The organism is Pseudomonas sp. GNP013 (genome assembly GCF_054343995.1).
Genome location: NZ_JBTGUT010000001.1, coordinates 3776329 through 4004026, shown reverse-complemented (window position 1 = coordinate 4004026; position 227698 = coordinate 3776329). Strand labels below are relative to the sequence as shown.

Here is a 227698-nt window from a genome sequence, read left to right as displayed (position 1 = left end):
TCAGGTACACCGCGTTTTGCTTGATTGGGGGGCGCTTCGCACCCCAACGCGGGGCAAGCCCGCTCGCCACAAGGGAGGCGAACTGGTAGCGTTGCCGCAACTTTTTTTGCGGATACACCCTGGCGATGCATTTTGGACGATGGTTACATCCTCTCACGCTGCTGGCGGGCCTGAGCCTTTTACTGGGCGGCTGCGCGAGCGTCTCGCAGACGTCCATGGGAACGCTGGACCACTTGCTGGCGGATCCTGCGCTCAATGGCGCCACCGTGTCGCTGATGGTGCGCGACGCCCGCAGCGGCAGCACGCTGTACCAGCACAACCCGCGTACACGGCTGATTCCCGCGTCCAATCTCAAGCTGCTCACCACGGCGGCGGCGATGGATGTGTTGGGGCCGCAGTACCGCTTTGCCACGCAATTGTTGAGCAACGGCGCGCAGCAGGGTGATCGCCTGACGGGCAACCTGTACCTGCGTGGCCTGGGCGATCCCACCCTGCAATTCGCTGATTACCAGGCCTTGGCCGCGCAATTGGCGAGCCTCGGTGTGCGCCAGGTGCAGGGTGATCTGGTGGTCGACGACACTTGGTTTGACGCCGAGCGCCTGGGCGTCGACTGGGCCCAGGACGACGAATCCACCTACTACGGTGCGCAGATTTCGGCGCTGACCGTGTCGCCAAATGCTGATTTTGATGCGGGCACCTTGCTGGTCACCGCCAAGGCACCCGTGACGCTCGGGCAGCCGGTGAGCGTGGAGATCAGCCCCGCCACCGATTACGTGCAACTGAGCAATCGCGCCGTCAGCGGGCCGGGCAACAGCTACGGCATTACCCGCCAGCACGGCACCAACCTGCTGCAACTGAGCGGCGCCCTGGCGCCGGGCAAGCAGAGCCGGCAGTGGGTCAGTGTGTGGGAGCCGACGCAACTGGTGGCCAATCTGTTTGAACAGGCGCTGGCGCAGCAGGGCATTCAAGTGATGGGCCGGCGGGTGATCGGTGGCGCCAGCCCGACCACCGCGTTGCTGTTGGCCGAGCACCACTCGGCACCGCTGCAGGAACTGATCACGCCGCTGCTCAAACTCTCGAACAACAATATGTCTGAAGCGCTGCTCAAGGCCATGGGGCGCAAGACCGCCGATGCCGGCACCGCGCAGGCCGGTGTGGCGGCAGTGGCGGCATTCATGAAACGCCAGGGCATGGACCCGGCAACCTTGAGTCAGGTCGATGGTTCGGGGTTGTCGCGGCGTAATCTGGTGTCTTCGCAGAACCTCACGGACGTGCTGCTGGCGACGGCAAAACAGCCCTGGTTCGACGCCTGGTATAACGCGTTGCCGATTGCCGGCAATGCCGATCGCCTCACCGGCGGCAGCCTGCGTTATCGCCTGCGGGGCACCGCCGCCGCAAACAACCTGCACGCCAAGACCGGCTCGATGGCCGGGGTGTCGTCACTGAGTGGCTACATCACCGACGCCGGCGGGCGGCGTCTGGTGTTCTCGATGATCAGCAATAACTACGTCAGCGATGCGGCGCCAATTCGCGCCCTGGAAAATCGCCTGGCCGTCGCGCTGAGCCAGTGGCACGACTGATTCACGGCTGGTAGCCCATCCGCCAACTCACGGCCCGGGTCGCCGCCAGCAGGCGCTGCGCCGCCGGGCCGTGTTCATCGGCGTGGAACACCGAAGTGGGGCCGACCACGGTCATCACCGCCGCCACCTGCCCGACCGCGTTGAACACCGGCGCCGACAGCGCATCCACGCCGGGCATCAGCAAGCCATGCACAAAATGCAGGCCGCGGCTGCGGATCTGCGCGCAGGTGCTGGCGTAAGCCTGATCGTCCGCCAGTACGTGGGCGATGCCGGCCTGGATTTCGCGCGCACGCAAGTCCACGGTTTCCCGCGCGGGCAGGTAGGCGCTGAACACCAGTCCGGTGGACGAGCCGAGCAGTGGCAGCACCGAGCCCAGCTGCGTCACCACCGTAACCGCGCGCACCGCCGGTTCGATCTGCACCACGGTCGCGCCCTGGTTGCCCCACACCGCCAGGAAGCAGGTTTCATTCAAGTCATCGCGCAGTTCGGCCAGGGGCAGGGCGCCTACCTTGAGCACATCCATGCTGCCCAGCGCGGCGAGGCCCACGCGCAGGGCTTCGCGGCCCAGGCCGTAATGGTTGGTGGCGGCGTTCTGTTCGGCAAACCCCGAGGCGATCAATGCCTGGAGATAGCGGTGCACCTTGCTGGCCGGCATCTGCACATGCTCGGCCAGACGCGACAGCGAAGTGGCCGGTGACAGCTCGGCGAGGGCCTTGAGGATATCGGTGCCCACTTCGGCCGAGCGGACTTTCTGTTTACCGGTGTCGCGGGGCTTTTCCATGGAAGGGCGAGAATCCGAGAGATGAGTGGGCGTCTTTATAGCTTGACGCTCGACGGTGATCAAATTACGTTGTGCGTAACTGGATTACGATAAAAACAACTTCCTTGCAGAGGACGATCCATGCACCTGGACTACCTGTCGGGCTTCGGCAATCAATTTGCCAGCGAAGCCTTGCCCGGGGCCTTGCCCGTCGGCCAGAACTCCCCGCAAAAAGCGCCCTACGGGCTGTACACCGAACTGTTCTCCGGCACCGCCTTTACCGTGGCGCGCAGTGAAGCCCGGCGCACCTGGCTGTACCGCATTCAGCCGTCGGCCAATCACCCGGCGTTCGTCAAGCTGGAACGGCAGTTGGCCGGCGGGCCGCTGGGCGCGGTGACGCCTAACCGGCTGCGTTGGAACCCCCTGGATATTCCGGATGAGCCGACGGACTTTATCGACGGGCTGGTGGGGATGGTTGCCAACGCGGCGTCGGAAAAACCGTCAGGCATCAGCATTCATACCTACCGTGCCAACCGTTCGATGGAGCGTGTGTTCTTCAACGCCGACGGCGAACTGCTGATCGTTCCCGAGCAGGGCCGCCTGCGCATCGCCACCGAACTCGGCGTGCTGGACGTGGAGCCGCTGGAAATTGTCGTGCTGCCGCGCGGCCTCAAATTCCGCATCGAACTGCTTGATGCACAGGCCCGCGGCTACGTTGCCGAAAACCACGGCGCGCCACTGCGCCTGCCGGACCTCGGCCCGATCGGCAGCAACGGTCTGGCCAACCCGCGCGACTTTCTCAGCCCGGTGGCGCACTACGAAGACCTGAAAAAACCTACAACGCTGGTGCAGAAGTTCCTCGGCGAACTCTGGGCCTGCGAGCTCGACCATTCGCCGCTGAACGTGGTGGCCTGGCACGGCAACAACGTGCCGTACAAATATGACCTGCGCCGTTTCAATACCCTGGGCACCGTGAGTTTCGATCATCCTGACCCGTCGATCTTTACCGTCCTGACCTCGCCCACCAGCACCCACGGCCTGGCCAACCTCGACTTCGTGATCTTCCCGCCGCGCTGGATGGTGGCCGAAAAGACGTTCCGCCCGCCGTGGTTCCACCGCAACCTGATGAACGAATACATGGGCCTGATCCAGGGTGCGTACGACGCCAAGGCCGAAGGCTTCCTGCCCGGCGGCGCGTCGCTGCACAGTTGCATGAGCGCCCACGGCCCGGACGGCGAGACCTGCACCAAAGCGATCAACGCTGACCTTGCGCCGCACAAGATCGATAACACCATGGCGTTCATGTTCGAGACCAGCCAGGTGCTGCGGCCCACTCGGTTCGCCCTTGAGTGCGCGCAATTGCAACCTTCCTATGACGCCTGCTGGGCCTCGCTGCCCGCCACCTTCAACCCGAATCGGAGATAACCATGACGCAGCCAACCCTCACCCGCAGTTGGGTCGCCTCCGCCAACGGTCATCCTGATTTCCCGTTGCAGAACCTGCCCTTGGGCGTGTTCAGCGTCAACGGTTCTGCCCCGCGCAGTGGCGTGGCGATTGGTGACTGCATTCTCGACCTGCACGCCGCCCTGGATGCGTTCGAGGGTCAGGCGCGCCGCGCCGTCGAGGCCACCGCTGGCGGCCAGTTGAACGCCTTCTTCGAACTCGGCCGTGGCCCGCGCGTGGCGCTGCGTGAACGCCTGCTGGAGCTGCTGGCCGAAGGCGGCTCACTGCAGGCGCGTGAGGCCCAGGTGCTGCATCGCGCCGCCGACTGCCAGATGCACGTGCCGGCCAGAATCAACGACTACACCGACTTCTATGTCGGCATCGAGCATGCACAGAACGTCGGCAAACTGTTCCGCCCCGACAGCCCGCTGCTGCCCAATTACAAGTACGTGCCTATCGGCTATCACGGCCGTGCGTCAACCATTCGCCCGTCGGGCACCGAGGTGCGTCGCCCCAAGGGCCAGACCTTGCCGGCCGGCCACACCGAACCGGTTTTCGGCCCCTGTGCGCGACTCGATTACGAGCTGGAGCTGGGCATCTGGATTGGCCAGGGCAATGCCATGGGCGACGCGATTGCCATCGGCGATGCGGCCGAGCATATCGCCGGTTTCTGTTTGCTCAACGATTGGTCGGCGCGCGATATCCAGGCCTGGGAATACCAGCCGCTGGGGCCGTTCTTGTCGAAGAGCTTTATCACCACCCTGTCGCCCTGGGTGGTGACGGTGGAAGCGCTGGAACCGTTTCGCAAGGCGCAGCCGGCACGACCCGAAGGTGATCCGCAACCGCTGTCCTACCTGCTGGACACCCGCGATCAAGCTGCCGGCGCCCTGGATATCGAACTCGAGGTGCTGCTGCTCACGCAGGCCATGCGCGAGCAGAATCTGCCGGCGCACCGTCTGGCCCTGAGCAACAGCCTGCACATGTACTGGACCGTCGCGCAGTTGGTGGCGCATCACAGCGTCAACGGTTGCCAGTTGCAGGCCGGTGACCTGTTCGGTTCGGGCACCCTGTCCGGGCCCGAAGCAGGACAGTTCGGCAGCTTGCTGGAGATGACCGAAGGCGGTAAACGGGTGGTCGAATTGCCCAACGGCGAGGTGCGCAAATTCCTTGAGGACGGCGATGAAATCATCTTGCGTGCACGCTGCCGCCGTGACGGGTTTGCGTCCATCGGATTCGGTGACTGCCGGGGTACTGTCATCGCGGCGCGCTGAGAGGGCAGGGCGATGCAACTCTATACCTACTACCGTTCCACCTCGTCGTACCGGGTGCGTATTGCGTTGGCGCTGAAAGGCCTGGCGTTCAGCGCGGTGCCGGTCAACCTGCTGGTGCCGCCGGGAGGCGCGAATCATCAGCCCGAGTACCTTGCGATCAACCCGCAAGGGCGCGTTCCGGCGTTGCGCACGGATGACGGCGAACTGTTGATTCAGTCACCGGCGATCATTGAGTACCTGGAGGAGCGTTATCCACAGGTGCCGCTGCTGTCCAGGGATCTGGCGACCCGTGCCCACGAACGTGCGGTGGCGTCGATTATTGGCTGTGATATTCACCCGTTGCACAACTCCAGTACCCAGAACCTGCTGCGCCAGTGGGGACACGATGAGGCGCAGTTGCTGGAATGGATCGGTCACTGGATTAGCCAGGGCTTGGCCGCAGTCGAGCAGTTGATTGACGATGAGGGGTATTGCCTGGGCGAGCAGCCGGGGCTGGCGGATGTGTTTTTGATTCCGCAGGTGTATGCCGCGCAGCGCTTCAAGGTGTCGTTGGCGGCGTATCCACGAATTCAGCGGGTAGCGGCGTTGGCGGCGCAGCATCCGGCGTTTATCCGGGCACATCCCGGCAGTCAAGCTGACGCGCCTTAGCTTCAAATGCGGAAGGCTCTGTGACGAGCGGGCTTGTCGAGGCGAGCGGGCTTGTTGTGGCGAGCGGGCTTGCCCCGCGTTGGGGTGCGAAGCGCCCCCAATCAAGAAACACGCGGTGTGCCTGATACGGCTCAGCGCCTGGTTTTGGGGCGGCTTCGCCCCCCAACGCGGGGCAAGCCCGCTCGCCACGACAGGCCCTATCGCCATTAGGAGTGCACGTGTTCAGTGCACGACCGAGTTGGGGGGCAGATGACCCAGCCGTTCGGCCAGGCGCAGGCGCTGGATCGGGTCTTCGCTGAGCAGCAGCGCATGTTCCAAGTCAAACCGCTCGGCGCTGGGACAGTCCAGGCGCTGGTACAGACTGGCCCGCGCCAGGTAGTCGGCGGCGCTGGCGTTGCCCAGTTCCAGCACGCGCTCGGCGTCGACCAGCGCGGCCAGGTAATCATCGTTGGACAGGTGCAACTGCCGCAGGTTACGTGACAGTCGTTGCAGGATCGAACGCGGCTCGGCGGTGTGCAGGTGCTCGGATTTCAGCGTGAGGTTGGGGCCGTATTGACGTTGCAGCAGTTCGCGGCAGTCGTTGGGGTAGAGGCGTCGACCGCCGCAGGGGTCGAGCAGATGATCGGCACCGGGCACACGCAGCAGAAAGTGACCTGGGAAGTTCACGCCCTGCAGGGGGATTTCCAGGCGCCGCGCCAGTTCCAGTGCGATCAGGCCCATGGCCAGCGGCTGCCCGCGCTTGCGTTGCAGCACCTTGTCCAGCAGGGCCGCGGCGGGGCGTAGCGGGGTGAAGTCGTCCTGAGCAAAGCCCAGGTCATTCATGCGGCGCAGCAGCGGCTGGCCGAGTTCATCCGTCGGCAATATCGGCATGGCCAGGCTGACCTGTTGCTGCAGCAAGGCAACGTCACGCAGGATCGCCGCCGGTTGCACGGCCGGGTCGTGCTCGGCGGCAATCCACAGCGCGGCTTCAAACAGCGCAGGCGGCGAGCGTTGCAGGCAGGCGAAAAAGGCTTGGCGGGGAGTCATTGCAATCTCCGGCAGATGCCCCGTTTTAGCCTTGCTGCGAATGTACGTCCAGTGTCTTGAGAAATATCCTGCCTGCTTATGTCGGAACGCCTACGAATTCCGCCTGCTTATTCCAGCACGCTTCAGCGGATTTTTACCGCGAGCCTATACTTGGCCCACGACCAGACGTGATCCGGGAGCTTGACGATGTTTGCTCTCATGCATGACACCCGCCTTGAATCGCTGCACCTGAGCATCGACCCGGTGACCGGGCTGAAGGCGATCATCGCTATTCATAACAGCCGCCTCGGTCCTGCGCTGGGCGGTTGTCGCTACCTTGCCTACCCCGATGACGAAAGCGCCGTGGCGGATGCTGCGCGCCTGGCCCAGGGCATGAGCTACAAGGCGGCCCTGGCCGGGCTGCCGGTGGGCGGCGCAACGGCGGTGATCCTGCGGCCTGCCCATGTGGAAGACCGCGCGGCACTGTTTGAAGCCTTTGGCCGCTGCATCGAGCAGTTGGGCGGTCGCTACATCACCGCCACCGACAGCGGGACCTCGGTGGCCGATATGGACTGCATCGCCCAGCACACCCGTTTCGTTACCAGCACCAGCGCTGCCGGCGATCCTTCGCCCCATGCGGCCATGGGCGTGTTCGCCGGCATTCGCACCACGGCCATGGCCCGCCTGGGCAGCGACAACCTCGAAGGCTTGCGCGTGGCGATCCAGGGCCTGGGCAACGTGGGTTACGCGCTGGCCGAACAACTGCACGCCGCCGGTGCCGAACTGCTGGTCAGCGACATCGACCACGGCAAGGTGCAACTGGCCATGGAACAGCTCGGCGCGCACCCTATCGCCAACGATGCCTTGCTCAGCACGCCCTGCGATATCCTCGCGCCCTGCGGAGTCGGTGCCGTGCTCAACCGCCAGAGCGTTGCCCAACTGCGTTGCGCCGCCGTGGCCGGTTCTGCCAGTGCACAACTGACCAACCTGCAGATCGCCGACCAACTGGAAGGGCGCGGCATCCTCTACGCCCCGGACTACGTGATCAACTCCGGCGGACTGATCTACGTCGCCCTCAAGCACAGCGGCGCGCAATTGCCGACCATCACCGCGCACCTTTCCAACATCGGCACGCGCCTGACCGAAATTTTCGCCCACGCCCAGGCCGAAAAACGCTCACCCGCACGCGTGGCCGACGAACTGGCCGAGCGCCTGCTCTACCGCTGACCGGGCATTAAAAAGGCCCTGAATCAAGGATTCAGGGCCTGTTCAATTCGGGCTTATTCCGCCGCTGCGTTGAGCAACTCGGACAACGCGTCCGGCTGGCTCTTGAACGCCTTGGCAAACACATCGCGATTTTTCGCCATGTAGATCCCGGCTTCCTCCACCTGCTGCTCGCTGAGGGACGGCACGGCTTTTTGCAACACTTCTGCCAGCAACTCAGCGAGTTCAAGCATTTTGTCATGACGGTCAGCTTCGGCTTTATCCATGAACAAACGCTCCAGATCTCGGCTGCTGCGGTATACCACTTCGACGGCCATTCACCACCTCACATGCCTTCACGATAGATGTCTTTTGCGACTACTGTATTTATATACAGCGAAAAGCATAAGCCAAACGCGGGGGTTTGGATAGCAGGATTTAATGTAGTCGGAAAATAGCGTCGCTTGATCAATCTGTGCCTCGTCGCGTCCCGCCACCCTCATGCCTCTAACAGACTGTTCGCACGCTAGTGGGGCAGCCAAAAAAAACCGTCGCACAAGCCTGGATTTTTCCTGTTACTCACTTCATCGCTTGGAGCACGACAGTAAAAGGGCCAGCGGCTAGACTCCTTCCTCATCGACAACGGAGCCTTCAATGGACACTTCCTTTTCCTCTGGTACCCACGCAGACACCGAAGAGCAGGCCGATGGCTACAACCGCTGGTTTCGCGCCAGGGTACAAGCTGCGCTTGATGACAAAAGCCCCGGTATTCCTCACGACGAGGTAATGGCTGAAATGAAATCGCTCATCGAGTCTAAACTCAAGAAAGGCGATGCTGATTGAGTGGCTACCCGCGGCGCGGGTGGAGTTTCGTCAAATTATTGATTATCTGAGTGATCGCAATCCTGTAGCAGCGCTGGAGCTTATGCGATCAATCGAGGCTTCTGTACTGGCTCTTTCTCGTAGGCCACATCTCTACCGTCCCGGAAGAATCAACGGCACGCGTGAGATGGTGGTACATCCCAATTATCTGGTCGTATACAAAGTGACGGACCACATCCGGATCCTTTCGGTTTTACACGCGCGCCAACGGTATCCATGAGCGACTGCTTCTCGGATGAGCGTAATATTCACTTTTCCAATTCCCAGACGTGCCCCGTCGCACCCCGCCGCCCTCTCACTTCCCGGCACTGGCCTTTTTTCTGCATGCAGAACAACCGTCACGTCCATCCCGCATTATCCGGTCGAGTCGACCTAAGGAAGCACCATCGTGAAAATCAACTGGGCCGAAAGGCTGCGCCGGCAGGTACACGGGCTGGCCGAGTCGCTGGGCAATCTGTTTGTCGAAACCTTCCACTATCTGGCGCTGTTCGCCATTGGTGCGGTGACCGCGTGGGCAGCGGTGATGGAGTTTCTGGGGATGCTGGAGAACGGGCACATCAAGATTGATGACATCCTGCTGTTGTTCATCTATCTGGAACTGGGCGCGATGGTCGGGATTTATTTCAAGACCAATCACATGCCGGTACGCTTCCTGATCTACGTGGCGATCACCGCGCTGACGCGCCTGCTGATTTCCAACGTGTCGCACCACAACCCGCCGGACCTGGGCATCATCTACCTGTGTGGCGGCATTCTGTTGCTGGCGTTCGCGATTCTGGTGGTGCGCTACGCCTCGTCGGCCTTCCCGTCGATGAAGATCGAAGGCCCGCGTCGCAAAGGCGAGGCGAGCCTGGAAACCGAGAAGGGCGAGCTCTAGAGCCCGGCGCTGAAGGGCTGGTTACGAGGGGGCGGTGGCTGCAGCATGTTGTGGCTGTCGCCATCGGTCATCACCGCCAGGATATCCATGGCGCTGTGGCCCTGCTCGATGGCAATGCCGAACTGGATGCTCTGCACCAGGCGCTTGAGCCGTTTCGGGTCTTTGCGCTGTTCGGCGCTGATCATGCGTTTGGCCACCACGCCATCCTCGTTGGAGAGGGTGAGCATGATGCTGCCGTCCAGCCGCTGGATGCTCAGGTTGACGCGGTATTGGGGGCTGAAGGTGTCGGTGATGATCTGAAAAGGATTGTCCATGGTGCGTTACCGCCTGATAAGAACATGCAGTCATTGACGACCGGTGTCGGGATTGGTTCGCATTGCCTGACCACCGGTCACTCCGTCGCTGAGGGTTCACAAGGTCCGTTTTCCTCAATAGCTGTACAGCAAAGGGCGTGCCGTACAACGGTCCCTGTTACAAGGAGATGCAACTGTGGGAGGGGGCTTGCTCCCGATAGTGGTGTGTCAGCCAATGGATACTTGGTTGATGTACCGCTATCGGGAGCAAGCCCCCTCCCCACATGGGGTCGGTGGGGTGGGGGGACGGGTGACCTGTTTCAGGGCAGCGCCGATAAAACGGTCGCTTGCAGCGCACTCAGCACTCCACCCAGTTGACCGCCAGGCCGCCGCGCGAGGTTTCCTTGTATTTGTCGTGCATGTCGGCACCGGTGTCGCGCATGGTGCGAATCACCCGGTCCAGCGAGATGAAATGCTTGCCGTCTCCGCGCAAGGCCATTTGCGTGGCGTTGATGGCCTTGACCGCCGCGATGGCATTGCGCTCGATGCACGGCACTTGCACCAGGCCGCCGACCGGGTCGCAGGTGAGGCCGAGGTTGTGTTCCAGGCCGATTTCGGCGGCGTTTTCCAGTTGCTCGGGCGTGGCGCCGAGGATGTCTGCCAGGCCTGCGGCGGCCATGGCGCAGGCCGAGCCCACTTCGCCCTGGCAGCCGACTTCGGCACCGGAGATCGAGGCGTTTTTCTTGCACAGGATGCCGACGGCGGCGGCGGCCAGGAAGAAATTCACCACATCATCGTCAAACGCGTCGGGGTTGAACTTCATGTAGTAGTGCAGCACCGCCGGGATGATACCCGCCGCGCCATTGGTCGGCGCAGTGACCATGCGCCCGCCGGCGGCGTTTTCTTCGTTGACGGCGAGGGCGAACAGGTTGACCCACTCCATGGCCGATAACGTCGAGGTGATGACGTTGGGCTTGCCGATCTCCAGCAGGCTGCGATGCAGTTTTGCCGCACGGCGCGGCACATCCAGGCCGCCGGGCAGAATGCCCTCATCGCGCAGGCCTTGCTCCACGCACTCGCGCATCACCGACCAGATATGCAGCAGGCCGCTGCGGATCTGTTCGTCACTGCGCCAGGCGCGCTCGTTGGCCATCATCAATTCGGAAACCCGCAGGCCGTGTTTATTGCACAAAGCCAGCAGTTCAACGGCGCTGGAAAAGTCGTAGGGCAATTCAACATCGCTGGTCGGCGCAATACCCGAGTCCGCTTCAGCCGCGTCGATGATGAAGCCGCCGCCGACCGAGTAGTAGGTTTGTTCGCTCAATAGCCCGTTGTCACCGTAGGCGTGCAGGGACATGGCGTTGGGGTGGTAGGGCAGGCTTTCGTCCAGCAGCAGGAGGTCGGTGTGCCAGTCGAAGGCGATTGCCTGTTGGCCTGCCAGCAACAGCCGGCCGGACTCGCGCAATTGCTGGATACGCGGGTTGATCGAAGTGGGATCGACCTGATCCGGCCATTCGCCCATCAGGCCCATGACGCAGGCGCGGTCGGTAGCATGACCTACGCCGGTCGCGGACAGCGAACCGTATAAGCGCACTTCGACGCGGCGTGTTGCGGCCAGCACCTGCTGGTCGATCAGCGCCTGGGCAAAGGTCGCCGCCGCCCGCATCGGGCCGACGGTATGGGAGCTGGAGGGACCGATGCCGACCTTGAATAGATCAAAAACACTGATAGCCATGCTAAACCCTTACAAGCAATGGAACAGAAATCGCTGCCATCTTTTGTGGGACGAGCGCAATTGGCGTGATACTGAGCGTGTGGATTGGTGCTGACCAACGAATTATCCTAAGAAACCCTTTAGCAGGACTAAACCCTATGCCACGTCCCCTCCATGGCCAGACCTATATGTGGCTGCACGTGTTTTCCTGCGCTGCGAGGCACTTGTCATTTACCCGCTGCGCAGAGGAGTTGCACATCACGCCGGGCGCAGTGAGCCAGCAAATTCGCCAGTTGGAGGAGCGCCTGGGCTTTCGGCTGTTTCATCGGCGGGCTCGGGGCGTGGAGCTCAGCGCTGAAGGGCAGCGGCTGGCCGCCACGGTGGGGGCGGCGTACGGCAGCATCGACGCCGAACTGCAGCGGCTGGATGCGGGCATGATCAGCGGTACCCTGCGGCTGCGCTCGATCCCGTCGTTTCTCGGTAAATGGCTGACGCCGCGCCTGCCACGGCTGCAGCAGCGTTTTCCTGACATCCAACTGCGTCTGGTTGCCGAAGACAGCAGCGTCGCCCTGCATGAAGGGGATTTCGATCTGGCCATTGACCTGAATGACGGCAGCTACCCCGGGCTGTTATCCACAGCCCTGCTGGATGAGCAGATTTTTCCGGTGTGCGCCCCCAGCCTGCTGCGTGGCCGCCCGCCGCTGCACGGGCCGGCGGACCTGGTGCACTTTCCGTTGCTGCACGACATTACCGCCTGGCGTGGGAGTTATGAGTACGCGGAGTGGGAGTTCTACCTGAATGAAATCGGCTATCACCACGCCGATGTGCGCCGGGGGCACACGTTCAACCGCAACCACCTGACCATCGAGGCCGCCATCGCCGGCATGGGCGTGGCCATTGCGCGGCGCACCTTGCTCAACGATGAGCTGGAACGCGGCACCTTGATCGTGCCATTCGGCCTGGCGGTGCCCAACCATAAACGCTATGTGCTGCTGTACGCGCCGGGCGCGCTGAATCATCCGGGCGTGCGCGCGGTGCATGATTGGCTGGTGGAGGAAGCAGGGAATTTTCGCGCATTGCACCCGTTGGCGGAGGGGCAATCATGAGGAAATGTGGTCGTAAGAAGATGTAACCAACTCCCCACCCTAACAGCGTTTCTGCTTGTCGTCAGGGTTAATTTGTAATGTAGGATTTATCTTTGAAAAGGGGTTGAATTGTTTCAGCGGGTGCTCAATTGTGTAAGCAGGAGGTCATGGTTTCACCACCCCGGTGTTGCAGTTTGTGATCTCTGGCGAGCTAGCTGAAATAAGGGAAGAACTATGCAAATCCAAGTCAATAGCGATAACCATATTGAAAGCAGCATCCGACTGGAGGAGTGGGTACGTACTACCATCGAAAGCACGCTCGAACGTTATGAAGAAGACCTGACCCGCGTTGAGGTTTACCTGCGCGATGAGAACGGCGACAAGCCCGGTCCCCACGATTTAAGTTGCCGCCTGGAAGCACGGCCAAAGGGCCATCAGCCGCTGTCGGTCCTGCACAAGGCCGATACCTTGGAACAGGCAATCGACGGTGCAGCCACCAAGCTCGATCACGCGCTGGAGCACTTGTTCGGCAAACTGCAAGGCAAGCCCCGCGCTGCCGCGAAAAACCAGCCGATCAATAAAGTGAATGAAGATGCGCTGGAACAGGAATTCCTGGAAAACGAAAACGCCGCGATCAACAGCTGACGGTTTTTTCACCCCCTGATAAAACGGGCCTGCAGATGCAGGCCCGTTTTCGTTCAAGCGTCGATCAGAACGCGATGGAGGTTTGCACGTACACTGTGCGCGGCTCGCCGACGTATTTGCCCTTGTTGTTATCGTCAAACGAGCGTGTGTAGTACTGCTTGTTGAAGATGTTCTTGACGCCCACCGCCACGTTCAAATCCGACAGTTGCGGGCCGAAATCGTAGGCCGCGCGGCTGCTGAACAGCATGTAGCCGGGGATGCGCCCGTTGGCACCGTCGGCGCTTTCGGCGCGGGTGTTGGCGTTGTCGGCGAACTGGCTGCTCTGATAGCTGCTGTCCAGGTTGAGCTTCCAGTGGCCTTCGGTGTAGCCCACGCCCAGGGTGCCTTTGTGTTTGGACGAGAAGGGCACGCGGTTGCCCTTGTTCGGACCGTCTTCGCGGATGGTGGCGTCGACGTAGGCGTAGCTGGCGTACACATCAAAGCCGGCCAGCGCCGGGCTCAAGCCGTCGAGGGCGTAGTTGATGCTCGACTCGACGCCCTGATGACGCGTCTCGCCGCGAGCGATCACCGAATCGTTGGTCTGGTTGCTTTCGTACTGGTTGTCGAAGTTGATCAGGAACGCGCCGATTTCCGCGCGCAGGTTGCCGTTGTCATAGCGCGTACCCAGTTCCCAGGTGCGGGCCTTCTCCGGTTTCACTTCGCCGCTGCTCACGCGGTTGGGCATCTGGCTGTATTGCACGCTGCCGAACGAACCTTCGGTGTTGGCGTAGAGGTTCCACTCGTCGGTAAGGTGATAGAGCACGTTCAGCGCCGGCAGCGCGGTGTTGTAGTCGCCCTTGTACTTGACGTTGCTGAGGTTGTTGGTCTGCTGCGACTCGATCATCTCGTAGCGAATGCCCGGGGTGATGGTCCATTTGCCGATATCGATCCGGTCATCGATAAAGAACGCATTGGCTTCGGTGCCGCCACGGGTGTCGCGGTCGTTGCGACTGTTGGTGGTGGGCATCTGCTGGTTGTTGGCCGAGATCGGCGTGCGGTAGCGCAGCTCATGACCGGCTTCGTTGATGTAGCGGTAGCCCACACCCACTTCATGGCTGGTGGGGCCGAGGTCGAAGCCCTGGGCGAAGCGGGTCTCGATGCCGCGTACCCAGTATTCGCGCGGCGACAGGGAAAGGAAGCTGCCCTGGTCCAGGTAACCGCTGCGCAGGGTCTTGGTGAAGAAGCTGTTGATGGTGAATTCGCGGCGGTCCTGCTCGTAGCGGTAGCCGACGTTGAACATCGTGCGGCGACCCCAGAATTTGTCGTAGGCGCGGGTGGACTGGTACGGATCGGCCTTGTAGTCGGCCACGTTCAGACCGCCGGGCATGTCGGCCTGGCCTTCGTAGTACTGCGCCATGGCGTTGAAGCTGTTGGCATCGTCCAGTTGGTATTTGCCCTTGAGGATCAGGTCGTCGATACGCGTGTCGCTGTTTTCGCGCCAGTCGCCGCCGCGGGTGCCCGAATACAACAGGGCGCCACCCAGGCCGTTGTCGGCGGTGCCGCCAGCAAGCAGGTTGCCGGTGGTCTTGAAGCCGTCGTGGCTGGAGGACGGGCTGGTTTCGGTCTGCAGGCCGCCCTTGACGGTGGGCGCATCCGGGATCGCGCGGGTCACGAAGTTGACCACGCCGCCCACGTTCTGCGGGCCGTAACGCACTGCACCACCGCCGCGCACCACGTCGACCGCGTCCATGTTGCCCATGCTGATCGGCGCGAACGACAGCTGTGGCTGGCCATAGGGCGCGAACGGCACCGGAATACCGTCCATCAGCACGGTGGAGCGCGATGCCAGGCGTGGGTTGAGGCCGCGAATGCCGAAGTTCAGCGCCATGTCATGACTGCCGGTGCCGTTGTTGTCCGGGGCGTTGACGCCCGGGATGCGGTTGAGCACATCTTTGGCCTGAGTGGCGCCCTGGCGTTCGAATTCCTCGCGGCGGATCACATCGCGGGCGCCGGGGTGTTCGAAGACGTTGGTCTGCGCAGCATCGCCGAGCCAGTCGCCGACCACGCTGGAGGTGGCCAGCTCCAGCGTGGCCGGGGCGTCTGCCGGTTGCAGGCTGAAGGCGTTGTTGCCCTCAGCGCGGGCTTGCAGGCCGGTGCCTTCCAGCAGTTTCTGCAGGCCTTCGGCGGCGCTGTAATTGCCCGACAATCCACGGCTCTGCATGCCGGCCGTCACTTGGGAACCGAAGGAAAGCAGCACGCCGGCTTCGCGGCCAAACTGGTTCAGGGCTGTTTCCAGCGAGCTGGGGGCGATGTGATAAGGCTTGGCGTCGGCCGCCATGACGGGTGGCAGCAGGGTGAAACTGAGGCTGGCGCCCAGTAACAAGTGGCGCAGGGTGCGGGCGAGCAGGGAGGGTTGCTGGGGCATGGGACGCGGTCCTGAGAAGACGGATCAAGGGGGCTTTCCTTCTCTGTCACGCGAGGTATGGAAAACGGCTCACTCGGTAGAAAAGTATTTTCAGGCGCGCGCCTGCACGGTGACCCAATAGCGGGTAAACCGCCGCACTTTTACCGGCAGGCTGACTTCCAGCAGGTCGAGAATGCGCTCGCTGTCGTCCAGCGGGTAACTGCCGGAGATCAGCAAGTTGGCCACCTGCGGGTCGCAATGGAGCTGGCCGCGCCGGTAGCGGCCCAGCTCGGCGAGGAAATCCTCCAGGCGCATGTGCGCGGCCATCAGCATGCCGTCGGCCCAGGCGCCGCTGTTGGCGTCGGTGGGCCGTGGCGTGTCCCAACCCTTGCGGGTGAAATTGACCTGCCGCGCGGCGTCCACTGTCAACGGCAGGCCGCTGTAGCGGTTGGGCATCACCTCGACATGGCCGTCGAAGACCGCCAGTTGCGTATGGTCATTGAACTGACGCACGTTCAACCGCGCTGCCTGGCTGCTGAGCAGGCCCTGGCCGGTCAGTACGCGCAGCGGTGTGTCGTCGGCGCGGACGGTCAGCAGGATTTCCCCCTCGAGCAGGCGGATCAGCCGCTGTTGACCATCGAAGTGCACATCCACTGCACTGCCGGTGTTGAGTTTGAGCTGACTGCCGTCCGCCAGTTGCACCGTGCGGCGCTGACCCACCGGGCTGCGGTAATCGGCGCTCAGCGGCGGCAGCATATGTTGCTGCCGCAGGCCCCAGGCCGCCGCCGAGCCGGCGCCGAGGATCAACAGCAATTTAAGCGCCTGACGCCGGCTGCTGGATGTGGGCGCGTTCAACGCCGCGTGTGCCAGAGGCGAAGGCATGCCGCGCAGACGCTGGTTGACACGCTGGATGTGGTCCCAGGCGCGCTGGTGTTCGCTGTGGGCATTCAGCCACTGTTGCCAGGCTGCCTGCTGGCGCGGGTTGAGCGCGCCTTGCTGCATTTCCATCAGCCAGTGCACGGCTTGTTCGGCCACCTGGGTCGAGAAATTCATAGGGCAAAGTAGCAGCGCATGGCCGCTTTGTTCAGATGGCGTTTGACGGTGGCGAGGGAGATACCCAGTTCGGCGCCGATCTGCGCGTAGGTCAGGCCATCGAGCTGGGCCAGCAGGAACGCACGTTTGACGGGCGTTGGCAGGCCGTCCAGCAACTGGTCAAGTTCCAGCAGGGTTTGCAGGATGATCGCGCGTTCTTCTTCCGACGGCGCGACCTGTTCCGGCATCTGCGCGAGGGCGTCAAGATAGGCGCGCTCCAGGTCCTGGCGGCGGTAGAAGTTGAACAACACCCGCTTGGCGACGGTGGTGAGGAACGCGCGGGGCTCGATCAGTGTGGGGGTTGGCGGCGCGGTGAGCACGCGCATGAAGGTGTCCTGCGCCAGGTCTGCAGCACTTTCCGGGCAGCCGAGCTTGCGTCGCAACCAGCCGTTGAGCCAGTGGTGATGGTCCTGATACAAGACTTCGACGGTGGTGGACGGGCTCAACGCAAACACTCCGCAAGCATGAGCAAGCTTTAGAGAACAAGAATTGTTCGCATTGTAGGGCGCGCGAGTGGGTTCGGCAATGCGCCAGAGCAGGTGATTCATCCGTTCGGTTTTGCTTATGAGAATATTTATCATTAATATCGCCAGCTGAATAATCTGGCGCCGCCGCAATGAAAAGCAAAACCACACTGCCCGTCTCCTACCGCCTCGCCGTCACCTCACGCGTGCTGGCGGCCGTGGTCGGCGGCTACCTGATGGCGTCTCTGGCCGCTGTTTGCCTGGCGCTGTGGCTGCCGACGTCACGTGCCGATGCGGTGGTGACCGGCATGATGAGCTCATTCGTGTTCTACCTGCTCGCGGTGCTCTGGTGCTTTGCCTGCCGCAGCGCCTGGCGGGCCTGGTTTGGCGTGATGCTGCCGACGGCGGCGTTTGCCACCCTGGCGGGCGTGGGTTTGTGGATGGTGCGCACATGAAAGAGGGCTTTCGTCAGGCCATGGCATGGTTGCACACCTGGGCCGGACTGATCTTTGGCTGGCTGTTGTTTGCGATTTTTCTGACAGGCACCCTGGCCTATTTCAAGGACGAGATTACCCACTGGATGCAGCCCGAGGTGCAGGCGCATCCGCTGGACGATGCGCGCAGCCTCACCGTCGCCCAGGCCTACCTGCAGCAGCAGGCGCCCGACGCCGCGCGCTGGTTCATCACCTTGCCCAACAGCCGCGATCCCGGCCTGTCGGTGATGTGGCAAGACAAGCTCGACCCCGGCAAGCGCGGCAATTTCGTCCAGAAGGTCGTTGACCCGGTCAGCGGCCAGGCCGTTCAAGCCCGCGACAGCAAAGGCGGCGAGTTCTTCTACCGTTTCCATTTCCAGCTGCAAATGCCTTATCCATGGGGCCGCTGGCTGTCGACCCTCGCGGCCATGGTGATGTTCGTGGCGCTGATCACCGGCATCATCACCCACAAGAAAATCTTCAAGGACTTCTTCACCTTCCGTCCGCGCAAGGGCCAGCGTTCGTGGCTTGACGGGCATAACGCGGTGGGAGTGCTGGTGCTGCCATTCCACTTGATGATCACCTACAGCAGCCTGGTGATCTTCATGAGCATGGTCATGCCGGCGCCCATCATGGCGTCCTACGGCGACGACAGCCGCGCGTTCTTCAGCGAGTTGTTCCCCGCCACCGACAACGCACCGGCCCTCGGGCAGCCGGCGCCGTTGCAGTCGCTGGTGCCGATGTACACGCAGGCTCGCGCGCAATGGGCGGGCGGGCAGGTCGGCCGGCTGGCGGTGAACAACCCGGGCGATGTGAACGCGTCGGTGAACATATTCCGCTCAGGCTCCGACCGTGTGGCGCAGGATTTTGGCAGCGTGGTGTCGTTTAACGGCGCCACGGGTGAGTTGCTGCGGGTGGGCGGCGGGCAGTCGTTGCCGACGCTGGTCAGCGGCACGTTCTATGGCCTGCACATCGGCCATTTCGCTGGCCCGATGCTGCGCTGGCTGTACTTCATCTGTGGCCTGGCCGGCACGGCGATGATCGGCACCGGGCTGGTAATGTGGCTGGGCAAGCGCCAGCTCAAGCACGCCAGGACCGGCGTCATGCCGTTTGAATTGCGACTGGTGGAGATGCTGAACATCGCCAGCATGTCCGGGCTGTTGATCGCCATCGGCGCATTCTTCTGGGCCAACCGCCTGTTGCCGGCGAGCTTTGCCGAGCGTTCCGGCCGGGAGGTGCAGGCGTTCTTTATTGCCTGGGGCCTGAGTCTGTTGCATGCCGCGCTGCGCCGCGGGCGCCAGGGCTGGGTCGAGCAACTGAGCTGCGCTGCGCTGTTGTTTGCGGCCGTGCCGCTGTTGAACGCCCTCACCACCGATCAGCACTTGGGTGTGTCACTGGCCAGGGGCGACTGGGCCATGGCCGGCTTCGACCTGACATGCCTGGGCAGCGGAGCCTTCCTGGCCTGGGCTGCGTGGAAGATGCGGCACCGCACGGCGCCTCGGCCCAAGGCCGAACGCGCCCATCGGCTGAACCTCAAGCAGGAGGCTCACTGACATGCTGCTCGCGTTGCTGTTGTGCTACGTCGGATTCACTGCGCTGTGCCTGTCCACCGACCGGCACCACGGCGAGCTGCTGCACAGCAAGCCAACGCCACGGCGCCGTGTCGGTTTGCGCGTGAGCGGCTGGCTGCTGTTGCCCGGCTCGATCTGGCCGGCCGTCGCCGCTGCCGGCTGGAGCCAGGGCCTGGTGGAGTGGTGCGCGGTGCTGATGCTCAGCGCACTGCTGCTGGTGCTGCTGTTGCCGTACTGGCCAAGGCTGGCCTTGAGCCTGGCGGGTGCCGGGTTGTTGGCCAGCCCCGTTGCGGCGTTTGTGACCCTCTGAGCCCACGCCATGATCATCAGCACGCCACCGGATTCCGAAGACAGCCCGCCCGTTGATGCGATGTGCGGCCGTGCGTATTTTCTGCAGGTGTTTTTGTCCCAGCGTTCGCAGATGGAAGCCCTGGTGAGCCGGCGCGTCGGTTGCCGCGCGACAGCGGCCGACCTGGTGCAGGATTTATTCCTGCGCTTCTGGCGCCGGCCGCTGGTGCAGGTCGAAGAACTCAGCACCTACCTGCTGCGCTGCGCCGGCAATATCGCCATTGACCACCTGCGCAGCGAAGGCGCCCGTGTGCGCAGCCGTGAAGGCTGGCTGCCGGAGCAACAGGACAATCACGGCGCCGAACCCCAGGCCGCGCTGGAGGCGGGCAACGACCTGCGCCACGTCGAAGCCGCCCTGCGCAGCCTGCCGGAGCGCACCCGGCAGATTTTCCTGCTCAATCGCATCCACGGGCGCAAATACGCGCAGATCGCCAAGGCCATGGGGCTGTCCCAAAGTGCCGTGGAAAAACATATGATGCGCGCCCTCGAAGCCTGCAAGGCCAGTCTTCGCGAGCCACCGCCGCCACGCACGCCAGGGAAAGCACCGTGAACGTCCAACCGACCCCCGCCCAGCAACAGGCCGCGCTCGCCTGGCTGAGCCTGCTGCACGATGAGCCCAGCAGCGGCGACCAGTTCAGGTTCAGCCACTGGCTGCGCGCCGACCCCGCCCATGCCGAGGCCTACTCCCAGGCCCAGGTGCTGTGGGAATTGAGCGAAGGGCCTGCGCGAACACTCGCGGATGAAGAGGCGCTTGCGTTGCAGGGCTACCTGAACGCCATGGCCACCTCCAGGCGCTCGCGGGTGGCGCGCTGGTCGGGCGCGCTGGCGATGGCCGCCTGTCTGCTGTTGATGGTATCGATGGGCGCCGGCTGGCAGCCGTCGCGTTGGGTCGATGACCTGGGCGCCGATTACGTGACCGCGCCGGGGGAGGTAAAGACCTTTATGCTCGCCGATCAATCCAGCGTCACCCTCGATGCGGACAGCGCGATTGCCGTGGATTTCAGCCACGGTGAGCGGCTTATCCGGCTGCGTCGCGGTGCCGGTTTTTTCAAGGTCAGCCACACTGGCGAGCCCTTTGTGGTCGAGGCGGGCAGTGGCGAAGCGCGGGTGCTGGGCACACAGTTCGAAGTGCGCCTGCAACCGGCGGGCGTCGAGGTAACGGTGTTGTCCGGGCGGGTCGGTGTCACCGCGTCGAAGCAAGGCCCGCAACAGATCCTGACGGCCGGCCAGCAAGTGGCTTATGCCGATGGGCGGGTCGAGCCCTTGCACGCGGTCGACAGCGAATCACGCCTGGCCTGGCGCGAGGGTTGGCTCAATTATTACAAGGCGCCGTTGGCCGACGTGATCAAGGACCTGGGCCGCTATTATCCGGGGCGCATCCTGTTGCTCAACGAGAAGATGGGCGCCAGGCGCGTGAGCGGCAGCTTTCCAAGCAAGGACCCGGCGGCCGTGCTGACGGCTTTGCAGGCCGTGCTGGGGTTTGAGCAACACAGCCTGCTGGGCCGGGTGATCGTGGTGCGCTGATTATTTCAGCGCCGCCATGATCGCGTCCGGGTTGTAATCCCGAATCAACGTGCCGTTCACGTCCACAAACGGAATGCCGCCGCCGCCCAGCGCTTCGTACGCCGTGCGGGCCTGGGCGTCCTTCTCTATATCGAAGGCCTGGTACGCAATGCGTTTCTTGTCCAGGAAGCGGCGGATCTGCTTGCAGTAGCCACACCATTGCGTGGAATAAAGCACCACGCGCGCCGAGGTGCGTACCTGCTCCGACACCACCTGCGACGGGTTGAACAGCCGCTCGATCTTGCCCCAGTTCTGGATCACCACCACGACCAGCAACACCAGCAGGACTTTTTTAAAGACCCCGCCGAGCATCAGTTGCGGCGCTTGAGCTGGTCGGTCAGTTGGGTCGGCAAGCCCTTGATGATCAGCGTGCCTGCGGCTTCGTCGTACTCGATCTTGTCGCCCAGCAGGTGCGCTTCAAAGCTGATCGAGAGGCCTTCGGCGCGGCCGGTGAAGCGGCGGAACTGGTTAAGGGTGCGCTTATCGGCCGGAATCTCCGGCGACAGGCCGTAATCCTTGTTGCGGATGTGGTCGTAGAACGCTTTGGGCCTATCCTCGTCGATCAGGCCCGACAGTTCTTCCAGGCCCATGGGCTCGCCAAGCTTGGCCTGGCTGCTGGCGTAGTCCACCAGGGTCTTGGTCTTTTCGCGGGCGGACTCGTCCGGCAGGTCTTCGCTCTCAACGAAGTCGCTGAACGCCTTGAGCAGGGTTCGGGTTTCGCCGGGGCCGTCGACGCCTTCCTGGCAGCCGATGAAGTCGCGGAAGTATTCCGAGACCTTCTTGCCGTTCTTGCCCTTGATGAACGAGATGTACTGCCTGGACTGTTTGTTGTTCTGCCACTCGGACACGTTGATGCGCGCCGCCAGGTGCAACTGGCCAAGGTCCAGATGGCGCGACGGGGTTACGTCCAGCTCGTCGGTCACCGCAACGCCTTCGCTGTGGTGGAGCAGGGCGATCGCCAGGTAGTCGGTCATGCCCTGTTGGTAGTGGGCAAACAGCACATGGCCGCCGGTGGAGAGGTTGGACTCTTCCATCAGCTTTTGCAGATGCTCGACCGCTGTGCGGCTGAAGGTGGTGAAATCCTGGCCGCCGTCGAAATACTCTTTCAACCAGCCGCTGAACGGATGCGCGCCGGACTCAGCATGGAAAAACCCCCAGGCCTTGCCCTGCTTGGCGTTGTAGCTCTCGTTGAGGTCGGCCAGCATGTTCTCGATGGCGGCCGATTCGGACAGCTCCGAGTCGCGCGCGTGAAGAACTGCAGGTGTGCCGTCGGGTTTTTTGTCGATCAGGTGGACGATGCAATGACGGATCGGCATAGGCTTCTCGGCTGGTTGAGGGGGAGCGGTGGGCCTCCCCAAAAAGTCGTCCAGTGTACCGCACCCATTGGTCGGGGGGCGCCTGGAAGGTGTTTTGCGCGCTCGCTTACGGGCCATATGCCTTTTTTTCACGGTTTAGAGCGATAAAGCTGACCAAATGGGTAGGTAGAGGCGGATATTTCCCCGTCTCTGTGCTAGTTTTGCCCGGTCTTGCGCCAAGTCTCGGCGTTAAGCGTGCATTCAGCATCTGTCAGGTCGAACCAATCCCTGTTTAGAGCATCTATAACCCCGATCTCCGACGGTTATAAGCCAGGGGTGCCAGGCCTAGATGGCAGGGCTCGATGGCTGACACTGCACTCTGCAATCCATATGAATTTGATAGGGAAGGAACACCACAATGGCTATTACTAAAGACCAACTGATCGCTGACCTGGCTGAAGCAGTAGACGCACCGAAAACCACCGTGCGCGCTCTGCTGGACCAACTGAGCCAGGTTGTTGCCGATCAGCTGGAAAACGGCGGCGAAATCACTCTGCCAGGCGTTGGCAAACTGAAAGTGACCGAGCGTCCTGCCCGTACTGGCCGTAACCCTTCGACTGGCGCTGCCATCGAAATCGCTGCCAAAAAAGTTATCAAGCTGGTTGTGGCCAAAGGCCTGACCGACGCTGTTAACAAGTAAGACGCAGAAAAAAAACCGTGCTCCGGAGCGATCCGGGCACGGTTTTTTGTTGCCTGCGATTCAGTCCTAGCGCACCCAGCGCTGGCGCCACAGCTGCTGTTCGTTTTTGGTCTGGAAAGTCCAGGCCACGAACCGGCTCTGCTTTTGCCCCTGTGACATTTCCACCACCTGGCTCTCCAGCACGCCAGCTTTTTTCAGGGCGGTTTCGATGGCCGGCAGGTTGGAGGCTTTTGACACCAGGGTGCTGAACCACAGCACCTTGTGCGCAAAATGCGCGCTCTCGGCAATCAACTGCGTCACGAAGCGCGCTTCGCCGCCTTCACACCACAGCTCGGCCGACTGACCACCGAAGTTCAGCACCGGCAGCTTGCGCTTCGGATCGGCCCTGCCCAGGGCACGCCATTTGCGTTCACTGCCCTTGGTGGCTTCATCCATGGACGCGTGGAACGGCGGGTTGCACATGGTCAGGTCAAAACGCTCGCCCGGCTCCAGCAGGCCCAGCAGGATCTGCTTCGGGTTGGGTTGCAGGCGCAACTGGATAACCTTGCTCAGGTCGTTGGACTGCACGATGGCCTTGGCCGCTGCGACGGCGGTAGGGTCCACCTCGGAGCCGAGGAAGTTCCAGCGGTATTCCATATAGCCAATCAGCGGGTAGACGCAGTTGGCGCCCATGCCGATATCCAGCACCTTGACGATCGAACCACGCGGGATCTTGCCTTCATTGCCGCTGGCCAGCAGGTCGGCGAGGAAGTGCACGTAGTCGGCGCGCCCCGGCACCGGCGGGCACAGGTAGTCGGCCGGTATATCCCAATGCTGGATGCCATAGAACGACTTGAGCAACGCCCGATTGAAAACGCGCACCGCGTCGGGGCTGGCGAAGTCGATGCTTTCCTTGCCATACGGGTTGATGATCACGAATTGCGCCAGTTCCGGCGTGGTCTTGATCAACGCCGGGAAGTCGTAACGGCCCGTGTGGCGGTTGCGCGGGTGCAGGGTAGCCTCTTTGCGCGGTGCGACGGGCTTGGCCGTGGCGGCGGTTTTGGGCTTCTTGCGCGGAGGTTTGGGCGTAGTGGGGGCGGTCATGTTGATTCTGGTGTTGGCTCAAAGTGGTGGGCATTGTCACACATTCCCCCTGTCTACCTGGGTTAAATGTGGGAGGGTTTGCCACATAAAAAAAGAGACCCGAAGGTCTCTTTTCTCACACGGCTCAAGCCTTACAGGCTGGAAATCCGCGCATGCTGCTCCGCCAGCTTGCCCAGGGCCTGTTCAGCCTCGGCCAGCTTGGCGCGTTCCTTGTCGATCACTTCAGCCGGCGCCTTGTCGACGAATGCCGCGTTGGACAGCTTGCCGCCCACCCGTTGCACTTCGCCTTGCAGGCGCAGTATTTCCTTGTCGAGACGGGCCAGTTCCGCGCCCTTGTCGATCAGCCCGGCCATCGGCACCAGCACTTCCATGTCGCCCACCAGTGCGGTGGCAGACAGCGGTGCTTCGGCGCCATCAGCCAGCACGGTGATCGACTCCAGCTTCGCCAGTTTCTTGAGCAGCGCATCGTTCTCATCGAGACGACGCTGATCCTCGGCGCTGGCGTTCTTGACGAACACGGCGAGTGGCTTGCCCGGCCCGATGTTCATTTCGGCGCGGATGTTGCGCGTGCCGAGCATCAGCGTCTTGAGCCATTCGATATCGCTTTCGGCGGCTTCATCGATGCGGGCTTCATTGGCCACCGGCCACGGCTGCAGCATGATGGTTTTGCCGTCGATACCGGCCAGCGGCGCCAGGCGCTGCCAGATTTCTTCGGTGATGAACGGCATGAACGGATGCGCCAGGCGCAGCGCCACTTCCAGCACGCGCACCAGGGTGCGACGGGTGCCGCGCTGGCGTTCGACCGGCGCGTTTTCGTCCCACAGCACCGGCTTGGACAGCTCCAGGTACCAGTCGCAATACTGGTTCCAGATGAACTCGTACAAGGCCTGCGCGGCCAGGTCGAAACGGAACTGGTCGAGCTGGCGGGTTACTTCGGCTTCGGTGCGCTGCAACTGCGAGATGATCCAGCGATCGGCCAGGCTCAGCTCATAGGCTTCGCCGTTCTGGCCGCAGTCCTCGCCTTTGTCCAGCACGTAGCGCGCGGCGTTCCAGATCTTGTTGCAGAAGTTGCGATAGCCTTCGACGCGGCCCATGTCGAACTTGATGTCGCGACCGGTGGACGCCAGCGAGCAGAAGGTAAAGCGCAGGGCGTCGGTGCCATAGCTGGCAATACCATCGGCGAACTCGTCGCGGGTCTGCTTCTCGATCTTCTTCGCCAGTTTCGGCTGCATCAGGCCCGAGGTGCGTTTCTGCACCAGGGTTTCCAGGTCGATGCCGTCGATGATGTCCAGCGGGTCCAGGACGTTACCCTTGGACTTGGACATCTTCTGGCCCTGGCCATCACGCACCAGGCCGTGCACGTACACGGTCTTGAACGGTACCTGCGGCGTGCCGTCCTCGTTCTTCACCAGGTGCATGGTCAGCATGATCATCCGGGCAACCCAGAAGAAAATGATATCGAAACCAGTGACCAGCACGTCGGTGGAGTGGAATTTCTTGAGGAATTCAGTCTGCTGCGGCCAGCCGAGTGTCGAGAACGTCCACAGGCCCGAGCTGAACCAGGTGTCCAGTACGTCGTTGTCCTGTTGCAGCGCAATGTCGGCTCCGAGGTTGTGCTTGGCACGCACTTCGGCTTCGTCGCGGCCGACATAGACCTTGCCCGACTCGTCGTACCAGGCCGGAATACGGTGGCCCCACCACAGCTGACGGCTGATGCACCAATCCTGAATGTCGCGCATCCAAGAGAAGTACATGTTTTCGTACTGCTTGGGCACGAACTGGATGCGGCCGTCTTCGACAGCAGCAATGGCAGGCTCGGCCAACGGCTTGGTGGACACGTACCACTGGTCGGTCAACCACGGCTCGATGACGGTGCCGGAACGGTCGCCCTTCGGCACTTTCAGGCCGTGGTCGTCGACGCTGACCAGCAAGCCGGCGGCATCGAACGCGGCGACGATTTGCTTGCGCGCTTCAAAGCGGTCCAGGCCTGCGTACGCGGCCGGGATTTTGCCGTCGATGCTGTCGTTGAGTGTGCCGTCCAGGTTGAACACCTGGCAGGCTGGCAATACGGCGGCGTTTTTATCGAAGATGTTCAGCAGCGGCAGGTTGTGGCGCTTGCCGACTTCATAGTCGTTGAAGTCGTGGGCCGGGGTGATCTTCACGCAGCCGGTGCCGAATTCGGGGTCGCAGTAGTCGTCCGCGATGATCGGAATGCGGCGGCCGACCAGCGGCAGCTCGACGAATTTGCCGATCAGGGCCTGGTAGCGCTCGTCATTCGGGTTAACCGCGACGGCGGCGTCGCCGAGCATGGTTTCCGGACGGGTCGTGGCGACGATCAGGTAGTCGTTGCCTTCGGCGGTTTTGGCGCCGTCGGCCAGCGGGTACTTGAGGTTCCACAGGAAGCCTTTCTCGTCGTGATTTTCCACTTCAAGATCGGAGATTGCCGTGTGCAGCTTGGTGTCCCAATTGACCAGGCGCTTGCCGCGGTAGATCAGGCCGTCTTCATGCAGGCGCACGAAGGCTTCTTTAACGGCCTCCGACAGGCCGTCGTCCATGGTGAACCGCTCGCGGCTCCAGTCGACGGACGAACCCAGGCGGCGGATCTGACGGCTGATATTGCCGCCGGACTGGTCCTTCCATTCCCAGATCTTTTCCAGGAATTTCTCGCGGCCCAGGTCATGACGGCTTTGGCCGGTGGCTTCCAGTTGACGCTCCACCAGCATCTGCGTGGCGATGCCGGCGTGGTCGGTGCCCGGCTGCCACAGGGTGTCTCGACCCTGCATGCGGCGGAAACGGATCAACGCATCCATGATCGCATTGTTGAAGCCATGGCCCATGTGCAGGCTGCCAGTGACGTTCGGTGGCGGAATCATGATGGTGTAGGGGTCGCCCGCACCTTGTGGGGCGAAATAGTTCTCGGACTCCCAGGTGTTGTACCAGGAAGTTTCAATAGCGTGGGGCTGATAGGTCTTATCCATGCGCGGCGGGACCCTAGTTGGCATTTATTCAGGAAAGCCGGCAAGTATAACGGGGGATAGGGGAGAGGGCGAGACGAAGACAGGCTTAAGGGATATGCGATCAACTGTGGGAGGGGGCTTGCTCCCGATAATGGCGGATCAGCTATGAATTGATGACTGACACACCGCTATCGGGAGCAAGCCCCCTCCCACACGGGATATGGGTGAAGCTCAGGACTGGTATTGGCTGAGCAACCGCTCCATTCGCGCATCCAGCCGGCGCTTGATCTCGGTTTCGATGTGCGGTGCGAAGTCGTCGATCACGTCCTGCATGATCAATTGCGCAGCGGCCCGCAGTTCGTTGTCCAGGTGCAGCAACAAGGCGTCCTGCGGTTTTTCCGCTGTGGCGGCAGCGGGTTGCGGGGTTGGCGTGTCGAACGCCATGGCAATCTGTGCCTCGTCCATGACCGCTTCGGTCAGCAACGGCGGCTGCAGGTCGTCATCACCCAGCAGTTGACGGATCGACTCGAGGTCGTCCAGTAAATGGTCGTCTTTTTTAATCGGGTTTGGCGTGTCCATCATCTACTCAAAGTCGTTGTAGCCGGTGATCCTGCAGAGGATAGCCCTGTTCGCGATAGAAACGAAAACTCTCCCGCGCGGCCTGACGAACAGCCGGATCTTCCACCACCACCTCCGCCACGCGGGCGAATGCACTGGCAAAGGCCGGTACTTTCAGGTCCAGGTTGATCAGCAGGTCTTGGTGATCGCCGCAGCCGTCGCCCAACCCCAGCACCACACGGCCGTCGGGCTCGGATTCTGCGGGGCCGTGGGGCACGAAGCTTTCGCCCTTGAAGCGCCACAGGCGCGCATCCAGCTCATCGCGCTGGCCGGCATCGCTGCAATGCAGGTAGATGCGGTGGCCCATGCGCCAGGCTTTTTCGGTGAGTTTGCAGGCAAAGTCCAGGCGCGCGAGCGGGTCGGCGCTGGGCAATATATAGAAGTCGACTTGGGTCATTGCGGTTCCTGAGGCCGGGACGGCGAAATGATCACCGCCCCGGCGTCTTCAGTTTCAGGCCTTGGCGCGATCCAGCAGGTACTGGGTCAGCAGGGGCACCGGACGGCCGGTGGCGCCCTTGTCCTTGCCGCCGCTGGTCCAGGCGGTGCCGGCGATGTCCAGGTGGGCCCAGTTGAAGTTCTTGGCAAAGCGCGACAGGAAGCAGGCGGCCGTGATGGTGCCGGCTTTCGGGCCACCGATGTTGGCGATGTCGGCGAACGGGCTGTCCAGCTGCTCCTGGTACTCGTCGAACAGCGGCAATTGCCAGGCGCGGTCGTCGGCTGCCTGACCGGCGCTGAGCAGTTGCTCGATCAGTTCATCGTTATTGCCCAGCAGGCCCGAAGTGTGGGCGCCCAGGGCGACCACGCAGGCGCCGGTCAGGGTGGCGATGTCGATCACGGCCTGTGGCTTGAAGCGCTCGGCGTAGGTGAGGGCGTCGCACAGCACCAGGCGGCCTTCGGCGTCGGTGTTGAGGATCTCGACGGTCTGGCCGCTCAGGGTAGTGACGATATCGCCCGGACGGGTCGCGCCGCCGCTCGGCATGTTCTCGGCGCAGGCCAGGATGCACACCAGGTTGATTGGCAGCTTGAGTTCCAGCACGGCACGCAGGGTGCCGAACACGCTCGCGGCGCCACCCATGTCGTACTTCATCTCATCCATGCCCAGGCCAGGCTTGAGGCTGATGCCGCCGGTGTCGAACGTGATGCCTTTACCTACCAGGGCGTAAGGCTTCTCGGATTTCTTGCCGCCGTTGTATTGCATCACGATCAAGCGTGGAGGCTGGTCGCTGCCCTGACCCACGGCGTAGAACGAGCCCATGCCCAGTTCCTTGATCTTTTTCTCGTCCAGCACTTCAACCTTCAGCCCCTTGAACTCCTTGCCCAGTGCCTTGGCCTGTTCGCCCAGGTACGTCGGGTGGCAGATGTTCGGCGGCAGGTTGCCCAGGTCACGGGTGAACGACATGCCGTTGGCAATCGCGGTGGCGTGGGTCACGGCGCGCTGCACTTCGGCCTGGGCGGCCTTGATGGTCAGCAGGGTGATTTTCTTGAGCGCGCGCGGTTCGGCTTTCTGGCTCTTGAATTGATCGAACACGTAGCCGCCGTCCACCAGGCTTTCGGCCAGCAGGCGGGTCTTGCCATAGCTGTCACGGCCCTTGACGACGATTTCATCGAGTGCCAGTACGGCCTCGGTGCCGCCCAGGCCCTTGAGGGTGGTGAGCAGGGTGCTGATGATCTTGCGGAACGGACGGTCGCCCAGTTCGGCGTCCTTGCCCACGCCCACCAGCAATACGCGGTCGGCCTTGAGGTTGGGCAGGCTTTGCAGCAGCAGGCACTGGCCCACTTTTCCGGCCAGGTCGCCGCGCTTGAGGATCGCGCTGATGGCGCCGCCGCTCAATTCGTCGAGTTGGCTGGCGGCGACGCCCAGCTTGCGGCCTTCGCCGATGGCGACCACGAGGGTGGCGGTCTTCAACGTTTCGGGGCTAACGCTTTTTACAACCAGTTCCATGTTCGGGTCCCTTATAAAGGTCGGTGAGCCTGGCGTCTGTATAGCCAGGCTTAAAGCGAGGCAGCTGTGTAAAAAACCGCCCGCGACAAGGGCCGCAGTTTGAACCTCGCAGGCGAAGCCTGACAACCCTCGGCGCACGCTTTGTGCTCGCGCATGAGGTTGCTCCGTGACAGGCGCGGTCAATCACAGGATAATGCGCCATCTTTTTAGCCGGCCCGTGCAAACGGGTCGCTCGGTATGCTTGCTTGTTTGGCCGCCTTAGCCTGACAACCCTGGAGTGTCTGGTTTGATCGTCTTCCGTTATCTATCCCGCGAAGTCCTGCTGACCCTGAGTGCCGTGAGTGCGGTATTGCTGGTCATCATCATGAGTGGTCGTTTCGTCAAATACCTGGCCCAGGCGGCTTCCGGCGCCCTCGACCCCGGTTCGCTGTTCCTGATCATGGGCTTTCGCCTGCCGGGTTTTTTGCAGTTGATCCTGCCGCTGGGCCTGTTTCTCGGGATCCTGCTGGCTTATGGCCGACTGTACCTTGAGAGCGAAATGACCGTGCTGTCGGCGACCGGCATGAGCCAGCAACGCCTGCTGGCCATGACCATGATTCCGGCAGCCGGCGTCGCGCTGATCGTGGCCTGGCTGAGCCTGAGCCTGGCGCCCCAGGGCGCCATGCAATTTCAGCTGGTGCTGAACAAGCAGGACGCCATGACCGAGTTCGATACCCTGGAACCTGGCCGCTTCCAGGCGCTCAACGACGGCACCCGGGTCACCTACACCGAAACCCTGACCGACGACCGCGCCAACCTCGGCGGGGTGTTCATCTCCGAAAAACGCCTGGGCCAGGACAAGAAGGACCGCGGCATCTCCGTGCTGGTCGCCGATGCCGGGCGCCAGGAAGTGCGGCCCGACGGCAGCCGCTACCTGATCCTGGAAAACGGCTATCGCTATGACGGCAGCCCCGGCCAGGCCGACTACCGTGCCATCAAGTACGACACCTACGGCGTGATGCTCGCGCGGCCGGACGTCAGCGACGAAGTCACCGACCGCGACGCGATCCCCACCCAGGAGCTGTTCGGCAGCACCGAACTGCGCTCCATCGCCGAGCTGCAATGGCGCATTTCCCTGCCGCTGCTGGTGTTTATCGTGACGCTGATGGCCGTGCCGCTGTCGCGCGTCAACCCGCGCCAGGGCCGCTTCCTCAAACTGCTGCCGGCGATCCTGCTGTACATGGCCTACCTCACCATCCTGATTTCCGCGCGTGGCTCCCTGGAGAAGGGCAAGCTGTCGCCGACCCTTGGCCTGTGGTGGGTGCACGGGATCTTCCTGGTGATCGGCCTGGGGCTGCTGTACTGGGAACCTATCCGCTTGAAAATGAAGAGCCGTCGTGGCCAGAAGGAGAGGGCGCGTGGTTAAGCTCGATCGCTACATTGGCAAAAGTGTACTGGTCGCCATCCTGGCGGTATTGGGCATCATCCTCGGCCTGGCGTCTCTGTTTGCCTTTATTGATGAGGTCAGCAACGTCAGCGACACCTACACGGTGACCGACGTGCTGAGCTACGTGGCCCTCACCGCGCCACGCCGTCTCTACGACATGATGCCGATGGCCGCGCTGATCGGTTGCCTGATCGGCCTGGGCAGCCTGGCCAGCAACAGCGAACTGACCATCATGCGCGCTGCCGGGGTTTCCGTCGGCCGTATCGTCTGGGCGGTGATGAAACCCATGCTGCTGCTGATGGCGTGCAGCGTGCTGATCGGTGAATACGTCGCGCCGCCGGCCGAAACCACCGCCCAGGCCAATCGCGCCCTGGCCCAGGGTTCGGGGGATGCGCAAAGCGCCAAGCACGGCCTGTGGCACCGCCAGGGTGAAGAGTTCATCCACATCAACGCCGTGCAACCGGGCGGCCTGTTGATCGGGGTGACGCGCTACACGTTCGACAAAGAGCGCCACATGTTGTCGTCCAGTTTCGCCAAACGTGCGCAGTACAGCGCCAATCAGTGGCAACTGACCGACGTCACCACCACCTATTTCCGCAACGCGGGCCAGGGCACCAAGGCCAGCACCGAAGTGATCAACGTGCCGACCGAGCAATGGGACATCGCCCTCAAGCCGGAGCTGCTCAATACCGTGGTGATGATCCCGGAAAGCCTGCCGATCTCCGGGTTGTGGAGCTATATCCATTACCTCAAGGACCAGGGCCTGAACAACGGCCGCTACTGGCTGGCATTCTGGGTCAAGGTGTTGCAGCCGGTGGTCACCGCCGCGCTGGTGCTGATGGCTATTTCGTTCATCTTCGGCCCATTGCGCTCGGTCACCCTCGGCCAGCGCGTCTTCACCGGTGTGCTGGTGGGCTTTACCTTCCGCATTGCCCAGGATCTGCTCGGGCCGTCGAGCCTGGTGTTCGGTTTCTCACCGCTGTTTGCGGTGCTGGTGCCCACCGCCATCTGCGCCCTGGCCGGGTTCTGGCTGCTGCGCCGCGCCGGGTAAGAATGCCCCGGCAAGCGAAAGGCCCTGTATTGACGGGGCCTTTTGCGTTCTGGACAGCAAAGATGACGTCTGGCCCGAGCATCAGGTACAATTCCCGGCTATTTTTCAGCGGGCAATCTGCCTGCAGCCTTTTTGAGTGTTGATCCGTGAGTGATTTGAGTCATATCCGCAATTTCTCCATCATCGCCCACATTGACCATGGCAAGTCGACGCTGGCCGATCGATTCATCCAGATGTGCGGTGGCCTTGCCGAGCGTGAAATGGAAGCCCAGGTTCTGGATTCCATGGACCTCGAACGCGAGCGCGGGATCACCATCAAGGCCCACAGCGTCACCCTGTACTACACCGCCAAAGACGGTATCCGGTACCAGCTCAACTTCATTGACACTCCCGGCCACGTTGACTTCACCTACGAAGTCAGCCGCTCGTTGGCGGCCTGCGAAGGTGCGTTGCTGGTAGTGGATGCGGGCCAGGGCGTGGAAGCCCAGTCCGTGGCCAACTGCTACACCGCCATCGAGCAGGGCCTTGAAGTAATGCCGGTGCTGAACAAGATCGACCTGCCCCAGGCCGATCCGGACCGCGTCAAGGAGGAAATCGAAAAAATCATCGGCATCGACGCCACCGACGCCGTCGAGTGCAGCGCCAAGACCGGCCTGGGCGTGGACGAGGTGCTCGAGCGCCTGGTCAAGACCATTCCGGCCCCCACCGGCAACTACGAAGATCCGCTGCAAGCGTTGATCATCGACTCCTGGTTCGACAACTACCTGGGCGTTGTCTCCCTGGTACGCGTGCGCCACGGCCGTGTGAAGAAGGGCGACAAGATCCTGGTCAAGTCCACCGGCAAGATCCACCTGGTGGACAGCGTCGGTGTGTTCAACCCCAAACATACCGCGACCACGGATCTGAAAGCCGGTGAAGTAGGCTTCATCATCGCCGGTATCAAGGACATCCACGGTGCGCCGGTGGGTGACACCCTGACCCTCAGCTCCACGCCTGACGTCGACATGCTGCCGGGCTTCAAGCGTATCCAGCCGCAGGTCTACGCCGGCCTGTTCCCGGTCAGCTCCGACGACTTCGAAGACTTCCGCGAGGCCCTGCAAAAGCTGACCCTCAACGACTCGTCGTTGCAGTACACCCCGGAAAGCTCCGACGCCCTGGGCTTCGGCTTCCGCTGCGGGTTCCTCGGCATGCTGCACATGGAGATCATCCAGGAGCGCCTGGAGCGCGAATACGACCTCGACCTGATCACCACCGCGCCAACCGTTATTTTCGAGTTGTTGCTGAAAACCGGTGAAACGATTTACGTCGACAACCCCTCCAAGCTTCCAGACCTGTCTTCCATCGAAGACATGCGCGAACCGATCGTGCGCGCCAATATCCTGGTGCCCCAGGAACACCTGGGCAACGTGATTACCCTGTGTATCGAAAAGCGTGGCGTGCAGCACGACATGCTGTTCCTCGGTACCCAGGTGCAAGTGACCTACGATTTGCCGATGAACGAAGTGGTCCTGGACTTCTTCGACCGTCTCAAATCCACCAGTCGCGGCTATGCTTCGCTGGATTACCATTTCGACCGCTACCAATCGGCCAATCTGGTGAAACTGGATGTACTGATCAACGGCGACAAAGTGGACGCCCTTGCGCTGATCGTGCACAAGGACAACGCGCACTACAAAGGTCGCCAGTTGACCGAAAAAATGAAAGAACTGATTCCGCGTCAGATGTTCGACGTCGCGATCCAGGCCGCCATCGGCGGGCAGATCATTGCGCGAACCTCCGTCAAGGCTCTCAGAAAGAACGTATTGGCCAAATGCTACGGCGGTGACGTAAGCCGTAAGCGCAAGCTGCTTGAGAAGCAAAAGGCCGGTAAAAAACGCATGAAGCAAGTGGGCAATGTGGAAATTCCACAAGAAGCCTTCCTTGCGGTGCTCAGGTTGGATAGTTAGGTCCTATGTCACTAAATTTCCCGCTGTTGCTGGTCATTGCCGTCGCCGTCTGCGGCCTCCTGGCGTTGCTCGATCTGGTGTTCTTCGCGCCACGTCGGCGCGCGGCTATTGCGTCGTATCAGGGCAGCGTCAGCCAGCCTGATGCGGTGGTGGTCGAGAAGCTGAACAAGGAACCGCTGCTGGTTGAATACGGCAAGTCGTTCTTCCCGGTGCTGTTCATCGTGCTGGTGCTGCGTTCGTTCCTGGTGGAGCCGTTCCAGATTCCTTCGGGATCGATGAAACCTACCCTGGACGTGGGCGACTTCATCCTGGTGAACAAATTTTCCTACGGAATTCGCCTGCCGGTGGTCGACAAGAAAGTCATCGAAGTCGGTGACCCGCAGCGCGGCGACGTGATGGTGTTCCGCTACCCGAGCGATCCGAACGTCAACTACATCAAGCGCGTGGTCGGCCTGCCGGGCGACGTGATTCGCTACACCAGCGACAAGCGCCTGTTCATCAACGGTGAATCGGTGGCCGAGAAGCTGCTGGGCACCGAGCCGAACACCCTGGGCAGCGCCGAGCTGTATCAGGAAAAGCTCGGTGCGGTGGAGCACCAGATCCGCAAGGAAATGAGCCGCTACCGCGCCACGCCCGATGGCGAGTGGAAAGTGCCGGCCGGGCACTACTTCATGATGGGCGACAACCGCGACAACTCCAACGACAGCCGCTACTGGGATGATCCCAGCATTCCCAAGGAGCTGCTGGGCATGGTCCCCGACCAGAATATCGTCGGCAAGGCCTTCGCGGTCTGGATGAGCTGGCCGGAACCCAAGCTCAGCCACCTGCCGAACTTCTCGCGGGTCGGGCTGATCAAGTAATACAGGCGGCGCTGTGAACACAGCGCCGAATGCTTTTCTGGGGCCTGGACAATGTCCGGCCTCACGCGGCAACTATCAGGATTTGAATTTGAACACTGCGTCAATCGTCGATGGCCGCCGGTGCCACCAACTAGATATGGATAAACCGTGACCGTTTCTCTGAGTCGTCTCGAGCGCCAGCTCGGCTACACCTTCAAGGATCAGGAATTGATGGTCCTTGCCCTCACACACCGCAGCTTTGCAGGGCGCAATAACGAGCGCCTGGAATTCCTCGGTGATGCCATCCTCAATTTCGCCGCCGGAGAGGCGTTGTTCGAGCGCTTCCCCCAGGCCCGCGAAGGCCAGTTGTCACGCCTGCGTGCACGGCTGGTGAAAGGCGAGACCCTGGCCGTGCTGGCCCGTGGCTTCGGCCTGGGCGAGTACCTGCGTTTGGGGTCCGGTGAATTGAAGAGCGGCGGCTTTCGTCGTGAGTCGATCCTGGCCGATGCCCTCGAAGCCCTGATCGGCGCGATCTACCTGGATGCAGGCATGGAGACCGCCAAAGAGCGGGTGGTCGCCTGGCTGGCCTCGGAGATCGAGAGCCTGACCCTGGTCGACACCAACAAGGATCCCAAGACCCGCCTGCAGGAATACCTGCAGTCGCGCGGGTGCGAACTGCCACGCTACGAAGTGGTGGATATCCAGGGTGAGCCCCATTGCCGCGTGTTTTTCGTGGAATGTGAAATCACCTTATTGAACGAAAAAAGCCGAGGTCAGGGTGTGAGCCGTCGTATTGCCGAACAGGTAGCGGCCGCTGCAGCACTGATTGCCCTGGGCGTGGAGAATGGCCATGACTGATTCAACCGCAACACGCTGTGGCTATGTTGCCATCGTCGGCCGCCCCAACGTGGGCAAGTCCACGTTGCTCAACCATATCCTCGGCCAGAAGCTTGCGATCACCTCGCGCAAGCCGCAGACCACCCGGCACAACATGCTCGGCATCAAGACCGAAGGCCATGTGCAGGCGGTGTACGTCGACACTCCGGGCATGCACAAGGGTGGCGAGAAAGCCCTCAACCGCTACATGAACAAGACCGCCTCGGCGGCGTTGAAAGACGTCGACGTGGTGATCTTCGTCGTCGACCGCACCAAGTGGACCGACGAAGACCAGATGGTCCTGGAGCGCGTGCAGTACGTCACCGGCCCGTTGATCGTGGCGCTGAACAAGACCGACCGCATTGAAGACAAAGCCGAGCTGATGCCGCACCTGACCTGGTTGCAGGAGCAACTGCCGAACGCGCAGATCATGCCGATCTCGGCCCAGCACGGCCACAACCTCGAAGCCCTGGAGCGCGTGATCGCCGGCTACCTGCCGGAAAACGAACACTTCTTCCCGGAAGACCAGATCACCGACCGCAGCAGCCGCTTTCTCGCCGCTGAACTGGTGCGCGAAAAAATCATGCGCCAGATGGGCGCCGAGCTGCCGTACCAGATCACCGTGGAAATCGAAGAGTTCAAGCAGCAGGGCAAGACCTTGCACATCCACGCGCTGATTCTCGTCGAGCGTGACGGCCAGAAGAAAATCATCATTGGCGACAAGGGCGAGCGCATCAAGCGTATCGGCACCGAAGCGCGCAAGGACATGGAGCTGCTGTTCGACTCCAAGATCATGCTCAACCTGTGGGTGAAGGTGAAGGGTGGCTGGTCCGATGACGAGCGCGCGCTGCGCTCCCTCGGCTACGGCGACCTGTAAGAACACCGCTGGACCAAAAATGTGGGAGGGCTTGCTGTGGCGAGCAGGCTTGCCCTGCGTTGGGTTGCGAAACAGCCCCAAAACCTGCAACTGAGGTCTGTCCGTAGAATCGGGTTGATCTTATAGGGGCTGCTCTGCAGCCCAACGCAGGGCGAGCCTGCTCGCCACAATAAGTGTTCATTCGGCACATCGATTGCTCTTCAGAGATTTCCCGTCTCATGTCCCAATCCCCACCTCCCAGCCAACTCGCCTACGTGCTGCACAGCCGCGCCTACCGCGAGACCAGCGCCCTGGTGGATTTCCTCACGCCACAAGGTCGCCTGCGCGCGGTGTTGCGCAGCGCGCGCGGCAAGGCCGGCACACTGGCCCGGCCGTTCGTGGCGCTGGACGTGGAATTTCGCGGCAAGGGCGAGCTGAAGAACGTCGGCCGCCTGGAAAGCGTCGGCACCTCCGCCTGGCTCAATGGCGATGCGCTGTTCAGTGGCCTCTACCTCAATGAACTGTTGATCCGCCTGCTACCCGCCGAAGACCCGCACCCCGGCGTGTTCGATCACTACGCCGCCACCTTGCTCGCCCTCGCCGAAGGCCGCCCGCTGGAGCCGTTGTTGCGCGCATTCGAATGGCGCCTGCTGGACGATCTGGGCTACGGCTTCGAACTGAGCAACGACGTGCACGGCGAGCCCGTCGCCGTCGATGGCATGTACCGCCTGCAGGTCGACGCCGGCCTGGAGCGCGTCTATTTGCTGCAGCCGGGGCTGTTCCAGGGCGCCGAGTTGCTGGCCATGAGCGAGGCGGACTGGACCGCGCCCGGCGCGCTGTCCGCTGCCAAGCGCCTGATGCGCCAAGCCCTCGCGGTGCACCTGGGGGGCAAGCCGCTGGTCAGTCGCGAGTTGTTTCGAAAGCCCTGACATCCCCGTGTATGCTGTGCACCGATTCTTTCCCTTTTCAGGAGCGCTTCCGTGAGCACCAGCAATCGCATTCTTCTTGGCGTCAATATCGACCATGTCGCCACCCTGCGTCAGGCCCGGGGCACCCGCTACCCGGACCCGGTCAAGGCCGCGCTGGACGCCGAAGAAGCAGGCGCCGATGGCATCACCGTGCACCTGCGCGAAGACCGTCGTCATATTCAGGAACGTGATGTGCTGCTGCTCAAGGATGTGCTGCAAACCCGCATGAATTTCGAAATGGGCGTCACCGAAGCGATGATGGCGTTCGCCGAGCGCATCCGCCCGGCGCACATCTGCCTGGTACCGGAAACCCGCCAGGAACTCACCACCGAAGGCGGCCTCGATGTGGCCGGCCAGGAAGCGCGGATCAAGGCCGCCGTTGAGCGCCTGTCGCAGATCGGCAGCGAAGTCTCGCTGTTCATCGACGCCGACGAGCGTCAGATCGAAGCCTCGCGCCGTGTCGGTGCGCCGGCCATCGAACTGCACACCGGCCGTTACGCCGACGCCACCACGCCCACCGAAGTCGCCGACGAGTTGCAGCGCGTCATCGACGGCGTGAAGTGCGGCCTCGATCAAGGCCTGATCGTCAACGCCGGCCATGGCCTGCATTACCACAACGTGCAGGCGGTGGCCGCGATCAAGGGCATCAACGAACTGAACATCGGCCACGCGCTGGTGGCCCATGCGCTGTTCGTCGGTTTCAAAGGCGCGGTGGCCGAGATGAAGGCGCTGATCCTCGCCGCCTCCAGGGCCTGAAGAACGCAGAAAGTCCAGTGTGGGAAGGGGCTTGCTCCCGATAGCAGTGTGTCAGCCAGCCAATCCCTGCCTGACCCACCGCCATCGGGAGCAAGCCCCCTCCCACATTTTGATCGCCATCAGGCTTCAGCAATCAACGGTGTGGCAATGCGAAGCCTTACTGTTTAGCCCTTGCAGGTGTATCGTATCCGCCCTTTGCAGGCCCTGCGCCTGCGGCTGATACGCGAGGTTGTTGTGTCCCGATCCTTTTCCCGTCGACAAATCCTGGGTGGTCTTGCAGGCCTGGCCGTTGTAGGCGTCGGCGCCGGGGGCGGCTATCGCTACTGGCTGGGGAAGGTCGCCGAGTCCGAGGCGGGGCACGATTACGAGTTGATCGCTGCGCCCCTGGATGTGGAGCTGGTCCCCGGTCACATCACCCAGGCCTGGGCGTTCGGCCCTTCGGCGCCCGGCACCGAGCTGCGGGTGCGTCAGGGCGAATGGCTGCGGGTGCGCTTCATCAATCACCTGCCGGTGGCCACCACCATCCACTGGCATGGCATCCGCTTGCCGCTGGAGATGGACGGTGTGCCCTACGTCTCGCAGCTGCCGGTATTGCCCGGCGAATACTTCGACTACAAATTCCGCGTGCCCGATGCCGGCAGCTACTGGTACCACCCCCATGTGAACAGCAGCGAAGAGCTCGGCCGTGGCCTGGTCGGCCCGTTGATCATCGAGGAACGCGAACCCACCGGCTTCAAGCACGAACGCACCCTCAGCCTGAAAAGCTGGCATGTGGACGAAGACGGCGCATTCGTCGCGTTCAGCATTCCACGTGAAGCGGCGCGCGGCGGTACGGCGGGGCGTCTGTCGACCATCAACGGCGTGTCCCAGGCGGTGATCGACCTGCCGGCCGGGCAGATCACCCGCGTGCGCCTGCTCAACCTCGACAACACCCTGACCTATCGCATCAACATCCCGGACGTCGACGCGCAGATCTACGCGCTGGACGGCAACCCCATCGAACCGCGCCCGCTCGGCAAGGAATACTGGCTGGGGCCCGGCATGCGCATTTGCCTGGCAATCAAGGCGCCGCCGGCGGGTGAAGAACTGTCGATCCGTAACGGGCCGGTGCGCCTGGGCACTTTCCGCTCGGTGGCCAATACCGACGCGCCCGGCCAATGGCCGCCCGCGTTGCCGGCCAACCCGATCAGCGAGCCGGACCTGGCCACTGCGGAGAAACTCAACTTCAATTTTGAATGGGTGGGCACGGTGTCGGTGGATGACGGCAAGCCGCCGAGCCTGTGGCAGATCAACGGCAAGGCGTGGGACATCACCGACAAGACCTGCGCCGACCGCCCGATTGCCAGGCTGGAAAAGGGCAAAAGTTACATTTTTGAACTGAAGAACATGACCCAGTACCAGCACCCGATCCACTTGCACGGCATGAGCTTCAAGGTGATCGCCTCGAACCGCCACAAGGTGGTGCCGTACTTTACCGACACCTACCTGCTGGGCAAGAACGAACGCGCCCGCGTGGCCTTGGTGGCGGATAACCCCGGGGTGTGGATGTTCCATTGTCATGTGATCGACCACATGGAAACCGGCCTGATGGCCGCCATCGAGGTGGCGTGATGCGCCAGATTCGCCCCGCAGCGATCATCGATCGCAGCCGCGACCAGCACTTCATGCGCGAAGCCCTGACCCTTGCCGCCCAGGGCGCGGCACTCGGCGAAGTGCCGGTGGGCGCGGTGCTGGTGCAAAACGGCGAAATCATCGGCCGTGGCTTCAATTGCCCCATCAGCGGCAACGACCCCAGCGCCCACGCCGAGATGGTCGCGATTCGCGCGGCAGCCCAGGCCATCAGCAACTACCGGCTGGTGGGCAGCACGCTGTATGTGACCCTGGAACCGTGCAGCATGTGCGCAGGCTTGATCGTGCATGCGCGGGTTGCGCGGGTGGTGTATGGCGCGCTGGAGCCCAAGGCCGGGATTGTGCAGAGTCAGGGACAGTTTTTTACCCAGGACTTTCTCAACCATCGGGTGTTGTTTGAAGGTGGGGTGCTGGCCGAGGAATGCGGAGCCGTTCTGAGCGAATTCTTCAAAGCCCGCCGAGCCAAACCCTCTTCTAGCTGACACCGGGAAACCAATGAGGGAGCAGGCAAGCCAGCTCCCACAGGTGATCTTCGTTTAGTCAGGGACGTTGTGGTTTATTTCCTGGCAATGATCACCGCCCGCATCGGTGCCGGCAGCCCTTCGATAGTCTTGCTGTGATCTTGCGGATCAAGAAAATCACTCAGCGACTGATACTTCATCCACTCGGTACCGCGCTGTTCCTCCACCGTGGTCACGCTCACGTCCACGCAGCGCACTTCGCTGAACCCGGCGCGGCGCAGCCATAGCATCAGGGCCGGCACCGAGGGCAGGAACCACACGTTGCGCATCTGTGCGTAGCGGTCTTCGGGCACCAGCACCTGTTGCTGGTCGCCTTCCACCACCAGGGTTTCCAGCACCAGTTCGCCGCCCTTGACCAGGGTGTCCTTCAACGCCAGCAGGTGCTCGATGGGCGAACGCCGGTGATAGAACACGCCCATGGAAAACACCGTATCGAAGCCTTCGAGGTTGGCCGGCAAGTCTTCGAACGGGAACGGCAGGTGCCAGGCCCTGGGTTCGGACAGGTAGCGTTGCACCGCCTGGAACTGGCAGAAAAACAGCCAGTTGGGGTCCACGCCGATCACGCTGTCGGCACCGGCACCGAGCATGCGCCACATGTAGTAGCCGTTGCCGCAGCCCACATCAAGGATGCGCTTGCCCGTAAGGTTCAGGTGCGGCGCCACCCGCGACCACTTCCAGTCCGAGCGCCATTCGGTGTCCACGTGCACGCCGAACAGGTGGAACGGGCCTTTGCGCCACGGGCTCAGACCCATCAGGGCGGTGTGCATCTGCGCGCGGGTCTGATCGTCGCAATCGGTGTCCAGCGTCAGGCCGTTCAGCAGGTCGACGGTGCTTGGCTGAATGGCCGGCAGCGCATCCAGCGCGCTTTGCCAGCGCTCCAGATCGCCGTGACCTTTTTCCATCTTGCTATCGAGCTGCGCTTGCAGGCCCTGGGCCCACACGGCCAGGGGCGTGCCAACCAGATGGCGGGCGAGGGGGGACAGATCAATCATGGCAAGGCAATCAACGAGGCAAAGTTAAGACACTGAAACCACGGCACCACGCTCGAGAACCCGGCCGCCAGCAGGCGTTCGCGGTGTTCTTCGAGGCTGTCGGGCTTCATGACGTTTTCGATGGCGCTGCGCTTCTGGGCGATTTCCAGTTCGCTGTAGCCGTTGGCGCGCTTGAACGCGATATGCAGGTCGGTGAGCAGTGCGTGTTCCTGCGCGTCATTGAAGCGCAGCTTTTCCGAAAGAATCAGCGCGCCGCCCGGCACCAGCGCCTGGCGAATGCGCGAGAGCAAAGCCAGGCGCTCGTCCGGAGCGATGAATTGCAGGGTGAAATTCAGGGCCACCACCGACGCCGGCTGGAACTGCAAGGCAAGGATATCGCCTTCGATCACCTCTACCGGCAGCAGCTCCTGGAACATCGAGTCCTGGCCATTGAGGTATTCACGGCAACGCTCGACCATCGCCGCCGAGTTATCCACCGCGATCACCCGGCAGCCGTCCGTGCGCACATGGCGGCGCAGGGCCTGGGTGACGGCGCCGAGGGATGAGCCGAGGTCGTAGAGCACGCTGCTCGGCTGGGCGAACTGCGCCGCGAGTACGCCGAGGTTTTCGACGATGGTCGGGTAACCCGGCACCGAGCGCTTGATCATGTCCGGGAACACCCGCACCACGTCCTCGTTAAAGGCGAAGTCCGGCACCTGGGGCAAGGGCTGGGCGAATAGGCGATCGGGTTCTTTGCTCACGGTTGTTCCGGCGACGAAAGGGAAGGGCCGGCATTTTAGCCAACTTGGCCCTTCGGTGCGCGGGTTGTCTGATGGGGTGCCCTAGTTCACCGTAATGGCGCAGTCGAAGGTGTCGACGGGCTCGGCTTCCGGCTCCCACGGTTGCTGGGAGGTGAGGCGCAAACGGCCCTGCCCGGCGGTGAACGCCTGGAACCGCCACGTGGACTGGCCGCCGCCGCCAATCACGCCGGATTCGCTGCTGCTGTAGACCTCGGGGCTCAGCGCGCGCAACACGCCGCCGGCCGAGTCCTGAATGGCCCAGCGGTAGCCGGTGGTGGGGTTGCTCGGCAGAGTGAGGATCAGGTTCTGACCGGATTTGAGCTGCAGCGGGCAGGCGCTCTGGTCGTCCACGGTGATGTTTTGCTTCGGCGCGCTGGCGCACGCGGACAACAAGGCAAGGCTCAAGGGGAGAAACAGGCGGGCAACGGTCATGGGGGCTCCGGTTGTACACGACGAAGGGCGAGCATAACCGAAGATGGCGCGAGGGGTGACAGGCGAGGTGTGTGGTGTGGCGGATGGCGCTATCGGGAGCAAGCCCCCTCCCACATTTTGAAGTGTGAATACCTTCAAATGTGGGAGGGGGCTTGCTCCCGATGAGGCCCTTACCGGCACTGCATAACGATCAGAACAGTACTTTGGCCACATCCGCAAAGCGCTTGGCAAAGTGCACCGTCATGCCTTCCTTCAGGTACTCCGGCAACTCTTCGAAACTGCCACGGTTGGGCTCGGGCAGGATCAGCTCATGGATCTTCTGGCGCCGTGCCGCAATCACTTTCTCGCGTACTCCGCCAATCGGCAGCACGTGCCCGGTCAGCGTCAGTTCGCCGGTCATGGCCACGCCTTTTTTCGGCGCCTGGTTGCGTGCCAGCGACAGCAGCGCACTGGCCATGGTCACGCCCGCGCTCGGGCCGTCTTTTGGCGTGGCGCCTTCCGGCACGTGCAAGTGCACGAAGGCTTCGTCGAAGAACTTCGGGTCACCGCCAAACGACTTCAGGTTGGAGCTGATGTAGCTGTAGGCAATTTCGGCGGATTCCTTCATCACTTCGCCCAACTGCCCGGTGAGCTTGAAACCGCGATTGAGCGTGTGGATACGCGTCGCCTCGATCGGCAGGGTCGCGCCGCCCATGCTGGTCCAGGCCAGGCCGGTAATCACACCGGTGCCGGACAGCACTTGCTCATTGCGAAACACCGGCATGCCCAGTGAGCTTTCCAGGTCCTTGTTGCCGATCTTGATCACCGAGTCCGGCGCATCCAGCAACTTGACCACCGCCTTGCGCACCAGTTTGCCCAGCTGTTTCTCCAACTGGCGCACCCCGGCTTCGCGGGCGTAGCCGTCGATCAACGCACGCAAGGCGCCGTCGCTGATGGTCAGGCTGTTTTTCGCTACGCCGGCTTTTTCCAGCTGCTTGGGCCACAGGTGGCGCTTGGCGATGGCGACTTTTTCTTCGGTGATATAGCCCGACAGGCGAATCACTTCCATGCGGTCGAGCAACGGGCCGGGAATCGAATCCAGGGTGTTGGCGGTGCACACGAACAGCACTTTGGACAGGTCCAGGCGCAGGTCGAGGTAATGGTCGAGGAATTCGACGTTCTGTTCCGGGTCGAGGGTTTCCAGCAGCGCCGAGGCCGGGTCGCCCTGGAAGCTCTGACCCATCTTGTCGATCTCGTCGAGCATGATCACCGGGTTCATCACTTCCACATCCTTGAGCGCCTGCACCAGCTTGCCCGGCAGGGCGCCGATGTAGGTGCGGCGGTGGCCCTTGATCTCGGCCTCGTCGCGCATGCCGCCGACGCTGAAGCGGTAGAACGGCCGGCCCAGGGACTCGGCGATGGACTTGCCGACGCTGGTCTTGCCCACGCCCGGTGGGCCCACCAGCAGCACGATGGAGCCGGCAACCTCGCCTTTATAAGCACCCACCGCGAGGAACTCGAGGATGCGGCTCTTGATGTCGTCCAGCCCGGCGTGGTGTTTGTCCAGCACCTTGCGCGCGTGCTTGAGGTCGAGCTTGTCCTTGCCGTACACGCCCCACGGTACCGAGGTGGCCCAGTCGAGGTAGTTGCGCGTGACCGCGTATTCCGGCGAGCCGGTTTCCAGGATCGACAGTTTGTTCAGCTCTTCATCGATGCGTTTTTTGGCCTGGGTGGGCAACACCTTGCCCTCCAGACGCTGCTCGAATTGCTCGACGTCCGCGCTGCGGTCGTCCTTGGTCAGGCCCAACTCCTGCTGGATGACCTTGAGCTGTTCCTTGAGGAAGAATTCGCGCTGGTGCTCGCCGATCTTGCGGTTCACCTCGGCGGAGAGCTCCTTCTGCAGGCGCGCCACTTCCACCTCTTTGCGCAACATCGGCAGCACTTTTTCCATGCGCTTGAGCATGGGCACGCAGTCCAGCACTTCCTGCAACTCGTTACCGGTGGCCGACGTGAGCGCGGCGGCAAAGTCGGTGAGCGGCGAGGGGTCGTTGGGGCTGAAGCGGTTGAGGTAGTTCTTCAGTTCTTCGCTGTACAGCGGGTTGAGCGGCAGCAGTTCCTTGATCGCATTGATCAGCGCCATGCCGTAAGCCTTGACCTCATCGGTCGGCTCGCTCGGCTGGTGCGGGTATTCGACTTCCACCAGATAGGGCGGGCGATGGTGCTTGAGCCAGGTCTTGATGCGCACGCGGGTCAGGCCCTGGGCGACGAATTGCAGCTTGCCGTTCTCGCGGCTGGCGTGGTGCACCTTGACCAGCGTGCCGTACAGCGGCAGGGCCGAGGTGTCGAAGTGGCGCGGGTCTTCCGGCGGGGTTTCCATGAAGAACAGGGCCAGGGAGTGGTGATCGGATTTGCTCACCAGTTCCAGGGTTTCGGCCCATGGCTCTTCGTTGACGATCACCGGCAGCACTTGCGCCGGGAAGAACGGGCGGTTGTGGATCGGGATGATGTAGACCTTGTCCGGCAGGTTTTGCCCAGGCAGCGCCAGCCCGGTGTTGGACGAAGCGGATTCAGCGTTTTCGGGATCGGCGTAATCGTTGATGTCGTAATCAGGGGAATCTTGCTGGTCGCTCATGGGGCACCTGCATAAGGAAGTATGGTGCTTAGATGGGGCGGGGCAGCGAGGGTTTCAATGGCGCGGCGGCGATAGCAACATATTGCATAAAATAACCGGCGTGACGCCGTCAGCTGATTTTGTGCAGGTAGGCCGGAATCGGCTGTTCCGGCAGTACCGACAACACTTTCAAACGCTGCAACATGCGCTGGCTGGCCCGTTGCAGGTGCTCGCGCAGGTTCAACGCGGCCGCATCCACGGCGCCGTGCAGCAACAATTCCAGGATCAGGCGATGTTCGGCCAGCATCGCCGGGTCGGCGCCGATGCCGAGCAGGCGATGGAAAATCCGGCTGATGATCATCGGGCTCTGGCCCTGGCGAATCAGCGCGGCCATCTTGCGGTTCTGCAGACCCGCCAGGCAGCGCTGGTGCAAGTCCTCCTCGATCTGCTCGATGGCCTGCAGGCTGCATTGAGGGTTGTCCTGTGCTGCCAGCACCCGTTGCAGCATCGCCTGCAGTTCCTCGCGGTCGAGGTTCGGCGCGCTCTGGCGCAACGCCTCGGGCTCGAGGCACGCGCGCAGTTCGTAGTCTTCGGTGACTTCGCGCGCGGTCAGCGGGCCCGCCAGCCACTGGGAGTACGGCTCCTTTTCCACCAGGCCACGGTCGCGCAGGCGCATCAAGGCTTCGCGCACCACCGCGCGGCTGACCTTGAAGTGCTCGGCGGCGGCCTGTTCATCCAGGCGGTAATGGCCGAAGGCGATGCAGGTGGACAGCGCCGCGCCGATGTCCTCGACAATGCGCTCGCCCAGCGGCCGTGTGTCCACCAACTCGGCCTCGCCGTTGAGGCCCAGGTGCGCATGGCTCAGGGGCAGGCGCAGCGGCTCTATCGCCAGGTCGTCGGGGTTGATCAGGTAACCCCGGCCGTTGAAGCGGCAGATCAGCCCTTCGGCGTGCAGCAGGTCCAGTGCCTTGCGCACCGGCACGCGGCTGGTGCCGAACAGTTCAGCCAGCGGCGCTTCGAGCAATACCAGGCCATGACGCGCGGTGCCGTTGACGATCGAGTCACGCAATACCTGGTGAATCATCGCGTAACGGGAGGCCGGGGTGGACACTGCTTTCATCGGTTTCTCGGGACCTTGTAGGACGGGGCGACGGATTCTCTCATAGATGCAGTTGTCACTCTGCGTCACGTCGGCGGCGCTGTTTTGGGGCTGGTGTTACCTTTCTGCACCAAAATGTACTTTTTACTAAAAGATACATCATTTCATTCAAGACCCTTGGGGCGGGCTGCGCCAGTATTTTTATCGCTCCGCACACCCTCTAGCCCGCAGCTATGCTGTGAAAGCGCAAAGGCCGATGCAGAGACTGGCACGAAAGCTGCCTTTATAAAATGTACATTTTATTAATATGTACGTTTTATGAGGTTGATCCCGATGTCAGACGCCACCTCAATGGCCGAGGATTTCGCCAGCGGCCGTAACGACCCGGTGCAAGCCCTCGAACAGGCGCTCGAAAAAGCCGCCCGTTCACCCTCGGTGTTTATCAGCCTGAGCACCGAGCGCGCCCGCCGCGAAGCCGAAGCCGCCGCCGCGCGCTGGCGTGCCGGGCAGCCCTTGAGCCGGCTCGATGGCGTGCCGCTGGCCTGGAAGGACCTGTTCGACGTCGCCGGCAGCGTCACCACGGCGGGCGCCGCCTACCGCCGCGATGCGCCGGCCGCTCTGCTCGATGCGCCAGTGGTCGGCCTGTTATGCCGCGCGGGGATGGTCAGCCTGGGCAAGACCAACCTCAGCGAACTGGCGTATTCGGGGCTGGGCCTGAACCCGCATTTCGGTACGCCGCACAATCCCCATGGCCTTGATCAGCCGCGCATTCCCGGCGGTTCATCGTCCGGTTCGGGCGTGGCCGTCGCCGCCGGTATCGTGCCCATCGCCATGGGCACCGACACCGCAGGCTCGATTCGCATTCCCGCCGCCCTCAACGGTCTGGTGGGTTACCGCAGCAGCAGCCGGCGCTACAGCCGCGACGGCGTGTTCCCGCTGGCGCACACCCTCGACAGCCTCGGCCCGCTCACCCGCAGTGTGCGCGATGCGCTGACCCTCGACGACCTGCTGCATGGTCGCACTCAGCAGCACAGTGCCCGCAGCCTCAAGGGCCAGCGCTTTGTGCTGGCGCAACAGGACGTCGAACCGGCCGTGGGCAACAACCTGCTGCGCGCCATGGAGCAACTCAAGGCCCGGGGTGCGCTGATCGAAGAGCGCGAATGCCCGCCCTTCCAGGCAACGCTGGACCTGATCAAACACCACGGCTGGCTCGGCGCCTTCGAAGCCTTCGCCCTGCACCAGGCGCTGCTCGACAGCCCCGATGCCGAACGCCTCGATCCTCGCGTACGCTGGCGCCTTGAAGCTGCGCGGGCATTGCCGGCCAGCCAATTGATCCACCTGACCGACGCGCGCCGCCAGCTGCAACAGCAACTGCTCGACGACCTCGACGGCGCCATCCTCATCACCCCCACCGTGGCCCATGTCGCGCCGCCGTTGGCCGCGCTGGAAGCCGATGACGCGTTGTTCGTCAGCACCAACCTCGCCACCTTGCGCCTGACCATGCCCGGCAGCCTGCTCGACATGCCCGGCGTAAACGTGCCCAGCGGCCGCGATGCCCAGGGCCTGCCCACCGGGCTGCTGCTCAGCGCCCCCAGCGGCGAAGACGCTCGCCTGTTGCGCGCCGCGTTATCCGTTGAATTCGTACTGAATATTTAAGGAGACACACCATGGCTAAAGACATCCTCTGTGCATTTGGCGTCGACGTTGATGCCGTCGCCGGCTGGCTCGGTTCCTACGGCGGTGAAGACTCGCCGGACGACATCTCCCGCGGCCTGTTCGCCGGTGAAATCGGCGCGCCGCGCCTGCTCAAGCTGTTCGAGCGCTACGGCCTGCGCACCACCTGGTTCATCCCCGGCCACTCGATGGAAACCTTTCCCGCGCAAATGAAAGCGGTGGCCGACGCCGGCCATGAAATCGGCGTGCACGGCTACAGCCACGAAAACCCCATCGCGATGACCGCCGAGCAGGAAGAAATCGTGCTGGATAAATCCATCGAGTTGATCACCCAGGTCACCGGCAAACGCCCGACCGGCTACGTGGCGCCGTGGTGGGAATTCAGCAAGGTGACCAACGAGCTGCTGCTGAAAAAAGGCATCAAGTACGACCACAGCCTGATGCACAACGACTTCCATCCGTACTACGTGCGCAAGGGCGACAGCTGGACCAAGATCGACTACAGCCAGCACCCCGACACCTGGATGAAGCCCTTGGTGCGCGGCGAAGAAACCGACCTGGTGGAGATCCCCGCCAACTGGTACCTCGACGACCTGCCACCGATGATGTTCATCAAAAAAGCCCCCAACAGCCACGGCTTCGTCAACCCGCGTCACCTCGAAGAAATGTGGCGCGACCAGTTCGACTGGGTGTACCGCGAACACGAACACGCGGTGTTCACCATGACCATCCACCCCGACGTGTCCGGTCGCCCGCAAGTGCTGTTGATGCTCGAGCGCCTGATCGAACACATCCAGAGCCATGCCGGCGTGCGCTTCGTCACCTTCGACGAAATCGCCGACGACTTTATCCGCCGCCAACCCCGAACCTGATTTCACCCCACCCTTGAGGCGCGACCCATGTCCATCTACAACAAGCTTGACCTGACTGGCTGGAAACCCCGGCAACTGTCGTCCCAGGAAGTACGTTTCGCCACCTGGATCGCGTTTTTCGCCTGGGTGTTTGCGGTGTATGACTTCATCCTGTTCGGCACCTTGCTGCCGGAGATCGGCCGGCACTTTGGCTGGGGTGAAGTGGAGCAGGCGCAGATCGCGACCTGGGTCGCAGTGGGCACGGCGGTGGTGGCCTTTGCCATTGGCCCGGTGGTCGACAAGCTGGGCCGGCGCAAAGGCATCATCTTCACCGTGGCCGGCTCGGCCTTGTGCTCGGCGCTCACCGCCATCGGCGGGGCGTGGGGCAAGTCGCCGCTGATCCTGATCCGTTCGCTGGGCGGCCTGGGCTATGCCGAGGAAACCGTCAACGCCACCTACCTGAGCGAGCTGTATGGCGCCTCGCAGGATCCACGGCTGACCAAGCGCCGTGGCTTCATCTACAGCCTGGTGCAGGGCGGCTGGCCGGTGGGGGCGTTGATCGCGGCGGGATTGACCGCGCTGTTGCTGCCGATCATCGGCTGGCAGGGCTGCTTCGTCTTCGCGGCCATCCCGGCCGTCGTCATTGCGATCATGGCGCGCAAACTCAAGGAGAGTCCGCAGTTCCAGATTCACCAGCGCATCAGCCAATTGCGCAAAAGCGGCCAGGTGACCGAGGCGCAAAACGTCGCGGTGACCTACGGCGTGGACTATGACGAACACAGCAAGGCCGGCTTGAAAGCGGCTTTCCGGGGCCCGGCCCGTCGCGCCACTCTGGTGATCGGCGCCGCCTTGCTGCTCAACTGGGCGGCGATCCAGGTGTTCAGCGTGCTGGGCACCTCGGTGATTGTCAGCGTGCACCACATCTCGTTCGAGAACTCGCTGATCATCCTCGTGCTGTCCAACCTGGTGGGCTACTGCGGCTACCTCAGCCACGGCTGGATGGGCGACCGGATCGGCCGCCGCAACGTCATCGGCCTGGGCTGGATGCTCGGCGGGCTGTCGTTCGCCGGCATGCTGTTTGGTCCGAGCAATATGGCGATGGTGGTCGGGCTGTACAGTCTGGGTCTGTTCTTCCTGATCGGACCGTATTCGGCGGCGCTGTTCTTTATCAGTGAAAGTTTCCCCACCAGCATCCGCGCCACCGGCGGCGCAATCATCCACGCGATGGGCCCCATTGGTGCAGTGGTCGCAGGGTTTGGCGCCACGCAGGTGTTGTCCGCCGGCAGCGACTGGCAGACCGCCGCACTGTGGTTCGGCGCCGTGCCGTGCTTTTTGTCCGGTGTGCTGATGTTTGCCGCACGCCATGTGCGCCCGGAAACCGTTCAGTAAGGAGTGATCGATGAGTCGCAAAGTGGCTGTGATTACCGGTGCCGCCAGCGGCATCGGCCAGGCGCTCGCGGTGGCCTATGCGCGCCATGGCGTTGCGGTGGTCGGCGGGTATTACCCGGCCGACCCGCACGACCCGTGCATGACCGTGTCGCAGGTGGAGGAGGCCGGCGGCGAGTGCCTGATGCTGGCGTTGGACGTGGGCGACACCGCCTCGGTCGACGCCCTGGCCGAGCAGGCGGTGCAGCATTTCGGCCGCCTCGATTACGCGGTGGCCAATGCCGGCCTGCTGCGTCGCGCACCGTTGCTGGAAATGACCGATACGCTGTGGGACGAGATGCTCAATGTCGACCTGACAGGGGTGATGCGCACCTTTCGCGCGGCAACCCGCCACATGCAGGAAGGCGGCGCGCTGGTGGCGATTTCTTCGATTGCCGGCGGGGTGTATGGCTGGCAGGAGCACAGCCATTACGCCGCGGCCAAGGCGGGGGTGCCGGGGTTGTGTCGGTCGCTGGCGGTGGAATTGGCGCCGCTGGGCATTCGCTGCAATGCGGTGATTCCGGGGCTGATCGAGACGCCGCAGTCGCTGGACGCGAAGAACTCGCTGGGGCCGGAGGGTTTGGCCCGGGCGGCGCGGGCGATTCCGCTGGGGCGGGTCGGGCGCGCGGATGAAGTGGCGTCGCTGGTGCAGTTTCTCACCAGTGAGGCGTCGAGTTACCTGACCGGGCAAAGCATCGTCATCGACGGCGGTTTAACCGTGCGCTGGCCCGACTGAGGGATGTACTCAATCCAAGTGTGGGAGGGAGCAAGCCCCCTTCCACAGGGGACCTGTGTTTGTTTGAGGAGAATTTACATGCTCGCTCTGTCTAATCGCCGCGCCGTCATCACTGGCGCCGGCAGCGGCATTGGGGCCGCCATCGCGCGCGCTTATGCTGCCGCAGGCGCTCGTCTGCTGCTGGCCGACCGTAACGCCGCGAGCCTCGCTGAAACCGCGATCACCTGCCGCAACCTCGGCGCCGAAGTGGTCGAGTGCGTGGCCGATGTGGGCACCGTCGAAGGCGCCCAGGCCAGCGTCGACCGCTGCGTCGAACATTTCGGCGGCATCGATATTCTGGTCAACAACGCCGGCATGCTCACCCAGGCGCGCTGCGTCGACCTGTCTATCGAGCAGTGGAACGACATGCTGCGTGTCGACCTCACCAGTGTGTTCATCGCCAGCCAGCGTGCCTTGCCGCACATGCTTGCGCAGCGTTGGGGGCGGATCATCAACGTCGCTTCGCAGCTGGGCATCAAGGGCGGTGCCGAGTTGACCCACTACGCGGCAGCCAAGGCCGGGGTAATCGGCTTCACCAAGTCCCTGGCGCTGGAAGTGGCCAAGGACAACGTGCTGGTCAATGCCATCGCCCCGGGGCCGATTGAAACGCCGCTGGTGGGTGGCATCAGCGCCGACTGGAAACGCGCCAAGGCCGCCGAGCTGCCGCTGGGGCGCTTCGGCCTGGCCGACGAAGTGGCGCCCACCGCCGTGCTGCTGGCCAGCGAGCCGGGTGGCAATCTGTTCGTCGGCCAGACCCTCGGGCCGAACTCCGGCGATGTCATGCCATGAGCGGGGTGTAACCATGTGCGGACTCTGCGGATTGCTCGGCGAAGACCTGCACTGGAGCGACCCCCTGGGCGACGAAGTGCCCCGGCGCCGCGAACGCCTGCGCCGGATCGCGGCGATCAACCAGGTACTGGCGGTGTTCCGGCTCAAGGTCGAAGACTTCCAGGGCGCGTCGTACCTGCTGCTGGGGGCCACCGGCAAACAGGCATTGGCGAGCGGTCTGGATCAATTGTGGCAAGCGGCCGAGGCCATGCTCGGACGACCGCTGGACCCGCTTGATCCACGCCTGCTCGACCATCTGGAGTCAGCATGAGCATCGCCCTTAACGTCATCACCGGCTTTCTCGGCAGCGGCAAGACCACCTTGCTCACGCGACTGCTGCAAGGTGAAAGCCTCGGCGACACCGCTCTGCTGATCAACGAATTTGGCGATGTGGGCATCGACCATCTGTTGGTGGAGGAAGTCGCACCGGACACCGTGCTGCTGCCCAGTGGCTGCGTGTGCTGCTCGATTCGCGGCGAGTTGAAAGACGCGCTGCTGGGCCTGCTGCAACGTCGCGAGCGCGGGGAGATTCCGCCGTTCAAACGGGTGATCCTGGAAACCACGGGCCTGGCCGACCCGGCGCCGATCCTCGCCACCCTGAACAACGACGTGCAACTGCGCGGGCGTTTTCATATTGGTTTGGTGATCACCCTGGTCGACGCCAGCCACGCCGCCCTGCAGGAACGCCTGCACCCGGAATGGCTGGCCCAGGTGGCGGCGGCCGACCGTCTGCTGCTGAGCAAGACCGACCTGGTGGACGACTGCGCGCCTTTGCGCGCGCACCTGCAGGCGCTCAATGCCGGCACGCCGATCCTCGACACCCACACGATCCACAGCGGCGACCAGTTGCTGCTCGGCGAAGGTCTGCGCAGCGCTGAACCGGCGCTGGAAGTGCGCCGCTGGCAACTGCATCAGGCCACCACCGTCACCCACGGCGACGCGCAAGTGTGCTGCCTCACGTTTGAACAGCCGCTCGACTGGGTCGGTTTCGGGGTGTGGTTATCGATGCTGCTAAGATGCCACGGCGAACGAATCCTCCGCGTCAAAGGACTGCTCAACGTGAACGCAAGCTCGGCCCCCATCGTCATTCATGGCGTGCAGCACTGCCTGCATGCCCCGGTGCACCTGCCCGCGTGGCCGGGCAGCGACCGCCAGTCGCGGCTGGTGTTCATCCTGCGCGGCCTCGACCCTGCGCAACTGCGGCGCTCCTTCGACGTGTTCTCGCGGCGCTTCGCGGCATGATCACCCTGCGCGTGCTCGGCACGTCGGTGACCCTGCTCGAATGTCTGCGAGTGAGGGCGGAGCAGGAGCTGGGTATTCGCCTGGTGTATCAGGTGCACGACGTTGCCCAGGCCCAGCGTATCGCGGTGATGCAGCCCGACAGCTACGACCTGTATGACCAGTGGTTCCACAACGTCGACTTCGTGTGGCCGGCGCGGGCGATCCAGCCTATCGATACGCGGCGCATCGCGCTGTGGCACGAGATCAACGACTTGCCCAAGCGCGGTCGGCTGTCGCCCAACGATCGCCTCGGCAGCGGCAGCGTACCCAGCGAGCGCCTGTTCGTGCAGCACGATGGCAGCCTGGGCAGCAGCGTGACCGAGCGTATCAGCATGCTCCCCCTGACCCATAACGCCGACAGTTTTGCCTACCGCCCCGAGCGCGTGCCCGAAGGGTTCAGTCACGGCAATGAAAGTTGGGGCTGGTTGCTCGACCCGGCGTGGGGCGCGCGCACCGCGCTGCAAAGCGATGCCGCCATCGGCGCGCTGGACGCGGCGCTGGCGATGCAGGGCGCGGGCCTGGCGCGCTTCAAGGACATCGGCAATATGAGCATTGAAGAGATCGATGTGCTGGCTGACATCCTCGTGCGCAAACAGAAGGCAGGGCACTTCGCGGCGTTCTGGTCTGACGATGAAGAGGCGGCGCAACTGATGCTCAGCCCGAATGTGGATATCCAGAGCCTGTGGTCGCCGACCCTGATGCGCCTGCATCGCGCCGGCGTGAAATACCGGCTGGCGGTGCCGCGCGAAGGCTATCGCGGGTGGTTCGGCGGTTTGTCGCTGTCGCGCCACGCCCAGGGGCCGGTGCTGGATGCGGCGTATGCGTACCTCAATTGGTGGTTGTCCGGCTGGCCGGGGGCAGTGATGGCACGGCAGGGTTATTACATTGGCAATCCGGCGCGCAGCCGTGATCATTTGAGCGCGGCGGAATGGGATTACTGGTATGCCGGCAAGCCCGCGCGCGAGGAGTTGCTGGGGAGTGACGGGCTGCCCCTGATCGAGGTGGGGGAGGTGCGTGATGGGGGGGCGTATGAGCAGCGTATGGGGCATATTGCGGTGTGGAATTCGGTGATGGATGAGCATAATTATCTGGTGCGGCGGTGGGGGGATGTGATGCGGGCTCGGTTGGCTTGATTGGGGGTATATCGGTTATTTGGGTGATGGCGGGTATGGGTTCCGCAGCGCGGCGGCCTTGGAGCCGACCGGGGTTGTCTGCCGTACGCCGTAAAATGTGGGAAGCTCCGCCACGTCTTCGACTTAGCGCTGTCGTGCAGCAAACTGGGGCCTCTGTGGCGAGCGGGCTTGCCCTAATGCCGTTAAGTTAAGGAAATTTTGATCGTTCCCACGCGTGGGAACGATCAAGAGGGCTCTTGTGGGCTTATTGTGGCGAGCGGGCTTGCCCCGCGTTGGGGTGCGAAGCGCCCCCAATCAAGCAAAACGCGGTGTACCTGATACGGCTCAGCGTCTGGTTTTGGGGCTGCTGCGCAGCCCAACGCAGGACAAGCCTGCTCGCCACAGGGAATCTGCGCTTAACTGAACGGCATTAGGGCTTGCCCCGCGTTGGGGGGCGAAGCGCCCCTAATCAAAGAAAACTTGGTGTACCTGACACTACACAGAACATGGTTGGGGGCTGCTGCGCACCCCAACGCGGGGCAAGCCCGCTCCCACATTTGGATCTCGGCTCTTTTCCAACAGTGACCCGCCGTAAGGGCGGGACCGTCAGCCGCCGTGACCAAAAAAACGGATATTCACCCAACCAAAACGCCAAAAACCCGCCACCCCTCTCAGCAATCTGCTAAAACCAATCACTCCACCAAAATAGATATATTCCTGACACCCCATCACCAGGCCGCAAGGAATGCACATACCGACAGCCACCCGCGGTCAAGAACGGCGAGCCTCTCCCGAAAGCTCCGCCATGACCTGGCGTCACACTTTCCAGACCCGCATCGCCGCGGTCCTGGCGCTGTTGCTGCTGATCGTCGTCGCCGCCACCTATTTCGCTGTCAAGGCCGCCACCACCCGTGCTGTGGAAAACCAGGCACATGTCCAGATGAAAACCGGCAGCGAGGTATTCGAACGCCTGCTCGACCTGCGCGGTCGTCGCCTGCACTACGGTCTGGACTGGCTGACCACCGATGCCCCGTTCAAACAGGCCGTGGCCGAGGGCAACAGCGAGGCGATTCTCGCGGCGTTGCGTCGGCACGGCACTGGGATCAGTGCGAGCGAAGTATTTGTGCTGGGGCTCGACGGCAAGGTGGTGGTCAGCACTTTGCCGGTGTTCACGCGCGGCCAGCCGTTTCCCGTTGACGGCGTTCTGCGCCAGGCGCGGCGCAAGGGATTGCAGATGCTGATCGTGGCAATGGACGGGCGTCCCTACCTGCTGGTGCAGAAAGACGTGTACGACCCGTTGCCCATCGCCCGTGTGGTCATGGGTTTCCCCATGGACACGCAGTTCGCCAGTGAACTGCGCTCCATGAGCAACCTGGATGTGTCGTTTATCAGCGTGCATGGCGGTCAACCCGGCCCGCTGTTCAGCACCCAGCCCGAGGGCTGGCAGGCCGGCGTCGTCAGTCTGCTGCGTGAGGCGCCCCTCAACCCCGAACCACAGATCACCCGGTTTTATGGCGAGCGTGTGCTCAGCCAGGTGCTGGCCCTGGCCAACACCGGCGACAGCGGTGAGGTGCGCGTGCTGCTGCAAACTCCGCTGGACCAGGCGCTGGAGTCCTTTGAACCACTCGACCGGCAGTTTCTCGGTATCGCCCTGGCGGTGCTGCTGGTGTCGCTGGCCGGGGCGTTGTTCCTCGCGCGGCGGGTATCGCGCCCGCTCAGTGCCCTGGTGGACGCCGCCGCGCGCATCGGCGCCGGGGATTACCGCACGCCCGTGCGGGTGCGCGGCCAGGATGAGTTCGGCTTACTGGCCCGGGCGTTCAACGCCATGCAGAGCGGCATCGCCATGCGCGAGCGGCAATTGGCGCACAACGCGCTGCATGATCCGCTCACCGGCCTGCCCAATCGCGCGCTGGCGATGGAGCGCCTGGGCAGTGCGATCAGCGCGCGGCGGCCGGTGGTATTGCTGTACCTGGGGATTGAAAACTACCGGGTGATCAATGAGGGCTTCGGGCCGGAGGGCGTCGAGGAAATGCTGCGTGAAGCCAGCCGCTGCCTGTCCATGAGCCTGCTGACCAGCGACACGGCGGCGCGCATCGCCGGCAGCGAGTTTCTGTTGCTGCTGGAAAACACCCAGGTCGACCGCGCCGTGGCCCGCGCGGACCGCCTGCATGCGTTGCTCACCGAGCCTCGGCGCATCGGTGATGACGAGGTGCGCCATGAAGTGAGCATCGGCATCGCCGCCTACCCCGCCGATGGTCAGCAGGTGGAAGAGCTGATCAGCCGCGCCGCCATCGCCCGGCATGATGCGGCGAGCCTGCCCGGCCACCTGCAGATCTATCAGCAGGACCGCGACCTGGCCCACCAGCGGCAGATCACGCTGATCCGCGACTTGCGCCGCGCCCCCGTCGAAGGCCAATTGCTGCTCTGCTACCAGCCCAAACTCGACCTCAAGCTCGGCCATGTGTGCCAGGCCGAAGCCTTGCTGCGCTGGCAGCACCCGACGCTGGGCCTGGTCTCGCCGGCCGAATTCATCCCCCTGGCCGAGCGCACCGGCAGCATGGGCCTGCTCACCGCCTGGGTGATCGAAGAGGCCATCCGCCAGATCGCCGACTGGGCGCAGCGCGGGCTGCTGATCCAACTGTCGGTGAACATTTCCGTGGATGACCTGGCCGACGATGACCTGGCCCTGCGTGTCACCGGGTTACTGGCGCAATACGGCGTGCCGGCCCGGCAACTGATTTTCGAGATCACCGAAAGCGCGATCATGCACAACCCGCAGCAGGCCCTCACTGTGCTGGAGCAACTGCGCGATTGCGGCATCAGCCTGTCGGTGGATGACTTCGGCACCGGTTACTCGTCGCTGGCGCAGTTGCAGCGTCTGCCGGTGCAGGAGTTGAAGATCGACCAGTCTTTCGTGCGCCACCTCGACAGCGCCACCGGTGACGGCGTGATCGTGCGGTCCACCATTGAAATGAGCCATAACCTGGGGCTCAGGGTGGTGGCCGAAGGGGTGGAATTCGAGCCCAGCCTCAGGTTGCTCAAGCTGTGGAACTGCGACACCGCCCAGGGTTACCTGATCAGCCGACCGTTGGAGGCGATGGCGTTCGAGCAGTGGATGGGTCAGCAAAGCGTGCCGGTCTGATCCCTACAGTTTTTGCGCAGGCAGGCGATAACCTCAATGAGCCTGACCGATTGCATAGGTTTTTTACCGACCGACGGTCAGGCGTGCGACGTTGTTCAATGGTGGCTCTTTGCCTTGTTTGCGGCATCATCGCTGCCATTGGTTCCAATTTTTGCCAAGGCTGGCCGCTTTTCTCCTTAATTCGCGGATCTCCCATGGGTCGAGTTGTTCAACTGCTATCTCGCGCGGCGCTGTTACTGGCGGCGGCTGGCCCCGTCTCGGCGGCCACGCTCGAGGTGGTCATGCATCAGGCCGATGGCAGCCCGGTGGCGGATGCAGTGGTCACCCTGCAGGGCCCGGCCCATGCGCCGACGGGGCTGCTCAAGGCCGATATGGACCAGCGCGGCCAGCGTTTCGCGCCTCATGTGCTGGCCGTGCACACGGGCACCCAGGTGCGCTTCCCCAACAGCGACAACATCCGTCATCAGGTGTATTCCTTTTCGGCCGCCAAGCGGTTCGAGTTGCGCCTGTATGAAGGCACGCCGAGCGAACCGCTGCTGTTCGACAAGGCCGGCGTGGTGGTGCTGGGCTGCAATATCCATGACTGGATGCTCGGCTACATCTACGTCACCGACGACCCGGTGTTCGGTGTCAGTGACGCTCAGGGCCGAGTGCGCCTGGAGCAACTGTCGCCCGGCGACTACCACGCCACCCTGTGGCACCCGCAACTCAAGGCCATGCAGCCGTTGGACGGCGGCACCCTGCACATTCCCGCTACGGGCCTGAGCCACAGCGTGGTGCTGGCCCTGGAACCAGTGTCCGCCGATCTTCCGCCCACGCCATCGGCGTTTGGCGATGCCTTCCATCGAGCCGCCCATGAAACTGCGCAGTAGTTTCCAGGCGCGGGTCGCCACGGTGCTGATCCTGCTGTCGCTGGTGGTGATCGGTGCGCTGTATTTCAGTGTAAAAGTCGCCACCCGCTCAGCGGTGCGCGGTCAGGCCATGACCCAATTGGAGGTAGGCTCGCGAGTGTTCGAGCGCCTGCTGGATGCGCGCAGCCGACGCCTGGCCGATGCTGTGCAACTGCTGGCCACCGACTTCGGCTTTCGCGATGCGGTGGCCAGTGGCGACTCGGCGACGATGCGCTCGGTGCTGCTTAACCATGGCAAGCGCATCAATGCCAGCGACATGATCCTGCTCGGCATGGACGGCAAAGTGCTGTCCAGCACCTTGAGCGAAGTGCCTGAAGGCTCGACCTTCCGCTACGACCAGGCACTGCGCGAAGCCAGAAGCAAGCACCAGGCCACGCTCATCGTGCCGCTGCAAGGCCGGCCGCACCTTCTGGTGGAATCGTCGGTGCTGGCACCGCTGCCGATTGCGCGGGTGGTGATGGGCTTCAGCATGGACGGCACGTTTGCCGATGAGTTGCGCTCGTTGAGCAACCTGGAAGTGTCGTTCCTGGCAATCGACAAAGGCGTGCCCGGCGAGTTGGTCAGCACCCAGCCGCAGGCGCTGCGCGACAGCATCCTGGACCTGATGGAGGGTGATTCGAGCCGCCGGGGCGTGTCGACCACTGATCATCTGGAACACAGCTTCCTCAGCCAGTCGCTGGTGCTGGCCAGCGACGACGACGGCAAAGTGCTGGCGCTGCTGCAAAGCCCCTTGGATGCGGCAATGCAGGCGTTCGTGCCGCTCGATGAAAAGATCCTCGGCATTGCGCTGGTGGCCCTGCTGGCTTCGTTGATCGGCGCATTGCTGCTGGCGCGCACGGTGTCGCGGCCGGTGCAGGCGCTGGCGTCGGCGGCCGAGCGCATCGGTCAGGGCCACTACCTCACGCCGGTGACCCTGACCCGCAGCGACGAACTGGGTTTGCTGGCCGGCGCGCTCAATGCCATGCAAAAAGGCATCGCCGAACGCGAGCAGCAACTGGCGCACAACGCGCTGCATGATCGCCTCACCGGCCTGCCGAACCGTGCGCTGGCGATGGAGCGCCTGGGCAGCGCGATTGCCCAGCAGCGGCCGATTGCGCTGATTCACCTGGGCATCGATAACCTGCGTGCCGCCAGCGAAGCCGCCGGGCCGGACGCGGTGGACCAATTGTTGCTCACCGTCGGCCGGCGCCTGCAAGCGGTGCTGCGCCCCGGCGATACGCTGGCGCACCTGATCGCCGACGAGTTTTTGCTGTTGCTCGAAGGCGCCGGCAGCGACGAGGCGGTGGGCATGGCCGACAAACTTCAACAATTGCTGCTGCGCCCCCAAAGCATCAACGGCCATGACCTGGCGCTGGACTGTCGCCTTGGCATCGCGACCTACCCGGCCGATGGCGAAACCGCACACACCTTGCTCGAACGCGCCGCGATTGCCATGGCGGACGCCGCGAAAATCCCCGGGCGTCTGCAGGTTTACAAGCAGGGCAGTGACCTTGCCCATCGCCGCCAGATCACCCTGATCCGCGACCTGCGGCATGCGCCCGGCCAGGGTCAATTGCTGTTGCACTATCAGCCCAAGCTGGACATTCGCCAGGGCCAAGTGCGCCAGGCCGAAGCCTTGCTGCGTTGGCAGCACCCGCAGTTCGGCATGATCTCGCCAGCGGAATTCATCCCCCTGGCCGAGCGCTCCGGCAGCATACGGTTGCTGACCCAATGGGTGATCGAGGAGGGCATCCGCCAGCTCTGCGAATGGAACCGGCGCGGCCTGTACCTGCAACTGTCGCTGAACATCTCGGCAGAAGACTTGCAGGGCGACGAACTGGCGCACCGCGTCTCGGCGCTGCTGCGGCGCTATGGCTTGCCGGCCGAACAATTGGTGTTCGAGATCACCGAGAGCGCGGTCATGCGCGAGCCGGAAAAGGCCCTGAAAGTCCTGCACCTGCTGCGCGACTGCGGTATCAGCCTGTCGGTGGATGACTTCGGCACCGGTTATTCATCGCTGGCCCACCTCAAGCGCCTGCCGGTGCAGGAGCTGAAGATCGACCAGTCGTTCGTGCGCAACCTCGATGAAACCAGTGAGGACGCGGTGATCGTGCGTTCCACCATCGAGATGAGCCACAACCTGGGCCTCAAGGTGGTCGCCGAGGGCGTCGAGTATGCCCACAGCCTGCGCCTGCTGGAGCGCTGGCAGTGCGACACGGCCCAGGGCTTCCTGATCAGCCGGCCCTTGAGCGCCGATGCTTTCGAAGCCTGGGTGGCGTTGCCGCTCAGTGCGCAAACTTCCCTGGTTCATTGAGTAGGCCGACGTGCGTCTTTTCCTGATCGGCTGCCTGGCCGCCCTGACTGTGCAAACCGCCCTGGCCGATAACGGCCGCCTGATCGCCACCGGCGGTGCCAGCAGCCTCGAAGGCGCGGCCGGCGGCGGCATCACGCCGTGGGCGGTACTTGCCGGTTATGGCGAACAGCACGAGTGGGGCGCCACGGCATTCGCCACCACGGTCAACCTGCCGGATTATCGCCTGGACGTGGCCGGGCTGGCGCTGGCCTATGACAACCGTGTCGAGCTGTCTTTCGCCCGGCAACGCTTTGACCTCGGCACCCTGGTGCACCGGCTCAACCTGCCGGATGACCACCTTGGCCAGGATGTGCTGGGGATGAAGGTGCGGTTGTTCGGCGACGTGATTTACGACCGTTTGCCCCAGGTGTCACTGGGCCTGGAATACAAACACCAGAACACTTTCGATATTCCTCGCCTGGTCGGCGCCAGGCGCGACAGCGATGTGGAAGGCTACCTCGCCGCCAGCCGTTTGTTGATGGGCGCGGCCTTTGGTTACAACGTGCTGGTCAACGGCAGCCTGCGCTACAGCCGCGCCAATGAAACCGGCCTGCTCGGCTTTGGCGGCGACCGCCGCGACCGTCGCAGCCTGCTGAAGGAGGGCTCGGTGGCGGTGCTGTTCAACCCGCGCTGGGCGGTCGGCGTGGAATACCGGGAAAAACCGGACAACCTGTCATTCGCCGGCGAAAGCGATTGGGCGGATCTGTTTGTCGGCTACTTTCCCAACAAGCATGTGTCGGTGGTGCTGGCGTACGCGCGCCTCGGCGAAATCGCCACGCTGGCTGACCAGAACGGCACCTATCTGTCAGTGCAGGGGAGTTTCTGATGCGCTTTCTATCGGTTGTGCTGGCCGTGCTGCTCAGCGCCTGTGCCCAGCAGCCGCCCAGGGATGACAGCCTGTACCGCGACCTGGGCGCGATGCCCGGCATTACGCGGATTGTGGAAGGCATGCTGCTCAACGTGGCCCGTGATCCGCGCATCGTCGAGCACTTCCGGCGCGTCGATATCCAGCGGTTGCGCAACAAACTGATCGAGAAATTCTGCGTGGAGGCGGGCGGGCCGTGCACCTACACCGGGGACAGCATGGCCGAGACTCACAAGGGCCAGAACGTGACCCGCAGTGACTTCAATGCGCTGGTGGAGGATTTGATTGCGGCGATGGATAAGGAAGGCATCGCCGTACCGGTGCAGAACCGCCTGATTGCGCGGTTGGCGGCGTTGCGCGGTGAAGTGATCGAGCACTAGCCCGCGCCGTCGCACAGCAAACTGGAGATTCTGTGGCGAGCCCGCTTGTTGTGGCGAGCGGGCTTGCCCCGCGTTGGGGCGCGAAGCGCCCCCAATAAAGGAGGTCCCGATGTAGCTGACACGGCGCAGCGCATGGTTTTAGGGCTGCTGCGCAGCCCAACGCGGGGCGAGCCCGCTCGCCACTGTGATGGGGTTGTGCCTGAAACTTCTCACATTGAATGTTTATGCCCATGAAAAAGGCGGCTACCTGTTGAGGGTAGCCGCCTTTTTATGATCGCCCGTGCCGCTTAATCAGGCAGTTTGAACGCCATCACGTAGTCGCCCTGCTTGGTGCCCAGGGAGCCGTGGCCGCCGGCCATGACCAGCACGTATTGCTTGCCGTCCTTGCCGGTGTAGGTCATCGGTGTGGTCTGCGCGCCGGCTGGCAGGCGACCTTCCCACAGTTGCTTGCCGTTTTTCACGTCGTAGGCACGCAGGTACTGGTCGAGGGTGCCGCTGAGGAACGCGACGCCGCCGGCAGTGGTGAAGGTCCCGCCCAGGCTCGGTACGCCCATGGTCAGCGGGATCGGAATCGGCGAGCTGTCACGCACGGTGCCGTTCTTGTGCATCCAGATGGTCTGGTGGTTGGTCAGGTCGACCGCCGCCACATAACCCCACGCCGGTGCCTGGCACGGCAGGCCCAGTGGCGACAGCAGTGCTTCGAGGATCACGCCGTACGGCGCGCCCTTGTTCGGCTGCACGCCTTCGGTTTCGCTGACGCGCGGGCCTTGTTTGGCGATCTCGGCGGCCGGGATCAGTTTGGATTTGAACGCCATGTAGCTCGGGTTCACAAACGCGATCTGACGCACCGGGTCAACCGAAATGCCGCCCCAGTCGAACACGCCGAAGTTACCCGGGTACACGATCGAGCCCTGCAGCGATGGCGGGGTGAACGGGCCGTCGTAGCGCATGGATTTGAAATCGATGCGGCACAGCATCTGGTCGAACGGGGTTACGCCCCACATGTCGCGCTCTTTGAGCGGCGGCGGCATGAAGTTCAGCTCGGATTTGGGCTGGGTAGGGGAGGTGCGATCACCCGCCACTGCGCCTTGCGGCACCGCCACTTCGTGGATCGGCACCACCGGCTGGCCGGTCGCGCGGTCCAGCACATAGATGCTGCCTTGCTTGGTCGACGCCATCACGGCCTGCTTGACGCCGGCTTCGGTCTTGACGTCGATCAGCGACGGCTGGCCACCCACGTCCATGTCCCACAGGTCGTGGTGAGTGAACTGGAAGCTCCACTTCACGTGGCCGCTGTCGATGTCCAGGGCGGTGAGGCCGGAGGCGTATTTCTCGGATTCGTCGGTACGGTCGCCGCCGTACTGGTCGGGCATCTGGTTGCCCATCGGCAGGTAGAGCATGCCGAGTTTTTCATCCACGGCGAACATGGACCACATGTTCGGCGAGTTGCGTGTGTAGGTCTGGCCTTCGGCCAACGGGGTGGTGTCGTCCGGGTTGCCGCTGTCCCAGTTCCACACCAGCTTGCCGGTGTGTACGTCGAACGCGCGGATCACGCCGCTTGGCTCGTCGGTCGAAACGTTGTCGGTGACGTGGCCGCCGATCACTACGAGGTTTTTGGTGACCGCCGGTGGCGAAGTGGAGTAGTAACCGCCTGGTGCAAAGCTGCCGATGTTGGCGCGCAGGTCGATCTGGCCTTTGTCGCCGAAGTCTTCACACATCTTGCCGGTGTCGGCGTTGAGGGCGATCAGGCGGGTGTCGGCAGTCGGTACGAAGATGCGTTTCGGGCAGGCAGTCGGCGCGGCGGCCGGGCTGGCGCTGCCGGTGGGGCTTTGCTCGGAGGCGTAGGCGGCGTCATCGTGATACGACACGCCACGGCAGGTCATGTGCGCCCACCCCTTGAAGTTCTCGGCGCCCTGGCTGCTGATCTTCGGATCGAAGCGCCAGATTTCCTTGCCGGTGTCCGGGTCCAGGGCAATGACCTGGCTGTGCGGGGTGCACACGTAGAGCATGCCGTTGACCTTGAGCGGGGTATTTTCCGCGGTGGTCTCGCCCGGGTCACCGGCGCCCGGGATGTCGCCGGTGCGGAAGGTCCACGCCGGTACCAGCTTGTGCGCGTTGGCCGGGGTGATCTGCGCCAGTGGCGAGTAGCGATCACCGAAGGCCGAACGGCCGTAGGAGTTCCAGTCGCCGTCGGCCTGGGCGGGCGCGGCGTTGGTCATGCCCGGCACCGCGTCGCGGTCGAGCTGGCCTTTCTTGACCATTACACCTGGCGTGGTGAACTGGCTGGCCAGTGCGGCGGCACCCGCCAGCACCACGGCCACGCTGAGCGCGCCAGTGCCCAGTGGCGCAGGTTGACCACGCAGCAACGGACGGCGAAACCACGGCAGCAGCATGACCAGGCCCAGGGCGAACAGCAGCGCCAGGCGCGGCACCAACTGCCACCAGTCCAGGCCGACTTCCCACAACGCCCACACGGTGCTGGCGAACAGCACCAGCGCGTACAGGCCCAGCGCTGCGCGGCGGGTGGCCAGCAGCAGGACGCCGGTGAGGGAGAGGCCGATACCGGCCAGCAGGTAGTACAGCGATCCGCCGAGCATGCTCAGCTTGACGCCGCCGGCCAGCAAGGCCAGGCCCATGATCAGCAGCAAGACGCCAAGCAGCCTGGGCAGCAGGCGGCTTGGGCTCGAAGCACCATCAGTGCTCATAGTGTGTTTCTCCGTCACGTTGGAATAATTATGTAACCCCGCGCTTCACTGTAGATGACGATTCGACGCGGGCTTGGTTCAGGGTTTTTTTCTATTTCTGGGGAACGCGAGGCTTATCCACAGCCGGACGATAGATTCCCCAGACGCAGGCCGGTTTAAGACAGCGCTGTCTTTATGCTTGGGGGCTTTCGGCGAAAGGGGACGACCGGGAGGTGAAGCGTTTCAGATTGTTGCGAAGGATAATGCGGCGGGGCGTTTTGAGAAAGCGTAAATCGCAAGATGCATCATTTCAGATTTGGTAACAGTGACTGAATGTCGCGGCAAAAACTGAAGGGGATAGCAGGCTCATGTGGGAGGGGGCTTGCTCCCGATAGCGGTGGGCCAGTTGATATATATGTCACTGACCCACCGCTATCGGGAGCAAGCCCCCTCCTGCAGGGGGACCTGCGGTGCGGACGTTAGAAGGTGGTGCGCACGCCGACCTGCACGCTGCGCCCCGGCGCCGGGGCGATGTCGCGCAGGATCGAGCTGGCGTAGCGCACGGTCTGGTTGGTCAGGTTTTCACCGTTGACGAACGCCAGCCATTGGCTGCCGCCCATGTTGAAGTGGTAACCGGCGCTGGCGCCCAGGGTGGTATAGCCGTCGGTGCCGCTTTCGTTGTCCGGCACGCGGCCCTGGCCGGCGGCATGTTCCACGTCGATGCGTGCCTGCCAGCGGTCCAGTTCCCACAGCAGGCCGCTGCTCATGCGTAATGGCGCAATGCGCGGCAGGGCTTCGCCGGTGTCGAGGTTGGTGGCTCGGGTGTAATCGCCCGACAGTTCCAGAGCGAACTTGCCGTAGGCGCTTTCGCCGAGCTTCCAGTGATCCTGGGCTTCGAAGCCGGCGAAACGGGCACGCACGCCGGAGTAGGTGTACTCGGGAATGCCGCTCGGGTCGGCTTCGCCTTCGTCGTTCAAAGTGCGACCGGTGCCCAGCAGGCCGATGTAATTGGAGAAGTGGCTGTAGAACACACCGAAGCTGCCCTTGTGGGTGCCGTTGTCGAAGCGCAGGGCGAGGTCGCTGGACACCGCTTTTTCTTTCTTCAGGTTGGCGTCGCCCAGTTCATAGGTGCCGGTGGCGACGTGCGCGCCGTTGGCGTACAGCTCGTAGAAGGTCGGCGCGCGCTCGGTGTAGCCCAGGGTGGCGGCCACCGACCAGATGGGGGTCAGCCTGTACACCGCGCCCGACGACAGGCTGCCGGCGGTGAAATCATTGCGGTTGTCGGCTGCGGCAAAGCGGGCGTTGCCCTTGGCATCGGGGTCGACGCTGCTGTGTTCCAGGCGCCCGCCGAGGCTGAGTTTCAGGCGCTCGGTGGCCTGCAGCTCTTCGAGAATAAACAGCGCGGCGGCATTGGTGTCGGTCTGTGGCACGAAGGCTTCTTCGCCCAATGCCGAGAATTCGTTGCGCGTTACCTGGGCACCAACCACGCCGTCGAGCGGGCCGATGGGCTGGTGGCGCGCTTCGACGCGGGCCTCGTAGCCCTTGTTCTTGAAGATCGTGCCGGTCTCGCCGCCCTCGATTTCGCGGTGCTCGTAGTCGGTGTAGCCCGCGTCGAGTTTTACCGAGGTAAACGGGCCTTGCAGGTTGCGGATCTCGGAGGCGAAAGCGTAGTGGTCCTGCTGCATGCGGATACGCACCGCCTGTTCGGCCGGCGAGCCGTAATTGGCGTCGTAAGTGCTGTAGGACAGCCCGGCATACCCGTCGTCCCAGGTGTAGGAGGCGCCTACGGCACCGCCGTCCTGGCGCCCGTCGCTGTTGCCCAGTCGCCCGTCTTTGCCAGGGCCGTCCTCGCTGACCGGCGCGTGTCGGCTGCGTGCGAAACCGGGGATCTTCAGGTCGTCGAATTCTCGTGCGTTGGCGTCCAGGTGCAGCGCGAAGGCGCCGTTGCCGGCTTCCAGTTTGCCTGCGCTGCTGCGGGTGGTGTCGGCGCCGCCGTAGCGCAACTCGCCGGCACCGTGGATGCCTTCGATGGCTTCGGTGGGGATGCGATTGTCGAAGGTGTTGACCACGCCGCCGATGGCGCTGCCGCCATACAACAGCGCCGCCGGGCCGCGCACGATTTCCACGCGCTCGACATTGACCGGGTCCAGCGGCACCGCGTGGTCGTAGGACAGCGACGAGGCATCCAGCGCGCCCACGCCGTTGCGCAGGATGCGAATGCGGTCGCCGTCCTGGCCGCGGATGATCGGCCGACTGGCGCCCGGGCCGAAGTACGAAGACGATACGCCCGGCTGCTTGTTCAGGGTTTCGCCAAGGCTGCCTTTTTGTTGCAGGGTCAAATCGTCGCCTTCGAGCACGGTGGTGGGCGAGGCGAGCTGTTGGCTGCCCAGCGGGTTGCCGGTGATGACCTGGGGTTGCAGTTCGAGGGCGTGGGCTTCGGAGCAGATCAACAGGGCGGCAGCGAGTGGGGTCAGGCGCCACAAAGAGCAGAGAGACATCGTACATTCCTTGGTAAAACGTTTGATATTTGTAGTTACAATATAACATCTCTTTTTTCGCCGGGAAGGGGAACTTTTTTACCTGGATCGGCGCGGTGGTAAGGTGTACACCCTCGTGATCATTTCCCTGATAGGCCCCGCATGACCGCAACACACAACGACCCTCTGCATGGCGTGACCCTGCAACACGTCCTCACTACCCTGGTGGAACACTACGAATGGTCGGGCCTTGCCGAACGCATCGATGTGCGCTGTTTCAAGAGTGACCCGAGCATCAAGTCGAGCCTGACGTTCCTGCGTAAAACGCCGTGGGCGCGGGAGAAAGTCGAAGGGTTGTACGTCAAACTGATGCGCACCAAACGCCCGCTGGATTGAGCCGATGAAGCGTTTCATTGCGGCGGCGGCGCTGGCCGGGTGGGTGGGGCTGGCGATTCAGCAGTACCTGATTTTCCATTCGCGCTGGGAGACCGGCGCCAGCCTGTTGGGTGGGCTGGTCAATTTTTTCAGTTTCTTCACGGTGCTCACCAATACCCTGGCGGTGGTGGTGCTGAGCTATGCGCTGGTACCTCGGAGTGGCGCCGCCAAAGGTTTTTTCCTGGCGCCCAGGGTCAGCAGTGGGGTCGCCGTGAGCATCGTCTTCGTGAGCCTGGCTTACAACCTGCTATTGCGGCATTTATGGAGCCCGCAAGGCTTTCAGTTCATTGCCGATGAACTGCTGCACGACGTGATGCCGCTGCTGTTCTTCATCTACTGGTGGCGCTGCGTGCCCAAGGACTCATTGCGTTTCAAGCACATTGCGGGGTGGGTGATCTACCCGCTGGTGTACTTCGGCTATGTGCTGCTGCGCGGGGATTTGCTGGGACAGTATCAGTACCCGTTCATCGACGTGGGCACGCTGGGTTATCCACAGGTGTTTGTGAATGCCGCAGGCATTCTGGTGGGGTTTGTGTTGGTCGCGCTGGTCATGGTGGGGCTGGGCAAGTATGCGAAGACTTGCGCGAACTGATGGGGAGCAGCAGGCGCTATCTCAGGCAACCAGCGTGTTGTGATGCGCGGGCTTGTTGTGGCAAGCCCTAATGCCGTTCAGTTAAGCGCAGCTCCCCTGTGGCGAGCAGGCTTGTCCTGCGTTGGGCTGCGCAGCAGCCCCAAAGCCAGGCGCTGATCCGTATCAGGTACACCGCGTTTTGCTCGATTGGGGGCGCTTCGCACCCCAACGCGGGGCAAGCCCGCTCGCCACAATAAGCCTACAAAATTTCCTTAACTGAACGGCATTAGGGCCAGTCCGCTCGCCACACAATGACATGTCGAGTCTTTCACAGGGGCTGGCTCAGGCTTCGTCGCTGCCTTCCGCGCGCCAGTAGCCGGCGGCCTTGAGGAACTCTTCGTTGACCTGATGTGTGTCCAGCAGCACGCGGCGCAGCTGGCGCGATAGTCTGGATTCCGTGGCGACGAAGCAGTACAGCGAGCCATCCGGCAGCGTCAGCTGCTGCACCGTATCCAACAAGTCATCGCGGCCACGTATGACCCAGATCACTCGTACGTCCGCCGCACTCTGCAGGGCCTGCTGCTCCGCTTCATTCTCGATTTCAATCACCGCCAGCACCTGGCGCCCGGCCGGCAGTTCTTCAAGGCGTCGGCCAATGGCCGGCAGCGCAGTTTCATCGCCGATCAGCAGGTAGCTGTCGAAGATATCCGGCACGATCATCGAACCCCGTGGCCCGCCGATATGCAGGTGCTGGCCGACCTTGACCTGCTCGGCCCAGGTGGACGCAGGGCCATCGCCGTGCAGTACGAAGTCGATATCCAATTCACCAATGTCCAGGTCAATGCGCCGTGGCGTGTAGTCGCGCATGGCCGGTTGCGGGCCGTCGCCCTTGACGCTGAACGTCGGGCTTTCCAGTGCGGCCTGTTCGGCGGCGTTCTGCGCAAACAGCAGTTTGATGTGATCGTCGCTGCCCAGGCTTACGAAACCCGCCAGCTCGGGCCCGCCGAGGGTGATGCGGCGCATGCGCGGGGTGATGTCGACCACGCGCAGCACCTCGAGGCGACGGCGTTTGATTTCATGGGTCACGCGATGGATGGCTTGGGTATTCATTGGTCCTTCCCGTCGGCAATGGCTTGCGCGGTGCGATTGAGCAGCGCCGCGACACGTTCGATTTCTTCCGGGCTCCAGCGCCCGTGGTGTGAGTGCAGGGCATGACGCACGTTGTGCACCGCCTCGTGGATCTGCGGCGGGCGGTCCTGGCCACGCAGCGAGCGCTTGCTCACGTCGATGCGCATGCGCACCCCGTCCAGGGCCACCGCCTGCTCGCTTATGAAGAGACGACCGGCGTCGGTGATTGTGTAGCGTTTTTTCCCGCCATCGGCGTCGCCGCTGATCAATTCGCTCTCTTCGAGAAAGGTCAGGGTCGGGTAGATCACGCCGGGGCTCGGGCTGTAGGCACCGTCGAACAGGCCCTCGATGCGGCGGATCAGGTCGTAGCCGTGGCACGGCTGCTCGGCGATCAGCGCCGGCAGCAGCAATTTCAGGTCACCCGGTGCAAACACGCGCGGGCCTCGGCCCCCGCGTTCGCGGCCAGGACGTCTTTCAAAGCCGTCGCGGCTGTCGTGGTGGGGATGATGATGATGCTCTTTCATGTGTCTGCTCTCCGTCATGGTTAGATACAACTTAAGATATATCTTGAAGCGGAAGCAAGCCGTGCTGACGGACGGTCACGCAGCCTTCTAGGCGCGTTCATATCTGGATACGCGTTGTTTAGTTCATCTTAGTGCAACTTGTAATACCGTTCTTACAGTCGCTGATAGACACTAATAGTTCTCGAAAACTTCAAGTAGTCCATTTCTTACAGTCGAATTCAAAGTTTTGGCAAAGTGCCAGTTTTTTCCCATAAGTTGTATTGACTTTCGACTACTCGAGTAAGCGAAAGCGCCTGCTTACTTCGCACAAGTAACTCGGGATACTTCTCCGGCGCTAATCGAGCGTCCTGTTGTCAATGCAACTTGTTGGAAAAACACGGAAGCCTTTCCGTGTCACTGGTCCTCAACGCCCGTAGTTCGCGGGCAGCGGGGCCGGGCTCTCTTACTGGCATTTTTATTAGATGGATATGTGCAATATGAAAACCAAAATGAAAACCGCGCTGTTGGCTATCGGTTTGTTGGCAGGTTCGGCGTCTGTTCAGGCGGCTGACGGAACAGTAACGTTCACCGGTTCAGTGCATTCGGGCGCCTGCTCCATCAAGCCTGAGTCCGTCGATCAAACCATTCCGCTGGGCGCCATCGCCAAGCATCAGTTGCAGTCGGGAGGTCAATCCAACCCTCGGCAAGTCCTGATCAAACTCGAAGGCTGCGACTTGTCCGGCCTCACCGACAACACCGTAACCACCACCTTCACCGCAGCACCGTCGACTGTCGTACCGGGTGCGATCGGTACCGTCGGCAGCGCCGGCGGCGTGGGCATCATGATGAGCCACGGCGGCAGCCTGGTTGAGCTGGGCAAGCCTACTGCGCCGCAGATCATCAGCACGGGTGACAACACCCTGGAATTCGGTGCCTACGTGAAAGGCGCCGCCACCGACCCGATCATTCCGGGTGATTTCAGCGCCGTCACCAACTTCACCCTGGCTTACCAGTAAGTCTGTTCCCCCGCCGCACCGGGTGCGGCGGGGGAATCTGGCGGGAGATAAAGGTGAAAACATTCATAAGTCTCGCTGTCGCCTGCTCCCTGATGAGTTTCACCAGCCTTGGCATCGCAGCGTCCCAGGGCGAAGGGATCGTCACATTGGGGGGGCAGGTGATGGACTCGGCCTGCGGGCTGGAACTGGCCAGTCGTGATCAAACCATTGAAATGCCGCCTGAGCCTGTCGGTCGCCTGTTACGCAATACGCAGGGGGACCCTCATCCCTTCGAGCTGCGCCTGGTCAATTGTTCGTTGAGTCGCCCCGATCCATTCCGCCCCGGCGGGAGCCTGCCGGATTGGGAGCACCTGCGTGTGATGTTCGACGGTGCCAGCGACATGGACGGGCGCTCCTTTGCGTTGTTTGGCGAATCCCAGGGCGTTGCGCTGGATATCACCGATGCGGACGGCCACGGCAGCGTTCCAGGTGAAGCCATGCCGCGCAAACCCTTGGTTGAGGGCGACATGACCCTGCACTTCACGCTTCGTCTGGTGGGTAACGGGCGCCCGATAGTTGTCGGGCCTCATCGTGCCGCTGTGCGGTTCAAGTTGGAATACTTTTGAAGAATGATGGGTTGCTTGCATGTGGAATACGTCGAAGGTCAGAAATACGCTTCGCCCCAGTCTCTTTGGCGGGTTGATGACACTGGCAGGAACAGCGCTCGGGGCTGGGGACATCGAGTTCAATACCGACGTTCTTGATCTGAGTGATCGCACCAATATCGACTTGTCTCGGTTTGCACGCAGCGGGTTTATCCTGCCGGGTACCTACCCGATGGTCGTGCAGTTGAATGGCCAGTCTATTCCTGAGCAATCGGTGACGTTCCATGCACCGGATGATGATCCGAAGGGAAGCCAGGCCTGTTTATCCGCAAGCCTTGTCGAGCAGTTGGGCCTCAAAGCGGCCGCAGTGGCCAAGTTCACCTGGTGGAAAGGCGGCGAGTGCCTGGATCCGCAAAGCCTGCCCGGTATGGAAGTCAGTGGCGACCTGGCCACCTCCACGCTGAGCATCAGTTTGCCCCATGCCTACCTTGAGTACAGCACCATCAACTGGGACCCGCCCGCGCGTTGGGACGAAGGCGTTCCAGGGCTGTTGGTGGACTACAACCTGACGGCACAGTCCAACTACCGGAGAAACGACGGCACCCGAAACAACCTGAGTGGCAACGGTACCGTCGGCGCCAATGCCGGGGCCTGGCGCGTGCGCGCCGATTGGCAGGGTCGGGTCGAGCGCGCCAACGAAGGCGCGTATGGCAATCAGACGCTGGAGTGGAGTCGTTTCTACGCGTATCGCGCCATTCCTGCACTGAAGGCGCGCCTGGTGGTGGGCGAGGACTACCTGTATTCGGACCTGTTCGACAGCTTCCGCTTTACCGGGGCGTCGCTCAATTCGGATCAGAGTCAGTTGCCGCCAAACCTGCGCGGTTATGCCCCCGAAGTGGTCGGGGTGGCCAAGACCAATGCCAAGGTCATCATCAGCCAGAAGGGCCGCGTGCTCTATGAAACCCTGGTGGCCGCCGGCCCGTTTCGTATCCAGGATCTTCACGATGCGGTGACGGGTTCGCTGGATGTGCGGGTTGAAGAGCAGGACGGTTCTGTGCACAACTTCAAGGTCGATACCGCCGGCGTGCCTTACCTGACGCGGCCCGGGCAGGTGCGGTACAAGCTGGCGGCCGGGCGACCGACCAACCTTCATTACGGCTCTGACGGCAACATGTTCGGCACCGGGGAATTCTCCTGGGGCGTCAGCAACGGCTGGTCGCTGTTTGGCGGCGGCATGACGGACAACAATTATCGCGCGCTGTCCGTCGGGGCCGGTCGCGACCTGCTGGCCTTCGGCGCTGTGTCGGTGGACGTCACGCAGTCTCACACCCAACTCTGGGGCGATACGCTGACGGGCAAATCCTACCGCCTGCAATATTCCAAGAACTTCGAGGAGTACGACAGCCAGGTGACGTTCGCCGGTTACCGCTTCTCCGAGAAGAACTTCCTGAGCATGAGCGAATACCTGGACGCCCGCCATTACGGGTTGAACGGCGAGCGCGCAGGCGGACGCGGCACACTCAACGAACACGGTGAATACGTCGAGAGCTGGAAGCCGATCGGCGGCAGCAAGGCGCTGTACACGGTCACGGTCAACAAGCAGTTTCGTGATCTTGGCGCTACGGTCTATGCCAGCTACAACAAGCAGACCTACTGGAGCCGGCCGGACACCCAGCGCTGGAACCTGTCGCTGTCGCGCTACTTCAACGTGGGCAGCGTCAAGAACATGAGCCTGTCGCTGAACCTGTACCGCAGCCAGGAATACCAGCACCAGGACAACGGCATGGCGCTCACGGTGAGCCTGCCGCTGGGGCGCACCGGCACCCTGTCGCTGGATTCCAGCCGGGCGGGTGGCAGCAACACCTTTTCATCGCGCTACAGCGACCGCCTCGACGAGCGCAACAGCTACCAGTTGAGTGCCAGCAACCGTTCGGCCAGTGCGTACCTGAGCCACACGGGCGATCAGGCCGACATCGACCTCAGCGCCAGCACGCAGGAAGGCGATTACCGCACCCTCAGCGTATCGGCTCGCGGCGGTGGCACGCTCACGGCACAGGGCGCTGCGCTGCACCGTACCGGCAGCACCGGCGGCACGCGGCTGATGGTCGACACCGGTGGTGTGCCCGATGTACCGGTGCGCGGCTACGGCTCGCCGACGCGCAGCAATGCGTTCGGCAAAGCAGTGATTTCCGATATCAGCAGCTATCAGCGCACGGCGGTGAGTGTCGATCTCGAACGCTTGCCGAGCAACGTCGAAGCCATGCAGTCGGTCACTCAACTGACGCTTACCGAAGGGGCCATCGGCTACCGATCCCTGGACGTGATTGCCGGAGCCAAGGCGATGGCAGTGTTACGCCTGGCCGATGGCAGCGCACCGCCGTTCGGCGCCACGGTAAAAAACGTCAAGCAGCAGGACACCGGCATCGTCAATGACGACGGCAATGTCTACCTCAGCGGCATCCAGCTCGGGGAGTTGATGATCGTCAGTTGGGGCGGACGCGAGCGCTGCATCCTCACGCTGCCCGACGTCCTGCCCGACGATGGTTTGACCGATGCCCTGCCACTCGGCTGCCGCCCGGTAGCCGCTGAACAATCCTCGCCCGAGCCAGCCGCGCTGCCCGGGAAGCACCTCGACATGGAGAACACCGCCACATGATGCTCACTACGCGTTTCACCCTGCTGGCCCTGGCGTTACTGGCCTTGAGCAACAGCGCCTTCGCCGCCGTTGGCCTGGACCGCACCCGCGTGATTTTCGACGGCGGCAAGGAGGCCACCAGCGTCAATATCACCAACAATAATACCCAGCTGCCCTACCTGGCCCAGGGCTGGATCGAAGATGAGCGCGGTAACAAGATCACCTCGCCGCTGATCGTGCTGCCACCGGTGCAACGCCTGGAACCGGGCAAGCAGAGCCAGGTGAAAGTGCAGGCGCTGCCGGCGGCCAAATTGCTGCCGCAGGACCGCGAGACGGTCTACTACTTCAACCTGCGCGAGATTCCGCCACGCAGCGAAAAGGCCAACACCCTGCAGATCGCCCTGCAGACCCGGATCAAGCTGTTCTACCGGCCGCAAGCGATCACGCCCAGCCAGCAGGACTTGTCCAACCCCTGGCAGCAAAAGCTGACCCTGACCCGCGAAGGCGAGCATTACAAGGTCAACAACCCGACGCCGTATTACGTGACGCTGGTGGATGCACGCAGCACCAAGGAGGGTAAAACCCTGCCCGGTTTCGAGCCGCTGATGGTGCCGCCAAAAGGCGCACTGACCCTGGGGCCGACGGCTCAGTCGCTGGGCAATGCGCCTTACCTGGCCTATGTGAATGACTACGGCGGCCGCCCGGTGCTGGCCTTCACCTGCACCGGCAACACGTGCACGGTCGACGTGCAAGCGTCAACGCCCACTCAGTAATGCCTGCCGCTGGAGAACGTCATGAAGTCGCAACGTATCAAGGTGCTGGGCGGGCTGTTACTGGCCTTTGCGGGAGGCGCGCAGGCCGAGGATGTCGAGGGCATGCACGGGATGTTGAACATTCTCGGGTCCATGCACGAGGCCCCTTGCAGTCTGGAGATGAGCTCGATGCACCAGACGGTCGACCTGGGCGCGGTGTCGACCAGCCAGTTGCAGCGGCCTGGCGATCAAGCGCCCGCCAAGGCCTTTCAACTGCGGTTCCTGGATTGCCAGCGCCGCGAAGGCAGCATCCGCAGTGAACGAACCGGCAACCTGACCTGGAGCGCTTTTCAACCGGTGGTGTCGGTGGCGTTCGTTGCGCCCGCCGATGCCGATGATCCACGCCTGGTCAAGGTGCAGGGCATCAGCGGAATGGGCCTGCAATTGACCGATGCGCTGGGCCGCGATGTGCAATTGGGGCAACGGGGTGAACCCTTGTTACTGCCGATGGGTAACAGCACGCGCACCTGGCAGGTTCGGCCAACGCGAACCGCTGCGCCGTTGAGCAGCGGCGCGTTCAGGGCTGTAGTGGATTTCAGGCTCAATTATGAGTAAGGGCAGAACAATGGCTAAGTTAACCGGCGCTGGCGCCATGCTGGCGGGAGGCTGCCTGCTGTGGGCAGTCAGCCAGGGTGTGCAAGCCGACACCAACCTGATCATCCGCGCAACGATCATCGCGCCGCCGCCGTGCGTGATCAATGGCGGCGGCACGCTGGATGTGCCGTTCGGCAATGACCTGCAAACCTCACGGGTGGACGGCGTGAATTACCGGCGCAACGTGCCGTACACCGTCACCTGCGACTCGCCGTTCAGCAATGCGCTGACCCTGGAACTCAAGGGCTCCGGGGCCGCGTTCGACACACGCGTGCTCTCGACCCGCAAGGCGGATCTTGGGGTCAAGCTGTTCGTCAATGGCGGCGACTGGCCGTTGAATACCCGGGTGAATTTCACCCACCCCAACTTCCCGCAGGTGCAGGCGGTGCCTGTCAAACGCGCGGGCAGCCGACTCACGGGCGGCGCATTCGATGCCGCCGCCACACTGGTGGTGGATTACCAATGAGTACGCAAAAAGAAAAACGATCCATGACTGGTTGGCCGCCGCGAGCCTTGCTCGCCCTGTGCACTGTCGGCCTGTGCAATGGCGCCTCGGCCAACTTGACGTTCAGCGGAACGCTCAACGAGCCGCCGCCATGCACCATCGATGCGGGCAACACCATTGAGGTCGATTTTGGCGATGTCGGGATCAAGCGCATCGACGGCGTGAAATACCGCCGCGGGCTCGGCTACACCATCAGTTGCGGCACTGACACGCTGCCCTGGGAACTGCGCTTGAGCATCAAGGGCACACCCACCGGGTTTGATACGGCGGCGGTGCAGACCAATGTGCCGGCCCTGGGTATTCGGGTGTTCCAGAACAACCAGCCGTTTGCGCTGAATGCGCCGATGGACATCAGCCTGTCATCGCCGCCGACTCTTGAAGTCGTCCCGGTACAGCAGCCCGGCGCGATTCTGGCACCCGCCAGGTTTACGGCGGTGGCCACGCTGTTGGCCGAATACGAGTAGGAGTGGGTCTATGCGACATCCAATTGTTGAAAAGGCTGGGCTGGCGCTGCTGCTCGCGTGCGGCCTGTTGCCCACGGCGCAGGCAGCAGACAACCTCAGCTTCAAGGGCAACCTGGTGGAAGAGGCCTGCACGATCCGCCCCGGCGACGAGGCGATCTCCCTGGAACTCTGGGACCTGACCAGCAAGTACCTCTACCTCAACACGCGTTCGGTGGGGAAGGGCTTCAGGCTGCACCTGGAGGACTGCGACACCAGCGTCGGCAACACGGTCACCATCACCTTCGGCGGCCGGGAAAACCGCGAGCTGCCCGGGTTGCTTGCACTGGACAGTGGCAGCGGGGCGTCGGGTATCGGCGTGGGCCTTGAGACACCGGCCAGCAAGCCACTGCCATTGAACGCCACCAGCGACGAACAGGTGCTGACCAACGGCGCCAATGTGATCGAACTGAAGGCCTACGTGCAGGGTGAGCCCAAGGCTATCAGCGACCAGACCATCGGGCATGGCGCGTACACCGTGACGTCCACGTTTACCCTGGACTACCCCTAGCTCCCGCGGCCTGCCTGGGTCGAAGAATAAAGAGAGATCAAGATGAAGCAGATGCACGCAGTCATTGTGCTCCTGGCACTGATTGGCGTTACGACCACCGCGCAGGCTGTGGATTGCCGGGTCAATGGCGGACCCTGGGTCAACGGCAACCCCGACCTGCAGGTGCCCGTGACGGTTACTCTGAGCTCCGACCGCACGCGGATCCTGATGGAAGGCGCCAGGCTCGAATGCCGCTTTACCCCTGGTGGCCCGGCATGGGGCCAGGACTACTGGCGCTCGGGCAGTGTGGCAGGCACGCCCTGGTCGCCCGGGCCCAAATTTGCCGGAGAAGGAACCGGATTACGCATCAATGCGTCGTTCTACAACACGCCGGTTCCGAGCGGTATTCATCTGGCCACGATGCCTAACAACGGTGTGGGTTATCCGATCAACATCACGCCCTATATCGTGATGCGCAACAGCCCGACCAACCCGATCAATGTTCGCATCGGGGACAACCTCGGCCTGTTGCGTCTCACCGCAACAAACAATTACGACTCCCAGGTGGCGCTACTTACCGTGACTTACAGCGCCGCCAACAATTTCGAGGTCTCGCCGTCAACCTGCACCATCAACAATAACAACGCGATTACGGTCGATTTCGGGACCGTGCACCAGCGCTCGATCGGTACCGATCCGTTGACAAGCACCACTGTCAGCAACCGCCGGTTGACCTATTCCTGTCCGGACGGTGGGATCAACTCGCCCATCACCATTACTTACCGGGGCACCCGCTCGTCGTTCGATTCGCGCCTGCTGCTGATGAGCAACCCGGACGTTGGCACTGCCATGGTCCACGCGGGGACTCCCGTCCCGGTCAACGGCTTGTTTCACACGCGCATCACCAACAGTGTCGGCGGCGATGACGTCACGTTCTCGCTGGTGCGCCGCGACGGCTCGATACCCACAGCGGGCGCCATCAGCGGCAGTGGTGTGCTGGTGATGGGCGTGCCCTGAAGCACTTGAACTCATAACCCTGTCTCTTCCTGGCAGGCTCAGCAAGCGAAATGTTTGCGCTGACCGTACCGGGTTGAGTAAGCAACGAGAAATGAAAATGAAAACACTCAAAAGCGCCCTCGTGCTTCTGCTCCTGGTGGGCATCAGCACGACCGCACAGGCCGTCGATTGTCGGATCAATGGCGGCGCCTGGTTTACGGGTAACCCGAACATGCAGGTTCCGGTGGCGGTCACCCTCAGCGCCGACCGCACGCGCATCCTGCTCGAAGGCGCACGGCTGGAATGCCGATACTCCCCTGGACAGGGTCCCGCCTGGGGCCAGGACTATTGGCGGACGGGCAATTCATCGGGCGCGCCGTGGACCCCCGGTCCCAAGTTCACCGGCCATGGCACGGGACTGCGTATCAACGGCGGGTTCTTTAACTCCCCGGTCCCATCGGGCATCCTGGTCGCGACCCTGCCCAATGACAAACAGACGTATCCGATCAACGTCAGCCCTTATATTCTGGTGCGTAACTTTCCGGCCAACCCGATCAACGTGCGCGTCGGTGATAACCTCGGCATGTTGCGTCTCACCAGTTCGAACAATTGGGATTCCAGTCAGCCGCAATTGAGCGTCCTCTACACCGCGGCCAACAACTTCGACATCTCGCCGTCCACCTGCACCATCAACAACAACGCCCCGATCGAGATCAACTTCGGCAACGTCCCGCAGCGCGCCATCGGGACCGATCCGCTGTCCACCACCATTGTCAGCAACCGCAGGCTCACCTACGCCTGCCCGGACGGCGGAGTGAACTCGCCCATCACCATTACCTACAAGGGCACTTCCTCTTCGTTCGATTCGCGCCTGTTGCTGATGAGCAACCCGAACGTGGGCACCGCCATGGTCCGTGCTGGCAGTGCAGTCCCGGTGAACGGCTCGTTCCTGACCCATATCACCAACAGCGTCGGTGGTGACGATGTGACCTTCGCCCTGGTGCGGCGCAACGGTTCCGTGCCGACCGCCGGCGCCACCAGCGGCACTGGTGTGCTGGTCATGGGCGTGCCTTGAGATAACAGCGCAGATCCATCGGGGGGAGCAGGTGCTCCCCCCTTCCACCTTAAGGGTTTGCATCGACACTTCTCTGGATGCTCGGCGACGCCCTGTTGTTACCCAGGCCAGCCCGCAGATCCATGTGGGAAGGGTCTACGACTGCCTGGATGCCGGACAAAGCAGCTATCTCAAGCAGGTGGTCCACCGCTTTCGTCAAGGTCGACCTCCTTGAGAGGGTCTACGACGCCAAGGGTGGTTACCGCGAAATCCCCATGCAAAGCTGCGTCTCGAGCAGGCAATTGGCCTATCGTGGGCGATTGGTACGATCGGCGGCGGCTGTCAACGCGGCGCGGGTCAGGCGGCGCATCCATTCCTGTTGGTTGTAGCCCAGGTCGTTGAGCAAGCGGTTGTACAGATCGTCGTTTATGGGGGCATCGGTCAATACCACGCTTTCGGGGGCCTGCACCGCGTCGGCCAGGGTTTTGAGGCGCTCGCGCAGGCGATCGCGTTCGGAGGCCTCCAGGGTGTCGGCGCCGGCCCATTGTGCCTGCTCGGTCTGCAAGTCATCGAGCGCCAGAAAGCGCTCGCCATACTCGCGCTCGTTGTCGCTGCATTGGCTGTCGTAGGCATCACGCAAGTGCTGCTCCCACCAGGGTTCGAGCAGCATCTGATTGACCAGGCCGTCGCCTTCGCCCAGGGCCATCACCGAGGTAAACGCCTGCTCGATCCGTTCCGGGCTGACATGGGCGGTTACCCGGTAGAGCATGTGATCACTCACCCAGGGCAGGTCGAGGCGATCAGCCAGTGAAGTCTGATACGCCAGGTGAACGTCCACTTCATCGATCTTGCCGGGCACTCCGGCGCGTACATCCGAGCTGAATCGCTGGCCCAGGCCGCCCTGATCCTTTGGCTTCAAGCGCCAGGCGATGTCCTGACCAACGACCTTTGTCAGGTGCTTCAGGCGGGCGCTGCCTTTGGCCAGGGTGACCAGTTGCGCTTCGAGTTCGGCGCTGGTGGGCGCGTTACGGTAGATTTCGCTGACCATCACCTCGACCCCCATCTCGTTGAAAATCTGCGCCCCGGCATCCGGGCACAAGCCGGGGAAGCTGGCCATCTTGAACAGTCGCTCACGTAACGGGCTGTCCTCATGGGCCGCCAGCAGCACGCGCCAAACCTGTTGGGTGAGCAGCGGGCGATTAGCGGTGTAGCGACGCTGGTCACCGTCGTTTTCGAATTGACGCTCGAGCTGCAACGCCTCGATCACTTCGAAAAAACCCTGAGAGCCGTGCTCGCGCTCCAATGCTGTCCATAAGGCTTGCGACTCGCTGCGTTTGGAGGCCTCCATGCCTTCGAGCCAGAACGCGTTGGAACCACGCGGCTCATAGGTGCGGTTGGGGTCAAGGCCTGCGTCATTGCGGTAGGTTTCGTAACGCTCGCGTGACTCCTCGTTGAGGGTGCGCCGGTCCAGGCGTGTGCGCGCCACGAGCCTGGCCTGGGCCGAGCCCTCTGCAACCTCGGGCAGGTGGTTGATGCGCGTGCCGTGCAGTTCAAGGATGAACTCATCGCCGCGCGGATGCGCAAACAGCCCACTGGGCCAGTTGTCCACCTGTGTGTTGGAGAGGGCCAGCATGCGCAGTCCGGGCATCCTGCTGATGTCCGGTGCCTGTTGCAAAGGGTTGTTGCTCAGGTCCAGGCTTTTGAGGTGCTTCATGGTTTTCAACTGTGCGAGCTCGTCGTCGTTTAGCGCCATGCGATTGCCAGAGAGTTTCAGGTCGCGCAGGAAACGCATGTTTCGCAACGCCTTGGGCACCCGCGTAAGACGGTTGTTCGCCAGGTTGAGCCCACGCAACGAGGGCAGATGTTTGAGGAAGTCACTGTGGGCATCGCCGAATTCGCAGTGGGTGGCCTCCAACACCGTGACGTGTTCGAAACTGGCACTCAGGGTGGGCAGCCTGGGCGGCAAGGGCAGGTGGTTGAAACGCAGCACGGCGCCTTTTTGCACATGGCCCCAACCGTCGGTGTAGTCGGCGAACCGATCAGCCCAGCAGCGCTCGAGCAGTTGCGCAACCAGCTTCTTGGACGTACGAATATTGAGGTCCGCGTTCAGGCTGTCGATGTTAAGCGTGAAGGTGTCTTTCCAGTTTTGCAGCTCGACATGCAGCAACTGCTTTTCTGCTTCAAGGGCTTTGAGCGTGTCGCTCAGGTCAAACTCCGGAACCTCCTCCAGGAACAGGCTCACGCGTTCCTCGGTCATGCTCGGGAACAGCAATTGCAAGGTCTGCCGTGCGTGCTCAAGTCGGGTTTGCGCGGTTGCGCCGGTGCAGCGACTGAGCACGGGACCACCGAGTAACTCACCGGTTTCGCGCGTCTGGACAACGGGCACCGGCGGTTCGGCGAGGACTACCCGGCGCTCGGCCAGGGAGGCCACACGCTGCTTGATCCATTGTTTGAGCGCGCGCCCTTCGCCCAGCTCAAAGCCCAGCGCATTGCGCTGCTCGGATGGCAGCGCCTGCAGGATCGCCCGGTACAGCGAGGTGCGCGTGGCGGCTTGCGGGTTGGCGGGATCGACGAAGAGATAACCCCGTGCATTGCGCACCAATATGCGCGTCTCGGCCGACAGCGGTCCGACTGCACAGAGCACCTTGCCAGTGGCCGACTGCTCGCGAATTTCCAGGCGCATCTTGCCAAACGTGTCGCTGTGGACCTTAAGGGCATTGAGCGCCAGGCGCTCGGACGCCAGTGGCAATGGTGCGGGCTGGTCAAACCCTTGGTAGGCCCGCGCCGATTCGTTGGCAAACGCCAGTTCCCGTGCCTGATTGCGCAGGCGCAGCGGCAATTGCTGCTGGCTGAGTGCTTCGCGCTCGGGCGGGGTGGCGCTGGCGAGCAGGGTGCGCGCGGTATTGGAATCCAGGTAGTCGAAGGGTTCGCGCAAGGTAACAAGGCTCGGGTCGTCGGTGAGTTGCCAGCTTTGATAGATTTTGTCGGTGATCTCGGGAGCATTGTGTAGCACCCGGTCGGCGAGTTGATCACGCAAGGCTTGCACCTGATGCTGTGGCGCAATGTCGCCAGCGAGCAAGGTGCCGACTGCGTCTTCATCGAGGTAGGCCAGTACCCGATCCGGCAAGTTGCCGGACAGCGCCTGGGACTGGCTGAGCGTCAGCGTATCGGCCTCGGTAGCCTCGGCATTGCCGAAGGTCAGGGCGGCGCCGGACGGGTCGCCGTCCAGGTACACGCTGAGCGCCTTGTCCCGGGGCCAACCCGGCAGTTCGGTGATGAGTTGTGGGAACCAGTCCGACGATGGCCCGTTGGGCAGTGGTTCACCGGCACGCACCTTACGGCTGACGGCCTCGGGAAACACCTGAGCTTCAAGACGCTCCAGGCTGGCGGCCAACAGCGGCGGCGTCGGTTCGTTGTAGCGGTACAGGCCGCGCAGGGTGCCTTCATCGGTGCCGCTGGCGATGCGCAGGTCTTCCAGTTGCTGGTCGCTGAAGCCCTTGACCCGTGGCCCCAGGCGCCGCATCAGCGTCTGGCTGTCCCAGCGTTGCGGCTGCTCGCCTTCATGCACGAAGGCGCCGTCGGCATTGAACACGACGCGCGGCTGGTAGGCGTCCGGGCGTGTGGGGTGCACGATGCGATGCTCATTCGCCTCGGCGTCGTGGCGCACCCTGTAGTGACGGTCCTGCAAGGCGCGCAGCCCCTCTGTCGAGCTGTCTGCGGGGTGGGCGTAGGGTGCGAGGTCCGGGTTCCACAGCTTGAGCTCGCCCCCGGTCGATGGCACCGGATGCATGCCCTCGACAAACGCCGAGAGTTTCGGGCGGATCACTTCGCCGACCTTGCCGGCACCGGCGAACACCGCGAACTGCACCAGGCTTTCCGCCACCCCCAACAGGTGTTCGGCAGCCTCCGCGCCCCGGCCCTGGGCCCAATCGAGCAGGCCTTCGAATGCTTCGTCGCAGAGTTGATACACGCTGTAGACCAGCATCATCTGGCCCAGCACCGGCACAAAGGGCGTGGCCACGAACAGCGCCGCGTTGAGCACATCCGAGAGGATTTTCTCCAGGTTGTCCCACCACGCCCAGCGCGCCAGCCGGTCGACGTAGGCAGTAGACACCGCCAGTTCGCGGGCGTCATTGACGATCTTGTTCAGCTTGACCCGGTACAGGTAGTGCCAGGGATTGTCCTTCTTCGGGTCGTCCGCGCGGTGGGCGGTGTCCTGGGTGATGTCCAGCAGGCTGAACTTCAGGTTGCTACCTGCTTTCACCTGCGCGAAGAAGGCACCGCGCTCGGCGTGTGCCACGAATTGGCTGAAAAATACCGGGTAGTCGGGTCCGCTGCGTAACTGCCGCGTCAGCGTTTCGACAAAGGCCTTGGGCGAGGCGTATTGCTTGAGCGGGTGTTCGGGGTCCTGGGGCACCCAGGCGATGACGCGCCCGTGGGCTTGGCGCTGCTCCGGGTTGCTGGTGAACAGCATGACCCCGGCCAATGGGCTGCCGGCCACGCTCAGCGAGTAGCAGCGCAAACGCTGGCCATCGAGTGTTAGGTTGGCCGGGTTGTCGATAAAGCCCAGCAGCGCGTGATGCGTATCGGCCGGCAAATGATCGCTGTGCAGGCCCAGGTGCGCGCTGCTGCGCAGGTCCGCCTTGAGCTGGCTGACCACTTCAGCGCGCACCACGCTGGCCACTGCCGGTTGATCGAAGCCCAGAACAGTCCTTAGTTCGGCCTGGTAACTCGCGCCGATATCCAACGCGCGGCAGATCGCCTTGAAGTTATCGACCGTGAGTTTTTGCGCAGTGCTCTGATGCCGGATCGAGAGGATCTGGCGCTGGCCCCGGGCATCTTCCGGCCCCATGAAGGCATGGTCGACGAAGCGGTCGTCGGCGGCGAAGTTATGCAGGGCCATGTCCAGCAATGACAGGGTCTTGCTTTGTACACCGCCCTTGAGGTTGATTGACCACCAGGCCACAGGCGCGTCCACATAGACGCGCAGCGAGGTGTTGCGCACATCCACTTCGCCGTAGTGGGGCAGCAGCGCGCCCTTGAGCAACGACTCGGCAAAGGCGCGCAGGTCGTTCAGCGGGCCGAGGCGTTTATCCAGCGCCGTCTGGGCCTGCCAATGCTCGGCAACGGCGGTCTTGAGCGCTTGATGCTGTGCGGGCGAGGCCCTGGGGTAGGGCACCGGCGTTCCGAGGCCATCGCGCTGGAGGGTTTGGATACGGGCCGGATTAGTGTTTTTTATCCACGCGGGCAGTGCGTTTTGGATCAGCTCGACATGGCGGCCCTGGAACGGGGCTGCGGATAAATCAGTAGGCATGATGTGAACCTGAATAGACCAGTTGAGCACCTGAGTCTATTCACTCGATACGCCTGAAATAAGCTTAAAAATTAGTCGGTTAGGCGTGCCTAACGGTCAACATTTCAGCGCTGAAAACTACCGGGATGCCACCCTTTTTTCAGCGCGCCACACACAGCGTGTTCGCGCCGGGTTGCAGGTACGGTGTGAGGATCGGTGCCATGCCCTTGAGTACCTGCACCGGCAAGGCTGAGGTGAAGGTGAAATGCTCGGCCGATGCGCCGGGCACGAACGCGGTGAGTGTGCCGAAGTGATGCTCGCCGATGTAGAACACGAAGGTCGCGGTGCGATTGACGGCTTTTGAGCTGATCAGGCGCCCGCCGGCGCCCATGGCCTGGATGCGGTTATCGCCGGTGCCGGTCTTGCCGCCCATCGACAGTGGCGTGCCGTCCGCCAGTTTGAAACTGCCGGCCACGCGCTTGGCCGTGCCAGCATCCACCACTTGCGAGAGCGCGCCGCGCAACGCCGTGGCGACTTCACTGGGCAGTACCCGCCGCGCGCGGTCAGGGTCGCTGACCAGGTGTGTTTCGTAAGGGGTGCCAGCGGCAAAGGTCAGTTGGTCGATACGTACCACGGGCAGGCGCACGCCGTCGTTGAGGATGATGCCCATCAGGTCGGCGAGGGCGGCGGGGCGGTCGCCGGAACTGCCGATGGCGGTGGCCAGCGACGGCACCAGGTGATCGAACGGGTAGCCCACGGCCTGCCAGCGCTGGTGGATGTCGAGGAAGGCTTCGATCTCCAGCATGGTGCGAATACGGCTGTCGCGGGCGCTCTGGTGACGGCTCTTGAACAGCCAGCTGTAGACTTCCTGGCGCTCGAACTCGCTGGCCTTGATCACCTCGGTGAAGGTCGCCTCGGGGTGGTTGAACAGATAGCCGAGCAGCCACAGGTCCAGCGGATGCACCTTGGCAATGTAGCCCTGGTCCGGCAGGTCGTAGGCGCCGGGACCGTAGCTCTGGTAGAGCGTGGCCAGGCGTTGGTCGCTGAGCGTGTCGGCGGTTTTGAGGTGCGCGCGCACGAAGCTGTTGAAGTTCTCCTGACTGGCCCGGGGCAGCAGGTAACGGTGCACGGCGGCCAGGCGGATAGCGGTGGGGTGCAGGCTGTCCATGAACGTGTCGAGCCGCGCCTGGGTGTCCTTGTTGCGGTATTTTTTCCAGAACTTGAGCAGAAACGCGCTGCCTTCACGGTCGGCGAATCTGGCCAGGTATTCCTGGCGGCGCGGGTCGCTGTCGTCCTTTAGCAATTGCGCGCTGGTGCTCTCATTGGCGTAGGTGACGTAGCGCACCACATCACGCATCAGGCGAATGAATGGCAGGTTGATCGACTCGCGCAACGCATCGCGCAAGGACGGGTTGCGGCCGTTATCCTCGTTGCGAAAGTTGTGAAAGCGGTGCAGGCCGCCACCGGTAAAAAACGCCTCGCCGGGATTGGCCGAATAGGTGCGGTCGAGGGCCGCGTCGAGCATCTTCGACAACCTGCGCTCGGGGTTGCGTATCAGGTAATCCAGGGCCCAGCGCGACAACGCATCCTGTTCGGTCACCGCTATTTTTTTCAGCGCCTCGGCGGGTTGCGCGGCGTAGCGCCCGTGCAATTCGCTGATGATCTGCAGGTAGGTGGTCAGCACCCGCAGTTTGGCGGTAGAGCCCAGTTCCAGTTTGCTGCTCTGATTGATGTCGAAGGGCTGGTCGGTGTTGTCCGTTTGCACCCGCACGCGCGCACCGCCTGGGGTCAGTTCGAACAAGGTAAAGCTGTAACGCACCTGGGGCGTGCTTTGCGCGGTGAGCAGGCGCGGGCCGAGCAGGCCGATCTGCCCGGCGAAGGTCGGATCGGCCAGGCGCTTGAGGTAGTCGGTGGCCTGGGTTTGCAGGTCGTATTGCAGGGTGCTGCTGGCGGCCAGGTCGAGGCGGTCCAGGTCATACAGCGGGCGGTCGAGCAGGCTGGCGAGGCGGCTGCGCGCGACGGTGATGGCCTTGTTGGTGTCCACCGGCTGCAGCGTCGGCTGCTGTTGCCAGTCGCGGTAGGTGACATGCCTGGCGAGTGCGGCCGCGGCCAGCGCCGGGTCGATCACCTTGCTTTGGGCCAACAGGCGGATATGGCTGTCGGTCAATTGCGCCAGTTCGTCACGGCCCTTGTTCAGATAGTGCGAGGGCCGCCGCTGGGCGATCATCAGCGACAGCACCTGGCGCAGGGCCAGGCCTTTTGGCGCGAGGTCCTGCGGTGCATCGTCAGCCAGCAGCGCATTGACCTGATTGAAGTCGGCGCCGAACCACACCCGCAAACCTTCGGCCATGCCATGCACTTCGCCGTGCCCCGGCACAGCCGAGAGCGGCACGGTGTTGAGGTAGTCGCGCACGATGTTCTGACGGCTGGCCAGGGTGTCCGGCCCCGGTTGATAGGCCCTGACGCTGGCGGAAATCATCTGGCGGATTTTCTCGCCGCCCGACAGGGTCAGGCCGTCGGGCGAATGGCGGTACTTTTCCAACTGGGTGGCGAGGGTGCTGCCGCCGGCCGTTTGCCCGGGCAGATGCAGGAGCCGGGCCACCTGCGACCCGGCAGCCCTGGCGAAGCGCGGCCAGTCCACGGCCGGATTGGCCGTGGGGTGTTGGGGATCGAGCAAGTCGCGGTCTTCGATAAACAAAAGGCTTTGCACCACCTGCGGGGGGATCGCGGCGAAGCTGGCATACAGCTGTTGCGGGTAAGTAAAACTGTACAGCGGCTCAGCGTGGCAATCGGTGAGGCTCAGACCGGCCTGGACTTTTTCGGCGTAGGGCACGTACAGCCCGCGCTGGGCGTAAGCCATCAAGGCCGGGGAGAAGCGCGCCTGCGCCGCGATCAGGTAGTTGCGCTTGAGCAGGCGTGGCAGGAATTCATCGAGCGCGCTGTAGCCCAGGCGCTGATCGAAAGGGCCGGCGCCGGGGTAGATGATCGCGTCGCTGGCACCGGGCTCCACGCGGTAATCCAGCGACGCGGCAAACGGGCTCAAGTGCTCGGCTTGCAAGCGCGAGGTGCGCATTTCGTTGCTCGCGGACCACCCCAGCGCCACCAGCGCGATCACCACCACCAGCCACATCAGCCGCCACCATTGCGCTCGCGAGCGGGGGCCTTGTGGCAAGGGCGGCTGATCCGCGCTGTCGGTGTCTACCGCAGCTTTGTTCGAATCGGTTTGCCATAAAGCGCCCATAGTCGATTGATCCCTTCACGCCGATTGATTGGACCTGAATGAAGCGTAGTCGCTGGCGGCGCTGTGTGAAAAATTACTCGGACGCTTGGCTCACACGTCGCAATGCGGCCTGTGTGGCCAAGGTGAGCTGGCGCACCAGGCGGTTGTGTTCGTCGTTCTCCAGGTCAACCAGTGACTGACGTCGCTCCAGGTATTCGTCCGACTGCTTAGATGGCAGTTGTTTTTCCAATAACTGCACTTTGTATTCGATGGTCTCTTTCACGGTAGCAAAGGGCTCCGGGTGACTCTTGGTCAAGTACTCTATCCAGAACGCTTCCATCAGCAGCCATTCCTGCAAGGCCGGGCTTTTGCCCAGACGCTGCAGTTGAGTGCGTGCGTCTTCAAGCACTGCGGGGGTCACGTAGCTTTCAACGGTGTACAGCAACTCCAGTGGGTAAAAGGGCAGGTTGAACTCCTTGGCCAGGCGCGCGCGGAAAAAAATCGTGACCTCAGCCGGGTCAACCTCTTGGCCAGCCAGTTCTCGGGCATGAATGAACTTGTCGGAAATATGGTCCAGGTGGTTCAGGTAGAAGCGCCCGGTGGACAAGGCGATCAACGCCCGGTCGCTTTCGTAGGTGCGGCTCAGTGACTTGGACTGGTGGATCCGATGTTCCAGTTCCATATTGGTAAAGGCCAGCAGTGCACTGTCACCGCACGTCCCGGCCCCATAGGTGTTCAGGCACACGTTGTTGCGCAATTCGGTGGAATCGCCCATGGCCTGCAGCAAGGTCCAGACCCGAGTGGTGAGCGCTTGCCTGGCGTCGGTCGAGGCCTTGTAGGCGAACGTCTCTGGCAGGTCCCGGAGTACCTGGAACACATCGTCGGCGCGTACTTCTTCATTGGCGCGCAACTGCTCCCACAACCAGCTGCGTTCGGTTATGTCGGTGGCGGGGACGCCGGTGAGCCACAGGTTGATGTCGTCAGACTCCGGCGTGTTGTGCAGCGTAGCCTGCGGCGCGTCCACGTTGATGGGCCTGGGAGCCACGGCGTAGCGAATTCGCCGGCGGGCGGTGTCGGACAGCGGGTTGCCATGCAGGAAGGTCTCGCCTTCGGTCATTGACCGCGGGCCCGTGAACACCTGCTCGGGAACGCTGCTGATCAGGTTGTCTTCCAGGAACAGAGACCACAGCTGAGTCAGTTGCCAGGTGCCGGAAGGCCACTGGGTAATCCGGGTATTACGCAGGTTGAGTTTTCGCAGCTCACTGAGCCGGCTGACGTTGGGCGCAATGGCGAGCCTGTTGTGGCTCAAGTCGAGGTATCGCAGGCGGGTCATGTTGGCCAGGCGTGCCGACGATTCTTCGGTCAGCACCAACTGGTTGTAGGACAGGTCCAGTGAGATGAGTTGAGTCATGTCGGTGATGGCGGTGGGCAGTTCGGTCATGCCGCACCGGATGTGCAGTGATTTGAGCCCCGGAAACTTTTGCAGAAAGAGGTCGGCGCTGTCGGGAAACGCGCTGCCCTGGAGTGCCAGGTGCTCAATGTGGGCGAAGCCGGTCAACCCTGCCAGGAACAAGGCGGGAGGCAGTCCACCATGGTCTATCCGCAGCTCCAGCGAGGGTATTAAGAACAGGTCGTGCACGTAGGTATGCCGGCCATCGCGCCGCCAGGCCTGGCGAAGCAGTTCGGCCGTGAACAGGCGGTTTTCCCTTTGCAGTTCGAGAAGGTCGTTGGGGCCATTGTCCGACTGAGGGGCTTGCGCCCAGCGCCTCAGTTCGGTGTCCATGGCGTCGTATTCGGCCTTGCGCCTGTCCAGTTCGATCAGCGCGGCGGGTTCGCTCAGGTTCATCGAGCGGATAACGGCCCGGGCTTCGCGCCTGCTCAGGCTGGGGTACAGCTCGCGGGCCCTGGAGATCAGGTCGGGTGCGCCATTACCGCCGGAAAGCCAGCGCAATCCCCATATCGGGTACGCCAGAAACGAGCGGTCGACGTGCAGGGGTGGCTGCATCCAGGGCTGCAGGTGGGGCAGGTCCAGCCAGCCTTTGATTTCAATGCGGCGGCCGAGGGCCAGGGCGACGATCTGCTCGCGCCAGACTGACACGTCACCCTGCTCGGTGATGCCCAGGGACGCCTTTTCGCTGTCAGACAGAAGATGTGCCAACGCCTCCAGCAGTGAGTTCGACGCACTGCCCAGCGTGCCACCTTGAGCGTCATAGGCTTGATACGCACGGTTGCTGCGGGCCAGCCGACGGCGCGATGTACCGTCCAGGTGCCCCGCGCTTTCCAGCAATGGCCCCTGGTAGGTGTCTTGATGAATATCGACACGCAGGTTTTTTGGCCAGTCCGGCAGGGATTTGAGCAGGTTCAAGGCGATTTTGTCGCTGTCCGCGTTGGCGCAGGAGGGCAGGTAGAGGCCTTCGAAGGCCCGGTTCAACCGCAGGTCGTGGCTCGACAGGCGAGCCTGTTCCGAGAGCCGCAGGCCCACCTGGTTTTTTTCATGCAGTTGCTTGAGTTCCCGGGACGTCGCGTGACCCAGGATGACCTTGGCGGTGCTGGCAGGCAGGCTCGGGTACTTGGCCTTGAGGCGCTGCACTTGCTCGGAGCCATCGCGTTCGCTGCGTGCATAGATTGAATTGAGCAGTTTTGCGCGTTCCTGCTCGGTGAACGAGAGGATTTTTTCCACCAGCTTGAACAGACGTTCGTCGTGGGAAGTGGGCGTCTCGCCCAGCAGGCCTGCGCACACTTTGTCGTGCTCGAGCACGGTTGGAAGCAGCTTGCCGCTGTTGTAAGCCTGATCCGTCACCTTGACGGCCTGGACGTTTGGCAGATTGCTGTCCGGGTATTGTTTGAGCACGCGCTGCTCGTTGTCGACAATTTGAAGCACATGGTCGGCCGGCCAGCCTTTGATCGCGGTCAGCACCAGTAATTGCAGCTCGGGGCGCGCAGGCGCGGCGGTCGGGTCGGTGCGCATTGCTTCGATGAACAGTTGGATTTCGTGATCGATCTTGAAGCGTTTGCAGGTGTCGGCCAGTAGTGGGGGCGCGGGCTTTGCGGTGCAGTGAACCTGACGCAGGGCTTCGGGGGACGTGTCGGTCAACGCCATGATTTTGCCGGCGATTTCCTGGGTGAATAAGTACTGCTGATTGCCCAGGCGATAGAGCAGGCTGTGGTCGTCCCAGGTCATGGGGTTGTCGCTCGACAGGCGCCAGGCACCCTCGCCGTTCTGCTCGAGGGTGGGGGTGTTGACACCGGATTTTTTAGGATGGACCAGGCGCCACTTGAACAGGTTTTTATCGAACATGATCTGATACAGCGCGCCCAGCAAGGGCAGGTAGACCCGGGTGTTGAACTCGAAGACGCCGTTGGTCGCGGGCTTCATGTCCGGCGGCAGCTTCGGTTGTTGTTCGTATTGCACCAACGAGCGGTCGACCAGGCTGACGAATCTGTCGGGGCTGCGCTGGGCGCCCATGTAGTCGCCCAGTGTCTTGCGCAAACCCTTGGCATCGCTAGCACTGGTCATCCCCAGCAGTTGGCGTTCATGGGGTTGCAGCACCGAGCCGATGGCCAGGTAGAAACTGTCGACGACGGGCGCCACCGGAATCTCGCCGCCGTTGCGCATGTCGTAGGCCCGGTAGTCGCCGGCGCCGTAGTGACGCAATTCGACGGTCAGGTCGTCGGGCCCGGTGGAGATATAGGGGGTTTGGCCCCCTGTTTCGGTAATGACGAATGGGCGTTTGAGAGTGTTGCGAATCAGCGCCGCGGCAAATTCCCTCGCCCACTGGTCAGTGTCTTCGGCGTAGTCGCGTGGGTGGTACAGGCCGTCAATCACCGCGTCGATGCGCAGCACGGTGCGCTGTTGGTCTATCAGGTCGCGCAACTCGACCGGCAGGGTGCCGTGTTGCAAGTAGGCGGTTTGCTGACGGGCCGTGAGGGGTTGCTGTTCCAGCAGGCGCTCAAGGGTTGTGGGAGCGAGCGGGCGGTTGAGGTCGCGCAGTTTTTTCAGCAAGGGGGCAGGCGCCACCAGCCGTGGCGAGGCCTTGAGCGGCAAGAAGCGGCGGGCCTCGGCGGGGGGGACCAGGTCGGTTTTTTCGTAACCGTCGTAGTTGACCACGGTGCTGAACAGGGTCGTGCGTTCGTGGCCGGCCAACGTCGCCACCTGCTGGCGCACGGCCTGGATACGCTGGCCTTCGGTATGGGTAATCACAGCGTCCTTGCCCAGGGTCGAGGTGGCGGGCTGTTGCCGTATGATCAGGCGCAGCAGCGGGTCAAGCGTACCGGGCGGCAGACGCTGGTTGTCGACATCGGCGTAGCGGCCGTCTTCCTGCCGGGTGAGATTTACGCTGTGCGGTTTGGCGGAGAGCTTGGCCGACGGGCTGTAGGTTTCAATCACCCTGCCTTGTTCGTCGCGCACGCTGAGCAGGGTGTCGGCCGGCCAGTTGGGTAATTGTGTCAACAGGCTGAACACCAGGCCGTCGGCGTGGGGTGGCAGGTAGCCCGGTTCATTGAATCGCTCGGCGATCTGCCGAATCGCCTGGTCGGCCTGCATGCGCCGCACCCCTTCGATCAGGTTGAGCGGGGCAGGCTGCGCACTCCACACGGCGTCCAGGGTCGTGCGGGTGGTGGCTGTGCTGCGCAGCATCAGTTCCAGATCGGCAACCGCAATGATGTCCGAGCCATTGGGCAGCATGCGTTGCAGCAGTTGGGGGTCGGAGAGGGTGTGGGTGTTATTCAGGTCGAAGACCCACGCCTGCAAGGCCGGCTCGAAAATGATCGGCGGCGTGTATAGGCCGCCGTTGGTGTGCCTGAGCACATAGCGCATGGTGTTTGCGTCGTGGCTGACCTCGACCACCCGGGTCTGGTCGGCATGGTGCAGCTTGGCATAGGTGCGGTCTTGCACGTGATAAAGGCCCAGCGAGTCCGCTTCGCGGCCGTCGAGCAGGTGCTGCGACGCATGGGCATAGGGCTGGGCGTGGGGCCGCCACAACTCATCGACCCCGTCGGCGCGCGTGACCTTGCGCGGGTTGCCCAGGCTGTCGAGGTAGTTGAGCATCCGCCGTCGATGGGCGCGTCCGGCCACGCCGATCAATCGGCCGCTGATGGCCAGATCGGCGACATCCGACAGCGCCGAGGCGAAGCTGCCGGCTTCGCCTTTGACCGCCGCATCCAGGCCCTGGCCAAGGCTGTAGGTCATGCTGCCCATCACCGCCAGTTGCATGATCCGGTTCATCCCGGTGACACCGCCGGGCATGGGGGTCAGCAATAGTTGCAGGATCTCCCCGGCGACCGCTGCGACGCCATCCTTGAGCGCCTTCCAGTCGGCTTCCGAGCGGGTGGTGGCGAGGCTGGACAGGTCGGTCTGATAGCGCTGGATATGCCGCCCGACCAATGTGTTCACCAGTGACAATGTGCGCCCGGTCTTGGCGTCGGCGGAGAAGCGCACGCTGTCCAGCGTACGTTCCGGGAAGACCTCGTGGAACCCGTCATACAGCTTTGAGGCCAGCCAGCTCATGCCCTCGGGACGCGGCTCCTGGGTCAGCAGTGGCTTGAACACCGACATACCGATCAGGGGCAACTGCCGGGAAAACCAGCCCAGGTCCTGTTGCTGATGACTGGTCTTGAGTTGCTGGCGAAGGCTGCTGTTCGCGCCCTTGGCATCCGCGTGATAACGGAACGCGCCACCGGGGCGCAGGGGGAAATATGACACCACCCCGAGGCTGGCGACGCGGATCACCAGCAGTGGCAACGGGATCGAGGTTTCCCAGGGTACGAAGGGCACGGCCACGATGGGGGTGGGCGCGCCGTTGAGGTTCAGGGTGTCGAAATCCAGCGGCGGGCCGTCCGGTTCGAGGGCGTTGCGCAGGGTGTCGTACATCGATTGCGCAAGGCCGGTGGCGGCCCGGGTACGCCATGATTCCAGCAGCTCGAAGCGCAACATGGCCCGGGTCGCGCTAACGAACAGACTGCGCAGATTGCCATTGACGGCCAGGGCCGTCTGCAGGCGCACTTGCAACTGGCCCCCGAGGTTCAGTTCGCGGGCAATGTTGATGAATGCCAGGGCGTCGAGCGGCTTACCGGGGCCGATAATTCTGCTCGACTCCACCAGGCTATAGCCTGAGTCCTGTATGACGGAATGGGTGAAGCCGAAGTTCAGGCAGGCGGCTTCCCACAACGTGACACGTTTGGTGTGCAGTGTATGGCGCCATTCGTCATAGGCGCGGCGCGGCCGCGATTCCGGTACACGCACCGGCGGGTCCAGGGGGAAGGGTTGCTCGCGTTTTTGCAGGTAGTCGGTTTCGAAGTGCAGTTGCTCGGGATCGCGGCCATCGAGTCTGGCGCGCAACTGCGTCATGCCTTCGGTCTTGAAGGCCGAAATCAGCGCGGCCTTCTTGGCTTCGAGGTCGGCAAGCGCCTGTTGTGCTTCGCGCAGCAATGTGAGGTAGTCGGCCTGCTCTTGTGCGCTCAGCGTGTGCATGGCCTGTACCACGTTGCGCTGGATCAGTTCCAGCGCCTGTTGCTGGCCCCATTCTGTGCTCGATTGCAGATTGCCGGACAGGTCGTTGAGGAGGTTGTAGGTGGTCACGTGTGCTCGCCTTCGCATTGAGTTGAAGGCTAATGGGAGCACGTCGTTTTTGGTTGCCGGGGCTATGTATTTAGCGGTTCGCGACCTTGCTCCGGTTGATTCAGGCGTTTATTGAATTCCAGCCATGCGGCCAGTGCCGCCATCAGCGCGACCCCCGCCAACGCGGTGCCAATTTGCAGGGTCGCGGTATCTCCGGTCAGCGCGTTGACCATGTCGGCCAACGGCGCCAGCAGCACGCCGAGGCAGAACACCTCCAGCGAATAACGGCCCATGCGGCACGTTTGCCGGGCCAGCCAGTTTTGCGTCCAGCCACGTCCCGGCAGCAGCTTGGCGGTGACGTAGGCAAGCGCGAGGAAATGCAGCAGGCGCACGGGTGAAAGGTCGGTCTTGCTGATCGGGTACAACAGGTCGCTCAGGGCGCTTGGCATCCACGCATCGTGGATCTCGGGCCAGCGCCAGGCCAGCGTGATCACCCCGGCGATCAGCGTGTAAAGCGCCGCCAGTACGAACAGCGGTTGCCTGGCAAGCGGTCGTGTGTGCACCGGACGCGGTCGGCTGGCGTGAATCGCCGCTGCACCGCCCAACACGAACAACAGCTGCCAGGTCACCGGGTTGAAGTACCACACGCCGTCGGCAATCGCCCGCAGGTTCCAGCCCATCCAGGGCGCCATCAGGTACACCGTGGCCGACACTGCCATCACCGCCCAGGTCATGCGCATCATCAGGGGCAACGCCAGCGCCAGCCCGGCCAGCAGCACGATGTACAGCGGCAACGGGTCCATCAGGTTGGGCTTGAAGCGCAGCAGCAATTCATCGGTGAGCGCCTGTTGCGGGTGGGTGACGAAATGCGTCAGGCCCATCTCCGCCACGAGGTCGCGGGTTTCCACATGGCTGTTGGCAAAAAACACGATGCCCATCAGCATCGCCAGCAAAAAGATATGCACCACGTACAGCACCCAGGTGCGCCGCAGGATTTTCAACGCGGCGATCCAGTACCCCTCGCGTTGCAGCACCTTGCCGTACGCCAGCACCGAGGCGTAACCGGCCAGAAACACAAACACTTCGGCGGCGTCGCTGAAGCCGAAGTTGCGCAAGGTGATTTGACCGAGGGGATTGTGGGGGACGTGATCCCAGAAAATGAAGATCAACGCCAGGCCCCGAAAGAAATCGATGCGCGGGTCGCGTCCGTTCAGCATGGCAGCGGGCTCTATGAACAAATTGTTTAGTAGGGACAGGCGCGCGCAGGGTGGTGCAGGCCGTGCGTCGGGCGGGCGCAGGTTGGCGGTATTTGTAAGCAATTGCAAAGTCTGGATATTACTGAATGTCTCAAACGCTCCGCCTCGTTCGGTTCAGTTCATGAAAACCCAACTAAACTCTTCACTGTCCGCCAGGAGGCAGTTGCCCAGACCGTAAGGAGCGCACACCGACGATCCGAGGTATTCCATGGGAGAGTCCGTTACGTTCACCGAGGCCGAGCGCCCGGTGGTGCTGTTGATCGATGCCCACCCCGATGTGTTGCAGCGCCTCACGCAGTTGCTGCGCCTGGAGCCTGTTGCGCTGCACAGCGCGACCTGTGCCGCTGAGGCGTTGGCCATTCTGGCCAGTCATCCCGTCGACCTGGTGATGAGCGCCGCGCGCCTGCCGGACATGGACGGCGCCTCGCTGCTGGCGCATATCCATCAGGCATACCCGCACACCGTGCGCATCCTGTTGACCGGCGAAACCGACCTGACCCTGATCGTCAAAGCCATCAACGAAGGCGAGATCTACCGCTACCTGAGCAAACCCTGGAAGGATGAGGAACTGCTGCTGGCCCTGCGCCAATCCCTGGCACACCAACACTCCGAGCGTGAACGCGCGCGCCTGGAGCAGTTGATCCAGCAGCAGAACGAAGAGCTGAAACAGCTCAACGTGTCCCTGGAAAAACGCGTGGCAGCGCGCACCAGTGAGTTGCAGCAAACCGCCGACATGCTCGACCTGGCCTACGAAGAGCTCAAGCACAGTTACGCCACCGGCACCGAGGTGTTTTCGCTGCTGGCCAACCTGCGCCTGCCGCGCGCCAAGCAGACCAACCGGCAAATCATCGAGCTGGTGCGCACCTGGTGTGTGTCCCACGGCGTCGATAGCGCCAGCAACCGCGACCTGACCATGGCCGCCGCGCTCTACAACATCGGCAAGCTGAGCTGGAGCGACAGCATGACCGCCGCGCCCTCGGACCTGCTGCACAGCACCGACCGCGAACGCTATCGTGCCTATCCGAGCCAGAGCGAATCGCTGCTGATGACCCTGGAGCCGATGAAAGACGCCGCACGGCTGATCCGCCATCACCAGGAACGCTGGGACGGCAGCGGGTTTCCCGACCACCTCAAGGGCGATGCTATTCCTGCGGGTTCGCGTTTGCTCAAGCTGGCGGTGGACTTTATCGAGCTGCAAAAGGGCCTGATCCTGGAGCGCCAGATGAACAGTGACGAAGCGTTGCTGTACATCCGCAAATACGCCGGGCGGCTCTACGACCCCAATCTGGTGGAAGACTTCGTGCGGGTCTGCGCCACCTACCTCAATGACGTGACCCTGGGCGATCCCAACGTCAAGGTGCTGGGCACCCGCGAGCTGGAAGAGGGCATGGTGCTGGCGCGCAACCTGAATGCAGACAACGGCATGTTGCTGCTCAATGCGGGCAAGTCGCTCAATTTGCCGTTGGTGGACAAGTTGATTGCGTTCGAGACGATGGAAGGCGCGCGGTACAGCGTGTTCATCAAGGCTCCAGCCGATTGACGTGTGGGAGGGGGCTTGCGCCCGATGACGGCGGGTCAGTTCCAGGTAAGCTGACTGCCATACCGCCGTCGGGAGCAAGCCCTCTCCCGCATGGATTTGCGGTGTAACCTTGGGCCATGTGATCCTTGCGCCTTTGCATTCAAGGCAGCCTGTCCATGACCTCAACCATTCGTATCGCCGCCGCCCTCTTGATCGGGAATGACGGCCAGACCCTGCTGGTGCGCAAGCGCGGCACCCAGGCCTTCATGCAACCGGGCGGCAAGATCGACGCTGGCGAACAACCCGTGCAAGCCCTGGCCCGTGAGCTGTTCGAAGAGTTGAACCTGCGCATCGAGCCGGACGCCGCCGTCTACCTTGGCCACTTCTCGGCACCCGCCGCCAACGAGCCAGGCTTCACCGTCGAAGCCGAGCTGTTCCGGGTAAACATCGATGTGGCCGTGACGCCCGCCGCAGAAATCGAAGAAATCCGCTGGATTGACCCGGCTGGCGATGGTGGCCTGCAGCTGGCGCCGTTGACCCGTGACCTGATCCTGCCGTTTTATCGCGCCGCGTTCAGCGCATGATCCTGCGCCCGCTGCAGGCTCATGACGCCGAAGCCTATCGCGCATTGATGCTGCAAGCGTATGACGCCTATCCCCAGGCGTTTACCTCCAGCGTCGCCGAGCGTGCGGCGATGCCCCTGAGCTGGTGGGAAAAACGCCTCGACAACCCGCTGGACCGGCTGCTCGGCGCGTTTGCCGGGGACCTGCTTGCAGGCATTGTCGGCCTGGCGTTCGAGCCTCGGGAAAAGGCGCGGCACAAGGTGACCTTGTTTGGCATGTACGTGATCGAGGCGTATCAGCAGCAGGGCCTGGGCCGTCGGCTGGTGGAAGCGGCGCTGGCTGAAGCGCGCCGGCATCCTCGTCTCAAAGTGATCCAGTTGACCGTCACCGCCGGCAATGACGCTGCGTTTGCGTTGTACCGGCGCTGCGGCTTTATCCAGTACGGCCTGGAGCCGCTGGCGGTGCGGGTGGGCGTGGAGTATTTCGACAAGATTCACATGTGGCGTGAACTCAAGGCCGAGTGAGGCCGTGGTTATCACACCGCTCAATGTGGGAGCTGGCTTGCCTGGTTTCATTGTGATGTTCAGCGCACGGCACTCACGCCATCCAGCGTGGAAAACGACGTGTCTTTGGCTGTCAGCAGAAAATCGCGCATATACGGCGCGTCCAGCATGTCGGTGCGCACCCCCGCATACAGCGTGGCAAACAAGCCTTTCTCGCCCAGGCGCTTGGCTTTCACATAACCGCGCGAGCTGTATTCATGCAGCGCCCAATGGGGCATGCCGCACACGCCTCGGCCGCTGGCGACCAGTTGCATCATCATCACCGTCAGCTCCGAGGTGCGCACTTGCGCAGGCTCCACGTCGGCGGGCTCCAGAAAGCGCGTGAAGATGTCCAGGCGATCGCGCTCCACCGGGTAGGTGATCAGGGTTTCGCTGAGCAGGTCTTCGGGCACGATGTACGACTTGCCGGCCAACGCGTGCTGGTTGGCCACCGCCAGCATGGCTTCGTAGGTGAACAGCGGCACATAGGTGATGCCCGGCAGCTCCAGCGGGTCGGACGTCACCACCAGGTCGAGGTCACCGCGGGCCAGCGCCGGCAGCGGCGCGAAGGCGAAGCCCGAGGCCAGGTCCAGCTCGACCTCCGGCCACGCATCGCGAAACTGGTCGATGGTCGGCATCAGCCACTGAAAGCAGCTGTGGCACTCGATCGCCATGTGCAAGCGCCCGGCGGTGCCACCGGCCAACCGTGCAATATCTCGCTCGGCGCCGCGCAGCAGCGGCAGGGTGGCGTCAGCCAATTGCAGCAGGCGCAGGCCGGCGCTGGTAAAGCGCAGCGGCTTGGTCTTGCGCACGAACAATTGCATGCCCAGGCGCTCCTCCAATTCCTTGAACTGGTGCGACAGCGCCGACTGCGTCAGGTGCAGGCGTTCGGCGGCTTCGACCAGGCTGTCGGCTTCACGCAGGGCGTGCAGGGTCTTGAGATGACGGATTTCGAGCACGGGCTTTCCATGAAGGTAATTTGAGACAAACACACATAGAGTGAGTTTGTCTCATGTTCCCATGGGTGTCGACCGTGCCGTGGCTCACAGATCTTTGAATTGTTCGATAAATACAGCACGGCTGACGTCGCCGCGCCAGATCGGCGTATGGCCGGGCTGCTGTTTTTGCCATTCCAGGCCCAGTCGCCGTTGCTCCGGCAGTTTCACGTGCGCTTTGACGACGCTATCGAAGGGTGTTGTGGCCGAGTCGTAATGCGCATGGACGTACCACAGCACCGGCTCACCGGGCCGGGTTAGGTCATGCACGGCGTACTCCTGGAGAAAATCGCTGCGATTGTCCTGGCGTTTTCCGTTGGCGATACGCGCTCCCAGTTTGCTCAGGCGGATCGTTTGCCGATCACCCTGTTGGGGCGAAAGCAGGTAATCGAGGAAGCCGCCGGTAGGCTGTTTACTGCTCATCGATTGCTGGACGCGCAGGTGTCGCCCGGCCACGGTCAACTCAGCAGCCTTGCTGCGCAATTGGCCGATGATGGGTTCGTCTGGGGATACACGTCCGATCCGATTGGCGCGCACGGTCAACTCTGCAGCTTCGCTGACAAGCATGTGCTCCAGGTTAAGCGGGCTCATGTTCTGTTGCGCATAGCTCTGGACCTTGCTTTGGTAGTGGTCCACGGCGCTGAGCCGGGACTGCGCGTCATTCACCAGGGTGGAGCGCGCAGGATTGAGTTCGGGAACCGGCGCCGATCGCTCAGTCACGGCTAGGCGGGCGCGATTGGAGTGCGGGTCCACGTGCCAGGTTTCGACGTGGCCGGTAGGTGCTTCGACGATGTATTGGCGGGCGCTGGTCTGTGGGTTGATTGTTTCGGTACCCACCTGCAATCGGTTTTCGTCGGTGGTAAAGACCTTGAGTCCTGGGTCTCGGGCACGGCTGGGCGTGATGCCGATGTCGTTGCGAGCAAGCTCGATCATTTTTTCCACGTCATCGAGAAGTGTACTCAGGCGAGGCTGATCGAAGTGCTGTGGGTAGCCCAGGTTCCAGGTTTTCAGATCGCGGCTGAAGTTCTGGTAGTCCTGGATACAGGCCTTAAGTATGGCCAGGCGTTCACTGCGAGTGGCGGGCGAACGGTCCAGGAGGAAGTGAAGGTTGAGCGCACGCGAGACACCGGCATGGCTCTTGAGGGACCGTTGGAATAGATAGAACCAGGACAACTCGCTGATGCCGTCATAACGATTGAAGCATTCCAGACTGAAACTGATTTTGGCGTAACGTCGATAGTCCGCGCCGAAATTGTGATTAAGCTCTGTGAGGTCTGTGTCCAACGCCTTGTAAGCACTCAGAATGCGGGGGTCAGTCTCGGTGAACTTGAAGTTACGGTCGTGCATGATTTTCTGATGCCAGGTGTTGGCCATGTGTGCGCAACGCTCCACATCATCGAGCGCATCGCGAATCTCGAGGCTGATGGCTTTACGTCGCCTGGCGTGATCGATCAGGTAGCCAATCTCGATTCGTTCGATGGTCAGCGCGGAGAACTGCTCGATCCGGGTCAGCATTTCCCTTCTCGCATAATTGGCAAGCTGGATGTTATTTCTGACGATGCTTGCAGCATTCGCGCGGCGCACCGCCTGATGAAAGGTAATGGCCACACGACTGGCGGGCCGAGGCAGTTGATCGAGGCTGCTGTCATGCCGCAGGGCAAGCTCGATTGATTCTCGCAGGGACTGGCGCAGGTCCGTCAGAGCGGCGGATTTGCCCTGGACCTCAGCGTTCAGGTACAGCAGTTCCAGGCGTTTTGTTTTGTTGATCTGGGTGCTGACGCGTTGGCCAAGGGTCATTACTTCATCTTGCAGACGCAGTTGCTGGCGCCATGCGCGATCGGTCCACCAGAGGGGCAGGCGCTCGCGAATCGCCACAGGCCAGACGGGATCGAGGCGGTCCGCCAGGTGCCCGAGCACACCACCGCCGCCGGCGAGTCCACCGTTGACCAGCGTGCCGTACACCGCGCCGTGGGTGTTCCAGTCGCCGGCCTCATCGAGCACGATGGGCTGTTTGTAGGTTTTGGTGCGCGTCCCTTTCAAGCGCAACGTGTGCAGGCTTTGATCCAGTTCGACCTCAAACACACGGCCCTGGCTGAGCATGAAATCCCCTCGTGCGTGCCGGTAGACGTTGCGGTAGATCCCTTCGCTGTGCGGTTGCAGGCCGTGCAGGGATAGTGGTTGTTCGTACTCGTAGCCGGCGAAGCGTTCGACGAGGGTTGACGACTTGCGCAATGACGGCGGCGACAGGTGGGCCCCGCTGCGGCCGATCCGAATCAACTGATGCAGGCGAACCTCGGGGCGGGTCGCACCGGGGGCGACACCCAGCCCTGTGCCCAGGTCGACGCCGGCGTCGATCAGCGCTTGCAGGCTGGATGCCAGGGCGTCGATACCCTCCTGAACATCGCCGCGCAGGAACGCCGCGACAGCCATGTTGGCTTGCACCCACGCGTCATACAGGCCTATAGCCGTGCCGACAAACGGCACGAATCCCATGGCCAGTTTTATGAAATACATCGCCTGCGCACCTTTGCCCGCCGATTCGCGCAGACGCTGTGCGCTGTTGGAGCGTGAGGTGTTGCGATGAGCTTCCAGCAGTTGCCCCATATGGATATTGAGCAGGTTTTTCGAAAGAGAGGTGGAGGCTGGCCAGGCGACGCCCACACCGATGATGGCGTCGTAGTGCTCGAGCAGCGCCTGCTTGATGCGGTGAGCGTGTTGCTCGGTTTTACCACCCAGTGCACGCCCCGCCACGTACTGGTGCATTTCTTCGCGAAAGCACCCGTTGAACAGCGCTTTGCGAGCCGCTTCCAGGGTGTCGAAACGGTAGAAAAACTGACCATCGACGCGGTCGGGCAAGTACAACAGGGTAACGCCGCTGATCAATTCCTCGATAAAGGTCACGCCCAAGAGCGTTGAACTGAGACCCTCTGTGTCGCTGCCTCCGACTGTAAGGAGTGCCGGTTTGATGACGATCCGGCGATTGCCCTGGCGCCAGGCCTGGTCGGTGCTGGCGTCGATGGCGATGTCGAGGATCTGCAGCGCGTCGTCCTTGAGATGCCCGCGGACCTTGGCAATGCTGCGTTGCAGTTTGAGCAGCAGCCGCCAGTTTTCCAGCAGGGTTTCCTGCTGGTAGGCGTCACTGAAGCTGGGGGCGGCAGGCGTGCCCAGGAAAGTGCGGGTGATCAGGTCTTCATATTTTTGCGCGACGTCCAGTTCCGCGATGATCCGTTTGACGTAGGGGGCGGTGATGCCCATCAGCAGTCGCTGGCGCTCGGCCTCATCGTCGTTGAGCACCTCGACCTTCATGAACTCCAGGCGGTCCTTGAGTGTGTCGTCAACGGTGAACAGGGCGAGTTCGTGCAACGTCAGCGTGCTGCGTGCGGTACTGGCCTTGTTCACGGTGCGCGGTGAAAACGAGCCGGGAGCGCCTGAACCCAGCAGCGGTTGCTTTTCAACCGTCACCGGAAGGTCAAGGGTGAGTGTGAAGGGCTTGAGCAGCGAGAAATCCTCGCGCAGACGCTGGTCGACCTGGCCCTGGCTGAAGCGGCTGGCGGACGGCAGGTCGCGTTGCACCAGCACTTGCGATCGGCGCAACGCGTCCACACTGGCGTTGATCATTGGCTTGACCTCGGCTGCCTGGGCGTCGGACAGTTCACTGACCCATTGCGGCCGCTGTTCGGCCAGCGTGACGCTGCGCTGTTGTTCGACCAGTTGCGCATAGGCAAGGTCGCGCGCGTCATGGCGGTGCACCTGCCATTCGAGCCTGCATTTTTCCGGCAGTGCCTGCAGCTCGGCCGCGCGTGCGTGCAGCACGGTCGGGTCGGCGTCGGTTTCCATCAACAACGCGGCCTTTTGTGAGCATTGATGTGTCTGCGACTGCAGACCGTAGTCGAGCGCCTCGCGCAGCACCTCGGTCAGTTGCAGGCTCAGCTCGGCATCATCCGTTTGTATGTTGAACAGCGCGGTGTGCAGCGCCTCTCGCGAAGCGAAGCGTTGCAGCCCGCCTGACCGGCCCGGCCACCAGAGCAGCACGCCGTGGTCGCTTGACGGATCTTGCAGGTCAGCCGCATTGATGATCGCCAGCGGGCCTTGCAGCTCCTGGCTTTGCACCACGGTCTCGCCATATTCACCGTTGCTGCTGCGCTTGCTCACGAGCAGGCGGCAAGCCGCAACCGGCAGGGTGCGATCCTGGCGGTCGGGTTGGTTCAGGACCGCCTGCAGCCTCAGGTATTCGTCCTGGCTGATCTGCTTGAGCAAACGTTGTATCTCGGCTTCAGCGCGCAGGCCTTTGACGCGCGCGGCGTAGAGTTCGCTTTTGGCGCGTGAGGCGGTTTTGTGCAGGGTCTGCAACTGCAGGCCGGTCTTGTTTTCCAGCAGTGTGGCCAGTGCGCTGTCGGCCGAATTTTGTGCCGCGCTCAAGTCATCAATGTGGGGCTTGAGCCTGCGCAGGGGGTCGGCCTGCCCTGGGTCAAGTACGGTTTCCAGGGCCAGGCGCTGCTGCTTGAGCGTGGCCAGGCGTGTCGCCAGCGGCAGGTCGGCGCTGAGTAAACCGAAGGGTGTGGGTTCGCTGCCGCGCTCTTCGTCGGCCTCTGCCGTGACCGGTGAATCAGGCGGCGCCGGGAAGAGCCCGTCGTCGCGCAGCTGTCGGTAAGTCAAATCAATGGCGTGCAACGCGTTCGCACCTTGTGTGGCGAAGTCCGTGCCGCTGTTTTGGGTCAGCGCTGCCAGCAGGCGCGCCTCGGCGTCGGCGAGCCAGGCATCCATCGCGTCGGTAAAGGGGTTGTCGATCAGCGCATAGTCGATCTCCGACGCTGGTGTCGGGCGGTCCGATGCAATCAGTTGGCCTTGTTCGGCCAGCATCCAGCTTTCCAGCGCGTTGCGTTCCTTGAAAATCTGCAACACCGGTTGCCTGAAGGGCGTGTACAGCAACTGTGCGGTGAGGGGGACGGTGTCGATGGTCAGCACCAGTGCCGCGTGCAGAGGGACGCAATGGCCGTCGGCCCACTTGAAGCGCAATCGCTCGGCGTAGACGGCCCTGTCGGAGTCCTCGGGCAAGGCCAGTTTGGCCAGAGCCGGTTTGAGTTGCTCGGTATTCAGTTGTCCGAGGGCGAATGCCACTTGGGCAGCGGCTTCGAAGTGGCCTTTATACAGCTGGTTGGCGCGTGTGCGTCGCGACACCGGCGTGTGTGGCGCACGGTCATCCCAGTAGCGTTTCCAGCCATGGGTGATGAAACCCCGCAGGTCCAGCGAGTCCAGGCGCTCAAGCATTTCGCTCGCCGTCAACGCAAACAAGGGATGCGTGCTGCGCAGGCCCACCACAATGAAGTCCTGGTTAATGGAGGCCGGCACCTCAGGGCGCTGTTGCAGCAAGGCAAGCGCGTTGTTCACGTTGATGAAGGGTTTATCCGTGCTGCGCAGGCCAACGGTGTCGCCGTCCAGGTCCAGTTTTTCCAGGATCAGTTGCGCCACCAGACGTTGCGGGGACGGAATGGCGCGCATGAGATCGAGCATTGCCTGACGGCAGTCTGCCCAGTGTTGGAGGGCTGAGAGCAACAGGCTTTCGTCAACCCACAGACGTCCCAGGTGGGAGGTGTAGTTGAAGTCATCCAGGTCCGTTGCCGGGGTAATTGGGGGATGTTCGTGGGGCATGATCAGCGGGCCTCGTCGTGAGGAGCGGGCTGCTCCTCTTGCAAAGTCGCCATTGCACGGGAATTTGCGATGCGTCAGGCGGTATTCCTGTCTGGCATCCGGCGTAAATGACCGCTGGGCACTCTTCATCAAACTGTCATGCAACTGTGGCAGCGCGCTTGAACAAACTTCATCAGACTCGCGCTCTACTGGGGTTCTGCGTTTCGGTGTTTTCCATGCGTGTGTTGCTTTTACTGGCCGCTCTTTTATTCGGCCTGCCGTCTTTTGCGGCGTCTCGATGCGATGTCAATGTCCCGACCCAAACTGTCGACCTGGCGCAGGTGAGCATTGCCTACCAGAGCATCGGCCGTGCGTCCGACCCTGCCTTGCTGCTGGTGATGGGCCTGGGCGGGCAGTTGATCCACTGGCCTGACGAAGTGGTGGTCGCCTTGTGCGAGCAAGGCTTTCGGGTGATCCGTTATGACAACCGTGACGTCGGCCTGTCCACCTGGCGCCAGGCGCCGGCCAACGCCAACCTGACCTTCGAGGTGCTGCGCTACAAGCTCGGCCTGCCAGTGTCGGCGCCTTATACGCTGACCGACATGGCCGATGACGCCCTGGGCCTGATGGACGCCTTGCAGGTCCAGCAATTTCACGTACTCGGCGCGAGCATGGGCGGCATGATCGCCCAGCACCTGGCGGCCATGGCGCCGCAACGGGTGGAAAGCCTCACGCTGATCATGACCAGCTCCGGCGCCGAAGGCCTGCCGGCGCCGAACGCGGCCCTGGTGCAATTGCTGGCGCGGCGCAGCGCGCCCAACCGCGAAGTGGCGCTGGAGCAGCAGGCGGATCTGCTTGCAGCCCTGGGCAGCCCGAACGTGAAGGACGATCGCCAGGTGTTGCTGCATCAGGCGGCGCTGTCCTACGACCGTGCCTTCAACCCGGACGGCGTGAAGCGCCAGATCATGGCGATCCTCGCCGAACCGAGCCGCGTGCCGTTGCTCAACCAGCTGCGCGTGCCAACGCTGGTGGTGCACGGCACCGCCGACCCGCTGTTGCCGGTGATGCACGGCATCCACCTGGCCGCGCATATCCAGGGCAGCCAGTTGAAGCTGATTCCAGGCCTGGCCCATCGTTTCCAGGAAGCGTTCAAGGCGCCGTTGCTGGCGGCGGTGCTGCCGTACCTGCAAGCCCACCGCGAGGATGCGGCGCACTGGGCGCAGATCGATGCGGTGGCGCCTTCGAAGGTGTTGTGACATTGGTGTATCGTGCAGCCTTTCCGGCACATTTTGCCAGCGAGGTTGCCTGCCATGAGTACTCCCCTGAAAATCGATTTCGTCAGTGACGTGTCCTGCCCCTGGTGCATCATCGGCCTGCGTGGCCTGACCGAAGCACTGGACCAGCTCGGCACCGAGGTGCAGGCCGAGATCCATTTCCAGCCGTTCGAACTCAATCCGAACATGCCTGCCATCGGGCAGAACATCGTCGAACACATCACTGAAAAATACGGCTCCAGTGCCGAAGAGTCCCAGGCTAACCGCGCGCGTATCCGCGACATGGGCGCCGCGTTGGGTTTTGCCTTTCGCACCGATGGCCAGAGCCGTATCTACAACACCTTCGACGCCCACCGCCTGCTGCATTGGGCCGGCCTTGAAGGCTTGCAGTACAACCTCAAGGAGGCGCTGTTCAAGGCCTACTTCAGCGATGGCCAGGACCCGTCCGACCACGCCACCCTGGCGATCATCGCCGAGAGCGTCGGCCTGGACGTGCAGCGCGCCGCCGAGATTCTCGCCAGCGACGAGTACGCCGCCGAGGTGCGCGAGCAGGAGCAGCTGTGGATCTCCCGTGGCGTGACCTCGGTGCCGACCATCGTGTTCAACGACCAGTACGCCGTCAGCGGCGGCCAGCCGGCCGAAGCCTTCGTCGGGGCGATTCGCCAGATCATCCAGGAAGCCAAGGGCTGAGCCTTTGGGCGGCGGTCAGTCGAATTTATAGCTGATCGCCGTCTGCAACTGGCCCTGGTCGACATGACCGGCTTGCTTGACGAGGCTGCTGTTGGCCGCCGAGCCGACCAGGTGCACCCAGCTGGCGCTGGTCAGCAGCGACCAGTGTGCGGCCAGGGGAAATTCGAAGCTCTGGGTCAGCGTGAGGTTCTGGAACCCCGCGCTGGCGTTATAGGCGCGGATCCCGGAAGCGGCCGACTCCCTGGCATCCACGCCGAAAAAGGTCTGGGTCTGACGCGCGTCGGCAAAGTGCGCCATCAGGCCGGTGCTGCCGATGACGCCGCCCAGCGGGTAGCCCAGCTCGCCGCCGAGCTTGCCGAGCACGCCACCCTGTTCGTGACCGCCGCCGACGGCCTGGCCCACTTGCGCATACACGCGCCAGAAATCGGCCGGGGCGTACTGGACGAAGCCGCCGATTTCGGCCATGTCCGGCACATCGTGCAGGCCGCGCAACGGTCCATTGCTTTCCCGGCCCTGCAGGTAATTGATATAGGGGCCGGCGCTGATGCCCTGGCTGTTGAGTGCGCGCCAGGTCAGGCCGTCATCGGTGTCCAGGCTGAGTGTGCCCCAGTCCAGGTCGAAGTAGGGGATGGGGCGCGCTTCGTAGTGGTTGCCGCTCGGGTCGTGGGGCTGATAGGCGAGGCCCGCGCCGACTTCTCCGCTGATGCCGGCGGCCAGCACCGGGCTGGAAAACACCCACGATAAACCGGCCAGTACAGCCGTCGTAACCTGGCGCATGGTGCGCACTCCTTGATCGGAACATGCGCGCATTCACGCGCGAAGGGCTGCTCCGGCGCAAGCACTCATCTTGTTTGTAGCAAGCTACAAAAATTGTAGCTTGCCGGGTACAAAACTCTCGCCAGAATCCGCCGAAAGCCCGGTTCCGTTGGGTTTTATCCACTTGGCACACTCCCTGCTCTATCCCTGGTGCAAGCGCACAGAGCGCGCTCTCACAAGGTACGACGCAGATGATTCACTGGCATATCGTGTGTGACTTCGACGGGACCATCACCCCCACCGACGTCATCGACAACGTCCTCCAACGCTTCGCCGGGCCCGAGTGGGAAACCATCGAACAGGAATGGCTGGACGGACACATCGGTTCACGCGAATGCCTGAGCCGCCAACTGGCGCTGATCAAGGCCACGCCCGCCGAGCTGCTGGCGTACTTCGACAGTGTCGAGATCGACCCGGACTTCCCGGATTTCGTCGATCACGTCATGGGCCTGGGCGCGACCCTCGAAGTGGTCAGCGACGGCATCGAGCAGGGCATCGCCCGCATCCTGTCGCGCAACTACGTGACCTTGCTGCCGATCCTCGCCAACCGCCTGCGCCAGGTCGACCAGAACAGCTGGCGCATCGACTTTCCTTATGCAAGCGACGCCTGCCGTGCCGCCTCCGGCAACTGCAAGTGCAAGTCCACGCCGGGCAACAAGCGCGTGCTGGTGATCGGCGACGGCAAGTCGGACATGTGCGTGGCCGCCACCGCCGACTTCGTGTTTGCCAAAGGCAGCCTCGCCGACTACTGCGTCGCCCACCATATTCCCCATGCGCGTTTCGACACTTTTGCCGAAATGCCCGCCTTGCTCGCGCAATTGCCCCAGGGCATCGCGGCCAACGCCACCTCCTTTACTGCTGCCGACAACCAGGAACTCTTCCACCATGTCTGATATCCGTATCGCCACCGCCGAAGACCAGATTCTTCTGGATAAAGAAGCCAAGTACTGCTCCTACGGCGACACCGTTCACTACATCGAGCCGCCGCGCATCTTCAGCCGTTGCGAAGGCTCCTACGTGTGGGACACCGAAGACCAGGCCTACCTCGACCTGCAGATGTGGTACTCGGCAGTGAACTTCGGCTACGCCAACCCACGCCTGAACAACGCGTTGAAGCAACAGATCGACACCCTGCCGCAAATCGCCAGCCAGTACCTGCACAAGGGCAAGATCGAGCTGTCGGAAATGATCGCGGTCGACGCCAAGAAGAAGTTCGGCCTCGACGGTCGCGTACACTTCAATGTCGGCGGCTCGCAGTCCATCGAAGACTCGTTGAAAGTGGTGCGTAACGCCTCCAACGGCAAGAGCCTGATGTTCGCCTTCGAAGGCGGCTACCACGGGCGCACCCTCGGCGCCTCGTCGATCACCTCCAGCTTCCGCTACCGTCGACGCTACGGTCATTTTGGCGAACGCGCCAACTTTATCCCGTTCCCTTACCACTTCCGTGGCCCCAAGGGCATGACCAAGGAAGAGTACGGCAGCCACTGCGTGCAGCAATTCGCGCGTTTGTTCGAGACCGAATACAACGGCGTCTGGGACCCGAAAACCAACCAGTGCGAATACGCGGCGTTCTACGTCGAGCCGATCCAGGGCACAGGCGGCTACGTAATCCCGCCGATGAACTTCTACCGCGAGCTCAAGCATGTGCTGGATCAGCACGGCATCCTCATGGTGTCCGACGAAATCCAGATGGGCTTCTACCGCACCGGCAAACTGTGGTCCATCGAGCACTTCGACGTGCAGCCGGACGTGATCGTGTTCGGCAAGGCGCTGACCAACGGCCTCAACCCGCTGGGCGGCATCTGGGCCCGTGAAGAGTTGATCAACCCGAAGATCTTCCCGCCGGGCTCCACGCACTCCACCTTCGCCTCCAACCCGCTGGGCACGGCGGTGGGTCTGGAAATGTTCAAGATGACCAATGAAGTCGACTACGGCGCCATGGTCATGAACAAGGGCAAATACTTCCTCGAAGGCTTGCAGGACTTGCAGAAGCGTTTCCCGATCATCGGCGACGTCGACGGCCTGGGCCTGGCGCTGCGCTGCGAAATCTGCGGCCCGGATGGCTTCACCCCGGACAAGGCGACCCTGGACTACATGGTCGAGGAAGGCATGAAGGGCGACATGGTGGTGGACGGCCGCAAACTCGGTTTGATTCTCGACGTGGGCGGCTACTACAAGAACGTGATCACCCTGGCACCGTCGCTGGAAATCAGCTACCCGGAAATCGACCTGGGCCTCAAGCTGCTCGAGCAACTGCTGGTGCGGGCAACCCAGCGGTGAACGGTGCAGGGATCGACCTCGGCGAAGGTACTGCCGGCTTCGTTCTCGGTGAAGGTCCGGTCGGGATCCTGTTGATCCACGGCCTGACCGGCACCCCGACGGAATTGCGCCAGGTCGCCAAGGGCCTGGTCAAGGCCGGTCATTGCACGGTGTACGTGCCGACCCTGGCCGGGCACTGCGGTGACAACAGCGACCTGCAGGCCACCGGCTGGCGTGACTGGTACGAAGGCGTGCGCAGGGCTTTCGTACAGATCAGACAGCGGCATGCGCAGGTGTTTGTCGGCGGCCTGTCCATGGGCGCTGTGATGTCGATGTACGTGGCCGCCGAGCACCCAGGTCAGGTGGCCGGCCTGTTGATGTATTCCACGACGTTGAAGTACGACGGCTGGAGCATCAGCAAGCTGGCGTTTCTGTCGCCGTTGCTGATGAAGATTCCGTTCGGCGTGCATGTCTGTCGCTTCGAAGAGAAGCCGCCGTACGGCATCAAGAACGAGCGCCTGCGGGCCGTTGTTGAACGCCAGATGAAAGAAGGGGAGAGCAGCGAGGCTGGCCTGTTGACCATGGAGGGCATCACGGTGCGCGAGCTGCACCGCATGAACGCCGTGGTCAAAAAACGCATGCGCGAGGTCAAGGTGCCGGCGCTGGTGCTGCATTCCATCGAGGACGACATCACCAGCCGCTGGAACGCCGACTACGTGGAGCGTCACCTCGGCGGCCCGGTGACCAAGATCCTGCTGGACAACTGCTACCACATGATCACCGTCGACCTGCAATACCGGCGGGTGATCGAGTTGAGTGCCCGGTTCGTTGAGCAACACACGACGATGAACACCACCGTGGTCAATGGGGGAGCTGGCTTGCCTGCGATTGCATCACGGCGGTCTGCCTGATCCACCGAGGGGCCTGTATCACAGGCAAGCCAGCGCCCACATGGGTTCGGTGCTCAGTACACAAATAAGGGAAATCCGTGATCACCACGCAAGCCTTCTCGACCATCCGGGCCATCCAGCGCAGTGCCTGGAACGACTGTTTTCCGGGTGCGCTGGAGGATTGGGACTATTACGTGGTGGTGGAGAACGCCGCCATCGCCGATTTCACATGGCGCTACCTGGCGGTCTATGAGGACGGCACGCTGGTGGCGGTGGCGGCCGCATTCATCACCCGTTATCGCCTCGACACCACGGTATCGGGCGCCGGCAAGCGTTTTACCGAACGCCTGGAGCGACTGTGGCCGGGTGTTTTGCAACTGCCGCTGTACGCCATCGGTTCGCCGATGGCCGAGCACTGTGATGCAGGCATTGCCAGCCGCGTGCCGCCGGCAAGGCGCCCGCTGTTGCTCAAGCAGTTGATCAAGGCCGCGCGCCAGGATGCCAGTGAATTCGGTATCAGCCTGGTGGCAGTCAAGGACGTTGCCTCACAGGACTCGCAGTGGGCCGCGAGTTGCCGCAGCGCAGGTTTCAAAAGCATGCCGGGCCTGCCCGGCGGCGTGTTGAAGGTGCCCTACGGCTCGGTGGACGCCTACCTCGGTTCGTTGTGCAAGTCGACCCGCAAGGACCTGCGCCGCAAGCTGCGGGCGCCGGGGCCGCGCCTGGAGTGGCGGCGTAACATCGATGATGTGCTGCCCGAGGTCATGCGCCTGTACGATGCCACGCTCAGCCGCGCCGACCTGCAATTCGAGCGCCTGCCGGCCAGCTACTTCACCGGGCTGCTCGAACGGATGCAGGGGCGTGCGGTGTGTGTGCTGTATTGGGTGGGCGAACACCTGGTGGCGTTCAATCTGATCCTGGTGGACGAGCATCGGCTGATCGACAAGTTTTTCGGGCATGACAGCGCGTTCGGTCGCGAGTACAACCTGTACTTTCGCAGTTGGCTGACCAATGTCGACTATTGTATTGCGCACCGGATCCCGCTCTATGAGTGCGGTCAGGAAGGCTATGCCAGTAAACTGCGCCTGGGTTGCGAGTTCCAGGGCAGGCATTTGTTCTTTCGCCATCGCAACCGGGTGGTCAACGTGCTGCTCAACCTGGTGAAAGCGTTTCTTCGACCGGACCGTTCCGACCCTGCCATGGCTGCCGTGATAAGCGAAACCTGATGATCAACAAGACCCGCCAGAAAGCCCGTCCATTTGCCATTTCGCGCTGGAGTGTCCAGCGCAAGCTGGTGTTGGCGTTCTGGCTGGTCAGCGTTATTCCAACGATGATCGCCGCCGAACTGGCCGCGACCACGCTGTCGCAGATTTTCGACAGCAACGTGCGCATCTGGCTGCAGGAATCGACCAAGATCGTCAAGGACGAAATTGGCGATATCCTTCATGACAACGCGCGCATGGCCAAGCTGTTCCTGCGCTACACCAGCCCGCCGTCGAGCCCGCAGGCGGCGCGGCACGACCGGCTGACCGCCGACATCGCCGATGCCACCGATATCGATGTGGTCGCGCTGATCCGCAGCAGCGACCAGAAGGTGGTGTTCAGTACCGCGTCCGAAGACGTGGTCAAGCAGATCAACCTCACCAGCAAAGCGGTCCTGCAAACCGTCAAGGTGGCCGGGGTGATGACCGGCCTGGTGGTGTCGACCTTCGAAACCAACCGCGATGGCGTGGACTATCAGCTGCTGGTGGCCACCTACCTGGACAGCAGTTTCCTCACCAGCGTGGCCGACGTGCATTCCCTCGACCTGCGCCTGTACCTGGCCAACCCCGAGGGTTTTTCGGAAATATTCTCGACCCAGCGTTTCGACGATCATCCGTTGCGCATCCCGGCAAATATCGAAACGGCCATGCGTGCCAGCCGCCAGCCGAGCGAGCAGTTCACCAGCAACTACAGCGGTTTGTACTGGCCGATCTTCAATGATGCCGGCGAACTGCAGGGCGTGATCTTCAGCGGCTTGCTGCGCCACACCAGCCTGGTGGGGCTGGTCAATCAGAGCAATTTGTTCGTGCTGATTTTCCTGCTGAGTTCGGCACTGTCGCTGGCCGCCGGTGTGCTGGTGTCGCGGCGCCTGACCCGGCCGCTGCGCGACCTGTCCGAGGGCGTCGATGCCGTGATCGCGGGGGATTATCAGCACCGGGTGCGGGCCAGCGGCGGTGACGAACTGGCGCAATTGAGCAGCACCTTCAACCACATGACCGAGCGCCTGGGCGAGCTGCATCACCTCGAAGCCCAGTTGCGCCGGCGCGACCGGCTGCATGCCCTGGGCGAGGTTGCCATGGGCCTGGCCCACGAAATCCGCAACCCGCTGGGCATCATCAAGACCGCCACCCAACTGCTGCACCGCCGCGTCGACCTGCCGGACAGCGACAAGCGCCACCTGGAATACGTGATCAACGAAGTCAGCCGTATCAACGAGTTGATTACCGAGTTTCTCGATTTCGCCAAGCCCAACCCGCCGCTGCGGGTGCAGCAGGCGGCACGCCCGCTGGTGGAGGAAATCCTCGGTTTTTGCAGCCCGGAACTGACCACCCACAACATCGATGCGCGCATCGACGACCAGGCGCCCGGTGCGACCCTGTATGCCGATGCCAAGCAGCTCAAGCAGGCCTGCCTCAATCTGATCCTCAACGCCATCGACGCGATGCCCGACGGAGGCCGCCTGACGCTGGGCATTCGCAGCCAGGGCAGCAATACGGTGATCAGCATCGCCGACACCGGCCAGGGGATTGCGGCGGAGATGATCGAGCGCATCTTCACACCCTTTGTCACCACCAAGGCGTCGGGCACGGGCCTGGGCCTGGCCAAAGTCTATTCGATCATGGAAAGTCACGACGGCAGCATCGAGTGCACCAGCGAGAAAGATGCCGGCGCCACCTTCAGCCTGTACATTCCGGCTGACGGTGAAGACGACGGCGACGATGAGGAAGGTCATGACGCATAACGTATTGGTGGTCGACGACGAGCCCAAGCTCTGTGACCTGCTGTCATCCGCCCTCAGCCAGAGCGGCATCCAGGTGTTCACTGCGGGCAACGGCCTGCACGCGCTCAAGGTATTGGAACAGGAAGACATTGACCTGGTGATCAGTGACTGGCGCATGCCGGGCATGGACGGGCCGGCGCTGCTGGCCGAAATCCGTGTGCGCTACCCGCAGGTGCCGGTGATCGTGATGACTGCCTACAGCACCGTCAAAAATGCCGTGCAGTCGATGCGCAACGGCGCCTACGACTACATCGCCAAGCCGTTCGATATCGACGAGCTGGATATCACCGTGGCCAAGGCCCTGCAGTTTCGCGACATCACTCGCGACAACGCACGCCTGCGCGCCGAGCTGGACGAACACGCCCAGTTCGACAGCCTGGTGGGCGACAGCCCGGCGTTTCGCCAGGTGCTGCAAGCGGTGGATTCGGTGCGCGACAGCACCGCGACCATCCTGCTGACCGGCGAAAGCGGCACCGGCAAGGAAATGGTCGCCCGCGCCATCCACAAGCATGGCAGCCGTGCGGACAAGCCCTTCGTGGCAGTCAATTGCGCGGCCATTCCCGAAGGCCTGCTGGAAAGCGAGATGTTCGGCCACCGCAAGGGCGCCTTCACCGGCGCCGTGGCGGACCGGGTTGGGCGGTTCATGCAGGCCGACAAGGGCACGCTGTTTCTCGACGAAGTGGGCGACATGCCCCTGGCGTTGCAGGCCAAGATCCTGCGTGCCTTGCAGGAGCGGGTGATCGAGCCGGTGGGCGATCCGCGCGAGCGCAAGGTGGATGTGCGGGTGATTGCCGCCACCAATAAAAACCTGCTGGAGGCGGTGGCCAGGAAAGAATTTCGCGAAGACCTGTATTACCGCCTCAACGTCTTCCCGATTCCGCTGCCGGCGCTGCGCGACCGCGCAGAAGACATCGTGCCGCTGGCCCGCCACTTTGCCCACACCATCAGCGCGACGGCCGGCAAACGCATCACCGGCTTCAGCCCCGAAGCGTTGCAGGCGATGGCGGCGTATCACTGGCCGGGCAACATTCGTGAGCTGCAGAACTGCGTCGAGCGGGCGACGATCGTGGCGGCATCGCCTGTGATCGAAGATATCGACCTGCCGGGTTACCTGTATGCCTCAAGGCCCGCCGAGACGGTGCTGCGCAGCGACGCCCCGGACGTGCCCCAGGATCTGGATGCGGCGCTGGCGGAGGTGGAGAAGGGCTACATTCTGGCGGCGCTGCAGGAGAGCAACGGCGTGCAGGCCGCAGCCGCGGCGAAGATCGGGATTTCCGAAAGGAGCTTCTGGTATCGGCTGAAGAAGCTGGGGATTCAGGTGGACAAAATAGTGCGCTGAGAGGGATTTTCTGTGGGAGCGGCAGTGTGTCAGGTGTGAACCCTGACCCATACGCTCACCAGCAGCGTTGCCGCCATCAGCCAGGCGACAGTGGCGACGGCCAGCGAGGCTTCAAGGCGCATTCGGTCGACCATCACATACAGCGTCGCCAGGTACACAAAATACGGAATGATCGACCACATCCCGAACAGGATGGTGGTCTTCAAGTCGTCCACCGACCGGCCCTTGCCGACGATGTAGTGGGCGATCAGCGCAAAGGTCGGGAACAGTGGCACCAGGCCTGCGATGTAATAGTTTCGGGTCTTGGCCAGCGCGGCGAGTATCAACACCACCGCCGCGCCCAGGGCGGCCTTCAACAGTAGGTCCATCAGTGGCTCAACCCGTATTTTTTGACTTTGTCGAACAGCGTGGTCTTGGCCATCCCCAGTTCCTGGCTGGCCTGGGTCAGGTTGCCGCCGCTGCGCTGCAGGGCATCGGCGAGCAGGTTGCGCTCGAAGGCCTCCACTGCTTCGGTGAAGGCCAGCCCATGGGTGCTGCCGCCCGCGCCGGACTTTTTGAAGGCCGGCAGGCCCAGGGCGAAGCGTTCGGCGACGTTGCGCAGTTCGCGCACATTGCCCGGCCAGTCGTGGCTCATCAGGCTCGACAGGGTCTGATTGTCGAGGTCAGGCACGCTGCGGTCGAAGCGCAGGGATGACTGCTGCAAAAAGTGTTCGAACAGTTGCAGGATGTCTTCGCGACGCTCGCGCAGCGGCGGCAGTTCCAGGGTGACCACGTTGAGCCGGTAATACAGGTCGCTGCGGAACAGGCTGGCGCGGCTCAGTTCGTCGAGGTCGGACTTGGTGGCGGCGATCACCCGGCAGTCCACCGCCACGCTCTGGTTCGAGCCCAGGCGTTCGAGGGTGCGTTCCTGCAACACCCGCAGCAACTTGATCTGCAGGTTGATCGGCATGCTTTCCACTTCATCGAGGAACAGCGTGCCTTCGTGGGCGTGTTCGATCTTGCCGATGCGGCGTTTGCCCGCGCCGGTGAAGGCATTGGCTTCGTGGCCGAAGATCTCGCTTTCGAACAGATTCTCCGGCAGGCCGCCGCAGTTGAGCGCGACGAACTGATGGGAATGGCGGCGGCTGAAGTCATGCAGGCAACGCGCGACCAGTTCCTTGCCGGTGCCGGTCTCGCCTTCGATCAGCACGTTGGCCGAGGTGTCGGCGACATTGGCAATCAGTTCGCGCAGGTTCTGCATGGCCGGCGAACGCCCGATGATGCGGCCTTCCAGCGAGTCGCGCTCGGCCAGTTGGCGACGCAGTGCCCAGACCTCCCGCGCCAGAGCGCGCTGCTCCAGGGCGCGGCGGGCGACATCGACCAGGCGTTCGGGGGAGAAGGGTTTCTCCATGAAGTCGTAGGCGCCATTGCGCATGGCGCCGACCGCCATGGCGATGTCGCCGTGCCCGGTGATCAACACCACCGGCAGGCTTTTATCCAGCGCCTTGAGGCGGGTGAGCAGTTCCAGCCCATCGATGCCCGGCAAGCGAATGTCGCTGATGACGATGCCGGCGAAGTGCTCGCCGACGTGCTTGAGCGCCTCTTCGGCGCTGCCCACGCCGACACTGGCAATGTCTTCCAGCGCCAGCGCCTGTTGGCAGCCGAGCAGCACATGGGGGTCGTCTTCGACGATCAGCACGGTGAGGTCTTGGGGCGTGATATTCATGTCGACTCAGTGGGTTGAGTGCCCGCCAGCGGCAGGCTCAGGACAAAGGCCGTGCCACCAGTGGCCGGGTGTTCCACGGCAAGGTTGCCGCCGGTGGCCGCCGCGAGGCTGGCCGACAGGGTCAGGCCAAGGCCAAGGCCCTGCTCGCCGGGTTTGGTGGTGAAGAACGGTTCGAACAAATGCTTGCGCGCCTCGGCGTCGACGCCGTGGCCGTTGTCGCGCACCCGCAGGCGGTATTTGCCGTCGCTGCTGCTGCCTTCGAGCCACAGTTCGGGCATCGGCTGGGCTTGCATGGCATCCAGCGCGTTGCCGATCAGGTTGACCAGGATCTGCTCCAGGCGCGTCTGGTCGATCTGCAACTGCACGGCGGCGAAGTCACGGTGCACGCTCAGCGGCAGGCTGTCCAGGCGCGCGCCGAGCACCTGGAATGCAGCGTCCACCGCCTTGCTGAGGCTGGCCTGGCTCTGGTCATCGCCACGCCGGGCAAACGAGCGCAGGCTGGCGGTGATACGGCCCATGCGGTCGATCAGCTCGTTGATGGTCTTGAGGTTGGCGCTGGCGGTGTCCAGCGCGCCTCGCTCAAGGAAGCGCACGGTGTTGCCGGACAAGGTGCGCAGCGCGGCCAGGGGCTGGTTCAGTTCGTGGGCGATGCTGGTGGACATCTGGCCGATGGCCGCCAGCTTGCCGGCCTGTACCAGTTCATCCTGGGCGCGGCGCAGGGTTTCTTCGGCCTGGCGGCGCTCGCGAATCTGGCCCTTGAGCCGTTCGTTGCTGGCGCGCAGGTCGGTGGTGCGCTCGGCGATCCGCCGTTCCAACTGGCTGTTGGCTTCCTGCAAGGCTTCGCGCGCGGCGAGGCGGGTGGCGATCACTTTGCGTCGCTCGTTCCAGGCGATCAGCAGGAATGCCACCAGCCCGAACGCAACCGCCACCAGAATGCCCTGGTTGATTGCGGCGCGGCGCAGGTCGTTGAGCGGGGTGAGCAGGGTGAAGTTCCACGGCGTATCGAGGAGCGGGCGGGTTTGCGCCAGGTAGCTCACCTCGTGGGCGTCGTTGACCACTTCGCTGTTGGCCGGGAAGGTCAGTTTTTCGCTGACCTCGTTGAGGCGTTCGCGGGCCAGGGGTTCGAGTTCGTTCAGCGTCGCCCAGTAATATTGCAGGCTGTGGGCCAGGCGGTCGCGGGTGTCATCGCTCAGCGGGCGCACGGCCTTGAGGCGCCGGGCCGGGTCGCTGGAGAGGATGATGATGCCGTTCTCGTCGCTGACGAACGCTTCGAGACGCGCGCGCTGCCAGCGTTCTTCCAGGGCTTCGAGACGTACCTTGACCACGGCCACGCCAATGATCTTGCCGTGCTCTTCCAGGCCGTGGGCCAGGTAGTAGCCGGGTTCGCCATTGGTGCTGCCGATGCCGTAGAAGCGCCCGGGCTGGCCGCGCACGGCATTCTGGAAGTAGGCGCGAAAGGACAGGTCTTCACCCTGATAACTGTCGGCATCGCGCCAGTTACTGGTGGCCAGCACACGGCCGGTGGTGTCCATCACGTAGATGGCCCGACTGCGACTGCGTCGGTTCAGGCCTTCGAGGTAATCGTTGACGGTCTTGCGGGTTTCCTGATTGGGCTCGGCCAGCAGTTTGGACACGCTGGATTCCAGCTCCAGCAGGCTGGGCAGGTAGGTGTATTTGCCCAATTCGCTCTCGACCGTGCGTGCGTGCAGCTCAAGCTGGCGCTCGCCGGTGTCGCTGAGGGTGCGGATGCCATAGTACTCACTGATCCAGAAGCCGATGAAACCCAGGCCAGTCATCAGGGCGACGACCAGTGGCGGCAGGAACAGTTGGCGTATCAGACGAGGTTTCACGGCAAGTGATGGCGGTGCGGCGCGAAATTGGTTGGGGTCGCATTTCATCACAGATGCCTTGGGTCAACCAGCGCTTGCCAGCCTGTGAGGTTCGGTGTGGGAGGGGGCTTGCTCCCGATAGCAGTCTGTCAGTCGATACATCTGTCACTGATCCACCGCTATCGGGGGCAAGCCCCCACCCACATTGGCCCGGTTTCTACAGTGGGAGCCGTGGAGTACTTAGTGCTGCAGGATTTTCTCGAGGAAGTGCTGCGCGCGTTCGGAGCGGGCGCTGATGTCGCCGAAGAATTCCTCTTTCGGGCAGTCTTCGATGATCTTGCCGGCGTCCATGAAGATCACGCGGTCGGCCACTTTGCGCGCGAAACCCATTTCGTGGGTCACGCACATCATGGTCATGCCTTCCTGCGCCAGTTGCACCATCACGTCGAGCACTTCGTTGACCATTTCCGGGTCAAGGGCCGAGGTCGGTTCGTCGAACAGCATGACGATCGGGTCCATGGCCAGTGCGCGGGCAATCGCCACACGTTGCTGTTGCCCGCCGGACAACTGGCCCGGGTGTTTGTGGGCGTGTGCCGAGAGGCCGACCCGCTCGAGCAGTTGCAGGCCCTTTTTGGTGGCCTCTTCCTTGCTGCGGCCCAGTACCTTGATCTGCGCGATGGTCAGGTTTTCGGTGATGGTCAGGTGCGGGAACAGCTCGAAGTGCTGGAACACCATGCCTACCCGCGAGCGCAGTTTGGGCAGGTTGGTCTTCGGGTCGGCAATGGAGGTGCCGTCGACGACCACGTCGCCTTTCTGGAACGGTTCCAGTGCGTTCACGCATTTGATCAGCGTCGATTTGCCCGAGCCGGACGGCCCGCACACCACGATCACTTCGCCTTTTTTAACCTCGGTGCTGCAATCGGTCAGCACCTGGAAGTCGCCATACCACTTGTTGATGTTCTTGATAGAGATCATACGGCAAACCTTTTTTGCAGACGCTTGACCAGCAGCGAGGCGGAAAAGCTGATGATGAAGTAGACGACACCGGCGAAGATCAGGAACTCATTGGAGCGGCCGATGATGTCGCCGTTGGAGCGGGCGGAGTTGAGGAAGTCCACCAGGCCCACGGTATAGACCAGCGAGGTGTCCTGGAACAGGATGATCGACTGTTGCAGCAGCAACGGGGTCATCTTGCGGAACGCCTGGGGCAGGATGATCAGGCGCATGGTCTGGCCGTAGGTCATGCCCATCGCTTGTGCGGCGGCCATCTGGCCCTTGGGGATCGACTGCACGCCGGCCCGCACGATTTCGCAGAAGTACGCGGCTTCGAACATCATGAAGGCCACGACGCAGGAGGTGAATGCGCCAATCGGTGTGTCTTCGCCGGTGATCCAGCGCAGCACGAACGGCACCGCCAGGTAAAACCAGGTGATCACCAGCAGCAGCGGGATCGAGCGGAAGTAGTTCACGTAGGCGCCGGCCACACGCGACAGCAGTTTGCTCGACGACAGGCGCATCAGCGCCAGCACCGTACCCAGCGCGATGCCGCCGATGACGCCCATGACCATCAACTGCAAGGTCATGAGCATGCCGTTCCACAGGCCCGGTATGGCGGGGATGATACCGCTGAAATCAAGTTCCATTATTTGCCCCCCACGGAGATCAGGCCGGGCACGGCGACTTTCTTCTCGACCACGCGCATCAGCAGCATCAGGCTCATGTTCAGGGTGAAGTAGATCAGCGTGGCCAGGGTGAAGGCTTCAAACAGGTTGGCCGAGAATTCGGCGGTCTGTTTGGTTTGCGCCAGCAGTTCCATCAGGCCGATCAGGGACGCCACGGAGGAGTTCTTGAAGACGTTGAGGAATTCGGAGGTAAGCGGCGGAATGATGATGCGGTAGGCCTGCGGCAGCAGCACGTTCCAGTAGATCTGCGGCAGCTTGAAGCCCATGGCGCGGGCCGCGGATTCCTGGCCGCGTGGCAGCGCCTGGATACCGGTGCGTACTTGTTCACACACACGGGCGGCGGTGAACAGGCCCAGGCACACGACGACGCTGAGGTAGGCCGAGGTGGTCGGGTTGAGGTCCTGTTTGTACCAGTCCTGCAGGTTTTGCGGCAGCAGGTCGGGTATCAGGAAATACCAGATGAACAGCTGAACCAGCAGCGGCACGTTGCGAAACAGCTCGACGTAGCAGGTCGCGATACCCGCCACGAGGCGATTTGGCACAGTGCGCATGACGCCCAGAATGGACCCCAGCAGCAAGGCGATAATCCATGCCACGACGGCGATGGCAATGGTCCAGCCCAGGCCGGCGATGTACCAGTCGAGATAGGTCTCGCTGCCAACGCCGGTGGACTTGAAGAACACGCCCCAGTCCCAGTTGTAATTCATTAGGGTCTCCCCTCGAAATCGATCGATGTACAAGCACCCGCTTGGGGAAAGTCCATTCCCGCCCGACGTTGAACGCCAGGCACACGCGATCGGCTCGGAAACCGCCAGGTCGAGTGTTCCAAAAATACTGCCAGCAGGTAGTAACAGATGCCTGAGGGAGGGTGAACTCCCTCAGGCGATAAGGTTAGTTCAGTGTCAGATTTTTACGTCGGGCGCCGGCTTGTCGCTTGGGTTGGCGATCAGCTCTTTAACCTTGTCGCTCATCGGGAAGTTCAGGTTCAGGCCTTTGGGTGGGATCGGGCTTTCGAACCACTTGCTGTAGATCTTGTTGATCTCGCCGGATTTGAACAGGCCGACGATGGCGTCATCCACGGCTTTCTTGAAGTCCGGGTCGCCTTTGCGAACCATGCAGGCATAGGCTTCGAAGGATTGCGGCGTACCGGTGATGACCCAGTCGTCCGGCTTCTTGGCCTTGGCTTCTTCACCGGCCAGCAGCGCGTCGTCCATCATGAACGCAACGGCGCGGCCGCTTTCGAGCATCTGGAAGGATTCGCCGTGGTCCTTGGCGGAGATGACGTTCATGCCCATCTGCTTGTCGGCGTTCATCGCTTTGATGATGCGCTCGGACGTGGTGCCGGCGGTGGTCACGACGTTCTTGCCTTTGAGGTCGGCGAAATCACCGTAGGACGGCTTGCCATCCTTGTCTTTCTTGACCAGCAAGCGAGTGCCGATTTCGAAGATGTTGGTGGTGAAGTCGACTTGCTGGGCGCGTTCGGCGTTATTGGTGGTGGAGCCGCATTCCAGGTCCGCGGTGCCGTTCTGGATCAGCGGAATACGGGTTTGCGAGGTGACCAGGTTGTACTTGGCCTTCAGGTCGGGTTTGTTCAGGTCTTTTTTCAGGGCTTCAACGATAGCCAGCTGAATGTCGTGGGAGTAGCCCACAGGTTTGCCCGAGCCATCTGCGATGTAGGAAAACGGAATTGAGCTGTCGCGGTGCGCGAGTGTGATGGTGCCGGAGTCGTTGATTTTCTTCAGCGTGCCGGTGAGTTCGGCGGCGAACACTGGAGTGCTGATCAGAGCAGCAGCGATAGCTGCGCCCAGGATATGGGGAACGATGCGCATCATTACTTCCTCGACATTTGTTTTTTTTATGAAGCCGGATAGGCGGCTCTCTTGTACGGCGAATGCCCATAACGGCTGCTGGGAGGCCCTGGGCAATCGTTGGGAAGTGTAGAGCATGAGTCGTGCCAGTCAGCGGTTAAAAGATTAATGCGCTGATTTGTATAGGAATTAACTTTATGTGACAGCGGATTTGCCAAGTGTGAGTACGGCAAACCGAATGGGGGAGGGAGATGGTGTTCGGAAAACCGAATGGTATGGGAGCGAGCAGGCTCGCTCCCATACAGGTCAGGCGGCTTCGATCTTGCGGTTTTGCTCGACCTTGGACAGATAACGCTGCAGCTTTTCCTGTTCTTCCGGGGTGGTGAACAGGCCAAGTTTGGTGCGGCGCCACAGTACATCCTGTGGCTGGGTCGCCCATTCTTCTGCACACAGGTAATCGACTTCGCGGGTATACAGGCCGCCACCCAGGTGTTCGCCCAGGTCTGCCAGCGACTGCACGCCTTCCAGCAGACGCCAGGTGCGGCTGCCGTAGGTCACGGACCAACGGCGGGCGATTTCGCCTGGCACCCAGTCGAATTTATTAAGAATGGCGTCTGCCAGGGCTTGCGGCGTGGTCATGTCCTCACCGCCCGGCAGGCTGGCGGTGGCGGTCCAGCTTGGGCGCATCTGCGCGAAATAAGGTGCTAACTGGGCCATGGCCGACTCAGCCAGCTTGCGATAGGTGGTCAGCTTGCCGCCGAACACCGACAAAATCGGCGCCTCACCGGTGCCGCCGGACAGCGACAGGGTGTAATCGCGGGTGATGGCCGATGGGTTGTCCGACTCGTCGTTGCACAGCGGGCGCACGCCGGAGTAGGTGTGGACGATGTCGTCGCGGCTCAGTTGTTTCTTGAAGTGCGCGTTGACCACCTTGAGCATGTAGTCGGTTTCGCCTTCGGTCACTGCCACCTTGGCCGGATCGCCGGTGTATTCACGGTCGGTAGTGCCGATGATGGTCAGGTCGTTCAGGTACGGAATAGTGAAGACGATGCGCTGGTCTTCGTTCTGCAAGATGTGTGCGTGGGCGCCTTCATAGAGCTTGGGCACGATCAGATGGCTGCCCTGGATCAGGCGGATGCCGTACGGCGAATCCAGCTTGAGGTCGTCGCGGATGAACTTGGCGACCCATGGGCCAGCGGCATTCACCAGCGCCCTGGCGCGAATCGAGAACAGACTGCCGTCGGCGCGCTCCATGTTCATTTCCCACACACCCTGGCTGCGGTGTGCGCTGACACAACGGGTCTGGGTGTGGATATGCGCACCTTTCTCCCGTGCGGCCATGGCGTTGAGTACCACCAGGCGGGCGTCGTCGACCCAGCAATCGGAATATTCGAAGCCTTTGGTGATTTCGCTTTTCAGCGGGCTGTCGGCGCCGAAGGTGAGGCTCTTGGATCCGGCGAGCTTCTCGCGCTTGCCCAGGTGGTCGTACAGGAACAGGCCGGCACGAATCATCCACGCCGGGCGCAGGTGCGGGCGGTGCGGTAGCACGAAGCGCATCTGTTTGACGATGTGCGGCGCCTTGGCCAGCAGTACTTCACGTTCGGCCAGCGCTTCGCGCACCAGACGGAACTCATAGTGTTCAAGGTAGCGCAGGCCACCGTGAATCAGTTTGCTGCTGGCCGAAGAGGTGTGGCTGGCCAGGTCGTCCTTTTCGCAAAGGAATACCGACAAACCGCGCCCGGCTGCGTCTGCTGCGATCCCGACGCCATTGATCCCGCCACCGATTACGGCAACGTCATAGACTTCGGCAAGGGGTGGAGCAGGCAAGGTAGAAGGGTTCATCGGCTGGCCTCGCAATCTTTTCGTATTGGAATTCGAACATTAATGTTCATTTGCGAAAATGGTAGCTGATAAACGCGGGCACAGCCAGTCGAATTCGATTGAAAAAACTCATCGAAGGACGGGGAAGGGAAAATTTGTGAACATTCGCCTGGGGAAGGGCTTAACAAAAAGGTAACTGTCGGATTGTCATCGGGAGCAAGCCCCCTCCCCATGTTGACCGCATTCCTTCTATTGGAAACGGGTCAAGTGTGGGAGGGCGCTTGCTGCCGATGGCGGCGGTCCTGGCGCTACACCACTTCCAGCCTGACCTTGTGCTCATTTAACAACTGCACCAACGCCGGCACCGGCTGCTGATCGGTCACCAGACAGTCCACCAGGCTGATCGGCCCCAGGCGAATCATGGCATTGCGCCCGAACTTGCTGGAGTCCGCCGCCAGGATTACCTTGCGTGCATTGGCGATGATCGCCTGCGACACCCGCACTTCCTGGTAATCGAAGTCCAGCAGGCTGCCGTCTTCGTCAATCCCACTGATACCCACCAGGGCGAAGTCGACCTTGAACTGGTTGATGAAATCCACACTGGCCTGGCCCACTACGCCGCCGTCACGGCGCACGTTGCCGCCGGTCAACAGCACGTCAAAGTCGTCCTTGGCGCTGAGCATGGTGGCGACATTGAGGTTGTTGGTGATGATTTTCAGGTGGTTGTGATTGAGCAGCGCACGGGCGATGGATTCGGTGGTAGTGCCGATGTTGATGAACAGCGAGGCATGATCGGGGATTTGCGCGGCGATGGCTTCGCCGATGCGCAGTTTCTCGTCGCGCATCTGGTCGGCCCGCATAGCGTAGGCGGTGTTTTCGACGCTGGAATCATAGGCTGCGCCGCCGTGGTAGCGGCGCAACAGGTTGGCATCCGCCAGTTGGTTGATATCGCGGCGGATGGTTTGCGGGGTGACAACGAACAACTGCGCCATTTCCTCGATACTGACATAGCCGCGTTCGCGGACCAGTTCGAGGATTTGTTGCTGGCGGGGAGGCAGATTCATGGGGCGTCCTTTGGGCTGCCATACAAAAGTGGCCCATGATGACGCAGGAATCCGCTCCCTGCCAGTTACAACCCCAAGAGGGACCGGCGCCCGGCTTATTCGGCGCCTTCGTGCGGCTCCCAGTCGCGGGTGCGGCTTACCGCTTTCTGCCAGCCGGCGTAGAGTTTCTCTTTGGCGGCTTCATCCAGTTGCGGTTCGAATTCGCGCTCGATCACCGCCTTGCCGCGCAGTTCGTCCAGGCTGCTCCAGAAACCGCAGGCCAGGCCCGCCAGGTAAGCGGCACCCAGAGCCGTGGTTTCACGCATTTGCGGGCGCTCCACCTGGGTGCCGAGGATGTCGGCCTGGAACTGCATCAGGAAGTTGTTGGCCACTGCGCCACCGTCCACGCGCAGGGCCTTGAGGCGTTCGCCCGAGTCCTGCTGCATGGCGTCGAGCACGTCGCGGGTCTGGTAGGCAATCGACTCGAGGGCTGCACGAATGATGTGGTCCACGCGTACGCCACGGGTCAGGCCGAACAGTGCGCCACGGGCATACGGGTCCCAGTACGGCGCGCCCAGGCCGGTGAAGGCGGGCACCAGGTACACGCCGTTGCTGTCCTTGACCTTGCCGGCAAAGTATTCGGTGTCGGTGGCGTCGGCGATGATTTTCAGTTCATCACGCAGCCATTGCACGGTCGAGCCGCCGTTGAACACAGCGCCTTCGAGGGCGTAAGCCACTTCGCCACGCGGGCCGCAGGCGATGGTGGTGAGCATGCCGTGCTTGGATTTGACCGCCTTGTCGCCGGTGTTCATCAGCAGGAAGCAGCCGGTGCCGTAGGTGTTCTTGGCCTGGCCGGGCTCCACACACATCTGGCCGAACAGCGCCGCTTGCTGGTCACCGGCGATGCCGCCGATGGCGATGCCGCTTTTGGTGCGGCCATAGATTTCCGACGACGATTTCACTTCCGGCAGCATCTCGCGCGGTACGTCGAGAATCTCCAGCATCTTCGCGTCCCACTCCAGGGTGTGGATGTTGAAGAGCATGGTGCGCGAGGCGTTGGTGTAGTCGGTGACGTGGGTTTTGCCGCCGGTAAATTTCCAGATCAGCCAGCTGTCGATGGTGCCGAACAGCAGTTCGCCGTTGCGCGCACGCTCGCGGCTGCCTTCAACGTTGTCGAGGATCCACTTGAGCTTGGTGCCGGAGAAGTACGGGTCGGTGACCAGGCCGGTGGCGTCGTTGATGTATTGCTCGTGGCCGTCGCGCTTGAGCTGCTGGCAGATCTCGGTGCTGCGGCGGCACTGCCAGACGATGGCGTTGTAGATCGGGCGGCCGGTGTTCTTGTCCCACACCACGGTGGTTTCACGCTGGTTGGTAATACCGATGGCGGCGACCTGGTCATGGTGCAGGCCGGCCTGTGCCAGGGCTTCGACCATCACCGCGCTCTGGGTGGCAAAAATTTCCATCGGGTCATGCTCAACCCAGCCGGCTTGCGGGTAATGCTGGGTAAACTCGCGCTGGGCGGTGCACACCACGTTGGCGTCACGATCGAAGATGATCGCTCGCGAACTGGTGGTGCCCTGGTCGAGGGCAATGATGTAGTTCTTATTCTGAATGTCGGTCATGTCGATTGCCTTGTACGAAAAAGGGAAGTCGGAAGTCAGCCTGGGCCGCAAAGGGCAGGGGACCAGGCCGGCGCTTTCAGGAAATACGCGTGTTGCCGTTGACAGCCGTGTCAGGTGTTTCAGCTACAGCAGGGACGGCGCTCGGCAGGTGACGGGCGATCAGCCCGCGGTAGGCCGCAGCACCCAGGCATGCGCCGACAATCGGCGCGAAAATCGGCACCAGGAAATAGGGAATGTCGCGACCGCCGGTGAAGGCTATTTCACCCCAGCCGGCGAAAAAGGTCATCAGCTTGGGCCCGAAATCCCGCGCCGGGTTCATCGCAAAGCCGGTCAGCGGGCCCATGGCGCTGCCGATCACCGCAATCAGCAGGCCGATCAGCAGGGGGGCGAGGGGGCCGCGTGGCAGGCCGTTGTTGTCGTCGGTCAGGGCCATGATCACGCCCATCAGGATGGCGGTGATGACCATCTCCACCAGGAACGCCTGGGCCGTGCTCAACAGGGCATGGGGGTAGGTGGAGAACACCGAGGCCAATTCCAGGCTGGCTTGGGTGCCGCGCACCAGATGGTGGGTTTGTTCGTAATCGAAAAACAGGTTGCTGTAGAGCGTGTACACCAGCGCTGCGGAACAGAAGGCGCCGGCGACCTGGGCGAGGATATAGAAAGGCAGTTTGCGCTTTTCGAAATCGGCAAACAGGCACAGGGCGATGCTGACCGCCGGGTTGAGGTGGGCCCCGGAAATACCGGCGGTGAGGTAGATCGCCATGCTGACGCCGATCCCCCAGATGATGCTGATTTCCCATAAACCGAAGCTGGCACCTGCGACCTTGAGCGCAGCGACGCAACCGGTACCGAAGAAGATGAGCAGCGCGGTGCCGAGGAATTCGGCCATGCATTGGCTCGAAAGTGAAGGCTGTTGAAGAGCAGTTGTCATGGAAAACCTCATTTGTTGTTCTTGTCTGGCGTACGGCCTCGTTGGGCCTTGCGCGATTTTCACCAATGACGAGGATCCCCATCCACGCCACGGCTTACTGCTTGAATACTGCGGAAACCATTCCTACAGCATTCGGAAACGAAAAAATATAGACAAGAATGACGGCTGTCAAAGGTCGAAAGTGAACTGTCAGTCATTTTCCAACTATTGGTCTGATGAATGATCATGCTTGTGACAGCATTTATTAGGGCAAGCGTGGCCCACGCTAGAGCGTTTTACGTGGGCTTGGCTTAACATCGGCCATCTGTTTGCCTGACCGGAGACATCATGACCCCCGCATTGGACCTGCTGAAGAAAGTTCGCGCCGAACATCGCATCCACAGTTACGAGCACGATCCCAAGTCGGCGTCATATGGTCTGGAGGCCGCAGAAAAATTGGGCCTCGACCCGGCGCGGGTGTTCAAGACCCTGCTGGCCAGCACTGAAAAGGGTGAGTTGCTGGTGGCGGTGGTGCCGGTCGTCGGAAGCCTGGACCTCAAGGCCCTGGCGCAGGCGGCGGGCGCGAAAAAAGTCGAAATGGCCGACCCGGCGGCGGCGCAGCGCGCTACTGGCTATTTGCTGGGGGGGATCAGCCCGTTGGGGCAGAAAAAGCGCTTACGCACGTTTATCGATGTGACGGCGCAGCCGCTCGAGACGATTTTTGTGAGTGCGGGGAGGCGAGGCCTGGAAGTGGAATTGACAGCTTCGGCGCTGGCTGAAAACACTCAGGCCACCTTCGCCCCGATTGGCAGAATATGATGTCGGGGCACTGAAAATCCAAGGTGGGAGCAAGCTCCCTTGCACTTTCAGCGTGCTGCCTGAAACAGCACCAGATGTTCTGCCGCAACCCGAATGCCTACATCCACGCCCACCTGATGGTCCGCATGGCTGGGGAAAATCGATTCCAGCTGCGCACCGGTGGGCAACTGCAGACGGTAGAGCGTCGAGGCGCCGAGGAAAGTCTTGCCGATAATCCGCGCTTTGAGGGCGCTGTCCGGCGCATGGACGATATCGTCCGGACGCAGCAACACCTCCACCGCTCCCCCCGCAGGCCAGGTGTAGGCGCGGTTGCCGCGCAGCTCACCCAGTTCGGTGTGCACGGACTCCGGCGAGCTCAATTGGCCACGGATGAAGTAACCCTGGCCGATAAAGCTGGCGACGTAAGGGGTCTGCGGTTCGTGATAAAGGTTGTAAGGCGTATCCCACTGTTCCAGCCGGCCTTCCTTGAACACGCCCACCTGATCGCTCACGGCAAAGGCTTCTTCCTGATCATGGGTGACCAGGATCGCACTGGTGCCGCGTGCCTTGAGAATCTCGCGCACTTCATGGCTGAGCTTGCGCCGCAGTTCGCCATCGAGGTTGGAGAAGGGCTCATCGAGCAACAGCAGTTGCGGCTCCGGCGCCAGGGCGCGGGCGAGGGCGACGCGTTGTTGCTGGCCGCCGGAGAGTTCGTGGGGGAAGCGCTTGCCCAGGTTCTTCAGGTTGACCAGTTCCAGCAGTTCGGCAACCACGCGGTCTTTGTGCGGGTGCTTGCGAATGCCGAACGCAATGTTGTCGGCCACGCTGAGGTGGGGAAACAGTGCGTAGTCCTGAAACACCATGCCGATACGACGTTTCTCCGGTGCCAGGGTGAAACCGGCGCTGGAGATGACTTCACCGGCCAGGCTGATCTCACCTTCGTGCACCGGTTCGAACCCGGCAATCGCTCGCAGCGTGGTGGTCTTGCCGCAACCCGAGGACCCGAGCAGGCAACCGATATCGCCGGCATTGAGGTGCAGATTGAGGTTCTGCACCACCCGTTGATCGTGATAACCGCATGCCAGATTGCGCAGGTTCAGCAGTAGGGGCTGGCTCATGCGTGGTGGTACGACGGCGGCACAAGAAATTCGAGCAGGGCCTTTTGCGCGTGCAGGCGGTTTTCGGCCTGGTCCCACGCCACCGAGCGCTGATCGTCGAGCAGGTCGAGGCTGATTTCCTCGCCACGGTGCGCCGGCAGGCAATGCATGAACAGCACATCGGGCGCGGCCAGGTCGAGCAGGGCGCGGGTGACCTGGTACGGCGCGAACCGGGCCAGGCGCTTGGCGGTTTCTTCTTCCTGACCCATGGAGGTCCACACGTCGGTGCTCACCAGATGCGCGCCGGCCACGGCTTCACGCGGGTCGCGCACGAGGGTGACGCGGCTTCCGGCTTGTTCGAGGAAGCGCGCGTCAGGCTCGTAGCCTTCAGGGCAGGCAACACGCAGCTGGAAGTCGAACTGGATCGCCGCTTCTATATAGCTGTTGCACATGTTGTTGCCATCGCCGATCCAGGCCGCGGTCTTGCCCTGGATCGAGCCACGATGCTCAAGAAAGGTTTGCATGTCGGCCAGCAACTGGCAGGGGTGCAGGTCGTCGGACAGGCCGTTGATCACCGGCACCCGCGAGTTGGCGGAAAATTCGGTCACGGTACTGTGGGCAAAGGTACGGATCATCACGGCGTCGAGCATGCTCGACATGACGATGGCGCTATCGGCGACGGTCTCGCCTCGGCCCAGTTGCGTATCGCGCGATGACAAAAAGATGGCCTGGCCACCCAGTTGAATCATGCCGGCTTCGAACGACACGCGGGTGCGGGTCGATGACTTCTCGAAAATCATGCCGAGCACGCGGTTTTTCAAAGGCTCGAACAGTACGCCGCGGTTACGCAGGTCTTTAAGCTCAATGCCTCGACGGATCACGCCGACCAGCTCTTCGGGCGTGCAATCCATCAGGGAGAGAAAGTGCCTAGCGCTCATCATTAACTACCTTTTGCAACAGACCGCAGATACTCAAAGCCTTGTTTATTGTGACAACGGGCGAGACCTGCGGCGAAAGCCGCACGGGGCGACGAAATAGGGGAAGGCGCGATCTTATAATTAAATGTCGCGTCTTACCAATAGGGCTACGGTTTTTAAGGGTGTTCAGCGGGGCGTCAATGCGCGTTTGAAAACAACTTCCTGACAGCAGCGGGCCATTTGTACACTGGCGCCGTAACCTTTTGCAATGCGCGGCGGCGGGGCCAGGCCAGGCTGCGTCGGTTTTCTGCGACGATGCGTGCACCGTTGAAACATTTGCTCACGCTCTCGGCCATGGCCTGGCCTGATGCCAGTCGATTCATGCCGCGAAGGTTACTGGTGCCAAGGTTCCCGGCGGCCCATAGTTGCCCCAAAGCCCCTATAAAGAGACTGGCCATGACCAAGACTCTCCACCACCGTGCCTGCCATCTGTGTGAAGCCATTTGCGGTCTGACCCTGGAAACCACCCAGGCCGACGACGGCAGCCTGGCGATCACGTCCATCAAGGGCGACGCCGAGGACAGCTTCAGCCGTGGGCACATCTGCCCCAAGGCCGTGGCGTTGCAGGATATCCAGAATGACCCGGACCGCCTGCATCAGCCCATGCTGCGCGTCGGCAGCCAATGGCAACCGATCCCGTGGGAAGATGCCTTCGCGCTGGTGGCTGAACGTCTGTCAGGCATTCAGGCGCGTCATGGCCAGAACGCGGTGGCGGTCTACCAGGGCAACCCGAGCGTGCACAATTATGGGCTGATGACCCACAGTAACTATTTCCTGGGGCTGTTGAAGACGCGCAATCGGTTTTCCGCGACCTCAGTGGATCAACTGCCCCATCACCTCACCAGCCACCTGATGTACGGCCACGGCCTGTTGCTGCCGATCCCGGACATCGACCACACCGATTTCATGCTGATCCTCGGTGGCAATCCGTTGGCCTCCAACGGCAGCATCATGACCGTGCCGGATGTGGAAAAACGCCTCAAGGCCATCCAGGCCCGGGGCGGCAAAGTGGTGGTGGTCGACCCTCGGCGCAGCGAGACGGCGGCGATAGCGGACCAGCATCTGTTCGTGCGGCCTGGCGGTGACGCGGCGCTGCTGTTCGGCCTGCTCAACACCCTGTTTACCGAGAACCTGACCCGTACCAGCCATTTGCCGGTAGCCGGCCTTGAGGAAGTGCGCCGCGCCATTGCCGGGTTTACCGCCGAGGCCATGAGCAGCCAGTGTGCCGTGCCCGCTGAACAGATCCGTCAGTTGGCGCGTGATTTTGCCGCCGCGGACAAAGCGGTGTGCTATGGGCGCATGGGGGTGTCGACCCAGGCGTTTGGCACGCTGTGTCATTGGCTGGTGCAGTTGATCAACCTGGTGACCGGCAATCTCGACCGGGTGGGCGGCGCGCTGTGCACCACGCCGGCCGTCGACCTGGTGGCGTCCACTGGTGGCGGGCATTTCAATCGCTGGCAGAGCCGCGTGTCCGGGCGTCCGGAGTATGGTGGTGAATTACCCGTGTCGGCCCTGGCGCAAGAGATGCTTACTGCAGGCGAAGGGCAAATCCGCGCGCTGGTGACGGTGGCGGGCAACCCGGTGCTGTCCACGCCCAATGGCCGCCAGTTGGAGCAGGCGCTGGAGGGGCTGGAGTTCATGGTCAGTGTCGACCTGTATATCAACGAGACCACGCGCTATGCCGACCTGATTCTGCCGTCCACTTCGGCGCTGGAGAATGATCACTACGACACCACGTTCAATATGTTCGCGGTGCGCAACGTCACCCGTTTCAATCGCGCGATCCTGCCCAAGCCGGCGGGCGCTCTGCATGACTGGGAGATTTTTGTCGGTTTGGCCAAGGCCTTTGCCGCGCAGACCGGCGTGGTGCTCAAGCCGACGGTGGCGCCGGCGCAGATGATCGATGCCGGCCTGCGCGCCGGGACTTATGGTGATGCCTCCGGTCACAAGCTGTCGGTGGCGATGCTGGCGGACCATCCCCACGGACTGGACCTGGGGCCACTGGCGGCCAACCTTGCTGCGCGCTTGAAAACCGCGGATGGCAAGGTGCAGGCAGCACCGGCGGTGATCCTTGCCGACCTCGTGCGCTTTGCGGCACAACCGGCGCCTGTGGCTGACGAGCTGCTGCTGATCGGCCGTCGCCATGTGCGCAGCAACAATTCGTGGATGCATAACTATCACCGGCTGGTGAAGGGCAAGCCACGGCACCAGTTGCATATGCACCCCGAGGATCTGGCGAGCCGGCAGTTGACTGATGGCCAGCGCGTGCGCGTCAGTTCGCGCATCGGCATGATCGAAGTTGAAGTGCTCGCCAGTCTGGAGATGATGCCTGGGGTGGTCAGCCTGCCCCACGGTTGGGGCCATGGCCGCCCGGGCGTGCGGATGACAATCGCCAGCAGCCAGCCGGGAGCGAGTGCCAATGACTTGACTGACGAACGGCAGTTGGATGAATTGTCCGGCAATGCCGCATTGAACGGAGTGCCGGTGCAGGTAGCGGCCGCATAAGGAGCCTGAGCATTGTGCCGGGATTTTGCGTTACAATGCGCCACCGTGCCGACCTGTGAGTCGCAAAGTTCCAGCCGAGGTGTTCCATGGATATCATCGAAACGATCAAAGAGCAGATTGCCAACAACACCATCCTGCTTTACATGAAAGGTGCACCGAACGCGCCTCAGTGCGGTTTCTCCGCGAAGGCATCCCAGGCCATCATGGCGTGCGGCGAGAAGTTCGCCTACGTGGATATCCTGCAGAATCCTGAAATCCGCGCCAACCTGCCCAAGTACGCCAACTGGCCTACCTTCCCGCAACTGTGGGTAGCTGGCGAACTGGTCGGCGGCAGTGACATCATCACTGAAATGGCAGCGGACGGTTCGTTGCAGGCGCTGGTCAAAGATGCAGCAGCCAATGCGGCGGCCAAGACCGACGCTTGATTGGCCCGCAATAAAAAGCCCCGCTTCTCGAAAGAGAGCGGGGCTTTTTTGTACCTGCGTGGTGTGGGTTATTCGCCCATCTGCGACTGCAGGTAATTCTCCAGGCTGACTTTGACGATCAGGCCCAGTTGGGTCTCCAGCCAGTCGATGTGCTCTTCCTGGTCTTCCAGAATGTCTTCCAGAAGCTCACGGCTGCCGAAGTCACCGTGGGTTTCGCAGTGGGCAATGGCGGCCTTGAGGTCGCTGTGGCTCTTGCGCTCAAAGCCCAGGTCGCTGTTGAGCATTTCCTGGGTGTGTTCGCCGATGTTCAGCTTGCCCAGGTCCTGCACGTTCGGCAGACCTTCCAGGAACAGGATGCGCTTGATCAGCGCATCGGCGTCCTTCATGGCCTTGATCGACTCTTTGTATTCGCGCTTGCCGAGCTTTTCCAGGCCCCAATCGTCGTACATGCGGGCATGCAGAAAGTACTGATTGATCGCGACCAGTTCATTGGCAAGGATTTTGTTGAGTTGCTGGATGACTGAGATGTCGCCTTTCATGACTGGGGTCCTGCCCTGTAATAGCTGTGTATAAGGCAGAGTTTGAGCGGCGGAAACCTTAGTGTCAAACCTAAGTTATTGAATAATAAATGAAAATTAATCGGAATAAGAATGTTTGTGTTCCGCGTCTTGGCGCTAACTAATTGAATTACAGGCATAAAAAAACCGGACTTCGGGTCCGGTTCTTTAAAACACGCCTATTTAAGCGTGTGTAAATTCTGCTGAGTAGGGGAGCGCGCTTTGCGCTGTCTGCAGTTGGGTCAGCGTTTCCCGTACCACTTGCTTGGCGAGGCAGGCACATTTACCACACTGGCTGGCAACGCCGGTGGTTTCGCGCACTTCCTTGTAGCTGCAGCAACCTTCATAGATTGCTTCGCGGATTTGTCCGTCGGTGACGCCAGTACAAAGGCACACATACATAGGGAGAACCATCGCGGTGTGAGGCTTGAATGCGTTGGATCTTAATGTTAACGAGAATGATTGTCAAAGTACATTCACAGGGTATTTCCCGGCGCGGCGCCCGCGCTGACGAACGGTTTTTTCAGTGTATGATGCTCGGTCTTCACGAAGCGTGACTGCGTCACAGCTCTGTCGCTTGAACGCGGCAGACTCAAGGCCGGTCCTGTTACTTCAATCTTCACCCTTAACATCAGGAGATACCCAATGAGCGTACTCGTCGGCAAACAAGCCCCGGATTTCGACGTACCTGCCGTGCTCGGCAATGGCGAAATCGTAGACAGCTTCAAGCTGTCTGAAGCCATCAAAGGCAAATACGGCCTGGTGTTCTTCTACCCGTTGGACTTCACCTTCGTCTGCCCGTCCGAGCTGATCGCTCTGGACCACCGCATGGACGATTTCAAGGCGCGCAACGTTGAAGTGGTTGCCGTGTCCATCGACTCCCATTTCACCCACAACGCGTGGCGCAACACGGCCATCAACGATGGCGGCATCGGCAAAGTCAAATACACCATGGCTGCCGACATGAAGCACGAGATTGCCAAGGCCTACGACGTTGAATCCGAAGGCGGCGTGGCGTTCCGTGGCGCGTTCCTGATCGACGACAAGGGCGTTGTGCGCTCGCAGATCATCAACGATCTGCCGCTGGGGCGTAACATGGAAGAGCTGATCCGCCTGGTCGACGCGCTGCAGTTCCACGAAGAGCACGGTGAAGTCTGCCCTGCCAACTGGAAAAAAGGCGACAAGGGCATGACCGCTTCCACCGAAGGTGTTGCGGCTTACCTGACCGAGAACGCCGGCAAGCTGTAAGCCGAATTCGAGGTACAAAAAAACCGGCCTGTGAGGGCCGGTTTTTTTATGCATGCATGGGAAATGGCTTTTGTCGGAGTGGGCTTGCTGCCACCCGTCTCAGTCGCCGAAGTCTTCCCAGCCGCCCATCTGCTTCCAGCGGTTAACGATGCCGCAGAACAGCTCGGCGGTCTTCTCGGTGTCGTAGCGCGCCGAGTGAGCCTCGCGGCCGTCAAAGTCGATACCGGCGGCCTGGCAGGCCTTGGCCAATACCGTTTGACCATAGGCCAGGCCGGCGAGGGTGGCGGTGTCGAAGCTGGAGAAGGGGTGAAACGGGTTACGCTTCATGTCCAGGCGCGCCACGGCGGCGTTGAGGAAGCCCAGGTCGAAGCTGCTGTTGTGGCCAACCAGGATCGCGCGTTTGCAGCCATTGGCTTTCAATGCCTTGCGTACGCCACGGAAGATATCGGTCAGCGCCGCTTCTTCACTGACCGCCATGCGCAGCGGATGGTCGAGCTTGATTCCGGTGAACTCCAGGGCGGCCGCTTCGATGTTCGCGCCTTCGAACGGCTCGACGCGGAAGAAATGCGTGTGTTCGGCAAACACGAAACCCTGCTCATCCATGCCGATGGTGGTGGCGGCAATTTCCAGCAAGGCGTCGGTGGCGCAGTTGAAGCCACCGGTCTCTACGTCGATGACAACCGGCAGATAGCCGCGAAACCGCTCGGCCATCGGATGGCGAGAGCCGCCACCGCTGTGCTCGTGTTCGTCGTCGTAATGGTCTTCACTCACTTGCTTTCCTCCAGCAGGCGCCAGCGCAGTGTTTCACCGGCGCGCAGCGGGATTACGGTCAGCTCGCCAAACGGCAGGCTGGCAGGGGCGGTCCAGTCTTCGCGGACCAGGGTGATGCGGTCGGTATTGGCCGGCAGGCCGTAAAAGCGCGGGCCATTGAGGCTGGCGAACGCTTCGAGCTTGTCCAGCGCATTGCGTTGTTCGAAAGCTTCGGCGTACAGCTCGATGGCAGCAAATGCGGTGTAGCAACCGGCGCAGCCGCAGGCGGCTTCCTTGGCATGCTGGGCGTGGGGCGCCGAGTCGGTGCCGAGGAAGAACTTCGGGCTGCCACTGGTGGCGGCGTCCAGCAAGGCGACCTGATGGGTGTTGCGCTTGAGGATCGGCAGGCAATAGAAGTGCGGTCGAATCCCGCCCACCAGCATGTGGTTGCGGTTGTACAGCAGGTGATGGGCGGTGATGGTCGCGCCGACGTTTTCCGAGGCTTCGGTGACGAACTGCACGGCATCAGCGGTGGTGATGTGCTCGAACACTACCTTGAGGGTCGGGAACAGCTCGACCACGCGACGCATGTGCTCGTCGATGAAGATCTTCTCGCGGTCGAACACATCCACGTCGCCACGGGTGACTTCACCGTGGATCAACAATGGCATGCCGACCTCTGCCATGGCTTCGATGGCCGGCAGAATCTTGTCGATGCTGGTCACGCCGGAGTCGGAGTTGGTGGTGGCGCCCGCCGGATACAGCTTGGCGGCGTACACAAAACCGCTGGCACGGGCTTCGCGAATTTCTTCAGGCTGGGTGCGGTCGGTGAGGTAGAGCACCATCAACGGTTCGAAGTGGCTGCCGGCCGGTCGTGCAGCGAGGATGCGCTGGCGATAGGCGTCGGCTTGCGCGGCATTGCGCACCGGAGGTACCAGATTGGGCATGATGATGGCGCGGCCAAACGTGCGCGCTACATCGGCCACGGTGTGGGGTAACGCAGCACCATCGCGAAGATGAATATGCCAGTCGTCGGGACGCAGCAGGGTCAGGCGGTCGGACATTGGGAATTCCAGGCGGGTCAATCTGGTGGGAATGCTACCGGAAAAGACTGTTGCAGGCACTCGCTATCAAGTTTTGCAGGATGCGACCGATAGCTGGGGGTATGCCTTAACGACGTATGACGCCTTGATGTGTTGTAGAAACCAGTGGAGCCGCCCGTGCGCCAGCATTATCTAGCCCTGCTCAGTGTGTTCGCCAGCCTGCCTGCAATGGCCCTCACGTTCCAGACACGTCTGGAGAACATTGAGTGGAAGGTGGAAGGCGATCAGTTCGAGTGCCGCCTGACCCAGCCGATCACCGATTTCGGCTCGGGTGAGTTCGTGCGCCGTGCCGGCGAGCAGGCGACGTTTCGCCTCAAAGCCTATAACGGTGCACTCGGCGCAGGCTCGGCGACGCTGCTGGCGGCCGCTGCACCGTGGCAGCCGGGGCGCGGCGATATCAATCTGGGCGCGGTGCGGGTCGGCAGTGGCGATGTGCTGTTTAACAGTTCCCAGGCCCAGGCCGGGCGCCTGTTCACTGGCCTGCTGGAAGGGCGCAGCCCCACTGTGCGCCATTACGGGCGCGAGGGCGGCTACTCGGAGGTTCGCCTGTTGCCAGTGAAATTCAACAAGGCCTACAACGACTATCAGGTGTGCACCGCCAAGCTGTTGCCGATGAATTACGACCAGGTCAAACAGACCGAAGTCGGCTTCCCTGGCGGTGGCGTTGAACTGGACTCTGCTGCCAGGCAGAAGCTGTCGGTGATTCTTGCGTACCTGAAAGCCGATCCCACGGTTAACCATGTGGAGTTGAACGGTCACTCCGACAACAGCGGCAATCGCCTGACCAACCGCGACGTCTCGCGCCGCCGTGCCCTGGCGGTGATGGACTACTTCAAGGCCAATGGCATCCCGGAGTCGCAGATCACCCTGCGATTCCACGGTGAAAGCTATCCGCTGGCGCCCAACACCAACGCGGCCAACCGTGCGCGCAACCGTCGTGTGAACATTCAGCTTGAACGCGTGGCGGCCCCCGAAAAACCGGCACCGCAGGCTACCGCTCTAGGCAATCCGGCACACACTTCATAAGGTGCGACCCTCGGTCGCGCCGTCGACATAATCTGTCGCTTTATCTTCATTTGCTGTCGCGCCCCTGTAAATTCACGGTTTTGATCGGTAGAATCGTCGCCTTTCCGTACAACCCCGTGGAGTGATGGCATGGCCGACGTAAACAAGGTCGTTCTCGCGTATTCCGGCGGCCTGGACACTTCGGTGATCCTCAAGTGGCTGCAGGATACTTATAACTGTGAAGTGGTGACCTTCACCGCTGACCTGGGTCAGGGCGAAGAGGTCGAACCGGCACGTGCCAAGGCGCAAGCCATGGGCGTGAAAGAGATCTACATTGACGACCTGCGCGAAGAGTTCGTCCGCGATTTCGTCTTCCCGATGTTTCGCGCCAACACCGTCTACGAAGGCGAGTACCTGCTGGGTACCTCCATCGCACGTCCGCTGATTGCCAAGCGCCTGATCGAAATCGCCAACGAAACCGGCGCCGACGCCATTTCCCATGGTGCGACCGGCAAGGGCAACGACCAGGTGCGTTTCGAATTGGGCGCCTACGCCCTCAAGCCAGGCGTGAAAGTGATTGCACCGTGGCGTGAATGGGACCTGCTGTCCCGTGAAAAGCTGATGGATTACGCTGAAAAGCACGCAATCCCGATCGAGCGCCACGGCAAGAAGAAGTCCCCGTACTCGATGGACGCCAACCTGCTACATATCTCCTATGAAGGCGGCGTGCTGGAAGACACCTGGACCGAGCACGAAGAAGACATGTGGAAGTGGACCGTCTCCCCGGAGAACGCTCCCGACAAGCCGCAATACCTGGAACTGACCTACCGCAACGGCGACATCGTCGCGCTGGACGGCGTCGAGATGACCCCGGCCACCGTGCTGGCGACCCTCAACCGCATCGGCGGCGAGCACGGTATCGGCCGTCTCGATATCGTCGAGAACCGTTACGTGGGCATGAAGTCCCGTGGCTGCTACGAGACACCCGGCGGCACCATCATGCTGCGTGCCCACCGCGCTATCGAGTCCATCACCCTGGACCGCGAAGTGGCTCACCTCAAAGACGAACTGATGCCCAAGTACGCCAGCCTGATCTACACCGGCTACTGGTGGAGTCCTGAGCGTTTGATGCTGCAACAGATGATCGACGCCTCCCAGGCCCACGTGAATGGCGTGGTGCGTCTGAAGCTGTACAAGGGCAACGTGATCGTCACGGGTCGCAAGTCCGAGGAGTCGCTGTTCGACGCCAATATCGCCACCTTTGAAGAAGACGGCGGCGCCTATAACCAGGCGGACGCGGCGGGCTTCATCAAGTTGAACGCACTGCGCATGCGCATCGCGGCCAATAAAGGTCGCAAGCTGTTCTGAGTGTTCCAGGTGATCTGAAAAAAGGCCCCTTATTCAAGGGGCCTTTTTTTGCCCGGAATTAATGTAGAGCGAACATCCTGTTTACTTATGTTTAAGATTGTTTGCTATTAAACACGCCACCCCTGATTTACGCCTCCTGTTCTGAAACTTCACAGGGACGAATGAATTGTTTACACCTGAGCAGGAACTGTTTCTTACAGAAAAATCACTCAAAGAAGTACAGCGTGAATGTAATGCGCTGAAATTTCTGTAGGAATTTTAAGGTGTGGACACCTATGTTGAATGGAACTGAATCAGAGGGAGTGTTTTCACCTGTGCGATCTCGTGAATGCCACAAGCAAGGGGCATTTCCTGAAAGTCGCGTGCGCCACGTTTACGGCCGACCCTTTAATCGGTGCGTATTTCACTCAAAATATGTAGGGGAACGGAAAGTTCTGAAAGGCTGCATAAAGTCGAATGCACCCTCATTGTTGTTTTTTTGTAGGCTGATTCCGATATCGTTGTGGCTTGGGTCTCTGCTTACTGTTGCTCGGGGGGGAACACTATGCCAACTAGGAAACGACTAGGCTATTGTGTTTGCTCTGAATAATTCGAACAGCGAAATTGGACTTTCTTATGAATAAAGTGCTGATCGTGGATGATCATCCCGTGATTCGTCTTGCTGTGCGTATGCTCATGGAACGTCATGGTTATGAGGTCGTTGCAGAGACCGATAACGGTGTCGATGCGTTGCAACTTGCGCGGGAGCATATGCCGGACATTGTCATATTGGATATTGGAATTCCCCAGCTCGACGGGCTGGAAGTTATTTGCCGACTGTCTTCCAGCAAACAGCCATCGCCGTTCAAGGTGCTGGTGCTCACCTCGCAGGCGCCTGGCCATTTCTCCATGCGCTGCATGCAGGCCGGGGCGGCGGGTTACGTGTGCAAGCAGCAGGACCTGACCGAGCTGCTGAGTGCCATCAAAGCGGTGCTTTCCGGCTACAGCTATTTCCCGAACCAGGCATTGAACTCGGTGCGATCCACCATCGGCAACGCCAGTGAGGCGGACATGGTCGAGCGCCTGTCCGGGCGCGAGATGATGGTGTTGCAGCAATTGGCTCGCGGCAAGACCAACAAGGAAATTGCAGACGGCATGTTCCTCAGCAACAAGACCGTCAGTACCTACAAGACGCGCCTGCTGCTCAAGCTCAACGCGCGCTCACTGGTGGACCTGATCGAACTGGCCCAGCGCAACGGGCTGGTCTGAGGCACGCATTGCCCCGCTATACCGGCAGAAAAAAGCCTCCGTAAGGGAGGCTTCTGGCCGTTTTCGGTTGTATCAGAGGTCGAAGTCGTAGTCGGCCAACTGTTTTTTCAAACGTCGCTCTTCAAGGAGATTGTCGATGGTGCGGCGTTTGCTCAAATTGGTCTTGGCCACCTCAACCACAGGCGTCTCTACCACGTCGTCATCCGACTCAACGAGGTCGTCGCTCATTTCCAGTTGTTCTTCGCCAGCGCTCATAAGGTTAACTCCGGGCTAAGACTGCCGTTGGCGCTCCTTATAACGATAATTCACGGGCGGGTAAAAAAGATTTTTTCAATCGTCGAATCAATAAAACCAATGATCGATCAATCATCGGAGGTTTTTTCCTTGTATTCACACAGGTCTTCGATGCGACAGCTGCCGCAGCGTGGCTTGCGTGCCTGGCAGACATAGCGCCCGTGCAGGATCAGCCAATGATGGGAATCGAGCAGATATTGCCTTGGCACAAATTTCATCAGCTGCTTTTCCACTTCCACCACGTTTTTTCCGCGGGCAATACCGGTGCGGTTGCTGACGCGAAAAATATGCGTATCCACCGCCATGGTCAGTTGCCGGAACGCGGTGTTCAGCACCACGTTGGCAGTCTTGCGTCCCACGCCGGGGAGGGCTTCCAGGGCCTCGCGGGTTTGTGGCACTTCACCGCCATGCAGCTCCATCAGCATCCGGCAGGTCGCAATCACATTTTTTGCCTTGCTGTTGTACAGGCCGATGGTCTTGATGTATTCGGACAAACCTTCAACACCCAGCGCATGGATCGCTGCCGGCGTGTTTGCGATGGGATACAGCCTGGCCGTGGCCTTGTTGACGCCGACGTCCGTGGACTGCGCCGAGAGAATCACCGCAATCAGCAACTCGAATGGCGATGAGTAGGCCAGTTCGGTTTTGGGTTCCGGGTTGTCTTCGTGAAGCCTGCGGAAAATTTCCAGGCGTTTGGCGGCGTTCATCGGGCGGGTGTTCCTTGCTGGCGGTCAGCGTGATGTTGAGGTGGGTTCAAGCAGTGCGGCCAGCGTGCGTTCCGCCGCCTCGAAGTGCTGCTGCAGGATGATCAGTTGTGACTGCTGTTCAAAGGTCGGCGGGTGACCGAACGCCTTCAGGGATTTATGCAGCTGTGCGCGACTCATCGCGACGCCGACTTTGGCTTTCTTGACGGCAGCCTCGGCGGCATCGATTGGTTTTGGGGGGGAGGGAGTGGCGGCTGGACCCGCGCCAGGCGCTCGGCAATCCTGTGTGTGTCCTCCCGCTTCAGGCGTGCGTTGCGTTGTTCAAAGCGACGCCGCGCCCGGTCGCGCTTGATGCTGCGCAGATGGCGTTGATGATCGTTGGCCGCGAGGTCGCCGACAATCGGCAGGGCAGTAGTCAGGGGACGCATGTCGATGCAATCGACCGGGCAGGGCGCCACGCACAGGTCGCAGCCTGTGCATTCATCGATGATCACGCTGTGCATCAGCTTTGCGGCGCCGACAATGGCATCCACCGGGCACGCCTGAATGCATTTGGTGCACCCGATGCACTCGGCTTCGCGGATATAGGCAACCTGTGCCGGGGCTTCGCCACGGGCCGTGTCCAGATCCAGCACCGGCACATTCAGCAGGTGTGCAAGCCCGACGATCGTCTCCTGTCCGCCGGGCGGGCACTTGTTGATCGCCTCCCCCAGAGCGATGCCCTCGGCGTAAGGCCTGCAGCCCGGGTGCCCGCACTTGCCGCATTGGGTCTGCGGTAACAGCGCGTCGATACGTTGAATCAGGCTCATGCATTGAAACCTGTCATTACTACTTGATGCGCTGTCCCGGCTTGGCGCCGCTGTCCGGGCTCAGCAGGTAGATTTCCTCACCACCAGGGCCGGCGGCCATCACCATGCCTTCGGAGATGCCGAACTTCATTTTGCGCGGCTTGAGGTTGGCGACCATCATGGTCAGGCGCCCATCGAGCTTGGACGGGTCCGGGTACGCGCTCTTGATGCCGGAGAACACGTTGCGCTGCTCGCCACCCAGGTCCAGTGTCAGACGCAGCAGTTTATCGGCACCTTCCACGGCTTCGGCCTTGAGAATCAGTGCCACACGCAGGTCCACAGCGTCAAAGGCGTCGAAGTCGATTTCCGGTGACAACGGGTCCTTGGCCAGTTCGCCGTTGCCGGCGGAGGCAGATGCACCCGTGTCGGTCTGGCTGGCGATCAGGTCTTCTTTCGAGGCGTCGGTCATGGCCTGGACTTTCACCGGGTCGATGCGGGTCATCAGGGGTTTGAACGCATTCAATTGATGATTACCCAGCAGTGTGGCGTGATCGTTCCAGGTCAACGGCGCGACGTTGAGGAACGCCTCGGCATCGGCCGCCAGCAACGGCAGCACCGGTTTGAGGAAGATCACCAACTGGCGGAACAGATTGACGCCGGTGGCGCAGATTGCCTGTACTTCAGCCTCTTTGCCTTCCTGCTTGTTCAGCGACCATGGCGCCTTGTCGGCGATCCACGCGTTGGCGCGGTCGGCCAGGCCCATGATCTCGCGCATGGCGCGGGCGAAGTCACGGGCTTCATAGGCGTCGGCGATACCTGGCGCAGCGGCCAGGAAAGCCTCGGTCAGCTCCGGCGCGGCGTTGTCCGCCACCATGAGACCGGCGTTGCCCTTGTGGATGAACCCGGCGCAACGGCTGGCAATGTTGACGACTTTGCCTACCAGGTCGGAGTTGACCTTCTGTACGAAGTCCTCAAGGTTCAAGTCGAGGTCGTCGACGCCACGGCCCAACTTGGAGGCGTAGTAGTAGCGCAGGTATTCCGGCGACAGGTGGTCCAGGTAGGTGCGCGCCTTGATAAAGGTGCCACGGGACTTGGACATCTTCTGGCCATTGACGGTCAGGTAGCCGTGTACGGCAATGCCGGTCGGCTTGCGATAACCCGAGCCTTCGAGCATCGCCGGCCAGAACAGGGCGTGGAAGTTGACGATGTCCTTGCCGATGAAGTGGTACAGCTCGGCGGTGGAGTCTTTGGCCCAGAAGGCATCGAAGTCCAGGTCCGGCGTACGGTCGCACAGGTTCTTGAAGCTGGCCATGTAGCCGATTGGCGCGTCCAGCCACACGTAGAAATACTTGCCCGGCTCGCCCGGAATCTCGAAGCCGAAATACGGCGCATCGCGGGAAATGTCCCACTGTTGCAGGCCGGCATCCAGCCATTCGGCGATCTTGTTGGCGACGGCATCCTGCAGGGTGCCGCTGCGGGTCCAGGTCTGCAGCATCTCCTGGAAATCCGGAAGCTTGAAGAAGAAGTGCTGCGAGTCCTTGAGCACCGGCGTGGCGCCGGAGATGGCCGACTTCGGATTCTTCAGGTCAGTGGGGGCGTAGGTGGCGCCGCACTTCTCGCAGTTATCGCCGTACTGGTCATCGGTGCCGCATTTCGGACAGGTGCCCTTGATGAAGCGGTCGGCCAGGAACATTTTCTTTTCCGGGTCGAAATACTGGGTGATCGAGCGCGTATCAATGTGCCCGGCATCACGCAGTCGCGTGTAGATCTGGCTCGACAGCTCACGGTTCTCTTCGGAGTGGGTCGAGTGGAAGTTGTCGAAATCCACCAGGAACTCGGCAAAGTCGGCGCTGTGTTCAGCCTGCACGTTGGCGATCAGTTGTTCCGGGGTGATCCCTTCCTTTTCGGCGCGAAGCATGATGGCCGAACCATGGGCGTCGTCGGCGCAGACATAAATGCATTGGTTGCCGCGATGCTTCTGGAAGCGCACCCACATATCGGTCTGGATGTACTCAAGCATATGGCCAAGATGGATGGAACCATTGGCATAGGGCAGGGCGCTGGTGACGAGGATCTTGCGTGGCTCGGACATGGGGCTCGGCTACTTGATGAAACGGAGGTCGGCCACTATAAAGCGCCGGGCGATTTATTTCACCCCGTGGCGCTGTTTCAGTCTCTTGCGCACAGCCGAAAGCATGCCGTTGAGCGAGCGGAACGGTTAGGATAGCCGCCTGTTTCAGTCAGTCCTTTTTCGGGAGTAGCCCATGAGCGCCGTCAATCGCGCAGCGGTGGAAGCCGTTCTTCGCCAGTACACCGACCCCTATTTGAACCAGGATCCGGTGAGTGCCGGTTGCGTACGCGCCATCGAGGTCCAGGGTGACCAGGTAACCGTTGAGTTGGAACTGGGCTATGCCGCAGGCCTGTTCAAGCGCGGCTGGGCGCAGATGCTGCAGATGGCCATCGAAGGCCTGGACGGCGTGCGCACAGCCACGGTCGACATTCAATGCGTGATCGCGCCGCACAAGGCCCAGGCGCAGATCCCTGGCCTGGCCAACGTGAAGAACGTGATCGCCGTAGCGTCCGGCAAGGGCGGCGTAGGCAAATCGACCACGGCCGCCAACCTGGCCCTGGCCCTGGCACGTGAGGGCGCGCGGGTGGGCATTCTCGACGCGGATATCTACGGCCCCAGCCAGGGCGTGATGTTCGGTATCGCCGAAGGCACGCGGCCGAAGGTCAAAGACCAGAAGTGGTTCGTGCCGATCGAGTCTCTGGGTGTGGAAGTCATGTCCATGGCCTTTCTCACCGATGACAACACGCCGATGGTGTGGCGCGGGCCGATGGTGTCGGGTGCGTTATTGCAATTGGTCACCCAGACCGCCTGGGGCGACCTGGACTACCTGGTGATCGACATGCCACCCGGCACGGGTGATATCCAGTTGACCCTGGCGCAAAAAGTCCCGGTGGCCGGCTCGGTCATCGTCACCACCCCCCAGGACCTGGCGCTGCTTGACGCCAGAAAGGGCGTGGAGATGTTCCGCAAGGTCAACATCCCGGTACTGGGTGTGGTGGAAAACATGGCCGTGCACATCTGTTCCAACTGCGGGCATGCCGAGCATCTGTTTGGCGAAGGCGGTGGTGAAAAGCTGGCGAGCCAATACGACGTCGAGCTGCTGGCCTCGTTGCCGCTGTCGATGAGCATTCGCGAGCAGGCCGACGGCGGCAAACCCACCGTGGCAGCAGAACCCGATGGCCAGATCGCGATGGTTTATCAGGAACTGGCGCGTCATGTCGGGGCGCGCATCGTATTGCAGGAAGCGGCAGCGCCGGCAATGCCGACCATTACGGTCAGCGACGACTGATCCTCACGCTGCAGGGGCGAGCGTGCTCGCGCCTGCAAAACTACGCTTCAAGCGTGTCCTTGCGCTTTTACGCAATCGCTGATGTAAGCATTGGCTTACTTTTCCGTAAGTGTTTGGTTTTTTTGCTCGCCATGTCTGCCTTGAATCGCTGCGAGATTTTTCTATCCTTTTGAAAAACAACAATTATTTATAGAGTCTTGGACTCCGGCACCTGTCAGCAGCTCCGTAGTATCCGGTTGAACATCCCTTGGAACTCTTTAACATCAGCCCTGTGTCCACGGAATGACACGGCCATCAGGGAACGGTGGTTTGAAGGAACGTCGCAGGATGCGATTCATCAGGACGATGAAAAAGGAATACAGGGACAGGGAAGAAATGTGGGCGGGTCATACCGCCCCTTTTTTTCGCCTGCAGAAAAGTGAAATACCTGCCCGTTAAATAGCTGCCCAGGAATGCAAAAAAGGCCCGCAAAGGGCCTTTTTTATTGGGGCGGTGGCGCGTTTCAGCGCTCCAGGAATTCGATCTTGCCTGTCTTGCCGTCCCACTCGGCCGCGTCCGGCAGCGAGTCTTTCTTTTCGGTGATGTTTGGCCAGATCTCCGCCAGCTCGACATTCAATTGAATGAAGTTTTCCATACCTGCCGGAATTTCATCCTCGGAGAAAATCGCGACGGCCGGGCATTCAGGCTCACACAGGGCGCAGTCAATGCACTCGTCCGGGTGGATGACCAGGAAGTTCGGGCCTTCGTAGAAGCAGTCCACCGGACACACTTCTACGCAGTCGGTGTACTTGCACTTGATGCAGTTGTCGGTGACGACGAAGGTCATTTCTAATTCTCTCCTCAGGCGGCGGCAGCGAAACCCCTTGTGGCGGGGCTCGCGAGGTTCGGGAGCGATAGTCTGCAGGCCAGGCTAAGAGCCTGCAGCATCCCAAACCGCGCGAGAGTCTACCAGCTTGCAAGCGTCTGCGTTATATCCGAGTCTTCAGTGCATATAACATTTCGAGCGCTTTGCGCGGCGTCAGGTCATCGATATCGAGTTTGGCCAGTTCGTCCAGCACCGGGTGGGGCAAACTGGCGAACATGTCGCTCTGATGCGGTGCGGCGGGTTTCCTGCTGGCCTTGGCGGGGCTGGCCACCACGTTTTCATGGGGCAGCGCCGTGGTTTCCAGACGGCTGAGGTGCTCGCGGGCGCGGGTGATTACGTCGCCCGGCACGCCGGCCAGTTGTGCCACGGCCAGGCCGTAGCTCTGGCTGGCCGGGCCTGGCAGCACATGGTGCAGGAACACGATACGCTCGTTGTGCTCAGTGGCGTTAAGGTGCACGTTGGCCACCAGCGGCTCGTTTTCCGGCAGTACCGTGAGTTCGAAATAATGGGTGGCAAACAGCGTATAGGCACGCAGGTGCGCCAGGCGCTCGGCAGCCGCCCAGGCCAGGGAGAGGCCGTCGAAGGTGCTGGTGCCGCGTCCGACTTCGTCCATCAGCACCAGGCTGCGCTCGGTGGCGTTGTGCAGGATGTTGGCGGTTTCGCTCATCTCCACCATAAAGGTCGAACGGCCACCGGCCAGGTCATCGCTGGAACCAATCCGCGTGAAAATGCGGTCCACCAGCGACAATTCACAGCTCGCCGCCGGCACAAAGCTGCCGATATGCGCCAGCAATACAATCAAAGCGGTCTGACGCATGTAAGTGGATTTACCACCCATGTTGGGACCGGTGATCACCAACATGCGGGTATCGTCATCCAGCGCCAGGTCGTTGGCCACGAACGGGGTAGTCAATACCTGCTCCACCACCGGATGGCGACCCTGCACGATGCGCATGCACGGTTCGCTGACAAAACGCGGGCAGTTCAAGTCCAGGTTCAGCGCACGCTCGGCCAGATTGCTCAGCACATCCAGCTCCGCCAGGGCGGCCGCGGTGTCCTGCAGGGGCGCCAGGCGGCTGATCAGGTCTTCGAGCAGGGCCTCATAGAGCATTTTTTCCCGCGCAAGGGCGCGGCTCTTGGCCGACAGCGCCTTGTCTTCGAACGCCTTGAGCTCAGGCGTGATAAAGCGCTCGGCCCCTTTAAGGGTCTGGCGACGCTGATAGTCGATGGGGGCCGACTCGGCCTGCTTGCTTGGCAACTCGATAAAGTAGCCGTGCACACGGTTGTAGCCGACTTTCAGGTTGGCCAGGCCCGTTCGCGCTTTTTCGCGGGCTTCCAGATCGATCAGGAACTGACCGGCGTTTTCGCTCAAGGATTGCAGCTCGTCCAGCTCGCTGTCGTAGCCTGTCTTGAGCACGCCACCGTCACGGATGATGGCGGGCGGGTTGTCGATAATGGCCTTTTCCAGCAGCGCGGCCAGATCCGGGTACGTACCGGCCGTCACCGCCAACTGTTGCAGGTGCGGCGTGTCCAGTTCGGTCATCGCCTCTTGCAACTGCGGCAGCGCGCTCAAGGCATCACGCAGTCGCGCCAGGTCACGGGGCCGCGCATTACGCAAGCCGATGCGCGCGAGGATGCGCTCGATATCACCGATTTCCTTGAGTTGCGGCTGCAGCTTTTCAAAGCGATAGCCGTCCAGCAGGCAGCTGATGGACGTCTGTCGCGCTTGCAGCACGCGCAAATCCCGCAGCGGACGGTTCAGCCAGCGGGTCAGCAAGCGGCTGCCCATGGCGGTCTGGCAACGGTCGACCACCGATTGCAGGGTGTTGTCACGTCCGCCGCTGAGGTTGGTGTCCAGCTCCAGATTGCGACGGCTGGCGCCGTCCAGCACCACGGTATCGTCCAGCCGCTCATGACGCAGACTGCGCAAGTGCGGCAGGGCGGTGCGCTGGGTTTCCCTGGCATAGCTGAGCAGGCAACCGGCCGCGCCAATGGCGAGGGTCAGGGTTTCACAGCCGAAGCCTTTAAGGTCCTGCACCGAGAATTGCTGGCACAGGCTTTTCAGCGCCGAGTCACGCTCAAAATCCCACGGCGCGCGACGCTTGGTCCCACGGCGCTTTTCCGCCGGCAGGTCTTTGGGCCAGTCATCCGGGATCAGCAATTCCACCGGATTGATGCGCTCAAGCTCCGCCAGCAGATTCTCCCAGCCCTTGATCTCCAGCACGCTGAAATTGCCGCTGGTGATATCCAGCACCGAAAGCCCGAACAGACGCTCGTCACCCAGCACCGCCGCGATCAGGTTATCGCGCCGCTCATCCAGCAGCGCCTCATCACTCACCGTGCCCGGCGTAATGATGCGCACCACCTGACGTTCCACTGGCCCTTTGCTGGTGGCCGGATCGCCGATCTGCTCACAGATCACCACTGACTCGCCCAGCTTGACCAGCTTGACCAGATAGCCTTCCAACGAATGGTAAGGAATCCCGCACATCGGAATCGACTGCCCCGCCGATTGCCCTCGCGCTGTCAGAGTGATGTCCAGCAGCTTGGCGGCCTTCTTCGCGTCTTCGTAGAAGATTTCGTAGAAGTCGCCCATGCGATAGAACATCAACTGATCAGGGTGCTGGTTTTTCAGGCGCCAGTACTGCTGCATCATTGGGGTGTGGGAAGACAGATCGGAGCTGTTTTTACTCATTGGATAGTAGGCAAATTCGTTGAAAGTGGTGGGGCAAAGGGGCGCTTGGCCCAGCATTTATTGCGATGGGCGCAAGGTTAACACGCGAGGTCGGGGGTTCGCAGGTTGCAAACGGCCAGGTAAAACACAAAAGGAGGACGATGCACTTATTCAAATGCGCCGCGCCCTTTTTGGCGCTTAGTCAGGTTTTTTCCTCGACCGGAACGCCGCCACTTTCATGCGATTGCCGCAGGTCGCCATGCTGCACCAGCGGCGACGGTGGGATTTGCTCAAGTCGTGGAAGAGCAGAATGCAGTCATGCGCCTCGCACTGGCGTACGAATTCAAACTTGTCGCCCGTCACCACATTCACCAACGCATCGGCTATCGGCCACAGCAAGCTTTCCGGGCTGTTGTCCGTTCGGTGAACGCCCAGCCGATATCCCTGCGCCTGGCTCTCCCATTCCAGCCTGCTGAACGGGCGACCAGCCTCAAGCACCTGGTTGATCACACCGAGATCCACCGCAACGCCATTCATTGCAGCGTTCACCAGCGCCCTTGCAGCGTCACGCAGTTGGCGTGCTTCGGCGAGCAGGCCCTGGGGCGCTTGCAGTTGAGCGTTCTCCGGCAACAGCCCTGCCATCTTGAGCCAATTCGTCACGCTTTGATCATCGCTGAGGCAGTCATGCTGTTGCTCGCCCACGCCGTACTCACTGTTGATGAAGTCGAGGGCGAGGTTGTCAGCCAGGAAGAGAGCGCCGGAGGCGGTAGGGGTCGAGGTCATCATTTTTTTGTAACCCATAAAATATGTTTGACAGGTTACCAAAATCGTACGTAACCTTCAAACCTCAAATTTAACGGTTACAAGGAAATCGTCATGACATCGTCCAAACCCATTGCCGCTGCCGCGCTCGCGGCTTCCCTGTTGGCAGGCGGCGCGCAAGCCGCCGATGCAACGCGCCAGGTTCATTACCGCTACGAGCAAGTAGGTGATGTGAAAGTGTTCTACCGCGAGGCAGGCAACCCCAGCGCACCGACGGTGCTGTTGCTTCACGGTTTCGCCGCTTCATCGTTCATGTTTCGCGACCTGATTCCCGAACTCGCCGATCGCTATCACGTGATTGCGCCAGACCTGCCGGCGTTCGGCTTTACCGAAGCGCCTGCGCGGGGCGACTATCCCTACACGTTCAGCCAACTGGCGAAGACCGTCGGCCAGTTCACCGAGCAGCTCAAGCTCCAGAAGTACGCGCTCATGGTTCACGACTACGGCGCGCCGGTCGGATGGCGTCTTGCGGTCGCCCATCCGGAGCGAGTCACGGCGATCATTTCGCAGAACGGCAACGCGTATGAGGAAGGTTTGGGCGACAGCTGGGCGCCTATCCAGAAGTACTGGCACGCACCGACGCAACAGAACCGCGACGCGCTGCACGACTTCCCGACACCGGCTTCCATCAAGTGGCAATACCTTGAAGGGGTGGCCGACAAGAGCACGGTGTCGCCGGACGGCTACACTCTGGAAGGGCTGCAGATCACGAAGCCGGGCAATGTGGACATTCAGTTGGACCTGTTGCTGGATTACGCCTCGAACGTGGCCATGTACCCCGCGTTCCAGGCGTACTTTCGCAAGTACCAGCCACCGCTGCTGGCGGTGTGGGGGAAAAACGATCCGTTCTTCCTGCCGGCCGGGGCACAGGCGTGGAAGCGCGATCTGCCCAAGGCGGATATACGTTTTTACGACACGGGGCACTTCGCGCTGGAAACCCACGGCCGGGAAATCATTCCGGTGATTCGTGAGTTTCTGGATAAAAACGTTCGTTAGCAGCGATGTGCATGCCTGGCCAAGCACAGGAATCGCGCTCGGTTTGGAAGCTGTATTCACTTCCAGACCGAGCACAATAACTGCGGTAACCGGCGAGGCTGAGAATGGATATTCGCGGTCTCTGGCCCTGGCGCATTTCTGATCTGTGAGCGTTTTCGACGTCAGATGCTTTTTGATTAGCACATCAAAGTGACGATAACCGCTTTCATGCGCCGCATTATCGGAATGCGGGATCAGGAATCGGCCATAACGCATAAAATATGCAAATCAGCATTTGCCAAGCGCTGAATCTCTCGGCACTATCTGCCGTTATGCAAAAACGCAATGTTTCAATCGTCCTCAAAGAGCTGCTGGATCGCGACCGGATCTCCCCCACGGAGCTTCACCGGCGTACTGGTGTGCCTCAATCCACCCTGTCCCGGATCCTCAGCGGCAAGATCGTTGACCCGTCGGACAAGCACATCTCCCGCATTGCCGAGTACTTTCGTGTCAGCACCGATCAGTTGCGCGGACGCGCGGCAGTAGGCGTTCAGCGGGACGAAGAACGCGACCCGATGCATTCGGAACTCAAGGACATAAGCTTGTGGGACGACGACACCCCCGTGAATGACGACGAGGTGTCGATCCCCTTTCTGCGTGAGGTTGAATTGGCTGCTGGATCAGGAAGATTCGTCATCGAGGAAAGCGAAAAGGCCAGCCTGCGGTTCGGCAAGCGCAGCCTGCGGCATAACGGTGTGCAATTCGACCAGGCCAAGTGTGTGACGGTGCGTGGCAACAGCATGTTGCCGGTGTTGCGTGATGGCGCCACGGTCGGGGTGAATGCAGGCAAGAGCGGCATTGGCGATATCGTTGACGGCGACCTGTATGCAATCAATCACAACGGGCAATTACGGGTTAAACAGCTCTATCGCCTGCCTTCCGGGATTCGCCTGCGCAGCTTCAATCGCGATGAGCACCCGGACGAGGACTATAGCTTCCAGGACATACAGGACGAGCAGATCAGCATCCTCGGTCATGTGTTCTGGTGGGGCATGTACGCTCGCTAACCTTCCTCTGTAAGACAAAACCTGCCAACGAGCAGGTTTTTTTTCGCCTGCAAAACGCCTCAAGCCCCAGGCCGTCCTGGCTGAAAATGCGTTCATGCATTTCATCAGGAAAATAAATGCATTTATGCATTGACTGTGTATGCATAAATGCATATTCTTCACCTCAAGCCAGCCAATAAGGTCTGGTGGAGGCGGCAAGGATGCCGCCAGGGAAGACAAGGAAGGCACGCAACATCGGCAAGGATGCCATCGAAGCGATGGCAGGGAAGCCAGGCAACACCGGCAAGGATGCCGACGCTCTTTAGGGGTAGCGCTTCAAAAACAGGCAGCGATGAACCGGCCTTAATGGTTCAGAGGGTTGGCAACTGACCCGGGTGTGCAGCGTAAAGCACCAGAAGCAGTTATCCGGCAGACAGGGATCGTGGTCGGAAAAACAATGAGGAAAGGACCGTACCGCGCCAGTAGCGCCGAAAGTCCGCGGACAGCATTACTGAAAAGCCCGGGCGACCGGGCTTTTTGGAATGCCTACCCATCGAACTATATGCGAATGAAAAACGGACTATCCAGTGCTCAGCCAGGAGGCGTGACATGACAAACGAACAACAGGCGTTAGCGGAAATGCCTATCTGGCTGGTCATCATATTGGCGGTGATCGGCGGCGTGTCCGGCGAAATGTGGCGTGCCGACAAGGAAGGCGCCCGTGGCTGGTCGCTGATTCGGCGCCTGGCGCTGCGCTCCGGGGCCTGCATGGTCTGCGGCGTTTCAGCCCTGATGCTGTGTTACGCCGCCGGCATGTCGATCTGGACGGCTGGCGCCATTGGATGCCTGACCGCCATGGCCGGCGCCGACGCCGCCATCGGGCTCTACGAGCGCTGGGCGGCCAAACGTATCGGGATCAATGAAGGCCCGCGCCAGGATCCGCGTTAATTGCTGCAAGGAAGCCACTGACATGACGTTCATCGAAAAACCATCCCAATTGCCACAAGCCATCGGCCAGGCGCTGCATGTTGCCTTTCCCGACCTGAAAATCGGCAGCCATCAGGACTTTCAGGAGGGCGGTGTAAACACCGGCGTGCTGGTCACGGTCGAGGGCAATGGCCCCGGCATCCGCTCGCCCGAAGGGCGCAAGGCGCACGCCCTGGCCATTTCACTCAAGGCCATGGTTGCTGCGGGTGCCTTGCCGTTCGATGCCTGCGACCTGGCCAGTCAACTGATGGACCTGGTGCTGGACAACCGCTGGGGCCTGCCCCAGGCGCAGTGTGATTTGCCGACGAACATCGTTGCCACTCCGTCTTCGCGGACCGGTGCAGGAACGGACTACGACACCTGGACTGTTTCCTTCACCCAAACCCTCTACATCGGACCGGTGTTGCTCAACGACCCTACAGGCCAACCCTTGTTTGCCCGCGCTTGGGAAGTCACCAACATCAACGACCCTGACCAATACAAGCCACTGGCGGAGTAACTCATGTTCGACGCGCTCTTACGCATGCAACTGGGGCCGATTGTCGAGCGTCTGGCAGAAATGGAAGCCCAACTCGAAGACCTGTATCGACGTGCCGACAGTTTCTGCCGAATCGGCGTTTGCCAGCAGGTCGATGCTGCCGCCAATACCTGCAAGGTCAGCCATGGCGATCTGCTCACGCCGGCTATTCGCTTTTTCAATCCCAGCGCCGGTGCGCAAACCGAAACGCGCATTCCATCGGTGGGTGAGCAGTGCCTGTTGCTCAACTACGGCGGCGGCGAAGGAGGTGCGCAGTCCGTGGCCTTGTTCGGCCTCAACAGCAGTCTGTTTCCGCCAGTCTCCAGCGTTGCGTCGTTAACCCGGCGCCGCCATCAGGACGGTACGCAGAGCGACTACGACGACGCCAGCCACACGTTCAACTGGGTCAACGGCCCGACCACCTTTACCGGCTCGCGCGAACAGATCGAGGCCCGAGTCGGCGCCGCCAGCCTGATCCTCAGCGCCCAGGGCATCGCGCTGCAAATCGGCGGCACCGCGTTGTTGCTCGACGCCAGTGGTGCGCATTTCAGCGGCCCGGTGGTGGACCACCAAGGGCGCCTCATCAGCCCCCGATAAGGACATCCCATGATCGGTATCGACCGAAACAGCGGGGCAGCCGTCGATGACTGGCTGCAATTCGTGCAGCGCGCCACCCGAGCGCTCACCACTCCCTTGGGCACCCGCCAGAAGCGTCCGTTGTACGGCTCGCGGGTGCCGCAACTGCTGGGCCAGAACCTTGGCGATGACCTGCTGATTCTTGCGCAGAGCCACGCCGCCCAGGCGTTCTACAACGCCCAGAACGGCATCGGCGACTTTCAACCCCAGGTCATCGTCGCCACTCGCCAGGGTGCCGGCTTGTTGCTGCGCTTCTCCGGCACCTGGAAAAACCGCCAACAAACCTTCGAGGTCGTGACATGAGCATGCTGATCCCAGGCCAGAACCAGCTGGCGGAACCGGCCATCATTGCGGTGGACGAGTTCGAACCCTTGCTGGCCGAATTCAAGGCGTTCGTGGTGGATTATGTGGCCACCCGCGCGCCGCAAAGCGCGGCCAAACTCAAGGTCAGCCTCGACAACGAAAGCGAACTGCTGACCCTGGCCCTGGAAGCCTTTTGCGTGCGTCTGCAAACCCATGAGCGTAAATACAACGCCCGCATCAAGCAGATGCTGGCGTGGTGGGCCACCGGCAGCAACCTGGATGCACGCCTGGCCGATATGGGCCTGGAACGCCAGGTGCTGGACCCCGGCGACCCGGCCGCTTTCCCGCCGGTGCCGCCGACCCTGGAAAGCGACGACGACGCCAGGCTGCGCTACTACCTCGCTCCCCACGCCCCGGCCGCCGGCTCACGCATGCAGTACCGCCGCGAAGTGTTCACCCTCGGCGAACGCCCTGCGGTGAATGTGCAGAGCGCGACACCGGGCGTGGTCACGGTCACGTACACCTTCGACCCGGACGGTTATGCGGTTCGGGTCAAGGATGGCAATGGGCGGCGAACCGCACCGGGTGAGGTCATGGTCACTGTCCTGGCGCGGGAGGGCGATGGCACACCGTCTGCCGACTTGCTGGACGGCGTGCGACGGCATTTCGCCCGGCCGGATGTACGTCCGGAAACCGACCTGGTCAGTGTGCAAGGCGCACACATCCTGCCGTACAAAATCCGCGTGGTCGCGAAGATCAACGCCGGACCGGATTCCGGACTCACCCAGGTCGCCGCGCAAAAGCTGCTGCAAGAGTACGCCGAGTCCTGCCATCGCCTGGAAGGGCGGGTGGACCCGAGCTGGATCGACTATGCCATCCACAGTGCTGGCGCGGCGCAATTGCAGATCCTTGAACCGCTGGAGCCGATTGTCAGCTCGGCGTTCGAGGCCCCTTATTGCACGGGTGTCGAGGTGGAGGTGCGCACGCTATGAGTGAACTCAAAGCGAGTTTGTTGCCGGCCAACAGTTCACCGCTGGAAAAGGCGCTGGATTTGGGGTTCGGGGTATTACTCGACCGGGTCATGCCGCCGTTTCCGGCGCTGATGAACCCGCTGCACACTCCGAGCGAGTTTCTTCCTTATCTGGCTGCCGATCGCGGTGTCAGCGAATGGGATGCCGATGCCAGCGAGTCAGAAAAGCGACTCACCGTGGCCCTGTCCTGGCAGATCCAGCGTCAGGCTGGCACCCCCAAGGCCTTGAGCCATGCGGTGGAGTCACTGGGTTTTACCCCCGACATCAGTGCCTGGTTTCAGCAACACCCCATCGGTACGCCGTATACCTTCGACGTGCAGGCGATCATCGGGCGCAGTTGGTCCAGTGGTGATCACAATCGGCTGATCCGCCGCGTCAACGCCGCGAAAAGCGAGCGGGACCAGGCCACGATCACCATCGTTCACGAGACCGAAGGTCAGCTTGCGCTCACACAGGTTCTCGATGCCCCGTTAAGCGACGGGGAGTTTTATCTGGACGGCGCGTTGCCGGAATTGGCGCTGACTGCCCGGCTTAACAGTACCGGGCTCGCCCGGCACTACACCATTAACGACTACGACCTCAGGGCGCAGCCATGACAGATGACATCACGCGCCTGGTGCGCTTCACCTCCAAGGGATTGGATGAAGTGCTGCAGGCAAAGAACCAGGGCTTGAAAGGCGAAATCACCCACATCGGCGCCGGCACCGGCCGCTACACCCCCGACGGCACTGAAGTTGCCCTGCGCGATGAGCGCCAGCGGGTCGCCATTGTGGATTACGAAGACCTGGGCGACCACCAGCTCAGGATGGCCGCGCTGTTTGACGGCGACGGCGAGTATGAGATTGGCGAGTTCGGATTTTATCTCGCCAGTGGAACCTTGCTGGCGGTGTATGCCGTGGCCGGGAAGTTGCTGACGTATAAAGCGGCGGCGGCGCGGGTGCTGCAAAAGTTTACGTTGGATGTTTCGCCGTTGCCGGCGGACAGCGTGACGATTGTGGTGGGGAGTGACAATCTCAATATTTTATTGGGCGAAGATATTGCGGTCCTTGCGACGGCGAATATCGACAATATGGCTCGTCATACTGAATTGTTATTCCGTGTGATGTCGCTGGAATCTGGTCTTTAGGTCTATCAGTTAGGGAGTTTAAATCGTGAGTCTAGAAACGACTATCACATCGCTGGTGACGGCGGCGAACAACTTGACCATCGCGGTCAATGGCAAAATCGGCGTTATCAACTCGACCATGGCAACCGCATTGGCCCAATTCAACGAGTGGCGAAACCTGAAAGATGTCGAGGGCGATCCTACGGCGCTGGGAACGATCCGCCGTAATCTTCTGCAAGGTCATGTGTATGGAACCGGTGGCGTCTACGCAACCACGGCGCAGGGGGACTTTGTGTCCACTGATCTGGGTAGCAGTGAAAAAGTTTATATTCACTTCAAGATACCTCTGAATGTGAATCGGGACTCTGAAATGTTCTGGTTCAACGTGCAGGGATATAGCTACGGTACTGGCAGAATAATTGACGAAACGTTGGTTGGTTATTGCTATCAGCCCAGTAGATCGCTGCAAAGCGTATCCACCTTTGGCAATATGACACCGGCCATTTATGTGGATGCAAATGGCAATGTGATGTTGAGGATTCTGGTGCCAAATATTTACTACACGACTATTCGCATAGACACCATGCGCGTAGGTAATGGTCGGCTATTTGCCGTGGGTGATCTAAAGACCAAGTTGTCGTTGGCCGAAACTGTAGTTTTTAGTTGAGGATTTGATATGGCTGTAAACACTGATGTTGAGACTGTCGCACCGCAACTTGCGAAGCCGCTGCCGGAGATTGAATGGGCGGCCATTCGCGAACGACGGAATCATTTCCTTCGCGCCACTGACTTTACGCAGTTGCCGGATTTCCCCGCGACGGATGCACAGCGTGAAGAAGTGAAGACCTATCGCGAGCAACTGCGAAACATACCTGAACAAGGGAATGATCCCTCAACGATTGTATGGCCGGTTTTTCCATCCTTCCTGAAATAACTTGCTGCCGCGAAAGCGGTTTTTTTTCGCCTCCCAAAGCCCCTCCCGCAGGGGCTTTGGCGTTTTCCACCTGGAGAATTTCACCATGCCCACCCGCCAAACCTACACCGTCCTCATCCCATTCCCCATCGGAGGTGGCCACTGGTCCACCGCCGGCGAGGAACTGGAACTGCTGGACGTCGAAGCATCCGCGCTGCGCACCGCCGGCCGTCTGGAACTGACCAGCGTCCTCAACTCCACCCCCAAGAAGGCTGAATAATCATGGCTGAGGTTTTGAACTTCGAGCACAACGGCATCACCGTCAACGCCACCGAATCCCCCGAGGCCATGGGTGGCCTGGGCGATAACGTGATCGGTCTGGTCGGCACCGCGCCGAACGCCCACGGGTCGATCCCGAAAAACGCGCCGTTCCGTATCAACAGCTTCACCACCCAGGCGCTGCTGGACCCCACCGGTACTGAGTCGGGCACGCTGTTTCAAGCGGTGTACCAGATCCTCAAAGTGGTGAAGGTGCCGGTCTACGTGGTGATCGTGGAGGAGGGCGCAACCCCGGCCGACACCCTCAACAACGTGATTGGCGGCAACGAACCCGTCACCGGTCGCAAGCTGGGCCTGGCGGCCCTGAGCAGCGTCCCTGAAGACCTGACCATCATTGGCGCCCCGGGCTTCACCGGCACCAAGGCCGTGGCCAGCGAGTTTGCTGCCTTCGGCAAGCGCATCAAGGCCCGTGTGGTGCTTGATGGCAAAGACGCCAGTGTTGCCGACCAGGTGACCTACAGCGGTGAACTGGGCGGTGCCGACCTCGGCTTCGACCGCTGCCTGCTGGTACACAACATGCCGTCGGTGTACTCCAAGGCGGCGAAGAAAAACGTGTTCCTGTCGCCGTCGTCCCTGGCCATCGCCGCACTGGCCAAGGTCAAGCAGTGGGAAAGCCCGGGCAACCAGGTGACCTTCGCCGAGGACGTTTCCCGCGTGGTCGAGTACAACATCCTCGACACCTCCACCGAAGGCGACCTGCTCAACCGCTATGGCGTGAGCTACTACGCCCGCACCATCCTCGGCGGCTTCTCGCTGCTGGGTAACCGTTCCCTCACCGGCAAGTTCATCAGCTACGTCGGCCTGGAAGACGCCATCAGCCGCAAGCTGGTCAAAGCCGGGCAGAAGGCCATGGCCAAGAACCTCACCAAGTCCTTCATGGACCAGGAGGTCAAGCGCATCAACGATTGGCTGCAAACCCTGGTGGCCGACGAAACCATTCCCGGCGGCAGCGTGTACCTGCACCCGGAATTGAACAGCGTCGAGAAGTACAAGAACGGCACCTGGTTCATCGTCATCGACTACGGCCGCTACGCGCCGAACGAACACATGGTTTATCAACTCAACGCCCGCGATGAAATCATCGAGCAGTTCCTGGAGGACGTTCTCTAATGTTTACCAACCGAGTCAGACAGGCCATTGCGGCCACCCTTCAAGGCCTGCCATTGTCCGCGACCGTTGAGGAATTCACCCCGCCGAAGATCGAATTCGATATGGAAGCCATGTCCGGTGGCCGCTTCATTGCTGAAGAAATGGCCAAGAGCGGCAAGGTGCTCAATGCCACCTTGATCCTGCAGGGGGCCGGCCCGGAAATCATGCTGGCCCTAGGCGTACGCACGGGCGACGACATCCTGCTGAACGTGCGTGAGGCCGGTCAGGATCAGGACGGCAAGACCTATTTCACCTACCACACGGTCGGCGGCAAGTTGAAATCCCTGGGCGAAGCCAAGCTGAAAATGGGCGAAAAGGCGCTCACCACGTTGGAGCTGTCGTGCCGCACCTACAACCGTTTGGATAACGGCATTTCGGTGATCGACATCGACGTACGCACCCAGAAATTCGTGCTCAATGGCGTCGACATTCTCGGCGACGCCCGCCGCGCCGTACTGATGCCCTAAACATTCCGGCAACCTGAAGCGCGCACGGTTTATGTGGGAGCTGGCTTGCCTGCGATGGCATCCCCTCGATTCAGCAAATACACCGAGTCGCCTGCATTGCGGGCAAGCCCGGCTCCCACATTGACCGCGCCCGGCTTCACGGTTGCGGTGCTTTTATCCCACTTTCATCAAGGAATAGCCCCATGGCCTGGATGCCACCGCTGCATCGCCTGCTGTCCCCGATCACCGCCGACACCGGCGCTGCGATCGAGCAAGTGCAACTCAAACCGCTGTTCTACGCCGCGCAGAAAGACGCGCTGGCCCGGGCCGGTGATGACGAGGACGACCAGTTTTTCGAACTGGCGAAACTTGCCACCGGCCTGTCGGAAAAAGAGCTCGACCAACTCAAGCGCCCGGACTACGTGAGCATTGCGCAATACGTGCATGAAATGTCGACTCGCCCGGCGTCGTTCTTCCTGCAAACGCACGAAGAAAGTCGCCACGACCAACCCGTCCAGTTGCTGCTGCCGCTAAATGCCGCCGGCCGCACACTGACCGAACTGCCCCTGGAAATGCCCGCGCTGCGTGCCACCAAGGTGATGAAGAAACTCGCCACCAACAAAGAGCGCGCCGAGTTCATCACCGCTCACTGCACCGGCCTGATGATCCCTGACCTGGGCGACTTGACCGTGCCCGACTGGACGCAATTGCAGGAGCGCATCGACGATTTTTTAAATCAACCGGCGGACTTCTTTCGCAGCGCGACATCGAAGTGATCCTTGATGTGGTACCGCTGGTTTACTCGGTAAATGAAGCAGACATCCTCGATTGGGATGCCGCAAAAGCGTTGCGCCGCTACGACATCGCGATCACTCGCCTTGGCGTCAAACAGGAGTAAGCGGGATGCAGAATACCTATTCGCTCGCCTATGCCTTGGCCAGGGATGGCCAGGGCGTTTTCGGTCGCGCAGAGGGGGCCAATGATGCCGATATTGCCAGTCCAGGCCCGCTGTCAGCTGACAGTTCAGGCCAACTGGCGGGCTTGCCTGCGCTGTCCGAAACAGTGGCTGCGCTGACCAACGCGAATCTGAAGCTTGATGAACTGGCGCAGTCGCTGGGCACCTTGCGCGAGGGTGTGGACTCGCTCGACAGCGTCTTGTCATCGTTGAGAACCCTTGATCGGCAGCCTGTGCGCCGGGATGAGCGGACAGAATCAACAACGCTGTCTGAGTCCACTTCGAGCACGTCTGTGGATCAGCGGCAAACCCGCGAGGCCCTGACGCTGGGCAGCGCGCAGATCATCGATCTGGCCAGTGCGCTGCAGCATTCAGGCAGCAACCTGACGCTTGATAAAACAGCCCGCTCGGAACAGTCGATCAGCGTGCTGCGTGAGGCGTCCAGTGAAAGCGAAAAACGCTTTTCCACCACCCTGGACGCCGCACCGGTGTGGGGCGAAGCGCTGTGGTTGAAGGCCAGGATCGGCCTGACGCAGAGCGCCAATAGCGCTGTTGAAGGTTCACCGGCTTTGGCCAGCGCGGTCAAAACGGCGCAGGCCGTGGTATCGACCACGGTGACGCCGGTGATTTCCGAAGTCCTTTCAGGATTGGGAGAAACGATTAAAAGCCGGCTTGCAGGCAATGTGGTCGATGCCACCCTCGGCAGGCTCCCCGGCATTGGCAAGCTGTTCAAGGACGGCGGTTTTGATGGCGAAAAGGGCAAGGACGCGCACTGTTGCTGCGCCGCTCCATTGTCCCTCGGCGCGCCGGGTGCGTTGGGCGGATCTGCGGCGCAGATGCCCGAGAGTGTTGGCGATACGGTACGCAGGAAAGACAAAACCAGACCCGCCGCGAACAAGAAGCGGCGCGTCGGGCTTCCCAGGCCGGGCCAACCGGTTGCGCGCCAGCCCCTTGCCGCCGGCCCGCGGCAATCGGTGCAACGCCCATCCCGGACAGCCGGCTCCCAGCAATCCGCGCAGCTCCAACCATTGCCTCCAGCGCCGGTAATCAGGCCTGGCCCAGCACTCAGTGCAATGGGCCAACCGCCAGTGGCGTTCGACGCGGCCCGTGTGACCCCGCCGTCGACCCAGGTTCCCGGCAACTCGTTTGCCGCCCCGGTTGCGCCGGCAGCCATCCGGCCGTTGGCTCGCAGCAGCGAAAAAGGCCTGGCGGCAGGTCTGTCCGGCACGCTGGCCAGGCTTGAGTCCGGCGCTGCCCGTCGCCTGGGCCCATTGAAGTACGTCGACACGGCCATCGATGTGGTGCAGGGCGTACGCAATGGTGACGCCAATGCCGTCGGCGCTGGTTTGAGTACTGCCGGTGGCGCCTGGGCTGGCGCTTCCGCTGGCGCCGCGCTTGGCACCCTGGTCTTTCCGGGTGTCGGTACCGCCATCGGCGGCGCCATTGGCGGCTTGCTCGGCAGTGAAGCGGGCGCCTGGCTCGGGGACAAAGTGTTTGGCTCAAGCGATCGTCTGCCTGCGCCCAATACGCTGAGCAAGGAACTCACCCGCGCAAGCACGGATAACGTCCAGGTGACCCTCTCGCCGAGCATCCAGATCACCGGTGTGAACCCGGCAGATGCCCAGCAGGTGGTCAATCAGGTGATCCAGGCCCTGCAGTTCCAATGCCTGCCGATGGTGACCGACACCCTGGGCATCCGACGTAATGCGGCACTGGCCGATCCATCAGGAGGTGATTGATGCGACAACAAATGGTGCTCGGCGACTTTATTTTCGGCCTGTCCCGAGGGTTCGCCTATTCCACGTTGTCCCGCGCCAGCGATGGCGGCTGGCAGGACTTGGCGATTATCGCCAGCAAGCCGCAGTCGCGACAGAACGGCCAGAAGCTGGAAAAACTGACCTTCGGCGGTATCGCGATGTACGCCGTGGGCATGCAGCGACTGGACGAATTGCGCGCCTTGCAGAATGCCCGCGCGCCGCTGCCGTTGGTCGACGGTATCGGCCGCAATTGGGGCCTGTGGCGGATCAATTCGGTGACGGAAGTCCAAAGCAACGTGATCGATGACGGCACCGCCATGGTCATGACCTGGACCCTTGAACTGGAGGAATTCGTCAATGCGTAGAGTGCGAAGTATTGCCGGGGATTCGGTCAACCTGCTGCTCTACCGGGAGCTGGGCCGTTGCGACGATAGCGCGGAGGAAACGCTTTGGCGTCTGAACCCTGAGCTTGCCGAGTACGGCCCGGTGCTGCCGGCAGGTGTGTGGGTGATTGTGCCTGAGCTGGCGTCGCGGCCTTCTGCCGTGCGTCCCGTTTCGGCCTGGGATTAAGGAGGCGACATGGCACAGGGATTTACCCCCAGCGTTGAGTTTTACGGCGCCAATGCGGCGCTGCTCAATCAACGCTTGATGCATTGGAGTCACACTGATGCGGCGGGCATTGAGGCCGATCGGCTGGAACTGACCCTCAATATCGAGGGCCTGGAGGGCTTGCCCAGCCTGAGCGGCAAGATCGGCCTGCGAGTCGGTTATCAGGAGTCCGGACTGGTGGAGAAAGGCGAGTTCGTGATTACCCAAAGAACGCCGGTGCTGTTTCCTATGCGCTTGATGATCGTCGCCACTGCTGCACCTTTCAGCGTGCAGGATGCCAGTGGCTATCGTCAGCGTCGCTCTGCCAGTTACGGGCCGACCACCCTGGGCGCACTGTTTCGCCAACTGGTCAGTCGCCACGGCTACTCACCGCGCGTGGCGCCCGAGCTGGACGGGATTGCGATTGCCCACGTCGATCAGTCCAACGAAAGCGACATGGCATTCATCACCCGTTTGGCCAAGCGTTATCGTGCGGTGACCAAGCCGATCAACGAGCTGTATGTGCTGGCGGAAGCCGGGCGGGTCAAAACGCTTTCCGGTCAACTGTTGCCGGACGTCACGTTATCGGTGACCCGCGACAATCGCCCCGGTGAACCGGCCTTCATCACCGCCACGCTCGACGAAAAATCGCGCTCGAAGTACATGGGCAGTCGCGCTGCCTGGTGGGATGCCGCAGCGGGCAAGCAACGTGTGGCCCAGGTTGGCGTCGCGCCGTTCAAGACACTGCGCCAGCGCTATCAGAACCAGGCCGAAGCGCAGTCCGTTGCTGAAGCGGAATTGCGTCGGGTCGGCCGCGAGGGCCTGACATTGATGATCGATTGTCCCGGTAATCCGCTGCTGGCTGCCGAAGGTCTGTTGCTGCTGGATGAATCCTGGCCGTCTTACATGCAGGGGCGCTGGTCGATCAATAAGGTGACGCACGTGGGGGACCCGGCCACGGGGTATCGCAGTTCCATCATTGCCGGCGGTTTGTCGGCCTAGACTTTTCCAGAGTAACAACCATGGTGATATCACTCGCGCAGCTTATTAATGTCATGCCCCTGTCCCGCCCCAGAGCGGGCTTTTTTTTAACGGCGTTGAATGACGCCAGCGTCCTTTATGAGATCAATACCGCAAAACGCTGGGCGGCGTTCCTCGCACAGATCGGCCACGAGTCCGGCCAACTGCGCTATGTGCGCGAACTGGGCAGTGATCAATACCTCAGCAAATACGACACCGGTACCCTGGCCGCGCGCCTGGGCAATACGCCCCAAGCCGATGGCGACGGCCAGAAGTATCGGGGCAGGGGACTGATCCAGGTCACCGGGCGGCGCAACTACCTCGCCTGCAGCCAGGCATTGTTCGGTGATGACCGTCTGCTGCAACAACCTGAACTGCTGGAGCAGCCGCAGTGGGCCTGTGCGTCTGCGGCGTGGTTCTGGCAGAGCAATGGCCTGAACGAGCTGGCAGATATAGACCAGTTCACCACCATCACGCGGCGCATCAATGGCGGACTTAATGGCCTGGAGGATCGTTTGCAATTATGGGAACAGGCGAAGGCGGTGTTATGCGCTTTCTAGCGGTGTATCGACTGATCGGTTTCGGCCTGTTGATTGCCGTGGTGTGGCAGGTGCAGGCCTGGCGCTTGGGGGCGCAGCTTGAGCGCCAGTCGGCAGCCCATGCACAGGCGCTCAGCCAGCAAAGCCAGGCGGCGTTGCGCCAGCAACAGGCAGAACAGGATAAACGCCTGGCCCTTGAGCAACAGCTCAGCGCCAGCGACAAACAACATGCACAGGAGTTGAGCGATGCCCAACGTAACCAGACTGCTCTGCGTGACCGCCTGGCCACTGCTGATGTGCGGCTGTCAGTCCTTCTCGACCCCGCCGACGCCATCAGTTGCAGTGCAGTGCCTGCCCCCACCGCCACCGGCAGCGTGGTTCATGCAGCCCCGCGAGCCCGACTTGACCCGGCGCATGCTCAGCGAATTATCGGCATCACCGACGACGGTGATAACGCCCTGATCGCCTTGCGTGCGTGCCAGGCCTATGTGCGAGCGATTGTGCGTTAGCGTCTTGATGCACGCTGCAACTTGCATGGTTGATTGGCTCCTGTAGGGTAGGCGAACGCCCGCCCACTCCCGGAGACGACCGTGAACGAAATCACCCAGCTTGCCGCTGAACTTGGCCGCCGTTTGCAGGTGCTCAATGCCCATGTCACCACGGCCGAGTCGTGTACGGGCGGCGGCATCGCAGAGGCCATCACGCGAATCCCCGGCAGCTCGGCCTGGTTCGAGGCGGGTTATGTCACCTATTCCAATCGGCAGAAGACTCGGCAATTGAATGTGCCGGAGCCGTTGTTCGCTAAGGTTGGGGCGGTCAGCCAGCAGGTAGTGGAAGCGATGGTGCGTGGTGCGCAGGAGAAAAGCCTGTCGCGCTTTGCCGTGGCAGTCAGTGGCGTGGCCGGCCCCGATGGTGGTTCGCCGGACAAACCGGTGGGCACCGTCTGGCTGGCGTGGGGGGTGGGTGATGAGGTGTCGGCGCAGTTGGCGCACTTTCCCGGCAACCGGGATGAGGTCCGCCGACAAACGGTAAAAGCCGCGCTGGAGGGCTTGTTGCGACGAGCTGCAGCAGAAATGGAAAATCAGGGGTAGGCGATCTCTCATCTTTGTGGAACAATACTGTCTACTTATACAGGTGTTGGCCGCCAGGCCTTATTGATTACGTGAGGACTTTAATGGACGACAACAAGAAGAAAGCCTTGGCTGCGGCCCTGGGTCAGATCGAACGTCAATTCGGCAAGGGTGCCGTAATGCGTATGGGCGATCACGACCGTCAGGCGATCCCGGCTATTTCCACTGGCTCTCTGGGTCTGGACATCGCGCTCGGCATTGGCGGTCTGCCAAAAGGCCGTATCGTCGAAATCTACGGTCCTGAATCTTCCGGTAAAACCACTCTGACCCTGTCGGTGATTGCCCAGGCACAAAAGATGGGCGCGACCTGCGCATTCGTCGACGCCGAGCACGCCCTCGACCCCGAGTACGCCGGCAAGCTGGGCGTCAACGTCGACGACCTGCTGGTTTCCCAGCCGGACACTGGTGAGCAGGCCCTGGAAATCACCGACATGCTGGTGCGCTCCAACGCCATCGACGTGATCGTGGTCGACTCCGTGGCAGCCCTGGTACCCAAGGCTGAAATCGAAGGCGAAATGGGCGACATGCACGTGGGCCTGCAAGCCCGTCTGATGTCCCAGGCGCTGCGTAAAATCACCGGTAACATCAAGAACGCCAACTGTCTGGTTATCTTCATCAACCAGATCCGTATGAAAATCGGCGTGATGTTCGGCAGCCCGGAAACCACCACCGGTGGTAACGCGCTGAAGTTCTACGCGTCGGTCCGTCTGGATATCCGCCGTACTGGCGCGGTGAAAGAAGGTGACGAAGTAGTCGGTAGCGAAACCCGCGTTAAAGTCGTGAAGAACAAGGTCGCTCCGCCGTTCCGTCAGGCTGAGTTCCAGATTCTTTACGGCAAGGGTATCTACCTGAACGGCGAGATGATCGACCTGGGCGTGCTGCACGGTTTCGTCGAGAAGTCCGGTGCCTGGTATGCCTACAACGGCAGCAAGATCGGCCAAGGCAAGGCCAACTCGGCCAAGTTCCTGGCAGAGAACCCGGATATCGCGGCCACGCTTGAGAAGCAGATTCGCGACAAGCTGCTTACCGCAGCGCCGGATGTGAAGGCTGCCGCCAACCGTGAGCCGGTTGAAGAAGTGGAAGAAGCTGACACTGATATCTGAAGCAAACGATGACCGTTGTATTGGATACACTCGTCGCCGTTCGGCGCACTGCAATGGACCTGCTCGCTCGCCGCGAGCATGGTCGGGTCGAGCTGACGCGTAAATTGCGTCAGCGCGGCGCAGAGCCCGAAATGATCGAAACAGCCCTGGACCGTTTGACGGAAGAAGGGCTGCTGTCGGAATCCCGTTATCTCGAAAGTTTCGTGTCCTATCGAGCCCGCTCCGGTTATGGCCCTGCGCGAATCCGCGAAGAGCTGAGCCAGCGTGGTCTGCAACGTGCCGATATCGACCTTGCCCTGCGCGAGTGCGGTATCAGTTGGCAAGCGCAGCTGGAAGACACCTGGCGTCGCAAGTTTTCTGGCCATCTGCCAATTGATGCCAGGGAGCGCGCGAAGCAAGGGCGTTTTTTGAGTTATCGCGGTTTTTCGATGGAGATGATCAGTCGCTTGTTAAGCGGCCAGGATATGGACGATTGAACAGCATATAAGTAGGTGGGAGGGTTAAGTCTCTTCGTACCTTGAACGTGCTTGTAGTTAGAGCGCGGTGCAGAAAAAGCCCACTATGAAAATAGTGGGCTTTTTTTTGTTCCATGTCCCGTCCTGAATAAGGTTTACACCTTCTGACCTTTCTTCAGGAGGACTCAATGGATACGGGAAAAAGGCGCAGCCAACGCGATTACACGCTAGCTTTTAAATTGTCGGTCGTAGACCAAGTCGAAAAAGGCGAGTTGAGTTATAAAGAGGCTCAACGGCGCTTTGGCATTCAGGGCCGGTCCACGGTACTGGTTTGGCTACGCAAGCATGGCCGACAGGACTGGAGCCAAGGCGCCTCAATCCGAGCGCCGCGGAGCAGGCCGATGACCGACCCCAACCTCCCGCTGACACCCGAGCAGCGGATTAAAGAGCTTGAAGAACAGTTGGCGCTGAGCAATCAAAAGGCCCAGTTCTTTGAAGCTGTCGTGAACGTCTTGAAAAATGATTACGGTGTGTCCATCGTAAAAAAGCGACCCGGCAAGTCCTCTCGCAAGGGCAAATCCAAGACCTGAGCATTACCAGGGCTTGCCTGTTCATGGGAATTTCGCGCCAAGCGTATTACAAACGTAACCAAGCCGTTGATGCGAGAGCTCACCAAGACCAGCAAGTAGTGGACTTTGTTCTGGAAAAGCGGCGTCGTCAGCCGAGGTTAGGCACGCGCAAGCTGCATTATCTGATGAGCACTGAGGCTGAAGTGCAGGTAATTGTTGGTCGAGACCGTCTTTTTTCCATCTTGCGCGAAGCGCGAGAGCTGGTTCCTCGAAAGCGTGCTTATCATAAAACTACGCATAGCCATCATCGGTTCCGCCGCCATCCCAACCTGCTCAAAGCAGGCCCGGAACAAGTTGTCGCTGGCAGGCCCGAGCAGGTTTGGGTTGCAGATATTACCTATCTGCCCACGCGGGAAAGTGTTGTTTACGTCAGCCTGATAACAGACGCGTACTCACGCAAGATCGTGGGTCATCATGTGCATGACAGCTTGCATACGGAGTCGGTGGTCAAAGCATTGCAGAAAGCTGTTAGCCAGAGAAAATCCAAGCAATCGCTGATCCATCACTCGGATCGCGGGGCCCAATACTGCTCCGACCTGTACCAGCAAATGCACGCCAAGCATGGGATCAAGTGCTCAATGACGGACGGCTACGATTGCTATCAGAACGCGATGGCAGAGCGGGTAAACGGGATTTTGAAAACTGAGTTTTTGCTGCACCGGCCCAAAGATTTGGCGGATGCCGTAAAAATGGTGGATGAGTCGGTGCTGATCTACAACGGGGAGCGGCCGCACTTATCCCTGAAATACAAAACGCCCGATGCGGTGCATCAGGCGTTTTGAGACTGAAACAGGTGTAAACCTATTTCAGGACTAGACACCAGAAATTCGTTGAGTCACAAAAATCGGAGCTTCGCTTTGATCCGCCATAAAGGAGTCCCCATGAAACAGAAAGGAATCAGTATGAAGAAGATCATCATCGCGCTTATGTGCCTATTGTCTGCCGCAGCCCATGCCGAAAAATACTCTACCTATGCAGAGTCTCCTGGAACTGCTGTGGGATTCGTCACGTCAGTCGTTGACTATAGTCCTGGAAGTGGGGCATCTGGTGACGGCGCTATTCAAAGTAATGCAGTGGGCACGCCGGATGGTAAGTACCTGTCCCTGGGAAAGAGTGGCAGCGCAGTATTTAAAGTGGGTCCCAATGCGCTCAAGGCTGATGGCACTTCAGCTGTCGACATCTACGTGTATGAGGCTGGCTGGTGGGATTCATTTGATGTGTACGTCTCAGCCAATGGCGTGTCGTACACCAGGCTGACACCCACGATTGTCTCCCAGGCATCCGGTGGTTCAGGCTCTTGGGCAGGTTTCAATATCGACGGACAAGTCGATAAGGTGCTTGCTTATCCTTATGTGAAGGTGGTCGACACCAGCAACAGCACCAGTGTAATCCCGGGCACCGATGGCGCCGATGTCGATGCCATCATGATTACAAGTGCTGCCGAGCCGGTAGGCAACAATGTGCTTTATGATACCGACACGCTTAACGGTGACACCTACAACCTCTATGCGGATGCGGACTCTGGTGTTGTAGGGGTAAAAGTCATTACATCGAACGGTGCGGTTACCTATATTCCATTTTCAGCGGGTAACACGCTGACACCCATCGCTGTTTCCGTCCAGTCTGATGTGAACGGTGATTCGGTAAATGACATTAATGTACTGGCAACTCGTAAATCCGATAATGCGCAGCTCAATATCTACCGTGATTTGACTGGCGCGTTCATCAAGACCGTTGATAATTCCGTCATCAAATAATGCGTGTAAAAAATGTGGGAGGGGGCTTGCTCCCGAAAGCAGTGTTTCAGTCAGTACAACGGAGACTGAACTATCGCTATCGGGAGCAAGCCCCCTCCCACATTGAACGCATTTTGCAAAATTTAAAGCACTGTGCAGAAAAGGCCCACTATGAAAATAGTGGGCCTTTTTTTTGCTCAAAAATCAAGCTGGTTCCGGCGCCACTCGCTGCTGCGCTTTCCCTTGGGCCTCTGCCCAGTTCTCCGGCAAGTTGATGTAATCCACCAGCTCACGCAAACGGCCTTGATCGCGACCATTGAAGTTGAACACCAGTCGCGTCAGGTGGCTGAACTCCGGTTCATCGTGATCTTCCCCGGTGTAGGCCCGTTGCTGGAATTCTCCGCTCAAGCGCAGGCTGGCGAACTCATCCTGCAGGTGAGCCATTGCACGCTCGCTGAGGGCGTGATGCATGCGCAGCACAAACTCGCGCTTCAGCCAGCGTGTGGAATGGAAGTTGGCATAGAACTGGTTGATTTCTTCCACTGCTTCTTCTGCGCTGTACACCAACCGCACCAGCTTGAGGTCGGTGGGCAGGATATAGCGGTTGGCTTCCAGTTGGCTGCGGATAAAGTCCAAAGCGCCTTGCCAGAACCCGCCTCCCGGCGCATCCAGCAACACCACGGGTACCAGTGGGCTTTTGCCGGTCTGGATCAGCGTCAATACTTCCAGCGCTTCATCCAGCGTGCCGAAACCGCCGGGGCACAGCACCAACGCATCGGCTTCCTTGACGAAGAACAGTTTGCGGGTAAAAAAGAAATGGAAGGACAGCAGGTTATCGGTGCCATCGATGGTCGGGTTGGCGTGCTGTTCAAACGGCAGGGTAATGTTGAACCCCAGGCTGTGCTCCAGGCCTGCACCTTCATGCGCCGCAGCCATGATGCCGCCACCGCCACCGGTGATGACCATCAGGTCCGAGCGTGCAAGGGCGGCGCCGACTTCCCTTGCAAGTGCGTACAACGGACTTTCCATCGGCGTCCGGGCTGAGCCGAACACGGTTACCTTGCGCCGGCCCTTGAACTGCTCCAGCACGCGAAAGGCATGGTCCAGCTCGCGGATGGCGCGCAGGGTGATTTTGGCATTCCAGCGGTCCCGATCGTCCTGGGCCATGCGCAGGACGGTAAGAATCATGTCGCGATACAAAGGGATATTCTGACTGTTGGGAGCGATCAGTTGGAGCTGCGCGTCGACCTGCTGCGTGAGATCAGTCCCGTTTTCTTCAAAGTGACGTAATAGAAGCTCATTCGATTCATAAGGCATTCAACTTCTCCTTTTTTGCCCTGAAAAATATTACAGAACAGCAGTGAAACTGCTGCGAGCGAAAGGATGGGATGGCTTGATCATGGGCCGAAAAACCCTTGGCTGGCAACCGCTTATTGGCGGTCAAGCAAGTGTCTGGCTGTACGGGAGAAACTGACGCGGGGGTGTCACGCGCCCAGGGTCCTGGGCACGAGAGGATCAAGCAGGGCTTACTTTTTCTTTTTCGCGGCAGTCGGTGCCGGGCAATCCGCTTCCACGAACTTGACCGACGCCACAGGGCGGTTGGTCTTGTTCTCGGTAATTTCGTAGCGCATTACCGCGCCCTTGGCCATCAGTTCGCGGTAACCCGGATTCAGGCATACGCTCTGGCCCAGCTGGAAATACACAGCCTTGGGGTTGGCGCGCATCTGTTCGGCGCGGTCAGGCAGAACGCTGAGGTGATCGATCAGTTGCATGCCTTCAACGGTGTAGGCCACTTCCAGGGTTTTTTCGTCTATTTCCCGGGGCAGGTCCTTATTGCTTTCGGCCGCGACGCTTTGCAGCTTCCTGTTCATTTGGGCCTCCAGCAGCGAGGCCGCCTGGGCGCCAACAGGCAGCACCAGCGCGAGGGCGATGGACGGGGCAGCAAGGCGCAGCATGGAACGCAGCATGAAACTCTCCTGATTCGGTTACTGGTGCATAGACCTGCCACAGGGCTGTGCGTTCAGTGGCGCGAGATTATAGGTGAGCCCTGGCCACTACAGCCAGGCGTATCGCTGGTAAACTGCGGCCACTTTTACCTGCCACGAGTTTTTCCCGTGTCGATTGACCCGATTTTACGGCGCACCCGATGAGCCACGCCGTTTTCCGCCTGCGCACCGAGCGCCTGGCGCGAGCCGTGCGCCCCTTCCTCAACCGTGGTTCGCGCGCCGAACGTTGCCCCAACTGCCGTGTGATTCCCGAGTATTGCCTGTGCGCCTGGCGACCAGCGGTCCACGCCCGGTCGGCCATGTGCCTGTTGATGCACGATGTCGAACCGATGAAACCCAGCAACACCGGCTGGCTGATTGCGGATGTCATTCACGACACCCGCGCATTCGCCTGGTCGCGCACCGAGGTTGATCCGGGTTTGCTCACTTTGTTGGCCGACCCGCAGTGGCAACCCTACATCGTGTTTCCCGGTGAGTTTGTGACGCCTGAGCGGGTGGTCAGTGAAGTTCGCGTGGAGGAGGGCAAGCGCCCGTTGTTCATCCTGCTGGACGGCACCTGGAGCGAGGCGCGCAAGATGTTTCGCAAGAGCCCCTACTTGGAGCATCTGCCGGTGCTGAGCCTGGCGCCGGACCAGCTGTCGCGCTACAAGCTGCGGCGCTCCAAGCGTGATGATCATTTCTGCACGGCCGAAGTTGCAGCCCTGTGCCTGGAGCTGGCCGACGACCTGGTCGCCAGCGAAGTACTCGACGCCTACCTCGACGTGTTCAGCACCCATTACCTGGCCGCCAAATTCCAGTTGCCACTGGACCCGACCGACAACGTCCACACGCGCCTTGTGCCCTTTGTCCCGACGGCAAAGCCATGATGGCAAGGTAACGCCACAACCCGCTAAAATGCCCACGGCGTAGTGCTTGACCCTTCAGGCAGCGCTGAGCAAGCTGGGCGCCGATCAGGGGCCCCATAAAAACAGGATCATTTAATCAATGGCCACATACGAAATCCTGATAGCCGATGACCATCCGCTGTTTCGCAGTGCGCTGCATCAGGCCGTCACTCTGGGCCTGGGTCCGGATGTTCGCCTGGTCGAAGTGGCCAGCATTGCCGAACTGGAAGCACGCCTCACCGAAAAAGCCGACTGGGACCTGGTGCTGCTCGACCTGAACATGCCGGGCGCCTATGGCTTTTCCGGGCTGGTGCTGCTGCGTGGGCAGTATCCGCAGATCCCGGTGGTGATGGTCTCGGCCCAGGAAGACGCTGATGTGGTGGTGCGCTCCAAGGAGTTCGGCGCCAGCGGTTTCATCCCCAAGTCCAGCGCCATGGAAGATATTCAGCAGGCTGTGCGCACGGTATTGGACGGTGATGTGTCGTGGCCGCCGCAGGCGTTTGAAGAGATCAACGTGTCCGACGAAGCCAAGGCGGCCCGTGATGGCCTGGCGAGCCTGACGCCCCAGCAGTTCCGCGTATTGACCATGGTCTGCGAAGGGCTTCTGAACAAGCAGATTGCCTACGAGCTGAGCGTGTCGGAAGCGACCATCAAGGCCCACGTCACGGCAATCTTTCGCAAGCTTGGGGTGCGTACGCGAACCCAGGCGGCGTTGCTCTTGCAACAACTTGAGTCAATTTCGCAGCACTAAGCTGTTACCGCTTCACGCTTTTTTGACTTTGCGTGATCTAGTTTCCCCACTTCTTTGGTTCAGTTGCCTACATCTATGTCGCCTTTCAAGGGTCAAACCGGTATCAAACGTATCTTCAACGCTGGGGGCTATTCACTGGATGGCCTGCGCGCAGCCTTCACCGGCGAGGCGGCCTTTCGTCAGTTGGTGCTGCTCAACGTCGTCCTGGTGCCGCTGAGCTTTTTCCTGAGTGTCAGCCGGGTCGAGCGGGCGCTGATGATCGCAGTGTGCCTGCTGGCGTTGATCGTCGAGCTGCTCAATTCAGCGGTGGAAGCGGCCATCGACCGTATCTCCCTGGACCTCCACCCTCTGTCGAAGAACGCCAAGGACATGGGCAGCGCCGCGCAGTTTGTGGCGCTGACCATGATCGCGCTGGTGTGGGCCGTGATCCTCGTCTGATCCTCAGGCAATACTCGGCAGCACGATCTCGTCGCTGCGCTGGACGCCTGCGGTGAAGGCGCGGCACAGCTCCAGAAACTCGCGCATCGCCGAGGTCTGGTATTTCTGTTTATGCCAGATGAAGTAGAACTGCCGGGCCAGGTCCAGGTCCGGTGTTTCCACCGGCACCAGGCTGCCGCGGCGGAAGGCGTCGCGCAGCGCCAGGCGTGAGATGCAGCCAATCCCCAAACCCGATTCCACCGCGCGTTTGATCGCCTCTGTGTGCTCCAGCTCCAGGCGGATATTCAGCGTGCTGCGGTGATGGCGCATGGCTTGGTCGAAGGTCAGGCGCGTGCCCGAGCCTTGTTCCCGCAAAATCCACGCTTCACGGGTCAGCTCGTCCAGACTCGCGGTGCCGCGCTTGGCCAGGTGATGTTGCGGCGCGCAAAACACCACCAGCTCATCTTCCACCCAGGTTTGCACTTCGATATCCGGGTGGCTGCAGTCGCCTTCGATCAGACCCAGGTCAATTTCGTAGTGCGCCACCTGATGCACGATGTTGGCCGTATTCTGCACATGCAGCTTCACCTGACTTTCGGGATGCTGCTGCATGAAGCTGCCGATCAGCAAGGTAGCCAGGTAATTGCCGATGGTCAGGGTCGCGCCGACCGCCAGGGAGCCGAAGCCGGATTTGCCGTTGAGCAGGTCCTCGATCTCCTTGGCCTGGTCCAGCAGCGCCACTGCCTGGGGCAAGAGCTGATGGCCGAGGGCGTTGAGGCTCAGGCGTTTGCCGGCGCGGTCGAACAATTGGCAGCTGGATTGACGCTCCAGCTCGGTGATCGAGGTGCTGGCGGCGGATTGCGATAAGGCCAGAAGGCCAGCAGCGCGCGAAACGCTTTCCTGCTGGGCGACGGCGACGAAGACTTGCAGTTGACGGAGAGTAAATCGCATATCGATATAACCGATAACCCTTATCTTAATAATCCAGTTAACAGATATTGTCGCCGCCATTAGAATGCTGTGCAATTGCGCATCCACATCTTTGGCGCAGACCCATTTCCAGGAGTCCCCCGTACATGAGCAACATGAACCACGAGCGTGTCCTCAGTGTTCATCACTGGAACGACACTCTGTTCAGCTTCAAGTGCACCCGCGATCCGGGCCTGCGCTTCGAGAACGGTCAGTTCGTGATGATCGGCCTGCAACAGCCCAACGGCCGCCCGCTCATGCGCGCTTACTCGATTGCCAGCCCGAACTGGGAAGAGCATCTGGAGTTCTTCAGCATCAAGGTGCCGGATGGCCCGCTGACTTCCCAGTTGCAGCACTTGAAGGAAGGCGACGAGATCATCATCAGCAAGAAACCGACGGGCACCCTGGTGCTTGACGATCTAAAGCCGGGCAAACACCTGTACCTGCTCAGCACCGGTACCGGCCTGGCGCCCTTCATGAGCGTGATTCAGGACCCGGAAACCTACGAGCGTTTCGAAAAAGTGATCCTGTGCCACGGCGTGCGTTACGTCAACGAAGTCGCCTACCGCGAATTCATCACCGAGCACCTGCCGCAGAACGAATTCTTCGGCGAGGCCCTGCGTGACAAGTTGATCTACTACCCGACCGTGACCCGCGAGCCGTTCGAAAACGAAGGCCGCCTGACCGACCTGATGCGCAGCGGCAAGCTGTTCACCGACATCGGCCTGCCGCCAATCAACCCCGAGGACGACCGCGCCATGTTGTGCGGCAGCCCGAGCATGTTGGACGAAACCAGCGAAGTGCTGAACAGCTTCGGCCTGAAGGTCTCGCCACGCATGCGTGAGCCGGGTGATTACCTGATCGAACGCGCCTTCGTCGAAAAGTAATACCGAGCCAGTAACAACGCAGATCCAAAAAAATGTGGGAGGGGGCTTGCTCCCGATTGCTGAGTATCAGTCACCCGAGACAGTGACTGACACTCCGCTATCGGGAGCAAGCCCCCTCCCACATCTGGTTTGCGTGCTATTGAGCCGGCAGCACTTCCAGCACGCAAATCATCCCGGGCTCCGGATAGTGCCAACGCACATCCACATCCCAGAACTGCGCCCCATATTCGCGCTCTGACGTTGGCACCTGATACGCCGGCCTCGGGTCTTGCGCCAGGCACTGCTCGATCAGTTCCACCAGCGGCTCGTCCAGGCGCTGGGCATGGCCTTGCGCCTGTTGCAACGCAGCCTTGAGCCATTGCACGCCGATCAGTTGCGGCGCAGCGCTGGCAACGTCGTTGGTGGCAGTGTCGATGATGTCGGCATACGGCACGTACGGTTTGATATCCAGCACCGGCGTGCCGTCGAGCAGATCGATCCCGGAAATCCACAGGCGGCCCGCTTCCACTTTGTCCAGCTTCACCACCGACTGGCCGATGCCATTGGGCCGATGGGTGGCGCGGGTGGCGAATACACCCATCGACGTGTTGCCGCCCAGGCGCGGCGGGCGCACTTTGAGGCGCGGCTTGTCTTCCAGCGCTTGATGGAACACAAACAGCAGCCACACATGGCTGACCTGCTCCAGGCCCTGCACCGCCTCACCCTTGTCGAACGGCGCCACCAGTTCCAGCACGCCCCGCGCGGCAGGCGCCAATTGCGGTTGGCGCGGAATGGCGAACTTCTCCTTGAAACAGGAGCGCACGAAGCCGACAGGCGAGACGTTGTAGGTCATGGCTTACGCACGAACCCGCAGCGTCAGGCCCTTGAGGAAGTTACGCAGCAACTGGTCGCCGCACGGGCGATAGTTGGTATGGCCGAACTTGCGAAACAGTGCGCTCAGCTCCGGCTTGGACACCGGAAACTCGGCGGCCTTGAGGATGGCGTGCATGTCGTCTTCTTTCAGTTCGAAGGCCACGCGCAGCTTCTTGAGGATGATGTTATTGGTCACCGGCGTTTCGATCGGCTGCGGCGGACGGCTTTCGTCCTTGCCACGCTTGAAGATCACCAAACCATCGAGGAAGTGCGCCATGACTTCGTCCGGGCAGAACACAAAGCCTTCTTCCTCATCTTTTTTGAGGTAGGTCAGCAGGGCTTCCTTGGTCACGTCCATGCCGCCGATCTTGATGATCTCGACCATCTTGTTGTCGCTGATGTCGAGCATGTAGCGCACGCTGCGCAGTACGTCGTTGTGAATCATGGTGGGCAATCCTGATATTCAACTGAGGACACCGCCCAATAGGCGGTGTCGAGAAAAGGGGAGCGGCGTTTAGAACTTCTCTTTGCCGGACAGATAGCGCCATTGGCCCACCGGCACCTTGCCGATGGACACGCCGCCGATACGGATGCGGCGAATGGCGACAACCTTCAGGCCAACGGCTTCGCAGAACCGCGCGATCACGCCCGGTTGCGGATTTTTCATCGCAAAGCGCAGGCGGTTTTCGTTCTGCCAGCTGGCCTTGACCGGCGGCAGTTCCTTGCCCTTGTACGTCAGGCCGTGGTTCAGGCGGTTGAGGCCGTGGGCAACCATGTCGCCTTCGACCTCCACCACATACTCCTGCTCGATCTTGGCGGCATCGGCGGTCAGCTTGCGCAGGATCTTCCAGTCCTGGGTGAACACCAGCAGGCCGCTGGCCTTGGCTTGCAGGTCAGCGCTGGCGGTCAGGCGCAGGAAGTGGCCCTTGAGCGGGCGCTTGCTGAAACGGTGTTCTTCGGACAGCGTCTCGGCGCTGATCGAGGCCATCGCCGTCTCGACATCCACGCCGGCCGGGGCGTGCAGCAGAATGGTCACCGGCTCCGGCACGGTGGCCTTGGCCTCCGGGTCCAGTTCGACCTTCTGCGTGGTGACCTTGAACTGCGGCTCGTCGATCACTTCACCGTCCACCGAGACCCATCCGCCTTCGATAAACAGCTCAGCCTCCCGACGGGAGCAACCGACCAGTTCGATAAGGCGTTTGGAGAGGCGTATGGGGTCAGTCATGACAAGGGCCGTAACAAAAAGGGGCGCCTATTGTACCTGCCTGGCGCCGGTTAATCCCGGCCCCATTTCAGCGCGCTTGAAAATGTGCGAGCGGGCTTGCCATGGATGGCTGACGCAAACGCAGGTGCAGCAACGGATAGGGCTGGCCCAGGCCGTCATGGGCCGTGCGTCCGACCACTTCAAAACCCTGCTTGAGGTAAAACCCCAGTGCCTTGGGGTTTTGCTCATTCACATCAAGCGCCTCGGCATTCAAATGCTCGATTGCATAGCGCAGCAATTGGCGACCCAGGCCCTGGCCTCGGTGCAGCGGGTCGATAAACAGCATTTCGACCTTGCCTGCCGCCACCCCGGCGAACCCGGTGATGCGCTGGCGCGTGTCCTTGGTGCACACCAGCATCACCGCATCGAGGTAGCGGGTGAGCACCAGGTTTTTCAGTAGCGCAATGTAACTGTCCGGCAGGAAATCGTGGGTGGCCCGCACCGAGTCTTCCCAGATGCGCGTCAACTCTGTGTAGTCGCCGGTGTTGGGTGTATGGATGACCGAATGCTCGCGCATGTCTGCTGCTCCTTGCCTCGCTCTGCTCTGATGGGCAAAACAATAGACCCAAAAAAGCCCCGCCTCTTGTCCAGAGGCGGGGCTTTTGTATTTCTTTACAGAGTTAGTCGCGCTTTTCGGCCCACAGGTCGTATTCGTCGGCATCGGTCACGGTGCACCAGACCTTGTCGCCCGGCTTCAAGCCGCTGGCATCGTCGATAAACACGTTACCGTCGATTTCCGGTGCATCGAAGAAGCAGCGGCCAACGGCGCCTTGTTCGTCGACCTCGTCGATCAGCACTTCGATTTCCTTGCCGATGCGCAGCTGCAGGCGCGCCGAACTGATCGCCTGCTGGTGCGCCATGAAGCGCTCCCAACGGTCCTGCTTGACGTCGTCCGGCACCACGGCCAGGTCCAGCAGGTTGGCCGGAGCGCCTTCCACCGGGGAATACTGGAAGCAGCCGACGCGGTCCAGTTGCGCTTCAGTCAGCCAGTCCAGCAGGTACTGGAAGTCTTCTTCGGTTTCGCCGGGGAAGCCGACGATGAAGGTCGACCGGATGATCAGCTCCGGGCAGATCTCGCGCCAGTTCTTGATGCGCGCCAGGGTCTTGTCTTCGAACGCCGGGCGTTTCATCGCCTTGAGCACCTTGGGGCTTGCGTGCTGGAACGGAATGTCCAGGTACGGCAGGATCTTGCCGGCGGCCATCAATGGGATCAGTTCATCCACGTGCGGGTACGGGTAGACATAGTGCAGGCGCACCCACACACCCAGGCTGCTGAGGGCTTCGCACAGTTCGGTCATGCGGGTTTTCACCGGCGCGCCGTTCCAGAAACCGGTGCGGTATTTCACATCGACGCCGTACGCGCTGGTGTCCTGGGAGATCACCAACAGCTCTTTGACGCCGGATTTGACAAGGCGCTGGGCCTCGTCGAGGACATCGCCCACCGGACGGCTGACCAGCTTGCCGCGCATCGACGGAATGATGCAGAAGCTGCAGCTGTGGTTGCAGCCTTCGGAAATCTTCAGGTACGCATAGTGACGCGGCGTCAGCTTGATGCCTTGGGGCGGCACCAGGTCGATCAGCGGGTTGTGGTCCTGACGCGGCGGCACCACCTGGTGCACGGCGTTGACCACCTGCTCGTACTGCTGCGGACCGGTTACGGCCAGAACGCTGGGGTGCACGTTGCGGATGTTGCCTTCTTCCACACCCATGCAGCCGGTCACGATGACCTTGCCGTTTTCCTTGATGGCCTCGCCAATCACTTCCAGCGACTCCGCCTTGGCCGAATCGATGAAACCGCAGGTGTTGACCACCACCACGTCAGCGTCCTGATAGGTGGACACCACGTCGTAGCCTTCCATGCGCAGTTGCGTCAGGATGCGTTCGGAGTCGACCAGAGCCTTCGGGCAACCCAGGGAAACAAAGCCAACCTTGGGGTTGGCTTTTGCGATGGTGGTGGACATGTCTAACCTCGGTATTGAATGACGCCGCCGGTCGGGCACGACAAGGCGGTTGCCGGGCACTGGGTGTGCCTCTGATCAAAAAGTGCGCAATTCTAGCGATGGGCGGCGCGCTTGACCAGCTTTATGCGGGGAAATGCGACGAGTGCTGCGCCTGTAAAGAAAAAGGGCGCCGATCTGCGCCCCAGCAAGAAACTCACGTCAACCTCTAGCGTTGCTCAAGAGCCGCCAACACGTGCCCAGGGTCATTGTGTATGGCGCGCAGGAGCGCCCGTGCGGGGCCTTCTGGCTCCCGCCGACCTTGCTCCCAGTTCTGCAGAGTTCCCACTGCGACATCAATCGCTTTGGCAAAGCGCGCCTGAGAAAGCCCGGTAGCCTTACGGATCATTTTGACTTTCACGGCGTCCACGTGAAACTCACGGGATGGCGGACGTTCGCCACGGCCAATCTCGTCCATCTGGGTCATGCTTTCGACCAGGCGGTTGAATAGATTCTTTTCCATCACTTCCACCCTCTGTTTAATTGTGCAAGTACTCTCTTTTCCGCTGGAGAAAGATCATCTTTGATCCCCTTACGGTAGATCAGAATCAGCCTGATCTGATAAGCCGCTATTAAGTGGAAGTCGATCACCCGTACCCCGCCCTAGCTTTCATCGCTCAAAAGCTCGCCAAGGTCTTCCGTGAAGACGGGGGACTCAATGAATATCATCTTTAACGTGCTATCCGTCATTGGCGTAGAGGCGATGGTGGCGACTAGTGCCCTGCAATTCGGCATCCGTTTCCTGAGTGAAGGCGCAAGGGGCCATGGGGAATTTCTCATTATGATCATGGAGCTTTGCTCGAGCGCCGTGATGTTTGCGCTATTTACTACCAACGGGAGCGAACTGGCTGCCCAATGCCTTCGAACAGCGAAATCTAACCAGCGCATGCGCTATGCTTCGCGCCTCTACTCACGGGCCAGCCCCGTGAGTCAATAAAACGTCTGTTACGAGAAGTTAAACGGCGCATGCTAGGGTCCGCTCAGGTGCGTTGTTTATAAATGGCCGCAGGTCAAAGGGCAGGAGTGGTTGATGGGTCAGGCAAGTAGTCAGGCGGCGGGTGCCGAGCATTCAAACGCCAAGCCGATAGGCATGCTGGTGGCGGCGGTTGGGGTGGTTTACGGCGATATCGGGACCAGCCCACTCTATACCCTCAAAGAAGTATTCACCGGCGGTTATGGGGTGCAGGTCAACCATGATGGTGTGTTGGGGATTCTGGCGCTGATTTTCTGGTCGCTGATCTGGGTCGTGTCGATCAAATACATGCTGTTCGTGCTGCGCGCCGACAACCAGGGCGAGGGCGGCATCATGGCCCTGACCGCGCTGGCGCGACGTGCGGCGGGGGAGCGCAGGAGACTGCGCAGTTTCCTCGTGGTGTGCGGCCTGTGCGGTGCGGCGCTGTTTTATGGCGACAGCATGATCACCCCGGCGATCTCGGTGCTGTCGGCCGTGGAAGGCCTGGAGCTGGCCTTCGATGGCGTGGATAAGTGGGTGGTGCCCATCGCGCTGGTGGTGCTGGTGGCGCTGTTCCTGATCCAGAAGCACGGCACCGACCGTATCGGCAAGCTGTTCGGGCCGGTGATGGTCACCTGGTTTCTGGTACTCGGCGGCCTTGGCGTGTATGGCATCACCCTGCACCCCGAAGTGCTCAGCGCGCTGAACCCGATGTGGGCCGTGCGTTTCTTCGAGGCTCACCCCGGCATCGGTGTGGCGATTCTGGGGGCAGTGGTACTGGCGTTGACCGGCGCCGAGGCGTTGTACGCCGACATGGGCCACTTCGGGCGCAAGCCCATCGCCCGCGCCTGGTTCATCCTGGTGCTGCCGGCGCTGGTGCTCAATTATTTCGGTCAGGGCGCCATGCTGCTGGGCGACCCTGAAGCCGCGCGCAACCCGTTTTACCTGCTGGCGCCAAGCTGGGCGCTGATCCCGCTGGTGGTGCTGTCCACCCTGGCCACGGTGATTGCATCCCAGGCGGTCATTTCCGGGGCGTTTTCGTTGACGCGCCAAGCGATCCAACTGGGTTACATCCCGCGCATGCACATCCAGCACACGTCCAGCGCCGAGCAGGGCCAGATCTACATCGGCGCGGTGAACTGGTCGCTGATGGTCGGTGTGATCCTGCTGGTGCTGGGCTTCGAGTCCTCCAACGCGCTGGCTTCGGCCTACGGCGTGGCAGTGACCGGCACCATGCTGATGACCACCATCCTGGTGTCGGCCGTGATGCTGCTGCTGTGGAAATGGCCACCGATTCTGGCCGTGCCGGTGTTGCTCTGCTGCCTGTTGGTGGACGGGCTGTACTTTGCCGCCAACGTGCCGAAGATCATCCAGGGTGGCGCGTTCCCGGTGCTGGCGGGGATCGTGCTGTTCGTGTTGATGACGACGTGGAAGCGCGGCAAGCAACTGCTGGTGGAACGCCTCGACGAGGGCGGCCTGCCGCTGCCGATCTTTATCAACAGCATCCGCGTGCAGCCGCCTCACCGCGTGCAGGGCACGGCGGTGTTCCTTACCGCGCGGCCCGACGCAACGCCCCATGCGCTGCTGCACAACCTGCTGCACAACCAGGTGCTGCATGAGCAAGTGGTGCTGCTGACGGTGGTCTACGAAGACATTCCGCGCGTACCCACCGCCCGGCGCTTCGAGGTGGATGCCTACGGTGAGGGCTTCTTCCGGGTGATCCTGCACTTTGGCTTTACCGACGAGCCGGATGTGCCCCAGGCGCTGAAGTTGTGCCATCTGGAAGAGCTGGATTTCAGCCCGATGCGCACCACGTATTTCCTCAGCCGCGAAACCGTGATCGCCTCGCGCATCAAGGGCATGGCGCGTTGGCGCGAAGCGCTGTTCGCCTTCATGTTGAAGAACGCCAACGGCAACCTGCGCTTCTTCAAGCTCCCGGTAAACCGGGTGATCGAGCTGGGCACCCAGGTCGAAATGTAGACCGCAGCACCCTGGGAGCCGGTAATCGGCTCCCGTCTTTCCTTCTGAACCCTGTGTGATCGACGGTTGTCGACTAGGCTCCAGGCACCGTTGATGTGCCCACAGAACCCGGAAGAGGTGCGCCATGAGTCAACTGCTCGAACCCTATACCCTGCGCCAACTGACCCTGCTCAATCGCATCGTGGTCTCGCCGATGTGCCAGTACTCCAGCGCCGATGGTTTGGCCAACGACTGGCATCTGATCCACCTCGGCAGCCGTGCGGTGGGCGGCGCCGGGCTGATCTTTACCGAATCCACCGCCGTGACCGCCGATGGCCGTATCACCGCCCAGGACTTGGGTTTGTGGAACGACGCACAGATCGCGCCGCTGCAGCGCATCACCCGTTTCATCGCGGCCCAAGGCGCGGTAGCCGGCATCCAGCTGGGCCACGCCGGACGCAAGGCCAGCACGCACCGTCCGTGGATCGGCAAGCATGGCAGCGTCAAGCCGGAAGACGGCGGTTGGGTGCCGGTGGGGCCCTCGCCGATTGCATTCGACCCACAGCACACCCAGCCCACGCCGCTGGACGAAGGGCAGATCCAGCAAGTGATTGCCGACTTCGTGGCGGCCGCCAGGCGCGCGTTGACGGCGGGGTTCCAGGTGGTGGAAATCCACGCTGCCCACGGCTACCTGCTGCACCAATTCCTCTCGCCCATCAGCAACCAGCGCCGGGACCAGTACGGCGGCTCCTTCGAAAACCGCATCCGCCTGGTGCTCGAAGTGACCCGCGCGGTACGCGATGTCTGGCCGCAGGAGCTGCCGCTGTTTGTGCGTGTGTCGGCCACCGACTGGGTGGAAGACGGCTGGAACCCCGATGAAACCGTGGAACTGGCGCGCCGCCTGAAGGACCTGGGCGTGGATCTGATCGACGTCTCCTCCGGTGGCACCGCCGCCAACGCCGAAATCCCCACCGGCCCCGGCTACCAGACGCGTTTTGCCGAGCGCGTGCGCAAGGAGTCCGGGATTGCCACTGGCACCGTCGGCATGATCACCGAGCCGGCGCAGGCCGAGCATATCCTGCGCACCTGCCAGGCGGACCTGATCTTCCTCGCCCGTGAACTGCTGCGCGATCCGTACTGGCCCCTGCATGCCGATGACGACCTGGGCGGACGCAAGGCAACCTGGCCGGCGCAGTATCAGCGTGCGACCCATCGCGACCAGCCAATCCACGAGTCCGATCTGCGCGATTGATCCTGCGCAGGCTGCACCAAAAACCCACCCGGGTCCGGTGGGTTTTTCTTTGTTCATCTGTGTGGGAAAAGGCTGTAGGTATTTGTTACCGAAGCAATTTTTTAAGTGAATACTCTAAAAAAATCCCACAACGGACGAGATTGTTTCTACGCTTAGGGTACGTCTGGTTCTGGCCCAGGAAGTCAGTCGGTTTGCCCGCGAAGGTATTGCGCTTTATCGCAGGCAAAGAATGGGCGCAAGGAGCATTTGATCGTTATCAGGAGAAACAGTCCATGGCCAAGTCCTATGGTGTAGCGGGTGTGGTGGCGTGTTTTCTGACCCGCAGGATGTCCCTGCGTAGTCGCAGGTTGAGTTCGGACGAGGCTGAATTGCTGGCGCAATATCGCGCCCTGACCGAGGACGATCAGGTGGCGATGCGGTACCTGGTGGGGGCGATGAAGAGTGTGTCGCGGTTTTAAAACCAGCGAAAATCAACTGTGGGAGCGGCGGTGCGACGATTCGACTTGCCCGCGATGACGATTTTTCGGTGTACCTATCCGTTTCTGCGGTAACGGCTGCTGGCGGTTCCGCTCTTACAGCGGGTCACTTTTTGAAGAGCGCAAAAAGTAACCCAAAACGCTTCGCCCCAACACTCGGCACCTCGCTCAGGCTCGGTGTGCCCGAACGCAGGCTTTGGAGCGTGGGCCGCCGCGATGGGCCATCCTTGGCCCAGCGCGGCTAACCCGGCGTCCTGCCGGGTTACCCACGCTCCAAAGCCTGCGTTCGGCCAGCGTGTTTGACGGGGCGCTCCAGATCAAAAGCAAAAGCGTGGCGGCCTTAGAGCCGACCGGTATCGGGGCGTGTGAACGCGATCAACTGTGGGAGCGGGCTTGCCCGCGATGACGGTAGGCCAGTTGCTACATGAACGACTGACTCATCGCTATCGCGGGCAAACCTGTTCCCATATTTATAACCGGCGCCTCACGTGTACTTGCGCTTATCCGGCGCTGGCGGGAAGTACTGGTACAGCCAGGTTTCACTCAAGGTGCGGTCCTGGGTCCGGATAAACAGGCGCAGCTCGACTGGTTCCACGCTGTCGCTGGTGGGGTACCAGTCGAACAGGATGCGATAGCCCTTGATGTTGTCGAGCACCAGCACGCTGAAATCCTTGACCTCACCGTGTGAGCAAGTCACCACCGGCTCGATGCCGGTGCCGGCGGGCAGGCGGTCCAGGCCGCCGCCCTTGAAGTCCACGGCAAAGCGGCGCGCCCAGACTTCGGGGTAATGCTCGCCGGGTGCCCAGCCTTCGGTAAAGCCGCCCATGCCGGAACGGGTCGCGTCGACCTGCGCCAGCGGCGTGCTGACCGGGGGCAGGGCACTCCAGTACAACTTGTAGCCGTAATTGAGGGAGTCGCCGGCAGCCACGGGTTTTTTCGGGGTCCAGAAGGCCACGATATTGTCCAGGGTCTCGCCGGTGGTAGGGATTTCCAGCAGGTCGATCGAGCCCTCGCCCCAGGCGGTGGTCGGTTCCACCCACAGGCTTGGGCGCTTGCTGTACCAGTCCACGGTGTCCTGATAGCTGGCGAACTCATGGTCGGTCTGCACCAGGCCGAAGCCTTTTGGGTCAGTGTCGGCAAACGCGTTGAACTGCAACTTGGCCGGGTTGTTCAACGGGCGGCACACCCACTCGCCATTACCGCGCCACATCGCCAGGCGGTCCGAATCGTGGATTTGCGGGTGGATGGTGTCGCACATGCGCCGCTCATGGGTGCCGCAGCTGAACATGCTGGTCATCGCCGCGATGCCCAGTTGTTCGATGGCGGTACGCGCGTTGATATGCGCGTCGATCGCCATCACCACCTGGTTGGCCTGGCAGTCGATATCGAAGCGATAGGCACCGGTGGCGCTCGGTGAATCGAGCAGGGCGTACACCACAAAGCGTGTGGCGTTCTTTTCCGGGGTCTCGAACCAGAACTGCGTGAAGTCGGGAAATTCCTCGCGTTTTTTCGCGTAGGTATCAATCGCCAGGCCGCGCGCTGACAGGCCGTACTGGCCGGTGGAGTCCACCGCTCGGAAATAGCTGGCGCCCAAAAATGACAACACGTCATGGCGGTCCAGCTCCGGCGCCTTGAACAGCTTGAAGCCGGAGAAACCCAGGTCGCCGGTCAGTTGCTTGGTGTCTACCGTGGTCTTTTCATAGTTGAACAGCGACGGGCGGAAATGCACCTCACGGGCTTCGCGGGTCCTGGGGTCGACGCTGTGCATGCGCACCGGCGTCTTGAAACCCATGCCGACATGGAAGAACTGCACATCCAGCTGGCCGTTCAACTCCTTCCACAGCGAATGATTGCCGTCGTAGCCAATCGCGTTGAAATTTTGCGGGGTCATGTTCGCCAGCGTAGGTGGCAGCACCTGCCGCGTGTCTTTGTAGGCTGCGCCGGCGAGCTGTTTGGCCTGGGCCTTGAGCGTTTCAAAATCGAATGCCACGGCCTTGCCATCGGCGGCACGGTTACCGGCCCAGGCCTGCGCGGCCAGCAGGCCACTGGCCGACAAACCGGTGTAAGCCGCAATGGCCATGGACGCTTTGAGCAAATTCCTGCGATGCATAGAGACAACCTGTCGTGAGCAAATCCCGCGCCGTTCCTGGCACGTAATGGATCAGAAATAACGGTTCGGACATGCCTTCGGCCAAACGCAACGGACATTAAACAGACGCCGGATAGCTTAAGCGGTTCGATGGGCAAGGAAAATTGATTGGTGGCACGGTAGTGGCTCTGCATGTGCGACAAGACATTTCCAAACCAGCGAAGGGGTGGCTGCGCACTTCAAACTACACAGGCGGTGTTACATCTGGAAGCACTCTAGCGAGCAGTAAATTTTGCACTTGGTTTTACGCTGAGGTCTGTTTGTCCTATGTACCCAAGTGCCTGGAGGCTATTTATGAATACCCGTGGATTGCTCGATCAGTTGCTTAAATCTGGTCAGGACATGTTGCAAAAAAAGGCTGGTGACCAGCGCAAATCGGATGAGAAAGGCGCGCTGGATGGCCTGCTCGGCAGTGGCGGCCTGGGCAGCCTGCTCGGCGGCGCAGGGGGTGGCGCTCTGGCGGCGGGCGCCATGGGCCTGCTGATGGGCAACAAAAAAGCGCGCAAATTCGGCGGCAAGGCGCTCACCTACGGCGGTCTGGCCGCCCTGGGCGTCATCGCTTACAAGGCGTACGGCAACTGGCAGGCGCAGCAGGCCAGCGCGCCCCAAAGCGAACCGCAAACCATCGACCGCCTGCCGCCGGCCCAGGTCGAGCAGCACAGCCAGGGCATCCTCAAGGCGCTGGTCGCCGCCGCCAAGGCCGACGGACACGTCGACGAGCGCGAGCGCGCGCTGATCGAAGGCGAGTTCACCAAGCTGGACAACGACCGCGAGCTGCAAAGCTGGCTGCACGCCGAACTCAACAAACCCCTGGACCCCGCCGATGTGGCCCGCGCCGCAGGCACCCCGGAAATGGCCGCCGAGATGTACATCGCCAGCGTGATGCTGGTGGACGAGGAAAACTTCATGGAAAAGTCATACCTCGACGAACTGGCCCGCCAACTCCGGCTGGAGCCCGGCCTGAAGGCCGAACTGGAGAAACAGGTGCGTCTGGCTCAGTAACCACAGGCGGTACGCAAATCAAGATAGGGGAGGCCCCGCTTCTTGTGGCGAGCGGGCTTGCCCCGCGTTGGGGTGCGAAGCGCCCCCAATCAGGAAACCCTCGGTATACCTGATACTACGCGGAGGCTGGTTTTGGGGCTTCTGCGCAGCCCAACGCAGGACAAGCCTGCTCGCCACAGGGAATCTGCGCTTAACTGAACGGCATTAGGGCAAGCCCGATCGTCACAGGAATGGGGTTGCCTGAGCCCGTCAGTCAGTCGTTTTGATACAAACACACCGCCATCGCAAGCAACCCCCCTCGCACATTCCGCTCAGCTATACTCCCCTCCATTTGAATGGCCCTTCGAGGAATTACTGTGAAGAACTGGACGTTGCGCCAACGGATTTTGGCGAGCTTTGCGGTCATTATTGCGATCATGTTGCTGATGGTCGTGGTGTCCTACTCACGGTTGCTGAAGATCGAAGTCAGTCAGGAAGCCGTCAGGGATGATGCGGTGCCAGGGGTCTACTTAAGCTCCATGATCCGCAGCGCGTGGGTCGACAGCTATTTACAGACCATCGACATCATCGGCCTGCGCGAGGAAAAGACCCTCACCAATTCCGACAAGAATGACTACAAGTCCTTCGAAGCGCGAATTGAGCAGCAGATGGCCAACTATGAAAAAACCGTGCATGACCAGGCCGATCGCATGGAGTTCGACAACTTCAAGGCCGCGCACATCAATTACAACAAGGTTCTGGCCCAGGTGCTGGAACGCGTTGAAGCCAACGACCTGCCCGGTGCCAGCGTATTGCTCGAAGAGCAATTGACGCCGATCTGGACCGAAGGGCGCATGAAGCTCAACGACATCATCACTGAAAACAAGAACGTGTCCGACCGCGCCACGGCGGCCATTGATGAGGCCGTGCTGTCGGCCAAGATCAGCATGGTGGTGTCGCTGATCATCGCCGTTCTCGCTGCCGGCCTGTGTGGCCTGCTGCTGATGCGCGCGATCATGGCGCCGATGAAGCGCATCGTCGACATCCTCGAAACCATGCGCACGGGCGACCTCAGCAAACGCCTGAACCTGGAGCGCAAGGACGAATTCAACGCCGTGGAAACCGGCTTCAACGACATGATGACTGAACTGACCGCCCTGGTGTCCCAGGCCCAGCGCTCCTCGGTGCAGGTCACCACCTCGGTCACCGAGATTGCCGCCACCTCCAAGCAGCAGCAGGCCACCGCCACCGAAACCGCCGCCACGACCACCGAGATCGGCGCGACGTCGCGGGAAATCGCCGCCACGTCCAAGGACCTGGTGCGCACCATGACCGAAGTCTCCACCGCCGCCGATCAGGCTTCGGTGGCGGCCGGGTCCGGCCAGCAGGGCCTGGCGCGCATGGAAGAAACCATGCACTCGGTGATGGGCGCCGCCGACCTGGTGAACGCCAAGCTGGCGATCCTCAACGAAAAGGCCGGCAACATCAACCAGGTGGTGGTGACCATCGTCAAGGTCGCCGACCAGACCAACCTGCTCTCGCTCAATGCCGCCATCGAGGCCGAGAAGGCCGGCGAATACGGGCGCGGCTTTGCCGTAGTGGCCACCGAAGTGCGACGGTTGGCCGACCAGACTGCCGTGGCCACCTACGACATCGAGCAGATGGTGCGCGAGATCCAGTCGGCGGTGTCGGCCGGGGTGATGGGTATGGACAAGTTCTCCGAGGAAGTGCGCCGCGGCATGTTCGAAGTGCAGCAGGTGGGCGAGCAGCTTTCGCAGATCATCCATCAGGTGCAGGCGCTGGCGCCACGGGTGTTGATGGTCAACGAAGGCATGCAGGCCCAGGCCACCGGCGCCGAACAGATCAACCACGCGCTGGTGCAGCTCGGTGATGCCAGCAGCCAGACCGTGGAGTCCCTGCGTCAGGCCAGCTTTGCCATTGATGAACTGAGCCAGGTTGCGGTGGGTCTGCGCAGCGGCGTGTCGCGTTTCAAAGTCTGATGAGCGACCTCGCGGCTAAACGCGGCGCCGTTACGGCAGCGAAAAAGGCGTTGTTCCTGCTGTTCCACATCGGCAGTGAACGCTTTGCCCTCAAGGCCACCGAAGTGGCCGAAGTGCTGCCGCGCCTGCCACTCAAGCCCATCGCCCACGCGCCCGCCTGGGTGTCGGGGATTTTTGCCCATCGCGGCGCGCTGGTGCCGGTCATCGACCTGAGTGCGCTGACCTTTGGCACCGCCGCTCAGGCCCGCACGAGCACGCGGCTGGTGCTGGTCAACTACCAGCCGCAATCCTGGGCCGAACCGCGCCGGCTGGGGCTGATTCTCGAACAGGCCACCGACACCCTGCGCTGCGACCCCGCCGAATTCCAGCCTTATGGCCTGGACAATCGCCAGGCGCCGTACCTTGGGCCAGTGCGCGAAGATGCGGCGGGCTTGACGCAATGGATCGGCGTCAATGACCTGCTCACCGAAGACGTGCGTGCCTTGCTGTTCTCTGCCGAGTTGAGCCTATGAGCAACGACCCGCGCTTTTTTGCCTATTTGAAAGAACGCATCGGCCTGGACGTCGCTTCGGTGGGCGAAGCCATTATCGAGCGTGCCGTGCGCCAGCGCAGCCAGGCGGTGCAGGCGCAGACAGCGGATGATTACTGGCAGCACCTGCAACGCTCCCACGACGAACAGCAGGCGCTGATCGAAGCGGTGATCGTTCCCGAGACCTGGTTCTTTCGCTACCCCGAATCCTTCGCAACCCTCGCGCGGCTGGCCAAGGCGCGTCTGGACGAGCTCAAGCAACTGCGCGCCTTGCGCATTCTGAGCCTGCCATGCTCCACGGGCGAGGAGCCCTATTCGATCGCCATGGCCCTGCTCGATGCCGGCCTTGCGCCGCACCAGTTCAAGGTGCAGGGCATGGACGTCAGCCCGCTGTCGGTGGAGCGCGCCCGGCGCGGCGTGTACGGCAAGAATTCGTTTCGCGGCGGCGACATCGACTTTCGCGACCGCCACTTCAGCGAACAGGCCGAGGGTTATCACATCGCCGACCGCGTGCGCGAACAGGTGCGCCTGCAGGTCGGCAACCTGCTTGACCCGGCCCTGCTCGCCAATGAATCGGCCTACGATTTCGTGTTCTGCCGCAACCTGCTGATCTACTTTGACCAGCCGACGCAACAGCAGGTGTTCGATGTGCTCAAGGGCTTGACCCACCTGGACGGCGTGCTGTTCATCGGCCCGGCCGAGGGCAGCCTGCTGGGGCGCCACGGCATGCGTTCGATTGGCGTGCCGCAGTCGTTTGCCTTCAGCCGCCACGCGGAACCGGTCAAGCCGGCGCCGGTGTTTGTACCCATGCCCAATCCCGTGCTTGCGCGCAGCGCGGCACCGATGCCGCTGCCGGTCAAGCCGCGACCGTTCAGCACGGCCAGCGCCCAGGTGGTGCCGATCAAGGCGCCGCCCTCCGACACGGCCGACTTGCTCAGCCAGATCGCCACCCTGGCCAACGCCGGCAAGAGCGCTGAAGCCCGCGCCGCCTGCGAACGCTATTTGAGCAACCACCCGCCGGCCGCCCAGGTATTTTACTGGCTGGGGCTGCTCAGCGATGTGGCCGGCAGCGCCCTGGAAGCCCAGGGTTATTACCGAAAAGCCTTGTACCTGGAACCCCAGCACCCGCAGGCCCTGATGCACCTGGCCGCGCTGCTCGAGTCCCAGGGCGACAGCGCGGGCGCGCGTCGCCTGCAGGCACGTGCCGCGCGCAGCGAGCGAGCTGACAGTGAGTCCAAACGATGAGTAGCACCAAGGCGCTCGACACCGCCGGCCTGGACCTGACCCTGGCCGACACCCAGGCCATCGACGATTGCTGGAACCGCATCGGCATTCATGGCGACAAGTCCTGCCCGCTGCTGGCGGAGCATATTCACTGTCGCAACTGCTCGGTGTATTCGGCCGCCGCCACGCGGTTGCTGGACCGTTACGCCCTGCAACAGGACGACCGCCGCCCGGCGGCGGCCGAGGTCGATGAGGACATCGTCACCCGTTCGCTGCTGATGTTCCGGCTCGGCGAGGAGTGGCTGGGCATCGCCACCCGCTGTCTGGTGGAGGTGGCGCCGCTGCAGCCGATCCATTCCCTGCCGCACCAGCGTTCCCGTGCGTTGCTCGGCGTGGCCAATGTGCGTGGGGCGCTGGTGGCGTGTCTGTCGTTGGTCGAACTGCTTGGACTGGATGCCACCAGCACCGGGGCGACAGGCGGGCGGATCATGCCGCGCATGCTGATCATCGCCGCGCAGGATGGCCCGGTGGTGGTGCCGGTGGACGAAGTCGACGGCATTCACGCGGTCGATGAGCGCACCCTGAAAGCGGCATCGGCCTCCGGCACCCAGGCCAGTGGGCGCTTCACCCAGGGTGTTCTGCAGTGGAAGGGCCGCAGCCTGCGCTGGCTGGACGAGGCACAATTGTTGTCCGCCGTGACCCGGAGCCTCACATGACCCCCGACCAGATGCGCGACGCCTCGCTGCTGGAACTGTTCAGCCTGGAAGCCGATGCGCAAACCCAGGTGCTGAGTGCCGGCCTGCTGGCCCTGGAACGCAATCCCACCCAGGCCGACCAGCTCGAAGCCTGCATGCGCGCCGCGCACTCGCTCAAGGGCGCGGCGCGCATCGTCGGGGTGGACGCCGGGGTCAGTGTGGCCCACGTGATGGAGGACTGCCTGGTCAGTGCCCAGGAAGCACGCCTGTACCTGCAACCTGAGCACATCGACGCGCTGCTGCAGGGCACCGACCTGCTGATGCGCATCGCTACGCCGGGCAACGACGTCTCGCCTGCCGATATCGCAGCCTATGTGGCGCTGATGGAGCGCTTGCTGGATCCGTCGCAGCCCACGGCAAAGATCGCAGCGCCAGCCGAGCCAGCGCCGGCTCCGACGCCTGTCATGGAAACCTTGCCGCTCGAGCCCGAGCCTGAGCCCGAACCTGCGCCGCCTGCTGCCAGCGAGCCCGCGCGTCCGGGCAAGCGCATGACCGAAGGCGGCGAACGCGTGCTGCGCGTCACCGCCGAGCGCCTGAACAGCCTGCTGGACCTGTCCAGCAAGTCCCTGGTGGAAACCCAGCGGCTCAAGCCGTATCTGGCCAGCCTGCAACGCCTCAAGCGCATTCAAAGCCAGGGCGTGCGCGCGCTGGACTCCCTGGACGGCCAGCTCAAGACCCTGAATCTGAACCTCGAAGCCCAGGAAGCCCTGGCCGATACCCGTCGCCTGCTGAGCGAAGCCCAGGCCCTGCTGGCGGAAAAAACCGCCGAGCTGGACGAGTTCGGCTGGCAGGCCGGGCAGCGTGCGCAGGTGCTTTATGACACCGCGCTGGCCTGCCGCATGCGCCCATTTGCCGATGTATTGGCGGGGCAGGCACGCATGGTCCGCGACCTTGGCCGTACCCTGGGCAAGCGGGTGCGCCTGGAGATCGAGGGCGAAAAGACCCAGGTCGACCGCGACGTGCTGGAAAAACTCGAAGCGCCGCTCACCCATTTATTGCGCAATGCCGTCGACCATGGCATTGAAATGCCCGAGCAGCGCCTGCTCGCCGGCAAGCCTGCCGAAGGCCTGATCCGTCTGCGCGCATCCCATCAGGCCGGCTTGCTGGTGCTGGAACTGAGCGACGACGGCAATGGCGTCGACCTGGAGCGCCTGCGCGGCAGCATCGTCGATCGGCACCTGTCGCCGCTGGAAACCGCCCTGCGTCTGAGCGAGGAGGAGCTGCTGACGTTCCTCTTCCTGCCGGGCTTCAGCCTGCGCGACAAGGTCACCGAAGTGTCCGGGCGCGGAGTTGGCCTGGATGCGGTGCAGCATATGGTGCGGCAACTGCGCGGCGCGGTGGTGCTGGAGCAAACGGCGGGGCAGGGCAGCCGCTTCCACCTGGAAGTGCCGTTGACCCTGTCGGTGGTGCGCAGCCTGGTGGTCGAAGTCGGCGAAGAGGCTTACGCCTTCCCGCTGGCCCATATCGAACGCATGTGCGACCTGGCCCCCGACGACATTGTGCAGTTGGAAGGCCGCCAGCATTTCTGGCATGAGGGCCGGCATGTCGGCCTGGTCGCCGCCAGCCAGTTGTTGCAGCGCCCGCCAGGGCAGAACAATGACGAAACGCTTAAAGTCGTGGTGATCCGCGAGCGCGACGCGGTGTACGGGATTGCCGTGGAGCGCTTTATCGGTGAGCGCACGCTGGTGGTGCTGCCGCTGGATGACCGCCTTGGCAAGGTTCAGGATATTTCCGCCGGCGCTTTGCTCGACGATGGCTCGGTGGTGCTGATTGTCGATGTGGAGGACATGCTGCGCTCGGTGGACAAACTGCTCAACACCGGCCGCCTGGAACGCATCGCCCGGCGCAGCCAGCAGGCCACCGAAGCGCCGCGCAAGCGCGTGCTGGTGGTGGACGACTCGCTCACCGTGCGTGAGCTGCAACGCAAACTGCTGCTCAATCGCGGCTATGAAGTGGCCGTGGCGGTCGACGGCATGGACGGGTGGAACGCCTTGCGCTCCGAAGACTTCGACCTGCTGATCACAGACATTGATATGCCTCGTATGGACGGTATCGAATTGGTCACACTCCTGCGCCGAGACACGCGCCTGCAATCGTTGCCGGTGATGGTGGTGTCCTACAAGGACCGCGAAGAAGACCGGCGGCGAGGACTCGACGCCGGCGCCGACTATTATCTGGCCAAGGCCAGCTTCCATGATGACGCCCTGCTTGACGCCGTGGTTGAACTGATCGGAGGCGCGCGGGCATGAAGATTGCCATCGTCAACGACATGCCGCTCGCCGTCGAAGCCCTGCGCCGCGCCCTGAATTTCGAGCCTGCGCACCAGGTGGTGTGGGTGGCCGGCAATGGCCTGCAGGCGGTGCAACGCTGCGCCGAACTGACCCCGGACCTGATCCTGATGGACCTGATCATGCCGGTGATGGACGGTGTGGAAGCCACCCGGCAGATCATGGCCGATAACCCGTGCGCGATTCTGCTGGTGACCGTCGACCGCCAGGCCAACATGAGCCGGGTGTTCGAAGCCATGGGCCATGGCGCCCTGGACGTGGTGGACACCCCCGCGCTGGGCGTAGGCAACCCCAGGGATGCGGCCGCGCCGTTGCTGCGCAAGATCCTCAATATCGGCTGGCTGATCGGCCAGCGTGGCAGCCGCGTGCGCGCCGAAACCGCACCCCAGCGCACCATGGGCAAGCCCCACAGCCTGGTAGCGATCGGCTCCTCGGCTGGCGGCCCGGCTGCCCTGGAAAGCCTGCTCAAAGGGTTGCCGCGGGACTTTCCCGCCGCCATCGTGCTGGTGCAGCATGTCGATCAGGTATTCGCCGCGGGCATGGCCGAGTGGCTGAGCAGCTCCTCCGGCCTGCCGGTGCGCCTGGCCCGTGAAGGCGAGCCGCCACAAAGCGGTGTGGTGCTGCTGGCCGGCACCAACCACCATATTCGTCTGTTGAAGAACGGCACGCTGGCCTATACCGCAGAGCCGGTGAACGAGATCTACCGGCCGTCCATCGATGTATTTTTTGAAAGCGTGGCCAGCCACTGGAATGGCGATGCCGTCGGCGTGTTGCTGACCGGTATGGGGCGCGACGGGGCACAGGGACTTAAATCAATGCGTGAACAAGGCTATTTGACCATCGCCCAGGACCAGCAGAGTTCGGCGGTGTATGGCATGCCCAAAGCGGCGGCGGCGATTGAAGCCGCTGTTGAAATTCGCCCACTGGACAGGATTGCGCCCCGGTTGCTGGAGGTTTTTGCAAAATGATCAACGCCCCAGTCAACGCCGGCCTGCAGGTGGTAATTCAGGTGACTGCACATGAATGACTTACAGATCGACGACATCAAGACCGACGAAAATGCCGCCATGGTGTTGCTGGTCGACGACCAGGCCATGATCGGCGAAGCCGTGCGTCGCGGCCTGGCCCATGAGGAGAACATCGACTTCCACTTCTGCGCCGACCCGCACCAGGCGATTGCCCAGGCGATCCGCATCAAACCCACGGTGATCCTGCAGGACCTGGTGATGCCGGGCCTGGACGGTTTGACTCTGGTGCGCGAATACCGCAACCACCCGGCCACCGCGAACATACCGATCATCGTGCTTTCCACCAAGGAAGATCCGCTGATCAAGAGCGCCGCGTTTGCTGCCGGTGCCAACGATTACCTGGTCAAGCTGCCGGATAACATCGAGCTGGTGGCGCGCATTCGCTATCACTCACGCTCCTACATGACCCTGTTGCAGCGCGATGCCGCCTATCGCGCGCTGCGCGTCAGCCAGCAACAGCTGCTGGACACCAATCTGGTGCTGCAACGCCTGATGAACTCCGACGGCCTCACCGGGTTGTCCAATCGCCGGCACTTCGACGAGTACCTGGAACTGGAATGGCGCCGCGCCATGCGCGACCAGACCCAGCTCTCGCTGCTGATGATCGACGTGGACTTCTTCAAGACCTACAACGACAGCTTCGGCCATGTCGAGGGCGACGAGGCCCTGCGCAAGGTCGCCGCCGCCATCCGCGACGCCAGCAGCCGCCCCTCGGACCTGCCGGCGCGTTACGGCGGTGAAGAGTTCGCCCTGGTGCTGCCCAACACCTCGCCGGGCGGCGCACGGCTGGTGGCCGAAAAGCTGCGCATGGCCGTCGCCGCGCTGAAAATCCCGCACATCGCGCCCACTGAAGGTTCGAGCCTGACCATCAGCATCGGCCTGTCGACCCTCACGCCGGTGCAGGGCACCGATTGCCGGCAGTTGATCATGGCGGCGGACAAAGGGTTGTACATGGCCAAGCATAATGGGCGTAATCAGGTGGGGATCGAATGATCTGAGTGCGCCGCAAATCAACGTGTGAGAGGGGACTTGTTCCCGATAGCGGTGTATCAGCCACGCGGTGGGCGACTGACACGCTGCCATCGGGAGCAAGCCCCCTCCCACTTTTGGCCCGGCCTTTTCGCCAAGCGGGCTGCCGTTTGCGCCTGTTTGCCGTTATACTCGCCGGCTTTCAAAAGTTCGCCAACGAGTGCTGCCCGCCATGGAAATCAACCCGATCCTGAACACCATCAAGGACCTGTCCGAGCGCTCCGAAACTATTCGGGGGTATCTTTGACTACGATCAAAAGCATGAGCGTCTGACCGAAGTCAACCGCGAGCTTGAAGATCCTGCTGTCTGGAACAAACCTGAATACGCCCAGGAACTGGGCCGCGAGCGCTCGGCGCTGGCGCAGATCGTCGACACCCTCGACGAGCTGAACACCGGCCTGGGCGATTGCCGTGACCTGCTGGACATGGCCGTCGAAGAAGACGATGAAGGCGCAGTGGGCGATGTCGTCGCCGAGCTGGCCCGTCTCGAGGAAAACCTCGCCAAGCTTGAATTCCGTCGCATGTTCAGCCATGAAATGGACCCGAACAACGCCTACCTGGACATTCAGGCCGGTTCCGGCGGCACCGAGGCCCAGGACTGGGCCAACATCCTGTTGCGCATGTACCTGCGCTGGGCCGACAAGCGCGGTTTCGACGCGACCATCATGGAGCTGTCCGCCGGGGAAGTCGCCGGTATCAAGGGCGCCACCGTGCACATCAAGGGTGAATACGCCTTTGGCTGGTTGCGTACCGAGATCGGCGTGCACCGCCTGGTGCGCAAGAGCCCGTTCGACTCCGGCAACCGCCGTCATACCTCGTTCTCGGCGGTGTTCGTCTCGCCGGAGATCGATGACAAGGTGGAAATCGAGATCAACCCGGCCGACCTGCGCATCGATACCTACCGCTCCTCCGGTGCCGGTGGTCAGCACGTAAACACCACCGACTCGGCCGTACGGATTACCCACGTACCGACCAACACCGTGGTCAGCTGCCAGAACGAGCGTTCCCAGCACGCCAACAAGGACACCGCCATGAAAATGCTGCGGGCCAGGTTGTACGAGCAGGAAATGCAGAAGCGCAACGCCGCGTCCCAGGCGCTGGAAGACACCAAGTCGGATATCGGCTGGGGTCATCAGATCCGCTCCTATGTGCTCGATGCGTCGCGGATCAAGGATCTGCGTACCAATATCGAACGCAGCGACTGCGACAAGGTGCTCGACGGCGACATCGACGAATACCTGGAAGCCAGCCTGAAATCCGGCCTGTAACACCCTATGTGGGAGCGGGGGGGACGCCTGGTCCTTGCCCCGCGATCCCCAGGCCGCAGGCCTGAGGGCAACGAACCTGTGATGGAATTTTTAAAGACATGAGCGACCAACAACTCGACCCGCAAGCCCTGCAACAGGAAGAGAACTCCCTGATCGCCCTGCGCAAGGAAAAGCTTGCTGCCGAGCGCGCCAAGGGCAATGCCTTCCCCAACGACTTCCGCCGCGACAACTACTGCGATGCCTTGCAGAAGCAGTACGTGGACAAGACCAAGGAAGAGCTGGCAGAGGCTGCGATTCCGGTCAAGGTGGCAGGTCGCATCATGCTCAACCGTGGCTCGTTCATGGTGATCCAGGACATGACCGGGCGTATCCAGGTCTACGTCAACCGCAAGACCCTGCCTGAAGAAACCCTGGCCTCGGTGAAAACCTGGGACATGGGCGACATCATTGCCGCCGAAGGCACCCTGGCCCGTTCCGGCAAGGGCGACCTGTACGTCGAAATGACCAGCGTGCGCCTGCTGACCAAATCCCTGCGCCCGCTGCCGGACAAGCACCACGGCCTCACCGACACCGAGCAGCGCTACCGCCAGCGCTACGTTGACCTGATCGTCAACGAAGACGTGCGCCAGACCTTCCGCGTGCGCTCGCAGGTGATCGCCCACATCCGCAGTTTTCTCGCCAAGCGTGACTTCCTCGAAGTGGAAACGCCGATGCTGCAGACCATCCCCGGGGGCGCCGCAGCCAAGCCGTTCGAGACTCACCACAACGCGCTCGACCTGCCAATGTTCCTGCGTATTGCGCCGGAGCTGTACCTCAAGCGCCTGGTGGTGGGGGGCTTTGAAAAGGTCTTCGAGATCAACCGCAACTTCCGTAACGAAGGCGTCTCGACCCGTCACAACCCTGAATTCACCATGTTGGAGTTCTACCAGGCGTACGCCGACTACGAAGACAACATGGACCTCACCGAGGAGTTGTTCCGCGAGCTGGCGCAGCTTGTTCTCGGGACAACTGACGTGCCGTACGGCGACAAGCTGTTCCACTTTGGCGAGCCGTTCGTGCGGCTGTCGGTGTTCGACTCGATCCTCAAGTACAATCCCGAGCTGACCGCTGACGACCTCAACGATATCGACAAGGCCCGCGCCATCGCCAAGAAAGCCGGCGCCAAGGTGCTGGGTTTCGAAGGCCTGGGCAAGCTGCAGGTGATGATTTTCGAAGAGCTGGTGGAGCACAAGCTGGAGCAGCCGCACTTCATTACCCAGTACCCGTTCGAAGTGTCGCCACTGGCGCGTCGCAACGACGACAACCCGAACGTCACCGACCGTTTCGAGCTGTTCATCGGCGGCCGCGAAATCGCCAACGCCTACTCCGAGCTCAACGACGCAGAAGACCAGGCCGAGCGGTTCATGGCCCAGGTGGCCGACAAGGACGCCGGTGACGACGAAGCCATGCACTACGACGCCGACTTCGTGCGTGCCCTGGAATACGGCATGCCGCCCACTGCCGGTGAAGGTATCGGCATCGACCGTCTGGTGATGCTGTTGACCAACTCGCCGTCGATCCGCGATGTGATTCTGTTCCCGCACATGCGGCCGCAAGCCTGATCGAAGTGAAATCCTGAGCCGCCTTTTATAAGGCGGCTTTTTTATGTGGCGTTTATAAGCGTCAAGCAAACAGCGCCAGGTTTTAATCAAATCCAAGGATGTGTGTGGTGAACCGCGTAATGGCTCAAGAAGGCGCCGCCGGCATTGCTGCTGCCGTGGCTGAAAGTGTCCAGTACCAGGGCCGCAAGGCCAGTCGTCGAGGCAGCGAACAGCGCCGGCAGGAGATTCTCGATGCGGCCATGCGCATCGTGGTGCGTGACGGCGTACGTGCCGTGCGCCATCGCGCCGTGGCGGCGGAGGCTGGTGTGCCGTTGTCAGCCACCACCTACTATTTCAAGGACATCGATGACTTGCTCACCGATACCTTCGCCCAATACGTCGAACGCAGCGCCGCGTTCATGGGCAAGCTGTGGGTGCGCAACGAAGGCCTGCTGCGCGAGATGGTCGCTTACGGCGACGGCAGCCCGGCATCGCGTTCGCAGTTGGCCGATGACATTGCGCGGCTGACGGCGGACTACGTGCAGCGCCAGTTGAGCAATCGGCGCGACTACCTGATGGCCGAGCAGGCGTTTCGCCAGGAAGCGCTGCTGAATCCGCGACTGGCCGAACTGGTGCGCTCCCACCAGCAGATTCTGTTGCAGGGCACCGGGCAGTTTTTCCAGGTATTGGGCTCGCGCGAGCCGCAGCAGGATGCCAAAGTGTTGACGGCGATTATCAGTCGGATGGAATATCAGGGCCTGTTGGGCGGCGCAGAGCCGCTGACCAGTGACGAGATGCTTGAGATCCTCAAGCGTTACATGCATTTGGTGTTGGCCTCGGTGTAGCCATGCCTGTGTGCGATCCGCTTTATGTGGGCGCTGGCTTGCCTGTGATGCAGACTCCCGGGTCGTTCAGGCACACCGCGGTGATGCTATCGCAGGCAAGCCAGCTCCCATCCTTCATGGAGTACGCAATGAAAGCCTGGCGTGTCGCGGTCATCGTCCTGTCGTTCCTGCTGCTCAGCGGTTGCCTGGTGACCTTCAAAAACCCGCTGCCCACACGCGAAGCGGCGCCCAACGAGTTGCTGGGCAAATGGGTCAGCAGAAACGCCTGGGGCGAGCCGCTGAACCTGCAGATTACCCGCGCCGGTGAACAGCGTTACAAAGCCGTGAGCTATCCTTCAGCCAAGCCGGAGCAGCGTGATGAATACCTGTTCAGCGTGTCGCGCCATGGCGGGCGCTGGTACCTGTCGGCGCCGCTGCCGGCCAAGCTGGGCGGGCATTTCATCCTGGCGGGTTTCGAATTCGACGAAAAGCACGAATTAGTGGTCTACAACCTCGACCTTGAGCAGATTCATCAAGCGATGGAACAGAAAACGCTGCAGGGCACTGCCGTGCAAACCGTCGAAGGCGACGGCGTGCTGATCGACAGTCCCATGGAACAGGTCTTCGCCTACCTGGATGACCCGGCCAACGCCGATGTATTCGTGCAAGCCGTACGCTACCGGCGCGCGGGCAAATAACGTTTAAAGAGGAAGCATCGGGTGGACGATTACCAGCAGACGATACGCACCTTGTCCGACCGCATTGTGCTGGCGCAAACACCGATTCGCGTGCTCGATGCCGTGAAGTGGGACGAGAACATTCGCCAGGGATTCCTCAAGGCCAAGGGCAGGGAGATGCCCGCCGTTGATCGCGACTATTACCTGAACCGGCCATTGGCGTTCGATTCCAGCGCGGTCAAGCTTGAGTTCCAGAACATCGAGCGTGACATCACCCGTCGCCTCGGCCAGTTCAGCCCGGTGGGGCAGATCATGCGCCGCATGTGCCGCGAATACCGCATGGTGGTGCGCATGCTGGAAGCGCGCGGCACCGAGGACTTCGGCCTGATCTCCCAGGAACTCTACGGCGCGGCCTCCGACGCCTTCCACGCCGGCGACCCGACCCTGGCCGACCTGGGCCTGATGCTCTCCGACTACCTGAACAATATCGACGGCCGCGGCGACCTCAAGGACGAAGCCAAGACCCTCACCGCCAAGGACGCCGTGGCGCTGCTGCAAACCCGCTTGAATAAAGTGTTTGGCGAGGCCGAAGAGACCATTCGCGTGTTCGAGTCCGATGGCATCGTCGCCGACGCCGCAGCGGGCGCCGACTACATCAAGATCCGCGCCGACGCGATGTTCAACGACCGCGACGTACGTGCCCTGGAAGTGCATGAAGGGCTGGTGCACGTGGGCACTACCCTCAACGGCCAGAACCAGCCGATCTGCACCTTCCTGTCCAAGGGGCCGCCGTCGTCCACCGTGACCCAGGAGGGTCTGGCGATTTTGATGGAGATCATCACGTTCGCCTCCTACCCCAGTCGCCTGCGCAAGCTCACCAACCGCACCCGTGCCATTCATATGGTGGAGGAAGGCGCGGACTTTCTGCAGGTGTTCGAGTTTTTCCGCGAGCAAGGTTTCGAGATTGCCGAAAGCTATGGCAACGCCAGCCGGGTGTTTCGTGGCTCGGTGCCGAACGGGCTGCCGTTCACCAAGGACCTGTCCTACCTCAAGGGCTTCATCATGGTCTACAACTACATCCAGCTTGCCGTGCGCAAAGGCAAGCTGGAGCAGGTGCCGCTGCTGTTCTGCGGCAAGACCACCCTGGAAGACATGCGCACCCTGCGCCAACTGGTCGACGAGGGCCTGGTGGTGCCACCCAAGTACCTGCCCGAGCAGTTTCGCGACATGAACGCGCTGGCGGCGTGGATGTGTTTTTCCAACTTCCTCAACCACCTGAGCCTGGACCGGATCGAAGCGGATTACTCCAATATCCTGTGACCGCACCCTGGAGCAAACCGTAATTTCAGCCAAATCAAGAGGTTTCAACGGATGAGAATCCTCGGCATCCTGTGCCTGCTGCTCACATTAAGCGGCTGTAGTTCCCTGCTGTTCTACCCCGAACCCGGTCTGCCGTTCACGCCGGAGAAAGCCCATCTGCAGTACCGTGATGTCACCCTTACCACCGCCGACGGCGTGAAGCTGCACGCGTGGTGGCTGCCGGCCAAGGCGGGTGTGCCGCTCAAAGGCACGGTGCTGCACCTGCATGGCAATGGCGGCAACCTGGCCTGGCACCTGGGCGGCAGTTGGTGGCTGCCGGAGCAGGGCTATCAGGTGCTGCTGCTGGACTATCGCGGCTACGGGCTGTCGCAGGGCAAGCCCTCGTTGCCGGCGGTCTATCAGGATGTGGATGCCGCCTTCAACTGGCTCGACCGGGCCCCCCAAGCCCAGGGGCAGCCGCTGATCGTCCTCGGTCAGAGCCTTGGCGGTGCGCTCGCGGTGCACTACCTGGCAGAGCATCCACAGCGCCAGTCCCAACTCAAGGCGCTGGTGCTGGATGGCGTGCCTGCCAGTTATCGTGACGTAGGGCAATTCGCCCTGAGCACGTCCTGGTTGACCTGGCCGTTGCAGGTGCCACTGTCGTGGCTGGTGCCGGATGCCGACAGTGCGATCACGGCCATGCCCCGTCTTACCGGCGTGCCCAAACTGTTGTTTCACAGCCTGGACGACCCGATTGTGCCGGTCGCCAACGGCATCCGCCTGTATCAAGCCGCGCCGCCGCCGAGGGTGTTGCAACTGACCCGTGGCGGCCACGTGCAGACCTTTGCCGACAAGACCTGGCAAACCGTAATGCTGCGTTATCTGGATGACCCGCAGCACTTCAATGGCCTGCGCCGCCTGGGGGAAATTCCGAACTACCCCGCTCCCCAAGTCGATTCGTCAGAGACTCCGCAATGAGCGAAGAGCGCAACCTGATCCCGCTGATCCTCACCGGCATCGGCACCCTCATCGGTACGGTCGGCTGCCTGTGGTATTACGGCTACCTGCATTTCGCCAAACCCGAAGACGCGTTGCTGCTCAGCGACTTTACCCTGCTCAAAACCGTACCGGGCGAGGACTATAAGGTGTCACTGACCCCGGCTGCCCAGGTGGCGCAGTGTGTCGAGGGTGTGCTGGTGATGTTTGATACCGAACACAAAGGTTTGAGTGGCGTGCTGGTTAACGACAAAAAGCAGGCTGTTCGCTGCATGGGCCAGGAAACACCCACAGTGCGCGAGTAGCGTGCCCCTCACCTAAATCGCCCGATTCCAGAAATATCTGGAACGGTATTGCGTAAGACGCCACTGAGTGACATGTCAGTGTTGCTGGCAGACAACTTACGTATATCGATTCCGGGAGTGTAAACATGATTGGTGGAATGGGCGGAATTGGCGCAATCGCCAAGATGATGGAAATGGCCCAGGGCGCAGAAAAGCTGGGCCAGGGCGGCCAGCAAGGTGCCCAAGGCGCGCAGGACGGCCAGGCAAAACAGGATCCGATGAAAATGCTCATGGAGATTCTGTCCAAGGCCATGGGGGGCGCGCAGGGCGGTGGCGCTGGGGGCGGTGAAGGCGGCCAGATGGACCAGGAGGCGCTTGATAAAATGATGGCCGGTCGCCAAGGCATGGAGGCGATGATGCCGGAGAGTGACAGCGGTCGTAAGGTCGAAGTCTGATCGAAAAAAACCCACCGAAAGGTGGGTTTTTTTTGCAGCGTCAATCGATCAGTTAGCCATGGAAGAGCGTGGCTTGACCGGCTGGTTGTCGTTGGAGATGGTCACTTCAACGCGACGGTTCATGGCGCGGCCCGAGGCGCTGCCGTTATCGGCAACCGGGTATTCCTTGCCATAACCCTGGGTCACGATGCGCGAGATGTCCACGCCTTGCTGGGCCAGTGCACGCTGTACGGAGGCCGCGCGGCGCTCGGACAGGCTCTGGTTGTACGAATCGGAACCGGTGCTGTCGGTGTAGCCTTCGACGATTACTTTGCGGTCCGGATTATCGCGCAGGAACTGCGCCAGCTTGGTGATGTTGACCAGGCCAGTGGATTTCAGATCGGACTTGTTGGTGGCGAACAGCACGTCACCGAAGGTCACCAGGGTGCCACGGTCGGTTTGCTTGGCGTTCAGGCTGTTCTGCAGCTGTTTGATCTGCGCATCACGCGCGTCCAGCAGAGCACGGGCACGGTCGTCGCCAGCGTTTTTCAGCTTGGCTTCGGACTCACGCAGGGAAATGGTGTCTTTGGCCACTTCAACGCGCTGGTTGGTCAGGTACGCCAGTTGGTCGACTTTCTTCTCGTCTTCCTTGTCGCGGTAGGCCTTGTCAGCCTTGTCCAGCCATTCACTGGCGTCTTTGGTTTCAAGCGCGGCCAGCTTGGTCGCTTGCGGGTTGGTTTGCAGGGCCGTGAAGTTGGTCCGTGCGTTTTCCAGGTTCGCGTTCGGCGGGGTGGAGCAAGCCGCCAGAGCAACGCTCATCGCCAGCAGGGCAGGGATCATCATTTGTTTACGCATAATCGTGTCGTCCTTTCAATTCGATATCAGGTGCGATGCAGTCATCAGTAGCAATGGCTTACTTCTGCTGGATAACGGCCGGGCGCATGCCTTCGCGGCGCAGATCGTCAACCGCCTTCTGGGAATCTTTCACAGCCTGGTCGGCTTTGGCGGCCTGAGCCTTACGCTCGGCAACGCGGGCATCCCACTCGGCTTGCTCAGCCAACTGACGCGCCTTGTCGTAGTTCTTGTCGTGCATGGCGATTTCAGCTTCTTTGAGCTTGTCCTGGGCCGCTTTCATTTCAACGGCCGCGAACTCGGTGCCGCCAGCGCTGACAGCGCTGTTCACCGCGGACTGGGTCACCGCGTACTGCTCGGTCGGAGGGTTGCCGGCGCAGCCCGCCAGAACGAAGCTGGTGCCGATTGCCAGCGCGGCCAACTTCAGCCCGCGCAGATGGTTAAACGAGGATTTGGCAGTGCTGGTCTTCATCGTCTTCAACTCCATTGGATAACTCCTGAAAAATATCAAAATCCGGTTCACTGGTTCAGCGGTAGGGGCCGACGGTGAAAAATCGACGTGCCCTTTAAAACGACCGTTCCAAGTGATGGCTTACTGGTTGTGACCGGAGGCTTTTTTCAAAAGTTCAGCGGAGATGGCGATTTGCCTAAAAAAATATCTGACTGAATGGTCAGCGTTTGAAATTTGGAACTTTGACGGCGCGCAGTGGTACGCCGAGCCTGCTTGAGGCCCGGAATACAGGAGGTTATTCGAGTTCAGGAGTGCTTCGATTGATCGTCGTCGGCGGATAAATCATGCAGAAAGCGACGCGACAATTCGAGAAAGCGTGGCGTGGGGCCGACGTCTTCGTATAACGGATCGCCTTCCTCGTCAGTCGCCACCACGTGTTGGCCCTTGACGTAGGGAAAGCTCGCTTCCAGCTCTTCAAGGGCTGCGCCAATCAGTTCGCCGAGCAATTCTTCGGTTTGGCGCTTGGGGTACATTTCAGCGATGGCCGAGAGCCTTGCCGCAGCCTCCACGTCCAGGTGAATAGCGTACTCGGTCTTGGTCAATCGACCCGTGGCGGTTTCTTCCCAATGCTGGGCCAGATCTCGAATTTTCATGGCAACCTCAATAAAACCTGTGTCTGCAGGCGGTGATGGGCGTCCAGCCGGCGGCGTGAATAAACCCGTCGACTCATGGCTTGAGACTCGCGGCGAGCGCCAAGGTTTAAAGTGTCTTGTCAGAAACCGGCGCGAGCGGCACTCTGGAAAACCTGCGCGTCCCGCAAATTCTGGCTGGAGAGTGGCTGATGAGTGATATCGATGCACGCTTGCGTGAGGATGTTCACCTGCTGGGTGAATTGTTGGGCAATACCATTCGAGAGCAGTACGGCGATGCCTTTCTCGACAAGATCGAGCAGATTCGCAAAGGCGCCAAGGCTGACCGGCGTGGCGCAGGCGATGAGCTGAGCAGCCGGCTGAATCAGCTGCAGGAAGACGAGCTGCTGCCCGTGGCCCGTGCCTTCAACCAGTTCCTTAACCTGGCCAATATCGCCGAGCAGTACCAGTTGATTCACCGACGCGACGAGTCGCAACCCGCGCCGTTCGAGTCCCGCGTGTTGCCTGAGCTGTTGGCGCGCCTGCAGGCCGAAGGCCACAGCGATGAATCCCTGGCCCGCCAACTCGGGCGCCTGGAGATTGAGCTGGTCCTCACCGCTCACCCCACCGAAGTGGCCCGGCGTACCCTGATCCAGAAATACGATGCGATTGCCGCGCAACTGGCGCTGCAGGATCACCGCGACCTCACCACTGCCGAGCGCGAGCAGATCCGCGAGCGCCTGCAACGCCTGATTGCCGAGGCCTGGCACACCGAAGAAATCCGCCGCACCCGGCCCACGCCGGTGGATGAAGCCAAATGGGGCTTTGCGGTGATCGAGCATTCGCTGTGGCACGCCATTCCCAATTACCTGCGCAAGGCCGATCAGGCCCTGCATGCCGCCACCGGCCTGCACCTGCCCCTGGAGGCGGCGCCGATTCGTTTTGCCTCGTGGATGGGCGGCGACCGCGATGGCAACCCCAACGTGACCGCACCGGTCACCCGCGAGGTCCTGCTGCTGGCGCGCTGGATGGCTGCTGATCTGTACCTGCGCGATGTCGATCAATTGGCGGCCGAGCTGTCGATGCAAAAGGCCAGCGCCGCATTGCAGGCCAGGGTCGGCGACAGCGTGGAGCCTTATCGCGCCGTGCTCAAGCAACTGCGCGAGCGCCTGCGCGCCACACGCCAGTGGGCACATTCCGCGCTGAGCAGCAGCAACCCGGCGCCGGCGGAGGTGTTGCAGGACAACCGTGACCTGCTGGAGCCGCTGCAGCTGTGCTACCAGTCGCTGCATGAGTGCGGCATGGGCGTGATCGCTGACGGTCCGCTGCTCGATTGCCTGCGCCGCGCGGTGACGTTCGGCCTGTTCCTGGTGCGGCTGGATGTGCGCCAGGATTCCACGCGCCACTGCGCGGCCATGAGCGAGATCACCGATTACCTTGGCCTGGGTCGCTATGAAGAGTGGGACGAAGACGCGCGCATCCGCTTTCTGATGCAGGAACTGGCCAACCGTCGACCGCTGCTGCCGGCTTATTTCAAGCCTTCGGCCGATACCGCCGAGGTGCTCAACACCTGTAAGGAAATTGCCGCCGCACCTGAGGCGTCGCTGGGTTCGTATGTCATCTCCATGGCGGGCGCGGCGTCGGATGTGCTGGCCGTGCAATTGCTGCTTAAAGAGTCGGGCGTGCAACGGCCGATGCGCGTGGTGCCGCTGTTCGAAACCCTGGCCGACCTGGATAACGCAGGGCCTGTGATCGAGCAACTGCTGCTCTTGCCGGGCTATCGCGCGCGCCTGCATGGCCCGCAGGAAGTGATGATCGGCTATTCGGATTCGGCCAAGGACGCCGGCACCACCGCCGCCGCGTGGGCGCAATACCGGGCGCAGGAGCGTCTGGTGGATATCTGCCGCGAGCAACAGGTGGAACTGCTGTTGTTCCACGGCCGCGGCGGCACCGTGGGGCGTGGCGGTGGCCCGGCTCACGCGGCGATCCTGTCGCAGCCACCCGGCTCGGTGGCGGGGCGTTTCCGTACCACCGAACAGGGCGAGATGATCCGTTTCAAGTTCGGCCTGCCGGATATCGCCGAGCAGAACCTCAACCTGTATCTGGCCGCCGTGCTGGAGGCGACACTGTTGCCGCCGCCGCCGCCCGAACCGGCCTGGCGCCATCTGATGGATGAATTGGCGGCCGACGGCGTCAGCGCCTACCGCGCGGTGGTGCGGGAAAATCCGCAGTTCGTCGAGTACTTCCGCCAGTCCACCCCGGAGCAGGAACTCGGCCGCTTGCCCCTCGGCAGCCGCCCGGCCAAGCGCCGTGCCGGCGGCATCGAGAGCCTGCGTGCGATTCCGTGGATTTTCGGCTGGACCCAGACGCGCCTGATGCTGCCCGCCTGGCTGGGCTGGGAAGCGGCGTTGAGCAAGGCGTTGGCGCGCGGTGAGGGCGATCTGCTGGGGCAGATGCGCGAGCAATGGCCGTTCTTCCGCACCCGCATCGATATGCTGGAGATGGTGCTGGCCAAGGCCGACGCCGATATCGCCCGTTTGTACGACGAGCGCCTGGTGCAACCGGACCTGTTACCCCTGGGCGAGCATTTACGCGACCTATTGTCGCAGGCGTGCGAGGTGGTACTGGGCCTGACGGGGCAGTCGCAACTGCTGGCCCATAGCCCGGACACCCTTGAGTTCATCCGCCTGCGCAATACCTACCTGGACCCCTTGCACCTGTTGCAGGCCGAGCTGCTGGCCCGTTCCCGCGCGCAGGAAGCGGCACAGGACAGCCCTCTGGAACAGGCGCTGCTGGTGTCCGTGGCCGGTATTGCCGCCGGTTTGCGCAACACCGGCTAAGGTTTTTTGCGTGTTCTCAACGGCTTGCAGTTGAACAAGCGCGACCGCCCAAAACAGGGCGGTCGTTGTTCAGGCGCTCGGGTCGCACTCAGGCACACCCAGCCGGCGGCGCACGCACAGCGTGATTGACTGCGACTTTCGGCGGCTTGTGTGGTTAAGGCCCGCTGTGTATCTTGATCAGCCTTTGGCCGTTTGGTCGGCCTCGAACCCTATTTTTACGAGATTGGCCCCACGTGGCGAATCCGAGCGTCATCTCTATAAAAAATTGAGGAGCACATCGATGCGCGTCATTCTGCTGGGAGCTCCCGGGGCCGGTAAAGGTACTCAGGCAAAGTTCATCACTGAAAAATTCGGCATTCCACAAATCTCCACCGGCGACATGCTGCGCGCGGCCGTCAAGGCCGGTACCGAACTGGGCCTGATCGCCAAGAGCGTGATGGACAGCGGCGGGCTGGTCTCCGATGACCTGATCATCAACCTGGTCAAGGAACGCATCAGCCAGGACGATTGCAAGAATGGTTTCCTGTTCGACGGTTTTCCTCGCACCATTCCCCAGGCTGAAGCCCTGGTGAAGGCCGGCGTCGAGCTGGATGCCGTGGTTGAAATCGCGGTTGAAGATGAAGAAATCGTCCAGCGTATCGCCGGTCGTCGCGTTCACGAAGGCTCGGGCCGCGTTTACCACATCGTCTACAACCCACCAAAAGTGGCAGGCAAGGACGATATCACCGGTGAAGACCTGGTGCAGCGCAAGGACGACACTGAAGAAACCGTGCGCCATCGTCTGTCGGTCTACCATTCCCAGACCAAGCCGCTGGTGGACTTCTATCAGAAACTGTCCGCTGCACACGGCAAACCGAAATACAGCCATATTCCTGGCGTCGGTTCCGTGGAAGCGATTACCGCCAAGGTGCTGCAGGCACTGAGCTGATCGCTCCTCGATTGTCTACAACGGCCCGCTTGCGGGCCGTTGTTGTTTATACTGGCGCACTTTTTTCCGACCTGGATACCCACACCGATGAGCACCCTGCTGGCCCTGGACACCGCGACCGAAGCTTGCTCCGTTGCCTTGCTGCACGATGGCAAGGTAACCAGCCACTACGAGGTGATCCCGCGCCTGCACGCGCAAAAGCTGCTGCCGATGATCAAGCAACTGCTTGAAGACGCCGGCATCGCCTTGTCTGCCGTCGATGCCATCGCCTTCGGCCGCGGCCCTGGCGCGTTTACCGGCGTACGTATCGCCATCGGCGTGGTGCAGGGCCTCGCATTTGCGCTGGAGCGCCCGGTGTTGCCGGTGTCCAACCTCGCCGTGCTGGCCCAGCGGGCGCTGCGAGAGCACGGTGCGACGCAGGTAGCGGCAGCGATTGATGCGCGCATGGACGAAGTGTATTGGGGCTGCTACCGCGAGACGGCGGGTGAAATGCGCCTGGTGGGTGTTGAGGCCGTGCAGTCGCCCGAGTCCTCGCGGTTGCCTGATGATGCCAGCGGTGACTGGTTCGGTGCAGGCACCGGTTGGGGGTACGGCGAGCGCATCAATGTGCCGCTTGTGGGCCAGGACGCCACGCTGTTGCCCCATGCCGAAGACCTGTTGACCCTGGCGCGCTTCGCGTTCGAGCGTGGCGAGGCGATCCCGGCCGATCAGGCCGCCCCGGTTTATTTGCGCGATAAAGTCGCCCAGACCAAGGCCGAGCGGGGTCTCTGATCAAACGATCAGACCCCTGTGGCGAGCGGGCTTGCCCCGCGTTGGGGTGCGAAGCGCCCCCAATCGAGCAAAACGCGGTGTACCTGATACGGCTCAGCGCCTGGCTTTGGGGCTGCTGCGCAGCCAACGCAGGACAAGCCTGCTCGCCACAGGGAATCTGCGCTTAACTGAACGGCATTAGGGCAAGCCTGCTCGCCACAGGGCACGGTTGAAGAGGGCGTGGACTCCAAATTCTGCGCCAATCGTCAGAATCTGCCCCTGCTTTGAAACATTTTTCAAAATATGTGTTCTAGTTATCACCAGAGCATTTGCGCGCCACGGAAAGCGCCATTAAAGTGCCATCATTGATAGCGAGCTCGCATCCATGCGTATAGACGGCTTTTCCTCACAGTCCTACCCCATCAAGCGCAAGCCGCGTAAGGCGAACGTTCGGGTGGACGATGCCGTCGAGGATTCGCCCGACTTCATCGAAGTCCACGCCGAAGCACCCGCCCATGCCCAAAGTGGCGCAGGTGCGCGTATCAGCGGCCTGCCGGCCCGTCAGCAAGACATGGTCTTCCCCCGCTCCATGAGCAAAAGCGTCGCCACTGCGCTGGCCAGCTACCTGACCACCGCCGGTTTTGTCGAATGGGATATGGAAGTGCTGGGTCTCGACGTCCATATCTGATGCGTCTGCCTTACTACATCGGTTGCCCCTCCTGGAGTGAAAACGCCTGGCGCGAGTACCTGTATCCGGTCGATGCGCGCTCCAGCGATTACCTGGCGCTGTATTCACAGGTCTTCAACGCCGTTGAAGGCAACACCACCTTTTATGCTCGACCCTCGGCCGCCACGGTGCAGCGCTGGGCCGAGATCATGCCGGATGATTTTCGCTTCACGGCCAAGTTCCCCGGTGACATCAGCCACAGCGCCGACCTGCGCGAACAGCTGCCGGCGGCGGAAAGTTTCGTCGGCCTGATGAGCCCGCTCGGCGAGCGTGTGTCGCCGCTGTGGCTGCAATTACCCGCAACGTTTTCGCCGCAACGCCTGGGCGAGCTGGCCGGATTTATCGACGGATTGGAACGCCCGCTGGCGGTCGAGGTGCGTCATCAGGAGTTTTTCGCCAAGGGCGACGCCGAGCGCAGCCTCAACCGCCTGTTGCGCGACCGTGGCGTGGAGCGCATCTGCCTCGATCCGCGCGCGCTGTTCAGTTGCACCGCCACAACGCCTGCGGTGCTGCATGCCCAATCGAAAAAGCCCAAGGTGCCAACGCGCCCGGCAGCGCTGACGCAATGGCCACAGGTGCGCTTTATCGGCCATCCGGAGCTGGAGGCCAACGACCCGTTCCTGACGCCCTGGGTGGAAAAAGTCGCCGTCTGGATTGAAGAAGGCCGCACGCCGTACGTGTTCCTGCACACCTCCGACAACCGTCTCGCGGCGCAGCTGGCGTTGCGGTTTCACGCCAGACTGATGGCGCGTCTGCCGGGCCTGCCGGCGTTGCCGACCTTGCATCGCGAGCCCGCAGCGGAGCAACTGGGGTTACTCTAGGGCTCCCTTTCCCGCCAGGAGTCAGTCATGGATGCCCAAACCCTTCGCGCCGAAACCTTCCAGGCCCTGCACACCCGTGATCGCGCATTCGTGATGCCCAACCCGTGGGACGCGGGCTCCGCCATCATGCTTGCCCATCTCGGCTTTGAAGCCCTGGCCACCACCAGCGCCGGTTATGCCTTCAGCCTGGGTCGCCCGGATGCCGAAGGGGCGTTGTCGTTGGAGGACACGCTGGTCAACGCCGGCATGATTGCCAAGGCCACGGCGTTGCCGGTGGCAGCCGATCTGGAAAACGGCTTCAGCGACACCCCTGAAGGTTGCGCCCGGACCATCCTGCGGGCCGCGGCTGTGGGTATTGTCGGCGGCTCCATCGAAGATGCCACGGGCATTGCAGCCGACCCGATCTACGCCTTTGACCTGTCGATCGAGCGTGTGGAGGCCGCTGTGGCTGCGGCACGCAGCCTGCCGTTCCCGTTCATGCTGACGGCCCGCGCGGAGAACCTCCTGCACGGTCGCCTGGATTTGCCTGACACCCTGCGCCGGCTGCAGGCCTATTCCGAGGCCGGTGCCGACGTGCTCTACGCACCGGGCCTGCGCAGTGCCGAAGAGGTGCTGGCGGTGGTCAAGGCCGTCGCCCCCAAGCCGGTGAATGTGTTGATGTCCGGTGGCCTCAAACTCAGCGTGGCGCAGTTGAGCGACATGGGCGTCAAGCGCATCAGCGTGGGGTCGGCCATGGCGCTGGCGGCGTATGGCGAGTTTTATCGGGCGGCGCAGGAGGTGTGTGGGTTGGGCACTTTTTCCTTTACCGAACGCTCGATGTCCTACAGCCAGGCCAGCCAATTCTTCAAGGAATAAGCGGTGCGCGGCCTAAACGTCACCGCCATGCTGCTGTTGCTCGCGGGCGCCCTCGCACTGGGTGCCTGGCGCGGCTGGCTGCCCTTGCCGAATCAATGGAATCCCTGGGCGCCGCTGGATGTGCGCGACACGCCCAACCTGTTGACGCGCTTCAAGCTGGGGCGTCTACAGGATGACCCCGCCCTGTGCGACCAGGTGCTGCAGACCTCGGGCTTGCGCGTCAGCCATCAGGCGGATTCGCCGGCCGATATTGCGTGCCCGTTGCGCAATGTATTGCGCGTGCAGGGCGCGCAGGTGACCTTGAGCAGCAGCTTTCTCGCCAGTTGCCCGCTGGCGGTGGCGTTTGCCCTGTTCGAACGCCACAGCCTGCAACCGGCCGCCCAGGCCGTGTTTGGCCAGGCGGTGACGCGTGTCGATCACCTGGGCAGCTTCGCCTGCCGTAATGTCTATAACCGCGCCGACGGGCGACTCAGCCAGCATGCGTCGGCCAATGCAGTGGATATCGCAGGCTTTCGCCTGGCGGACGGGCGCCGCATCAGTGTGCTCAAGGATTGGCCGGGGGAGGGCGACAGTGCGCGATTCCTGCGCCATGTGCGCGACAGCGCCTGTGATGATTTCAACGTGGTGTTGAGTCCGGACTACAACGCGGCACACCGCAATCATTTCCACCTGGACATGGGACGTGGGTGGGTGTGTCGTTAGGCGGCCAGGCGCAAGTTGTGCGCCACCAGCGGGCGTGCCCAGTAGGCGTCGAAGTCCAGCGCCTTTTGCTGCGCCACCAGCGCTTCGGCTGGGTACGGCTCGGCAGGCGCAGGCAGCAGGTCCAGTTCGAATTCGGCAATCGGCAGGTGCAGCGCGCGCGGTTGCGGCGCTGGGCCTGGCGCGGGTGGCTGCTGGCCGGCGGTCAGCACCAGAGGGCGCACCCAGCCGCTTTCGAAGTTCTGCTGACGCTGTTGAGCGACGAGTTCTTCTTCAGGGAACGGCGTCGCGGCCGGTGGCAGCAGGTCGGTCTCGAATTCGGCAATCGGTAAGAACAGCGGTTCAGGCGGGGCGATCGGGGTGTCGGTGACGTTGCATTCGCGCTGGGTGAGAATCTGCGACAGCACGTCGGCACCGGCGCTGGGCTCAACCGCCGGGTCCGCCACGGCTGGAGCCTGAGCCGACTGCGCATCCGCCGTCCCGCCCAACTGTTCGGCCAGCGCGCGGGCGAAGAAGTCCTGCCACACATGACTCACCCCGGCCAGCGCTTGAGTATTGCGCAGTCCGTAGTGGTTGTGGGTCGGCAGTACACCGATGGTTAGGGGGAGAATGTCTGACATTTTTCTCGGTCGACGCTCAGCTCTGGCAAAATACCTGACTGTTGGTTTTATCGGCCGTTATTGGCCGATCCTTAATATTTTTGAGCGTAGCGATTGATGAGCGAACAACCAGCGGCCAGCCGCATTCGTGTCGAAGCCTTGGCCGACGGATTTCAGGCGCGCGCCGAGCAGTGGGCGGCGCTGCTCGGCTTGCCGGTGCAGCTCGAAGCGGCGGATTTTTCCCTGCAAGTGGGTGAGCACGGCCTGCAACTGCAACAGCTGGGGCCTGACGCGCCGGGGCCGGTGCGTGTTGACTTTGTTGAAGGCGGCGCTGCCCATCGGCGGCTATACGGCGGCGGCAGCGGGCAGATGATCGCCAAGGCGGTGGGGATTGCGCAAGGCGTACGGCCACGGGTACTCGATGCCACCGCAGGCCTGGGCAAGGACGCTTTCGTGCTGGCAAGCCTGGGTTGCGAGATGCGCCTGATCGAGCGCCAGCCGCTGATCGGCGCCTTGCTCGAAGACGGCCTCGCACGCGGCGCGGATGATTTTGAAGTCGCGCCGATTGTCGCGCGCATGCAGTTGCTCAAGGGCAACGCCATCGACCTGATGCTCAACTGGCAGGGCGAACCGCCCCAGGTCATCTACCTCGACCCGATGTTCCCGCACCGTGAGAAAACGGCACTGGTGAAGAAGGAAATGCGCCTGTTCCGGCCTCTGGTGGGCGATGACCCGGACGCCCCGGCCTTGCTTGCGGCCGCCCTGGCCCTGGCCAGCCACCGCGTGGTGGTCAAACGCCCGCGCAAGGCACCCTGCATTGACGGGCCCAAGCCCAGTCATGCGCTGGATGGCAAGTCCAGCCGGTATGACATCTATCCTAAAAAAGCGATTAGGCCTTAAGAGCAGCTGCAAGCACGGTTGCTTTTAACTTGCAGCTAACAGCTAACCACTTACAGCTGCCCCTCTCCCATAAGCCCGCATGAACAACCCCACCACATCCTGCACATGGGCTTCGGCGGCGTGCTCGCTCAGCTGCCCGCCGCAGCCATACAGCAGGCGAAAGTTCGCCGTGCCCTTGAGCAGGCAGAAGAAGTGTTCGGCCGCCGTAAACGGTTTGTCGATGCTCAATGCGCCGCTCTGGTCGATCTTGCCCAGCAGGCGCTCCATGCCTTGCAACATGCGCATCGGGCCCGCCTCGAAGAAGATCTGCGAGAGTTTCACGTCCTGATTGCCCGTGGTCATCATCAGGCGATGCAGGTTCACTGACTCTTCACTGTTGATCAACCGATGAAAGCCCCGCGCGATGTTCAGCAGCACCGTCTCCACGGGGATGCCGGCGGGCAGCTCGAAGTACATCACCGGCAGTTGTTCCTCGCAGGTGGCGACCACGGCGGCGGTGAACAAGGTTTCCTTGTCGGTGAAGTGGCTGTACACGGTGAGTTTCGACACGCCGGCCTCAAGGGCCACGGCGTCCATGCTGGTGCTGGCGTAGCCATTGCTCAAAAACAGCACCTTCGCTGCTTCGAGGATTGCCTGGCGTTTTGCCATGTCCTTGGGACGCCCAGGGCTATTGGTGTTGGCGCGATTGTAGGACATTTTACCTTTAATACTGGACTGGTGAGTTTGGTATTAATAACATACCGGCCAGTATAATTATTCCGCGCTCCATTTGCGAAAGGTCCTTCAGCATGCGCAGCACTCTCCTGCCCCTTGCGTTGCCTGTCAGTCTGGTCTTCCTGCTGGCCGCCTGCGGCCACGAAGAAGCGGTCCAAACCAGCGTCCGCCCGGCCATGGTGGTGCAACCGCAGCCTTCGGCACAGGCGATGGACAGCTACACCGGTGAGGTGCGTGCCCGCTATGAACCGGACCTGGCCTTTCGCATCGGCGGCAAGGTCAGCCAGCGCCTGGTGGAGGAGGGCGAGCGGGTCAGGGCCAACCAGCCTCTGGCCGAGCTTGATCCGCAGGATGTACGCCTGCAGCTGGACGCCGCGCGCGCCCAGGTGGCCGCCGCCGAGGCCAACCTGAACCTGGTGCGCGCCGAGCGGGATCGCTACAAAACGCTGATGGACCGGCAGATGGTCAGTCGCTCGCAGTACGACAACGCCGAAAACCTCTACCGGGCAGGTGAAGCACGGCTCAGACAGATCAAGGCTGAGTTCACCGTGGCCGGCAACCAGGCCGGTTACGCCGTGCTGCGCGCGCCGCAGGATGGCGTGGTGGCCCGGCGCGCGGTGGAAGTCGGCCAGGTGGTGTCCGCCGGGCAGACCGTGTTCACCCTGGCCACCGATGGCGAGCGGGAAGTGGCAATCAGCCTGCCGGAGCAGGGCTTTGCCCGTTTCAAAATCGGTCAGCCAGTGTCGGTGGAGCTGTGGAACCAGCCGGACCAGCGCTTTACCGGGCATATTCGCGAGCTGTCGCCGGCGGCCGATCCCAAATCACGCACCTTTGCCGCACGCGTTGCGTTCACTGGCGGCAAGGTCCCCGCCGTGCTGGGCCAGAGCGCGCGCGTATTCATACAGGCCGATGGCATTATTGCGCTGTCGGTGCCGCTGTCTGCCCTCAGTGCGGAGAATGGGGCGTCCTACGTGTGGCGTGTGCGCCCGGACAGTACCCTGGAACGCACGCCGGTGCGTATCGGTGCCTTCGGTGAACACAGCGTACCGGTGCTGGAAGGTTTGCACTCCACGGATTGGGTGATTGCCGCCGGCGTGCATGTGCTCCACGAAGGCCAGCAGGTGCGCCCGGTGGATCGTGCCAACCGTGTGGTGAATCTGGCGGCCAAGGAGTAGTCCCCATGGGTTTCAATCTTTCCGCATGGGCGTTGCGTAATCGCCAGATCGTGTTGTTCCTGATGATCCTGCTGGCAGTAGTCGGTACGTTGTCCTATACCAAGCTGGGGCAAAGCGAGGATCCGCCGTTTACGTTCAAGGCCATGGTGATCAAGACCAACTGGCCAGGCGCCACGGCCGAGGAAGTCTCGCGTCAGGTCACCGAGCGCATCGAGAAAAAACTCATGGAGACCGGCGATTACGAGCGCATCGTGTCGTTCTCCCGGCCTGGAGAATCCCAGGTCACCTTCATTGCCCGCGACGCCATGCACTCGGCGCAGATCCCCGAGTTGTGGTACCAGGTGCGCAAGAAGATCAGCGACATTCGCCAGACCTTGCCGCCGGATATCCAGGGGCCGTTTTTCAATGACGAGTTCGGCACCACCTTCGGCAATATCTACGCGCTGACCGGTGACGGCTTCGACTACGCCGTGCTCAAGGACTACGCCGACCGTATCCAGATCCAACTGCAGCGCGTAGCGGATGTGGGCAAGGTCGAGTTGCTCGGCCTGCAGGACGAGAAAATCTGGATCGAACTGTCCAACCTCAAGCTCGCCACCCTCGGCCTGCCCCTGGCGGCGGTGCAGCAGGCGTTGCAGGAACAGAACGCCGTCTCCACCGCCGGCTTCTTCGAAACCCCGACCGAGCGCGTGCAACTGCGTGTGTCGGGCAACTTCAAAAGCGTGGAACAGATTCGCGACTTCCCGATTCGCGTTGGCGAGCGAACCCTGCGTATCAGCGATGTGGCCGAGATTCGGCGTGGCTTCACTGATCCGCCTTCACCGCGCATGCGCTTCATGGGCGCCGATGCCATCGGCCTGGCCGTGGCGATGCGCGACGGTGGCGACATCCTGGTGCTGGGCAAGGCCCTTGAAGGCGAGTTCGCACGGCTGCAAAAGAACCTTCCGGCCGGGATGGAGCTGCGCAAGGTGTCGGATCAGCCGGCAGCAGTGAAAACCAGTGTCGGCGAATTCGTCCAGGTGCTCGCCGAAGCATTGGCCATTGTGCTGCTGGTGAGTTTCTTCTCCCTGGGAATACGCACCGGCATGGTGGTGGCCCTGGCGATTCCGCTGGTGCTGGCCATGACCTTCGCCAGCATGTATTACCTCGGCATCGGCCTGCACAAGATCTCCCTCGGCGCCCTGGTGCTGGCGCTGGGCCTGCTGGTGGACGACGCCATCATCGCCGTGGAAATGATGGCGATCAAAATGGAGCAGGGCTACGACCGCTTCAAGGCCGCCAGTTTCGCCTGGACCAGCACCGCCTTCCCGATGCTCACCGGCACGCTGATCACGGCAGCAGGCTTCCTGCCGATTGCCACCGCACAATCGAGTACCGGCGAATACACCCGCTCGATCTTCCAGGTAGTGACCATTGCGCTACTCGCTTCATGGGTGGCAGCGGTGGTGTTTGTGCCGTTCCTGGGGGAAAAACTTCTGCCGGATCTGGCGAAGATTCATGCGGCCAAGCATGGCGCCAGTGGGCCCGATCCCTACGGCACCGCGTTCTATCAACGTGTCAGACGTGTGGTGGAATGGTGCGTACGCCGACGTAAAACCGTGATCGTGCTGACCCTGTTGCTGTTTATCGGCTCGGTGGTGTTGTTTCGCTTTGTGCCGCAGCAGTTCTTTCCGGCCTCCGGTCGCCTGGAGTTGATGGTCGACCTGAAGCTGGCCGAAGGCGCGTCCCTGAGCAACACTGCCGACCAGGTCAAGCGCCTTGAAGGTTTGCTCAAGGAGCATGTGGGGGTCGATAACTATGTGGCCTACGTGGGCACCGGTTCGCCGCGTTTCTACCTGCCGCTGGACCAGCAACTGCCAGCCACCAGCTTTGCGCAGGTGGTGGTGCTCGCCAGCACCATCGAGGCGCGCGAAGACCTGCGCACCTGGCTGATCGAAACCCTCAACGAACAATTTCCCGACCTGCGTTCCCGCGTCACGCGCCTGGAGAACGGCCCGCCCGTGGGCTACCCGGTGCAGTTCCGGGTGACCGGCGAGCACATCGACGAAGTGCGCGCCCTTGCGCGGAAAGTGGCGGCCAGGGTTCGCGAAAACGCCCATGTGGTCAATGTGCACCTGGACTGGGAAGAACCGAGCAAGATCGTCTACCTCAATATCGATCAGGACCGTGCGCGCGCCCTCGGCGTGAGCACCGCGAACCTGTCGCGATTCCTCCAGCGCTCGTTGACCGGCGCCAGCGTCAGCCAATACCGCGAGGACAACGAGTTGATCGAAATCCTGCTGCGCGGCACCGTCCAGGAACGTACGCAGTTGTCGCTGCTGCCCAGCCTGGCGGTGCCCACCGACAACGGCAAGAGTGTGGCGCTGTCGCAGATCGCCACCCTCGAATATGGCTTCGAGGAGGGCATCATCTGGCACCGTAATCGCCTGCCGACGGTGACGGTGCGCGCCGATATCTACGGCAAGGAACAGCCAGCGACCCTGGTCCAGCAGATCCTGCCGACCCTTGCGGAGGTGCGCGCCGAGTTGCCGGATGGCTACCTGCTCGAGGTGGGTGGCACCGTCGAAGATGCCGCCCGTGGACAGAACTCGGTGAAGGCCGGCGTGCCCTTGTTTATCGTGGTGGTGCTGACGTTGCTAATGCTGCAACTGCGCAGCTTCTCACGCACCGCCATGGTGTTTCTCACCGCACCGTTGGGCCTGATCGGCGTGACGCTGTTCCTGCTGGTATTCCGCCAACCTTTCGGCTTTGTGGCGATGCTCGGCACCATCGCCCTGTCGGGCATGATCATGCGCAACTCGGTGATTCTGGTGGATCAGATCGAACAGGACATCAAGGCCGGCCTTGCGCCCTGGCAGGCGATCATCGAAGCCACGGTGCGGCGCTTTCGTCCGATTGTGCTGACGGCGCTGGCGGCAGTGCTGGCGATGATTCCCCTGTCGCGCAGTGTGTTCTTCGGGCCGATGGCGGTCGCGATCATGGGCGGGCTGATTGTGGCGACGGCGTTGACGCTGTTGTTCCTGCCGGCGCTGTATGCGGCGTGGTTTCGAGTAAGGAAGGACGCGTAGCCTCCGGAACCATTTCTCTCTGGATACCACACAAGGATTACCCGACCGGTAGGTGCCGTCGCACACACAATGCGACGCTTTGGGTTCCGATGTGAATTCAGCTAGAAAGGAATATTTATGATCTTGCCAATACTGATGATGCTGCCGATGCAGATGATGAATTCGATGTTAGGGGGGAATGGACAAGGCCAGGACCAGGACAAAGATAAAAGCAAAGACAGGGAGGGTAACAAGCTGGACATCAATATTACGATCAACAATGAAAACAACAATGCCAACGAAAACTCGGGCATGTCGTTTTCTCAAAGTGGTAATTTCTCGTCCCAAGGCCGCATAAGTTACTGAGTGTGCTGACAAGCAAGCCCGGCACTCGGTTGAGCAAAAAAAAGCCCTGACACTGTCAGGGCTTTTTCATGCGTCAGTCAGGCTCAGCGTGCACCAAAGACTTTCCTGGCCAGGCTCGTCACCGCCGCTGCCGGATTCTTGCGGATGGTTTCTTCCTGCTGCGCAATCATCTTGAACAAACCGTCCAGCGCCTGCTCCGTCACGTAGCTTTCGACATTCGCGCTCTTGGCATCCACCGCGCCAAAAGCCGCCGCCTTGCCGGCCAGGGCGTTGTACTGCTGGGCCACGCCGACCTTGTCGGTCGCTGCTTTGACTATTGGCAGGAACCTGGCGCGAATCTGCTCGCGGCTGCTCTTGTTCAGGTACTGCGTGGCCGAGTCCTGACCGCCGCTGAGAATGCCCTTGGCGTCGGTCACGCTCATGTTTTTCACGGCGTTGACCAGGATCGGCTGAGCCTGGGTCACGGCGGTTTCGGCGGCCTTGTTCATGCTGGTTTCCAACTGGGTGACCTGTTCACCCATGCCGAACATCTTGAGTTTGTCGGCGACTTTACCGAGCTTGCCCGGCAGGCCGATTTTTACCTCAGGGTTGTTGCTGAAACCGCCGGGGGTACCCAGTTGTTTCACGGCAATCTGCGCGCCCTGGGTCAGCGCATCCTTGAGGCCGCCACTGGCGTCGGCCTGGGACAGGCTGGCAAGGTCCAGGGCCATGGCGTTGGCACCGAGCAGCAGGCCGGCACACAGGGCAGTCAGGCGGAGCGTGTTACGGAGCATGAAGGGCTTCCTTATGTTCAGAGGTTGATCATTCAAGTGCAGGTTCGACCGGCGCTTCGGCCGCGCCATCGACACGGTGCAGCGCCACCTGACGGATCGACAGGCGAATGTCGGCGGGCAATACGCGTTTGGCGGCGCCTTCGGCCAGCTCGCCGAGCAAATCGTGATAGCTCAATTTGCCGGCTTCGTCGCGGCGCAGCACATCTTGCTCCAGCAGTGTCTGGATGAAATGTCGGAAAAGGCTCTTGTCGAAGAATTCCGGGGCATTGAGGCCATGCAGGATCGACAGGCGCTGGGCCATGATCGTGCACAGGTCTTCCAGCTCTTCGGCGCTGATGCTGCTCTGGCCGCTGTTGAGCAGCAGCGAGATTGCCATATAGAAGCGTTGCAGGGTCTGGGCGATGCTCTTGGACAGCAATGTCAGCAGCACAAAATGCCGCGAACTCGGCGCCGGACGCAGGTACACCTCGTTCTCGAAGCGCAGCAGGCCCTGTTCGACAAACGCTTGCAGCCATTGGTCGACCACCGCGTCGAGGTCTTCCAGGGACCAGCGGATAAACAGCTCCGATTGCAGGTACGGGTACAGCGCGTGGGTGTAGCGCAGCATCTGCTCGCGGCTCATGCGCGAGCTGCTCTGGAAGAAGCTCGCCAGCAGGGCCGGCAGGGCGAAGATGTGCAGCACGTTGTTGCGGTAGTAGGTCATCAGGACGGCGTTCTGCTCGTCCAGGTAAAGAATCTTGCCCAGGGCATCGCTTTGTTCCGACAGCAGGTCCATGTCCTTGACGTGTTTGATCAGCGCCAGGCCGTCACCTTCGGGCAAGGTGGTGTGCGGCGAGTAGGGCACGCGGCGCAACAGCGCCAGGTACAGGTCGAGCTGGCGGGCCATGGCCTGTTCGTCCAGGGCCAGGCGTGTGGTCGAGAGCAAGGCCAGGGCCACCAGGTTCACCGGGTTGACCGCCGCCGCTTCGTTGAGGTGGCGCGCCACCTGTTCGCCCAGGCGGTGCGTGGTTTCGTGCAGCCACGCCGGCTTGTAGTTCGGGCCCAGTTCCTGGGAGCGCCAGTCCGGCTGCTCGCTGTCGAGGAACTCGGCCAGCTTGATCGGCTCGCCGAAGTTGACCGCGACCTGGCCAAAGCGCTGCTTGAGCGCGCCGACCACTTTGAAAATATCGAAGATCGACTCTTTCTTCTTGCTCGCGCCGCGCAGTTCGCCGAGGTAAGTGCGGCCTTCGAGCACGCGTTCATAGCCGATGTACACCGGCACGAACACGATTGGCATGCGCGAAGAGCGCAGGAAGCTGCGCAGGGTGATCGCCAGCATGCCGGTCTTGGGCTGCAGCATGCGCCCGGTGCGCGAACGCCCGCCTTCAACGAAATACTCCACCGGGAAACCCTTGGTGAACAGGGTGTGCAGGTATTCGTTGAACACCGAGGTGTACAGCGGGTTGCCCTTGAAGGTGCGGCGCATGAAAAACGCACCGCCACGGCGCAGCAGGCTGCCGATCACCGGCATGTTCAGGTTGATCCCGGCGGCGATGTGCGGTGGGGTCAGGCCGTTCTTGAACAGCAGGTACGACAGCAGCAGGTAGTCGATATGGCTGCGGTGGCAAGGCACGTAGATCACCTCGTAGCCCTGGGCGACCTGTTGCACACCTTCGATATTGTTGACCTTGATGCCGTCGTAGATCTTGTTCCAGAACCAGCTCAGCACCACTTCGAGGAAGCGGATCGCGGTGTAGGTGTAGTCCGAGGCGATCTCGTTGCCGTAGCGCAGGGCCAGGGCCTTGGCTTTTTCCGGGGCGATCTTTTCCCGTTCGGCCTCATCCAGGATGGCCTGGCGCACCAGGGGCATGTTCACCAGGCCTTTCACCAGGTTGCGCCGGTGGGACAGGTCGGGACCGATGACCGCCGTCTTCAGGTTACGAAAGTGCACGCGCAGGATGCGCTGGGCCATGCGCACGGTGCGTTCGTGGCCTTTATTGTGCTCGATCAATTCGCGCAGGTTGATTGGCGCGGAGAATTGCACCCGGGTCTTGCGGCCCAGGATCAGGATGCTCAACAGGCGGCGCAGGCGCCCGGTGACAGCCCAGCTGTCGGCAAACAGCAGCTTCCAAGGGCTGGACTCGCTCTCGGGGGACTGGCCCCAGAACACGCTGACCGGAATGATTTGTGCATTCTCTTCGGCGTGTTCGCTGAGGGTGTTGACCAGCCGCGTCAGGGTAGGCGGCGCCCCGCGCTTGTCCTGGCGGCCCAGCCAGTCCGGCTCCGGCGTGAGGTAGAAGAACGCAGCAGCTTCCATCAACGGGCCTACCGCCACCGGCAGCACTGGGCGCGGCAGGCCGGCCTTGGTGCACTCGGCATCGACCACGGCCAGTTCGGTGAGGGAAGGCGATTGCAGGACATAGAACACCGGCCGGCTGCGGTCGAGGTTGAGGGTCAGGGACGACTGGTTGATCGTCTCCGAGCGAACCCAGAGGTACAACAGTCGGCGCAAGGTGCCGAACACCAGACGGCGGAACGGGGAGCGGGTCATAGGCGAGCTGCTTGAAGTGGAAAAAAACCGAGCAGGCGCTCGGGTGGGTAGTGTGCCGTATTCGCCGAAAATCGGCAAAAAAGCAGCGATGTAAACTTGAGTTGATGGTTTTTGAGCCTGTCTTATACTCGGCAGTTCAATGCGGACAACTCAACAATAAAAATGCATGTGGGAGCAAGACGGATGACGACGCGCGAAACCGGCAATGTGAAGTGGTTCAACGATGCAAAGGGTTATGGCTTTATACAGCGTGAAGATGGCAAGGATGTGTTCGTGCACTACCGCGCCATTCGCGGTGAAGGCCACCGCTCGTTGGCCGAGGGCCAGCAGGTGGAGTACGCCCTGGTGAGCGGCGAGAAGGGCTTGCAGGCCGAGGATGTGGTCGGCCTGTAAGTCCACTACTGAACCCATGTGGGAGGGGGCTTGCTCCCGATTGCAGTGAGTCAGCTACACATAAGCTGGCTGACCCACCGCTATCGGGAGCAAGCCCCCTCCCAAACGGTCAGGCGGTTTTCCAGGTGATCTGCTCTTCACCGTCGGCGCTGATGCGAATCCAGGTGTCGGCGCTTTCCTCACCTTCCTCCTCGACCCACGTGCCCGGCGCGCAGCGCACTTCGACGTTCAGCGCGGCAAAGGCGGCGCGGGCGCAGGCGATGTCGTCGTCCCAGGGAGTCTGGTCGCTTTCCAGGTACAGGCTGTTCCATTTGCCGACGGCTTTGGGCAGCCAGGTGACGGGCACGTTGCCGGCCGTGCACTTGTAGGTCTGGCCTTTCTGGACCCAGTCCGAGCAGGCGCCCAGGGCAGCGCCCAGCCAGGCGGCGATGGCCCTGTGGTCGACGTCGGCGTCCTTCAGGTAAATCTCGATATCGGGTTGGCGCATGGATGTTCCTCGTTGCGGGATTTTAAAAATCCATTCGCGGGTGCTGAAAAAGTCGGTTATTGAAGCACGAAATAATCGTAGCGCATCGACACGGTGACCAGCAGCGGCTCGGCCGCTTCGATCACCCGGGCACGGCGCTCGGCGCTGGCGCGCCAGCCGTGGGGCGTCATCGCCAGCAGGTTGGCGCGGTCCCCGGGCTCGGCCAGGCTCAGGCTGAACTCGAGAGTTTCGCTGTGTGCCAGGCTCATGCCGTCCGGCACCAGGGCCAGGTGCTTGTCATCGGTGTACTCGCGCACTTCGTCGTACAGGCGTTCGCGCAGCTCCAACAGGTGGCCGCTGGTAGGGCCGACCTTCATCAGGCCGCCGCCGGGGCTGAGCAGGCGCTTGGCCTCTTCCCAGTCCAGCGGGCTGAACACGCTGGCCAGGAACTGGCAACTGTCTGACGCCAATGGCACACGGGCCATGCTGGCGATCAACCAGGTGACGGCGGGGTTGCGCTTGCACGCGCGTTTGACCGCTTCCCGGGAGATATCCAGTGCATAACCGTCGGCATTCGGCAGGGCTTCGGCGATCTGCGCAGTGTAGTAACCCTCGCCGCAGCCGATGTCGACCCAGCGCTGCGGTGCGCGTTCGGCGGCCAGTTCAGCCAGGCGCCGGGCCACCGGCGCATAGTGGCCGGCGTTGAGAAAGTCGCGACGCGCCTCGACCATCGCCAGGTTGTCGCCCGGGTCGCGGCTGTTCTTGTGCTGCACCGGCAGCAGGTTCAGGTAACCCTGACGCGCGCGGTCGAAACGGTGCCCGGCCGGGCACGCCACGCCGTTGTCCACCGGGTTGAGCGGGGCGCTGCAGAGGGGGCAGGCGAGCATCAGGCGAGCAACTTGATCAGGGTCTGGTAGTAGATCTCGGTGAGCACATCAAGGTCGCTGGCCAGGATGCGTTCGTTGACCTGATGGATCGTCGCATTCACCGGGCCCAACTCGACCACCTGGGTGCCGAGGGTCGCGATGAAGCGTCCGTCCGACGTACCGCCGCTGGTCGATGCCTGGGTTTCGCGACCGGTAATCGCCTTGATGCTGGCCGATACCGCATCGAGCAGCGCGCCCGGTTCGGTCAGAAACGGCAGGCCGGACAGCGCCCAGTCCACGTGCCAGTCCAGGCCGTGCTTGTCGAGAATCTGCGCAACGCGCTGTTGCAGGCCTTCCACGGTGGATTCGGTGGAGAAGCGGAAGTTGAACACCGCCGTCAGGTCGCCGGGGATCACGTTGGTGGCGCCGGTGCCGGAATTGAGGTTGGAGATCTGGAAGCTGGTCGGCGGGAAGAACGTGTTGCCATCGTCCCAGTGCTCGGCAGCCAGTTCCGCCAGGGCCGGCGCGGCCAGGTGAATCGGGTTCTTCGCCAGGTGCGGGTAAGCCACATGGCCCTGCACGCCGCGTACGGTGAGGGTTGCGCCGAGCGAGCCGCGACGGCCGTTCTTGACCACGTCGCCCACCAGGGTGGTGCTCGACGGTTCGCCGACGATGCACCAGTCCAGGCGTTCGTTGCGCGCGGCCAGGCGTTCGATCACGGCCTTGGTGCCGTGGTGCGCCGGGCCTTCTTCATCGCTGGTGATCAGGAAGGCAACCGAACCACGGTGGTCCGGGTAGTCCTGCACAAACCGCTCTGCCGCCACCAGCATGGCCGCCAGGCTGCCTTTCATGTCTGCCGCGCCACGCCCGCAGAGCATGCCGTGTTCGTCGATCAGCGCGTCGAACGGGTCGTTCTGCCAGGCCTGCAGCGGGCCGGTCGGCACCACGTCGGTGTGGCCGGCAAAGCACAGCACCGGGCCTTCATGCTGGCCGTGGGTGGCCCAGAAGTTGTCCACGTCCTCGATGCGCATCGGCTCCAGGGCAAAACCGGCGTCGCCCAGGCGCTGCATCATCAGCTTCTGGCAATCGGCGTCGATCGGCGTTACCGAGGGGCGACGGATCAGGTCGATGGCAAGTTGAAGGGTCGGCGAAAGGTCGGCATGGGCCGTCATGGGAAAACTCCGGGAAGCGTGTAATGGGCGCAGGACGAATGTGGAATACAGAACTTGAAACGGCGCAGATCCAATGTGGGAGGGGGCTTGCTCCCGATTGCAGTGAGTCAGCCAAAATGATGTCACTGACTTGCAGCCATCGGGAGCAAGCCCCTCCCACATAAGGCAATCGGTGCTTGCCTGATCCAACAAAACGGCCGTTATCTTATAGCAAAACGGCGACCAGAGGCCGCCGTTTAGTGCATTGCGCAAGTTTTTACGCCGCAGGCACAGGCTCGGGCGCCGCTGCCGGTTTGGGCAGTGACGACAGGAACGCCATGATCAGCGCGGCCACATACGGCAGCGACTGCACCAGCAGCATCACCACCCAGAAACGCATGTCATTGCTTGGCAGGCCCTGCACCAGGTAGATCCCCAGCGCCGCGCCCCACAACAGCAGCATGATGAACATCTCTTCGCGCGCTTCGGAAATTGCCACCCAAAAGCCGTGGTTATCGGCGTTTTTCGGCGTACGGAAGAACGGAATGCTGGTGGTGAAAAAGCCATACAGCACCGCCTTGGCGATGGTGTGCGACAACGCCAGCCCGGCCAGGGCCGCACAGAACGCGTCCTTGAGGTTCACGCCGACGGCGCGGCGGTACAGGAAGATGATCTTGCCCACCTTGAACACGAACAGCGCCAACGGCGGAATCGCGAAAATCAGCAACGGCGGGTCGACCCGCGTCGGCACGATGATCATCGCCGCCGACCACAACAGCGCGCCGACGGTGAAGAAGATGTTCATGCCGTCCGCCACCCACGGCAGCCAGCCCGCGAGGAAGTGGTAGCGCTGACCACGGGTCAGCTCGGTGCCCTTGCCGCGCAAGAGGCTCGCGGTGTGGCGCTTGATGATCTGGATCGCGCCATAGGCCCAGCGAAAACGCTGCTTCTTGAAGTCGATGAAGGTGTCGGGCATCAGGCCCTTGCCGTAGCTGTCGTGGTAATACGCCGCCGAGAGGCCTTTCTCGAATACCCGCAGGCCCAGTTCGGCGTCTTCGCAGATGCACCAGTCGGCCCAGCCGAGCTCTTCGAGCACCGAGCGACGGGTCATGGTCATGGTGCCGTGCTGGATGATCGCGTCACGGTCGTTGCGGGTGACCATGCCAATGTGGAAGAAGCCCTTGTATTCGGCGTAGCAGAGCTTCTTGAAGGTGCTTTCGTTCTGGTCGCGGTAATCCTGTGGCGATTGCACCACGGCGATTTTCGGGTCGGCGAAGTGCGGCACCATGTGCTTGAGCCAGTTGGGCGACACGCAGTAGTCCGAGTCGATCACCGCGATTACTTCGGCGTCCACGGCGGTGTGCGGGATCAGGTAGTTCAGCGCGCCGCCCTTGAAGCCGGCCAGGGGCGAGACGTGGAAAAACTTGAAGCGCGGGCCGAGGGTTTCACAGTAATCGCGCACCGGTTCCCACACCGCGGGGTCCTTGGTGTTGTTGTCGATGATCAGGACTTCGTAGTCCGGGTAATCCAGGGCGGCCAGGGCGTCGAGGGTCTGTTTGACCATCTCCGGCGGCTCGTTGTAGCACGGCACATGGATCGATACTTTCGGGCGGTAATCCGAATCACCTTCCACCGGCAGGAATTCACGCCGGCGCTTGTGCGTCCACACCGCTTCGGCCAATTCGTGGGCCTCG

The 227698-nt window shown here is 61.8% G+C and carries 209 protein-coding genes and 1 pseudogene (1 of these 210 cut by a window edge); 134 read left to right on the top strand and 76 right to left on the bottom strand.

The genetic code is table 11. From position 1 onward, the window contains the following. The first annotated feature begins 125 nt into the window (after positions 1-125). The gene (gene dacB / locus ACXX81_RS17620; protein WP_458572127.1) at positions 126-1580 is read left to right on the top strand and encodes a D-alanyl-D-alanine carboxypeptidase/D-alanyl-D-alanine endopeptidase; all 1455 of its coding nucleotides are present in this window, start codon (positions 126-128) and stop codon (positions 1578-1580) included. Position 1581: 1 nt separating this feature from the next. Here dacB and ACXX81_RS17615 read toward each other — a convergent pair whose 3' ends face one another. Beyond that, a complete protein-coding gene (locus ACXX81_RS17615; RefSeq protein ID WP_209988976.1) occupies positions 1582-2361 on the bottom strand; it encodes an IclR family transcriptional regulator in 780 nt (259 codons plus the stop codon). A gap of 120 nt (positions 2362-2481) precedes the next feature. Between ACXX81_RS17615 and hmgA the strand changes: the two genes are divergently transcribed. The 3 genes from hmgA to maiA are packed head-to-tail and all read left to right on the top strand — an operon-like array spanning position 2482 to position 5702. After that, complete coding sequence (gene hmgA / locus ACXX81_RS17610) at positions 2482-3765, top strand: homogentisate 1,2-dioxygenase (protein ID WP_209988980.1); 1284 nt, start codon at positions 2482-2484, stop codon at positions 3763-3765. Between the two features lie 2 nt (positions 3766-3767). Next, entirely contained in the window at positions 3768-5054 is a 1287-nt protein-coding gene (gene fahA, locus ACXX81_RS17605) for a fumarylacetoacetase (protein WP_209988982.1), read from the top strand. A 12-nt stretch (positions 5055-5066) separates the two neighbouring features. Further along, a complete protein-coding gene (gene maiA / locus ACXX81_RS17600; protein WP_458572126.1) occupies positions 5067-5702 on the top strand; it encodes a maleylacetoacetate isomerase in 636 nt (211 codons plus the stop codon). 222 nt (positions 5703-5924) lie between these two features. Here maiA and ACXX81_RS17595 read toward each other — a convergent pair whose 3' ends face one another. Continuing rightward, positions 5925-6728 carry a SirB1 family protein gene (locus ACXX81_RS17595; protein ID WP_322212741.1) on the bottom strand — a complete coding sequence of 268 codons (804 nt, stop codon included), beginning with the start codon at positions 6726-6728 and terminating at the stop codon, positions 5925-5927. Between the two features lie 186 nt (positions 6729-6914). Between ACXX81_RS17595 and ACXX81_RS17590 the strand changes: the two genes are divergently transcribed. Next, entirely contained in the window at positions 6915-7934 is a 1020-nt protein-coding gene (locus ACXX81_RS17590; RefSeq protein WP_057006761.1) for a Leu/Phe/Val dehydrogenase, read from the top strand. A 53-nt stretch (positions 7935-7987) separates the two neighbouring features. On the opposite strand, the gene ACXX81_RS17585 is transcribed toward ACXX81_RS17590, so the two are convergent. After that, positions 7988-8248 carry a YebG family protein gene (locus ACXX81_RS17585; protein WP_003171979.1) on the bottom strand — a complete coding sequence of 87 codons (261 nt, stop codon included), beginning with the start codon at positions 8246-8248 and terminating at the stop codon, positions 7988-7990. Positions 8249-8564: 316 nt separating this feature from the next. On the opposite strand from ACXX81_RS17585, the gene relB reads away from it, so the two are divergent. The 3 genes from relB to ACXX81_RS17570 all read left to right on the top strand — a co-directional run bounded on the left by relB (position 8565) and on the right by ACXX81_RS17570 (position 9669). Then, positions 8565-8753, top strand: coding sequence for a type II toxin-antitoxin system RelB family antitoxin (gene relB, locus ACXX81_RS17580; RefSeq protein WP_231423024.1), 189 nt, complete (start codon positions 8565-8567; stop codon positions 8751-8753). Next, positions 8743-9012, top strand: a complete 270-nt coding sequence (locus tag ACXX81_RS17575; protein ID WP_322212743.1) for a type II toxin-antitoxin system RelE/ParE family toxin — start codon at positions 8743-8745, stop codon at positions 9010-9012. Before relB ends, ACXX81_RS17575 begins: the two co-directional genes overlap by 11 nt. Before the next feature lie 168 nt (positions 9013-9180). Then, positions 9181-9669: a phosphate-starvation-inducible protein PsiE gene (locus ACXX81_RS17570; RefSeq protein WP_209988994.1), complete on the top strand. Its 489-nt coding sequence runs from the start codon at positions 9181-9183 to the stop codon at positions 9667-9669. Here ACXX81_RS17570 and ACXX81_RS17565 read toward each other — a convergent pair. Both ACXX81_RS17565 and ACXX81_RS17560 read right to left on the bottom strand, forming a co-directional pair. Continuing rightward, positions 9666-9983, bottom strand: a complete 318-nt coding sequence (locus ACXX81_RS17565) for a DUF3509 domain-containing protein (protein WP_322212744.1) — start codon at positions 9981-9983, stop codon at positions 9666-9668. The genes ACXX81_RS17570 and ACXX81_RS17565 overlap by 4 nt on opposite strands. A 337-nt stretch (positions 9984-10320) precedes the next feature. Beyond that, positions 10321-11697, bottom strand: coding sequence for an L-serine ammonia-lyase (locus tag ACXX81_RS17560; protein WP_458572125.1), 1377 nt, complete (start codon positions 11695-11697; stop codon positions 10321-10323). Between the two features lie 137 nt (positions 11698-11834). Between ACXX81_RS17560 and ACXX81_RS17555 the strand changes: the two genes are divergently transcribed. Further along, positions 11835-12782 carry a LysR substrate-binding domain-containing protein gene (locus ACXX81_RS17555; RefSeq protein WP_458572124.1) on the top strand — a complete coding sequence of 316 codons (948 nt, stop codon included), beginning with the start codon at positions 11835-11837 and terminating at the stop codon, positions 12780-12782. 213 nt (positions 12783-12995) lie between these two features. Then, positions 12996-13406, top strand: a complete 411-nt coding sequence (locus ACXX81_RS17550; protein ID WP_057006756.1) for an HPF/RaiA family ribosome-associated protein — start codon at positions 12996-12998, stop codon at positions 13404-13406. A gap of 64 nt (positions 13407-13470) precedes the next feature. Here the strand turns inward: ACXX81_RS17550 and fecA are convergent, their stop codons facing one another. The 3 genes from fecA to ACXX81_RS17535 form a co-directional block, all read right to left on the bottom strand. Then, complete coding sequence (gene fecA, locus ACXX81_RS17545) at positions 13471-15810, bottom strand: TonB-dependent Fe(3+) dicitrate receptor FecA (protein WP_209989005.1); 2340 nt, start codon at positions 15808-15810, stop codon at positions 13471-13473. A gap of 90 nt (positions 15811-15900) precedes the next feature. Then, positions 15901-16842 (bottom strand): FecR domain-containing protein, encoded by a 942-nt coding sequence (locus ACXX81_RS17540; protein WP_458572123.1) that lies wholly within the window; start codon positions 16840-16842, stop codon positions 15901-15903. Continuing rightward, positions 16839-17327 (bottom strand): sigma-70 family RNA polymerase sigma factor, encoded by a 489-nt coding sequence (locus ACXX81_RS17535; protein ID WP_209989011.1) that lies wholly within the window; start codon positions 17325-17327, stop codon positions 16839-16841. The genes ACXX81_RS17540 and ACXX81_RS17535 overlap by 4 nt, the downstream gene beginning before the upstream one ends. A gap of 170 nt (positions 17328-17497) precedes the next feature. On the opposite strand from ACXX81_RS17535, the gene ACXX81_RS17530 reads away from it, so the two are divergent. Genes ACXX81_RS17530 through ACXX81_RS17510 form a run of 5 tightly spaced genes read left to right on the top strand, consistent with a single transcriptional unit; the run spans position 17498 to position 21261 of the window. After that, positions 17498-17800: a DUF3649 domain-containing protein gene (locus ACXX81_RS17530; protein WP_209989015.1), complete on the top strand. Its 303-nt coding sequence runs from the start codon at positions 17498-17500 to the stop codon at positions 17798-17800. Continuing rightward, positions 17797-19371, top strand: coding sequence for a PepSY-associated TM helix domain-containing protein (locus ACXX81_RS17525; protein WP_458572122.1), 1575 nt, complete (start codon positions 17797-17799; stop codon positions 19369-19371). Before ACXX81_RS17530 ends, ACXX81_RS17525 begins: the two co-directional genes overlap by 4 nt. 1 nt (position 19372) lies before the next feature. Then, the gene (locus ACXX81_RS17520; protein ID WP_458572121.1) at positions 19373-19699 is read left to right on the top strand and encodes a DUF3325 domain-containing protein; all 327 of its coding nucleotides are present in this window, start codon (positions 19373-19375) and stop codon (positions 19697-19699) included. A gap of 9 nt (positions 19700-19708) precedes the next feature. Next, a complete protein-coding gene (locus tag ACXX81_RS17515) occupies positions 19709-20287 on the top strand; it encodes an RNA polymerase sigma factor (protein ID WP_231423031.1) in 579 nt (192 codons plus the stop codon). Continuing rightward, complete coding sequence (locus ACXX81_RS17510) at positions 20284-21261, top strand: FecR family protein (protein ID WP_458572120.1); 978 nt, start codon at positions 20284-20286, stop codon at positions 21259-21261. Before ACXX81_RS17515 ends, ACXX81_RS17510 begins: the two co-directional genes overlap by 4 nt. Here ACXX81_RS17510 and ACXX81_RS17505 read toward each other — a convergent pair whose 3' ends face one another. Next, on the bottom strand, positions 21262-21612 hold the full coding sequence (locus ACXX81_RS17505; RefSeq protein WP_458572119.1) for a glutaredoxin family protein: 351 nt from the start codon (positions 21610-21612) through the stop codon (positions 21262-21264). Next, positions 21612-22616, bottom strand: a complete 1005-nt coding sequence (gene yejK, locus ACXX81_RS17500; RefSeq protein ID WP_231423034.1) for a nucleoid-associated protein YejK — start codon at positions 22614-22616, stop codon at positions 21612-21614. The genes ACXX81_RS17505 and yejK overlap by 1 nt, the downstream gene beginning before the upstream one ends. A 397-nt stretch (positions 22617-23013) precedes the next feature. Between yejK and ACXX81_RS17495 the strand changes: the two genes are divergently transcribed. Further along, entirely contained in the window at positions 23014-23295 is a 282-nt protein-coding gene (locus ACXX81_RS17495; RefSeq protein ID WP_003188840.1) for an HU family DNA-binding protein, read from the top strand. 66 nt (positions 23296-23361) lie between these two features. On the opposite strand, the gene rlmF is transcribed toward ACXX81_RS17495, so the two are convergent. From rlmF to ACXX81_RS17470, 5 genes are all read right to left on the bottom strand, one after another. Further along, positions 23362-24378 carry a 23S rRNA (adenine(1618)-N(6))-methyltransferase RlmF gene (rlmF, locus tag ACXX81_RS17490; protein ID WP_209989037.1) on the bottom strand — a complete coding sequence of 339 codons (1017 nt, stop codon included), beginning with the start codon at positions 24376-24378 and terminating at the stop codon, positions 23362-23364. Between the two features lie 131 nt (positions 24379-24509). Further along, complete coding sequence (locus tag ACXX81_RS17485) at positions 24510-27356, bottom strand: valine--tRNA ligase (RefSeq protein ID WP_458572118.1); 2847 nt, start codon at positions 27354-27356, stop codon at positions 24510-24512. Between the two features lie 210 nt (positions 27357-27566). Next, positions 27567-27914, bottom strand: a complete 348-nt coding sequence (locus ACXX81_RS17480) for a hypothetical protein (RefSeq protein ID WP_057007053.1) — start codon at positions 27912-27914, stop codon at positions 27567-27569. Positions 27915-27921: 7 nt separating this feature from the next. After that, positions 27922-28350, bottom strand: a complete 429-nt coding sequence (locus ACXX81_RS17475) for a DNA polymerase III subunit chi (protein ID WP_322212761.1) — start codon at positions 28348-28350, stop codon at positions 27922-27924. A 54-nt stretch (positions 28351-28404) separates the two neighbouring features. Then, a complete protein-coding gene (locus tag ACXX81_RS17470) occupies positions 28405-29895 on the bottom strand; it encodes a leucyl aminopeptidase (RefSeq protein WP_231423036.1) in 1491 nt (496 codons plus the stop codon). Between the two features lie 286 nt (positions 29896-30181). On the opposite strand from ACXX81_RS17470, the gene lptF (ACXX81_RS17465) reads away from it, so the two are divergent. From lptF (ACXX81_RS17465) to tadA, 10 genes are all read left to right on the top strand, one after another. Further along, entirely contained in the window at positions 30182-31300 is a 1119-nt protein-coding gene (gene lptF / locus ACXX81_RS17465) for an LPS export ABC transporter permease LptF (RefSeq protein WP_458572117.1), read from the top strand. Next, positions 31293-32372: an LPS export ABC transporter permease LptG gene (gene lptG / locus ACXX81_RS17460; RefSeq protein ID WP_209989049.1), complete on the top strand. Its 1080-nt coding sequence runs from the start codon at positions 31293-31295 to the stop codon at positions 32370-32372. Before lptF (ACXX81_RS17465) ends, lptG begins: the two co-directional genes overlap by 8 nt. A 146-nt stretch (positions 32373-32518) precedes the next feature. Then, positions 32519-34318 (top strand): translation elongation factor 4, encoded by a 1800-nt coding sequence (gene lepA, locus ACXX81_RS17455; protein WP_057006741.1) that lies wholly within the window; start codon positions 32519-32521, stop codon positions 34316-34318. A gap of 5 nt (positions 34319-34323) precedes the next feature. Then, the gene (gene lepB / locus ACXX81_RS17450) at positions 34324-35178 is read left to right on the top strand and encodes a signal peptidase I (protein WP_458572116.1); all 855 of its coding nucleotides are present in this window, start codon (positions 34324-34326) and stop codon (positions 35176-35178) included. Between the two features lie 147 nt (positions 35179-35325). Further along, a complete protein-coding gene (rnc, locus tag ACXX81_RS17445; protein WP_003188856.1) occupies positions 35326-36015 on the top strand; it encodes a ribonuclease III in 690 nt (229 codons plus the stop codon). Then, positions 36008-36910, top strand: coding sequence for a GTPase Era (gene era, locus ACXX81_RS17440; protein ID WP_124422514.1), 903 nt, complete (start codon positions 36008-36010; stop codon positions 36908-36910). The genes rnc and era overlap by 8 nt, the downstream gene beginning before the upstream one ends. 218 nt (positions 36911-37128) lie before the next feature. Beyond that, entirely contained in the window at positions 37129-37818 is a 690-nt protein-coding gene (recO, locus tag ACXX81_RS17435) for a DNA repair protein RecO (protein WP_209989052.1), read from the top strand. 51 nt (positions 37819-37869) lie between these two features. Beyond that, a complete protein-coding gene (gene pdxJ / locus ACXX81_RS17430; RefSeq protein ID WP_209989054.1) occupies positions 37870-38613 on the top strand; it encodes a pyridoxine 5'-phosphate synthase in 744 nt (247 codons plus the stop codon). Positions 38614-38847: 234 nt separating this feature from the next. Then, complete coding sequence (locus ACXX81_RS17425) at positions 38848-40224, top strand: multicopper oxidase family protein (RefSeq protein ID WP_322212763.1); 1377 nt, start codon at positions 38848-38850, stop codon at positions 40222-40224. Further along, positions 40224-40724 (top strand): tRNA adenosine(34) deaminase TadA, encoded by a 501-nt coding sequence (tadA, locus tag ACXX81_RS17420; RefSeq protein WP_209989060.1) that lies wholly within the window; start codon positions 40224-40226, stop codon positions 40722-40724. The genes ACXX81_RS17425 and tadA overlap by 1 nt, the downstream gene beginning before the upstream one ends. 74 nt (positions 40725-40798) lie before the next feature. Here the strand turns inward: tadA and cmoB are convergent, their stop codons facing one another. From cmoB to ACXX81_RS17395, 5 genes are all read right to left on the bottom strand, one after another. Next, positions 40799-41755, bottom strand: coding sequence for a tRNA 5-methoxyuridine(34)/uridine 5-oxyacetic acid(34) synthase CmoB (gene cmoB, locus ACXX81_RS17415; RefSeq protein WP_231423039.1), 957 nt, complete (start codon positions 41753-41755; stop codon positions 40799-40801). Beyond that, positions 41752-42495, bottom strand: coding sequence for a carboxy-S-adenosyl-L-methionine synthase CmoA (gene cmoA / locus ACXX81_RS17410; RefSeq protein WP_209989065.1), 744 nt, complete (start codon positions 42493-42495; stop codon positions 41752-41754). Before cmoA ends, cmoB begins: the two co-directional genes overlap by 4 nt. An 81-nt stretch (positions 42496-42576) precedes the next feature. Beyond that, the gene (locus tag ACXX81_RS17405; protein ID WP_209989067.1) at positions 42577-42966 is read right to left on the bottom strand and encodes a protease inhibitor I42 family protein; all 390 of its coding nucleotides are present in this window, start codon (positions 42964-42966) and stop codon (positions 42577-42579) included. 190 nt (positions 42967-43156) lie between these two features. Further along, entirely contained in the window at positions 43157-45577 is a 2421-nt protein-coding gene (gene lon / locus ACXX81_RS17400; RefSeq protein ID WP_209989070.1) for an endopeptidase La, read from the bottom strand. A gap of 109 nt (positions 45578-45686) precedes the next feature. After that, a complete protein-coding gene (locus tag ACXX81_RS17395) occupies positions 45687-46676 on the bottom strand; it encodes a GntR family transcriptional regulator (RefSeq protein ID WP_209989073.1) in 990 nt (329 codons plus the stop codon). 312 nt (positions 46677-46988) lie between these two features. Between ACXX81_RS17395 and ACXX81_RS17390 the strand changes: the two genes are divergently transcribed. From ACXX81_RS17390 to ACXX81_RS17325, 14 genes are all read left to right on the top strand, one after another. Further along, the gene (locus ACXX81_RS17390) at positions 46989-48311 is read left to right on the top strand and encodes an amidase (RefSeq protein WP_209989076.1); all 1323 of its coding nucleotides are present in this window, start codon (positions 46989-46991) and stop codon (positions 48309-48311) included. A gap of 11 nt (positions 48312-48322) precedes the next feature. Further along, complete coding sequence (locus tag ACXX81_RS17385; RefSeq protein WP_046384579.1) at positions 48323-49201, top strand: polysaccharide deacetylase family protein; 879 nt, start codon at positions 48323-48325, stop codon at positions 49199-49201. A 27-nt stretch (positions 49202-49228) separates the two neighbouring features. Then, positions 49229-50569 carry an MFS transporter gene (locus ACXX81_RS17380; RefSeq protein WP_209989080.1) on the top strand — a complete coding sequence of 447 codons (1341 nt, stop codon included), beginning with the start codon at positions 49229-49231 and terminating at the stop codon, positions 50567-50569. A gap of 10 nt (positions 50570-50579) precedes the next feature. After that, on the top strand, positions 50580-51341 hold the full coding sequence (locus ACXX81_RS17375) for an SDR family NAD(P)-dependent oxidoreductase (protein WP_209989087.1): 762 nt from the start codon (positions 50580-50582) through the stop codon (positions 51339-51341). Positions 51342-51419: 78 nt separating this feature from the next. After that, positions 51420-52169 (top strand): SDR family NAD(P)-dependent oxidoreductase, encoded by a 750-nt coding sequence (locus tag ACXX81_RS17370; protein ID WP_231423042.1) that lies wholly within the window; start codon positions 51420-51422, stop codon positions 52167-52169. A 13-nt stretch (positions 52170-52182) separates the two neighbouring features. After that, the gene (locus tag ACXX81_RS17365; protein ID WP_209989093.1) at positions 52183-52479 is read left to right on the top strand and encodes a hypothetical protein; all 297 of its coding nucleotides are present in this window, start codon (positions 52183-52185) and stop codon (positions 52477-52479) included. After that, complete coding sequence (locus ACXX81_RS17360) at positions 52476-53450, top strand: CobW family GTP-binding protein (RefSeq protein WP_458572115.1); 975 nt, start codon at positions 52476-52478, stop codon at positions 53448-53450. The genes ACXX81_RS17365 and ACXX81_RS17360 overlap by 4 nt, the downstream gene beginning before the upstream one ends. Further along, a complete protein-coding gene (locus ACXX81_RS17355; RefSeq protein ID WP_209989098.1) occupies positions 53447-54622 on the top strand; it encodes an ABC transporter substrate-binding protein in 1176 nt (391 codons plus the stop codon). The genes ACXX81_RS17360 and ACXX81_RS17355 overlap by 4 nt, the downstream gene beginning before the upstream one ends. Before the next feature lie 784 nt (positions 54623-55406). After that, the gene (locus ACXX81_RS17350; protein ID WP_458572114.1) at positions 55407-57743 is read left to right on the top strand and encodes a putative bifunctional diguanylate cyclase/phosphodiesterase; all 2337 of its coding nucleotides are present in this window, start codon (positions 55407-55409) and stop codon (positions 57741-57743) included. Positions 57744-57779: 36 nt separating this feature from the next. Continuing rightward, positions 57780-57923, top strand: coding sequence for a hypothetical protein (locus ACXX81_RS17345; RefSeq protein WP_458572113.1), 144 nt, complete (start codon positions 57780-57782; stop codon positions 57921-57923). A gap of 14 nt (positions 57924-57937) precedes the next feature. Then, on the top strand, positions 57938-58615 hold the full coding sequence (locus tag ACXX81_RS17340; protein ID WP_458572112.1) for a methylamine utilization protein: 678 nt from the start codon (positions 57938-57940) through the stop codon (positions 58613-58615). Then, positions 58599-60947 (top strand): putative bifunctional diguanylate cyclase/phosphodiesterase, encoded by a 2349-nt coding sequence (locus ACXX81_RS17335; protein ID WP_458572111.1) that lies wholly within the window; start codon positions 58599-58601, stop codon positions 60945-60947. Before ACXX81_RS17340 ends, ACXX81_RS17335 begins: the two co-directional genes overlap by 17 nt. A gap of 10 nt (positions 60948-60957) precedes the next feature. After that, positions 60958-61812: a DUF3034 family protein gene (locus ACXX81_RS17330; protein WP_231423669.1), complete on the top strand. Its 855-nt coding sequence runs from the start codon at positions 60958-60960 to the stop codon at positions 61810-61812. Continuing rightward, positions 61812-62231: a group I truncated hemoglobin gene (locus tag ACXX81_RS17325; RefSeq protein ID WP_209989114.1), complete on the top strand. Its 420-nt coding sequence runs from the start codon at positions 61812-61814 to the stop codon at positions 62229-62231. Before ACXX81_RS17330 ends, ACXX81_RS17325 begins: the two co-directional genes overlap by 1 nt. Positions 62232-62518: 287 nt before the next feature. On the opposite strand, the gene ACXX81_RS17320 is transcribed toward ACXX81_RS17325, so the two are convergent. After that, positions 62519-64936, bottom strand: coding sequence for a glucose/quinate/shikimate family membrane-bound PQQ-dependent dehydrogenase (locus tag ACXX81_RS17320; RefSeq protein WP_458572110.1), 2418 nt, complete (start codon positions 64934-64936; stop codon positions 62519-62521). Between the two features lie 458 nt (positions 64937-65394). Further along, positions 65395-67413: a TonB-dependent receptor gene (locus ACXX81_RS17315; RefSeq protein ID WP_458572109.1), complete on the bottom strand. Its 2019-nt coding sequence runs from the start codon at positions 67411-67413 to the stop codon at positions 65395-65397. A gap of 141 nt (positions 67414-67554) precedes the next feature. On the opposite strand from ACXX81_RS17315, the gene ACXX81_RS17310 reads away from it, so the two are divergent. Together ACXX81_RS17310 and ACXX81_RS17305 are read left to right on the top strand one after the other, a co-directional pair. After that, the gene (locus ACXX81_RS17310) at positions 67555-67788 is read left to right on the top strand and encodes a VF530 family protein (protein WP_015371321.1); all 234 of its coding nucleotides are present in this window, start codon (positions 67555-67557) and stop codon (positions 67786-67788) included. Between the two features lie 4 nt (positions 67789-67792). Next, positions 67793-68419 carry a Pr6Pr family membrane protein gene (locus ACXX81_RS17305; RefSeq protein ID WP_458572108.1) on the top strand — a complete coding sequence of 209 codons (627 nt, stop codon included), beginning with the start codon at positions 67793-67795 and terminating at the stop codon, positions 68417-68419. A gap of 321 nt (positions 68420-68740) precedes the next feature. Here ACXX81_RS17305 and ACXX81_RS17300 read toward each other — a convergent pair whose 3' ends face one another. Together ACXX81_RS17300 and ACXX81_RS17295 are read right to left on the bottom strand one after the other, a co-directional pair. Further along, a complete protein-coding gene (locus tag ACXX81_RS17300) occupies positions 68741-69508 on the bottom strand; it encodes a siderophore-interacting protein (RefSeq protein WP_231423666.1) in 768 nt (255 codons plus the stop codon). Continuing rightward, positions 69505-70050 carry a PadR family transcriptional regulator gene (locus ACXX81_RS17295; protein ID WP_209989132.1) on the bottom strand — a complete coding sequence of 182 codons (546 nt, stop codon included), beginning with the start codon at positions 70048-70050 and terminating at the stop codon, positions 69505-69507. The genes ACXX81_RS17300 and ACXX81_RS17295 overlap by 4 nt, the downstream gene beginning before the upstream one ends. Positions 70051-70526: 476 nt before the next feature. On the opposite strand from ACXX81_RS17295, the gene ACXX81_RS17290 reads away from it, so the two are divergent. The 10 genes from ACXX81_RS17290 (at position 70527) to ACXX81_RS17245 (ending at position 79236) form a co-directional block, all read left to right on the top strand. Beyond that, positions 70527-71045, top strand: a complete 519-nt coding sequence (locus tag ACXX81_RS17290) for a fimbrial protein (RefSeq protein WP_209989134.1) — start codon at positions 70527-70529, stop codon at positions 71043-71045. A 53-nt stretch (positions 71046-71098) separates the two neighbouring features. Further along, positions 71099-71650, top strand: coding sequence for a fimbrial protein (locus ACXX81_RS17285; protein WP_209989137.1), 552 nt, complete (start codon positions 71099-71101; stop codon positions 71648-71650). A gap of 19 nt (positions 71651-71669) precedes the next feature. Then, positions 71670-74285, top strand: coding sequence for an outer membrane usher protein (locus ACXX81_RS17280; RefSeq protein ID WP_209989140.1), 2616 nt, complete (start codon positions 71670-71672; stop codon positions 74283-74285). Beyond that, the gene (locus ACXX81_RS17275) at positions 74282-75037 is read left to right on the top strand and encodes a fimbria/pilus periplasmic chaperone (RefSeq protein WP_209989142.1); all 756 of its coding nucleotides are present in this window, start codon (positions 74282-74284) and stop codon (positions 75035-75037) included. The genes ACXX81_RS17280 and ACXX81_RS17275 overlap by 4 nt, the downstream gene beginning before the upstream one ends. A 21-nt stretch (positions 75038-75058) precedes the next feature. Then, the gene (locus tag ACXX81_RS17270; RefSeq protein ID WP_209989145.1) at positions 75059-75631 is read left to right on the top strand and encodes a fimbrial protein; all 573 of its coding nucleotides are present in this window, start codon (positions 75059-75061) and stop codon (positions 75629-75631) included. Positions 75632-75641: 10 nt separating this feature from the next. Continuing rightward, entirely contained in the window at positions 75642-76136 is a 495-nt protein-coding gene (locus ACXX81_RS17265) for a fimbrial protein (protein ID WP_209989150.1), read from the top strand. A gap of 23 nt (positions 76137-76159) precedes the next feature. Next, a complete protein-coding gene (locus ACXX81_RS17260; protein ID WP_209989154.1) occupies positions 76160-76639 on the top strand; it encodes a fimbrial protein in 480 nt (159 codons plus the stop codon). Positions 76640-76649: 10 nt separating this feature from the next. Further along, the gene (locus ACXX81_RS17255) at positions 76650-77186 is read left to right on the top strand and encodes a fimbrial protein (protein ID WP_209989157.1); all 537 of its coding nucleotides are present in this window, start codon (positions 76650-76652) and stop codon (positions 77184-77186) included. A gap of 42 nt (positions 77187-77228) precedes the next feature. Next, positions 77229-78182 carry a fimbrial protein gene (locus ACXX81_RS17250; protein WP_458572107.1) on the top strand — a complete coding sequence of 318 codons (954 nt, stop codon included), beginning with the start codon at positions 77229-77231 and terminating at the stop codon, positions 78180-78182. A 91-nt stretch (positions 78183-78273) separates the two neighbouring features. After that, complete coding sequence (locus ACXX81_RS17245; protein WP_209989163.1) at positions 78274-79236, top strand: fimbrial protein; 963 nt, start codon at positions 78274-78276, stop codon at positions 79234-79236. A gap of 286 nt (positions 79237-79522) precedes the next feature. Here the strand turns inward: ACXX81_RS17245 and ACXX81_RS17240 are convergent, their stop codons facing one another. From ACXX81_RS17240 to ACXX81_RS17225, 4 genes are all read right to left on the bottom strand, one after another. Beyond that, positions 79523-84529, bottom strand: coding sequence for an NEL-type E3 ubiquitin ligase domain-containing protein (locus tag ACXX81_RS17240; RefSeq protein ID WP_458572106.1), 5007 nt, complete (start codon positions 84527-84529; stop codon positions 79523-79525). Positions 84530-84668: 139 nt separating this feature from the next. Beyond that, positions 84669-87749 (bottom strand): transglycosylase domain-containing protein, encoded by a 3081-nt coding sequence (locus ACXX81_RS17235; RefSeq protein WP_458572105.1) that lies wholly within the window; start codon positions 87747-87749, stop codon positions 84669-84671. Between the two features lie 73 nt (positions 87750-87822). Beyond that, entirely contained in the window at positions 87823-94305 is a 6483-nt protein-coding gene (locus tag ACXX81_RS17230) for an NEL-type E3 ubiquitin ligase domain-containing protein (protein WP_458572104.1), read from the bottom strand. A gap of 62 nt (positions 94306-94367) precedes the next feature. Next, a complete protein-coding gene (locus tag ACXX81_RS17225; RefSeq protein ID WP_458572103.1) occupies positions 94368-95501 on the bottom strand; it encodes an OpgC family protein in 1134 nt (377 codons plus the stop codon). A gap of 247 nt (positions 95502-95748) precedes the next feature. On the opposite strand from ACXX81_RS17225, the gene nosR reads away from it, so the two are divergent. The 3 genes from nosR (at position 95749) to ACXX81_RS17210 (ending at position 98146) form a co-directional block, all read left to right on the top strand. After that, positions 95749-97080: a response regulator c-di-GMP phosphodiesterase, NosR family gene (gene nosR / locus ACXX81_RS17220; protein ID WP_458572102.1), complete on the top strand. Its 1332-nt coding sequence runs from the start codon at positions 95749-95751 to the stop codon at positions 97078-97080. 155 nt (positions 97081-97235) lie between these two features. Continuing rightward, positions 97236-97643, top strand: coding sequence for an NUDIX hydrolase (locus tag ACXX81_RS17215; RefSeq protein WP_458572101.1), 408 nt, complete (start codon positions 97236-97238; stop codon positions 97641-97643). Continuing rightward, the gene (locus ACXX81_RS17210; protein WP_209989198.1) at positions 97640-98146 is read left to right on the top strand and encodes a GNAT family N-acetyltransferase; all 507 of its coding nucleotides are present in this window, start codon (positions 97640-97642) and stop codon (positions 98144-98146) included. The genes ACXX81_RS17215 and ACXX81_RS17210 overlap by 4 nt, the downstream gene beginning before the upstream one ends. Before the next feature lie 59 nt (positions 98147-98205). Here the strand turns inward: ACXX81_RS17210 and metR are convergent, their stop codons facing one another. Together metR and ACXX81_RS17200 are read right to left on the bottom strand one after the other, a co-directional pair. After that, on the bottom strand, positions 98206-99123 hold the full coding sequence (gene metR, locus ACXX81_RS17205) for a transcriptional regulator MetR (RefSeq protein ID WP_209989201.1): 918 nt from the start codon (positions 99121-99123) through the stop codon (positions 98206-98208). An 84-nt stretch (positions 99124-99207) separates the two neighbouring features. Then, positions 99208-104808: a dermonecrotic toxin domain-containing protein gene (locus ACXX81_RS17200; RefSeq protein WP_458572100.1), complete on the bottom strand. Its 5601-nt coding sequence runs from the start codon at positions 104806-104808 to the stop codon at positions 99208-99210. Between the two features lie 215 nt (positions 104809-105023). Between ACXX81_RS17200 and ACXX81_RS17195 the strand changes: the two genes are divergently transcribed. Together ACXX81_RS17195 and ACXX81_RS17190 are read left to right on the top strand one after the other, a co-directional pair. Next, positions 105024-106043 (top strand): alpha/beta fold hydrolase, encoded by a 1020-nt coding sequence (locus ACXX81_RS17195; RefSeq protein ID WP_209989207.1) that lies wholly within the window; start codon positions 105024-105026, stop codon positions 106041-106043. Between the two features lie 54 nt (positions 106044-106097). Beyond that, positions 106098-106751, top strand: coding sequence for a DsbA family oxidoreductase (locus ACXX81_RS17190; protein ID WP_231423657.1), 654 nt, complete (start codon positions 106098-106100; stop codon positions 106749-106751). 15 nt (positions 106752-106766) lie between these two features. Here ACXX81_RS17190 and ACXX81_RS17185 read toward each other — a convergent pair whose 3' ends face one another. Then, positions 106767-107528 carry a MipA/OmpV family protein gene (locus ACXX81_RS17185; RefSeq protein WP_458572099.1) on the bottom strand — a complete coding sequence of 254 codons (762 nt, stop codon included), beginning with the start codon at positions 107526-107528 and terminating at the stop codon, positions 106767-106769. 230 nt (positions 107529-107758) lie between these two features. Here ACXX81_RS17185 and ACXX81_RS17180 point away from each other — a divergent pair, with 230 nt between their 5' ends. The 6 genes from ACXX81_RS17180 (at position 107759) to ACXX81_RS17155 (ending at position 115095) form a co-directional block, all read left to right on the top strand. Further along, the gene (locus tag ACXX81_RS17180; protein ID WP_209989216.1) at positions 107759-108460 is read left to right on the top strand and encodes an MtnX-like HAD-IB family phosphatase; all 702 of its coding nucleotides are present in this window, start codon (positions 107759-107761) and stop codon (positions 108458-108460) included. Then, complete coding sequence (locus ACXX81_RS17175) at positions 108453-109847, top strand: aspartate aminotransferase family protein (protein WP_209989219.1); 1395 nt, start codon at positions 108453-108455, stop codon at positions 109845-109847. The genes ACXX81_RS17180 and ACXX81_RS17175 overlap by 8 nt, the downstream gene beginning before the upstream one ends. After that, the gene (locus ACXX81_RS17170; RefSeq protein ID WP_458572098.1) at positions 109844-110737 is read left to right on the top strand and encodes an alpha/beta hydrolase; all 894 of its coding nucleotides are present in this window, start codon (positions 109844-109846) and stop codon (positions 110735-110737) included. Before ACXX81_RS17175 ends, ACXX81_RS17170 begins: the two co-directional genes overlap by 4 nt. Before the next feature lie 77 nt (positions 110738-110814). Further along, a complete protein-coding gene (locus ACXX81_RS17165) occupies positions 110815-111939 on the top strand; it encodes a GNAT family N-acetyltransferase (RefSeq protein WP_231423655.1) in 1125 nt (374 codons plus the stop codon). Beyond that, complete coding sequence (locus ACXX81_RS17160; protein ID WP_209989229.1) at positions 111939-113717, top strand: sensor histidine kinase; 1779 nt, start codon at positions 111939-111941, stop codon at positions 113715-113717. The genes ACXX81_RS17165 and ACXX81_RS17160 overlap by 1 nt, the downstream gene beginning before the upstream one ends. Next, positions 113707-115095, top strand: coding sequence for a sigma-54-dependent transcriptional regulator (locus ACXX81_RS17155; RefSeq protein ID WP_209989236.1), 1389 nt, complete (start codon positions 113707-113709; stop codon positions 115093-115095). Before ACXX81_RS17160 ends, ACXX81_RS17155 begins: the two co-directional genes overlap by 11 nt. Before the next feature lie 29 nt (positions 115096-115124). Here ACXX81_RS17155 and ACXX81_RS17150 read toward each other — a convergent pair whose 3' ends face one another. The 11 genes from ACXX81_RS17150 to ACXX81_RS17100 form a co-directional block, all read right to left on the bottom strand. After that, positions 115125-115454: a GlpM family protein gene (locus ACXX81_RS17150; RefSeq protein ID WP_173670288.1), complete on the bottom strand. Its 330-nt coding sequence runs from the start codon at positions 115452-115454 to the stop codon at positions 115125-115127. 8 nt (positions 115455-115462) lie between these two features. After that, positions 115463-116800, bottom strand: a complete 1338-nt coding sequence (gene aauR, locus ACXX81_RS17145; RefSeq protein WP_269325508.1) for a two-component response regulator AauR — start codon at positions 116798-116800, stop codon at positions 115463-115465. Further along, positions 116797-118698 (bottom strand): two-component sensor histidine kinase AauS, encoded by a 1902-nt coding sequence (aauS, locus tag ACXX81_RS17140; RefSeq protein ID WP_458572097.1) that lies wholly within the window; start codon positions 118696-118698, stop codon positions 116797-116799. Before aauS ends, aauR begins: the two co-directional genes overlap by 4 nt. Positions 118699-118869: 171 nt before the next feature. Continuing rightward, entirely contained in the window at positions 118870-119604 is a 735-nt protein-coding gene (locus ACXX81_RS17135) for an amino acid ABC transporter ATP-binding protein (protein ID WP_003208734.1), read from the bottom strand. Continuing rightward, the gene (locus ACXX81_RS17130) at positions 119601-120272 is read right to left on the bottom strand and encodes an amino acid ABC transporter permease (protein WP_053133478.1); all 672 of its coding nucleotides are present in this window, start codon (positions 120270-120272) and stop codon (positions 119601-119603) included. The genes ACXX81_RS17135 and ACXX81_RS17130 overlap by 4 nt, the downstream gene beginning before the upstream one ends. Next, on the bottom strand, positions 120272-121018 hold the full coding sequence (locus tag ACXX81_RS17125; protein ID WP_053133475.1) for an amino acid ABC transporter permease: 747 nt from the start codon (positions 121016-121018) through the stop codon (positions 120272-120274). Before ACXX81_RS17125 ends, ACXX81_RS17130 begins: the two co-directional genes overlap by 1 nt. 195 nt (positions 121019-121213) lie before the next feature. Further along, positions 121214-122140 (bottom strand): glutamate/aspartate ABC transporter substrate-binding protein, encoded by a 927-nt coding sequence (locus ACXX81_RS17120; protein ID WP_458572096.1) that lies wholly within the window; start codon positions 122138-122140, stop codon positions 121214-121216. 285 nt (positions 122141-122425) lie between these two features. Then, positions 122426-123961, bottom strand: a complete 1536-nt coding sequence (gene glpD, locus ACXX81_RS17115; RefSeq protein WP_209989250.1) for a glycerol-3-phosphate dehydrogenase — start codon at positions 123959-123961, stop codon at positions 122426-122428. Positions 123962-124248: 287 nt separating this feature from the next. Further along, the gene (locus ACXX81_RS17110) at positions 124249-125004 is read right to left on the bottom strand and encodes a DeoR/GlpR family transcriptional regulator (protein WP_209989253.1); all 756 of its coding nucleotides are present in this window, start codon (positions 125002-125004) and stop codon (positions 124249-124251) included. A 95-nt stretch (positions 125005-125099) separates the two neighbouring features. Continuing rightward, positions 125100-126605, bottom strand: coding sequence for a glycerol kinase GlpK (gene glpK / locus ACXX81_RS17105; RefSeq protein WP_003231438.1), 1506 nt, complete (start codon positions 126603-126605; stop codon positions 125100-125102). Between the two features lie 76 nt (positions 126606-126681). Further along, positions 126682-127536, bottom strand: coding sequence for an MIP/aquaporin family protein (locus tag ACXX81_RS17100; protein WP_209989257.1), 855 nt, complete (start codon positions 127534-127536; stop codon positions 126682-126684). 327 nt (positions 127537-127863) lie between these two features. On the opposite strand from ACXX81_RS17100, the gene ybaK reads away from it, so the two are divergent. Further along, positions 127864-128334: a Cys-tRNA(Pro) deacylase gene (ybaK, locus tag ACXX81_RS17095; RefSeq protein WP_231423652.1), complete on the top strand. Its 471-nt coding sequence runs from the start codon at positions 127864-127866 to the stop codon at positions 128332-128334. 47 nt (positions 128335-128381) lie between these two features. Here the strand turns inward: ybaK and ACXX81_RS17090 are convergent, their stop codons facing one another. Both ACXX81_RS17090 and argF read right to left on the bottom strand, forming a co-directional pair. Beyond that, positions 128382-129431, bottom strand: a complete 1050-nt coding sequence (locus ACXX81_RS17090) for an ABC transporter ATP-binding protein (protein WP_209989263.1) — start codon at positions 129429-129431, stop codon at positions 128382-128384. After that, positions 129428-130348, bottom strand: a complete 921-nt coding sequence (argF, locus tag ACXX81_RS17085) for an ornithine carbamoyltransferase (RefSeq protein WP_458572095.1) — start codon at positions 130346-130348, stop codon at positions 129428-129430. Before argF ends, ACXX81_RS17090 begins: the two co-directional genes overlap by 4 nt. Positions 130349-130783: 435 nt before the next feature. On the opposite strand from argF, the gene ACXX81_RS17080 reads away from it, so the two are divergent. Beyond that, positions 130784-132892 carry a molybdopterin oxidoreductase family protein gene (locus tag ACXX81_RS17080; protein ID WP_458572094.1) on the top strand — a complete coding sequence of 703 codons (2109 nt, stop codon included), beginning with the start codon at positions 130784-130786 and terminating at the stop codon, positions 132890-132892. A gap of 86 nt (positions 132893-132978) precedes the next feature. Continuing rightward, positions 132979-133317 carry a Grx4 family monothiol glutaredoxin gene (gene grxD / locus ACXX81_RS17075; protein ID WP_057007688.1) on the top strand — a complete coding sequence of 113 codons (339 nt, stop codon included), beginning with the start codon at positions 132979-132981 and terminating at the stop codon, positions 133315-133317. A 68-nt stretch (positions 133318-133385) separates the two neighbouring features. On the opposite strand, the gene bfr is transcribed toward grxD, so the two are convergent. Together bfr and ACXX81_RS17065 are read right to left on the bottom strand one after the other, a co-directional pair. After that, positions 133386-133856, bottom strand: coding sequence for a bacterioferritin (bfr, locus tag ACXX81_RS17070; RefSeq protein ID WP_003231421.1), 471 nt, complete (start codon positions 133854-133856; stop codon positions 133386-133388). Positions 133857-134057: 201 nt separating this feature from the next. Next, positions 134058-134276, bottom strand: a complete 219-nt coding sequence (locus ACXX81_RS17065) for a bacterioferritin-associated ferredoxin (protein WP_078047118.1) — start codon at positions 134274-134276, stop codon at positions 134058-134060. Positions 134277-134519: 243 nt separating this feature from the next. On the opposite strand from ACXX81_RS17065, the gene ACXX81_RS17060 reads away from it, so the two are divergent. Beyond that, on the top strand, positions 134520-135122 hold the full coding sequence (locus ACXX81_RS17060) for a peroxiredoxin (protein WP_003231418.1): 603 nt from the start codon (positions 134520-134522) through the stop codon (positions 135120-135122). 99 nt (positions 135123-135221) lie between these two features. Here ACXX81_RS17060 and rnt read toward each other — a convergent pair whose 3' ends face one another. After that, positions 135222-135893 carry a ribonuclease T gene (gene rnt, locus ACXX81_RS17055; protein WP_003231417.1) on the bottom strand — a complete coding sequence of 224 codons (672 nt, stop codon included), beginning with the start codon at positions 135891-135893 and terminating at the stop codon, positions 135222-135224. After that, complete coding sequence (gene pyrC, locus ACXX81_RS17050) at positions 135890-136936, bottom strand: dihydroorotase (RefSeq protein ID WP_209989279.1); 1047 nt, start codon at positions 136934-136936, stop codon at positions 135890-135892. The genes rnt and pyrC overlap by 4 nt, the downstream gene beginning before the upstream one ends. Positions 136937-137092: 156 nt before the next feature. Here pyrC and ACXX81_RS17045 point away from each other — a divergent pair, with 156 nt between their 5' ends. The 3 genes from ACXX81_RS17045 (at position 137093) to ACXX81_RS17035 (ending at position 140596) form a co-directional block, all read left to right on the top strand. Continuing rightward, positions 137093-138001, top strand: a complete 909-nt coding sequence (locus ACXX81_RS17045) for a flagellar protein MotY (RefSeq protein WP_458572093.1) — start codon at positions 137093-137095, stop codon at positions 137999-138001. A 129-nt stretch (positions 138002-138130) separates the two neighbouring features. Then, entirely contained in the window at positions 138131-139348 is a 1218-nt protein-coding gene (locus tag ACXX81_RS17040) for an argininosuccinate synthase (protein ID WP_209989284.1), read from the top strand. A gap of 615 nt (positions 139349-139963) precedes the next feature. Next, positions 139964-140596 carry a response regulator transcription factor gene (locus ACXX81_RS17035; RefSeq protein ID WP_003231407.1) on the top strand — a complete coding sequence of 211 codons (633 nt, stop codon included), beginning with the start codon at positions 139964-139966 and terminating at the stop codon, positions 140594-140596. Between the two features lie 72 nt (positions 140597-140668). On the opposite strand, the gene ACXX81_RS17030 is transcribed toward ACXX81_RS17035, so the two are convergent. The 4 genes and pseudogenes from ACXX81_RS17030 to metG all read right to left on the bottom strand — a co-directional run bounded on the left by ACXX81_RS17030 (position 140669) and on the right by metG (position 144474). Next, complete coding sequence (locus tag ACXX81_RS17030) at positions 140669-140851, bottom strand: PA3496 family putative envelope integrity protein (RefSeq protein WP_209989286.1); 183 nt, start codon at positions 140849-140851, stop codon at positions 140669-140671. A 107-nt stretch (positions 140852-140958) separates the two neighbouring features. Next, positions 140959-141597, bottom strand: coding sequence for an endonuclease III (nth, locus tag ACXX81_RS17025; protein WP_458572092.1), 639 nt, complete (start codon positions 141595-141597; stop codon positions 140959-140961). Positions 141598-141648: 51 nt separating this feature from the next. Further along, a pseudogene (gene rsxB, locus ACXX81_RS17020) lies at positions 141649-142403 on the bottom strand (electron transport complex subunit RsxB); the annotation flags it as partial. A gap of 19 nt (positions 142404-142422) precedes the next feature. After that, positions 142423-144474, bottom strand: coding sequence for a methionine--tRNA ligase (gene metG / locus ACXX81_RS17015; protein ID WP_209989307.1), 2052 nt, complete (start codon positions 144472-144474; stop codon positions 142423-142425). Between the two features lie 172 nt (positions 144475-144646). On the opposite strand from metG, the gene apbC reads away from it, so the two are divergent. Then, positions 144647-145741, top strand: a complete 1095-nt coding sequence (apbC, locus tag ACXX81_RS17010; protein ID WP_209989310.1) for an iron-sulfur cluster carrier protein ApbC — start codon at positions 144647-144649, stop codon at positions 145739-145741. 502 nt (positions 145742-146243) lie between these two features. Here the strand turns inward: apbC and fdxA are convergent. From fdxA to ACXX81_RS16995, 3 genes are all read right to left on the bottom strand, one after another. Continuing rightward, positions 146244-146567 carry a ferredoxin FdxA gene (fdxA, locus tag ACXX81_RS17005; RefSeq protein ID WP_057007697.1) on the bottom strand — a complete coding sequence of 108 codons (324 nt, stop codon included), beginning with the start codon at positions 146565-146567 and terminating at the stop codon, positions 146244-146246. Between the two features lie 142 nt (positions 146568-146709). Continuing rightward, positions 146710-149301, bottom strand: coding sequence for a DNA mismatch repair protein MutS (gene mutS, locus ACXX81_RS17000; RefSeq protein ID WP_458572091.1), 2592 nt, complete (start codon positions 149299-149301; stop codon positions 146710-146712). A 177-nt stretch (positions 149302-149478) separates the two neighbouring features. Next, complete coding sequence (locus ACXX81_RS16995) at positions 149479-150066, bottom strand: CGNR zinc finger domain-containing protein (protein ID WP_458572090.1); 588 nt, start codon at positions 150064-150066, stop codon at positions 149479-149481. 90 nt (positions 150067-150156) lie between these two features. Here ACXX81_RS16995 and ACXX81_RS16990 point away from each other — a divergent pair, with 90 nt between their 5' ends. The 27 genes from ACXX81_RS16990 (at position 150157) to ACXX81_RS16860 (ending at position 169482) form a co-directional block, all read left to right on the top strand. Then, on the top strand, positions 150157-151098 hold the full coding sequence (locus tag ACXX81_RS16990) for an alpha/beta fold hydrolase (RefSeq protein WP_458572089.1): 942 nt from the start codon (positions 150157-150159) through the stop codon (positions 151096-151098). A gap of 311 nt (positions 151099-151409) precedes the next feature. Then, positions 151410-152144, top strand: a complete 735-nt coding sequence (locus ACXX81_RS16985) for a LexA family transcriptional regulator (RefSeq protein ID WP_458572088.1) — start codon at positions 151410-151412, stop codon at positions 152142-152144. Positions 152145-152732: 588 nt separating this feature from the next. Next, positions 152733-153071, top strand: a complete 339-nt coding sequence (locus ACXX81_RS16980; RefSeq protein WP_003231384.1) for a phage holin family protein — start codon at positions 152733-152735, stop codon at positions 153069-153071. A gap of 22 nt (positions 153072-153093) precedes the next feature. Beyond that, entirely contained in the window at positions 153094-153609 is a 516-nt protein-coding gene (locus tag ACXX81_RS16975) for a hypothetical protein (RefSeq protein ID WP_458572087.1), read from the top strand. Between the two features lie 3 nt (positions 153610-153612). Further along, complete coding sequence (locus ACXX81_RS16970; RefSeq protein ID WP_231421863.1) at positions 153613-154224, top strand: phage baseplate assembly protein V; 612 nt, start codon at positions 153613-153615, stop codon at positions 154222-154224. A gap of 9 nt (positions 154225-154233) precedes the next feature. Then, positions 154234-154566: a hypothetical protein gene (locus ACXX81_RS16965; protein ID WP_015371360.1), complete on the top strand. Its 333-nt coding sequence runs from the start codon at positions 154234-154236 to the stop codon at positions 154564-154566. Continuing rightward, positions 154563-155558: a baseplate J/gp47 family protein gene (locus tag ACXX81_RS16960; protein WP_209989326.1), complete on the top strand. Its 996-nt coding sequence runs from the start codon at positions 154563-154565 to the stop codon at positions 155556-155558. The genes ACXX81_RS16965 and ACXX81_RS16960 overlap by 4 nt, the downstream gene beginning before the upstream one ends. Beyond that, complete coding sequence (locus tag ACXX81_RS16955; protein ID WP_209989329.1) at positions 155555-156193, top strand: phage tail protein I; 639 nt, start codon at positions 155555-155557, stop codon at positions 156191-156193. Before ACXX81_RS16960 ends, ACXX81_RS16955 begins: the two co-directional genes overlap by 4 nt. Next, entirely contained in the window at positions 156190-156723 is a 534-nt protein-coding gene (locus ACXX81_RS16950; RefSeq protein WP_458572086.1) for a hypothetical protein, read from the top strand. Before ACXX81_RS16955 ends, ACXX81_RS16950 begins: the two co-directional genes overlap by 4 nt. Positions 156724-156748: 25 nt before the next feature. After that, positions 156749-157369, top strand: coding sequence for a hypothetical protein (locus tag ACXX81_RS16945; protein ID WP_458572085.1), 621 nt, complete (start codon positions 156749-156751; stop codon positions 157367-157369). Between the two features lie 9 nt (positions 157370-157378). Beyond that, positions 157379-157636, top strand: coding sequence for a tail fiber assembly protein (locus ACXX81_RS16940; RefSeq protein WP_458572084.1), 258 nt, complete (start codon positions 157379-157381; stop codon positions 157634-157636). A gap of 85 nt (positions 157637-157721) precedes the next feature. Beyond that, complete coding sequence (locus tag ACXX81_RS16935; protein ID WP_169793791.1) at positions 157722-157895, top strand: hypothetical protein; 174 nt, start codon at positions 157722-157724, stop codon at positions 157893-157895. Positions 157896-157897: 2 nt separating this feature from the next. Continuing rightward, positions 157898-159064: a phage tail sheath protein gene (locus tag ACXX81_RS16930; RefSeq protein ID WP_209989338.1), complete on the top strand. Its 1167-nt coding sequence runs from the start codon at positions 157898-157900 to the stop codon at positions 159062-159064. Beyond that, positions 159064-159570, top strand: a complete 507-nt coding sequence (locus tag ACXX81_RS16925; RefSeq protein WP_209989341.1) for a phage major tail tube protein — start codon at positions 159064-159066, stop codon at positions 159568-159570. The genes ACXX81_RS16930 and ACXX81_RS16925 overlap by 1 nt, the downstream gene beginning before the upstream one ends. 182 nt (positions 159571-159752) lie before the next feature. Continuing rightward, entirely contained in the window at positions 159753-160325 is a 573-nt protein-coding gene (locus ACXX81_RS16920) for a phage tail assembly protein (RefSeq protein WP_209989344.1), read from the top strand. Then, positions 160322-160447, top strand: coding sequence for a hypothetical protein (locus ACXX81_RS16915; RefSeq protein WP_015371366.1), 126 nt, complete (start codon positions 160322-160324; stop codon positions 160445-160447). Before ACXX81_RS16920 ends, ACXX81_RS16915 begins: the two co-directional genes overlap by 4 nt. A 5-nt stretch (positions 160448-160452) precedes the next feature. Beyond that, entirely contained in the window at positions 160453-162243 is a 1791-nt protein-coding gene (locus ACXX81_RS16910; RefSeq protein ID WP_458572083.1) for a glycine zipper domain-containing protein, read from the top strand. Then, on the top strand, positions 162243-162626 hold the full coding sequence (locus ACXX81_RS16905) for a phage tail protein (RefSeq protein WP_458572082.1): 384 nt from the start codon (positions 162243-162245) through the stop codon (positions 162624-162626). Before ACXX81_RS16910 ends, ACXX81_RS16905 begins: the two co-directional genes overlap by 1 nt. Next, entirely contained in the window at positions 162619-162831 is a 213-nt protein-coding gene (locus ACXX81_RS16900) for a tail protein X (RefSeq protein ID WP_057007712.1), read from the top strand. Before ACXX81_RS16905 ends, ACXX81_RS16900 begins: the two co-directional genes overlap by 8 nt. A 9-nt stretch (positions 162832-162840) precedes the next feature. Beyond that, positions 162841-163851, top strand: coding sequence for a contractile injection system protein, VgrG/Pvc8 family (locus ACXX81_RS16895; RefSeq protein WP_209989357.1), 1011 nt, complete (start codon positions 162841-162843; stop codon positions 163849-163851). Positions 163852-163871: 20 nt separating this feature from the next. Continuing rightward, positions 163872-164429: a glycoside hydrolase family 19 protein gene (locus ACXX81_RS16890; protein WP_209989360.1), complete on the top strand. Its 558-nt coding sequence runs from the start codon at positions 163872-163874 to the stop codon at positions 164427-164429. Then, positions 164417-164917 carry a lysis system i-spanin subunit Rz gene (locus ACXX81_RS16885; RefSeq protein ID WP_458572081.1) on the top strand — a complete coding sequence of 167 codons (501 nt, stop codon included), beginning with the start codon at positions 164417-164419 and terminating at the stop codon, positions 164915-164917. The genes ACXX81_RS16890 and ACXX81_RS16885 overlap by 13 nt, the downstream gene beginning before the upstream one ends. Positions 164918-164998: 81 nt before the next feature. Next, a complete protein-coding gene (locus tag ACXX81_RS16880) occupies positions 164999-165499 on the top strand; it encodes a CinA family protein (RefSeq protein ID WP_209989366.1) in 501 nt (166 codons plus the stop codon). Positions 165500-165582: 83 nt separating this feature from the next. Beyond that, on the top strand, positions 165583-166641 hold the full coding sequence (recA, locus tag ACXX81_RS16875) for a recombinase RecA (RefSeq protein ID WP_003231359.1): 1059 nt from the start codon (positions 165583-165585) through the stop codon (positions 166639-166641). 8 nt (positions 166642-166649) lie between these two features. Next, on the top strand, positions 166650-167117 hold the full coding sequence (recX, locus tag ACXX81_RS16870; protein WP_458572080.1) for a recombination regulator RecX: 468 nt from the start codon (positions 166650-166652) through the stop codon (positions 167115-167117). Positions 167118-167284: 167 nt separating this feature from the next. Continuing rightward, positions 167285-168507 (top strand): IS3 family transposase gene (locus tag ACXX81_RS16865; RefSeq protein ID WP_458572079.1). Its coding sequence is split into 2 segments (ribosomal slippage): positions 167285-167636 and positions 167636-168507, totalling 1224 coding nucleotides; the frame shifts between segments, so codons are not numbered across the junction. 99 nt (positions 168508-168606) lie between these two features. Then, positions 168607-169482 (top strand): hypothetical protein, encoded by an 876-nt coding sequence (locus tag ACXX81_RS16860; protein WP_458572078.1) that lies wholly within the window; start codon positions 168607-168609, stop codon positions 169480-169482. Between the two features lie 183 nt (positions 169483-169665). On the opposite strand, the gene ACXX81_RS16855 is transcribed toward ACXX81_RS16860, so the two are convergent. Continuing rightward, positions 169666-170778: an LOG family protein gene (locus tag ACXX81_RS16855; protein ID WP_209989371.1), complete on the bottom strand. Its 1113-nt coding sequence runs from the start codon at positions 170776-170778 to the stop codon at positions 169666-169668. A gap of 209 nt (positions 170779-170987) precedes the next feature. Then, complete coding sequence (locus ACXX81_RS16850; RefSeq protein ID WP_057007719.1) at positions 170988-171428, bottom strand: PA3611 family quorum-sensing-regulated virulence factor; 441 nt, start codon at positions 171426-171428, stop codon at positions 170988-170990. A 179-nt stretch (positions 171429-171607) separates the two neighbouring features. On the opposite strand from ACXX81_RS16850, the gene ACXX81_RS16845 reads away from it, so the two are divergent. The 3 genes from ACXX81_RS16845 (at position 171608) to ACXX81_RS16835 (ending at position 173540) form a co-directional block, all read left to right on the top strand. After that, a complete protein-coding gene (locus tag ACXX81_RS16845; RefSeq protein WP_322212814.1) occupies positions 171608-172333 on the top strand; it encodes a tRNA-uridine aminocarboxypropyltransferase in 726 nt (241 codons plus the stop codon). A 118-nt stretch (positions 172334-172451) separates the two neighbouring features. Then, complete coding sequence (gene erdR / locus ACXX81_RS16840; RefSeq protein WP_003231349.1) at positions 172452-173102, top strand: response regulator transcription factor ErdR; 651 nt, start codon at positions 172452-172454, stop codon at positions 173100-173102. Between the two features lie 75 nt (positions 173103-173177). Continuing rightward, a complete protein-coding gene (locus ACXX81_RS16835; protein ID WP_209989377.1) occupies positions 173178-173540 on the top strand; it encodes a diacylglycerol kinase in 363 nt (120 codons plus the stop codon). A 3-nt stretch (positions 173541-173543) separates the two neighbouring features. Here ACXX81_RS16835 and ACXX81_RS16830 read toward each other — a convergent pair whose 3' ends face one another. Beyond that, positions 173544-174470 (bottom strand): LysR family transcriptional regulator, encoded by a 927-nt coding sequence (locus ACXX81_RS16830; RefSeq protein WP_003231346.1) that lies wholly within the window; start codon positions 174468-174470, stop codon positions 173544-173546. A gap of 125 nt (positions 174471-174595) precedes the next feature. Between ACXX81_RS16830 and fpr the strand changes: the two genes are divergently transcribed. Next, positions 174596-175375, top strand: coding sequence for a ferredoxin-NADP reductase (gene fpr / locus ACXX81_RS16825; protein WP_003231344.1), 780 nt, complete (start codon positions 174596-174598; stop codon positions 175373-175375). Between the two features lie 136 nt (positions 175376-175511). On the opposite strand, the gene tsaA is transcribed toward fpr, so the two are convergent. The 6 genes from tsaA to ACXX81_RS16795 all read right to left on the bottom strand — a co-directional run bounded on the left by tsaA (position 175512) and on the right by ACXX81_RS16795 (position 179951). Then, positions 175512-176207 (bottom strand): tRNA (N6-threonylcarbamoyladenosine(37)-N6)-methyltransferase TrmO, encoded by a 696-nt coding sequence (gene tsaA, locus ACXX81_RS16820; protein ID WP_458572077.1) that lies wholly within the window; start codon positions 176205-176207, stop codon positions 175512-175514. A 3-nt stretch (positions 176208-176210) separates the two neighbouring features. Beyond that, complete coding sequence (locus ACXX81_RS16815; RefSeq protein ID WP_458572076.1) at positions 176211-176672, bottom strand: YehS family protein; 462 nt, start codon at positions 176670-176672, stop codon at positions 176211-176213. Between the two features lie 69 nt (positions 176673-176741). After that, positions 176742-177452, bottom strand: coding sequence for an rRNA pseudouridine synthase (locus ACXX81_RS16810; RefSeq protein WP_458572075.1), 711 nt, complete (start codon positions 177450-177452; stop codon positions 176742-176744). 67 nt (positions 177453-177519) lie between these two features. Further along, entirely contained in the window at positions 177520-178008 is a 489-nt protein-coding gene (locus ACXX81_RS16805) for a GNAT family N-acetyltransferase (protein ID WP_231421877.1), read from the bottom strand. 103 nt (positions 178009-178111) lie between these two features. After that, positions 178112-179452, bottom strand: a complete 1341-nt coding sequence (gene rimO / locus ACXX81_RS16800) for a 30S ribosomal protein S12 methylthiotransferase RimO (RefSeq protein ID WP_046384502.1) — start codon at positions 179450-179452, stop codon at positions 178112-178114. A 205-nt stretch (positions 179453-179657) separates the two neighbouring features. Beyond that, positions 179658-179951: a helix-turn-helix domain-containing protein gene (locus ACXX81_RS16795; RefSeq protein ID WP_209989388.1), complete on the bottom strand. Its 294-nt coding sequence runs from the start codon at positions 179949-179951 to the stop codon at positions 179658-179660. A gap of 195 nt (positions 179952-180146) precedes the next feature. On the opposite strand from ACXX81_RS16795, the gene ACXX81_RS16790 reads away from it, so the two are divergent. The 4 genes from ACXX81_RS16790 to ACXX81_RS16775 all read left to right on the top strand — a co-directional run bounded on the left by ACXX81_RS16790 (position 180147) and on the right by ACXX81_RS16775 (position 184109). Continuing rightward, positions 180147-180425 carry a hypothetical protein gene (locus ACXX81_RS16790; protein ID WP_209989392.1) on the top strand — a complete coding sequence of 93 codons (279 nt, stop codon included), beginning with the start codon at positions 180147-180149 and terminating at the stop codon, positions 180423-180425. Between the two features lie 93 nt (positions 180426-180518). After that, positions 180519-182420, top strand: a complete 1902-nt coding sequence (locus ACXX81_RS16785) for a potassium transporter Kup (protein ID WP_209989395.1) — start codon at positions 180519-180521, stop codon at positions 182418-182420. Positions 182421-182544: 124 nt separating this feature from the next. Then, positions 182545-183651, top strand: a complete 1107-nt coding sequence (locus ACXX81_RS16780) for an NADH:flavin oxidoreductase/NADH oxidase (protein ID WP_458572074.1) — start codon at positions 182545-182547, stop codon at positions 183649-183651. Between the two features lie 272 nt (positions 183652-183923). Continuing rightward, entirely contained in the window at positions 183924-184109 is a 186-nt protein-coding gene (locus ACXX81_RS16775) for a hypothetical protein (protein ID WP_209989400.1), read from the top strand. 502 nt (positions 184110-184611) lie between these two features. On the opposite strand, the gene ACXX81_RS16770 is transcribed toward ACXX81_RS16775, so the two are convergent. Continuing rightward, positions 184612-186237, bottom strand: a complete 1626-nt coding sequence (locus ACXX81_RS16770) for a glucan biosynthesis protein D (protein ID WP_209989403.1) — start codon at positions 186235-186237, stop codon at positions 184612-184614. A gap of 333 nt (positions 186238-186570) precedes the next feature. Here ACXX81_RS16770 and ACXX81_RS16765 point away from each other — a divergent pair, with 333 nt between their 5' ends. From ACXX81_RS16765 to ACXX81_RS16690, 16 genes are all read left to right on the top strand, one after another. After that, a complete protein-coding gene (locus ACXX81_RS16765) occupies positions 186571-187278 on the top strand; it encodes a tellurite resistance TerB family protein (RefSeq protein WP_231421910.1) in 708 nt (235 codons plus the stop codon). 335 nt (positions 187279-187613) lie between these two features. After that, on the top strand, positions 187614-189257 hold the full coding sequence (locus tag ACXX81_RS16760) for a methyl-accepting chemotaxis protein (protein ID WP_245229102.1): 1644 nt from the start codon (positions 187614-187616) through the stop codon (positions 189255-189257). Next, positions 189257-189769, top strand: a complete 513-nt coding sequence (locus ACXX81_RS16755; RefSeq protein WP_209989410.1) for a chemotaxis protein CheW — start codon at positions 189257-189259, stop codon at positions 189767-189769. The genes ACXX81_RS16760 and ACXX81_RS16755 overlap by 1 nt, the downstream gene beginning before the upstream one ends. Continuing rightward, the gene (locus ACXX81_RS16750) at positions 189766-191031 is read left to right on the top strand and encodes a CheR family methyltransferase (protein WP_209989413.1); all 1266 of its coding nucleotides are present in this window, start codon (positions 189766-189768) and stop codon (positions 191029-191031) included. The genes ACXX81_RS16755 and ACXX81_RS16750 overlap by 4 nt, the downstream gene beginning before the upstream one ends. Further along, a complete protein-coding gene (locus ACXX81_RS16745; RefSeq protein WP_209989415.1) occupies positions 191028-191726 on the top strand; it encodes a chemotaxis protein CheW in 699 nt (232 codons plus the stop codon). Before ACXX81_RS16750 ends, ACXX81_RS16745 begins: the two co-directional genes overlap by 4 nt. Then, a complete protein-coding gene (locus ACXX81_RS16740) occupies positions 191723-194014 on the top strand; it encodes a hybrid sensor histidine kinase/response regulator (protein ID WP_458572073.1) in 2292 nt (763 codons plus the stop codon). Before ACXX81_RS16745 ends, ACXX81_RS16740 begins: the two co-directional genes overlap by 4 nt. Beyond that, positions 194011-195021 carry a chemotaxis response regulator protein-glutamate methylesterase gene (locus ACXX81_RS16735; protein ID WP_458572072.1) on the top strand — a complete coding sequence of 337 codons (1011 nt, stop codon included), beginning with the start codon at positions 194011-194013 and terminating at the stop codon, positions 195019-195021. Before ACXX81_RS16740 ends, ACXX81_RS16735 begins: the two co-directional genes overlap by 4 nt. 51 nt (positions 195022-195072) lie before the next feature. After that, positions 195073-196074, top strand: coding sequence for a diguanylate cyclase (locus ACXX81_RS16730; protein WP_057007744.1), 1002 nt, complete (start codon positions 195073-195075; stop codon positions 196072-196074). A 208-nt stretch (positions 196075-196282) separates the two neighbouring features. Beyond that, positions 196283-197378 (top strand): peptide chain release factor 2 gene (prfB, locus tag ACXX81_RS16725; RefSeq protein WP_139136795.1). Its coding sequence is split into 2 segments (ribosomal slippage): positions 196283-196354 and positions 196356-197378, totalling 1095 coding nucleotides; the frame shifts between segments, so codons are not numbered across the junction. Positions 197379-197476: 98 nt separating this feature from the next. Continuing rightward, a complete protein-coding gene (gene lysS, locus ACXX81_RS16720) occupies positions 197477-198979 on the top strand; it encodes a lysine--tRNA ligase (RefSeq protein WP_209989424.1) in 1503 nt (500 codons plus the stop codon). 107 nt (positions 198980-199086) lie between these two features. Beyond that, positions 199087-199803: a TetR/AcrR family transcriptional regulator gene (locus ACXX81_RS16715; protein ID WP_209989427.1), complete on the top strand. Its 717-nt coding sequence runs from the start codon at positions 199087-199089 to the stop codon at positions 199801-199803. A 128-nt stretch (positions 199804-199931) separates the two neighbouring features. Continuing rightward, positions 199932-200480, top strand: a complete 549-nt coding sequence (locus ACXX81_RS16710; protein WP_458572071.1) for a hypothetical protein — start codon at positions 199932-199934, stop codon at positions 200478-200480. A 21-nt stretch (positions 200481-200501) separates the two neighbouring features. After that, entirely contained in the window at positions 200502-201779 is a 1278-nt protein-coding gene (locus ACXX81_RS16705; RefSeq protein WP_209989431.1) for a flavohemoglobin expression-modulating QEGLA motif protein, read from the top strand. Between the two features lie 51 nt (positions 201780-201830). Continuing rightward, entirely contained in the window at positions 201831-202736 is a 906-nt protein-coding gene (locus tag ACXX81_RS16700; RefSeq protein WP_458572070.1) for an alpha/beta hydrolase, read from the top strand. Beyond that, positions 202733-203059 (top strand): PA3694 family proteiin, encoded by a 327-nt coding sequence (locus ACXX81_RS16695; protein WP_209989437.1) that lies wholly within the window; start codon positions 202733-202735, stop codon positions 203057-203059. The genes ACXX81_RS16700 and ACXX81_RS16695 overlap by 4 nt, the downstream gene beginning before the upstream one ends. A gap of 125 nt (positions 203060-203184) precedes the next feature. Further along, positions 203185-203493, top strand: coding sequence for a hypothetical protein (locus ACXX81_RS16690; protein WP_209989440.1), 309 nt, complete (start codon positions 203185-203187; stop codon positions 203491-203493). Positions 203494-203541: 48 nt separating this feature from the next. On the opposite strand, the gene lptF (ACXX81_RS16685) is transcribed toward ACXX81_RS16690, so the two are convergent. The 3 genes from lptF (ACXX81_RS16685) to ACXX81_RS16675 form a co-directional block, all read right to left on the bottom strand. Further along, the gene (gene lptF, locus ACXX81_RS16685) at positions 203542-204327 is read right to left on the bottom strand and encodes a lipotoxin F family OmpA-related lipoprotein LptF (RefSeq protein WP_209989443.1); all 786 of its coding nucleotides are present in this window, start codon (positions 204325-204327) and stop codon (positions 203542-203544) included. Between the two features lie 58 nt (positions 204328-204385). Then, positions 204386-204811, bottom strand: coding sequence for a DUF4398 domain-containing protein (locus ACXX81_RS16680; RefSeq protein WP_209989446.1), 426 nt, complete (start codon positions 204809-204811; stop codon positions 204386-204388). 269 nt (positions 204812-205080) lie between these two features. Continuing rightward, a complete protein-coding gene (locus tag ACXX81_RS16675) occupies positions 205081-205428 on the bottom strand; it encodes a pilin assembly protein (protein ID WP_209989449.1) in 348 nt (115 codons plus the stop codon). Positions 205429-205616: 188 nt separating this feature from the next. Here ACXX81_RS16675 and ppc point away from each other — a divergent pair, with 188 nt between their 5' ends. The 7 genes from ppc to ACXX81_RS16640 all read left to right on the top strand — a co-directional run bounded on the left by ppc (position 205617) and on the right by ACXX81_RS16640 (position 213027). Beyond that, positions 205617-208244, top strand: coding sequence for a phosphoenolpyruvate carboxylase (ppc, locus tag ACXX81_RS16670; RefSeq protein ID WP_458572069.1), 2628 nt, complete (start codon positions 205617-205619; stop codon positions 208242-208244). Between the two features lie 280 nt (positions 208245-208524). Then, a complete protein-coding gene (gene adk / locus ACXX81_RS16665; protein ID WP_003231293.1) occupies positions 208525-209172 on the top strand; it encodes an adenylate kinase in 648 nt (215 codons plus the stop codon). A gap of 87 nt (positions 209173-209259) precedes the next feature. Continuing rightward, a complete protein-coding gene (gene tsaB, locus ACXX81_RS16660) occupies positions 209260-209943 on the top strand; it encodes a tRNA (adenosine(37)-N6)-threonylcarbamoyltransferase complex dimerization subunit type 1 TsaB (RefSeq protein ID WP_209989454.1) in 684 nt (227 codons plus the stop codon). A 364-nt stretch (positions 209944-210307) separates the two neighbouring features. After that, on the top strand, positions 210308-210610 hold the full coding sequence (locus ACXX81_RS16655; RefSeq protein ID WP_209989456.1) for a hypothetical protein: 303 nt from the start codon (positions 210308-210310) through the stop codon (positions 210608-210610). Further along, positions 210610-211470 (top strand): DUF72 domain-containing protein, encoded by an 861-nt coding sequence (locus ACXX81_RS16650; RefSeq protein WP_209989459.1) that lies wholly within the window; start codon positions 210610-210612, stop codon positions 211468-211470. Before ACXX81_RS16655 ends, ACXX81_RS16650 begins: the two co-directional genes overlap by 1 nt. 27 nt (positions 211471-211497) lie before the next feature. Further along, positions 211498-212325 carry an isocitrate lyase/PEP mutase family protein gene (locus ACXX81_RS16645; protein ID WP_458572068.1) on the top strand — a complete coding sequence of 276 codons (828 nt, stop codon included), beginning with the start codon at positions 211498-211500 and terminating at the stop codon, positions 212323-212325. A 27-nt stretch (positions 212326-212352) separates the two neighbouring features. Then, positions 212353-213027, top strand: coding sequence for an extensin-like domain-containing protein (locus tag ACXX81_RS16640; RefSeq protein ID WP_458572599.1), 675 nt, complete (start codon positions 212353-212355; stop codon positions 213025-213027). On the opposite strand, the gene ACXX81_RS16635 is transcribed toward ACXX81_RS16640, so the two are convergent. Then, positions 213024-213644, bottom strand: coding sequence for an energy transducer TonB (locus ACXX81_RS16635; protein WP_458572067.1), 621 nt, complete (start codon positions 213642-213644; stop codon positions 213024-213026). The genes ACXX81_RS16640 and ACXX81_RS16635 overlap by 4 nt on opposite strands. Before the next feature lie 96 nt (positions 213645-213740). On the opposite strand from ACXX81_RS16635, the gene ACXX81_RS16630 reads away from it, so the two are divergent. Further along, positions 213741-214523 carry a class I SAM-dependent methyltransferase gene (locus ACXX81_RS16630; RefSeq protein ID WP_209989468.1) on the top strand — a complete coding sequence of 261 codons (783 nt, stop codon included), beginning with the start codon at positions 213741-213743 and terminating at the stop codon, positions 214521-214523. 42 nt (positions 214524-214565) lie between these two features. Here ACXX81_RS16630 and ACXX81_RS16625 read toward each other — a convergent pair whose 3' ends face one another. Next, a complete protein-coding gene (locus ACXX81_RS16625) occupies positions 214566-215219 on the bottom strand; it encodes a TetR/AcrR family transcriptional regulator (protein ID WP_209989471.1) in 654 nt (217 codons plus the stop codon). A gap of 92 nt (positions 215220-215311) precedes the next feature. On the opposite strand from ACXX81_RS16625, the gene ACXX81_RS16620 reads away from it, so the two are divergent. From ACXX81_RS16620 to ACXX81_RS16610, 3 genes are all read left to right on the top strand, one after another. Then, positions 215312-216412 carry an efflux RND transporter periplasmic adaptor subunit gene (locus ACXX81_RS16620; RefSeq protein WP_458572066.1) on the top strand — a complete coding sequence of 367 codons (1101 nt, stop codon included), beginning with the start codon at positions 215312-215314 and terminating at the stop codon, positions 216410-216412. Between the two features lie 5 nt (positions 216413-216417). Further along, positions 216418-219480 carry an efflux RND transporter permease subunit gene (locus ACXX81_RS16615; RefSeq protein WP_322212833.1) on the top strand — a complete coding sequence of 1021 codons (3063 nt, stop codon included), beginning with the start codon at positions 216418-216420 and terminating at the stop codon, positions 219478-219480. A gap of 117 nt (positions 219481-219597) precedes the next feature. Then, positions 219598-219825 carry a hypothetical protein gene (locus tag ACXX81_RS16610; RefSeq protein ID WP_209989480.1) on the top strand — a complete coding sequence of 76 codons (228 nt, stop codon included), beginning with the start codon at positions 219598-219600 and terminating at the stop codon, positions 219823-219825. Positions 219826-219908: 83 nt separating this feature from the next. Here the strand turns inward: ACXX81_RS16610 and ACXX81_RS16605 are convergent, their stop codons facing one another. Both ACXX81_RS16605 and plsB read right to left on the bottom strand, forming a co-directional pair. Continuing rightward, a complete protein-coding gene (locus ACXX81_RS16605) occupies positions 219909-220598 on the bottom strand; it encodes a DUF4197 domain-containing protein (protein ID WP_458572065.1) in 690 nt (229 codons plus the stop codon). Between the two features lie 28 nt (positions 220599-220626). Beyond that, positions 220627-223128: a glycerol-3-phosphate 1-O-acyltransferase PlsB gene (gene plsB / locus ACXX81_RS16600; RefSeq protein WP_458572064.1), complete on the bottom strand. Its 2502-nt coding sequence runs from the start codon at positions 223126-223128 to the stop codon at positions 220627-220629. Between the two features lie 183 nt (positions 223129-223311). Here plsB and ACXX81_RS16595 point away from each other — a divergent pair, with 183 nt between their 5' ends. Beyond that, the gene (locus tag ACXX81_RS16595; protein WP_057007767.1) at positions 223312-223521 is read left to right on the top strand and encodes a cold-shock protein; all 210 of its coding nucleotides are present in this window, start codon (positions 223312-223314) and stop codon (positions 223519-223521) included. Between the two features lie 109 nt (positions 223522-223630). On the opposite strand, the gene ACXX81_RS16590 is transcribed toward ACXX81_RS16595, so the two are convergent. The 4 genes from ACXX81_RS16590 to ACXX81_RS16575 form a co-directional block, all read right to left on the bottom strand. Further along, positions 223631-224008 carry a hypothetical protein gene (locus ACXX81_RS16590; RefSeq protein ID WP_458572063.1) on the bottom strand — a complete coding sequence of 126 codons (378 nt, stop codon included), beginning with the start codon at positions 224006-224008 and terminating at the stop codon, positions 223631-223633. A gap of 56 nt (positions 224009-224064) precedes the next feature. Next, on the bottom strand, positions 224065-224874 hold the full coding sequence (locus ACXX81_RS16585; protein ID WP_458572062.1) for a putative RNA methyltransferase: 810 nt from the start codon (positions 224872-224874) through the stop codon (positions 224065-224067). Next, positions 224874-226025, bottom strand: coding sequence for a succinyl-diaminopimelate desuccinylase (gene dapE / locus ACXX81_RS16580; protein ID WP_231421980.1), 1152 nt, complete (start codon positions 226023-226025; stop codon positions 224874-224876). Before dapE ends, ACXX81_RS16585 begins: the two co-directional genes overlap by 1 nt. A 256-nt stretch (positions 226026-226281) precedes the next feature. After that, positions 226282-227698 carry the 3' portion of a glycosyltransferase gene (locus tag ACXX81_RS16575; protein WP_209989497.1) on the bottom strand. Its footprint extends 1175 nt past the window's final position, so only the last 1417 of its 2592 coding nucleotides appear in the window; its start codon lies beyond the right edge, outside the window; it ends in the stop codon at positions 226282-226284.

Excerpts from the sequence above, each read along its gene's own strand:
- dacB (WP_458572127.1), top strand. The coding sequence starts at position 126 with ATGCATTTTGGACGATGGTTACATCCTCTCACGCTGCTGGCGGGCCTG.
- ACXX81_RS17615 (WP_209988976.1), bottom strand. The coding sequence starts at position 2,361 with ATGGAAAAGCCCCGCGACACCGGTAAACAGAAAGTCCGCTCGGCCGAA.
- hmgA (WP_209988980.1), top strand. The coding sequence starts at position 2,482 with ATGCACCTGGACTACCTGTCGGGCTTCGGCAATCAATTTGCCAGCGAA.
- fahA (WP_209988982.1), top strand. The coding sequence starts at position 3,768 with ATGACGCAGCCAACCCTCACCCGCAGTTGGGTCGCCTCCGCCAACGGT.
- maiA (WP_458572126.1), top strand. The coding sequence starts at position 5,067 with ATGCAACTCTATACCTACTACCGTTCCACCTCGTCGTACCGGGTGCGT.
- ACXX81_RS17595 (WP_322212741.1), bottom strand. The coding sequence starts at position 6,728 with ATGACTCCCCGCCAAGCCTTTTTCGCCTGCCTGCAACGCTCGCCGCCT.
- ACXX81_RS17590 (WP_057006761.1), top strand. The coding sequence starts at position 6,915 with ATGTTTGCTCTCATGCATGACACCCGCCTTGAATCGCTGCACCTGAGC.
- ACXX81_RS17585 (WP_003171979.1), bottom strand. The coding sequence starts at position 8,248 with ATGGCCGTCGAAGTGGTATACCGCAGCAGCCGAGATCTGGAGCGTTTG.
- relB (WP_231423024.1), top strand. The coding sequence starts at position 8,565 with ATGGACACTTCCTTTTCCTCTGGTACCCACGCAGACACCGAAGAGCAG.
- ACXX81_RS17575 (WP_322212743.1), top strand. The coding sequence starts at position 8,743 with ATGCTGATTGAGTGGCTACCCGCGGCGCGGGTGGAGTTTCGTCAAATT.
- ACXX81_RS17565 (WP_322212744.1), bottom strand. The coding sequence starts at position 9,983 with ATGGACAATCCTTTTCAGATCATCACCGACACCTTCAGCCCCCAATAC.
- ACXX81_RS17560 (WP_458572125.1), bottom strand. The coding sequence starts at position 11,697 with ATGGCTATCAGTGTTTTTGATCTATTCAAGGTCGGCATCGGTCCCTCC.
- ACXX81_RS17555 (WP_458572124.1), top strand. The coding sequence starts at position 11,835 with ATGCCACGTCCCCTCCATGGCCAGACCTATATGTGGCTGCACGTGTTT.
- ACXX81_RS17550 (WP_057006756.1), top strand. The coding sequence starts at position 12,996 with ATGCAAATCCAAGTCAATAGCGATAACCATATTGAAAGCAGCATCCGA.
- fecA (WP_209989005.1), bottom strand. The coding sequence starts at position 15,810 with ATGCCCCAGCAACCCTCCCTGCTCGCCCGCACCCTGCGCCACTTGTTA.
- ACXX81_RS17540 (WP_458572123.1), bottom strand. The coding sequence starts at position 16,842 with ATGAATTTCTCGACCCAGGTGGCCGAACAAGCCGTGCACTGGCTGATG.
- ACXX81_RS17530 (WP_209989015.1), top strand. The coding sequence starts at position 17,498 with ATGAAAAGCAAAACCACACTGCCCGTCTCCTACCGCCTCGCCGTCACC.
- ACXX81_RS17525 (WP_458572122.1), top strand. The coding sequence starts at position 17,797 with ATGAAAGAGGGCTTTCGTCAGGCCATGGCATGGTTGCACACCTGGGCC.
- ACXX81_RS17520 (WP_458572121.1), top strand. The coding sequence starts at position 19,373 with ATGCTGCTCGCGTTGCTGTTGTGCTACGTCGGATTCACTGCGCTGTGC.
- ACXX81_RS17515 (WP_231423031.1), top strand. The coding sequence starts at position 19,709 with ATGATCATCAGCACGCCACCGGATTCCGAAGACAGCCCGCCCGTTGAT.
- ACXX81_RS17505 (WP_458572119.1), bottom strand. The coding sequence starts at position 21,612 with ATGCTCGGCGGGGTCTTTAAAAAAGTCCTGCTGGTGTTGCTGGTCGTG.
- yejK (WP_231423034.1), bottom strand. The coding sequence starts at position 22,616 with ATGCCGATCCGTCATTGCATCGTCCACCTGATCGACAAAAAACCCGAC.
- ACXX81_RS17495 (WP_003188840.1), top strand. The coding sequence starts at position 23,014 with ATGGCTATTACTAAAGACCAACTGATCGCTGACCTGGCTGAAGCAGTA.
- rlmF (WP_209989037.1), bottom strand. The coding sequence starts at position 24,378 with ATGACCGCCCCCACTACGCCCAAACCTCCGCGCAAGAAGCCCAAAACC.
- ACXX81_RS17485 (WP_458572118.1), bottom strand. The coding sequence starts at position 27,356 with ATGGATAAGACCTATCAGCCCCACGCTATTGAAACTTCCTGGTACAAC.
- ACXX81_RS17480 (WP_057007053.1), bottom strand. The coding sequence starts at position 27,914 with ATGGACACGCCAAACCCGATTAAAAAAGACGACCATTTACTGGACGAC.
- ACXX81_RS17475 (WP_322212761.1), bottom strand. The coding sequence starts at position 28,350 with ATGACCCAAGTCGACTTCTATATATTGCCCAGCGCCGACCCGCTCGCG.
- ACXX81_RS17470 (WP_231423036.1), bottom strand. The coding sequence starts at position 29,895 with ATGGAACTGGTTGTAAAAAGCGTTAGCCCCGAAACGTTGAAGACCGCC.
- lepB (WP_458572116.1), top strand. The coding sequence starts at position 34,324 with ATGTCACTAAATTTCCCGCTGTTGCTGGTCATTGCCGTCGCCGTCTGC.
- era (WP_124422514.1), top strand. The coding sequence starts at position 36,008 with ATGACTGATTCAACCGCAACACGCTGTGGCTATGTTGCCATCGTCGGC.
- recO (WP_209989052.1), top strand. The coding sequence starts at position 37,129 with ATGTCCCAATCCCCACCTCCCAGCCAACTCGCCTACGTGCTGCACAGC.
- tadA (WP_209989060.1), top strand. The coding sequence starts at position 40,224 with ATGCGCCAGATTCGCCCCGCAGCGATCATCGATCGCAGCCGCGACCAG.
- cmoB (WP_231423039.1), bottom strand. The coding sequence starts at position 41,755 with ATGATTGATCTGTCCCCCCTCGCCCGCCATCTGGTTGGCACGCCCCTG.
- ACXX81_RS17405 (WP_209989067.1), bottom strand. The coding sequence starts at position 42,966 with ATGACCGTTGCCCGCCTGTTTCTCCCCTTGAGCCTTGCCTTGTTGTCC.
- lon (WP_209989070.1), bottom strand. The coding sequence starts at position 45,577 with ATGAGCGACCAGCAAGATTCCCCTGATTACGACATCAACGATTACGCC.
- ACXX81_RS17395 (WP_209989073.1), bottom strand. The coding sequence starts at position 46,676 with ATGAAAGCAGTGTCCACCCCGGCCTCCCGTTACGCGATGATTCACCAG.
- ACXX81_RS17390 (WP_209989076.1), top strand. The coding sequence starts at position 46,989 with ATGTCAGACGCCACCTCAATGGCCGAGGATTTCGCCAGCGGCCGTAAC.
- ACXX81_RS17385 (WP_046384579.1), top strand. The coding sequence starts at position 48,323 with ATGGCTAAAGACATCCTCTGTGCATTTGGCGTCGACGTTGATGCCGTC.
- ACXX81_RS17380 (WP_209989080.1), top strand. The coding sequence starts at position 49,229 with ATGTCCATCTACAACAAGCTTGACCTGACTGGCTGGAAACCCCGGCAA.
- ACXX81_RS17375 (WP_209989087.1), top strand. The coding sequence starts at position 50,580 with ATGAGTCGCAAAGTGGCTGTGATTACCGGTGCCGCCAGCGGCATCGGC.
- ACXX81_RS17370 (WP_231423042.1), top strand. The coding sequence starts at position 51,420 with ATGCTCGCTCTGTCTAATCGCCGCGCCGTCATCACTGGCGCCGGCAGC.
- ACXX81_RS17365 (WP_209989093.1), top strand. The coding sequence starts at position 52,183 with ATGTGCGGACTCTGCGGATTGCTCGGCGAAGACCTGCACTGGAGCGAC.
- ACXX81_RS17360 (WP_458572115.1), top strand. The coding sequence starts at position 52,476 with ATGAGCATCGCCCTTAACGTCATCACCGGCTTTCTCGGCAGCGGCAAG.
- ACXX81_RS17355 (WP_209989098.1), top strand. The coding sequence starts at position 53,447 with ATGATCACCCTGCGCGTGCTCGGCACGTCGGTGACCCTGCTCGAATGT.
- ACXX81_RS17350 (WP_458572114.1), top strand. The coding sequence starts at position 55,407 with ATGACCTGGCGTCACACTTTCCAGACCCGCATCGCCGCGGTCCTGGCG.
- ACXX81_RS17345 (WP_458572113.1), top strand. The coding sequence starts at position 57,780 with ATGAGCCTGACCGATTGCATAGGTTTTTTACCGACCGACGGTCAGGCG.
- ACXX81_RS17340 (WP_458572112.1), top strand. The coding sequence starts at position 57,938 with ATGGGTCGAGTTGTTCAACTGCTATCTCGCGCGGCGCTGTTACTGGCG.
- ACXX81_RS17335 (WP_458572111.1), top strand. The coding sequence starts at position 58,599 with ATGAAACTGCGCAGTAGTTTCCAGGCGCGGGTCGCCACGGTGCTGATC.
- ACXX81_RS17325 (WP_209989114.1), top strand. The coding sequence starts at position 61,812 with ATGCGCTTTCTATCGGTTGTGCTGGCCGTGCTGCTCAGCGCCTGTGCC.
- ACXX81_RS17320 (WP_458572110.1), bottom strand. The coding sequence starts at position 64,936 with ATGAGCACTGATGGTGCTTCGAGCCCAAGCCGCCTGCTGCCCAGGCTG.
- ACXX81_RS17315 (WP_458572109.1), bottom strand. The coding sequence starts at position 67,413 with ATGTCTCTCTGCTCTTTGTGGCGCCTGACCCCACTCGCTGCCGCCCTG.
- ACXX81_RS17310 (WP_015371321.1), top strand. The coding sequence starts at position 67,555 with ATGACCGCAACACACAACGACCCTCTGCATGGCGTGACCCTGCAACAC.
- ACXX81_RS17305 (WP_458572108.1), top strand. The coding sequence starts at position 67,793 with ATGAAGCGTTTCATTGCGGCGGCGGCGCTGGCCGGGTGGGTGGGGCTG.
- ACXX81_RS17300 (WP_231423666.1), bottom strand. The coding sequence starts at position 69,508 with ATGAATACCCAAGCCATCCATCGCGTGACCCATGAAATCAAACGCCGT.
- ACXX81_RS17295 (WP_209989132.1), bottom strand. The coding sequence starts at position 70,050 with ATGAAAGAGCATCATCATCATCCCCACCACGACAGCCGCGACGGCTTT.
- ACXX81_RS17290 (WP_209989134.1), top strand. The coding sequence starts at position 70,527 with ATGAAAACCAAAATGAAAACCGCGCTGTTGGCTATCGGTTTGTTGGCA.
- ACXX81_RS17280 (WP_209989140.1), top strand. The coding sequence starts at position 71,670 with ATGTGGAATACGTCGAAGGTCAGAAATACGCTTCGCCCCAGTCTCTTT.
- ACXX81_RS17275 (WP_209989142.1), top strand. The coding sequence starts at position 74,282 with ATGATGCTCACTACGCGTTTCACCCTGCTGGCCCTGGCGTTACTGGCC.
- ACXX81_RS17270 (WP_209989145.1), top strand. The coding sequence starts at position 75,059 with ATGAAGTCGCAACGTATCAAGGTGCTGGGCGGGCTGTTACTGGCCTTT.
- ACXX81_RS17265 (WP_209989150.1), top strand. The coding sequence starts at position 75,642 with ATGGCTAAGTTAACCGGCGCTGGCGCCATGCTGGCGGGAGGCTGCCTG.
- ACXX81_RS17260 (WP_209989154.1), top strand. The coding sequence starts at position 76,160 with ATGACTGGTTGGCCGCCGCGAGCCTTGCTCGCCCTGTGCACTGTCGGC.
- ACXX81_RS17255 (WP_209989157.1), top strand. The coding sequence starts at position 76,650 with ATGCGACATCCAATTGTTGAAAAGGCTGGGCTGGCGCTGCTGCTCGCG.
- ACXX81_RS17250 (WP_458572107.1), top strand. The coding sequence starts at position 77,229 with ATGAAGCAGATGCACGCAGTCATTGTGCTCCTGGCACTGATTGGCGTT.
- ACXX81_RS17245 (WP_209989163.1), top strand. The coding sequence starts at position 78,274 with ATGAAAATGAAAACACTCAAAAGCGCCCTCGTGCTTCTGCTCCTGGTG.
- ACXX81_RS17240 (WP_458572106.1), bottom strand. The coding sequence starts at position 84,529 with ATGCCTACTGATTTATCCGCAGCCCCGTTCCAGGGCCGCCATGTCGAG.
- ACXX81_RS17235 (WP_458572105.1), bottom strand. The coding sequence starts at position 87,749 with ATGGGCGCTTTATGGCAAACCGATTCGAACAAAGCTGCGGTAGACACC.
- ACXX81_RS17225 (WP_458572103.1), bottom strand. The coding sequence starts at position 95,501 with ATGCTGAACGGACGCGACCCGCGCATCGATTTCTTTCGGGGCCTGGCG.
- nosR (WP_458572102.1), top strand. The coding sequence starts at position 95,749 with ATGGGAGAGTCCGTTACGTTCACCGAGGCCGAGCGCCCGGTGGTGCTG.
- ACXX81_RS17215 (WP_458572101.1), top strand. The coding sequence starts at position 97,236 with ATGACCTCAACCATTCGTATCGCCGCCGCCCTCTTGATCGGGAATGAC.
- ACXX81_RS17210 (WP_209989198.1), top strand. The coding sequence starts at position 97,640 with ATGATCCTGCGCCCGCTGCAGGCTCATGACGCCGAAGCCTATCGCGCA.
- ACXX81_RS17200 (WP_458572100.1), bottom strand. The coding sequence starts at position 104,808 with ATGCCCCACGAACATCCCCCAATTACCCCGGCAACGGACCTGGATGAC.
- ACXX81_RS17195 (WP_209989207.1), top strand. The coding sequence starts at position 105,024 with ATGCGTGTGTTGCTTTTACTGGCCGCTCTTTTATTCGGCCTGCCGTCT.
- ACXX81_RS17190 (WP_231423657.1), top strand. The coding sequence starts at position 106,098 with ATGAGTACTCCCCTGAAAATCGATTTCGTCAGTGACGTGTCCTGCCCC.
- ACXX81_RS17185 (WP_458572099.1), bottom strand. The coding sequence starts at position 107,528 with ATGCGCCAGGTTACGACGGCTGTACTGGCCGGTTTATCGTGGGTGTTT.
- ACXX81_RS17180 (WP_209989216.1), top strand. The coding sequence starts at position 107,759 with ATGATTCACTGGCATATCGTGTGTGACTTCGACGGGACCATCACCCCC.
- ACXX81_RS17175 (WP_209989219.1), top strand. The coding sequence starts at position 108,453 with ATGTCTGATATCCGTATCGCCACCGCCGAAGACCAGATTCTTCTGGAT.
- ACXX81_RS17160 (WP_209989229.1), top strand. The coding sequence starts at position 111,939 with ATGATCAACAAGACCCGCCAGAAAGCCCGTCCATTTGCCATTTCGCGC.
- ACXX81_RS17155 (WP_209989236.1), top strand. The coding sequence starts at position 113,707 with ATGACGCATAACGTATTGGTGGTCGACGACGAGCCCAAGCTCTGTGAC.
- aauR (WP_269325508.1), bottom strand. The coding sequence starts at position 116,800 with ATGAATATCACGCCCCAAGACCTCACCGTGCTGATCGTCGAAGACGAC.
- aauS (WP_458572097.1), bottom strand. The coding sequence starts at position 118,698 with ATGAAATGCGACCCCAACCAATTTCGCGCCGCACCGCCATCACTTGCC.
- ACXX81_RS17135 (WP_003208734.1), bottom strand. The coding sequence starts at position 119,604 with ATGATCTCTATCAAGAACATCAACAAGTGGTATGGCGACTTCCAGGTG.
- ACXX81_RS17130 (WP_053133478.1), bottom strand. The coding sequence starts at position 120,272 with ATGGAACTTGATTTCAGCGGTATCATCCCCGCCATACCGGGCCTGTGG.
- ACXX81_RS17125 (WP_053133475.1), bottom strand. The coding sequence starts at position 121,018 with ATGAATTACAACTGGGACTGGGGCGTGTTCTTCAAGTCCACCGGCGTT.
- ACXX81_RS17120 (WP_458572096.1), bottom strand. The coding sequence starts at position 122,140 with ATGCGCATCGTTCCCCATATCCTGGGCGCAGCTATCGCTGCTGCTCTG.
- glpD (WP_209989250.1), bottom strand. The coding sequence starts at position 123,961 with ATGAACCCTTCTACCTTGCCTGCTCCACCCCTTGCCGAAGTCTATGAC.
- ACXX81_RS17110 (WP_209989253.1), bottom strand. The coding sequence starts at position 125,004 with ATGAATCTGCCTCCCCGCCAGCAACAAATCCTCGAACTGGTCCGCGAA.
- glpK (WP_003231438.1), bottom strand. The coding sequence starts at position 126,605 with ATGACCGACATTCAGAATAAGAACTACATCATTGCCCTCGACCAGGGC.
- ACXX81_RS17100 (WP_209989257.1), bottom strand. The coding sequence starts at position 127,536 with ATGACAACTGCTCTTCAACAGCCTTCACTTTCGAGCCAATGCATGGCC.
- ybaK (WP_231423652.1), top strand. The coding sequence starts at position 127,864 with ATGACCCCCGCATTGGACCTGCTGAAGAAAGTTCGCGCCGAACATCGC.
- ACXX81_RS17090 (WP_209989263.1), bottom strand. The coding sequence starts at position 129,431 with ATGAGCCAGCCCCTACTGCTGAACCTGCGCAATCTGGCATGCGGTTAT.
- argF (WP_458572095.1), bottom strand. The coding sequence starts at position 130,348 with ATGAGCGCTAGGCACTTTCTCTCCCTGATGGATTGCACGCCCGAAGAG.
- ACXX81_RS17080 (WP_458572094.1), top strand. The coding sequence starts at position 130,784 with ATGACCAAGACTCTCCACCACCGTGCCTGCCATCTGTGTGAAGCCATT.
- grxD (WP_057007688.1), top strand. The coding sequence starts at position 132,979 with ATGGATATCATCGAAACGATCAAAGAGCAGATTGCCAACAACACCATC.
- bfr (WP_003231421.1), bottom strand. The coding sequence starts at position 133,856 with ATGAAAGGCGACATCTCAGTCATCCAGCAACTCAACAAAATCCTTGCC.
- ACXX81_RS17065 (WP_078047118.1), bottom strand. The coding sequence starts at position 134,276 with ATGTATGTGTGCCTTTGTACTGGCGTCACCGACGGACAAATCCGCGAA.
- ACXX81_RS17060 (WP_003231418.1), top strand. The coding sequence starts at position 134,520 with ATGAGCGTACTCGTCGGCAAACAAGCCCCGGATTTCGACGTACCTGCC.
- pyrC (WP_209989279.1), bottom strand. The coding sequence starts at position 136,936 with ATGTCCGACCGCCTGACCCTGCTGCGTCCCGACGACTGGCATATTCAT.
- ACXX81_RS17040 (WP_209989284.1), top strand. The coding sequence starts at position 138,131 with ATGGCCGACGTAAACAAGGTCGTTCTCGCGTATTCCGGCGGCCTGGAC.
- ACXX81_RS17035 (WP_003231407.1), top strand. The coding sequence starts at position 139,964 with ATGAATAAAGTGCTGATCGTGGATGATCATCCCGTGATTCGTCTTGCT.
- ACXX81_RS17030 (WP_209989286.1), bottom strand. The coding sequence starts at position 140,851 with ATGAGCGCTGGCGAAGAACAACTGGAAATGAGCGACGACCTCGTTGAG.
- nth (WP_458572092.1), bottom strand. The coding sequence starts at position 141,597 with ATGAACGCCGCCAAACGCCTGGAAATTTTCCGCAGGCTTCACGAAGAC.
- metG (WP_209989307.1), bottom strand. The coding sequence starts at position 144,474 with ATGTCCGAGCCACGCAAGATCCTCGTCACCAGCGCCCTGCCCTATGCC.
- apbC (WP_209989310.1), top strand. The coding sequence starts at position 144,647 with ATGAGCGCCGTCAATCGCGCAGCGGTGGAAGCCGTTCTTCGCCAGTAC.
- fdxA (WP_057007697.1), bottom strand. The coding sequence starts at position 146,567 with ATGACCTTCGTCGTCACCGACAACTGCATCAAGTGCAAGTACACCGAC.
- mutS (WP_458572091.1), bottom strand. The coding sequence starts at position 149,301 with ATGAGTAAAAACAGCTCCGATCTGTCTTCCCACACCCCAATGATGCAG.
- ACXX81_RS16995 (WP_458572090.1), bottom strand. The coding sequence starts at position 150,066 with ATGATGACCTCGACCCCTACCGCCTCCGGCGCTCTCTTCCTGGCTGAC.
- ACXX81_RS16990 (WP_458572089.1), top strand. The coding sequence starts at position 150,157 with ATGACATCGTCCAAACCCATTGCCGCTGCCGCGCTCGCGGCTTCCCTG.
- ACXX81_RS16985 (WP_458572088.1), top strand. The coding sequence starts at position 151,410 with ATGCAAAAACGCAATGTTTCAATCGTCCTCAAAGAGCTGCTGGATCGC.
- ACXX81_RS16980 (WP_003231384.1), top strand. The coding sequence starts at position 152,733 with ATGACAAACGAACAACAGGCGTTAGCGGAAATGCCTATCTGGCTGGTC.
- ACXX81_RS16975 (WP_458572087.1), top strand. The coding sequence starts at position 153,094 with ATGACGTTCATCGAAAAACCATCCCAATTGCCACAAGCCATCGGCCAG.
- ACXX81_RS16970 (WP_231421863.1), top strand. The coding sequence starts at position 153,613 with ATGTTCGACGCGCTCTTACGCATGCAACTGGGGCCGATTGTCGAGCGT.
- ACXX81_RS16965 (WP_015371360.1), top strand. The coding sequence starts at position 154,234 with ATGATCGGTATCGACCGAAACAGCGGGGCAGCCGTCGATGACTGGCTG.
- ACXX81_RS16960 (WP_209989326.1), top strand. The coding sequence starts at position 154,563 with ATGAGCATGCTGATCCCAGGCCAGAACCAGCTGGCGGAACCGGCCATC.
- ACXX81_RS16955 (WP_209989329.1), top strand. The coding sequence starts at position 155,555 with ATGAGTGAACTCAAAGCGAGTTTGTTGCCGGCCAACAGTTCACCGCTG.
- ACXX81_RS16950 (WP_458572086.1), top strand. The coding sequence starts at position 156,190 with ATGACAGATGACATCACGCGCCTGGTGCGCTTCACCTCCAAGGGATTG.
- ACXX81_RS16940 (WP_458572084.1), top strand. The coding sequence starts at position 157,379 with ATGGCTGTAAACACTGATGTTGAGACTGTCGCACCGCAACTTGCGAAG.
- ACXX81_RS16935 (WP_169793791.1), top strand. The coding sequence starts at position 157,722 with ATGCCCACCCGCCAAACCTACACCGTCCTCATCCCATTCCCCATCGGA.
- ACXX81_RS16930 (WP_209989338.1), top strand. The coding sequence starts at position 157,898 with ATGGCTGAGGTTTTGAACTTCGAGCACAACGGCATCACCGTCAACGCC.
- ACXX81_RS16925 (WP_209989341.1), top strand. The coding sequence starts at position 159,064 with ATGTTTACCAACCGAGTCAGACAGGCCATTGCGGCCACCCTTCAAGGC.
- ACXX81_RS16920 (WP_209989344.1), top strand. The coding sequence starts at position 159,753 with ATGGCCTGGATGCCACCGCTGCATCGCCTGCTGTCCCCGATCACCGCC.
- ACXX81_RS16910 (WP_458572083.1), top strand. The coding sequence starts at position 160,453 with ATGCAGAATACCTATTCGCTCGCCTATGCCTTGGCCAGGGATGGCCAG.
- ACXX81_RS16905 (WP_458572082.1), top strand. The coding sequence starts at position 162,243 with ATGCGACAACAAATGGTGCTCGGCGACTTTATTTTCGGCCTGTCCCGA.
- ACXX81_RS16900 (WP_057007712.1), top strand. The coding sequence starts at position 162,619 with ATGCGTAGAGTGCGAAGTATTGCCGGGGATTCGGTCAACCTGCTGCTC.
- ACXX81_RS16895 (WP_209989357.1), top strand. The coding sequence starts at position 162,841 with ATGGCACAGGGATTTACCCCCAGCGTTGAGTTTTACGGCGCCAATGCG.
- ACXX81_RS16890 (WP_209989360.1), top strand. The coding sequence starts at position 163,872 with ATGGTGATATCACTCGCGCAGCTTATTAATGTCATGCCCCTGTCCCGC.
- ACXX81_RS16885 (WP_458572081.1), top strand. The coding sequence starts at position 164,417 with ATGCGCTTTCTAGCGGTGTATCGACTGATCGGTTTCGGCCTGTTGATT.
- recA (WP_003231359.1), top strand. The coding sequence starts at position 165,583 with ATGGACGACAACAAGAAGAAAGCCTTGGCTGCGGCCCTGGGTCAGATC.
- recX (WP_458572080.1), top strand. The coding sequence starts at position 166,650 with ATGACCGTTGTATTGGATACACTCGTCGCCGTTCGGCGCACTGCAATG.
- ACXX81_RS16860 (WP_458572078.1), top strand. The coding sequence starts at position 168,607 with ATGAAACAGAAAGGAATCAGTATGAAGAAGATCATCATCGCGCTTATG.
- ACXX81_RS16855 (WP_209989371.1), bottom strand. The coding sequence starts at position 170,778 with ATGCCTTATGAATCGAATGAGCTTCTATTACGTCACTTTGAAGAAAAC.
- ACXX81_RS16850 (WP_057007719.1), bottom strand. The coding sequence starts at position 171,428 with ATGCTGCGTTCCATGCTGCGCCTTGCTGCCCCGTCCATCGCCCTCGCG.
- ACXX81_RS16845 (WP_322212814.1), top strand. The coding sequence starts at position 171,608 with ATGAGCCACGCCGTTTTCCGCCTGCGCACCGAGCGCCTGGCGCGAGCC.
- erdR (WP_003231349.1), top strand. The coding sequence starts at position 172,452 with ATGGCCACATACGAAATCCTGATAGCCGATGACCATCCGCTGTTTCGC.
- ACXX81_RS16835 (WP_209989377.1), top strand. The coding sequence starts at position 173,178 with ATGTCGCCTTTCAAGGGTCAAACCGGTATCAAACGTATCTTCAACGCT.
- ACXX81_RS16830 (WP_003231346.1), bottom strand. The coding sequence starts at position 174,470 with ATGCGATTTACTCTCCGTCAACTGCAAGTCTTCGTCGCCGTCGCCCAG.
- fpr (WP_003231344.1), top strand. The coding sequence starts at position 174,596 with ATGAGCAACATGAACCACGAGCGTGTCCTCAGTGTTCATCACTGGAAC.
- tsaA (WP_458572077.1), bottom strand. The coding sequence starts at position 176,207 with ATGACCTACAACGTCTCGCCTGTCGGCTTCGTGCGCTCCTGTTTCAAG.
- ACXX81_RS16815 (WP_458572076.1), bottom strand. The coding sequence starts at position 176,672 with ATGATTCACAACGACGTACTGCGCAGCGTGCGCTACATGCTCGACATC.
- ACXX81_RS16810 (WP_458572075.1), bottom strand. The coding sequence starts at position 177,452 with ATGACTGACCCCATACGCCTCTCCAAACGCCTTATCGAACTGGTCGGT.
- ACXX81_RS16805 (WP_231421877.1), bottom strand. The coding sequence starts at position 178,008 with ATGCGCGAGCATTCGGTCATCCATACACCCAACACCGGCGACTACACA.
- rimO (WP_046384502.1), bottom strand. The coding sequence starts at position 179,452 with ATGTCCACCACCATCGCAAAAGCCAACCCCAAGGTTGGCTTTGTTTCC.
- ACXX81_RS16795 (WP_209989388.1), bottom strand. The coding sequence starts at position 179,951 with ATGGAAAAGAATCTATTCAACCGCCTGGTCGAAAGCATGACCCAGATG.
- ACXX81_RS16790 (WP_209989392.1), top strand. The coding sequence starts at position 180,147 with ATGAATATCATCTTTAACGTGCTATCCGTCATTGGCGTAGAGGCGATG.
- ACXX81_RS16785 (WP_209989395.1), top strand. The coding sequence starts at position 180,519 with ATGGGTCAGGCAAGTAGTCAGGCGGCGGGTGCCGAGCATTCAAACGCC.
- ACXX81_RS16780 (WP_458572074.1), top strand. The coding sequence starts at position 182,545 with ATGAGTCAACTGCTCGAACCCTATACCCTGCGCCAACTGACCCTGCTC.
- ACXX81_RS16775 (WP_209989400.1), top strand. The coding sequence starts at position 183,924 with ATGGCCAAGTCCTATGGTGTAGCGGGTGTGGTGGCGTGTTTTCTGACC.
- ACXX81_RS16770 (WP_209989403.1), bottom strand. The coding sequence starts at position 186,237 with ATGCATCGCAGGAATTTGCTCAAAGCGTCCATGGCCATTGCGGCTTAC.
- ACXX81_RS16765 (WP_231421910.1), top strand. The coding sequence starts at position 186,571 with ATGAATACCCGTGGATTGCTCGATCAGTTGCTTAAATCTGGTCAGGAC.
- ACXX81_RS16760 (WP_245229102.1), top strand. The coding sequence starts at position 187,614 with ATGGCCCTTCGAGGAATTACTGTGAAGAACTGGACGTTGCGCCAACGG.
- ACXX81_RS16755 (WP_209989410.1), top strand. The coding sequence starts at position 189,257 with ATGAGCGACCTCGCGGCTAAACGCGGCGCCGTTACGGCAGCGAAAAAG.
- ACXX81_RS16750 (WP_209989413.1), top strand. The coding sequence starts at position 189,766 with ATGAGCAACGACCCGCGCTTTTTTGCCTATTTGAAAGAACGCATCGGC.
- ACXX81_RS16745 (WP_209989415.1), top strand. The coding sequence starts at position 191,028 with ATGAGTAGCACCAAGGCGCTCGACACCGCCGGCCTGGACCTGACCCTG.
- ACXX81_RS16740 (WP_458572073.1), top strand. The coding sequence starts at position 191,723 with ATGACCCCCGACCAGATGCGCGACGCCTCGCTGCTGGAACTGTTCAGC.
- ACXX81_RS16735 (WP_458572072.1), top strand. The coding sequence starts at position 194,011 with ATGAAGATTGCCATCGTCAACGACATGCCGCTCGCCGTCGAAGCCCTG.
- ACXX81_RS16730 (WP_057007744.1), top strand. The coding sequence starts at position 195,073 with ATGAATGACTTACAGATCGACGACATCAAGACCGACGAAAATGCCGCC.
- lysS (WP_209989424.1), top strand. The coding sequence starts at position 197,477 with ATGAGCGACCAACAACTCGACCCGCAAGCCCTGCAACAGGAAGAGAAC.
- ACXX81_RS16710 (WP_458572071.1), top strand. The coding sequence starts at position 199,932 with ATGAAAGCCTGGCGTGTCGCGGTCATCGTCCTGTCGTTCCTGCTGCTC.
- ACXX81_RS16700 (WP_458572070.1), top strand. The coding sequence starts at position 201,831 with ATGAGAATCCTCGGCATCCTGTGCCTGCTGCTCACATTAAGCGGCTGT.
- ACXX81_RS16695 (WP_209989437.1), top strand. The coding sequence starts at position 202,733 with ATGAGCGAAGAGCGCAACCTGATCCCGCTGATCCTCACCGGCATCGGC.
- ACXX81_RS16690 (WP_209989440.1), top strand. The coding sequence starts at position 203,185 with ATGATTGGTGGAATGGGCGGAATTGGCGCAATCGCCAAGATGATGGAA.
- lptF (WP_209989443.1), bottom strand. The coding sequence starts at position 204,327 with ATGCGTAAACAAATGATGATCCCTGCCCTGCTGGCGATGAGCGTTGCT.
- ACXX81_RS16680 (WP_209989446.1), bottom strand. The coding sequence starts at position 204,811 with ATGGAGTTGAAGACGATGAAGACCAGCACTGCCAAATCCTCGTTTAAC.
- ACXX81_RS16675 (WP_209989449.1), bottom strand. The coding sequence starts at position 205,428 with ATGAAAATTCGAGATCTGGCCCAGCATTGGGAAGAAACCGCCACGGGT.
- ppc (WP_458572069.1), top strand. The coding sequence starts at position 205,617 with ATGAGTGATATCGATGCACGCTTGCGTGAGGATGTTCACCTGCTGGGT.
- adk (WP_003231293.1), top strand. The coding sequence starts at position 208,525 with ATGCGCGTCATTCTGCTGGGAGCTCCCGGGGCCGGTAAAGGTACTCAG.
- tsaB (WP_209989454.1), top strand. The coding sequence starts at position 209,260 with ATGAGCACCCTGCTGGCCCTGGACACCGCGACCGAAGCTTGCTCCGTT.
- ACXX81_RS16655 (WP_209989456.1), top strand. The coding sequence starts at position 210,308 with ATGCGTATAGACGGCTTTTCCTCACAGTCCTACCCCATCAAGCGCAAG.
- ACXX81_RS16650 (WP_209989459.1), top strand. The coding sequence starts at position 210,610 with ATGCGTCTGCCTTACTACATCGGTTGCCCCTCCTGGAGTGAAAACGCC.
- ACXX81_RS16645 (WP_458572068.1), top strand. The coding sequence starts at position 211,498 with ATGGATGCCCAAACCCTTCGCGCCGAAACCTTCCAGGCCCTGCACACC.
- ACXX81_RS16640 (WP_458572599.1), top strand. The coding sequence starts at position 212,353 with ATGCTGCTGTTGCTCGCGGGCGCCCTCGCACTGGGTGCCTGGCGCGGC.
- ACXX81_RS16635 (WP_458572067.1), bottom strand. The coding sequence starts at position 213,644 with ATGTCAGACATTCTCCCCCTAACCATCGGTGTACTGCCGACCCACAAC.
- ACXX81_RS16630 (WP_209989468.1), top strand. The coding sequence starts at position 213,741 with ATGAGCGAACAACCAGCGGCCAGCCGCATTCGTGTCGAAGCCTTGGCC.
- ACXX81_RS16625 (WP_209989471.1), bottom strand. The coding sequence starts at position 215,219 with ATGTCCTACAATCGCGCCAACACCAATAGCCCTGGGCGTCCCAAGGAC.
- ACXX81_RS16620 (WP_458572066.1), top strand. The coding sequence starts at position 215,312 with ATGCGCAGCACTCTCCTGCCCCTTGCGTTGCCTGTCAGTCTGGTCTTC.
- ACXX81_RS16615 (WP_322212833.1), top strand. The coding sequence starts at position 216,418 with ATGGGTTTCAATCTTTCCGCATGGGCGTTGCGTAATCGCCAGATCGTG.
- ACXX81_RS16610 (WP_209989480.1), top strand. The coding sequence starts at position 219,598 with ATGATCTTGCCAATACTGATGATGCTGCCGATGCAGATGATGAATTCG.
- ACXX81_RS16605 (WP_458572065.1), bottom strand. The coding sequence starts at position 220,598 with ATGCTCCGTAACACGCTCCGCCTGACTGCCCTGTGTGCCGGCCTGCTG.
- plsB (WP_458572064.1), bottom strand. The coding sequence starts at position 223,128 with ATGACCCGCTCCCCGTTCCGCCGTCTGGTGTTCGGCACCTTGCGCCGA.
- ACXX81_RS16595 (WP_057007767.1), top strand. The coding sequence starts at position 223,312 with ATGACGACGCGCGAAACCGGCAATGTGAAGTGGTTCAACGATGCAAAG.
- ACXX81_RS16590 (WP_458572063.1), bottom strand. The coding sequence starts at position 224,008 with ATGCGCCAACCCGATATCGAGATTTACCTGAAGGACGCCGACGTCGAC.
- ACXX81_RS16585 (WP_458572062.1), bottom strand. The coding sequence starts at position 224,874 with ATGCTCGCCTGCCCCCTCTGCAGCGCCCCGCTCAACCCGGTGGACAAC.
- dapE (WP_231421980.1), bottom strand. The coding sequence starts at position 226,025 with ATGACGGCCCATGCCGACCTTTCGCCGACCCTTCAACTTGCCATCGAC.